The sequence below is a fragment of the Streptomyces sp. NPDC048288 genome (genome assembly GCF_043201555.1).
GTDB lineage: Bacteria > Actinomycetota > Actinomycetes > Streptomycetales > Streptomycetaceae > Streptomyces.
Window position 1 is genome coordinate 898,223 of record NZ_JBICZD010000002.1, and the last position, 182,713, is coordinate 1,080,935.

Sequence of the window (182,713 nt, forward strand, 5' to 3'; positions counted from 1 at the left end):
GCGACACTCAGCCTCAGCACCAGAGAGTGCGTGGCGCCCCGGGGCCGCGGGGCGCGCCGCCCCCCCCCCCCCCCCACCCCCCCCGGGGGGGGGGGGCCCCCCGCCCCCCCCCCCGCGACCCTTTGCCCGTGCTGATCGTCAGCTGAGCGTGACCTGTCGGTTGGTCAGCCCGCCACGGGCCCGGCGCTCGTCCGCCGTGAGCGGTGTTGTCGAGGCCAGAGCGGTCGTGAGCCGCTCCGCGAACTCGGCGGCCGGCTTCTCCACGTCCTCCGCGCCGACCCCGCTCGGCAGGTCCCAGACCGGCACGGTGAGCCCGTGGGCGCGGAAGGAACCGACCAGCCGGGTGCCCTCGCCGAGGCTGGACCGGCCCGCCGCGTGCAGCCGCGCGAGAGCGTCCAGAAGCTGCTCCTCGGGATACGGCATGACCCACCGCAGATGGTTCTTCTCGGGCGTCTCGCACCAGTAGGCGGAGTCGACGCCGGTCAGCTTCACCGTCGGGATGGCCGCCGCGTTGGCCCGCTCCAGGGAGGCGGTCACGTCCGGGGTGGCGTTCTCCGCGTCCTGCACCCAGAACTCGAAGCCGTCGTGCACAACTGGCTCGAACGGGCCCTTCGGGTCGAGCAGGTCCTGCAGCCGGGGGCTGTCGGCGGGGGCGCGGCGGCCCTGCACCGGGGTGCCCGGCTCGGCGGCGAGCGCGCGCTGGAGGGTGTCGGCGAGGTCGCGGCTGATGTCGCCGGAGGCCGTGTCGTTCTGCAGGCCGATGAGGACCGTGCCGTCGTCGCGGCGCAGCGCCGGCCAGGCCATCGGCAGCACCGTCGCGAGCGTGACCGACGGGACGCCCTCGGGCAGGCCGTCCTTCAGGGTCAGCTCGACCGTGGCGGCGGGCACCAGCTCGCGCAGCGCCACCCAGTCGCCCTCGCCGGCCAGCCCTTCGAACGGGCGGTGCACCAGCTCGGTCGCCGCGTGCGCGGCCGCCCGGCCGTGGCACGCCTTGTAGCGCCGGCCGCTGCCGCAGGGGCAGGGCTCACGGGCACCGACAACCGGATAGTTCACTTCAGCGCCTTCGGCGCGGGCGGCATCGCTGAGCTGCGGCCGCGTGGCCGTCGTCTGGGGTCGCTTCTTGGCCATCTGGGTGTCTCCCGGTTACGGCTCGTCTCGTACGGGCGGGAGCCTAGCCGTTCGCGCCCCGGGCCACGGGAACCTGTGGACGACGGCGCCGACACGGACCGCACATCCAGGGGCACGGGACCCGGTCGATCTGCTCGGCCTGCTGGGCCCGGTCGGTCTGTTCGGCCTGCTGGGCCCGGTCGGTCTGTTCGGCCTGCTGGGCCCGGTCGGTCCGGTCGGTCTGCTGGGCCCGGTCGGTCCGGTCGGTCCGGTCGGTCTGCTGGGTCCGGGCGGTTGCTGGGTCCGGTCAGTCCAGGTCGTCGAACGCGTCCGCGAAGTCCAGTTCGGTCATCTCCGGGGCCGAGGGCGTCATGACGCGCGCGGCGAAGGCATCGCGGCGCTCCCCGGTGTCCTGGCGGCCGACCTCCGGACGGCGCGTTTCGTGACGGCGCACGTCCTGGTGGTGCACGTCCTTGTGGACCACGACCCACACGGTGACCTCGCCCCGGGCGTCGTCCCGGACACCCCAGTCGTCGGCCAGCGCCGTGATGATGTTCAGCCCGCGACCGCCGTGCGCCGTGACCGAGGGGGTCATGGGGGCCGGGCGGGTCGGGCCGCCGCCGTCCGTCACCTCGACGATCAGCCGGCCGCGCGTGTCCACCCGCCAGGCGGCCCGGACGTCGCCGTCCCCGGCCAGTGCGTCCCCCAAGGGGCGCCCGTGTTTGCAGGCGTTGCTCAAAAGTTCGGAAAGGATCAGTACGGCATCGTCGATGACCGCTTCCGACACGCCACCGGTGCGCAACTGATCGCGCATACGGTGTCTCGCCTTCCCCACGCCCGCAGGGCCATGGGGTACGGCCATGCTCGACGACGTGGGCACCTCCTGTGCCACCACCAACGCCACCCCCGAGACCTCCTTTGCCCCACGCCACGGTGTGGATGCCCCATCGGCCTGAACCGGAAACCGGCCAATGAATGTCCGGTGACGCATTCGCAACGAACGAATACGTACCGAACGCGCCGGAGCACTCCCTGTGACGGGTCGTCGCCGTATCCCCCGGATAGGGCGTCGTGTGGCTGGATTTCGATGGTGTGGCCGAGAAGTGAGGATGGTGTGAGTGAGCTGTCGGGTCAAGGGGTGCGGGAGCGTCCTTACGTGACTTTTTATCTGAGCCCTACTCAGGACCGGCCCCGGTTCACCGCCCCAGCCGCTCCAGCACCGCCGCCGGCCGGTTGGTGATGATCGCGTCGATACCGAGCTCCACGCACAGATCGACGTCCTCCGGCTCGTTCACCGTCCACACGTGGACCTGGTGGCCGTTGCGCTTCAGCCGCTCGATGTACGCGGGGTGGTTGCGCACGATCCTGATCGAGGGCCCCGCGATCCGCACACCCGCCGGCAGCCGCCCGTCGCGCAGCCTCGGCGAGAGGAACTGCAGCAGATAGACCGTCGGCAGTGTCGGCGAGGCCGTCCGTACCCGGGCCAGCGACCGCGCGGAGAAGCTCATGACCCGCACCGGCGACTCGGCGGCCGTCGCCGGGGCGTCCAGCCCGAACCGCTTGAGCAGGACCAGCAGCCGCTCCTCGACCTGCCCCGCCCACCGCGTGGGGTGCTTGGTCTCGATCGCCAGCTCCACCCGCCGCCCGGCGTCCGCGACCAGCTCCAGCAGCCGCTCCAGCGTCAGTACGGAGGTGTCCGCGCGGTCCTCCGGCCGGAACTCCCAGTCCGGCTCCTCGTCCCGCCCCCGCCAGGCCGGGCTCTTCTTCCACGCGCCGAAGTCCAGGGCGGCCAGCTCCGCCAGCTCCAGGGCCGACACCGCGCCGCGACCGTTGGACGTACGGTTGACCCGTCGGTCGTGGACGCAGACCAGATGGCCGTCGGCGGTCAGGCGTACGTCGCACTCCAGGGCGTCGGCGCCGTCCTCGATGGCCTTCTTGTAGGCGGCCAGCGTGTGCTCGGGGGCGTCCTCGGAGGCGCCGCGGTGCGCGACGACCTGGACGCGGTGGCGTAGTGCGTGGGTCACCGCGACATGGTGCCACCGAGTGGCCGTACGTGGGGGCATCCCGGATGCCAGCAAAGGGAACTTTTGTCGGACAGGCCCTATATAAAGGTTGTCCGTGTACCCACAGCCACCGCTTATGGTGCTCTGACGGCCTGTGGGAAAAGCTGACGGCATACAAAAGCACATGCACAGCTGAATCGCGCCGGACCGACAGCAAGCGTGAAAGAGCGTGACCGAGTGCGACCGAGAAGAACAGCCGTGGATCGAGGAGAAAAGCTGTGAGCACCGAGAACGAGGGCAACCCGGTACCTCCGGCCCCGTCCGCACCTCCTGTGCCGCCGGCCTCTCCCGCTGCTCCCCCGCAGCCGGCCGCATCCGGCGGGGACGCGCCGACCGCACCGCTTCCGCCCGCTCCCGCAAACGACCCCTACGCGGCCCCGCCCGCCCCCGCGGGTGGCCCTTACGCGGCCCCGCCGCAGGCTCCGGAGGGCTCCTGGCCGCCTCCGCCCCCGGCGACCCCTTCCTACGCGGACGCCGGCGCGGGCGCGGCCGCGGGTGCCGCCCCCGGCACCGGCTGGGGATCGTCGTACGACCAGGCGCACCAGACCTACGACCATGCGAACCAGCCGTACCAGCAGCCGCAGCCCGCGCCGAAGAAGGGCGGCGGGCGCGGCGGTCTGATCGCCGCCGTCCTGGTGGCCGCGCTGGTCGCGGGCGGCCTCGGCGGCGGCCTCGGCTACACGCTGGCCAAGAACAACGACGACGGCGGTTCGACGACCGTCTCCGCCACCACCGACGGCGGCGCCACCCAGGTCAAGCGCGCCGCCGGCACCATCGCGGCGGTCGCGCACAACGCGCTGCCCAGCACGGTCACCATCGAGTCCGAGAGCACCAGCGGCGAGGGTGGCACCGGCACCGGCTTCGTCTTCGACAAGCAGGGCCACATCATCACCAACAACCACGTGGTGGCGGACTCCCTCGACGGCGGCAAGCTGACCGCGACGTTCCCGGACGGCAAGAAGTACGAGGCCGAGGTCGTCGGCCACGCGCAGGGCTACGACGTCGCGGTGATCAAGCTCAAGAACCCGCCGTCGGACCTGAAGCCGCTCGCCCTGGGCGACTCCGACAAGGTGGCCGTCGGCGACGAGACGATCGCCATCGGCGCCCCCTTCGGCCTGTCCAACACGGTCACCACGGGCATCATCAGCGCCAAGAACCGCCCGGTCGCCTCCAGCGACGGCAGCGCCAGCAGCAAGGCGTCCTACATGAGCGCCCTGCAGACCGACGCCTCCATCAACCCGGGCAACTCCGGCGGCCCGCTGCTGGACTCCTCCGGCGCGGTGATCGGCATCAACTCCGCGATCCAGTCCGCCTCCAGCGGCGGCCTGGGCAGCAGCGGCCAGTCGGGCTCGATCGGCCTCGGCTTCGCCATCCCGATCAACCAGGCCAAGTACGTGGCCCAGCAGCTGATCAAGACCGGCAAGCCGGTCTACGCGAAGATCGGCGCGTCGGTCTCCCTGGAGGACGGCACGTCCGGCGCGCAGATCACCGACTCCGGCTCGGGCGGCGCCGCCGCGGTCGAGTCGGGCGGCCCCGCGGACAAGGCCGGCCTCAAGCCCGGCGACGTCATCACCAAGCTCGACGACTCGGTGATCGACAGCGGCCCGACCCTGATCGGCGAGATCTGGACCCACCAGCCCGGCGACAAGGTCCAGATCACCTACAAGCGAGGCGGCTCGGAACACACCGTCACCCTCACCCTCGGCTCCCGCGTCGGCGACAACTGACCCCCACCCGCCCGCACGAACCGGTTACTCTGTTCCCCGCGCCGATCTCGGTCGACGCGGGGTGGGTTGCCCGAGCGGCCTAAGGGAACGGTCTTGAAAACCGTCGTGGCGCGAGTCACCGTGGGTTCAAATCCCACACCCACCGCTTGATACGAACGGCCCCTGACCAGGCAAGACGGTCGGGGGCCGTTGGTGTGTGCGGTGCCCGTGGGACACCGCTGTTCCCCTTGGTTTCCCGCTCTATCGGGCACGGGAGGGGCACGACCGGGGCACGGCGTGTAGGCCCTGGATCATGGCCTGAGGGGGCTGTCGCCTACCGGTTGATGGGAATCTCGTAGACGATCTCGCAGTGGGCGGCGGGCACGATGATGCCCTCGGTCTCGACGGGCCGTCCCTGGTCGCTGTAGTAGGTCCGCCGGATGTGGGTGACGAGTGCGGCCTTCTGGATGCCGAGGAGTGAGGCTTCTTCGGATTGATCGGGTCGCGGGGCTTGAGTTGATTGCCCAGGCGGATGCTCAGCGGACCAAAGTATGGGAGGGGGTACTTCTGCTGGGTGACGCGGACACGGTCGCTGCCGCCGGGATTGGCGTTGGGCGGGGCTGCAACTGGAACAGGCAGCGCCGTGGTGTCGCCGACGACGACTTCGACTGGACAGTTGCCGTGCGACGCGCTGACGAACGCCGGGACCGCTTCTACGCCGCCGCCAGAGCAGGCCTGACCGTGGGCAGCGGCGATGTAGCCCAGGCGCGATGGCTCGTCGACCGACAGATGAACTCATGATTCCAACGGAGCGGTGCCGCTGCACTTGCGCCACCACGTTTTCCAACCGTGGTGGTGGGGTGGTGGACGTCGTCCGATGACGTTCACCTGGGTTCGTTGGCTGTTCGCTCGCTGGCTGCACCCGACTCCCGGTCTCGTATGAACGGCGGTGAACGCGGCTGAACGAGACGGAAACTGAGACGGGCGGCCTTATTGGGTTCCCGGGTCACAGAGCAGGGAGCGTCGTGTTCATCGCGCTCGCCACGGTTCTACACGACGGCACCTTCCCCGCTGGGTGTAACCGTCGGGCACGCCGACGCCGACGGAACTCCAGAGGGGCTCAGCCTCCCGGAAATGTCCGCCGCCGGTGTGCCATTGGATTCCTGGATAGACCTGGCGCAGAGATCGGAGAGCTGCTGAAGCGAGGCCACAGTGCTTCTGGCCCTCGTAAGAGTGAGGCGCCTCCACCCAAACGATCTTGCGCGGATCGCAGACCACGTACTCGACCGCGCAGCACAAGAAGAGCGCCGCCCCGACGTTCCGCCTGGTGATCGCCAGCCATATGCGAGCGCTGACCCGGGCCCGCGAGGCCCGGGAGCCGGCCGGGCAGATCGCTGCCCGAGAACTCGAGATCGAACGGCTCCGTAGTGCGCTCGCCCGCGCCGACGAACTCAGCGACAATGCCGCGGCGGCATTGGAAAAGCAGCCTGACCGCGACGCCACCACCCCGCTGACATGCCTCAGCGCGGAGCACATATCGTGCGGTCATGGCTGTCATGGAGGTTCGCAACGACAACGCGGGCCGGCTCATCGTGTGGTTGGAGCCGCTGGGCGAGGATCGCTGGCTGGCGCCGGGAGAGGTCTTCCGGATCCAGTCGGACTACACCGGCGACGATCAGGCCTTCTCTGTCACCAGCTGGGTGAACGACGAGGACCGGGCGGCAGGAATCGAGAACATCACCGTCTGGATCGACAACGGTGACTGCTACGCGCAGGTGACTGACCGAGCGGGGAACATCATCGAATGCGGTCACCAGCGACCCGAAGAGATCAACATGAAGTGGGCCGCCGCCACGGAGGAAGCTCGCAGGCGAATGGAAGGGCGCAAAGCCAAGCGGAGCTCTTGAGACAAGAGCTCGGCTATCTCGAACTCGATCGCCGTGGGGCGGAAATGCTCTTTCAGGTTCTCACTGAGCGTGAGGAGAAGAGCAGCATCGCGATCGCCTCCAACGAGGCTTTCACCGGCTGGAGCCGGACCTTCACCGACCCACGGCTCTGCGCGGCGATCGTGGACCGCCTCACCTTCAACGCCACCCTCATCGAGACCGGTAGCGAGTCCTACCGCCTGGCCCGTTCCAATGCCAAGCAGAACGGCGTGCCGCAGTAGATCACCGTGGGAGAAGCTCAATTAGTCTGCTGGGCGTGCCTAGTTGACGGCAACGGGACGTGGCTCTGCGATGCCGACGATGAACTCCTCCCGCAGCCGGATGTCGGCCGACCACCCGAACGCGGCGAGCTCGCCGGTGAGTGCCGCAGGATCATGGAGTACCTTCACGATGCGGTACTGGCTGCCATCGTCGAGCCGGCGCACCTCCGCGGCCACTTCCTCACGGGAGGCCGCGGCGGGGCCCTCGTCGACGAAGACCGCTTTGCCGTTCGGCGTGAGTGCGGCAGCGACGGTGTCCCAGAAATCGCCCAACCGGGACGGCGGAACATGCGAGAGCCAGAAGGCGAAGAACACAGTGTCGAAGCGGCGCGGAGGCCGCCACTTGAACACGTCGGCCCGGTCGAACCGGACATTGACAGAGGCTGTCCGCGCTCGCGCGATGCCCAGCACCTCCGGTGATGCGTCGACCGCGGTCACCGAGCGCGCCCGCGCGGCCAGCGCCCCCGTCCACTGTCCCGTTCCGCAGGCCAGCTCCAGCACGTCTCCAGTGATCGGGAGTTCGTCGGCCACGGCCAGCAACTCGCGCAGATCCTCACGCTCGGCATAGACCCGGTCGTACTCGGGCGCACGGGCTCGGTAGTAAGCAACCTGCTCCGCCAGAAGAGCATCCTCATCGATTGCCATGACCCGAACCCTAGCGGGCTCAAGCACAAGTGGTCCCAGAACAAGGCAAGAAACGGGGCCACTTGAAGACGTAAAGGCACCACCACAGGATCTTCGTCGAATGGGGCTGCCTGAAGCCAACATGCCGGGGCCGGTTACCGAGGTCAGAGTCAGGCAACGGGTCGGATGCGGCCCAGGCACCGCAACTGCCGGCAGTACGCTCCCTGTTGGGAGACAAGACGTTCGCCTATCATGCCGACGTGCGGATTGACTGGGGTTTTGGGACTAGTAGTCCTATTGCGTGATCAGGCGCGTCTACGCGCTGAGTTGATCAGTCAGGTGTCCTACTGGGTCAGGGTGGATCCTGACGGGCGTACTCATGCTTATGTCGACAACATGGGCGCCCTCCCAATCAAAGTGATATTGCTGGGCAGGAATCAGCGTCCGCCCGAGTCAATAAAATGGAGCCATGATCAGATGGTCCAGCCCTTCACGCTCGACGAGCCCTGTATGTATTCCGTCCCCCCTGGAAATGGATTCAGGGTCACCTTCACGCCGCTGACGGAACAGGTCCGCATCCGCGGAGCGCTTCTCTACGATCCTTTGGATCTGACCGTAATTGACAATCGCGGGTATTCTTAGGCTTCAGGAGCTGGCGGCGCCTGTGTGGCGATTGTCTCCTCAAGTTCGGCGACGACTCTGCATGCCGCAGTCAGGCAATGAGCTTGGGAAGCTGAGGCGATCCAGGGTGCCCTGCTTGGCTGAACTGCGATGGAAGGGTATCGGTGCCTGGCGGCCAGGCCGGTGGTTCCCCGGTGTTCCCCGTAATTCCCCACCGGATCTGGCACGAGCCCACTGCCTTCAGATGATCACAAAGTTCGCTTCACTGCATGGCCCAAGGCAATAAGGCCGATTCCGAACACTGACAAAGATGCATGGTCGAACCCGCTGCACGCATCGAGTAGAGCCCCCGCTCCCCAGAGCCTCGGCTGTCGAACGTGGCGCTGTGGCCATTGGCCCGGCAAACGTCCGAGAAGCAGGCCGTGAAGGACTAGGGAAACGCACATAAGCCAGAGTGCCCCGACCAGAACCAGCATCGAAAGCAGGAGGCCGGCAGACGATATCGACATGGCCGTCCCCCTAGTGGGCTGGTTGTGCGTCCCCCTCGCGAAAGTCTGGCACGTCGGTGCGGATACCCCAGGGTCCCGCGGGATGTTTGCCGTCTCTCGTTGGTATCAGTCATGAGTAGAGCTTTTTCTCCAACGCCGAGCATCGGGGGCGCAGACGACGACGCAGCCGAGTCCGGACGAGCGCCTGGTCATGTACCAAGTTGTCGCAGCCCGGCATGCGGGTCTCGATCAGACGGTCTGGCAGGTACCGGGCATTGCTCTGACGGCCCAGGCGTTCCTGATGACGATTGGCCTCGGGCCTGGATCCGGTCAACTCGCGCGGCTCGGGTCTGGACTTCTCTCGGTGGTGGTCGCCTTCATGTCCGTTGAGCTGCTGATGAGGCACCGACTCAGTGCGATCGCGGACGCGGTGTGGTTGGAGAGGTTCGAGCGAGACCAGGGGTGGGAGGCGCTCCACAGACCATTGAACGACCGATGTACCCAGCTTGGAGTGCCCATGCCGCGCGTAGCCCGTCCGCGCGCCTATTCCGTATGGATCGCGGGTCTCTCAGCCTTCGGCCTCGTGGGTGCTGGTATCGCGGTCAACGCGCTCGCTGGGTAGCTGTTGGTTCCTCAGCTTGGGAAGCTGAGGCATTTCGGGGGCGGTTGGGACACTGAGCTGGGCAAACGGTTGACCGGCCTCGTCGTCGGGCTGGGCGCTTTCCCCGAGATTCACCGCTGTTCACCGCTCGATCTGGTGCGCCAGTGGTGCACGGCGTTGTCAGTGGCCACCGGTACGGTGCGGAGTGTTGGGTCGGTCTGCTGTCTCGGCAAGGAGAGCGCGCGACCAAGGGGGGTGGCTCAGAAGAGATCCCCGAGCCACGTCGGTCCGGGAGCTTGTGAAGCTTCGACACCACCCCCCCTCCAACAGCCGCCGAGAGGTCTCGGACCGCGCACGGATCACTTCTTACGGCGCTTGCTCGCACGCTTCTTCAGCTCGGCCTGGCCGCGCTTCGTCCAGTCCCCCTGATGGAGGTGGCAACGCGCAGTGCCCTTCAGCGTCTTGTTCTGACAACGACCGCCGGCCGCCGTAGGCCACCCGCACTTCCCCTGCTTCCACTCACCCACGGTCTGTCCCCTTCCCGTTGGTTCGCTGCGCGTCCGGGCATCCAGCGTGTGACATGGAGCCGGCACGGGGCAGGGCGCACGATCGGCGGCGTCAGACGATGCAGGCGCACGCCGGTCAGTACGTCGGCGCGGGGCTCGTGCAGTGCCGTTCACCTGCGTTCACGGCCGGCCGGTCCATGACTCAGTTGCCCTGTGTGGTCCGGGCTGAACGCCCATGTACGGCGCTGAATGAGACGGAACCGAGACGGCCCGGCCTGTGACCGGGCTGCCGCAGCGGATGCGCAACCTTCTGATCCGTAGCGTCGGCTATGTCGTCCTCGCTGTTGGGCCCGCCGCGACGGCGCTGTGATGATGGGCGGGTGAAAGAAGAGTCGCCCGCACCGACGCCCGTCATCCTTGGCATCGACGACCTCCGGCCGCTGCCCTGGGCCACGCAGATCGCGCGCACCAGCGGCGAAGGTGTCAAGCTCCTGCAGGAGCACCGCGACACCTTCATCGACGAACTCTGGCTCGACCACGACCTCGGCGGCGACGACAGCATCTTGCCCGTGGTGACCCTCATGGAAGAAGCCGCTTTCCATGGACGGCCCTTCCGAATCGGAACGGTCTTCGTGCACAGCGCCAACCCCATTGGCGCCGAGACCGTCGTCCGGTCGCTCACACGCTGGAACTACCAGGTCCGGCGGGCGACGGCCTAGGAATCTGATGTTGAGGTCTGGCCTCATCCTTATCAGGTCGACGATGGACATCGGTGACGTTCTTCAAGCTGCCGTGCTCCTGGGCTGACCATTCGCTGAGGTCCGGGCCTGCGGGCGTCTTCTCTGGACGCGTGTGCCGGGGGTGGGAAAGCATCAGGTATGCGCTCAGCCGACTGGCAGTTAACCGAAGACGTCGACGACTTTCTCGCCCGGGCAGGGGCCTTTCTGCGTTCGCGGCCCGGGCCGCACGTGATGCAGCTGACCTGGGCCGAGAGAGTGCGGAAGCGGGGGGCGGGGGCGTTCGGCGGCGAGACTGCGGTCTTCGGCCTGCTGGAGCGGGCGGGTGAGGTGCGGGCCACCTTCTACCACCTTCCGCCCCGTGCGTTGGGTCTGTCGCCCCTCACGCCCGAGCAGGCCGACTCCCTCGCCGCGCACCTGGCCGGGCTCGGTCACGATCTTCCTTCCGTCGGTGCCGATCACGGCACGGCGACCGCGTTCGCCGAGGCCTGGCAGCGGCACACCGGTGCGACGCCCGGAATCCGTGACACCCGGGTGCGTCTGTACGGCCTCGGCACGCTCACGCCACCCGACCCGATGCCGGCGGGACGGGCCCGCGTCCTTGGTGAGGAGGACCTTGAGGAAGTCATGTTCTGGTGCGGGGAGTTCGCCAGATCGGTGGGGGAGGATGTGGTCATCGACGCCGGCACGTGGGGCGACACCCGCTTCGCCGACAAGCGCTACACGCTCTGGGAGACCCCGGACGGCACCCCCGTCTCCGTCGCGGGCATGAACCCGTTGATCGGCGGCCAGATCCAGGTGGACATCGTCTACACCCCGGCACACCTGCGCGGCCGGGGCTACGCGGGTGCGGTGGCGGCGGAGGTGAGCCGGGCCGCGCGGGCCGCCGGAGCCACGGACGTCGTCCTGTTCGCGGACCAGTCCAACCCCACCAGCAACGCCCTCTACCAGCGCCTCGGATACGTCCGGCTCGCCGACTGGTGCGCGTACGACTTCTCGCCTGCCGGGGCGGACGCCGACTGAGCGGCTGCCGGCCACCGTCGTCGTGAACGGGTGTAAGGGGTGCTCCTCCAGGGAGGGCACCCCTTACGCATGCGGTCTCCGCGTTCGGTGCGCGGCGGGTGTCAGGGGCGGTGGCCCGTCATCCGCGCGGCCGAGGCGATCGTCGCGCGGGCCTCGGCCTCCGTCAGGCCCGTGTGAACGGCCGCGTCGATCAGGGGGGCCCGCAGGGCGCGGCCGATGCCGTTCTCGTAGGCGCGGCAGGCCGCCCAGAACAGTCGGGTGTTGCGCTGGCCCTCGTGGGCGGAGAGGACGAACTGGACCAGGCCCTGGCCGCGGTTGCCGACCGAGGGGTGGGTGGCCGGGTGGGCCGCGCGCGGGGGTGGCAGGAGCAGGCGGAGCAGGGAGGGCGGGCAGGGGGCCGGGACCAGGTGCGCGGTGCCGGGGGCGGTGGCGTAGAGGCCCTGGTCGGTGCGGGAGCCGGGGCCGACCAGGTAGCCGCCGGCGCCCCGGATGTCGATGCCGGGCGCCAGGCGGCTCGCCGAGTTGGGGACCACGACGTCCGGCGGCCCGGTCAGCCAGAGGTGGCGGCCGCCGCTCGGCGTGAGCACGACGACCGTCGGCGGGATGGTGAACAGGTGCCGCAGCGCCAGTTCGCGCAGGGCCGAGGTGGAGTCCGTACCGGACTTCACGTCGAGGTCGACGCCGATGAGGCGGTGCGGGGGCAGTCCGCAGGCGATGCCGTAGCCGGTCGCCCAGGGCGCCGCGGCGAACAGCTCGCGGATGCGGGCCGGGTCGCTGGTGGCGTCGTACACCCCGTGGCCGGGGCGGCCGCACTCGCCGTGGCAGGGCGGCGCCGTCGGTTCCGGGCGGTCGTGGGGTGCGGCGGCGTTGTTCGAAGAACCGGGCGCGTCGCGGTGCGGGGAGCGCAGGGCCGGGAGCTTGGTGCGGGACAGGGGGATGACGGCCAGGCCGCGCTCGGCGGCTGACAGGGCGTGTGCGAGGGCCAGGGTTGTCGCCTGCCGGTCGGTGATGGCCATGACTCCATGTTCGTACGTACGTTCGAAAAAGGGAAGGGGGAGAGGGCGGGACACGCCGACGGGTGCCGGTTGGCCGGAAAGCGGCGCCGGAACGGTTCTCCCCTTGGGGGGCTTGGAGGGGGTGATGCCCGGATTGGTCATGGCTGGGGTCGGTGTCGACCAAAGATGGCGAAAGGAGTTTATCGACTTGTCATCACGCTTGAGGGCGAATGAGGGCTTCCGGACTGGTTCGCCGGGGATTCGGTGGGCAATTCTGATCTCGCGACGTCGATGACAACCACCGAGGCGGTCGGCCAACTGCCCCGGAAAGAGCATTACTTGACGTACTTCCGGCACAGCCGGGCTCTGAGAGGAAACAACATGGCAAGCATCCGTACCGCACGCGTTCTCGCCGCCGTCTCCGCCCTCCCGCTCGCCGCCGCGCTCTTCGCCGGGGTCGCGGCCGCTGACAACGGTGCCATCGCGGGCAACGGATCGAGCGCCAACGCCGGCTCGGCGGGCATCATCGGCAGCGGGGTCGGCCACAACAACAGCGGCAACTCCTCCACCACGCAGCAGAACGCGGTGGGCAACGGCGCCACGAACCAGAGCAACACCGCTCAGGTCAACGGCTCCGCCTGGACCGCCATCCAGCAGGGCAACGACAACGTCGCCGTCCACTTCACCCAGCTGTGGTAGGCCCCGCCTGAGCCCTGGTGGGGTGTGGTCTGTGGGGATGGGATGGGCAGTACGTCCGCGCGGCGGTGCTTCGGCACCGCCGCGCAGGCGTTTTCCGGCCCCTCCGCCGCCCCGTTCGACCTTGACAGTGGGCCGTATCTGACGGACAGTCAGAAACCATGCATCTGGCCCCCACCGAACGCCAGCAGCGGCTGCGCGCCGAACTCCGCGCCTACTTCCGGTCCTTGATCCCGTCCCCCGCCCCCGAGGACCCCGCCGAACGCCGTGCCCTGCTGCGGCGCATCGGCGCGGACGGGCTGCTCGGCCTCGGCTGGCCCGTCGAGTACGGCGGTCAAGGCCGCGGCGCCGACGAGCAGTTCGTGTTCTTCGACGAGGCGTACCGGGCCGGAGCGCCGGTCTCGATGGTCACGCTCAACACCGTCGGGCCCACGCTGATGAAGTACGGCAGCGACGAGCAGAAGGCCCGCTTCCTGCCCGGCATCCTCCGCGGCGACCTGGTCTTCGCCATCGGCTACAGCGAACCCTCCGCCGGAACCGACCTGGCCTCGCTGCGCACCCGTGCGGTCCGGGACGGCGACGGCTGGCGGATCGACGGGCAGAAGATCTTCACCTCGGGCGCCCAGCACGCCGACTGGATCTGGCTGGCCTGCCGCACCGACCCCGAGGCGCCCAAGCACCGCGGCATCTCGATCCTGCTGGTCCCCACCGACGCGCCCGGGTTCTCCTGGACCCCGATCGAGACGGTGGGCGGCCAGATCACGACGGCGACCTACTACGACGGCGTCCGCGTCCCGGCCGGGAACCTGGTCGGCGCCGAGCACGACGGCTGGTCGCTCATCACCAACCAGCTCAACCACGAGCGGGTCGCGCTCGCCGCGACCGGCATGCAGGCCGAGGACTTCTACGAGGCCGCGCTCACCGCCGCCCGCACCCCCGATCCGGTGACGGAGCGGCGCCGCGTTGACGAGCCGTGGATTCGTTTTCGGCTGGCCGAAGCGCATGCCCGGCTGGCGGCGAATCGCCTGCTCAGCTGGCGTTTGGTGGGGGATGCGGGGGCGGGTCGGGTGGCCCCCGCGGAGGCCAGTGGGGTGAAGTTCGCGGGAACGGAATCGACAGTCGCGACGTATCGCATGTGTCAGGAGATCGTCGGCGAAGCCGGATGGGTCCGGTCCGGATCGCCGGGGGTGTTCGGGGACGGCGAGCTGGAGCGGCTCAACAGGGCGGCGCAGATCAACACGTTCGGGGGCGGGGTGAGCGAGGTGCAGCGGGAGATCGTCGCGACCATGCGGCTCGGGATGCCGAGGGGTGGTGGCCGTGACCGGGGCGGGCGATGAGCCGGGAGCGCGGCTCAAGGCGTACGAGGGGCAGCCGGCCGCCGTCGCCGGCGTGGGCAAGGACCCGGTCAACCTGCCCATGATCCGGCACTGGTGCGAGGCCACGGGCGACACCAACCCGGCGTACGAGGGGCCGGACGCGATCGCCCCGCCCACCATGCTCCAGGCGTGGACCATGGGCGGCCTGTCCGGACACGAGGGGCGCACCGGCGCGTACGACGAGCTGATGAACCTGCTCGACGAGGCGGGCTGCACCTCGGTGGTCGCCACCGACTGCGAACAGGAGTACCTCAGGCCCCTGCGGCCGGGCGACGAGGTGGTCTTCGACACGGTGATCGAGTCGGTCTCCGCGCGGAAGACGACCAAGCTGGGCACGGGCTATTTCGTCACCACCCGCACGGACATCCGGGTCGGCGACGACCTCGCCGGTACCCACCGCTTCCGCATCCTCAAGTACGCGCCCGCCGGAAAGCCCCGCAAGGCTCCGCCACGCCCCCGCCCGGTGGTCAACCGGGACAACGCCGGCTTCTGGGAGGGCGTGGCCGAAGGACGCCTCCTCATCCAGCGCTGCGCGGGCTGCGGCACCCTGCGCCACCCCTGGCTGCCCGGCTGCAACGCCTGCGGCTCCCTCGACTGGGACACGGTCGAGTCGGCCGGCACGGGCACAGTCTACTCGTACGTGGTCATGCACCACCCGCCCTTCCCGGCCTTCGACCCGCCCTACGCGGTCGGCCTCATCGAACTCGCCGAGGGCGTGCGGATGGTGAGCAACGTGGTGGGGGTGCCGTACGACAAGGTGCGGATCGGGCTGCCGGTCCGGGTGGAGTTCCTCCGCCACGAGGAGGACGGCACGGTGACGACCCTGCCCGTCTTCCGGGCCGTGGACGCTCTCGGCGGGGAGGCCTGACATGGACTTCACGCCCACCGAGGCCCAGGCCGAGGCCCGCGACCTGGCCGCCAGGATCTTCGCCGACCTCGCCACCCATGAGCGGCTGCGGGCCGCCGGCACCGGCAGCGACCCGCAGCTGTGGAAGGCCCTCACCGCGGCTGGGCTGGTAGCCGCGGTGGAGGAACTGGGCCTCCTCGGACTGGTGCTGCTGCTGGAGGAACAGGGGCGCACCACCGCCCAGGTGCCGTACGCGGCGAGCTGTGTGTACGGACAGCTGGCGGTCGCCGCGCACGGCACGGTCGAGCAGCGGGAGCGGCTGCTGCCGGGCATCGCGGACGGCTCGGTGGTGGTGACCGGCGCGTTCCCGGCCCAGGCGGGGTTACGACCCTGCGCGCACGGTGGCCTGAGCGGCACCGTCCCCGTCGTCCCGTGGCTGCGCGACGCCACCCATGTCCTGGTCGCCGACGCCGGCCGGCTGCTGTGGCTGGTGCCTCTCGGCGAGGGCACCGGCGCCACCGGCGTCGAGGAGATCGAGCTGACCGCCCCCTGGTCGGCGGGCCGGCTCACGCTCCACGAGGCCCCCGCCGAGCCGCTCGGCGCCGTGGACGCCTACACCGACGTCCTGGCCACCGCCCGCACCGCCTTCGCCGGACTCCAGGCCGGGGTCTGCGCGGGCTCCCTGGCCCGCGCCGTCGCGCACACCACCACCCGCGAGCAGTTCGGCCGGCCGCTCGCCACCCGACAGGCCGTGCAACTCCGGGCCGCCGACGCGCACATGGACACCGAGGCGATACGGGTGACGGCGTACGAGGCGGCCTGGCGGCGGGACGCGGGGCTGCCGTACGCCACCCACGCGCTGACCGCCGCCTGGTGGGCGTCCGAGGCGGGACAGCGGGTCGTGCATTCGGGCCAGCATCTGCACGGCGGCGCGGGTGCCGACGTCGACCATCCGGTGCACCGGCACTTCCTGTGGGGGCGCCAGCTGGACGCGTATCTGGGCAGCGGGGGCGAAGTGCTCCAGGAACTGGGGGAGTTGATCGCACGTGGGGACTGAGGGGACTGAGACGACACGGCCGGGTGTGGGCAGCGAGCTGCCGTCCCTGGAGATCCCGATCACGCGGACGCTGATCGTGGCGGGGGCGATCGCGTCCCGGGACTACCAGGACGTGCACCACGACGCCGAACTGGCCCGGCGGAAGGGCTCGCCGGACATCTTCATGAACATCCTGACCACGAACGGCCTGGTCGGCCGCTACATCACCGACCACTTCGGCCCGACAGCGGTGCTCCGCAAGGTCGCCATCCGGCTGGGGGCGCCCAACTATCCCGGGGACACGATGGTGTTGACCGGCCGGATCGAGGAACTGGACGAGAGGCCGGGGCCGGGGACGGGGGCGGGGGCGGGGACCATGACGGTGACGGTCCGGGTGGTCGGCGCCAACGCCATCGGCAAGCATGTGACCGGCACGGTGACCCTCACCCTCCCCGGAACCGATACCGGGAGCGGGAGCGAGACCGAGACCGGGACCACGGTCACCGTCTCCGTCACCGACGAGGAGGCCTCATGAGCGTGCGGGGCCGGGACTCGCTCGGCGGGCGGGCGGCGATCGTGGGGATCGGGGCGACCGAGTTCTCCAAGGACTCGGGGCGCAGTGAGCTGCGGCTGGCGGCGGAGGCGGTGCGGGCCGCGCTGGACGACGCGGGACTGACCCCGGCGGACGTCGACGGGATGGTGACGTTCACGATGGACACCAGCCCGGAGATCACCGTCGCCCAGGCCTGCGGGATCGGCGAGCTGTCCTTCTTCTCCCGGGTCCACTACGGCGGCGGCGCGGCCTGTGCCACGGTCCAGCAGGCGGCGCTCGCGATCGCGGCGGGCGTCGCCGAGGTGGTGGTCTGCTACCGGGCGTTCAACGAGCGTTCGGGCCGCCGCTTCGGCTCGGGCGTGCAGCACCGGGAGCCGTCGGCGGAGGGGGCCGCGCTCGGCTGGGCGCTGCCGTTCGGGCTGCTGACCCCGGCGTCCTGGGTGGCGATGGCGGCGCAGCGCTATCTGCACACGTACGGGCTGACCCCGGAGGTGTTCGGGCATGTGGCGGTCGTCGACCGGAAGTACGCGGCGACCAACCCGGCCGCCTACTTCCACGGCCGTCCCCTCACCCTCGCCGAGCACGCGGCCTCCCGCTGGATCGTCGAGCCGCTCCGGCTCCTCGACTGCTGCCAGGAGACGGACGGCGGCCAGGCCCTCGTCGTCACCTCGGTGGAGCGGGCACGCGACCTGCAGCGTCCGCCGGCCGTGGTCGCGGCCGCCGCGCAGGGCGCCGGCCGGGCGCAGGAACAGATGACCAGCTTCTACCGGGACGACCTCACCGGGCTGCCGGAGATGGGCGTGGTCGCCGGACAGCTGTGGCGGACCTCCGGGCTGGCCCCGGCCGACATCGACGTGGGGATCATCTACGACCACTTCACCCCGTTCGTGCTGATGCAGCTGGAGGAGTTCGGGTTCTGCGGCCGGGGGGAGGCGGCGGACTTCGTGGCCGAGGAGCGGCTGCCCCTGAACACCCACGGGGGACAGCTCGGGGAGGCGTACCTCCATGGGATGAACGGGATCGCGGAAGGGGTGCGCCAGCTGCGCGGCACGGCCGCGAACCCGATACCCGGGGCGGACCGGGTCCTGGTGACGGCCGGCACGGGCGTACCGACGTCGGGACTGGTCCTGACCTCGGACGGCTGAGCCCTGAGCTCGCAGCAGCACCGAGCCCTGAGCCCGCAGCCCCGAGCCCGCAGCACCGAGCCCTGAGCCCGCACCCCCGAGCCCGCACCCCCGAGCCCGCAGCCCCGAGTCCTGAGACCCCGGCCCCGAGCCCGGTGGCCTCGGACGACCGGGTCCGTGGCCGTCGTCGTACCCCTCCCGCAGGGGTAAACCCGCAGGAGTACCGCGCTCGTACTCCACCTTCAGGAGGTGTAGCCAACCCCACCCCTACAACCTGAGGCGGACTCGGCTTCGGGACCTGCGGCCGATCCGCCGGAACATCGCTCGCTCATAGCGTGGAGCCATGACCACACCCGTCTGCACCAGCGCTTCGGACGCCGCTGTCTCGGCGAGGCAGACCCGTCCGCACTCCCGCCCCTACCCCTCCTTCGCCTCGTACGTCATGGCCCGCCAGCCGGTCCTGCTGCGCACCGCCCGGTCGCTGACCGCGAACCCGAGCGACGCCGAGGACCTCCTACAGACCGCGCTCGCCAAGACGTATGTGGCCTGGGAGCGGATCGAGGACCACCGGGCGCTCGACGGCTATGTGCGCCGGGCCCTGCTCAACACGCGGACCTCGCAGTGGCGCAAGCGCCGGGTGGACGAGTTCGTCTGCGACGAACTGCCCGAGCCGGAGCCGGCGGGCGGCGCGGACGACCCGGCCGAGCGGCAGGCGCTGCACGACGCGATGTGGCGGGCGATCATGAAACTGCCCGCGCGGCAGCGGGCGATGGTCGTGCTGCGCTACTACGAGGACCTGAGCGAGGTGCAGACGGCCGAGGTGCTCGGGGTGTCGGTGGGGACGGTGAAGTCCGCGGTGTCGCGTGCGCTCGGAAAACTGCGCGAGGACCCCGAGCTGGGCCTCGCCCGATAGCGTGCCCGACAGCGTCCGGAAGCCTTCAAGAGCCTTGGGAAGCCCTCGGAAAGGCCCTCGGAAGCCCTCGGAAACCTTCGGACAGGCTTTGTTGGCTTTCTCCTAGTGACATACCGACTGGTATGTGCGCAGAATCAGCGGAGCCCTGATACCGCCGAGTAGGCAATGACGCCCCCGGGAGGACGCCGTGCAGAGCACGATGCAGGACGTACCGCTGCTGATCTCCAGGATCCTGACCCACGGGTCGAGGATTCATGGCGAGTCACAGGTGACCACCTGGACGGGCGAGGCGGAACCGCACCGCCGCAGCTTCGCCGAGGTCGGCGCCCGCGCCGCCCAGCTGGCCCACGCCCTGCGCGACGACCTGGGGGTCCGGGGCGACGACCGGGTGGCCACGCTCATGTGGAACAACGCGGAGCACACCGAGGCGTACTTCGCGATCCCCTCCATGGGCGCGGTCCTGCACACGCTCAATCTGCGGCTGCCCGCCGAACAGCTGGTCTGGATCGTCAACCACGCCGCCGACCGCGTCATCGTCGTCAACGGCTCGCTGATCCCGATGATCGCGCCGCTGCTGTCCAAGCTGCCGACCGTCGAGCACCTCGTCGTCTCCGGCCCGGGCGACCGCTCGCCGCTCGCCGGCGCCACCGCGCGGGTGCACGAGTACGAGGACCTGATCGCCGGGAAGCCGACCGCGTACGACTGGCCGGAGCTGGACGAACGCCAGGCCGCCGCCATGTGCTACACCTCCGGCACCACGGGCGACCCCAAGGGCGTGGTGTACAGCCACCGTTCGATCTACCTGCACTCGATGCAGGTCAACATGGCCCAGTCGATGGGCCTGACCGACCAGGACACGTCCCTGGTCGTCGTGCCGCAGTTCCATGTCAACGCCTGGGGTCTGCCGCACGCCACCTTCATGACCGGCGTCAACCTCCTCATGCCGGACCGTTTCCTCCAGCCGGCCCCGCTCGCCGAGATGATCGAGAGCGAGCGCCCGACGCACGCGGCGGCCGTCCCCACCATCTGGCAGGGCCTGCTCGGCGAACTCACCGCCCGGCCCCGGGACGTCTCCTCCCTCACCCAGGTCACCATCGGCGGCGCGGCCTGTCCGCCCTCCCTCATGGCCGCCTTCGACAAGCTCGGCATGCGGGTCTGCCACGCCTGGGGCATGACGGAGACCTCCCCGCTGGGCACGATCGCCCGGCCGCCGGCCCATGTGGTGGGCACGGAACAGGAGTTCGCGTACCGCCTCACCCAGGGCCGTTTCCCGGCCTCCGTCGAGGCCCGGCTCAGCGGCCCGGGCGGGGAGCGCCTCCCCTGGGACGGCGAGGCGGCGGGCGAGCTGGAGGTGCGCGGCCCCTGGATCGCCGGCGCGTACTACAACGGCCCCGACGGGGAGCCGCTGCGCCCCGACGACAAGTTCAGCGAGGACGGCTGGCTGAAGACCGGTGACGTCGGGACCATCTCCCCCGACGGCTTCCTCACCCTCACCGACCGCGCGAAGGACGTCATCAAGTCCGGCGGCGAGTGGATCTCCTCGGTCGAACTGGAGAACGCGCTGATGTCCCACCCGGACATCGCCGAGGCGGCGGTCGTCGCCGTCCCCGACGACAAGTGGGGCGAGCGCCCGCTGGCGACGGTCGTCCTGCGGGAGGGCTCCACGGCGACCTTCGAGACCCTGCGGACCTTCCTCGCCGAGGAGGGCAAGATCGCGAAGTGGCAGCTGCCGGAGCGCTGGACGCTGATCGAGGCGGTGCCGAAGACGAGCGTGGGCAAGTTCGACAAGAAGGTCCTGCGCAGGCGGTACGCCGAGGGCGAGCTGGACGTCACCAGCCTGTAAGCGCCCCGAAGCGCCGTCGGGGAACTGCGCGATCAGCCACCGGCAACGTGAAGCCGGCTGACGGCAGTTCCCCGACGGCGCTTCGTCAGTTCGTCCCGATCCGCGCCAGCAGGTCCACGATCCGGCTCTGCACCTCACCGCTCGTCGACCGCTCCGCCAGGAACAGCACGGTCTCCCCGGACGCCAGCCGGGGCAGGTCCGCCTGGTCCACCGCCGCCGTGTAGACGACGAGCGGCGTCCGGTTGAGCTGCCCGTTCGCCCGCAGCCAGTCGATGATCCCGGCCTGGCGGCGATGCACCTGCATCAGGTCCATCACCACCAGGTTCGGCCGCAACTGCCCCGCCAGCGTCACCGCGTCCGCGTCGCTCGCCGCCCGCGCGACCTGCATCCCGCGCCGCTCCAGCGTCGACGTCAGGGCCAGCGCGATCTCCGCGTGCTCCTCGATGAGCAGCACCCGCGGCGGGTGCTGCTCGCTGTCCCGGGGCGCGAGCGCCTTCAGCAGTACGGCGGGATCGGCGCCGTACGCCGCCTCCCGCGTCGCCTGTCCCAGTCCGGCGGTGACCATCACCGGCACCTCGGCGGCCACCGCCGCCTGCCGCAGCGACTGCAGCGCGGTGCGCGTGATCGGCCCGGTCAGCGGGTCCACGAACAGCGCCGCCGGGAACGCGGCGATCTGCGCGTCGACCTCCTCACGGGAGTGCACGATCACCGGCCGGTAGCCGCGGTCGCTCAGCGCCTGCTGGGTGGTGACATCGGGCGCCGGCCAGACCAGCAGCCGGCGCGGGTTGTCCAGCGGCTCCGGGGGCAGCTCGTCGTCCATCGGCTGCGGGCGCGGCGGATCCGCGACCTCGATCGCACCGCCCGGACCGTCCAGCGGCTCGGGCCCCTCGGCGGCGTTCACGTCCGGCGCCCCTATGGCGTACGACCGTCCGGCGCCGTCGGTGGCGCCGACGAGCCGGGACTGCCCGGCCAGCGACGGCTGCGGCAGCGGCTGGGCCGCGGCCGGCTTGGCGGCGACCGGCTGCTCGGCGGGCGGGTGCGGCCGGGCTGTCTGCTCGGGCTGCGCCTGCGGGCCCGGGTCCGGGGGTGTGCCCAGCTTGCGGCGCCGTCCGTTGCCGCCCGGCTGGTGCGGGGGCGGGGTGGCCGTCGGCTGCTGCACCTGCGCGGCCTGCCGCGAGAACGGCACCCCTTGCCCCAGCGTCCGCACGCTGAACGCCCGGCCCTGGGTGGAGTCCGGGTCGACCGGCGCGGGCATCGCCGCCGCCTCGGCGGGCAACGGCTGTGCGGCACGAGGGGGTTGAGGGGTGGGAGTGGCTGTTGGGGCGGGGGCGGCGGCAGGTGTGGCGGCCGCTGCGGGGGGCAGGGCGGGCGTGGCGGGCCTGGCGGGCTGCAGGGCGGGTGCCTCGTCCGAGCCCGGCCACTGCTGCGGTACGGGCGCCGGGGCCACGGGGGCGGCCTCCGCCGGAAGGGGCTGGGCGGGGGCGGGAGCCGTCGACGCCGACTCGGCGGCGACGGCCGGTACAGCGCCCTGTCCCTGTTCCTGTCCCTGTCCCTGCGCCGGTACGGCCGCGCTCGGCAGCGCCTGCGGTGCGGGAACGCCCGTCGGCGCGGCTACCTGCGCCGCAGGGGCGGCCTGAACCGGAATACCCGGCCCCGGAAGCCCCGGCTGAAGCGGAAGCCCCGGGTGTCCGGGCGGAACCGGCAGCCCCGGCTGTCCGGGCGGAACCGGCTGTCCGGGCCCGGCTGCCTGCGCGGGCACCGTCGGCACGGCGGCGGCGGCCGGGTTCCCCTCCGCGGGCTGGCCCACGGCCCGCCTGCGGCGGCCGGTCGGCGCGGTGGTGGGGTGCGGCTGCGGCGGGGTGTGGTCCTCGGCCTGGTCGTGGGCCACGGCGTCGTGCCGGCCCTCGTCGCCCGCCGTCTCGCCGTGGTCGGGGGTGCGGTCGGCCTCGGCGGGCGGCAGCGCGAAGACCGGGCGGGGCCCCGCCTGCTGCTGCTCGGCCCGCTCGGCGGCCGCGGCCAGCGCACGGCGCCGGCGTCCGCCCGGCTGGCCGTCCTCGGCCGCCGGTTCGGAGGGGGCCGCGGGCAGCGCCGGCGGCAGCGCCTGCCGCTCCTCGGGCTCCCGGCGCGCGCGGCGCCCCGACGCGGGCGCGGGCACGCCCTGCGGCGGAACGGCGGCGCCCAGCCCGGTGGCCGAAGCCGCCGCCCCGGCGCCCTGCTCGGCCGCCGTCACCACGGCACCCTCGGCCACTCCCGCGTCACCGTCGCCCGGACGCCCACGCCGCCGCCCGGTACCACCGGACTCCGACGCGGGCTCAGCGGCCGAAGCCGAAGCCGAAGCCGAAGCCGAGGCGGAAGCCGTAGCCGAGGCCGACTCCGCGCTCTCGATCGCGGCGGGTCCGCCCTCCTGGCCCGCCGCCTCGGCGGCACGCCGGCGCCGCCGTCCGGTCGGCGCGGCCGGAACCTCGCCCTCGCCCTCACCGGACCCGCCGGACCCGCCGGACCCGCCAGGGACGTCGCTCTCCAGGAAGGCGTCCACGGAGGACCGCCGGGCCCGCCGCCGCCCACCGGCACCGGTCTCCTCGACGACGGGGGCCGCCTCCAGCGCCAGACCGGGCGGCGGGGCCACGGCCCCGGCGCCGCCCCCGATCGGCACCTCCAGCACGAAGGCGCTGCCGCTCATCCCCGGCACGTCGTGGGTCTGCAGCACACCGCCGTGCGCGCGCACGATCCCGCGCACGATCGGCTCGTGCACCGGGTCGCCCCCGGGATACGGCCCGCGCACCTCGATACGCACGACCTCACCGCGCTGGGCCGCCGCGACGACCACGGTGTTGTCCATGTAGCCGCCCGCCGAGACGGGCGCGTTGCCGGTCGCGTCGACGCCGGCCACGTCCGCGACGAGATGCGCGAGCGCGACGGCGAGCCGTTGCGGGTCCACCTCGGCCTCGATGGGCGGCGCGTGCACGGCGAACTGCACCCGGCCGGGCCCGATCAGCTCCACCGCGCCGTCCACACCGGCGGCGACGACGGCGTCCAGCATGACCTTGGTGCGGTTGATGTCCTCGGTGCCGGCGTCCAGCGCCTGGTAGCCGAGCACGTTGTCGATGAGCTGGGTGATACGCGAGTAACCGGCCGAAAGGTGGTGGAGCACCTGGTTGGCCTCGGGCCACAGCTGCCCCGCGTCGTCGGCGGCGAGGGCGGCGAGCTCGCGGCGCAGCTCGTCGAGCGGCCCGCGCAACGACTGCGCGAGCAGCGTCAGCAACTGCTCGTGCCGCCCGTGGAGGGCCTCGTACCGGTCCTTCTCGCGCTCGCCGAGGGCCGCGTACCGGTCCTCGCCGGCGGCCACCTCCTCGGCGTGCCGCTCGCGCAGCTCCTCCACCTCGGTGACGTGCTTCTGGCGCAGCGCGGTCAGGTCGGAGGCGTGCTCCTCGGAGAGCTTCTCCAGCTCCTCGGCGTGCGCCTTCTCCAGGGCGTCCTTCTCGTCGACGACGCTGTCGTACGGCCGCCGGTCGGTGAAGGTCATCACGGCGCCGACGAGCTGGTCGCCGTCGCGCACCGGCGCGGTCGTCAGATCGACCGGAACCTTCTTGTCGCCCTTGGCCCACAGCACCTGCCCGCGCACCCGGTGCTTGCGCCCGGAGCGCAGGGTGTCGGCGAGCGGCGACTCCGCGTACGGGAACGGCGAGCCGTCGGCGCGCGAGTGCAGCACGAGGTTGTGCAGCTCCTTGCCGCCGAGCTCACCGGCCCGGTAACCCAGTATCTGGGCGGCCGCCGGATTGACGAGCACGATCCGCCCGTCCGTGTCCGTTCCTACGACACCCTCGCTGGCGGCCCGCAGGATCATCTCGGTCTGCCGCTGCGAGCGGGCCAGCTCGGCCTCGGTGTCCACGGTCCCGGTCAGGTCGCGCACGACGAGCATCAGCAGCTCGTCGCCGCTGTAGCCGTAACCGTCGTAGGCCTGCTGTCCGTTCTCCAGGTTGGCGCTGGTGACCTCGACCGGGAACTCGGTCCCGTCGGTGCGCCGGGCGACCATCCGGGTCGGCTTGGTCCGCCCGCGCGGGTCCATGTGGTCGGGCCGCCGCATCGAGCCGGGGATGAGCCGTGAGTCGAACTCCGGAAGCAGATCGAGCAGCCCGCGCCCCACCAGCGCCGTCCCCGGTGCCTCGAAGGCCTCCAGGGCGATGGTGTTCGCGTTGACCACGGTTCCGTTGGCGTTGACCAGCACCAACGCATCCGGCAGCGCATCCAGTATGGCTGCGAGGCGAGCAGCGCCTCGGGATGGCCTGCTGCTCACGAGACGCTTCCTCCCTGTTACCGCACCTTGCCGACCGCTCGGGCCATCTTGCCAACCGGCTCGCAGCGTGTCACGCGAGGGAGTCTAAGGGCTCGGGTTCCGGTCGCGGCGCCGGATGAGAGGGAGGTCGCACGACGAAGTGACGGCGAACATGTGACCGACACGCTTCGCCTCCGCCGTACCTTCGCGAGACATTTACGGCAGCGGGGCTCCGGCCATGAAACAGCTGTGCCGACGTCATGAGCTCGTGCCCAATGAGCCGGGCCCCCTCCGCCCGCCCCGCGCCCCTGCCTGCCCGGGGTTCATCGGCTTCACGGGCCGAGGTCGGGCAGCAGTGGCACCATCCGGTTCCAGCGGCCGATCTCGCACCCGTTGCTGCGGTCGTACGCCGCGTCGACCGGGCGGCCGGCCCAGGTGCCGGTGACATGGGCGGTTGCCGGGCCGCCGTAGAGCATGGTGCAGGCGCTGCCCGGGGCGACCGGGGCGAAGGTGTCGTGCCCCCACCGCGTGTTCTGGTCCAGCACCCGGCACGCCCCGCCCACATCCGGGTGACGGCCCGCGCCGGGGTGACAGGACACCTCGTACACCCCGTCCCGCCCGGCCCCGGCGTGCCGGACGGTGACGGTGAGGTGGTCGCCCGCCGTCCCGGCGGCCACCGCGGGCGGGGCGGGAACCACGGGGAGGACGGAGAAGGACCCGAGGACGGCGGCCGCGGACAGGGCCTGAGACAAGGCATGAGACATGCCCTGCCCAACGCGTCGCCCGCCCGGACGTTGCGCGACGCCTCCGCAGACCGGAAGGGCTTTGCCCTGCGGCCCGGCTGCCTAGTACCGTGGGAGCCGATTGGTGACAGCACGCTCGACTGTGTCATCATCTGCACGCACCACTCGCGCTCACGCGGGCGGCTGTGCGGGAGGCGTCGCCTAGTCCGGTCTATGGCGCCGCACTGCTAATGCGGTTTGGGCCTTAAAGCCCATCGAGGGTTCAAATCCCTCCGCCTCCGCCACAAGATCAGGGAGCCCAGCCATTCCGGCTTGGCTCCCTGAGCCGTTTCACGGCGCCGACGAGCCCTCGATCATCCAGGCGACACCCGGACGCCTCCCGGCCCACCCAACCGCACCACGCAACCGACGACCACCGACCGGGACTTCAGCACACCGGCCGGCACCCCCACGATTCGACGTTTTCGCAGGTCGCAAGGGGTGCGCCTAACGGATTTCACATGGCGGCGGCAGTCATGTAATGTTCTTCCTGTCGCCGCGAGCGGCCCGGAAGGGCAAGAAGCGAAGACAGAAAAACAAAAAACAAGCACTCGTAGCTTAACGGATAGAGCATCTGACTACGGATCAGAAGGTTGCAGGTTCGAATCCTGCCGAGTGCACAGCAGACCAGAGGCCCTGTGGAGTGATCCACAGGGCCTCTGGCTTATGCCTTGACGGCAGTGTTTGACGGCAACCGCCTCAGAGGGCGCGTGGGCTCTTGCTGGGCGCTTCTTGAAGGAGCAGGCATCGCTGTGCCCGGCCGCAGCGTGTGCGTCAGACGGTCGCGGCCAGCCAGCCGATGGTCTCGGTGGTGTGCTTGCCGTCGCTCTTGGTGGCGCCGGCGTACACCTCGTTGAGGCGGATCAGGAAGCCCGTGTTCGTGACGTCATGGACGCGGATCCCCGGCGTCTCCGGGCCGTTGAAGGTCTGGGTCAGCGGGAGGACGACGACGTTGGAGCCCGCAGGGAACGGAGTCGGAAACGTGACGCGCGTGAAGGTCGAGGTGTTGCCGCCGCTCGTCTCGATCGGGTTGTCGGACCTCAGGTCGATCTTGCCGGTCTGGATGAAGCTCACTGTCGACTTCCTTCATGTGGGGGGTTGGATCGCTCGGCTGGCTCTGGCAGCCGACGGGAGACTCGTCACCAAATGGGTCATGTATGCCGAAGTCCCGCAAATGAGTGATCGTCTTTCGGACAGCGGTAGATCCTGCGCATCCTGGCTGGTCCACGCACCAAAGACGTCTGGCTAGACAGCTACGAGGGCCCCGGCCGCGCCGCCGTCATCGTCCGGATCTGTGCCGTCGCCCCTCAGCGCCTCCCCGACGCGGTCGAAGGCGGAGCGCTGGGAGTCCAGCCGGACGAAGGTGTAGATGTCCATGGTCACGCGGATGGAGCTGTGGCCGAGAACTTCCATGATCATGCGGGCGTCGGCGCCCTGTTCGTGGAGGAGGGAAGCGCAGGTGTGGCGGAGGTCGTGAAAGCGGACCTTGCGGACGCCGGCGCGGACGCAGAGGACCTCGAAGGAGCGGTTCAGGTTGCGCGGCTCGATGGGGGTCCCGTTCTTGGTGGTGAAGACGAGGCCGTGGCCCGTGCCCTTCCAGTTGTCCCCCGCGCCCTTCCGATCGGCGATCTGCTGTGCCCGCTGGGCACGGAGCGCCGTCACGCACTCGGCCGGCAGGGCGACGCGACGGGCCGAGCGCTGAGTCTTCGGTGCGACGATCAGCAGCTCACCACCGACGCGCTGTAGTGCCTGCCGAACGGTGAGCACGCCTTCGTGAAGGTCCACGTCCGACCAGCGCAGTCCCAGCAGCTCACCGCGCCGGAGGCCGATGCGGACCGCCAGTTCGTACGCGGCCCACAGCCGGTTGTCCCGGGCCGCCGCTAGGAGCTGACGCCCCTCCTTGGCGGTGAGCGGTTCGATCTCGCGCTTCGTTCCCATGCTCAGCTCCACGTTCCTGGCCACGTTGCGCGGCAACTCGTCCTCACGTACGGCGTGCTGGAGAGCGGCACGCAGGATCACCAGCAGGAAGCGCACCGTCCGATCAGAGGGGAGCTTCTTGCAGCACTTCCGGAGGGCGCAGCAGCGCCGCTTGTGCTCCGGCCGCTTCTTGTCCTTGCCCTGTGCGCAGCACTGGCAGGTGACCGCCGTCTTCGCGAGGAAGGCGCGGATGTCGCGAGCGGTGAGCCGGACCAGCTTCTTCTTGCCGAACTCCGTGGTGACGTAGTTCCGGACGAGGGATTCGTAGTTGACGTACGTGGTCTTGCGGACCTTGCCCTTGGCGACGTTCGTCAGCCAGTAGGTCAGGTACTCGGCGATCGTCATCTTGCTGGTGGCGACCGGGAGGCCGTTGAGGGAGTCCGCCTTGAGCCTCGTCAGCTTCTCGTGCGCCTCGTCCCAGGTCTTGCCGTAGACGCTGCGCCGCTTGTACGTGCCGTCCGTGGTCAGGACGTACGCACTGCCCTCCCAACGACCGTCCTTGCGCTCGTAGATGGTGCCCTCGTTGTTCGGGTTCTTCTTCGGCTTGGCGGCCATCAGGCGGCTTCCTGTTCGGTCTGGAGGGATATGTAGGCGTGCACGGCAGATTCGCTGATACGGCGGCAGCGGCCGATCTTGAAGGAGGCGAGTTCGCGTGAGCGGATCAGGTCGTGGACCTTCCAGCGGCTGATGCCGAGACGCTCGGCGACCTGATCCACGGTGAGCACGGCCGTCGTCATGCGGGCACCAGCCCTTCCTGCTTCACGCGTTGTGTGTGGGCGATGTCGTGGCGGACCTGGGCGGCGAGGAGCTGTTCACCGGGGCGGTAGCCGCTGCTGAGGTAGGTCCAGGAGGAGGCGGTGACGAGGGCGGTGTTCTCCCCGGTGGTGGGGTGGCCGGCGCGGGTGCGGGCGGCTTCGGCCTGGGCGAGGCGCCAGGCACGGCGGACGTCGCGGAGTGCGCCCAGGGTGGTGGAGTAGGCGCGGGACTTCGTGGAGAAGTGGCCGCGGAAGCCGAGCATGTGGGCCCACTTCCAGAGCTTGAGTGCGGCGAACTCCGGCAGGTGGCCGAGGGCCCAGGCGGTACGGATCATCTGCCGTACGTGCTGCTGGATGGGCAGGGCCTTGATGGGTTCGGCCTGTCCGGTGCCGTCGCAGTCGTCACACCGGTCGTGGAAGCCGTCCGGGCCGCGTACGTAGCCGCGTCCGGCACAGGGGCGGCACACCAGGGTGCGGTCTACGGTGCCCGTGCCTTCGGCGTTCTTGGTGGCGTACTTGGCGACGTATCCGGCGACCTTGGCATCGGTGTACTCGGCAACCCTGGCGTCGGTGAGTACACCGTCGCCCAGGGCGGTGATGGGGTCGACCCTGTACCGGTCGCCCCAGGCGATGACGCGTTCGCCGACGGAGTCGGAGGCGATGGTGAGCCGGGCACGCTCCCGCGCCATGGCCACGGCGGCGTTGAGGGCGTCGAAGGTGGCCCAGGGCGGGGGCGGCGTGGTGTGGCCGTCGGGGCCGTCGAAGCGGATCACGGCGTGGAAGTGGACCAGGCCGCGCTTCTGGTACTCGGCGACCTTGGCGAAGGAGACACGGAGGGCGGCTTTCAGCGCCTTCTGCGTCATGCCGAGGTGCGCGGCCAGGGCGCGGCGCAGATAGGTGGTGAAGCGTGCCCACAGCTCTCCGGCGTGGGCGTTCCAGAGCACGGCGCCGGCGTAGTCGTAGGTAGCCGGGTTGAGTGGGGTGCCCAAGGCCGGGTCGTCCTCGGTGTGGTGGGTGCCGCAGCCGCAGGGGCGGGGCTTGCCCGCGTGGTCGGTCTTGCGGTTGTGGACGGGGCCGAAGGAGGGGGCGGTGAGGGTGACGAAGGCGCGGGGGTGGTCGCGGACGGTTTCGGCGACGTTCTTGCCGCCCGAGAGTCCGGCCTTGATGAGGTGGTAGGTGTCGGCGGCGTAGACACGGGAGCAGGCGGGGCAGCGGGAGGAGCGGCGGTTGCCGCAGGTGGTCAGCAGGCGTCCGGAAGGTTCGTCTTCGGAGCGGTAGGAGCGGACCACTTCCTTGGTGGTCTGGTCGGTGGTGACCGTCCAGCCGTGGAGGTTGACGGGGCTGGTGCAGCCGCGTAGGTCGTGGATCTGTTCGGTGACGCGGTCGAAGTCGTGGGTGTTGGCCAGTTCGATCAGGTCCCGCAGGCTGGGGCTGATCACGTGACGCAGGTCGAGGGGGCGGCGCATGGGTGGCGGGGTCTCCGTTCTGGCGCGAGGGTGGGCCTGCGGGCAGTAGCGATTCAGTGCGCTCGGGCTGCTGCCCGCAGGCATGGCAGGTCGGACCCAGGGACGGGCGAGGGGGGGGAGTGCCGGAAGGCCGGCGGGGAGAGCGTGGCGCTACAGGGCCGCGTGGAGCGCGCTGGCCATGGGCAGGCCGATGCCGAGCCGCTGCTTGAGCTGGGCCGGGGTAATCGTTTCTCCGTGCTCGGCCTGGTGGGACGCGGCGATGGAGCGTGCCTCGGTCAGCAGAGGCTCCGGCACCTTGGCGGTGGGCTGGGCAGGGGCCGGGGCGACCGGGGCCGGGATGACGGGCGGGGCCGGGGCGGCGAGCGGAGCCACAACCGGGGCTGGATCGGAAACCGTCTCGGGTGCGGTGTCGGTCGCGTCCGGTACAGGAGCCGGGTCGGTAGTGCGGGTGACGGTGTGGAAGGCGCGCAGGAGCTGCGGGCCGACGGTGCCCCAGCCGAGGAGCAGCAGGGGGGCCACGGCGTCGACGGCGGCGCGGCCGTAGTGTCCGGCGGCGATCGGTTCGGCGACGTTGAGGGCCAGGGTCAGCAGCCCGGAGAAGTGCATGAGCCGGGTGGCCGCCGTCATCTGTTCGGCGTGCAGACCGCGCAGTGAGAGGTAGCGCAGGGCGACCAGGAGGCCGACCACGGACAGGTCCACCATCGGGGCGATGAGCGGGGCGATCGGGGCGGGGACGCCCAGACGCAGGGCGAGGGACCAGACGTTGCCGAAGGAGAAGACGAACGCCAGCGCGGCGATGACGATCATTACGGCGGTGATGGTGCGCTGAGTGATCCGGTCCTCTGTCAAAGAGTTCACCTCCCTTCGGAGCTGTGTGGTGGGCGGGTGGGTCGGAGGTCAGGCCGCGTCGGCGTCGGGCTCGGCCAGGTCGTCAGACTTGGTCAGGTCGATGTTCTTGTCCCAGATGCGCGGGCCGAACAAGGCTTCAAGGAGCCCGTACGGGTCGGCGGTCAGGTGGGCGGTGCTGTTGGCGACATCGGCGGCGTACTCGTCCGGCACGTACGGGGTGCGGATGCGGATGAAGCCGGGCTGTGACGGGTGGTTCATGGAGGCGACGCCGACGTAGGCTGGGTCCTGGAGGTTGATCGGGTTGGCGTCGGGCCATTCCCGGATCTCCTCGCCGAGTGCGGCGACAGCGGCTTCGGCGGTCTTCTGCGCGAAGCTCATCCCCACGGGGCACACGTCGCGGATGAAGGTGGGGATCGCGTCTCCCGTGGACTTCTGGGTGGCCAGGATGACGAGCATCCCGACCGAGCGCCCCTTCTTCACCAGGTCTTCGACGAGCCGGGCGTTCTCGGCGGCGAGGGCGGCCAGCTTCTTGGTCTTCGGGTCGCTGCCCTTGTGGTCGCGGAAGTAGGTGTGCGCTTCGTCGATGATCAGCACGACCAACGGCCAGTCCTCGGAGGGGCCAACGTCCCAGATGGACTTCACGCTGAAGATCTCGCGCAGCCACGTCGAGCGGACGCGCCTCAGCTCCACCAGGCGGCGGAACAGCTTGTTGGCCTCTTCCAGGTCGTCACCGACGAAGGCGAACATGCGCTGGACCCAGTCGGCGTAGTCGCCCTCGTACGCGGCGGAGACCTTGCCGTCCGCGCAGGCGAACTGCACCGCGGGCGAGGGAGCCCAGTCCGACAGAAGCCGATTGATCAGACTGGTCTTGCCGAAGCCGGGAAGGCCGGCCACGGTCACGCCGGGCACCTGAGTGAGATTCACCGACACCGGCTGGGCGTACTCGTCCAGGCCCAGGTCCCACCGGGCCGTCTCCTCCGGCACGTCACCCGTGGGGCGGTGCTCGGTCGGGAACTTCAGCGGATCGAGCCGTACGCCCCGGATCACCACCGATCCCGGCTTGTCCTGCGTGACCGCGACGCGTGTGCACCTCCAGGCGTCCGCTAGGTGCGCAGCCGCCTTCTGGAACTGTTCCAGGCCGACGCCCGGCAGACAGGCCGCCCGCGCGATCACCCCGTAGGCGTCATGGGTGACCTTGAGGGCGGGGACCAGGACGCGGGGCTTGATGGGCTTGCCGTTCGTGTTCGACAGCGCGGCCATCGCGGTCGGAGTCTTGTCCGTGGCCGACAGCTTGAGCATCGGCGCGAGCCGCTTCCAGCCTCGCCGGACGCGTGCGGCCTGCCAGATCGACTGCCGGGTCATGACGTCGGCACGCAGGTAGCGGACCACCCACCACGCCGTCCACGCGACCAGGGCGACCAGTCCCAGGCCGACGATCAGGGCGCCGAAGCCGTAGGCCCCTTCCAACGTGTCGTTCAGCTCTTTCATGTGCCGTTCTCCTGTGGGTCGTAGCGGGGGATGGTGAAGGCCGATTCGAGCTCCGCCCAGCGCACGAGCGACTTGCCGTACCGGGGATCCGGCCCGGCGTGAGGCAGCAGGTAGCCACGCTCAACGCCAGACCGGAAGGCGGTGCCGCTCACGCCGCTTCAGCGGCCGGAGCAGGCGTGAGCAGGTCGAGCCGGTCCACGCGGTAGGCGATGCCGTCCGACAGCGAGCCGTTGAAGATCCGGGCCCACGGGGTGGCGAACAGCTCCACCGGCATCACCGGCAGGCCCGGCTTGAGGCCGTTGGGAAGACCGGTCTCCGGAACGGTGATCTTCAGCGCCTCGGCGCGGTCCTCCTCCATGAAGAAGAGGGTGATCGTGTAGAGCTTCGCGCCGGTCTCGCGGTCGGTCGCGAACTGGGTCTTCTCAGCGTCCGCGTACTTCGGCACCGGCAGGGTGCCGACCATGAACGACGCGGTCGGGAGCAGGCCAACACGGATACGAGCCATGGGTGTTACGTCCTTTCAGCAGGTGCTCCGCCAGGTGGTGAAGCGTGATCCATAGAACCTCGCCCAGCTAGCTATGTCAAGTGAGCAAGCCTTGCTAGGTGGGCGAGGATATAGGGGGGCGTTTGTCAGAGGGGTGTGCTAGGGCAGCTAGCTCTCGCTACCCTGGGAGGCATGACGCCTGCTAGCCCTGCTAAGCCCGACCGTCGGCCGCCCTATCAGCACGCAGCCGATGAGCTTCGGCGTGAGATCAAGGCAGGCCGCTACAAGCCAGGCGAGCAGCTGCCCTCCTATCGCGAGCTGCAAGAGCGGTTCGGGGTCGCCAACATGACCGCCCGCTCTGCCCTCGGAGTGCTCCGAGACGAAGGGTTGATCTACACCATCCAGGGCCGGGGCAGTTTCGTCACGGACATCGAAGGCGTCGGCGCCGACTACACCCCGCCGGCCTGGTATCTGAAGAACTCGGCAGAGCCTGCCGCCGATGGAGCCGGCCTCTCCGATGTGGGTGAGTCCGGCAGCCCGGAAGCCGCCGAACCCTCCCTTGCTGAGATGCTCACGGCACTGCGTGACGAGATTCGAGCGCTCAGCGCCGACCATCAGGAATTGCGCCGGGAAGTCGAGGAGCTGAAGAGGACTCAGCAGCCGCCGTCGTGGCCTCCGGCCCAGTCCTGAGACGCGCGACCTCTTCCCGCATCTCCCTTACCTCACGACCGAGCCTGGCCACCGTGGTCCTCATCTCACGAACCAGCGCGACCATCTCCGCCGACTCCCGGTTGCGAACTTCGATCAACTCCATTTCCGTGCCGGATATCTGCTCGGTCATGTCTCCCCGTTCGCTGACGTGCTCTTGCCGTGTGCTGTCTTCGTCCAGCCGTCGAGGGCTCGCCCGTCCGGGTTGGCGAGTGGTCATCGCGGCTGTTGAGCCAGGTCTACCGGCCAGGCCGTGAGCGGCGAGGTGGTGTGCGGTCGCACTCCCGCGAGGCGGGACGAATCCGCCTCTCGCTTTTCGCCGTGTTCCTCTGGGCGAGAAATCGCGATCGCGTACGGGCATGCCACTCGTTCTTCCAGTCGTCGGCCAGGACCACCAATAGTCCGGAGAATCGCCGGTTTGGCTAACCGGCACTCCCGTGCTACTTTTCGCCGCTCGGTCCGTCGGCAGCCGTCTATAGGGGTGTCGAAATCCATTCCGGTGTGACACCCGTGCCTGTGATCCACGCCACCTCTCCATCTGCGGTCTGACTTCCTTGCTCGCTTGCTACAGGTGTCGGCGAACCGGTCGGTGTGACAGCCGGCCGACGAAAGTCAGCGCATCACCCACCCCCGACCACGAAGCCGACCACCAGTGGGCGACCATGGTCACGGAAAAGTAACGGTGTGGTCTGTTGGGGCCCGACCAACCGCGCAATGGCATCCTGCAATCCCCGGCCTGTGGATAAAGTTCGACAGTCTCCAGAACAAATGGGCATGAATACGGCTGCATCTGGACCAAGCGGCGTTCAAGTCGATCAGCAGTTGGGAAATCGTGGTCCGACATGGCCGTGCGACTGGCCAAGGGGCTCGGTGCAGCGGAGCTGTCCAGAGTTTCTTTACTGGATCAAGGCGGCCCGCCTGCGGCGGGCCGCGGGGGGGGGGGGGCCCGGGGCCCCCCCCCCCCCCGGGGGCCCCCCCCCCCCCCCCGCCCCCCCCCCCCCCCCGCCCCCCCCCCCCCCCGGGGCGCCCCGCCCCCGCGGCCCCGCCCCCCCCCCCCCCCCCGCCGCTCCTTGTCTCCGCCGCCGCTCCGGCGGCCCCCACCCGCTCAGCGCGCAGCCCCGACCAAGGCGGACGACCAAGCCAGGAAGAACCCCGACCAGTTCGAGCACCAGGACCAGGCCGACGCCCACCAAGTACGACCACGCCATCCAACTGCCCATCGAGTTGAAGCCGCATGGCCTGCAGCGTCGCGGCCGAGCCCCGAGGCTGGGCTGTGCGACAACGCCAAGGTCGAGGCGAGGCGCGGCCGTGACGATGGAGGAAGCGTGGTTGAGGCCGGCGGGGGTTGCTGGAAACACACGTGACGGGTGATTGTTCGGCGCACACGCCGCTGTGGCTGACTTTCGGTGGCTCAGGTCATAACCCTTTCCAACTCGACAACTCAGACCCGGAGTTGTAGCCGCACCCACGTTCGAGCACGCCAACCGCCCCGGTACCATCGGCACCGGGGTCCTGATCAGGGCTCCACGACCGGACCACCCGGAATGCTGTCCAGGCTGAGGGGTGGTCCGGTCTTTGCGTTGTCGGCCTTGGCCGTGTGAGCGGCGCCGATGAACCGGCGCTTCGTCATCAGGCCAGGGCCTTGCCCACCTCGTAGATGGTGGGCCGGTCCTCCGGAGCATGGCTGAGCATCGCGTCGATCAGCTCTCCCAGTTCACCGGGTGCTTTCACCGGTCGCCGCCGTCCGTCGGCCACGGCCTGTCTCTGCACTGCGCGGGGAGCGTCGTCCGCGTACTCCATCGCCCGCCAGCCGGTGGCGGAGATGAGCAGGGAGGCGCCGAGCGCGTAGATGTCGGCTTCCTGGGTCGGCTCGGCCGTCCCGGTGGCGAGTACGCTCCGGGCGATCTCTGGTGCCTCGTAGTGGACGAGGCAGCCGCGGAAGGGAAAGTCGTACCCGTCGGGCACGTGTCCGCCCTGCGCAAGGGCGAGGTCGATGAGGTGGGTTCGCTCCGGCCCGATGATGAAGTGAGCGGGCTGTACATCACCGTGTGCCCAGCCCTTGGCGTGGAGTTCGGCCAGCGCCTCGACGCATCCCAGTGCCACGCTGGTGTGCGGTGCGATGGACGAGCCGGGCCGGCGGCAGGGCTCCCAGAGTTGGTACAGGTCCGGTCCTTCGTGCCAGGGCTGGAAGTTCCAGGTGCCTTGCTCCCACTCGCCGTACGCGAAGTCCACGAGGCCGAGGGAGTGCAGCACGGCTCCCTCTCGTGCGGGTGCGAGGGCGGTCCAGGGCTGGGCGGGCCATTCGGCCGTGGCCTCGATGGGAAAGCCGAGCTTCACGGCGTAGTGGCCCCGGTGGCTTTCGACTTCCCAGACCATGGAGCCCCGGCGGTTGAGGACCAGGCGCTGGGCCGTGGGCATGAGCGCGTCGAGTACCACGATCGGCAGTTCAGGGGGTGACCCGGGCAACGTCTGTTCTCCTTCCGGGCGAGCGCGGCCGACCACGCGTGGAGGCCGGCCGCGTCGCTGCTGTCGTGTGTTAGTCCTGATAGTCCTGACCGTACGGACGGCCGCAGTCCGAGTCGCACTGCGCGAGGTTCGTGCCGTCCACGGTCCACAGGTCGTCGAAGACCTTGAATCCGGCCGCCTTCATGGCGCGTGTCGCAGTGATGACCTTCAGCAGGTCGCGGGGCCCGCCGCCCGGCTTCGGGTTGTGATGCAGGAAGCGGCCCGCGTACCGGTCGCACAGCCTCGCGTACTCCTTCGTGTGCAGGATCAGCGCGTGCAGGCCGAGATCCACGTCATCGGACGGGACCATGGGGACGTTGGCCGTGGCCGCAGTGACCAGGAAGGCGACCGCCTGGTCCGCGATCCGCTCAGCCCGCTCGGGCGACTGCCCGTTGTGGACGACCACGAAGCGGGCGAGGCTCTCGAACAACTCCTCACCAGCCACCGCGCGACCGGTTTTCAGATCGTTCGCCGTTGCCGTCATGCGAGTACTCCTTGTGTGTGACGGTGCGTGGGTTGGATGGCCGACCCCGAACGGGGACAGGGGGAACCAGGGAGTTGGCCCCCGTCCGGGGCGGCCGGTCTACTGGCCCATGGCGAGAGCCATGCCGATCACCAGGCCGCACGAGCCGCTGATCACGATGATGAACAGGACTCCCGCGTACAGGCCGATAGCGCGCATCACAGCCCGCCCCGACTGTTGCGGTTCTTGACCGCCAGGCGGGCGGTCAGTTCTTCGCGTGAACTCGGCGCCACCACGTCGTCCGGCATGGCATCCCACTCAGGGCCACCGCCGATCGGCCTTATCTGGACGCGACCGCCGACCTCACCCATGACGACGCCGATCCGGTCTCGGGCGCTGTCCTTCGCCAATTCACCGATGCCTGGTCTGGTCTGCGGGTTGCTCGCCATGGAAGGAGCATCGCGATCCAGGGACCTGTGCCAAAAGGTCAGGCTGATTACCCAACTTGGGTAATATCGCGGCAAGTAGAGAACCAGCGACGTTGCGTAGCCCTCGCAGTGTGGGAGCTTGCCGATGCCCGATGCAGACCGGCCGCAGGAACTGCCGGCCAGGTTGCTCACCGATCCCGAGATGATCGACGCGTGCCGAGTGCGGGACTTCGCGAGAGTCTTCCGGCTGGTGAAGACCAAGGCGGGCATCTACCCATCCATGATCGCCAGACGCTGTGAGTTGACCCCAAGCCGTGTCGGCGAAGTCATCGCCGGGCAACGCCAGTTGCAACACATGGATGTCATCGAGCGCATCGCGGACGGCTTGCGCATCCCAGGACACATGCTGGGGCTCGCCCGTCGGGTGTGGGAGACACCTCAAGCCCTCGTGGTCACCGAGCGAGAGGTAGCCCAGGAGCCCGAGCCCGAGCCGCAGACTCCCGCGGCTCTACCTGGCCCGGACGTGGACAGCATCCTGGCCCTGGCCACGCGAACGAGCCTGAACGCGGCAACACTTGAAGCCTTCCGCTCCTCCATCGAGGACTACTGGCGACGGGACGACCAGCACGGAGGCGAGGCCCTACGGCCGGCCATCGTCGGCCAGCTCCGCCATGTCGTCGGTCTCTTGAAAGAGAACCGACCGCCGTCCATTCAGAACGGCCTGTACGGAATCGCCGCCGAGCTGGCTCGCCTCACCGGCTGGACTTACTTCGACGCCCGCCAGTACAACCAGGCCCGCGCGTACTTCACCGAGGCCCTGCAGCTGGCCAAGGAGATCGACGACCGCCAGTTCATGGCCAACGTCCTTGCCTGCATGAGCTTGCAGGGCACGTACCAGGACAAGCCCGCTGATTCGTTGGCCTTCGTGACGGCCGCCCAGGACCAGGCCCGCTCGGCTGTCGACACCACCCCACGGGTCCTGTCCATGCTGTCGATGCGTGAAGCCTTCGCTCATGCCACTCTCGGCAACCGGGACTCCACGCACCAAGCGATCGGGGAGGCGCACCGCCATTTCGAGCGGATTCGGGTCAGCGATCCGGACCCGTCCTGGGTGTCGTACTTCGACGAGACGAAGCTGATCGTGGACACGGGGATCGCTCATGGTCGCCTGGGCGAAGCTGCGACCGCAGAACCTCTGATCGCAGACGCGTTACGGCGCGAGGCTCGCACCAACCAGCGCGGCCGGGCGTTTCACGCGTTCTGGCTTGCCCGTACGCAGCTGGATCAGGGCAAGCTTGACCAGGCGTGCGATACCGCCACGCAAGCACTGGAACCGGCGTCGGCAGTGGCGTCTGAGCGTGTGTCGGGCCATCTCCGAGAGTTCTACGACCAGTTGGCCCCGCACAGGCAGGAGCCCGTAGCCCTGGCCTTCGAGGCGCGGCTACGGGAACTCCTCCCGCCAGTCAGCGGATCGCTTCGTCCATGAGCAGGTAGAGCAGGCCGACGAGCGAGCCGCTGCTCACGACCTCCCGGCGGTCAATCATGCCCCGCACCTCGGAGAGGGGAATCCATTCGATGCGGTCGGACTCGTTCTTCTCCGTGGGCGGCCCTGCGTAGGTGGCGCCGTCGATCCGGAAGACGTGGTGCTCGGAGTCGGTGATCCCGTTGGCCGGCTCGGCGTAGATCAGGGGCTTGATGGGGCCGGGGCGCCAGCCCGTCTCCTCCAGCACTTCACGTGCTGCCGCCTCCTCTGGGGTCTCACCCTCTTCGACCAGGCCCATGGGCAACTCCCAGGCCCACGAGTCGGTGATGAAGCGATGCCGCCACATCATCAGGACCTCTTGACGATCGTTGACCACGGCGGCCACGGCCAGGTGCCGCAGACGAACAACGTGGTACTCCCACCTGCGCCCGTCCGGCTGTTGGACGTCCACCAAGCACAGGTTCACCCACTTGTTGGTATAGATCTGTCGCTCACCGTGGGTCTTCCACTCCATACCTGCGGCCCCTCTCGATCGATCTCCAGGATCTCAGATCAATACGGTGCGCGAGGCGAGCTTGCGGAAGATTAACGTCAGGGTGACGAAAATTCCCACGGTGAGGCTCGCTGCCGTCTCAGATCAAGCCTTGTCGTATGGGCTGATCATCGATCGGTCGCGCGGTACCGTGATAGGTCGGTGACAGCGCGTGTGGAGGAGGGACGGTGTCACAGTTCAACGCCCGCAGTAAGGCCATCAATCCGAGCGCGTACAACGCACTGGCCGATGCGCTCTGGTTGATCTACTGGAACAAGGACCCCTTCGAGCTGTACGTCCGAGGCATGTTGAAGGAGCACAGCGAGCTGCTGGCGCAGTTGAACTTCGCGACCACTAAACGGGAAGTGTCCGGCCACCTGGTCAAGCTGTTGCGGGCCAATGAGGCCCGGTACCTAGATGTGACCGTCGCCCTCATGCTCGACATCGCTGCCATGGATCGGTTTCCGAACCTCGAACGACAGGTTGATGGTGCCGACAAGGTGGCTAGCGCGACGGCTGCGGTAGCCGAGTTGAGGCGATGGACGGCCAAGCAGCGCGAGGTCATTGCAGAACATGAGGCGCACGCGGCCACGATCGCGGAGAGCGCCAAGCAGGCGCAGGACGGCCGGGTGTTCGCCCAAGCCCACGACGAGCTGAGGCAACGATTCATCGTCATGCACTCGGCCGCCGACAAACACCAGCGAGGACGGGACTTCGAGGGCTTCATCAACGAGCTGTTCGGCCTGTACGACCTGGAGCCGCGGGCGTCATACAGCCTGGAGTATGAGCAGATTGACGGCGCATTCTCCTTCGACACCGACCACTATGTGCTTGAGGCTAAATGGTGGAAAGAGGCCATCGGTCGCCGCGAGTTGGACGTCTTCAAGACGAACATCGAGCGCAAGGCCAAGAACACTCTGGGCCTCTACGTCAGCGTGAACGGCTTCACCTCTGATGCTTTGGCCGTCTACAGCTTCAGCACACCATTCATAACGATGGATGGGGGTGACTTTATGGCCGTGCTTGACCAGCGCGTCCGCCTGGACGAGCTGATGCGTCGCAAGAAGCGCCATGCCAGTGAGACGGGCCACTGCTTCCTCCCAGTCTCCGAGATCTTCAGGGGGATTGACTGAGCACTCGGGCAAAGGGGAGCCGTCCTACTGTCTCCGTGTGAAGGACGAGGGAGAGGAGGACCCTGACCGAGCTTGAAGCGGCAGAGGCCGTGCACGCGTCCCTCTTGTCGAAGCACTCACAGGCGCTGCATACAGTCCAGACGTCTCGCCCGGCCCCTGCCAGGACCGGCAACTGCCAACCCACAGTGCCTATTAGGCGTACGCCTCCCGCAGAAACCGCGCCTACCTGCGTCGTCGCGGGATCCGCTGCACCATCCCGAACAAGGCCGACCAGGCCCGCAACCGCCACAAGCTCGGCTCCCGAGGCGGTCGGCCACCGCACTTCGACCCGGTCGACTACCACGATCGCCATGCGGTCGAGTGCGGTATCAACCGTCGGCAATAGACACCGCGTTGTCGCCACGCGGTATGACAAGCTCGCCGTCCGCTACGAGGCGACCGTGCTGATCGCGGCTCTCAAGGGATGGCTTTGACCGGAGGCGGCCTTCCCGCCCTCGCTGACCAGGTCCGGCCGGCGGTCAGCTCCTCAGTGTCCACGTCCATGCACCGTCGGCAGGCTTCCGGCCGAGTACGCGGAGGCGGACGTGTCGGCCAGTGAACTGGTCTTCGACAGCAGCCCGCGTATGCGGCGTCGTCGGCCGCCGGGACACGCCCCCGGCCCGTGAAACGCATGGCTTCGCCGCACGGCACGCACGGCGGGCCTGTGGGGCCTGCCTCCTTCGGGTCGCGATCGCATCTGGCGCGTCGGTCATGCACCCGTTCTGACCAGGCCAGATGGACCGGCGTGAAGGGATCGTCCGAAAACGCCCGGTTGCGGCCCATGATCACTGGATTATCACGTTCCGCATGTGCATCAATACGGAACGTAGTCACCCCCTCGCCTTGCGGGTCCCGACGAAAGGGCACAGACATGCCTCCGGCCATGCGTAAGACGACGACAACCCCACGGGCACGACGGCTGGCCGCCGCGGCCGTCGCACTGGGCAGTTTCCTGGCGCTCGCCGTCCCGGCGGGAACCGCCGACGCGGCGCCCGCCGACCCGGTACCGACCGCCTTCTTCGGCGACTCCTACACCGCCAACTACGGCATCGCTCCCGTGAACGACGCCGACAAACCCAGGGGCTGGTGTTTCCAGGCAACGGAGAACTACCCCGCCGTCGCCGCCCGGCGCCTGGCGGACAACGGCATCACCCTCGACGTCCAGTCGGACGCCTCCTGTGGAGGCGCGCTCGTCGAGAACTTCTGGCGTGAGCAGCAGCTGCCCTTCGGCGTCGGGACGGTCCCGGCGCAACGGCACGCGCTCAAGGACGACACGAGACTGGTCGTGGGCGGCATCGGCGGCAACACGCTGGGCTTCACCAGCATCCTCAAGCAGTGCTCCGCCAAGCTCCGGGACGAGGGAGCGCTCCTGCCCGGAGAGCCGCTGGACCCGGACAGCCCGGCCGGCGAGTGCCGGGACTTCTTCACGTCGGGCGACGGAAAGGCGTGGCTGGACTACAAGTTCGAGCAGGTCGAAAACGAGCTGGTGGACATGCTCGACGGCATGAACAGCGTCTCCCCGGACGCCGATCGGGTCCTGGTCGGCTACCCCAGGCTCGTGCCCCAGGACACGGCCAAGTGTCTGACCCCGGCCCCCGGCCAGACCCAGCTGCCGTTCGCCGACATCCCGCAGGACGCGCTGCCCGTCCTGGACCAGGCCCAGAAGCGGCTGGACGACATCATGAAGAAGGCCGCCGCAGACACCGGTGCCGACTTCGTGGACCTCTACGACCACACCGGGAGCAACACAGCGTGCGACGGCGCCAACCGGGGCATCGGCGGCCTGCTGGAGGACTCCAAGGTCGAATTCGGGACCCAGCCCATCCCGTGGTACGCACACCCCAACGAAAAGGGCCGTGACATCCAGGCCCAGCGCGTGGCCGCCAAGATCGAGGAAGTCCTCAACCGCTGACCGGGCCACACAGCCCCGGACCCAGGTGACCCACGTCCTGCCGTGCGTCACCCGCTACTGAACGAGGCCCCAGGTCCGCGCAACCTGGGGCCTCACCATGCGGAGCTGCGGGACCGGCACCGGTGAGGTAGCGCGGCCAGTCACCCGCCCCGCCACTCTCCCCACACATTTGCCTGGTCAAGCACGTAGGCAACCCGATCGGTCCTAGGGATCGCAGATCCTCATCACCCATGCGACCAGGACTTTCACAACAGGCCCTAGCTCAGCTACGCCCCTGGTGAGGTGGAGCCACCGGGTCACGTGCATATCGACGCTCAGAGTTACGTGACGGTTGTACGCCTGGCGTTGATGGCCTGTCTCGTCCCAGGACGGCATTGACGGCAACCCTGACGGCAACGACGGCACAGAGAGACGAACGATCACAGCCGCCGACGATCAGTTCGGGAAGCCGATGGGCGTGCGCGCAACGCGGCGCCCGATCCTACGGATCAGAAGGTTGCAGGTTCGAATCCTGCCGAGTGCACACAGCTCAAAGGCCCCGGATCACTCCGGGGCCTTTGTTGTTTCGGGGTCGTACAGCAGCGAAGTACAGCAACGGCTGATGTCAGCCGTCAGTCCCCTCACTCGCTTCCGCGTAGACCTCCATCGTCATGGTGCCGGGTGTCCCGGAGCGGGATGACCCGGAGGCCGGCGCATCGGGCCCGCAGGGCTTCCTGCCAGAGATCACCGGCAGCCTTCCGGTCGCCGGTCTGCTGAGCGATGGTCCACGTACGACTCCCCCGTCCCGAAGTCGATCGACTTCCAGGTGAGCGCCAGTGTCGGCCGCTTCCCTCGCAGAGGATGAGGGGGGTGGGGATCCACGGCCTGCAACATGGTCCCCAGGCGGCTCCCGGGGACCTCGAAGGTTCTCTGGCCGGTCCCACTCCACTGGGCAGACTGGTAAGTAGCACTGACAACCACCCGGTGCCAGGAGGACCGACCTACGAGATCCCCATCGAGCGGTACTGGGTCGAGCGATCCCACTCATTCCCGGTAGCCGTCATGCTCGGTGGAGGAGTACGGGGCGAACTTGTCGACGTCGAAGAAGACGCCTTCCCATGCGGTTTGTCCTGCGGCGACGACAGCGCAAGGGGCGTACAGGAACCCGTCGGCGGACTGCGGGAAGGGCTCGCCGTTCCGGCCCGTCATGTCGGCAACGGGAAGCATCCCGAACTTCTCTTGGTCCAGGCGGTAGAGAGCCTCGGCATGTCCGGCCAGGCGCTGACAACCCGACTGCGTGGCGCTGCCGTTCAGGGTGGCTATCAGCGCCCAGGCGCGCTGAAGTGGCGCGCCTCGGCCGGCGCGGGCTCTGTCTCCTCCTCCGCGTCCTGGACTAGTTCGACGAAGTCCAGTGCCCAGCCGGGGTCTTGGATCGCTCGGTCAAGCTCAGACCGTCTCAGCTTCCGTGTCATTCAGCCCCGAACACTCGCGTTCAACCAAGACCAGAAGCCGATCTCAGCCCGGTGACGACCCTTCGATAAACGCAGCCCAAAGCTCCGCCACCACAGTTGGAAAGCGTGCGTGTCCCCCGCAGCGGCACCTTGGTTCGCGGCCGACGCTGACAACAAGCCCGTTGCTCCCCGAGTTCGGGCATGTTTTTGGGCGCGGGCAGGGGCGTCTTCAGTAGGCGATGACTCTCCAGCGCTCGATCCACAGCAGCCAGTCGCCTCCCGCGCCCCGTACCTGGACACGGTCGGCTTCCACCTGCCAGACGGTGCCGTAGAGCGTGGCGTCGGGGAGGTCCACTCTGACGACGTCGTAGACGTCCAGGTCGTCCTCTACCGGACGGGTCCACGCATGCGCACAGTGCTCGCAGGCGTACTCGACCACGTGGCGTTCCGCAACACTCATCGGCCTACCCGGACGGACCGCTTCGACGAGGCATCGAGGGCACGGGTCGGCAGTGTGCGCGCCTATGGAGCGGGACATCATCCGATCCTGCTGTGCAGCAACGGAGTACAGCAACCCCAGCCGGCAACCGCCATCGCCCAACACGATGCCCCTGTTCGAATCCTGCCGAGTGCACATAGCTGCGAGACCCCGGAGAGATCCGGGGCTTTTGGCTGGTGATCCGTACGGTGGCCACGGTCTCCCGCCCTCCCGCCCTCCCGCCCTCGCGCCCTCGTCCCCCCGGCCGTGTCCGCTGGGCGGGTGAATCCGATCGTTTGTCGATGGGGGGTCGGTGTGACGGCGGGAAGGTGATTCTGCACGTCAGATGCGTGAGGCAGGTCAGACACGTCACGGGCAGGGAGTGTTGTTATGCCGAAGTTCCTCATTCAGGCCGCTTACACGTCCGAGGGGACGAAGGGGTTGCTCAAGGAAGGGGCGAGTGGTCGCCGGGCTGCTGTTGATCAGGTGGTCGCTGGGCTCGGGGGAACGGTCGAGGCCATGTACTTCTCCTTTGGAGAGGACGACTTTGTGTGCATTCTCGACTTTCCCGACCCGGTCTCCATGGCCGCTGTCAGCCTCAGCGTCAAGGCCAGCGGCGCGCTCCGTACCCGGGCCACACCTCTGCTCACCTCGGAGGAGATCGACGAGGCCGCCCGCCGGCAGGTCGACTTCCGTCCTCCTGGCGCGTAGGGGGAGGACGGCACCCGGCGTCGGCCGTCCCTGTAGCGAGCCTTGGATCAAGTGGGGCCTTGCAGGTTCGCGGCCTATGGCTGTCGGTGGTCCGGGTTCTGTGGCGAACACCCGAGCCGCTCCCGACATGCACCTCAGCAAGGGGTTCAGTACGCCGCTCGGCGGTGTCGACTGGGACCTGCCGGTTCCGCGGCGGACGGTTGCCAGGAAGGTCGTCGGGTAATCGGCCTGCCCGAGGGACTGGTGACCATCCTTCCCGCCTCCGAATAGGTCGAGCCTGGTGAAGTCGTCCGCTCAGTGCGACGGGGATTCCAGGACGAGGCGGATCTCCGTCACCTCGTAGCCCGCGCGGTCGAAGGCGGCGGCCATCGGAACGTTGACGGTGTCGGTCGTGGCGGTGATGCGGTCGGCGCCCTCGCTCGCGTGGAACCTGGTGATCTCGGCGAGGATCTCGTCGATCAGGCCCTGTCCGCGCTGCTCGGGGACGACACCCAGGTAGCCGACGTTCCGGTGGTAAGGGGTCGCGGAGGGAATGGCCAGGCCAGCCGGCGTGCCGTCCGGGAGTTCGGCGAGGCGCCACCAGGAGCGCTCGCCGGGACAGTCGAGGTAGAACTCGATGTCCTCGCGGGCCAGTTGCTCGGGGTCCGTCGAGCGGAGCCCGTTCCGGGTGTGCAGGTCCAGGCTTCCGGTCGACAGGCGGACGAACGCGTCCAGGAACTCCTCGTCCGTGCCCTTACGGAAGATCAGTCTTCCCGTGGGTGCCGGGACCTCGGCGGCCGGTGTCCACTCGTACCGCAGACGCTCGATCTCGCTGCTCAGCCCGGACCTGGACGCCGCCTCCCGGCGCCAGGCCACGGCGTCGACCAGTGCCGGGCTGGTCCGCCAGTCACGGGGCAGCGAGATGTTGTAGGAGGGGAGGGTCCCGAAGGCGGCATGGGCTGTGGCAAGGAGCCCGGCGGCGACGGCGGCCGGGTCGACGACGTCGGCCCGTACCTGGAGGCAGTCGAGCGCGATCGGCCGCACGCTGTCGGCACGGCCCCACCACAGGGCACGGGCCAGGAGCTCCCCGTCCCCGGCCCCGTCCTCGTCCTCGTCCTCGGCGAACCAGATCCACTCGGGGCGGAACTGGTTGCTCGCGAGCTCCTGTCGGATCCGTTCCGCGGTCAAGGCGGGGAGGGGGCCGTCGGCCGGGTAGGCGGCGGCGCGGTCGAGGTCTGTGGGGTGTGTGGGGTCTGCCGTGGCAGCGTGAAAGAGCATCCGGTCATGATCGGGTCGGGGGGTGGGCGGAGCCATCGCTTTTTTCGAGCGGAGCCACAGTCGTCGAGCGGAGCCGGAGCTGTGGGTCTGGCCGGGACCTGTTCCCCGCTGGGAGGGCCCGCCGTGCAGTGGGGGTGGGTGGTGGGTGTGTGCCGGGTGTTGCTGGAAGGCCACGTCAGTAAGCCGGAGTGCCTTGTTCTGGCGTTTCAGCGTCGTGATTTGCCCATGGTTTGACCGCCATGGGTCACAAGGCCACGAAGAGGGGAAGGCTCATGGTGACCAGGAGTCGTACAGATCCCAACACGGATTCGCTCGGGAGGACTTGAGGCCACTGCCGACGAGATCAAGCCGCACCCGGGTTGACGGGCTCCTGCGTTCTAGCCGTTGGCTGAGCGGTGTGCTTCCCTGAAACGAGAACCGAACAGCGCCACCTCTTCCGCAACTCGACCCCCATCGGGCTGGTTGCGGTCCGACGCAGGTTGACATCCGCGGGGATCGGCACAACGACCGAGGTCCGCGGGGCGAGGAGCACGGGGCGTTCATGGAGACGTCAGCGACTGGCGTGGAGATCGACTTCGACGTGGTGAACCTCAGCGGTTCCGCGGACGTACGTATGGATCTGGACGAGTTACCCGAAAGTGCTCTGGGCCGGTCGATACGGCGAGTTCGGCGGGACACCTTGGAGCATCGCGCGGTGGATGTGTCCATTTTCCAGTCGGCTCTCTGATGGGCGAGTAGGCAGCGGGGGACCGCGTGGCAGGAGGTGGCACGTGCGTGATGCGAACCCCTTCGTCGAGTGGGTGGTCAAGGTTGCGCAGCCGTGCAATCTGGCATGCGACTATTGCTACGTTTACGAGCTTCTTGACCGCTCCTGGCGGGACAAACCGTCCGTCATGGCCACCGGGACCGCGGACCAACTGGCCCGCCGCATCGCCGAGCATGCCGGGCGGCACGGTCTGTCTCGGGTCCGTGTGACCCTGCACGGGGGTGAGCCGCTGCTCGCCGGCCCGTCCCGAATCGAACATCTTCTGAACGTTCTGAAGGAGGAACTGCGCGACACCGCAGAGTGTGATATCTCCCTTCAGAGCAATGCGACTCTTCTGAATCCCTTATGGATGGACCTGTTCCGCCGACACGGGGTGTCGGTGGGTGTCAGTCTTGATGGCGGCCGAGAGGCCAACGATCGCCACAGGCGTAACAGGAACGGGCGAGGCAGTCATGCCTCCGTCCAGAGGGGACTAGAGCTGTTGAGGAGGGCCGAGAACAAGGCACTGTTTGCGGGCCTGCTCTGCACGGTGGACCTCGCCAACCCGCCACTTCGCGTGTACGAGTCCCTGCTCGCGCACGAGCCGCCGGCCATCAACTTCCTGCTGCCGCACGCCACGTGGGAACACCCGCCGCCCGGTCACGATCCGGATCGAACGCCGTACGCGAACTGGCTCCTGGCGGTGTTCGAAAGGTGGTACACGGCACCGCGTCAGGAGACCCGGATCCGCCTGTTCGAGGATCTTGTGGATCTCGCTCTCGGCGGTGACGTGCGGTCGGAGAGCACGGGGCTGGCCGACACGGACTTCCTGGTCGTCGAGAGCGACGGGACAATAGAATTATCGGACTCACTGAAGGTCACCCGGGACGGCGGCGCGGCCACCGGGCTCGACATCTTCACTCACGACTTCGACACGGCGGCACAGCACCCGGTCGTGGCCGATGCCCGCCGAGGGGGTCTGTCGGCGCTCGCCGACGTCTGCCGCAGCTGCGAGGTCGTGCGCATGTGTGGCGGTGGACTCCGTGCCCACCGGTTCCACCCGTCCACCGGCTTTGCGAACGCGAGTGTCTACTGCGCTGACCTGCGGGTTCTTACCACCCGGATCCGGGACCGGGTCGTGGCCGATGCCACCGCCTTGCTCGGGGGCGTGTCGTGACGGCCCCGGCGACCCTGCGCATGGCCGGCGAGGACTTCGCGAGCCTGGCGCGCTGTCACCCGTCCCCGACCGCCCTGCGGATCCTGCGGGACGGCCAGGTCTCCCGGCGTCTGCTGATGCTGAGGGATGTGGCCGCGGCGATCCGGAGCAGCACACCGGATTCCTGGGAGTACTGGGGAGCGGCGGCCTGGGAGTTGTGCCGCCGAGCCCGTGCGGCGGACGTCCGGGCCTTCGAGGAGGTGCTGCTCCATCCTCATGTCGGTGTGTGGTTGGGGCGTTGCCTGCGGTCCCTGCACGACCCGAACCCCGCCGTCCGCGCGAGCGCTGAAACCGGCCGGCTGACCGGTCTGGCGGCCGCCGCCGCATTACGCGCCGGACTCCGCCCGCGCCTCGCCCTCCTGGCACTCGACTCCCTGATCTGGCTGCCCACGCTGGGCCGTGTCCGGTTGACCGGAGGTGCGCGGGAGGCCCGGCTGTGGGGTGACGTCCTGGACCTGGGCGGGCGATCACTGGTCCTGGGGGAGCGGGGCGAAGCCCTCGACGACACCGGCCTGTGCGCACCGCGTCGTATGACCGCCGTGCCACCGGGAGACGCACCGTCGTTGTCGGTGGTCCTGGAGGACACCGACCCCTACCGGGACGCGCACGGCCATCCGGTGCTGCCCCGTCGGACAGCCGAGGAACTGCTTGCCTGGCAGGTGTCGGTGGCCGGGGCCTGGGACGTGGTGACCCGTCTGGTCCCGGAACGTGCGGCCGGGTACGCCGCCCTGTGGACGGCGCTCGTGCCGTTGGAGCCACCACGGGAGGGGCGGGCGGTGAGTTCCGCTGCGCGGGAGGCCTACGGGGCGATCGCGGCCACCTACACCGCCGATCCGGTACGGCTGGCCGAGACGGTGGCGCACGAGAGCGCGCACATCGCTTTCGGAGCCCTCGCCGATCTCGATGATCTGGCGGATCCCGAGGACCGTGACCTGCTGCGGGTCGGCTGGCGAAAGGACCCCCGCCCCATCGGGTCCGCACTCACGGGAACCCATGCCCATCTGGCGCTCCTGCAGTTCTGGCAGCGTCGTCAGTGGGAACTGAGCGGCCGGCAGGCTCGTGCCGCGCGTACCCGACTGCACCGCTACGGGCGTCAGGTCGCGCGCGCCCTGTGGGACCTGCGGACCCATCCCGCGCTCACACCCTCCGGGGCCGACTTCGTCGCGGGGATGGCCGACGAGGCGGCGCGCTGCGGCTTTCCCGCGCGTTCGCTGCCTTCCGTGCGCTTTCCCGTGGGGTCGCTGTCCTTCGTCCGACCCGACGACCCCTCACCCGTTGGGGTGGCATCGCCGCAGGCGCCGATGCGGACGCGAGAGCCCGCAGCTTCCTCCCCTGACCAGGCCACGGCTGACTTCGCCCGTGATCTGGCCCATTCCGGCAGGAAGAAAGCCGACGAATCAACACCAGGGGTGGACTGATATATGAGGACGCGGTGGCACGGGGGAAAAGCGACGGCGCGGTGGAAAGCCGCGAACGCGCAGAGAGCGGCGAGGCCGCGCCGCACCGGCGCACCCCCAGATGTTCGCCATGTCCGGAACAAACATCGACGTGGTGCCGGTGGTGACGATGCGTGCCGAGTGTGCTGCGCGACCGTGCCGCTCAGCTGCCGATCCGGCTCGCCCCGGGATCACGTCGCGTCAGTCGCGTCAATGGAGCCATCGTGAGCCACTTCTATTTGAGTCACGTGCGCACCGTCGACGAGGAGTGGGTCGCGTCCTTCTTTCACGACCTCTGCCGGGTCGTCGCCAAGCGCACGGGGCGCTCCCCGGAGGTCGTGGGGGTCCGTGGGAAGCCGCAGTCACCGGATGTGTCGGTGGATCTGCTGGGCCGGTCCACCGTCCTGGTCGTGCTGCACTCGCCGCGTTATTTCAGCCAGTCGTACTGCCGGGCCGAGCTGTCCTACTTCCAGCGGCGGCTCAACATGCAGCGGTCCAGGACCGGGTACAGCGCGGACGCGGTCGTCCCCGTCATGTGGGAGCCCGACCCCGCGCACGCACTGGAGGCCGTCCTGCCGTACCCGCCGCTCGGCGTGCGGTCCCAGGCCTACCAGCGTGACGGGCTGCTGCACCTGCTGCGGTTGAAGGCGCGCTACCGGTCGGACTACGAGGAAGTGCTGAGAGCCACCGCCGACCGCATCGTCGTAGCCGCGGAACAACTTCCCGAGGTGCACGGATTCGATGCGAGCGGCAGTCATTCCCCTTTCGGCGCTCCCACGCCCGTCGGTGGTCAGGCGGTCAGTTTCGTGGTGGCGTCCACGGCCGAGGACGAGCTGCCCGAGGAACGGCAATCCAGTCAGTACTACGGAAAGACGGCTCTGGACTGGTCCCCCTACGCTCCGGGAGAGCCCGAGGCCCTGGTTTCGCTGGTGAAGAACACCGCCACCGCGCTGGACTTCATCGCGACCGTGCTGCCGCTGGACGAGGAGACCGTCGACCGGATCGGCCGGGAGGAGAACCCCGAGCAACTGGTCGTGCTCCTGGTGGACGCCTGGGCGGCCATGCGGCGGGAGAAACGCACGCTTCTGGCGGCCGTGGACGACCGCGGCCCCGAGGCCACCACGGCACTCGAACCCCGGTCCCGCGAGGACACCGAGTCGGTCGAACAGACGATCGCTCTGGATGAACTCCTCGACCACACACTGCCCCTGATGCGTCGGCAGCGCAGCGAGTACGACCGCTGGGGGCTGCCGGACGCGGAAAGTTTCACCTCCTCCCTCCGCAAGGTCCTGATCCGCCTCCAGAACGAGGCGCTCAAGTCGGCGGAGGCAGTTCGGCCGCCGGTGACGCCGGCCGAAGGTCTCCACACGTTTCCCCTGCTCGGAAGGTATTCGTCATGACGTTCGACTCGGGAGACGCCGGCGCCCGCGAGCCCGGGACTATCGTCACATTTTATTCCTTCAAGGGTGGAACCGGGCGCACCATGGCCCTGGCGAACGTGGCCTGGATCCTGGCCAGCAACGGAAAACGTGTACTGGCCATGGACTGGGACCTGGAGGCGCCGGGCCTGCACCGCTACTTCGCTCCCTTCCTCGGCGACCCGGAGCTCGACTCCACCCCCGGTCTCATCGACCTGATCCGCGGGTTCGACATGGCCAGGCCGAGGCCGGCGGACGGTGACTACAGCCAGTACGCCCGAGTGGAGCGCTTCGCCTCCACCCTGACGTGGGGTTTCGACAGCGGCGGCTACGTCGATTTCGTCTCCCCGGGGCGGAAGACCCCCGAATACTCCGAGACGATCAACACGTACGACTGGAAGGGCTTCTACGACCGCCGGGGCGGCGCGGCCTTCCTGGGCGCCCTGCGCGAGGACATGCGGCGCAACTACGACTACGCCCTGATCGACAGCCGGACGGGCTGGAGCGACACCTCCGGCATCACCACGATGGTGATGCCGGACGTGCTGGTCGACTGCTTCACGCTGAACACCCAGTCCGTGGACGGCAGCGCCAGCGTGGCCGGGGACGTACGGCGCCAGGTGCCGCACGTCAGGATCCTCCCCGTGCCCATGCGGGTGGAGGACGCCGAGCAGGAGAAGCTGGTGATCAGCCGGGGCCATGCTCGCCAGCGCTTCCAGGAGTTCCTGAAGGACACACCGCGGGCCGCCGATCCCGACGGCTACTGGGGCTCGGTGGAGATCCCCTACAAGCCGTTCTTCGCCTACGAGGAGGTGCTGGCCACCGTCGCGGACACGCCCCGGCAGCCCGCCTCCCTGCTCGGCGCCTACGAACGCCTCACCTCCGTGATCACGGACGGGCAGGTGACGGCCCTGCGGCCGGTCGAGGAGCCGGTGCGCAGGCAACTGCTCGCCCGTTTCCAGCGGGTACCGGTACCCGGCGGCCGCCTGGTGCCCCGGGTCCGCGTCGACTACGCGCTGCGCGACGGCGCCTGGGCGGAATGGATCGCGGCCCAGCTGCAGGCCGCGGGGATCTCCGTGGCGCTGCGCGGAAGCAGCCCGTCAGTGCCGCTGTCCAGCGGTCCGCCGGAGGGAGCCGACGTGGTCGTCGCGCTGCTCTCGCCGGACTTCGCCACCACACCGGTCGCCGACGAGGTACGCGCCCTGGCGGCCGCACCCGAAGGGCCCAGGATCATCGGGCTGCGCACGCGGGAGCACCAGCCGGAGCCGGCGCTGCGCGGACTGCCGGGATTCACGCTGGTGGACCAGTCCGCCGCGCAGGTGCTCAGCAGGTTCTTCGGCCTGCTCGAACTCGAGGCGCGGATCCCCACCGTCAGCGGGGACCTCACCTATCCGGGCCTGGCCCCCCGGATCTTCAACGTCCCGCGCCGCAACAACGCCTTCACCGGCCGCGATGTCCAGCTGGACCGGCTGCGGTCCGAACTGAGTTCGGAATCGCTGCGCACGGACACACCGGTGGGCAGGGTTTTCCTCTACGGCCTTGGAGGGATCGGGAAGACCCAGATCGCGCAGGAGTACGTCCACCGGTACGGTTCCCAGTACGACCTCGTGCACTGGGTTCCGGCCGAACAGCCCAACCGGATCCCTCAGCTCCTCGCGGAACTCGGGCTGGAGCTGGGAATTCCCGGCGACACGGTCGACGAACGCGCCCAGGCAACCGTGACAGCGCTTAAAAATGGCGATTATGGTCGTTGGTTGCTGGTTTTCGACAACGTCATCGAGAGCCAGGACGCGAACGGAGAGACCCAGGCCAGGGACGAGGGAGACACGACAGTGGAACGGTACCTTCCAGCCGAGGGGCCGGGACACGTCATCCTCACCGCCCGGCGTTCGCCCCACGAGGAGAGCCAGAACGCCGTCGAGGTCGACGCCTTCAACCGGTCCGAGAGCATCGCCCTGCTGCGCCGCAGGGTGGACGCACTCTCCGTGCGGGACGCCGACCGGATCGCCGAGACGCTCGGCGACTTCCCGATGGCCATGGAGCTCGCGGCGGCCTGGCTGCGGCAGACGGCCATGCCCCTGGACACCTACCTCGAACAGGTCAACAGCCGGGTCAGCACGGTGCTGAGCGGCACCGGCGGCAGCGGTGACAGCCAGCAGGAGTCCCTCCTGGCGGTCTGGCGGCTGACCGTCGACCGGCTCGGCAACGAGCGGCCCGCGGCGGTCCGGCTCCTCGAACTCTGTGCCTTCCTCTCTCCCGAGCCGATCGCGCACTCCCTTCTCTACAGCGACGCCATGCGCAACCGGCTCGCCGAGGAGACCGGCGACGATTCCGTGCTCGACCCCATGGTGATGGGGTACCTGATCCGTGACCTCGGGCGCTACGCGCTGGCCACGGTGGACCAGCAGAACAGCTCCATCCAGGTCCACCGACTGGTCCAGGCCGCGGTGCGCGAATGGCTGGGCGAGGACCCCGAGCGCATGGAACGGACGCGGCGTCAGGCACAACTCGTGCTGGCGGGAGCGCTGCCCTCGGCCTCCCTCCCGGAGGACAGCGTCACGGTCCAGCAGCGGTTCGCGGAGCTGCTGCCACACCTGGAACTCTCCGAAGCGTTGTCCAACACCGACGCACGGGTGTGCGAGTGGGTCATCCGCCAGGTCCGCAACCAGTGGCGGGTCGGTGACCTCCGGGCCGCCGCCGCGCTGGGGCAGAAGGCACTCATCGGCTGGACGGAGTCCCTCGGCGCGGACCACCACCTCCGGCTGCGGCTGGCCGCCCAGGTTGCCAACCCGCTGCGCTCCCTGGGCCGTTACCAGGAGGCCCACGACGTGGACGCCGACACCCTGCGGCGTCAGCGCGAGCAACTCGGCCTCGACGACGGCTACAGCCTGGTCACGGCCCGCAACTACGGCGCCGATCTGCGCGGTCTGGGCCGCTATCAGGAAGCACACGACGAGGATCAACGGACCTACGACCTCTACCGGAACAGTCCGCATTTCGGCCCCGACAACGAGGAGACCCTCCGGGCCGCGAACAACCTCGGCGTCTCCCTCAACCTCGCGGGCCGCCCCGGCGAAGCCCTGGACCGCGCGACCGAGACCTACCAAAGGTCCCGGCAGTCGCTGGGGATCCAGCACGTACTCACCTGGAACCTCGCGGGAAGCGTCGCACTGGACCGCCGGGAGACGGGCGACTACCAAGGATCCCTCGACCTGCTCATCGAGATCCGCAGGCGGCTCGTCAACATCCAGAAGGACGAGAAGTCCAACGACGTGCTGCGCACGGACGCGTCCCTCGCGGTGACCCAGCGCCGCCTCGGCCACTACGCCGAGGCCGAGGCCCTGACCCGCTCCACCCTGAACGTGTACCGGCAGCGCTACGGCGAGGCGCACCCCGACACCATGTCGTGCACGGCCAACCTCGCCTGTGACCTGCTCGCCCTGTCTCTGCTGGACCCGGTCCGCGGATCGGAGGCCGTGGACCTCGGGAAGCAGAACTTCGAGCGCTACCGTGAGCGCCTCGGTGCCGATCACCCGTTCACCCTGTCGGCCGCGACCAATCTCGTGGCCATCCTCAGAAGCCGCGGAGAGATCGACCGGGCCCTGGAACTGGCCGACGAGACCCTCCCGCTGCTCATCGAGCGGCTGGGCGCCGGTCACCCCGCCACCCTCGCCTGCCGCTCCAACCGGGCTGGTGTGCTGTCCGCGCTGGGACGCTACGACGAGGCGCTCGCCCAGGACGAGCAAGCCTGCGAGGCCTACCGCACCCTCTACCGTGATCACCACCCGCGGGTGCTCTGCGCGGAGTACAACGTCGCCCTGGACCGCAGTCTGTTGGGTGACGACGACACCTTCCCGGGCGTCCACGGGGCCGCGCTGGCCGCCGAGCGCGAGTTCGGGCCGGCCCATCCCCTGGTCCGGGTGATGAGCGACCGGAAGCGGATCGACTTCGACCTGGAGATGCCGCCGATCTGAGCCTGCCGTGCGCGTGACCGCCCCGGCACGGACCCGGGGCGGTCAGTTGCTCAATGTCGATCCGTACCGGCGCACGAACCGTCGTACCGTCCGGTTCATCTCCTCCTCCCGCCAGGCGGGCAGGCCGTCCAGGCGGGTGTGTGCGCCGGTGGCGCCGAGCAGTTCGCCGTCGACCACGAACAGGAAGAGGAGTCCCACCGGGTACGCCGTGTCGAGTGCGCGGACCAGGTCGGCGTCCGGGGGATGCGGGACGATCACGACGACCGGGCCGAAGTCGTGCTCGTGTTCGCGCAGGGTCTCCTCGTCGTGGATGTCGAACTCCTCCAGCAGTTCCTCTCCGATGTGCTGCACCAGATCGCCCAGGACGCCGGTACCCGCGGTGAGGGCGACGACGAAGTGGTCCCAGGGCAGCGGTTGTTCGCTGGCCCGGTGGATGTACCGGCGTGCGGTGTCCGTGTACTGCGCGGGCAGCACCGCGACCCTGGGGGACGCGGTGTCGAGCACCCCGCGTATCCGGTCGGCCTCGGCCGCGGGCACCCGGGCATGGGTCACGCTCAGCTGGATGAGTTCCCGTGAGGCTTCCGGGCCGGACAGGGGCAGCAGTTCGGTGAGGGCGGCGCGCAGCGGGTCGGCCTCGGGCTCGCTGGGCCGTTCGGCCAGGAGTCCCGAGGCGAGCCGGTGGCGCATCAGCGGGAACAGGGCCTCGATCTGCACCCCCAGCGTCGCGCCGGCCCGGCTCAGGCTCTGCGCGTCCACCTCCCGCAGATGGTGGACCACTCGGTGATGCACCTTCGCCCCGGTCAACTCGGCCCGCATCAGGTCGAGTTGCGGTCTGATGTCGCGTCGTACGGACTCGATGTCGTCCTTTCCCGGCCACTCCACCGTCTGCCGTCTGTTCGGGCTGAGCGACCCCAGACCGCTCTTCTCCAGCGCCTCCAGGGTCACTTCCGGCAGCATCAGCAGGATCACCGGGAAACCGTCGTGCCGGTTGCGCAGTTCCGCCATGGCCAGTTCGTTCTGCACGTGCTCGGACTTCAGGGCGTGGGCCGACACGATCAGGAGCATGCCGTGGGCGCTGCCCATGCCGTCGGAGATGGCCTCCATCCAGTCCTCGCCCGGCACCAGGGACTCCCGGTCCACGATGACCGGCTCGCAGCCCTCCTGGTGGAGCAGTTCCTCCATGGCGCGCCGGGCCGGCCAGCAGTTGCAGGTGCAGTCCGGTGGTTCGCTGCGGCTGAGGAAGACATGGGGACCGGGCATGGGACTCCTCGTACGGAACCGTGTACTGGATCGTGGTGCGTCAGCGAGCAGTGGGCGGGGCGAAGGGGTCCGTGGGGCCGTCCGGTGGCGGGTGGGTGGTCGTGCGGATCCGGAACCAGCGGGTGTGGCCCGCGTCGAGTTCCACCGGGATCAGGCCGCCGGGAGCCGGTCGCAGGACCTGGGGCGGCGCGTCTGGCGGGTGGGTCGGGTGGTCGTTGGCGATCTCGATCAGCTCGGTCGGCCCGGTCGGCCCGGTTCCGGTGGTTGCTTCCGGCAGGGGTACCCGGGCGGTGAGCGGGACGTCGGCCGTGCTGGTCAGGCAGAGGACGGCCTGGCCGGCGTGCTCCCGGCGGACGGCGGTCACCCGCGCCGAGCCGGTGGACAGCAGCTCCACTCCGCCGTGGCGCAGGGCCAGTTGTGCGGCGCGTGCCGCGAGCAGGGGGCGTAGCGCCGGGGTTTCCAGCAGCACTGAGGCGGGGACTTCGTGGCAGCCCGGCAGGGCCAGGAGCAGGGCGGCCCGGGGACGGGGGAGCCCGTCCGGGAGGGACCACCAGCTGTCGGCGGCCGGGGGAAGCGGGGCGGCCGGGGGCTCGGGGGGCGCGTTCAGGGTGAGGTGGCCCGGGCCCAGGGGGACGTGGGGGGAGCCGGTCGTGACGACCGCTGTCTGCGGGTAGGCGTCCAGGAGATGGCGCAGACGGGTGAGCAGGGGTGCCGGCCAGCGGTCCGCGTCGCCGAGGCGGAGTCCGTCGAGCGACTCCTCCAGCAGGTCGTAGGCCCGGCCGAGCAGTTCGCCGTGGGCGGAGTCCTCGTCGGGAGGGGCCAGTTCCGCCAGTACCCGCAGCCCCTGTTCGCGCGCCCCTGCCAGCAGCGTGGCGAACCTCTCGGAGTCCGGTGGGAGGGAGGCGGGCAGACAGACGTGCCCGATGCCCCAGCGCCGGACGCCGGCCGGAAGCACGGTGTCGTGTTCCGACAGCACCAACCCGACGCTGTCCCGCGGCCAGTCGGGTCCCGCCCCGTCGGGAGGTGCGGGCACGGGTCCTGGGGTGAGCAGGTGTGTACGGCCGTCCTCCGCGCGGATCTCCACCTCGCCGCCGTGCCCCGACACCAGCAGCAGCCCGCCCGTCGCCGGATGAACCTCCCGCACCCGGAAGGGCATCGGCACCGCCGTGACCGGCCCGCCTTCCGGCCAGGCCAGCCGCAGCAGCCGGTCCCCGCCGTCCGCGGCCACGACCAGCCCGACGTCGGAGAGCAGCGCGAGTGAGGACGCCGGGGCGGGCAGGGTGCCCAGCAGGGTGACCCCATCGACGGCTCCGGCGGAGGCATCGGCCGCCGCCGCGTCCATCCCGTACACCTGTCCGTCCGCGGTGCACCAGACAACCGACCCTGACGCCGATCCCGATCCCGATCCCGATCCCGACGCCGACCCTGACGCCGAAGCCGAACCCGCCCGAGGATCCCCGGACAGCGCGGTGACCCCGCCGCCCGGGCCCTGCTCCCACCGTCCGTGACCGGCCCGCCCTCCGGCCAGGCCGTGCACCGTCACCCCGCCCTCCGCGTCGGCGACGGCCACCAGGCCGGCCCGGACCGAACACCACAGGCGTACCACCGGCGCGGGATGGGACAGCGTGCCGAGGGTGCGGCCGGGGTCGCCGCCGTCGACGAGGAGGACGTCGTTCCCGGTGGCCAGGCACAGCACACCGCGCTCCCGGGTCCGGGACCAGCCCACGGCCGTCGGCTGCACCGACAGCGGGTGCAGTACGGCGTCGGCCGTGCCGTCGACCGCCGAGGTCACCACGTGCAGCCCCTTGGCGCTCACCACCGCCGTGGCCGCCGGCCCCGCGTCGGCGACCGTGAGCAGCCGGGGCTGCTCGGGCAGTTCGGGCAGTTCGACCGTGAGCACGGACTCGCCGTCGTCGATCCGCAGGACGGTGCGGCCGTCCACGGTGGTCGCGGCCGCCGCCCGGTGACCCGCCCGCGCGCACAGCAGCGTGCCGCCCAGCTCCGCCTGCGTGGCCAGGAGCGTGCCGTCCGTGCGGGTCTCGGCGGCCACGCTGAGGCCCAGGGCGGCGTACTCGCCGTCGTACAGGTCCAGTTCGTGCCACTGGGCGCCGGGCAGCGCGCTGCGCAGCCGCAGCTGTACGCGCCCCGCTCCGCTCGCCCCACAGACCAGCGCGCCCCGCTCCGGCGGCCGGCTCAGGACCAGGCCGTGCGCCGAGGCCCGGACGCCGATGTCCACCTCGGTGTGGACCAGCGCCCGCACCGTGCGCACCTCGTCGGCGTCGGCCCGGGTCAGCAGACCGCGCGGCGGCTCCATGCCCAGCCGTTCCGCCGCCATCACCTGGAGCCGCCAGGCCGGCGGCGACTCCCGTACGGCCTCCGGCAGACGGGGCAGGAAACGCAGGATCCAGCGGCTCGCCTCGGCCGCCGTGGGTCCCTCGGCGAGCACCTGGCGGAAGAGCGGGGTCAGCGTCCGTTCGACCTCGGCCTCGGTCGGCGGCGGGCCGATCGTCGCCGACCAGAGCAGCTCCTCGAAGTCGCGGACCAGGGGAGGTGCGCTGCGGTGGGCGGCGAGGGTGAAGTCGCGGACCGAGCCGAGCAGGTCCAGGTCGTGGTCGTACAGCTCCCGCCGCAGCTCCGCGCTGACCTCCGGGTACAGCACCAGCGCGCGGCTGTCGGCCGCCTCCACCAGCGGGGAGAAGTACAGCCTGGCCTCCAGCCCGGTGCTGCTGTCCGGGGCGAAGCGGAGCCGGGCGCTGCGGAGGAAGTACGGCTCCGCCTGCGCGGCCAGGCACAGCGACCGGGCCAGCTGCACCACGGCGGGCCGGTGCCGGCGTTCCTCCGCTATCAGCTGGAACGCGGTGCGCTCGGGTGCCGCCGTCATCGCCGCCGCCCCGCCCGGCGCGGGTCCCGGCGGGTCGCGGTCTGGGCGAGCCGTACGGACACCCGGCGGTCCAGCGGAACCAGCGCGACCGTCTCCCGCACGGCGGCCGGGTACTCCTCGGCGGGATAGGGCGTGAGACAGACGACGGGGGTGCCCGTCTCCCGCAGCCGCCGCAGATACGACAGCCAGCTCGCCGGCGAGGAGTGGTGGCGCCCCGGCGACGGCGGCTGCAGATGCCCGAGGTCGGAGAGCAGCAGCACCGGCTGTCCGTACGGCGGCACCGGGTGGGGTTCCCAGGTGCGCCCCCGGTCGCGGCTGATGCCCTGGGCGATGCGCAGGTCCAGGACGCGCAGCCCGCCCGGCGGCAGGATGCGGGCCGCGAGCCGGGTGATCCACTCCTGGTCGTGCCGGAACGGCCGCATCGACTCACCCCGGTCGATCAGCAGCAGCGCTCCGGCCCGGGTGGTGGTCCGCTGCCGGTAGGGCACCCGCGGCCGGGCGATCGGGCCGCCGGCGAGACTGCGTACGACCAGCTCCACCAGCCGGTGGCGGTCGACCGCGCGTCCCGTCGTGAGCGTCCCGGCCATCGCGAGGAAGACGGCCCGCTCGGTCCGCGGGTTCCACGGCGAGGCGGGCCGGGGCAGGGCCGACGGGCCGGGCAGGTCGAACGCGGCGGTGTGGCCGAGGAGTTCGGCGGTGGCGTTGTTCGTGGGGCGGATGGGGTCGGTCGAATCGCTTTGACCGGCCGAATCGCTTTGACCGGCCGAATGGGTTTGACCGGTTGAATCGGTCGGATCGGTTGGGCCAGCTGGATCCGCCGGATCGGGGGTATCGGCCGGATCGGTTGAATGGGGGTCGTCGGGGTCGTCGGGGGCGTCGGAGCGATCGGGCGGTTCGGGGTCGCGCCACAGCGGCTGTTCCGTCTCCCGGTCCGGTGCCGGGCGGGCGGCGCGGATGAGCAGCAGTGAACCGCCGGTGGCCGACCCGGTGTCCGGACCGGGGACCTGGCCCGGCGGTGTCGCGGGTGCTGTCCCGGGTGGGGTCGGGGGCCGGTCGTACGGCCCCGGGCCGGGCGGTGCGTCGGAGCCCGGGCGGCTCGCGCGTCCCGCCGTATCCGCGCGCCCGCGCCCACCCCCGGTCCCGGTCCCGGTCCCGCCCCGGGACGGCCGCGCCGGGGCCGGGGCGGGGGTACGGCGGGCGGGGCCGTCGGAGGGGAGCGCAAGCCCCAGGGCCGCGGCCAGTGCGGTGAGGCCGGCGGGGTCGGAGACGCCCAGGGCGCGGGCGGTCCGCAGCAGGTCCCCCAGCCGGGCCGGGCTTCGGTTCATGCGTAGGGGAACGGGTCGGAGGAGCCCTTCATCATGGCGAGCCCCGCGACCGCCCGCCACTCCGGCGACGTGACCGTCAGGCCCATCTGGCGGCAGGCCCGCAGGGTGTCCAGGAACTCGGCGGTGCTCGCCGCCGGCCGGGTCGCCGGCGACTCGTTCTCGAACATGTCGGCCAACTCCACGGTGAGCGCCTCGTCGTAGTCGTCCCCCATGTGCAACCGGGCGACGTTCAGCAGGTGTTCGCGGTCCGGCGCATCCAGCCTCAGCAGGATGCAGCGGCGCAGGAAGGCGGCGGACAGTTCCCGTTCCTCGTTGCTGGTGATCACCACCAGGGGTGCGCCGGTGCCCTCGGCCGCGGTCACCGTGCGGCGGTCGGGGCCCACGAAGCGGAGGTTGTTGAGCGGATCGAGCAGGGCGTCCGGCACATCGGGGTCGGCCTTGTCGATCTCGTCGATGAGGACCACCGCGGGCCGGTCGCGCAGCGCGGGCACGCCCTCGTCGTCCACGGCCGGGTCGAGCGCCTTCCACAGGGGGCCGGGCCGGAAGTAGTCCCGTGAACCGGGGTCCTGGAGCGTGCCCTGGGTGGCGTCGTTGAGCTGGCGGAACGCCTCCTCGCGCCAGAGCAGGTCGTGCGGTTCGGTGCGGGCGGTGACCACCTCGGCGTAGTAGCGGAAGCGCATCAGCCGCGCCACGTTCGGCGCGAGCGCCGACTTGCCCGAGCCCGGCGGGCCGAGGACGAGCAGGGGACGGCCGGACGCCAGGGCGACGTTGACGGCGAGGACGGTCCGGTGGTCGAAGAGGTAGACCTGATCGTCGAGGCGGGCCGTGCCGCGGGCCGGCTCAGGGCCGTTCGGCGCAGGCCGGTAAGTCTCCTCGCTCGGGTCGAAAAGCTTGATCAAGCCCACTGCCCCCCGTCGTCGGCCCCTGGCTCCGGCGCACCGCACCCCGTTGCACTCTTCCCCATGACGCCCGCGGCCACTACTAGGTCGACGAATATGGCCGACGGCGCGGTTCTCCCGGAGCGGCGGGAGAAGCCACCGAAGCCTGCGAAACCGTAGGTGTCGTGGCAGCCCGGGAACCCTCAGCCACGAAGCCGGCTCCGTATCCGGACCTCGGGCAACTCCACGACTTCCACCTCCTGCGACACGCCGTCCGTTGCCCCGGCAGCCCCGGCCTCGTTGGTCCCGGCCCCGTTGGCCGCCCGGACCCCCGGACCGCCGCCGCCGGTCGCCAGATCCACCCGGCTCAGCCAGGGGGCCCGGCGCAGACCGGCCGGTACCGGCCGGTCGGGCCAGGGGTCGATGTCGAGGAACATGACCGTCGAGGAATCCAGCGCGGTCAGCTCCCTCAGGTTCGGGCAGCGCAGCACCCGTACCGCCCGCAGCGACCGGCATCCGCTCAGCTCCGGCAGGGCGGTGAGCGAGTGGTCGTCGGCGAGGACCAGCGAGCGCAGTCCGGGCAGGCGTGGCAGGAACTCGGCCAGCCCGTCGACCGGTCCGGTGCAGCGGAGTTCGGCCACGGCGGTGTCGGCGCGGAGCAGGGCGCGCAGCTCCGCGGAGGACCGTACGGCCGCGCGCCGTACGGCAGGACGGGGCGGCGGGCTGCCGGCCGACAGCCGGCGTGGCGTTCCGCCGGGGGTCGCGAGGACGCTGCGCGGGGTGTCGGTGTCGGCCTCGGCGGTCCGCAACTGGGTGAGGAGTTCGCCGAGTTCGGCGGACGGGTGGCGGACGAGGAGTTCGTCGGCATCCGCGCCGGGCGCGTGGGCCAGGTGGTGGGCCGCCAGGAAGGTCCTGACCTCGGGGCTGGGGAAGGCCACGGTGTCGGGTCCGGGCCGGAACACCACGCCCGCGCGGTCCGCGAGCGCGGCCAGCAGCCGTTCGGGCGAGGCGGCGTCGGAGGCACCGGGGTCCCGGAGCGCGCCGAGCGCGGTCCGCAGCGGAATGCGGGAGCTGTCCAGTCCGAGGGCGGCGACGGCCAGCAGGCCGGAGGCCGCCCGCAGGACGCTGTCGGGCACCTGGCCGGTGGAGCCGAGGCCGGGCACGGGAGGGGAGGCGGAGGAGGGCCCGGCGGTGTCCTCCCGCGTCCGCCGCCACCCCGCCGAGACGCCGGCCCGCAGCAGCCGGTGCCGCGGAACGGGCTCCGGGTCCGGCCCGCCGCCCGATCGGCCCGGACCGCCCGCCGCCCGCAGCAATGCCGCGGCGGCCGCCGGGCGGCCGGCGACGCCGAGGAGCAGCGGGTCGGAGTCGAACCGCCGCAGCAGCGCGGTGCGGGCCTGCCGGTCGCCGGAAGCCGTCGCCACCAGGGAGTCGAGCAGGGTGCGCACCCCGTCGGAGGTCAGGGGCCCGAGGCCGGCGACCCGGAAGGTGTCCCCGAGCCGGTCCCAGGGCACTCCGGTGCCGTTCGTGGCGATGACACAGGGCGCCTGGGGATGGGTCCGCAGGAGGTGGAGGAGCCATTCCCAGACGGCGGAGCGGTTGCTGACGGGCACCGCGTCCAGGTCGTCGACGGCCAGGAAGGCCCGTCCGGAGCGCAGCTGGCGGGCGGCCCACCCGGCCGGTTCCTGCGGTGCCGCCAGCGGGGCGAGCATGGGCACCATCCCGTCCAGGCGGGGCAGCGCACCCGACCGCGCCGACAGCACGAACGGTATCCGGCAGCCCCAGGGCGCGCGGCCCGGGCGGGCGCGCCCCGGCGCCGTGTCGTCGAGCGCCCGTCCCGCGAGCCGCGCCAGTTCGGTGCTGTGCCCGGCGCCCGGCGGCCCGACGAGGAGGATGCGCCGGCCCAGTTCGGGCAGCAGCTCGGCGGCCAGCACGTGCTCCGGCGGCGCCGCGCTTCCGTCCGCGCTCCCGTGCGGCCCGCCGTCCGGACTGATGCTCCGGTCGGTCACCGGGCCGGGGACGGAGACGGGGACGGGGATGTTCAGGGTGCGGGGGACCGCCGTCGCGGGCAGGACGGGGGTCACCTCCTTGCGGAACTGCTCGGTGAAGGCCGCGTCCTCGGCGGACAGCGCGTCGGGTGCCTCGCCGGCGAACCGGTCGTCCAACTCGGGCGCGGGGGTGGCGGCTTCGGCCATCGCCCGCATACGGGCCGTGATCGCGTCGAGCACCCGGTCCAGTGCCGCGCGGTACCGGGGAGCCTGCATGGTCATCAGTGCCAGGCCCAGCGAGCGGTACTCGGGCAGCTGGTCCGCGGCGAAGAGGTCGGCCGTCGCGACCGGCCCCGGCAGCCGCCGGTCGACCGGTTCCCAGACCAGGGGCAGGGCCGTCTGCGGAGGGACGCCGGTGCGGGCCTGCCCCAGGCTCCGGCGCAGCGCCAGGATCGCCCAGTCGTGCTGGGCGGGCCCCTCGTTGAAGTACGCCGGACTGCACAGGGCCAGCACGATGTCGGCCGTCTCGATGCCGAACGACCCCTCGCGCCCGTCGTCCGGCCCGTCGCGCCCGCCCGGCGGCAGGGGCGGGGGGACGAGGCGCTGGAAACGCGGCCCGTCCATGGTCTCCAGACGCCGTCTCAGCTCGTCCAGGAATCTCGCGACCCAGGCCTCGTCCCGGCCGTGCGCATAGCTGACGGCATAGCGGTACACGGGCACCATCTCATCCCCCGCTGTGTGGCTTGCGTACCTGCCCGGTCTTCAGTTTCGCACGAGCCGGGTCGGTCCGCTGTGGCCCGATCCGGGCCTTCAACCGCTCGCAGGGCGTGCCTTGTTGTCGTATCGGCGGGGTGCTGTGCCCGACAAGGTGGCGGACGAGGTGGAAGGGGTGTCGTTCCTGGGAAGGAATGAGGCGATCGCGTTCACTGCCACGCCGCAGGGGGCCTGTTCTGCTCAGCCATGTGTGGGTGCGCCATCGCGCCACGTTGTCACCGGAAGCCACGCGATGACCACCGGCATCGCCTCTCCCGGAGCCTCGCCCGCGCCGCTCGGCCCCGACGAACTCGTGGCGCAGCTGGGCGCGTTGGGGATCCGGCCGGGGGAGACCCTGCTGGTGCACGCGTCGCTGGGTGCCATCGGTCCGGTGCACGGGCGGGCGCGGGCCGTCGCCGACTCCCTGCTGGAGGTGCTCGGCCCGGACGGCACCCTCGTCGTCTACACCCAGACGCCCGACAACTCCGACCCCTCCCGCTGGCCCGTCACCCGCGGGTACGCCGTGCCGGCGCGGCAGTGGCCCCGGCTGCGCGCGACCCTGCCCGCCTTCGACCCCGAGCGGACCCCGAGTTTCCGCGTCGGCGTGCTGCCCGAGGAGGTCCGCACCCGCCCCGGGGCGCTGCGCAGCGGTCACCCGCAGAGTTCGTTCGCCGCTCTGGGGCCGGCCGCCGCGCGGATCACCGCCGGGCACGCCCTGGACTGTCATCTGGGCGAGGAGTCCCCGCTCGCCCGCCTGGAGGAACTGGACGCCCGCGTGCTGCTGCTGGGCGTGGGCTACTCCGTCTGCACCGCCTTCCACCTGGCCGAGTACCGGGTGCCGGGGCGGGGCACCCGCCGCTACGGCTGTGCGGTCGCCGACGGTTCGGGAGGGCGCCGCTGGCACCGCTACCGCGATGTGGACTTCGACGCGTCCGGCTTCCCGGCGCTGGGTGAGTCCTACGCGTCGCTGCCGGAGCGTCCGGTGACCCGGGGGCGGGTGGGGGCCGCCGACTGCCTGCTGTTCGGCCTCGCTCCCGCGGTGGCGTACGCGGCGAAGTGGCTGAGCGGACACGGGTCGGGCGGCAGAGCCCGATGAGCCGGTGCCCGACGCGCCCTGTGTGTTCGGCGGCAGCCTCAGCAGGGCTCCGCTGTGTCGTTCCTGTTGAGCTTCTCCAGGTAGTCGTGTGCCAGGGCGGTGGCCCGGGTGAACCAGTCCGTGAGGATGGCGAGCTCGTCGGGGGTGTAGTCGGCGAACAGTTCGGTGAGGCGTGCGTAGTGGCCGGTGTAGACCGCCTCGACCCGGGTGACGGCCTCCGGCACCGCGGCGACGCGGACCCGGCGGCGGTCGGCGGGGTCGGGGCGGCGGGTGACGTAGCGCGCGCGTTCCAGGCGGTTGAGGATGCCCGTCATCGCGCCCGTCGTCACATGGGCGCGGGCGGCGAGGTCGCCTGCGGTGAGCAGGTTCTCGCCCGCCTCCAGGACGAAGGCGAAGCAGGTGAGGTCCGTGACGTTCAGTCCGAGCCGTCGGGCCAGTTCCTGCTGGCCGATCACATGGGCCGCGATGAGGTGGTCCATCGCGGACAGGGCCCTGGCCGGGTCCGCGGCCGGTCGCGGCTTGCCGTGCATGGTCGTTCCCGGTTCCTCGGAGATCCGCAGATTCCCTTAGCGCGTGAGAGATCTACGCGGTAAATTTCTTACCCCGTGAGGGATTCTAGTCGCCCTCGCGTCGGCCTGTGTGTTTCCGCTGCCTAGGAGAGGGAGGCGGGTACGTGAGTCAGCACGACGAAGGCCATACGGTGGCCGGGTGGACCGGCACCGCGATCGCGACCGTCGGAAGCGGTCTGCTGGGACTGGCCGTGTGTACGGTCTCGGTCCCCGCCCTGGTCGCCGGGCTCGCGGTGTGCGCCGTGAGCGTCCTGGTCACCTGGTATCTGCATCTGGCGGGGCGGGGCAAGCCGCCGGGCCCGCGTCCCCGGAGCCAGTGGCCCCTGGGCGCCCGCGACACCGCCGCCCGCGACGGCCACCCCGGCTGCGTCTCCTGCCGCCTCGCCGGACGCGGCCGCCACCCTTCCTCCGCCCTCCGCCCGACACCCGCCACGGGAGCCCCGGAACAACCGGCCACGGCGGAGACCGGCAGCTGATCCGGGGCCGTCAAGGCCCCCGTCCCCTTCACCTGACTCCTCCCCCCGCCCAAGCCTCCAGCCCAAGCCCCCCACCCAAGTCCCCCACCCCCGCCCGTTGTCAGTGCCCGTTGTCAGTGCCCGCCTCTACCCTCGCGAGTGATGGCACACGTGTGGAAATGCTCGGGACTGCGCTGGTCGGACGACGGGCCGGTGCTGGTGTGGAGTGGTGGGCGGCGGAGTTCGCTCGGGTGGGGGAAGCGGGTCGGCTTCGTGGTCGCGGAGGGGGGTGTGCGGGAGTGCGTGGGGGCGCGGGGGCACGCGTGCCCGGCGCGGGCGCCCGTGTCCGGCAGGAGTACCGGAGCCCGGTGCGAGGAGTGCGCCCGGCTGGACCGGGCGCACTCGGTGGCCGCCGACACGATGGCCGACGACCCCCGGCCGTACCACGTGTACCTGGCGTGGTTCGGGCCCGGCATGGTCAAGGTGGGGATCACCGCCGTCGAGCGGGGACCGGCGCGGCTGCGGGAGCAGGGCGCCGTCTGCTTCAGCTGGCTGGGCGCCGGGCCGCTGATGGCCGCGCGGCGGACCGAGGAGCTGCTGCGGGCGGCGCTCGGGGTGCCGGACCGGATTCCGTACGGCCGCAAGCGCCTCGTACGGTCCGCGCTGCCGGCCACCCCGGCCGGGCGGGCGGCCGAGGTCCGCGAACTGCACGCGCTTGCTGTCGCCCTGGGCGGCTGGCCCGAGTCGCTCGTCCCGGAGCCGTGCCAACCGGTGGACCATGTCGGGCTGTTCGGGCTGGACGGGAGCCCCGCCGCCGTCGGCGAGGTGGCCGGGCTGGTCCCGGGCGGTGCGGTGAGCGGTGAGCTGGTCGCGGCGGCCGGACCGGATCTGCATCTCGCCACCCGGCGCGGGGTCGTGGTCCTCGACACGCGTCTGCTGCCCGGGTGGGAGCTGGCCGCCGCGGGGACCGGCGAGGAAGGGCAACTGAGGCTGCCTGTGAGGGAGTTCGAGACTCCGCAGGACGGGCTCTTCTGAGCCGTCGGCGAGGGCCCGCGTCCTCGCCGCGCGGAACCCGCCCCGGGTCGCTACGCTCTCATCAGTGGTTCATCGGCGTTTCATGGACGGCGCGGCGCGCGTCCCGGACGTACATGATCCACACAGCCCGGCGCGAGCGGGGTCACGAGTTCATGCGCACGTGATGGGATTCCCAGGCGTTCCCTGAGAGGCGCCTGTGTGTTTCTTAGGGAAATCACAGATTAGTGAAAGCGTGTTCTCAGAGGACACCGACAAGGTGTCCACCATGACCACGACCTCGCCCCAGGGGCGCACCGAACTGCTGAGGCCGGACGGGAGCCCCGTCCGAGTGCTTGTGGTGGACGACGAGCTGTCGATCACCGAACTCCTGTCCATGGCCCTCCGCTACGAGGGCTGGCAGATCAGGAGTGCGGGCGACGGCCAGGGCGCCATCCAGACCGCCCGGGAGTTCCGGCCCGACGCCGTCGTCCTCGACATGATGCTGCCCGACATGGACGGCCTCACCGTGCTGGGGCGCCTGCGGCGCGAGCTGCCCGAGGTGCCCGTCCTGTTCCTCACCGCCAAGGACGCGGTCGAGGACCGGATCGCCGGCCTCACCGCCGGCGGCGACGACTACGTCACCAAGCCCTTCAGCCTCGAAGAGGTCGTGGCACGGCTGCGCGGGCTGATCCGGCGCTCCGGTGCCGCCGACCGCCGCTCCGACTCCGTCCTCGTCGTCGGTGACCTCACCCTGGACGAGGACAGCCACGAGGTCTCCCGGGCCGGCGAGTCCATCCACCTCACCGCCACCGAGTTCGAGCTGCTGCGCTTCCTGATGCGCAACCCGCGGCGCGTGCTCAGCAAGGCCCAGATACTCGACCGGGTGTGGTCGTACGACTTCGGCGGCCAGGCCAACGTGGTCGAGCTCTACATCTCGTACCTGCGCCGGAAGATCGACGCCGGACGCGAGCCGATGATCCACACCCGGCGCGGTGCCGGTTACCTGATCAAGCCCGCCGCCTCATGAGCGGGCGACGACGGCCGCGTGCGCAGAAACGACTAGCGGGGAAACCGCGCAGCCTGCGGACCCGGCTCGTCGTCGTGTCCGTGACCCTGATCGCCGTGGTCTGCGCGGTGATCGGGACCGTCACGACCCTGGTGCTGCGGGACCACCTGTACGGGCAGCTGAACAGCAACCTGCACGAGGTCGCCGCGCGCGTCGCCGGCGGACCCGCCGGCGGACCCGACGGGAAGGGCAGCCTGCCCGCCAACAAGGTGCCCGGCCTGGACCAGCAGACCCAGCTCGAGGAGTTCGTCAAGCAGGGACCCAACCCGCAGCGGACCCTCGCGGCCCAGGTCGAGAACGGGTCGATCACCAACGCCAAGATCGGCAACAAGGACAACTCCGCCGGCTACACGCAGATGAAGGCCGGCAACCTCAGCGAGGCCCAGATCAAGGTGATCGGCTCCGTCTCCCAGGACCAGAAGCCGCACACCGTCACCATCCCCGGCCTCGGCAGCTACCAGGTGCAGTTCATCAACGGCAACAAGGGTGACTACTACGTAGGCATCCCGACCTCCGACGTGGACGGCACCATCGGCACCCTGGTCCTGGTCGAGATCAGCCTCACCGTCTCCGGCCTGATCGCCGCCACCCTGGCCGGCACCGTCATTGTCGGCGTCGCCACCCGCCCGCTGCGCCGGGTCGCCAGCACCGCGACCCGCGTCTCCGAACTCCCCCTGCACACCGGCGAGGTGAACCTCAGCGAGCGGGTTCCGGAGTCGGAGTGCGACCCGCACACCGAGGTCGGCCAGGTCGGCTCCGCGCTCAACCGCATGCTCAACCATGTGCACGGCGCCCTGCACGCCCGCCAGCAGAGCGAGATGCGGGTACGGCAGTTCGTCGCCGACGCCAGCCACGAGCTGCGCACCCCGCTCGCCTCCATCCGCGGGTACGCCGAGCTCACCCGGCGCGGACGGGAGCAGGTCGGACCGGACACCCGGCACGCGCTGGGCCGTATCGAGTCCGAGGCCGGGCGGATGACCCTCCTCGTGGAGGACCTGCTGCTGCTGGCCCGGCTGGACGCCGGCCGGCCGCTGCAGTTCGAGCACACCGACCTCATCCCGCTGGTCGTCGACACGATCAGCGACACCCGCGCGGCCGGCATGGACCACAACTGGCGGCTCGACCTGCCCGACGAACCGGCCCTGGTCGCCGCCGACGCGGCCCGTATCCAGCAGGTGCTGATCAACCTGCTCGGCAACGCCCGCAAGCACACCCCGCCCGGCACCACCGTCACCGCCCGCATCCAGCGGCGCGGGCCGTGGATGTGCGTGGACGTCGAGGACAACGGACAGGGCATCCCGCAGGACCTGCTGCCGCATGTCTTCGAGCGGTTCGCCCGGGGCGACTCCGCGCGGTCGCGGTCCACCGGGTCCACCGGTCTGGGGCTCGCCATCGTGCAGGCGGTCGCCTCCGCGCACGGCGGAGCGGTCACCGTGGACAGCGTTCCGGGCCGTACCGTGTTCACCCTCTATCTGCCCGCGCTTGCCCCGGCGGCTCCCCAGCCGGACCCCGAAACCAACTGGCAATCGCACTCACAGGCACAGCACAGTGCCACCACATGGGTGCAACAGGGCGCTTGACGAGAGTCGATGCCATGCGAACCGACTCTTCTCCCGGCACCCTGCCGGCGCGGGAGCACCTCCCGGCCGGAAACGCCGGTACGCCTGTCCTGGACGTAGTGATCCCCGTCTACAACGAGGAGAAGGACCTCGGCCCATGCGTCGTCAGACTGCATGACCACCTCAAGCGCACCTTCCCGTACGCCTTCCGCATCACCATCGCGGACAACGCGTCCACGGACACCACCCCCCAGGTGGCGCGGAAGCTTGAGGCGGACCTGGCCGAGGTCACGTCGTTCCGGCTGGAGCAGAAGGGCCGCGGCCGGGCGCTGCGGACCGTCTGGTCCGCCTCGGACGCGCCGATCCTCGCCTACATGGACGTGGACCTGTCGACCGACCTGAACGCGCTGCTGCCGCTGGTGGCGCCGCTCATCTCCGGCCACTCCGACCTGGCGATCGGTTCCCGGCTGGCCCGCTCCTCGCGCGTGGTGCGCGGGGCCAAGCGGGAGTTCATCAGCCGCTCGTACAACCTGATCCTGCGCGGCTCGCTGCAGGCCCGCTTCTCGGACGCGCAGTGCGGCTTCAAGGCGATCCGGCGCGATGTCGCGCAGGTGCTGCTGCCGATGGTCGAGGACACCGGCTGGTTCTTCGACACCGAGATGCTGGTGATCGCCGAGCGCGCGGGGCTGCGCATCCACGAGGTGCCCGTCGACTGGGTCGACGACCCGAACTCGACCGTGCACATCGTGAAGACGGCCACCGAGGACCTCAAGGGCGTGTGGCGGGTCGGCAAGGCGCTGGCCACCGGTTCGCTGCCGCTGGACCGGATCACCCGCCCGTTCGGTGACGACCCGCGCGACCGCGACATCCAGGACGTGCCGAAGGGCCTGGCCCGGCAGCTCGTCGGGTTCTGCGTGGTCGGCGGTCTGTCGACCCTCTTCTACCTGGTCCTCTACAGCGCCTTCCGGTCCTTCTCCGGCTCGCAGATCGCCAACGCGCTCGCGCTGCTGGTGTCGGCGGTGGCGAACACCGCGGCCAACCGGCGCCTGACCTTCGGGGTGCGCGGCCGGGGCGGGGCGGTCCGGCACCAGGCGCAGGGCCTGGTCGTCTACGGCATCGGGCTCGCGCTCACCAGTGGCTCTCTCGCCGCCCTGAACGCGGCGAGCAGCGACCCCTCGCACTCCACCGAGCTGGCGGTGCTGGTCGCCGCCAACCTGGCGGCGACCGTCCTGCGCTTCCTGCTGCTGCGCGCCTGGGTCTTCCCGGACCGTGACGGCGAGGGACGGACGGAGTCGACGGTGGTGGCCACGCACAACCCGTCGTCGCCGACCTACACGACCGGCGGATACCAGCAGCAGCCGTACCAGCCGCAGGGCCCGCTCCCGCAGCGCATGCCGCTGCCGCAGCAGCAGCCCTACGCGCAGAGCGGCACCACGACCACTCAGTTCCGCGCCGGCGAAGCCGCGGACGGCACCTGGAGGGACAGCACCATGCAGTTGCAGCCGGTGCGCCCCCACGACACCGACCCGGGGGACCCCCGATGAGCACCGACACCGACCACACGGCCCAGTGGGGCCCGCCCCCCACGGCTCCCCCGCCGCCGCACCACGCGCCGGACGTCCTCGACGTCCCCTCCGCGTCGGTACCGGCACCGGCGCCGGACTCGGGTGAACCCAAGCAGCCCTTCGTCCAGAGACTGTGGCGCGGCCGCCCCGAGGACCCCCGCTGGGCCCGCCCGGCCTTCCTCGGCCTGCTGCTGGCCACCGCGGTGCTCTACTTCTACAACCTGAGCGTCAACGGCTACTCCAACTCCTTCTACTCGGCGGCCGTCCAGGCCGGCACCAAGAGCTGGAAGGCGATGTTCTTCGGCTCGCTGGACGCGGGCAACGCGATCACCGTCGACAAGCCCTCGGCGTTCCTGTGGCCGATGGAGATCGCGGCCCGGATCTTCGGCCTGAACTCCTGGACGATCCTCGGCCCCGAGGTCCTGATGGGTGTGGCCTCGGTCGCGGTCGTCTACGCCTCCGTGCGCCGCCGGTTCAGCCCCGCGGCCGGCCTGATCGCGGGCGCCGTGCTCGCGCTCACCCCCGTCGCGGCGCTGATGTTCCGGTTCAACAACCCGGACGCGATGCTGGCCCTGCTGATGTCGCTGGCCTGCTACTTCGTGGTCCGGGCCGTCGAGGACGGCCGTACCAAGTGGCTGGTGTGGGCGGGCGCGGCGGTCGGTTTCGCCTTCCTCGCCAAGACCCTGCAGGCCTTCCTGATCCTGCCGCCGCTGGCCATCGTCTACGCGGTGGTCGCGCCGGTGAGCGTGAAGAAGCGCTTCGCCCAGCTCGCGCTCTCCACGGTCGCGCTGGTCGTCTCGGCCGGCTGGTGGGTCGCGATCGTCGAACTGTGGCCGGCCTCCTCCCGCCCCTACATCGGCGGTTCGCAGAACAACAGCTTCCTTGAGCTGACCTTCGGCTACAACGGCCTCGGCCGCCTCAGCGGCGACGAGACCGGCAGCGTCGGCGGCGGTGGCGGCGGCACCGGGACCGGCCAGTGGGGCGAGACCGGCTGGGACCGGATGTTCAACTCCGAGATCGGCAGCCAGATCTCCTGGCTGATCCCGGCCGCGCTGATCCTGCTGGTCGCGGGCCTGGTGGCGACGCGCAAGCTCAAGCGGACCTCGGTGACCCGGGCCTCGTTCCTGGTCTGGGGCGGCTCGCTGCTGACGACGATGGTGGTCTTCAGCTACATGGCGGGCATCTTCCACCAGTACTACACGGTCGCCCTCGCCCCCTACATCGCCGCCGTGGTCGGCATGGGCGCGGGCATCCTGTGGGAGAAGCGCGCCGAGCTGTGGGCGTCGATCACCCTCGCCGCCGCCGTGGTCTCGGCCTCGGTCTGGGGCTACGTGCTCCTCAACCGCACCTCCACCTACCTGCCCTGGCTGAAGTACCTGGTCCTGATCGGCGGCCTGGCCGCCGCGCTCGGCCTGGTCTTCGCGGGCCGGATCAGCCGCCAGCTCGCCCTCGGGGCGGCGGCGGTGGGCCTGGTGGCCGCACTGGCGGGCCCGACGGCCTACACCTTCAGCACGATCGGCTCCGCGCACACCGGCTCCATCCCGACGGCCGGTCCGGCGGGCGCGAGCATGATGGGCTTCGGCGGCGGCCGGGGCGGCGGCGGTGGCGGTATGCCCGGTGGCATGGGCGGCGGCACCGGCGGCGGCTTCGGCCAGAACCAGCAGGGCCAGAACGGCACCGGCGGCACCCAGAACCAGCAGAACGGCAACGGCTTCCCGGGCGGCGGCAACAGCACCGGCGGCTTCCCCGGCGGTGGCACGGGCGGCGGCTTCGGCCAGAACCAGCAGGGCCAGAACGGCCAGAGCCAGAACGGCACCGGCGGCACGCAGAACGGGAACGGTTTCCCGGGCGGCGGTCAGACGGGCGAAGGCGGCGGCATGGGCGGCGGCGGTGGCGTCGGCGGCCTGCTGAACGGCGCGACCGTCTCCTCCGAGGCCAAGAAGCTGCTGCAGACGGACGCGTCCAAGTACACCTGGGTCGCCGCGGCCATCGGCGCCCAGAACGCGGCGAGCTACCAGCTCGCCACCGACGACGCGGTCATGGCGATCGGCGGCTTCAACGGCACCGACCCGTCCCCGACGCTGGCCCAGTTCAAGGAGTACGTGGCGGACGGCAAGATCCACTACTTCATCTCCTCGGGCACCGGCGGCGGCATGGGCGGCAGCAGCAGCGGCACGTCCTCGCAGATCAGCTCCTGGGTCGAGAAGAACTTCAAGAAGGTGACGGTGGGTTCGTCCACCTTCTACGACCTCACGCAGAAGGCGAGCAGCAGCTGACGCTCGGCTGACGGACGCGAAGGGCGGTGGCCTCGGCCACCGCCCTTCGTCGTACGCCGTATAATTCATGTTCTACGGTGTACAGCATGACTTCTCAGGGCCACCCCCAGCGCTGGCTGATCCTCGGCGTGATCTGTCTCGCGCAGCTCACCGTGCTGCTCGACAACACCGTCCTGAACGTGGCCATCCCCTCCCTCACCCGGGAACTGCACGCGGCCACCGCCGACATCCAGTGGATGATCAACGCGTACTCGCTCGTCCAGTCCGGTCTGCTGCTCACGGCGGGCAGCGCGGCCGACCGCTACGGCCGCAAGAAGATGCTGATCACCGGCCTGGTCCTGTTCGGCGCGGGTTCGCTGGCCGCGGGCCTGGCCGACTCCACCGGCCAACTGGTCGCGGCGCGGGCCGGCATGGGCGTCGGCGGCGCGCTGCTGCTCACCACCACCCTCGCCGTGGCGATGCAGATCTTCACCCCCGACGAGCAGCCCAAGGCCATCGGCGTCTGGAGCGCCGTCAACGCGCTGGGCTTCGCCGCCGGTCCGCTGATCGGCGGGGTCATGCTCAACCACTTCTGGTGGGGCGCGATCTTCCTGATCAACCTCCCGGTCGTGGCGCTGGCCCTGGCGGCCGTCGTGGTCCTGGTCCCCGAGTCGAAGAACCCCCAGGGCGACCGCCCCGACCTGCTCGGCGCGCTGCTCTCCACGATCGGCATGGCCGCGCTGGTCTTCGCGATCATCTCCGGTCCGGGGCACGGCTGGACGTCGGCACGGGTACTGGCCACGGCGGCGGTGGCGGTGCTGGCGCTGGGCGCGTTCGCGTACTGGGAGAGCCGGATCCCGTTCCCCATGCTCGACCCCCACTTCTTCCGGGACCGCCGCTTCACGGGTGCCGTCGCCGGCGCGGTGCTCATCACCTTCGGCATGGGCGGAGCGCTCTTCCTCCTCACCCAGCACCTGCAACTCGTCCTCGGCTACGGCCCGTTGGAGGCGGGCCTGCGCACGGCACCGCTCGCGCTGTCGGTCGTCGTCCTCAACTTCTCCGGCCTGTCGGCCAAGTGGGCGGCACGCCTCGGCACGCCGGTGGCGATAGCCCTGGGCATGCTGCTGATGTCGCTGGGCCTGGTGTCCATCGCCGTACTGGACTCGACCGGTTACGGCGGCACGCTGCTCGGTCTGCTGCTGATCGGCGCGGGGTGCGCGATCGCCAACCCGGCGATGGCGCACGCCATCATGAGCGCGATCCCTCCGGAGAAGGCGGGGGTGGGCGCCGGGATCAACGGCACGCTGGCCGAGTTCGGCAACGGGCTGGGCGTGGCCGTACTGGGCGCGGTCCTGAGTTCTTCGGTGGCCTCCGGCAAGTCCTTCTCGGCGGGGCTGGGGGCGGGGCAGCTGGTGGGCGCGGTCGCGGTGCTGGCCGGGGGGTTCGTGGCGGCGGGGCTTCTCAGGAAGGCGGAGAAGAATGTCGCCTAGTGGGGTGGGGGTATGTGTCCGTTTCGGGCACAGCCTCGCGCCCCTGACGGGGCGTTGGAGCTTTAGCATCTTGAGAAGTGATCGTTGGGTGAGGAGGGGTCGCGATGGCGCGGGCCAGTGTGTGGCTTGAGGAGAAGGCCCGCAAGAGCGGCCGTACGGGTCAGCCGTCCGGTCTCGACCGGGCCCGTATCACCTCCGCCACCGTCCGGCTCCTCGACTCCGACGGGCTCGACAAGTTCTCCATGCGCCGGCTGGCGGCCGAGCTCAACGTGACGGCCATGTCCGTGTACTGGTACGTCGACACCAAGGACGACCTGCTCGAACTCGCCCTCGACGCGGCCTTCGGCGAACTGTCCCTGCCCGATGCCGCCGTCGGCGACTGGCGCGGGCAACTGCGGTCGCTGGCCACGGAGTACCGGGCCCTGCTGGTCCGCCACCCCTGGCTCTCCCCGCTGGCCGGCCGCTATCTCAACATCGGCCCGCACTCGCTGGCCTTCTCCCGCGTGGTCCAGCAGGTCGTCCGCCGCGCCGGCCTGCCCGCCCACGGCGTGACCGGCGCGATCTCGGCCGTCTTCCAGTTCGTCTACGGCTACGGCACCATCGAGAGCCACTTCGCCGCCCGGGTGGCCGCGGCCGGCATGACCCCCGACGAGTACTTCAACTCCACGATGGACGCCGTGACCGAGGCCCCCGACACCGCGAAGATCATCGAAGAGTCCAGAGACCTCATGGCGGCCCGCGGCGGCGACACCGTCGCCGAGATGCTCGACAGGGACTTCACCTTCGCCCTGGACCTGCTGATCGCTGGAATCGAGGCCATGGTGCAACGCCCCTGAAAGGGGCGCGGGGAACTGCGCGAGCAACCACGGACGACCCGCACTCGCGCACCGAGCCGCACCCCCACCCCACTAGGCGCCCGGCGAAGCCAACCGCGACGGAAACCCGCCCGTGGCCACCGGCCCCCACCGCTCCGGCGTGACCCGGATGATCGACTTCCCCTGCTTCACCATCGCCGCCCGGTACTCGTCCCAGTCGGGGTGCTCCCCGGAGATGTTCCGGAAGTACTCCACCAGCGGCTCCACCGACTCCGGCGAGTCGATCACCTCCGCCCGCCCGTCGACCTGGACCCACGGCCCGTCCCAGTCGTCGCTCAGGACGATCACGCTCACCCGCTCGTCCCGCTTCGCGTTCCGCGTCTTCGCCCGCTCGGGGTACGTGGAGGCCACGATCCGCCCGGAGTCGTCGACCCCGCAGGTCAGCGGCGACCCCTGCGGGCTCCCGTCGGCGCGGCGCGTGAGCAGGATCGCGCGGTGCCGGGGCCGTACGAAGTCCAGCAGCTCGTCGAGGGAGACGGACATGTTCGTCGCGATGTTCGGTGCCATGCCGCCAGCCTAGGGCCGGGCGGCCCGCTCAGCCTGTTCCTGCTGGGCCTACGCTCACGCCTGCGGCAGCGCGTCCCCCTGCACCGCCTGGATCTCCAGCTCGATCTTCAGCGTGGTGCCGATCGCGGCGATGCCCGCCTGGACGACCTGGTTGTAGTTCATCGCGAAGTCCTCGCGGTGCAGCTCGGTCGTCGCGCGGAACGCGGCGCGCGTGCCGCCCCAGGGGTCGGCGCCGGTGCCGAGGTAGGCGAGGTCGAGGTCGACCGGTCGTACCACCCCGTGCAGGGAGAGCTCGCCGTGGACCGTCCAGCGGTCCGAGCCCGCCACGGTCAGGCCGGTGGAGGTGTAGGTGATCTCGGGGTGCACCTCCACGTCCAGGAAGTCGGCGGAGCGCAGGTGGGTGTCGCGCATGCCGTTGCCCGTGTCGATGGAGGCGGCCCGGATGACGGCCTGGACGCGGGACTTGGTGACGTCGTCGGGGGCGATCTCGATCCAGGCGCCGAAGTCCGTGAAACGGCCGCGCACGCTGGAGATGCCCAGGTGCTGCGCGACGGCGCCCACGGTGGAGTGCGCCGGGTCCACCGTCCAGGGCCCCGGCGGGGGCAGCTCCGTACCGCCCTGCCGCGCCAGCGTGACCGTGCCGATCTCGGCGCGGCCGCTCGCGGTGACGATGGCGCTGGAGGCGGCCGGCGCGTAGCCCACGGCCGTGACGATGACGGTGTACGCCCCCGGCGTCAGCGGGTTCGGGTCGCGGACCGCGCCCTCGTCGTCGGCCTCGGCGCGCAGCACCTGCGTGCCGGTCATGTCGGTCACCGTGACGACCCCGTGCGACACGGCCCATCCGTCCCGGGTGCGGATCCTCGCGGTCAGTCCCATCCCGTTTCTCCCTGCGAACACTTGAGTGGCAATGCACTCACACGCTTACAAATTGGTCGTATGGAACCGGCCCGTGGCGAGCGCCTCCTTGTGGGCGCGCCCGCCACGGGCCGGAGTGTGAACTACTCGCCCGGGTGCGCGAGTTCGATGTCGTGGCCGTCCACACCGGCGCCGGCGACGTTCAGGGCCGTGGCGACCGGCGGGTAGCCCGTCGCGATCACGGTGTAGTCCCCGCCGTCCAGGTCGGCGAAGGCGTACGCGCCGTCCACGCCGGTGGTGGCCGTGCCGACCACGTTGCCCGCCGCGTCCACGAGGGTCACGCGGGCGTCGGCCAGCGGACCGTGCGGAGCCCGTACGACGCCCTGCAGCTGGGCGCCGGCGTCCAGGTCGACCTCGATCCGGGTGACCCCGGCGGTGCCGATGTCGACCGGCAGGGCGCGGGGCCGGTACCCGGCCGCGTTCACCGCGACGGTCACCACACCGGGCACCAGATCGCCGAAGACGAACTGGCCCTGCTCACCGGTGACCGAGGTGGCCAGCAGGTCGCCGCGCACATCGGTGACGATCACCATCGCGTCCTTGACCGGCAGCGCGCTGCCCGCGCCCCGCACCACACCGCTCAGCCCGCTGGTGCCGCTGAGCAGGATGTCGTACGACAGCGGGTCCTCGCCCACCAGGACGGTGGAGGCCTGCGGCTGGTAGCCGTCGGCGGAGGCGATCAGCACGTACGAGCCCGCGCCGGGCGCGTCCAGCCGGTACGCGCCGTCGAAGCCCGCGACCGAGCGGCCCAGCTGGCGGCCGGAGAGCGAGATCAGGGTGACCGCGGCCTGCGCGACCGGGGCGCTCTCGGCACCGCGCACGAAGCCGTGCACCGGGGTGGAGCCGGGGCCCGTCGACTGCTCGGGGACGGCGATGGTGGCGACGGCGGCGAGCTGCCGGGTGGCCTCCGTGCCGGTCTCCGTGGCGCTGTTCACGACGGGGGCGGCCCAGCTGGGGACCTGCTCCTCGACGGGAGCGGCGACCGGGGCGGCGACGGCGGCCGGGGCGTGCTCGGCGCTCGCCGTGTTCCCGGCGTTCTCCGTGCCCCCGGTGTTCTCCGCCTCGGCGGCCTGGGCGAGCCCGCCCTTGGTCCTCAGCGGGACCTCCTTGATGAACAGGCTGATCAGGAACGCGAGGGCGGCGAGGCCGGCGGCGATCAGGAAGACGTCGGCGATGGCGTGGCCGTAGGCGCTCTCCATCAGGGTGCGCAGCGGGGCGGGCAGCTTGGCCAGGTCCGGGAGGCTGTCGTCGGACGAGCCGGAACCGGCCAGGGCCACCTGGTACTTGTGCGGGAGGGCGGCGGCGCCCTCGGTCACGTAGTGCGTGATCCGGCGGGCCATCACCGCGCCGAGCGCGGAGACGCCCACAGCGCCGCCGAGGGACCGGAAGAAGGTGACCGTGGAGCTGGCCGAGCCGAGGTCGGCGGGGCTGACCTGGTTCTGCGTGCAGAGCACCAGGTTCTGCATCATCATGCCGATGCCGAGACCCAGCAGCGCCATGAAGATCGACATCTTCCAGTACGCCGTGTCGTAGCGGATGGTCCCGAGCAGGCCGAGGCCCGCCGTCACCAGCACGCCACCGCTGACCAGCCACGCCTTCCAGCGGCCGGTACGGGTGATGAACTGCCCCGAGACGGTGGAGGAGATGAACAGACCGCCGATCATCGGGATCGTCATCACACCGGACATCGTCGGGGACTTGTCACGGGCCAGCTGGAAGTACTGGCTGAAGAACACGGTGCCGGTGAACATCGCGACACCGACGAACAGGGAGGCCAGCGAGGCCAGGGTGATGGTGCGGTTCTTGAAGAGCCGCAGCGGGATGATCGGTTCCTTGGCCTTCGACTCGACGAGCACGAAGATCAGCGCGAGGGCGATCGAACCGCCGATCATCGCGTACGTCTGCCACGAGATCCAGTCGTACTTGTCACCGGCGAAGGTGACCCAGACCAGCAGCAGCGAGACGGCCGCGGCGACGAAGAACGCGCCGGCCCAGTCGACCTTGACGTCCCGCTTCACGACCGGCAGGTGCAGGGTCTTCTGCAGCACGATCAGCGCGATGACGGCGAAGGGGACACCGACGTAGAAGCACCAGCGCCAGCCCAGCCACGAGGTGTCGGTGATGACACCGCCGAGCAGCGGGCCGCCGACGGTCGCGACCGCGAAGGTCGCGCCGAGGTAGCCGGAGTAACGGCCGCGCTCACGCGGCGAGATCATCGCGGCCATGACGATCTGGGCGAGCGCCGACAGACCGCCGACGCCGACGCCCTGCACGACACGGCAGGCGATCAGCATGCCCGCGTTCTGCGACAGACCGGCCGCCGCGGAGCCCAGCACGTAGATGACGAGGGCGATCTGGACGAGCGCCTTCTTGCTGTACAGGTCGGCGAGCTTGCCCCACAGCGGGGTGGTCGCGGTCATGGCCAGCAGTGAGGCGGTCACGACCCAGGTGTACGCGGACTGGCCGCCGCCCAGGTCGGTGATGATGTGCGGCAGGGCGTTGGTGACGATGGTCGACGACAGGATCGCCACGAACATACCGAGCAGCAGCCCGGATATCGCTTCCATGATCTGCCGGTGCGTCATCGGGGCCTGCTCGACGGAGCCTCCCCCGTGCTTGGCATGGGCCCGCACACCGGCTGGTGTGGTTGTTGCCATGGGCTTCCTTCTCTTACGTCTCAAGCGGGTGTACGGGTGGTCGTGGATTCGAGTACGGGGGTGGGGGCGCGGGCGACGGAGCCGGCCGCGGCCGGGACGGCGGCCTGCGCGGTCCCGGACGTCGGGGCCGCGGGCGTGGCCGATGCCGATGCCGATGTCCTGGCGGTGGTGGCGGTGGTGGTGGCCGACCGGGGATGCGGTGCCGTGGCCCGGCAGTCGCCGAAGCTGTCCCGGAGCCGGGTCATCAGCCGGATCAGCTGCTCGACCTCCTCGTCGCTCCAGTCGCTCAGCCGCTCGGTGAGCAGTTCGGTGCTGCGCCGGGACAGGTCCTGGAGGGTGGCCTCGCCCGCGGGGGTGAGGTGCAGGATGCGGGACCGCTTGTCCGCGGGGTCGGGAGACCGGTCGATCCAGCCGCGTTCGGCGACATGCGCCACGTGCCGGCTGGTCACGGACATGTCCACGGCGAGCAGCTCGGCGAGCTTGCTCATGCGCATGGAACCGTGGCGGCCGAGCAGCGTCAGCACGGTCGCGGAACCGGCCGGGCACTCGTGCGGCAGGATCCGCGCGAGGTCTCGTTTCACGGCTCCGACGGCGCTGAGCTGACGCGCCAGCTCCTCGAACTGCGCCTGCTCCGCCATCACACCTCCCGTATTCGTTGCTTGGGGCAACCATAGGACTGTTTGGTTGCTGCAGGCAAACAAACGGGTGGGCTGGGGGGACAAAAACTTGGCAAAGGCAAGTATTGCGAACGTAAACACGCAGGTGGGGCGGCTTGCCTGCGCGGGTGGCCCCCCACTTGGGCCGCACCCCCGGATTCGCTAGTGTCTCTGGCCATGGCTAACACCCAGGGCCCCCAGGGCAACCACGACCCCGCAGGCAGCACTCAGATGTTCCGCGCGTTCGTCGACGAGGCCCCGCAGACCTCCCAGCAGACGACGTCCACCTACTCTTCCTCCTCCGGCCCCCGCGTCGGCCTGATCCTCGGCGTCGTCGCCGCGGTGGTCGTGGTGGCGGCGGTGGCCTGGCTGGCGTTCATGTAGCACGGCGCCCACTACGGCGCGTCCGGGCCGCTGCCCGACGAAGAACCCGGGGTCTCCGCGCCCCGGGCTTTCGTCGTGTCCGCGTGGGCCGGAGGCCGGCTGGGCAGGGCAGGGCGAACCCCCTCCTCACCGGCGCCGCCCATGCCCCGAGCCGTACACCTGTCACGCTCGCCGTGCTGGTGGTCGTGGCCCGCTCAGCTCCAGTCGACCGTCACGACCCGGGTCTCGATGTGCATGCCCAGCGGGACCCGCCAGTCGTCCACGCAGACCGTCCAGGTCGCGTTCTTGCCCGAGTCGGCGGCGATCGGGGCCGGCAGGGTCTTGGTCGTCCTGATCGTCGCCCAGTCGATGCCGAGCAGGTCGATGATGTGCGTGCCGAGGGTGACCGAGCCCGAACGGACCGCGGTGCCACCGGAGTTCCGGAAGGCGACCGTCACCTTTTCGCACCACCTCTTGTCCGTGGCCTCGCGGGTGGGGGCGCTCCAGGTGAGGGCTGCGGGGGACGCGGTGGTGGGTGAAGTGGTGCCGGGTGAAGTGGTGCCGGGACCGGGTGAGTTCGGCGCGGTGGAGTCGCCCGGACGTTGCTGAGTGCTCCCGCGCCGGGAGGAAGGGGAGGCGGAACCGGAAGGCCGGGACGGCGAGCCGGCCGCAGGTCCCGTCGCCGCCGGCCCCTGTGCCGCGGTGGACGTGTCGCCCGTACCGTTGCCCGTGCCCGTTCCGCCGGCTGCCCCGTCCAGCGGGACCAGGGTCACCGAACCCGTCGGCCGGGCCGGCGCCGGTGTCGTACCGCCCGCCGCCCCCACCGCCGTATAGCCGCCGCCACTGCCACCGCCGGCGCCGCACGCCGTGAGTGCCGAGGCCAGGCAGACGGCCGCCGCCGACACCGCCGACGCCGACGTCACGGTGGCCCACCGACCGCCCAGTGCCCTGCTCGGAGTTCCGCTCGGAGTCCTACGGGGAAGCATCGCGCCAGTGTGGCTGACACTCCGTCAGTAAGGAACCCGTAGGACCGGTCCGGTGCGGAACCCGAGGGAGCGGGGACGGTTCAGTCCGAGATCAGGCCCTCGCGGAGCTGGGCCAGGGTGCGGGTCAGCAGGCGGGAGACGTGCATCTGGGAGATGCCGACCTCCTCGCCGATCTGGGACTGGGTCATGTTCGCGAAGAAGCGCAGCATGATGATCCGGCGCTCGCGCGGCGGGAGCTTGGCGAGGAGCGGCTTGAGCGACTCGCGGTACTCGACGCCCTCCAGGGCCGTGTCCTCGTAGCCGAGGCGGTCGGCCAGGGAGCCCTCGCCGCCGTCGTCCTCGGGGGCCGGGGAGTCGAGGGAGGAGGCGGTGTACGCGTTGCCGACGGCGAGGCCGTCGACGACGTCCTCCTCGGAGACGCCGAGCACGGCGGCGAGTTCGGGAACCGTCGGGGAGCGGTCCAGCTTCTGGGACAGCTCGTCGCTGGCCTTGGTGAGGGCCAGGCGCAGCTCCTGGAGGCGGCGCGGGACGCGCACCGACCAGGAGGTGTCCCGGAAGAACCGCTTGATCTCGCCGACCACGGTCGGCATCGCGAACGTCGGGAACTCCACGCCCCGTTCGCAGTCGAAGCGGTCGATCGCCTTGATCAGGCCGATGGTGCCGACCTGGACGATGTCCTCCATCGGCTCGTTGCGGCTGCGGAAGCGGGCCGCCGCGTAGCGCACGAGGGGGAGGTTGAGTTCGATCAGGGTGTCCCGGACGTAGGCACGCTCGGGGCTGTCCTCTTCGAGTGCGGCAAGGCGCAGGAACAGGGAGCGGGACAGGGTGCGGGTGTCGAGGCTCTCCGAGACGGCCGGAACTTCCTGGGCCGGCGGAGCCTCCAGCGCCGGGGCGCCGTCGATCGTGCCATCGATGCTGTCGAGCACGTCGATGGTGTCGAGCTCCTTGGGCGCTGCCTCGCTGGGCGTGGGCGTGAGCACCTTCGAGCTGCCCTGGTCTGCGGACATGCCACCCCCTTTGGGTCGCGGGACGGTCGCGGCGGTGTTCCCTGGGAGGAACCGCGCCTTCACCTGAATACCGGAGCCGGGGCCCCGGCAAACGCGCTTCCGGCAGAATGTCACATGTCGGCAACACGCTGTAGTGACATGTCGACACGTAGGAAGTGAATCCGCCCTGGATGCAGGGGGTCTGACGCTTTTTCGACCCTCAACTGTCGGGAAGTGCGCTGGTGAGCGATTCGCTCGCGCCGGTGATGGCTCGATCCTGTGCGCGGTTACGTTCGTACCAAGTCGCGCGGGGCGGGTCTCGGACCGGTAACGGGCCTTTCGGGCGCGGTGCGGGCGCGGGGGGTCAGGCCTCGATGCGGTTGGCCGAGCGCAGGCGCTGGAAGCTGCGGGCGAGGAGGCGGGAGACGTGCATCTGGGAGACGCCGAGTTCCGCGCTGATCTGGGACTGGGTGAGGTTGCTGTAGTAGCGCAGCAGCAGGATCCGCTGCTCCCGCTCGGGGAGTTGGACCAGGAGGTGGCGGACCAGGTCGCGGTGTTCCACGCCGTCCAGGGCCGGGTCCTCGTAGCCGATACGGTCGAGCAGCCCCGGCAGTCCGTCGCCCTCCTGGGCGGCCTCCAGGGAGGTCGCGTGGTACGACCGGCCGGCCTCGATGCAGGAGAGCACCTCGTCCTCGCTGATCCGCAGCCGCTCGGCGATCTCGGCGGTGGAGGGGGAGCGGCCGAAGGCGGTGGTCAGGTCCTCGGTCGCGCTGTTGACCTGGACCCACAGCTCGTGCAGCCGGCGCGGTACGTGCACGGTGCGGACGTTGTCGCGGAAGTAGCGCTTGATCTCGCCGACGACGGTCGGCATCGCGAAGGTCGGGAACTGCACGCCCCGGTCCGGGTCGAAGCGGTCGATGGCGTTGATGAGCCCGATGGTGCCGACCTGGACGACGTCCTCCATCGGCTCGTTGCGGGAGCGGAAGCGGGCGGCCGCGTAGCGCACGAGCGGGAGGTTCGCCTCGATGAGCGCCGCGCGCACCCGGTTGTGCTCCGGCGTGCCCGGCTTCAGCTCCTTGAGCTGGCCGAAGAGCACCTGGGTCAGCGCCCGGGTGTCGGCTCCCCGCCGCTTCTCGGGGGCCGGCGCGGGGCCCTGGGCGGGCGCTTGGGCGGGCGTTTGGGCGGAGGGCTGGGCCGGGGGCTGAACGGCGGTCTGGGTGGGGGCGGGCGCCTCTTCCTGGGGCGGCGCAGAACTGGCCGACACGGTCAACGCCACCTCTTCATCGGTCAATCATCCGTCAAAAGCGGTCATAGCATCACAAGACATGTGCACTGTGTGCAAGCACCCCATAGCGTCGTGTTGAGTGCGAGTCGGAATGAATGTGGGCAAGTTGAGGCATAAGGCACGCAAAAGCCCCCCGCCGTTCCCGGCGGGGGGCCGTGCTCCGAAGCGGGCGGGGCGCTCAGAACTCGTAGTCGGCGATCACCCACGTGGCGAACTCCCGCCACTGCCCGGCGGCGGCCTGGTGGTCCGGGTGCTCCACGTACCGCTTCAGCGCGTCCGTGTCCTCGACCGCTGAGTTGATCGCGAAGTCGTACGCGATGGGCCGGTCGGTGATGTTCCAGCCGCACTCCCAGGAGCGCAGCTCCTCGATCCGGTCGCCGAGCGCGAAGAAGGCATCGGCGCCCGCGACGACGCGCGGATCGTCGCGTCCGACGCCGTCGTTGAGCTTGAAAAGAACCAGATGGCGGATCATCGATGCTCCTGGTGGGGGGTGCGCTACTTGGCTCCGTTCACGAGCCAGGTCATGAACTGCCCGATGGCCTTGGCCGCGTCCGATATGCCCTCGAAGCCTATCTGGACGTAGTCGGCCGCCTTGGCCGGATCCGTGATGATCACGTACAGCGCGAAGACCACGAGCACATACGTGGCGATCTTCTTGGCATTCACCGCCACCGCGGCCTCCCCTGTGCCCGCCTCAGCCGGCGTGTCTGCGTACCCTGTGCGCTCTCTGCCGGGCGCGAGTGTAGCCCTCACGCCCCCCTCAAGGGCCAACGCCCCGCTGGTCGAAGCCCTTTACCGACCACCGGGGCGCGTTCGGGGGCGCGTGGCCGGATCGGAAGCCCCCGTTTCCGGAGATTGCCGTCGTCCGGAGATCACCCTCGCCCCGGAGAACTCCGTCCTCCCGGATACCGAAACACGAAAAGGGCCCCGTCTTTCGACGGGGCCCTTTCTCGAAGCGGTAGCGGAGGGATTTGAACCCTCGGTGACTTGCGCCACACTCGCTTTCGAGGCGAGCTCCTTCGGCCGCTCGGACACGCTACCGAGGGAGACCTTACAGCACGGGGGGCCGTGCTCTGAAATCGGTATTCGGGGGCTCGGGGGCGGGCCTCAGCGGTCGCGGAAGAAATCCGCGAGGAGGCGGGCGGACTCCTCCGCCAGGACGCCCTCGACGACCTCGGGGCGGTGGTTCAGGCGCCGGTCCCGTACGACGTCCCAGAGCGAGCCGGCGGCTCCGGCCTTGTCGTCGCGGGCGCCGTAGACGACCCGGTCGACCCTGGACTGGACCAGGGCGCCCGCGCACATCGTGCAGGGCTCCAGCGTGACCACGAGGGTGCAGCCGGTGAGCCGCCACTCCCCGAGCGCCGCGGCCGCCCGGCGCAGGGCGAGCACCTCGGCGTGCGCGGTGGGGTCGGCGGTGGCCTCGCGTTCGTTGTGACCGGTCGCGAGGACCGTCGTACCGTCCCGGGACAGTACGACGGCGCCGACGGGGACGTCCCCGCCCCGGACGGCCTGTCCGGCCTCGTCCAGGGCGAGCCGCATCGCGGCCCGCCAGCGGTCGCGTACCGGGTCGGGGGACCCGGATGCCTCGTGGAGGGTCAGCGGACGGTCTCCAGGACGTCCGAGGCGCCCAGGGCCTCGGCGATCTCGCCGAGCGCGTCCTCGTCGAGGGTGAGCAGCTCCTTGGCGCTCACGCCCAGGTCGTCCAGGATCGCGGGGTCGCCGACCGGTCCGGCCGGCACGGCGGAGTTGTCCGGGTCGTCGTCCTCCTCCGTCTCCGGCTCACCGTCCTCGGTGCCGTCGAGGTCGAGGGTGTCCAGGTCGTCGGCTTCGTCCTTGGGCTCCCTTCCGAGCATTTCGTCGGTGAGCAGGAGCTCGCCGTACGAGCTGCGGGCGGCGGCTGCGGCGTTGGAGACGAAGACCCGGGGGTCCTCCTCGCCGTCGACGCGCACGACGCCGAACCAAGCGTCTTCCTGCTCGATGAAGACGAGCACCGTGTCGTCGGCCTCGGAGGCCGATTCCCGGGCCAGGTCGGCCAGGTCCGACAGGGTCTCCACATCGTCGAGCTCTGTGTCGCTCGCTTCCCACCCGTCTTCGGTGCGCGCGAGCAGTGCGGCGAAGTACACCGTGACTCTCCCACTGGTCTTAGGCGTGCCGGTTGGGGGTCCCCCCGGCGGAGGTTCTGGGCGGGGAGAGCTGTGCTCCGAGCCCCACCCACTCGGAATCGTGGCAGAAACAAGGCGTTCAGGGGACGTCTTCGGCTCCCTGTGTCTGGCAGTTTTGATCGCACGTATGCAAAGAGGCGTTCATGTGTCCGCGAACGGACTCACCAGCGCACTCGTTGCCGCCACCTGCGGATCGTACGCGGGTTTTCCCGCAGCCCACGCACGGACTTCCCCATGGCGGACCGCAACGCGCCACAAGCAGTGGATCTTTGCCGAAGGATCAGCTTTACGACTCTTACCGTGTCTTACCGCGTTACCGGCTCTTACCAGCGGAACGTCCGCATACGCAGAGCGTGCCGCAGCCGGGCCGTCCTGGCGCGGCGGGGCTGGACCCGGTCGCGCAGCGCCCGCGCCTCGGCGAGCTCGCGCAGGAACAGCGCCCGGCGGCGGCGCCGCTCGGCGTCCGGCCCGGTCGTCTCAGGCGGCTCTGGCAGTTCGGGCAGCTCCGGCACGGTCCCATCACCCCCGTCCGTCACTCCCACTTTCCCCCGGACGGGGGGTTTGATGCCGGTACGGGCCAGCGCGGGCCAGCGCGAAGGGCGGCCGGGCACGGTTACTGTTGTGGACATGCGTCTCCACGTCGTCGACCACCCTCTGGTCGCCCACAAGCTCACCACGCTGCGCGACCAGCGCACCGACTCCGCGACGTTCCGCCGGCTCGCCGACGAACTGGTCACCCTGCTCGCCTACGAGGCGACCCGGGACGTGCGGACCGAGGCCGTCGACATCCAGACCCCGGTCGCCCGCACGACCGGCGTCAAGCTCGCCCGCCCGCGCCCGCTGGTGGTGCCGATCCTGCGGGCCGGGCTCGGCATGCTGGACGGCATGGTCCGGCTGCTGCCGACCGCCGAGGTGGGCTTCCTGGGCATGATCCGCAACGAGGAGACGCTGCAGGCGTCCACGTACGCCTCGCGGATGCCGGAGGACCTCTCCGGGCGCCAGGTGTACGTCCTCGACCCGATGCTGGCCACGGGCGGCACGCTGGTCGCGGCGATCCGCGAGCTCATCCGGCGCGGCGCGGACGACGTGACGGCGGTGGTCCTGCTGGCCGCGCCGGAGGGCGTCGAGGTCATGGAGCGCGAGCTCGCGGGCACGCCGGTCACGGTCGTGACGGCGGCGGTGGACGACCACCTGAACGAGCACGGGTACATCGTGCCGGGGCTGGGGGACGCGGGCGATCGCCTTTACGGCGCGGCTGAGTAGAAGGCCGGGCGCCATGGCGCCAGGGGTGCGTTCGCGGGTGCGGGTTCGTCGTGGCTGGTCGCGCAGTTCCTCCCCCAGCCTTCGGCCGGGGGTACCCCCAGCGCCCCTTACGAGGGGCGGCGGTGCCCCGCCCTCAGCAGGTCTTCTTCGACGCCTTCGGCTCGGGGTCCGACAGGGCCGTGATCGCCTTGGCGGCTGTCGCCTGGGGTGTCAGGGTCTTGAAGGCGTTGCCGATGATGAGGTCGACGGCGGCGCCCTTGCGGCCCGCCTCGGTGCGCTGGTCGGCGGCCGTCAGCTGGGTGGCCAGCACCGGGAGCGAGGTCTTCAGCGCGGTGGCGGGGCCGAGCAGTATCGCCGTGCCCTTGATCTTCTGGTCGAACCGGGCCGGCGCGTTGCCGACGTCGCCGATCTTGAAGCCGCGCTTCTTCAGCTCGTCCGCGGTGTCCTTGGCCAGGCCCGTGCGGGTCGTGGCGTTGTAGACGTTCACCGTGATCTGGGCCGGCTTCGGCAGCGCCGCCGCCGTCGCCCCGGCCGCGGGACTCGGACTCGCGCTCGCGGTGGCCCGCTTCACGCAGTCGCCCGCCGAACCGGCCGCCGAGGCCGTCCCGCCGCCGCCCGTGAAGACGTCGATGAGCTGCAGGGTGCCCCAGCCGACCAGGCCGAGCGCGGTGACGGAGGCGACCACGGAGAGGGTCAGCCGGGCACGCCGCCGGCGCGGGCGCATGCGAGGGTATTTGTCCCCTGTGATCCGGTACTGGCCGCCCATGCCGGGGGGAGTCAGCATGCTCATGAGCGCAGCGTAGTGCGCCACGGGGGCGTTGACTAATAGATGATCATCCGACGGTGCGCGGTCCAACCCGAAAGGGGCAACCGGCGCGGAACGGCGGGTGGCGACAGGGTGTCCGGGCGGATCCCCGGACGGCTCAGTCGAGTTCGAGCACGCGTGCGTGCAGCACCTGGCGCTGCTGCAGGGCGGCGCGGACCGCGCGGTGCAGCCCGTCCTCCAGGTACAGGTCGCCCTGCCACTTCACGACGTGCGCGAAGAGGTCGCCGTAGAACGTCGAGTCCTCGGCGAGCAGGGTCTCCAGGTCGAGCTGCCCCTTGGTCGTCACGAGCTGATCGAGGCGGACCGGGCGCGGTGCGACGTCCGCCCACTGCCGGGTGCTCTCCCGGCCGTGGTCGGGGTACGGCCGGCCGTTTCCGATGCGCTTGAAGATCACACGGAAAGCCTACCGGTCCTGACGTTCCGGGCGCAGCCATGGCGACCGAGTGCGACGCTGGAAAAGACGTCGTAAAAAGAGACAAAGAGGCAAAACGGGAACCGAGGGTCCGATGATGAGTGCCGGTGGAGCCGGTGACAAGCCCCCTGGAGCGGATGCCGAGGTCGCCGCGATCGCTGCCGGGTACGCCTTCACCGGCCAGGCGCTGGACCTCGGTGCCCTGCTCTGGGACGGGCGGTGCCGTGCCGACGCCCAGGTCCGCATCCCGCTCCCGATGCTCAACCGCCACGGCCTGGTCGCCGGCGCCACCGGCACCGGCAAGACCAAGACGCTCCAGCTGATCGCCGAGCAGCTCTCGGCGCAGGGCGTCCCGGTGTTTCTGGCGGACGTCAAGGGCGACCTGTCCGGCATCGCCCGCCCCGGGCAGGCGGGGGAACGGGTCCGGGGGAGGGCGGGCGAGGTCGGGCAGGAGTGGACGGCGACCGGCTTCCCGGCCGAGTTCCTCGCGCTCGGCGGCCTCGGCCACGGCGTCCCCGTCCGCGCCACGATCACCAGCTTCGGACCGGTGCTGCTGTCGAAGGTCCTCGGGCTCAACCAGACCCAGGAGCAGTCCCTCGGCCTGATCTTCCACTACGCCGACACCAAGGGCCTGGAGCTGATCGACCTCAAGGACCTGCGGGCGGTGGTCGCCTTCCTCACCTCCGACGAGGGCCGGCCCGAGCTGAAGGACATCGGCGGGCTGTCCACGGCCACCGCCGGCGTGATCCTGCGCTCCCTCACCGCCTTCGAGGCGCAGGGCATGGCGGACTTCTTCGGCGAGCCGGAGTTCGACACGGCCGACCTCCTGCGTACGGCGCAGGACGGCCGCGGTGTCGTCTCGGTCCTGGAACTCCCCGCCGTCCAGGACAAGCCGCTCCTCTTCTCCACCTTCCTGATGTGGCTGCTCGCCGACCTCTTCCACGACCTCCCCGAGATCGGCGACGCCGACAAGCCGAAGCTGGTCTTCTTCTTCGACGAGGCGCATCTGCTCTTCGACGACGCGTCGAAGGCGTTCCTCGACTCGATCACGCAGACCGTGCGCCTGATTCGCTCGAAAGGAGTCGGCGTCTTCTTCGTGACGCAGACCCCGAAGGACGTACCGTCGGACGTCCTGGGCCAGCTCGGCAACCGCGTCCAGCACGCGCTCCGGGCCTTCACCCCCGAGGACCAGAAGGCGCTCCGGGCCACCGTGCAGACCTTCCCGAAGTCGTCGTACGACCTCGAAGAGCTGCTCACCGGGCTCGGCACCGGCGAGGCCGTGGTCACCGTGCTCAGCGAGGACGGCGCCCCGACACCGGTCGCGGCGACCCGGCTGCGCGCCCCCGAGTCGCTGATGGGGCCGGTCGACGCGGCGGAACTCGACGCGGCGGTGCGCGCGTCCGCGCTCCACGGGCGTTATGCACAGGCTGTGGACCGCGAGTCGGCGTACGAGCGGCTGCAGCGGACGCGGGCCGCCGCACCGGAGGCCGCAGCCGAGGACCAGAGAGCCGCGAAGGCCGGGAAGGCCGGGAAGTCCGGGAAGGAAGAGCCGTCGTTGGTCGAACAGGTGGTCGGCAGCGGGATGTTCAAGTCCCTCGCCCGGTCGGTGGGCACACAGCTCGGCCGCGAGATCACCCGGTCCCTGTTCGGTACGGCGCGCCGGCGCAGGTGAGCCGGACGACCCCGGCCCACCCCCGCCTCATGGATCAACCGTGCTTCTGGTCCTGGGGCCGCGGCCGCGGCGGCTCCGCCGCCTTCACCTCCGGCTTGGGCGTGCTGCGGACGGCTTCGGCGCGCAACAGGGCGCGCAGGATCGCGTACGGGTCTGAGGACATGACTGTGTTCCTTGCGTAGAGCTGACGGAGGGTGAGCCGACTGGCCTGGGGGAGTGCGGGGCCGGACGGTCGGTCAGCAGCGCAGGACCACGGTGCGCAGGAGGGGCATGGCGTACGGCGGACACGGCGCCGTCGCACGCGGCCGCAGGCCGCGACCGGCCGGCCCGGCGGGCGCCGGGTCGGGGAGCGGCGCGGGGCGCTGGGGTACGTCGGCGCGGTGGACGGCGCGGGCGGGCGGTCGTAGCGGGGTGTGGAGGACGTCGTGCTCGACGGTCTCGGCCGAGACGGCCGGGGCGGCCGCGGTGAGTGCCTCGGCGGCCGTCGGGACGGCGGGCAGCAGCAGGGCGAGCAGCAGTACGAGCGCCCGCGGCCAGGCATGGCCCGGTCGCGGGCCACGCCTGGCCGCGGTGCTGCTGCTCATGACGGTCATCTCCCCGCGCGGCGGCCGGTGTTCATCGCGCCGGGCACGAGATCCGCTCGCTCGGCGTACCGGCGAGGCGCCGGGTTGACGCCGTTCACACGGCCCGCGGGATGTGCTTGGCCCGGCCGCGGATGCCGAACGAGGCGATGATCTCCACGATGCCGACGACGACCAGCCAGATACCGGCGACCAGCGTCAGCACGGCGACCGACTTGAACGGCGAGACGATCAGCACGACGCCGGCGATGAACGTGACGATGCCGAGGAAGATCAGCCATCCCCGGGCGGGCATCGCCGGGTCGTGCACGGCGGCGATGGTCTGGGTGATCCCGCGGATCAGCCAGCCGATCCCGATCCACAGGGCGAGCAGCAGGATCGACTCCAGCGGGCCGCGGAAGCAGAACAGGCCCAGCAGGATCGACAGCGCGCCGCTGATGAAGGCCAGTACGCGCAGCGAGGTCGCCTTGTGGGTGCCGAAGGCGGCCACCAGCTGGAAGACGCCGCTGACGATCAGGTAGATGCCGAAGAGCACACCGGCCGCGAGCAGCGAGGCACCCGGCCAGACGAGCACCAGGACGCCGAGGATCAGCGAGGCGATCCCGGTGAGCAGAACGGTCTGCCACGCGGCCTGCGCGAGGGCGTGCAACGGCCCTTCGAAGGGCGGTTCGGACTCATGCCGGACACCACCGGCGTGCACCTTGCGGTCGTCGTCGGCGGGGCCGGCGCTGGGAGGCTCGGTCATGTCTCCAGCTGAGACCGGCGGGGTCGGCCGTGCCAGCAGGGAGGGGCCGACCGGGTGAGGAGGAGCCCTGGGCCGGGTCAGGGGAGGAGCCCCGGGGGCCAGGTGAGGGCCGTCGCCTTCACTTGCCCCCGGCCTTCGCCGCCTTCGCCGCCGCCTTCATCTCCTGCTTGTGCGCCCGCACCTTCGCCAGCGACTCGGGCCCGGTGATGTCGGCCACCGACCGGAACGACTCCGCCTCCCCGTACGCTCCCGCGGCCTCCCGCCACCCCTGCGGCGTCACCCCCAGCTGCTTGCCCAGCAGCGCCAGGAAGATCTGCGCCTTCTGCTTCCCGAACCCGGGCAGTTCCTGGAGCCGCTTCAGCAGCTCCGCCCCGGTGCCGACACCGCGCCAGACGCCCTCGGCGTCACCGTCGTAGTGCTCGACGAGGTACTGGCACAGCTGCTGGATCCGCTTGGCCATGGACCCGGGGTAGCGGTGCACCGCCGGCTTCTCGGAGAGCAGCGCGGCGAAGGCCTCCGGATCCTGGGCGGCGATCTCGTGCGCGTCCAGATCGTCCGTGCCCATGCGGTGCGCGATGGTGGCGGGCCCCTTGAACGCCCACTCCATCGGCACCTGCTGGTCCAGCAGCATGCCGGTGAGCGCGGCGAGCCTGCTGCGGCTGAGGAGTTCGTCGGCCTCGGGATCCTGGGCGAGGTGCAGGGCGGCGGGGGTGTCGGCATTGGCGTCCATGCACCGATGATCCCGCGCCCGGACCGGTCCCGCGCGGGACCGCCCGACTCGCGCGGTCCCGCCCGACTCGCGCGGCTCGCCCGGCCTCGCGCACTCGCGACGGCCCGCCCTCCTCGGCTCTCTCACCCCTCACGTACGATTCCTGCACGATTCATCTTAGGTAAGCCTAACCTCAGACAAGGGGGGTCACCGGGTGACCATCGAGACGTACCGCGACGCCTGGGGCATCCCGCACCTCCGGGCGGACGACGCGAGCGAACTCGCCCGCGCGCAGGGCCGGGTCACGGCCCGCGACCGGGCCTGGCAGCTGGAGGTGGAGCGGCACAGGGCGCAGGGCACCTCGGCCTCCTTCCTCGGCTCCCCGGCCGTCGCCTGGGACGTCTTCGCCCGCCGGGCCCGCCTGGCGGACACCGCGAGGCGCTGCTTCGAGGCGCTGGAGAGACAGGACCCCGAGACGGCGGACTGGGTACGGGCGTACGTGGCCGGCGTCAACGAGGCACTGGCGACCGGAGCCGCCCGCACCCCCGAGTTCGCCCGCACCGGCCTGACCCCCGGCACCTGGGAGCCCTGGCACCCCCTGGGCATCTGGCTGGCCACCCACATCCTGTTCGCCGGCTTCCCGGCCAAGCTGTGGCGCGAGGAGGCGATCCGGCACCTGGGCGAGGAGTCGGTCCCGCTCTTCGCCACGGACGGCCCCGCCACCGTGGGCAGCAACGGCTGGCTGCTGGCGGGCTCCCGCACCACCACCGGCCACGCCCTGCTCGCCGGCGACCCGCACCGCTTCATCGAGTCCCCCGGCGTCTACCAGCAGATCCGCCTCTCCTGCCCGGAGTTCGACGTGCTCGGCCTCGCGGTCCCCGGCGTCCCCGGCATCGCCCACTTCGCCCACACGGGCACGGTCGCCTGGTCCATCACCAACGCCATGGCCGACTACCAGGACCTCTACCGGGAACGGCTGCGCCGCACGGAGACGGGAGCGGTGGCCGCGCTCGGCCCGGACGGCGCCTGGACCGAGACCGAACGCCACACGGAGACGGTCGAGATAGCCGGACAGCCGTCCCTGCGGATCGAACTCCTGGAAACGCCCCGGGGGCCGGTGATCACCGAAGCGGCCGCAGCCGCGGCTGACCACGCACCGGCAGCCGCCGACGGCGCCGAACCCCACGCCGAGGGCGAAGCCGAGGCGCTCGCGTTGCGCTACCCGCCCCGCGTCACCCACGACCTCGGCTTCAGCGCCCTCCTCCCCCTTCTCCGCGCCCGCCACGTCACGGACGTCGACCGCGCCTTCGACGCCTGGGCCGAGCCCGTCAACGTCGTCCACGCCGCCGACACCGCCGGAGGCACCCTGCACCGCGTCGCCGGCCGCGTCCCCGTCCGCTCCCGCACCAACCGCACTCGTCTCGCCCCCGCCTGGCTGCCCGGCCACGCATGGCACGGCTGGCACGAGACGCCGTACGGCGAACTCACCGACGGCGCGGCCGTGATGGCGAACCAGCGCGGCCCGGCCACCCCCCTCGGCGTCGAGTTCGCCCCACCCCACCGCGCCGACCGCATCCGCGCCCTCCTCGACGAGCGCCGCACCTGGTCCGCCGCCGACCTGCCCGCGATCCACATGGACACCCATCTCGCCTCCGCCGCCCCTCTCCTGGACCACCTGGCCGCCCTGGACGACCTCACCCCCGAGGCCGCCCGGCTCCGCGACCGCCTCCTCGCCTGGGACCGCCGGATGGACGCCGGCAGCACCGACGCCGCGGTCTACGCGGCCGTACGCACCACGGTCGTACGACACCTCGCCGCGCACCCCGCCTTCGCCGCCCTCACCGAACCCCCCGCGTACCCCGAGGTCCTGCTCCCCTGGCTGGCCCTCACCCCCCGGATCGCCTTCGCCCTCGAACACCTGCTGCGGGCCGAGGAGTTGTACGGCGTCGACCGCCCCGCCGCCGTACGGGCGGCGATCGAGGAGGTCGCCGCGGACGGACCGACCCGCACCTGGGGCGACACCCACCGCCTCGCCCCCTGGCAGGCGCTGCCCGAACCGTCGTACGAAGGACCGGCGCTGTCCGGCGACCACGACTGCGTGCTGTGCACCTCCGCCGTCCCCGGTCTCACCGACCGCTCCGCGCGCGGCCCGGCCGCCCGCTACGTCTGGGACCTGGCCGACCGCGACCACAGCCTCTGGGTGGTCCCGCTCGGCTCCGACGGCGTGGCCGGCACACCGCACCACACCGACCAACTCCCCTTGTGGCTCAAGGGAGAACTCGTCCCCGTCAGCACCGACTGGGACCGCCTGGAACTCGTGGAGAACACCGATGCCTGAACAGACCCAGACCCAGCCGCAGCCGCAGCCGCAGCCGCAGGCCCAGGCCCAGGCCCAGGCGAACCTTCGCGCCTCCGTCCACGAGGAGGCGGTGGACGGCTTCGGTACCGTCCGTCTCCGGCCCCTCGACCCGGCGCGCGACTCCGCCGTCGTCCACGCCTGGGTCAGTGAGGAACGCGCCGTCTTCTGGGGCATGACCGGCCTCACCCGCCCCCAGGTCGCCGAGATCTACGCCCACATGACCACCCTCGACACCCACCACGCCCACCTCGCCGAGAAGGACGGCACCCCGGTCGCGCTCCTCCAGACATACGAGCCGACGGCCGACCGCGTGAGCGAATGCTACGACGTCCGCCCCGGCGACATCGGCATCCACGTCCTGCTCGCCCCGCCCGGCGCCGAAGGTCCGCGCCCGGGCTGGTCGGAGGCGCTTCTCGGCACCTTCACGGCCTACGCGCTGCGTACCCTCGGCCGCCGGCGCATCGTCGTGGACCCGGACGTGCGCAACGAGCGGGCGATCGCCCGCTTCCGGCGCCAGGGCTTCACGCTCGGCCCGGCCGTCGTACTCCCCGAGATCGACCTGCCGGACGTCCACCTGCCGGAAAAGCACGCTCAACTGGCCTTTCTCACCCGGCAGGTAGCCTTCCCGGATGATGACGCCTGAGGACATCGTCGCCCTTCCCCAGTTCTCGGCTTCGCTCGAACCGGGGAGACCCCTATCGACCTGGAGCCGATCCCCCGCGAGGGCGGCCTGTTCCGGCGTACCTGGGCCGGTCCGGAACGCGCCGACGGCCGCCCCGAGGGCACCGCGATCGTCGCCCTCCTCACCACCGACGACTACTCGGCCCTGCACCGCCTCCCCTCCGACGAGATCTGGCACTTCTACCTCGGCGACCCGCTCCGCCTCCTGCTCCTCGACCCCGACGGCACCACCCGCAGCCCCGTCCTCGGCCCGGACATACGGCACGGCCAGCACCTCCAGCTCACCGTCCCGGCCGGCACCTGGGTGGGTGCCCGGGTGGCGGCCGCCGGCGCCTGGACCCTCTTCGGCTGCACCATGGCCCCCGGATTCACCTACGAGGGGTACGAACACGGGAACGCGGCCCACCTCACGGCGCGTTACCCCGCCGAGGCCGCCCGGATCACGGAACTCTGCCGCCCATGACCCACCTGCTGGACGGACAGACCGCCCTGGTCACGGGCGCGAGCGGCGGTATCGGCCGGGCCATCGCCCGGCGCCTGGCGGCGGAGGGCGCGGCGGTGGCGCTGCACTGCCACACGGCGGTGGCGGCGGCGCGCGAGACGGCCGCGGCCATCGGCGGCGACCGGGCGGTCGTCGTCCAGGGCGACCTCGGCGACGAGCGGACCTGCCACCGCATCGTCCGCGAGGCCGCGGACCGCTGCGGCGGCCGCCTGACGGCCCTGGTCAACAACGCGGCCGTACAACCCGTACAGCCGCTGCCCGGCATGACCGCGGCCGACTGGCGCGCGGTCGTCGACACCAACCTCACCAGTGTCTTCGCCTGCACCCAGGCCGCCGCCGAGCTCATGCGCACCCAGTCCGCCGGCGGCACGATCACCCACATCGCCTCCATCGAGGCCACCCACCCGGCCCCCAGCCACGCCCACTACAGTGCGGCGAAGGCGGCGGTGGTCATGCACGCGCGAGCGGCGGCCCTGGAGTACGGCCCCTTCGGCATCCGCGTGAACACCGTCTCCCCCGGCCTGATCGACCGGGAGGGGCTGAGCGAGTCCTGGCCGGAGGGGGTGCGCAGATGGCAGGAGGCGGCACCGACGGGCCGGCTGGGCAGCCCGGAGGACGTGGCGAACGCGGTGCTCTTCCTGACATCACCGCTCGCGTCCTGGATCACGGGCCACGACCTGGTGGTGGACGGAGGGGTGTCGGCACGGCCGACGTGGTGATGTCTTCCAACGCCCGAACTGGAGCGCCCCGAAGGGGGCGCGGGGCTGTGTCGACAATGCGGCTCCGCCGCGTGGGCGCGACCAGCCCCCACCAACCCGCAGACAAAATGAGTGCCAATCGCCTCCCATCCGTATGACCCATGAACGCGTGTTTCCGAACTCAGGACGGTGACGTGGGCGAAGAACACGACCGGCAGCAGCCGGTGCCGACGAAGCACAGGGCTCTACGCGCCCTCGCCCTCGTCGGCACCCTCCTCGCCGCCCTCCTCCTCGCATCGGCCGCCCCCGCCTCCGCGCACGCGGCCCTCCGCGACAGCGACCCCGCCGACGGCGCCGTACTCAAGACGTCCCCCGGAGCGGTCACCCTCACCTTCACCGAGTCCGTCGGCCTGCTCGACGACTCGTTCCGGGTGTACGACCCCACCAACCACCGGGTGACCACGAGCGACGCCGAACACGGCCCCGCCGGCTCGGACACCGCCCGGATCACCTTCCCGAAGAAGCTCGGCACCGGCACGTTCACCGTGGCGTGGCGGGTCGTGTCGGCGGACAGCCACCCCGTCTCCGGCGCCCTCACCTTCTCCGTGGGCAAGCCGTCGGCCACCACGGCGACCGTCCCCACCGGCCCGGTCGAGAACCCGGCGACCGACAGCCTCTACAACATGGGCCGCTACGTCGCCTACCTCGCCGTGGCCCTGCTGGTCGGCGCGGTCGCCTTCATCACCGTCTGCCGCCCCCCGGACGCCGGTCCCCTGCGCGGGCCGCTCCTGACGGCCTGGTGGGCGCTCCTGGCCGCCACCCTCTTCCTCTTCGTCCTCCGCTCCCCGTACGAGGAGGGCACGTCCCCGGCGACGGCCCTCGACCTCTCGGCGCTCGCCAAGGCGGCGACCGGACGGCCGGGGCTGGCGCTGCTGGCCAGGGTCGCGCTCCTCGCGGTCACTGCGGCCCTCTACCTCCGCTTCCGTAGCCGCAAGCAGTGGTCCCGCCCCCTCCTGGCGACCGCCGCCGCCCTCTCCATCGCCCTGGCCCTGACCTGGGCGTCGGCGGAACACGCCTCGGCGGGCATCCAGGTCCCGGTGGCGATGACGTCCTCGGTGCTCCACCTGCTGGCGATGGCCCTCTGGCTGGGCGGCCTCACGGCCCTCCTCCTCACCCTCCGCCGGACCACCGCCACCCCGCTCCCGGCCGCCGTCGTCGCCCGCTTCTCCCGGGTGGCCTTCGCCTCGGTCACGGTCCTCGTCGTCACCGGCGTCTACCAGTCCTGGCGCGGCCTCGGCTCCTGGCAGGCGCTCACCGACACCTCGTACGGCAGGCTCCTTCTCGTCAAACTCGGCGCGGTGACCCTGCTGCTGGCGGCGGCCTCCCAGTCCCGCCGCTGGACGGCGAAACTGGCGACGACCCCTACCTCCGCCCCGGCCACGGCCACGGCATCCCGCGACCGTGTCCCGGAGACGGTCGGAGCCCCGCCCCTGGACACCCGGGAGGCCGTGAACACGACGGAGGCCCTGAACGCAACGGGAGCCCTGAACACCACGGACGCCCCGATCACCACGGGCGCCCCGATCACCACGGACGACCCGAGCACGACGGACACCACGGACGCCCCGGACACCACAGACGCGCCGCTCCCTGGCCTCCCGGCGGCGGAACCCCCCACCCCGTCCCCCCACCGGGCCCTGCGCCGCTCGGTCCTCGCCGAGGTCGCCATCGGCGTGGCCGTCCTGGTCATCACGACGATCCTCACCGGCACGCTGCCCGGCCGGGCGGCGGCCGAGGCGGCCGAGTCGGGGGCGGCGACGGGCACGACCGGCATCCCGGCGACCGCCATCGCCATGGTCCCGTTCGACGTCGGCACCCCGAACGGCCACGGCAAGGTGCAGATCACCCTGGACCCGGGCCGGGTCGGCAAGAACTCCGTGCAGGCGGTTGTCTTCGGCCCCGACAACGGCATCTCCACCGTCCCCGAACTCCGCCTCTCCTTCACCCTCGCCGCCCAGAAGATCGGCCCCCTCCCCGCCAACCTGACCGACCAGGGCGGCTACTGGGCCACCAACTCCGTCAACCTCCCCATCGCGGGCGAGTGGACGATGAACGTGACGGTACGGGTGTCGGACCTCGACCAGGTGACAGTGGCGCGGAAGATCCGGATCGCCGCCTGACCGAAGCGGGCCGGCCGTGCGGCCGGACGCCGATCGTCACCCAACGGGCCCTCGACACAGGAGAGTTGGGGGAACACCATGTGCCTGAGCGGTGACCGGGTGCGGTCGCCGGGCAGGGGGGTGGTGGGTGGTGGGGTACGAGGCGCTGCCACGCGAGTACCGGATGAAGCGGTCCAGGATGCGGGCGTTCCTGTGGGCGATCGCCCTGAGCATGCTGGGGCTGCTCGCTGTCGTGCTGCCCCCCGACGACCTGTCCGCCTCGGTCAAGGCCGGCATCCTGATCGCCGCCGCGGCCCTCATGGGATGGCTCTTCCACGCCACCCTGCGCTGCTCCACCGTGGCGGACCTCAAGGCGATCCATGTGCGGGGCATGGCGAGGCGCCGGCGGCTGGCCTGGGAGGACATCCAGGACATCAGAGCCGAGGCCAATCCGGCCGCGGCGATGCAGAGCGACGCCGCCGGTGTGCTCGTGCACGCCTACGGCAGGGACGGCAGCAAGGTCCTGCTGCCCTTCCTCGACGACCAGCACGTGAACGTGGAGCGCGAACTCGGGATCCTGCTGGGGGCCTGGGAGGAGCTGCGCGGCGCGGACTGGGCGCCGAGCCCCGCAGCCGCCGTCGCCATCGACCGCCGCAACGCCCGCCAGCAGGCCGTCTGGGCCGGGCTCGCCGCCGTGATGGTGGGGTTCATCCCGCTGACGGTGCTGGCCCTGCTGCCCCTCTTCGTGGACCTGCCCGGGTGGCTGGAGTCGCTGCTGAACCCGTTCACGGTCCTGGTACTGGGCTCACTGCTGTTCTTCGCCCTCACCGCGATCACCTCGTACCGCAAGCGGCTGCGCAACGACTGACCGACGCGGGACCGCGGGGCGACCGGCGAGGAATCGTCGACACCGCCCTGCCCTCGCGCGTCTGTGGGACCGGCCGGCCGTCTCGGTGTGCCCCGGCTGTCGGACCGGGACCCGGACCCGGACCTCGCGGCAGGCGGATGGACAGCGCATTCATGGTCCGCCATGCTGCCCTGGCAGCGGTCGACCGGCGTCGGCCGTGGCCCGTGCGGGGTCGGGGGACGGAGGGGCGGGGGATGAGGGAACGATCGCAGGCCGAGGCCATGTCGTCGGCGGAGTGCGTCCGTTATCGGCTGACGCGCCTCCAACGCCTGCTGTCCGTGCTGCCCGTCATCATGGTCACCGCCTTCCAGACCCTGCTGTGGCTGAGCGGGGGATCGCCCGGTCCTCTGCTCCTCACCCTGGCCATGTGGGCCGTCCTGCTGCTCCTGGGACTGATCGTCCCGCGACCCTTCGGCGTCACGCTCACGCCGTCGGCGGCCGTCGTGCACACCCTCCGCCGCAGGACCATCCCCTGGTCGAACGTCCAGGCCATCCAGGTCGAGTCCCTTCTCGGCAGCCGCACCGTCGTGATCTACGAAGCGGGCGGCCGCGCCACCCGCCTGCGAGCACCCATCACCGGCTTCCTCAACTGGGACCGCGACTTCGAGGACAAGTTCCACACCATCGGCAACTGGTGGCTGACCCACCGCGGCCCCGACTGGTTCCCCGTCCCACCCCCGGCCACGTGGTGGCACGGCCCCCTGACCCCGGACGGGAACCCCTACGCCCCTCCGTCGTAGCCGGAACTTCCCCGCGCGAGACGGAAACGGAAAGGGAGTGCGACGGGCTACGACCGGGGGGCCGGGACCGGCTGCGAAGAGTCCCACATCCGTTCCGCCTGCTCACGGAAGGTCTCGAACCACGAGCCGTCGGCCAGGGTGAGCGCGAAGACGGGGCGTGATTCGCCGGACACGTCGAAGGAGTAGAGCTGCACGCACAGCAGGGCATTGGCCTTGTCGACGTCGAGGTAGTTCATGCCGAACTTGAGCGCCGTGCGGGTGGTGCGTACCTCCAGCCGTCCTCCGGCCTCGGTGTGCAGGCGCCGGAGCAGACGCAGCGACTGACGTATCTCGTCCCGCACCTCGTCCGGGCGCGGTCGTGTCGGCCGGTTCTGGGTGGTCACCGCCGACTCGTCCGCGTCCGGATCGGTGAGCAGGATCCTGATGCGGCCTCCTGCGGACAGGGTGCTCTCGAACGCACGGTAGGAGGTCTCCAGCGTCCGGCTCAGACTGACCCCGGCGAGATAGATGTCCGCCGACCCGTCGCGCCGCTCCTTGAGATCGTCCGGGAAGTCCGACAGGAAGCGGACACCTCCGCCGGCGCCGGCCCGGGCCAGCTCCTCGACCATGGTGCGGGTGGCCAGTGCGCTGAAGGCCAGTACGGCGAGGACCGCCAGAACAGCGGCCATGATCTTCCCCGTCGGAGCCACATCCACCGCCGCGAGAACGCTGGTGCCCAGCGCGACCGCGATCGTCGCGTACACATCGAGGTTCCGCCGGCCCCGCAGGTCCCGCCCCACCCGTCTCCACACCGTCATGCCGCCCCCCCCGTCAGTGAAGCCCCGTCGGCTTCAGTGATCACGAGCAAAAAGTCTGGGCTCGCCGACGCACGCGCCGCAAGGGTCACGCCCGCCGGGGGACCCGTCCCGAGGCCCGGACAGGCGAACGCCAGAGGGCCGGACCACTTCCGTGGTCCGGCCCTCTGAGCTGGCGGAGGATACGAGATTCGAACTCGTGAGGGGTTGCCCCCAACACGCTTTCCAAATGTTCGTCTGGGGGTTCGGGAAGGGACGGGGGCGTTCTGACCTGCGGTGGAGCGGGGCTGAGGGCAGGTCGTGGACGGTGCTGAACGGCAGCGAATGCAACCAGAACTGCAACCACCGGGGTTCAGTTCCCGCTCACGTCCTGAGCCAGGCGCCGAGCAGTTCTTCGGGGCCGTACACGGCCTGGAGGCCGGAACAGCCGACCCCACTGCGGGAGACCGCGACGAGCGGTACGGGCTCGTCGGTGACCGCCGCCCGGTGCTTCTGCAATGCCGCCAGGTCGTGGCTGTCGAACGCGGAGTTCTCCAGCCACTTGACCGAGCCGAGGAAGAGCAACTGCTTGGCCACCGGCTGCCGGTCGGCGCCCACCAGGTCGATTTCGACGTCGTTGCTGCGGGTCCAGTACCCGCCGACCGCCGGGGCAGCGGGCAGGAATCCGTCCGGCAGGAGACGGGCGAGGGACTCCCGCACCAGGGGTTCGATCGCGCGGCCACGCCAGCTCGTCCACCGCTCCTGGATGCGGCTCAGCGTGAGATCTCCCCGCATCCGTTCGATCTCCGCCATGTGCGGATCCAGAAACGCGAGCCAGAAGCGCAGGTAGGGGTCGGCCACCCGGTAACGGCGTTCCTTCGACGGCCTCAGCGAGAGGGGCAGCTCGGTGGCGACGACCCGTTTCTCGGTCAGGACGTCAGTGGCTCGGGTCAGAGTGGTGTGGGCGATGCCGCCGGCCGCGCGCGCGATGTTGGTGAAGGTTCGTTCCCCGGAACCGATGGCACGCAGAACCTCCCTGCTCATCGCCTGCGGCGGAAACTCCGCAGCCAGCGAGCGCTCGGCGGAGACCAGCAGCGCCGAGATCGGGTTGTCCAGCGAGTCGCGGAGGAACTCGCGGACATCCGCTCCGGCCCGCCACTCGGCGCAGATCAGGGGAAGCCCCCCGGTGATCAGAGCGGCGTCGAACGCGGCCGCCGGAGACAGACCGAGCATCTCGCCGATGTCGGCCGGGTTCAGCGGCCCCACGACCATTTCCCGGCCCCGCTGGTGAAAGGGACGGTCGTAGCTGTTCAGCGCCTCCATCATCGACAGATCGGACCCGACCAGGAGGAGAAGCACCGGTTTGCGGCTGAGCAGCCGGTCCCATGCCCGCTGGAGCATGCCCTCGAAGGCGTCGATGCGTTCCATGAGATACGGAACCTCGTCGATGACCACCACGCTCGGGCTGTCGTCGGGAAGGATCTCCGCGAGCAGCCTCAAGGCCGCGTTCCACTGGGTCGGGGTCTCCTCGGAGAACAGTTCCCGCTCCGGCAGGGTGGATCTGGCGACGGCGTCGAGCAGTTCCGTCAGTTCGTCCTCCGCGGTGCCGCCCGCGGCGGTGAAGAAGAGGTACGGCGTCCCGGTACGCCGGAGGAACTCCTCGACGAGGCTGGACTTGCCGACCCGCCGCCTTCCCCGCATGAGGACGCACCGCCCCGGCTTCGCCGACCCGACGGCATCGCGCACCGCCCGCAAGGCGCTGCCGAGCACGGTCAGCTCGCGGTCCCGCCCGATGAAGCGACGCACGACAAGCCTCCCTCTATGGATACTATCGACAGGGATAGTATCTGCACCGATACTATCCCCCCATCCGGGCGGCCGGACATGGGTCTCCTGACGCCGTGCGCGAACCATCTGCTGTGCATCGACGTCTGGCATGGAAGCGGCTCACGGTTCGGCTTCCCGGCGTGGCGACGGACTCGGCTGTGCGGGCTGTATCGGTGTCGATGCACAGCAGATGGTTCGCGTACCCGGCGAACGGCTCGACGCGGCTCTGACCGGCGGTCAGCCGGCACATTGAGGCCGGCGTCGACGACCGAGTCCCGCGCCCGGTGACGCACGGTCGGTCTGCCCGATCCGCTGATCAGGCTGCTGCGGCGGCATCAGGGGGTGCAGGAGGCGGAACGGATCGAGGCCGGTACCGACTGGGAGGGCAAGGGGTATGTCTTCGCCTCACCGACCGGCTGGCCTCTGAGCCCGAACACCGACTTCCACGTCTGGAAGCGGCTCTGCGGGACGCGGGGGTACGAGACGGCCGTCTTCATGGCGCTCGCCATGCCGCCGCGACCGCGCTGCTGATCCTTGGGGTTCCGGACGTCGTGGCCGACGTAGTCATGGGCTGGGAGGCCGGGGGCGGCGCTCATGCGGGCCCGGTACATGCACGTGACCGGGACGCTGCTGAGGAAAGTCGTGCAGCAGGTTGGACACGTCCTCTGCGAGTCCCCGAAGGGCGACTGAGACGGAAACCGGGGCGGGCGAACGCCAGAGGGCCGGACCGCTTTCGTGGTCCGGCCCTCTGAGCTGGCGGAGGATACGAGATTCGAACTCGTGAGGGGTTGCCCCCAACACGCTTTCCAAGCGTGCGCCCTAGGCCTCTAGGCGAATCCTCCGGTGGGAACATTACATGACCGAGAGGAGTGCTTGCGAACTCGTTCCCACCCCCTGACGTCGGGTACTCTGTGCGGAGCCCCTCACGCGGCGCTATCTGACTGAACTCCCCCAGGGCCGGAAGGCAGCAAGGGTAGGTTGGCTCTGGCGGGTGCGTGGGGGGCGCTTGCGTGCGCCGGGCCGTGCCGGGCGCGGGGGCTTCGGCGGGGTGGGTTGTCAGTGGGCGCCTATAACCTCGTATGTGTGTCGTCTCTCGCGCTGTACCGCCGCTATCGCCCGGAGTCGTTCGCCGAGGTCATCGGGCAGGAGCATGTCACCGACCCGCTGCAGCAGGCGCTGCGGAACAACCGGGTCAATCACGCGTACCTGTTCAGCGGTCCGCGTGGATGCGGAAAGACGACCAGCGCGCGGATCCTGGCCCGGTGCCTGAACTGCGAGAAGGGGCCCACGCCGACCCCGTGCGGGGAGTGCCAGTCCTGTCAGGACCTGGCGCGGAACGGGCCGGGCTCGATCGACGTGATCGAGATCGACGCGGCCTCTCACGGTGGTGTGGACGACGCCCGTGAGCTGCGCGAGAAGGCCTTCTTCGGCCCCGCGGGCAGCCGCTACAAGATCTACATCATCGACGAGGCCCACATGGTCACGTCGGCCGGCTTCAACGCGCTGCTCAAGGTCGTCGAGGAGCCGCCGGAGCATCTCAAGTTCATCTTCGCCACGACCGAGCCCGAGAAGGTCATCGGGACCATCCGGTCACGGACCCATCACTATCCCTTCCGGCTGGTGCCGCCGGGCACGCTGCGGGAGTACCTCGGCGAGGTGTGCGGGAAGGAGCGGATCCCCGTCGCGGACGGCGTGCTGCCGCTGGTGGTGCGCGCCGGTGCGGGGTCCGTGCGTGACTCCATGTCCGTCATGGACCAGCTCCTCGCCGGCGCGGGCGAGGAGGGTGTGACGTATGCCATGGCCACCTCCCTGCTCGGGTACACCGACGGGTCGCTGCTCGACTCCGTCGTCGAGGCCTTCGCGACCGGGGACGGCGCCGCCGCCTTCGAGGTCGTCGACCGCATCATCGAGGGCGGGAACGACCCGCGCCGGTTCGTGGCCGACCTGCTGGAGCGGCTGCGGGATCTCGTGATCCTCGCCGCCGTTCCGGACGCCGTGGAGAAGGGGCTGTTCGACGCCCCCGCCGACGTGCTGGAACGGATGCAGGCCCAGGCTGGCACCTTCGGCGCCGCCGAGCTCAGCCGCGCCGCCGACCTCGTCAACGCGGGGCTGACCGAGATGCGCGGCGCCACCTCTCCCCGGCTCCAGCTGGAGCTGATCTGCGCGCGCGTGCTGCTGCCGGCCGCCTATGGCGACGAGCGGTCCGTGATGGCCCGCCTCGACCGGCTGGAGCGGGGCGTCAACTTCTCGGGCGGGGGCGGTGCGCCCGCGATGGGGTACGTCCCCGGGCCCGAGGCCCACATGGGCGCTCAGGCCGCGGCACCGGTCCAGGTGCCCCAGGGCGGCGGGATGGCGGCCGCCCGGGCGGCGGTACGAGGGGGAGCGGCGCCCGCACCGGCTCCGCACGCCTCGCAGGCTTCGCATGCCCCGCACACCTCGCAGGCCCCGCCGGCCCCTCAGCAGCCGGCTCCGGCTCCAGCTGCGGCTCCGGCCCCCGTGCATCCCGCGCCGGCCCCTCCTCCGGCGCCTGCCCCCGCCGCACCGGCCACCCCTCCTCCGCCTCCGCCCGCGCCCACTGCCGCCGCTCCCGCCCCGGCGCCCGGCGCCTGGCCGACCGCGGCGCCCGCGGGTGGCGCGGCCCGTCGCCCCGGCGGCTGGCCCACGGCCGCGGCCCCGGGCGCCCCGGCGCCCCAGCAGGCCTCAGCCCAGGCCCCCGCCCAGCCCCCGACCGGTGCCCCGGCGCCCGCTCCGGCCCCGGCCGTGGCGTCCGCGCCTCCGGCCGCCCCCGCCCCGGCAGCCGCCGCGCCCACCGGTGGACTCGACCCCCGCGTGCTCTGGCCGAACATCCTGGAGGCGGTCAAGAACCGCCGCCGCTTCACCTGGATCCTGCTCAGCCAGAACGCCCAGGTCACCGGCTTCGACGGCACCACCCTCCAGCTCGGCTTCGTCAACGCCGGCGCCCGCGACAACTTCGGCGGCAGCGGCAGCGAGGACGTGCTGCGGCAGGCGCTGACCGAGCAGTTCGGTGTGCAGTGGCGGATCGAGGCGGTCGTAGACCCGACGGGCGGCGGCGGCCAGGCCCCGGTCGGCAGCGGGTACGGCGGTGGCCAGCCCGGCGCCGTCGGCGGGTACGGCGCGCCTGCCGCGTCCTCCGGCTACGGCGCGCCTACGGCGTCCTCCGGCTACGGCGGCTCCGCCCCGGCGGCTCCGGCCCACCCGGCACCCGCGCAGCCCGCCCCGGCGGCGGCCCCGTCCCCCCAGGGCCGCCCGTCGCCCGCCCCGGCGCCGGCGACGCAGGCCCCGCGGCCCGCGGCCCCGGAACCGCCCCCGGTGTCCCCCGAGGACGACATCCCCGAGGAGGACGACCCCGACCTCGACGAGTCGGCCCTCTCCGGCCACGAACTGATCGTGAAGGAGCTGGGGGCGACGGTCGTGGAGGAGATCCAGAACGAGTGACGGCACCCGGGGGCGGCGCCCTCGGCGGACCGGGCGCTCCCGCACTCCGCCCCCTTGGAGGAACCTCCAGTAGGCCGGCCCGGCTACGCTGACCCCCGTGAAGGTCCTCGTCATCGGCAGCGGCGCCCGCGAACACGCCCTGTGCCGCTCTCTGTCCCTCGATTCCGACGTCACCGCGCTGTACTGCGCCCCCGGCAACGCCGGCATCGCCGAGGTGGCCGAGCTGCGCCAGGTCGACGCCCTGGACGGCGCGGCCGTGGCCGGGTTGGCCACGGAACTCGGCGCCGACCTGGTGGTCGTCGGCCCGGAGGCCCCGCTCGTCGCCGGTGTCTCCGACGCCGTCCGCGCCGCGGGCATCCCGGTCTTCGGCCCCTCCGGGGAAGCCGCGCGGATCGAGGGGTCCAAGGCGTTCGCCAAGGACGTGATGGCGGGCGCCGGGGTACCCACCGCCCGTTCGTACGTCTGCACAAACGCCGAGGAGGTCGCCGAGGCCCTCGACGCCTTCGGGGCGCCGTACGTCGTCAAGGACGACGGGCTCGCGGCGGGCAAGGGAGTCGTCGTCACCGACGATCTCGACGCCGCCAAGGCGCACGCCGCCGGCTGCGAGCGCGTGGTCATCGAGGAGTTCCTCGACGGTCCCGAGGTCTCCCTCTTCGCGATCACCGACGGTGTGACGGTCCTCCCGCTCCAGCCCGCCCAGGACTTCAAGCGCGCCCTGGACGGCGACGAGGGGCCGAACACCGGCGGCATGGGCGCCTACTCCCCGCTGCCCTGGGCCGACCCCAAGCTCGTCGACGAGGTCCTGGAGACCGTTCTCCAGCCCACCGTCGACGAGATGCGGCGCCGTGGCACCCCGTTCTCCGGCCTGCTCTACGCCGGCCTCGCCATCACCTCGCGCGGGGTGCGGGTCATCGAGTTCAACGCCCGCTTCGGCGACCCGGAGACCCAGGTGGTGCTCGCCCGCCTGAAGACCCCGCTGGCCGGCGTCCTGCTCGCCGCCGCGAACGGCACCCTCGACGACCTGCCGCCGCTGCGCTGGCGCGAGGACGCCGCGGTCACCGTGGTCCTCGCCTCGCACAACTACCCCGGCACCCCGCGCACCGGCGACCCCATCACCGGCCTCGACGCGGTGGCCGCCGAGGACGCCCCGCACGCCTACGTGCTGCACGCGGGGACGAAGCGGGACGGCGACGCGGTCGTCAGCGCGGGCGGCCGCGTCCTCTCCGTCACGGCGACCGGCAAGGACCTCACCCAGGCCCGCGAGCGGGCGTACACGGCGGTGGCGCGCATCGGTCTCGACGGCTCCCAGCACCGTACGGACATCGCGGCGAAGGCGGCGGCCGAGGCCTGAGCACCGGCAAGAACCTTTTCATCCGCTTCAGTTCCTGATCAGGCCCCGGATTCGAAATCCGGGGCCTGATCGTTGCTGTCTGTCGATCACCTCTGACCAAAGCCATTCCATCGAGTGACCGATGCCCCATCCGGCTGACGGGGGCCGAGGCCCCAACTAGGGTGCGGCGCAAGCGTTCCGGCACTTGGCCCACCGGCATTGCGATGTCAGTGAGGGGTGCCACAGTGGGGGAGTGAGCAACAGCCAGGACGGCGCCAGGACAGCAGGGAGGGGGTGAGGTCCGGACGTGACCAGTACCGGTATCGGTGCGGAGGCGGGAGCGCAGGCAGCGCGTACCCGCGCCCTCGCCGTGCTGCGCGTCCGCGGCCGGGCGCTGGCCGTGGCCCTGCTGCCCGCGGCGGCCGCGGTGATCCTGCTGACCGGCGGTTCCACCGGCCATTTCGTCGGCCGGGGCTGGGACGCGGCCCGCTGGATCGTCGGCGCCCTCGCCGTGTTCGTGCTGCTGGCCGCCGCCGCCGTCGCCCTGGTCGTGGCCCGCGCCCGCCCGGCCGTGAGCCCCACGGTCCCGATCGCGGAGGCGTCCGCGCCGGACCTGTACCGGATGGTGCGCGACCTCGCCGACCGCCTGGACGTCCCGGCGCCCTCCGCGATAGCGCTCACCCCGGACTGCGACAGCTGGCTGGAGGACCGCACCCACCCGGCCCACGGCCCGCCCGCGCCCAGGGCCGGCGACGAGCTGGGCACCCCCGGCTCGCACCGCCGCGTCCCGGCCGCACCCGTCCTCGTCATCGGCTCCCCGTTCCTGTGGTGGATGCGGGTCGGCGAGCTCCGCGCGGTCCTCGCCCCGGTCGTCGCGGGTACGGGACCCTCGGCGCACCCGGACATAGCGGCCGCCCGGCGCTTCGTCCGGGGGCTGGACGCGGCGGTGGCGGTCGCCTCGACGTCCGTGCGATGCCGGGGGACCCGGGTGCTGTGCGCGGGCATCGGCTGGGTGGCGCGGCTGCTGCTGCGCGGCTGCCGGGAGCACGCGGCGCTGATGGAGCGCGGGGTCGCCGCCGCGGCCGCCGAGCGTGCACAGGCTGTGGACTACGGACTGCGGATCGTCGCCCAGGAGCAGGTCGGTCTCGCCTACGCCGGCTGGGACCGGCTGCTCACCCGGGTCGCGCTGCCCGCCTGGCGGATGGGCCGCTGGCCCTCCCGGCTGGACGCGGGCGTGGTCGCGGCGCTCACCGAGCTGTCCCGGCGCGACCGGCTGGCCGAGGGCTTCGCCTCCCGGCTGGGCGAGCGGCCCGCCTGCGACCTGCTGGAGGAGCCGGGCCTGGTGGACGAGGCCGCCTCGCTGCTGGCCGCCCGTCTCTTCCACGGCGGCCCCGCCGGGCCGGGCCCGGACTGGTCGCCGGTGGACTGGCAGGAGTACCCGGACGAGGTCGTCGACCGGACCTGGCGCACCGAGGCGGCCCGTCTGCACCGCGTCCTCGACTCCCTCGGCGTCCGTGCCACCGTCGACCCGGCCGCCCCCGATCCCGGCGGCCCCACCCTGGCCCGCGTCCTGGACCACCTGACCGACCCGACGGCCCGGACCCGGAGCAGGGGCGCGGAACCCCCGGCCTACGCCGAGGACGCCGAGGACGCCGAGGACACCGACGAGACCAGCGGCACCGAATGCAGCGCCGCCCTCGCCGCCGGCCTCACCGCGGCCCTCGCCCGCGAGGAGGCCGCGACAGCCGGCGCCGCCCATGCCACCGCCGCCGCCACCGGTCGCGGCACCTCGCGATCCGGCTCGGCGGCGGCACCCGCGGGCCAGGGCCCCGACAGCGCCCTCTGGGACGACGGCTCGCTGCCGCTCTTCCCGCTCCAGCCCCCGCGCACCGCCCGCGAGCTGCTCGCCGACCACGTCAAGGCGATGGTGTGCTGCGCGGCCATGGACACCGCCGGAGCCACCCCCGGCCTGGACTGGCTCGACGGCCCGTCCCTGCTGGTCGACGGCGAGCGCGCCGCCGACCTGACGCCCAGAGTCCTCAGTCTCGTCGAGGAGGGAGACCCGGCCCCGCTGCGGGCCTGGCTGGTCGAGTCCGGGATACGTCCCGAGAAGCCGGTACGGCTGGTCTGACCTGGGCGTTTCGACGCTTTAGCGGAGCAAACTGTTCCACTTCAGGCAAATTCGCAACGAACCGTGACCGTACGCGTGCGTTATGTGATGTGCTGGGACCGTTCGCGGATGTGGCAAGCGCATCCGACATAGGACGCCCGACATAGGACGCCCGACACAAGACAGGCGCCACAGTCACGGCACCGCACGGACAGTTCACGCGCACGGACAGCGCACGCACGGCCGTATCAACCGCCCGCACGCACATCGACTCGGTACAGCACACCTCACGGGGGCACGAGGGAGGGGAGCCACCATGGCATCGGACCACATCCGCCGCTGGGAGTCGGGAGCACTCGCGCACGCCGTCACGGACCCCTTCGGCCTGGGGCCGGTCCCCTGGCTGCGCGGCAGCGAGACCTATTTCGACGACACCGGTCATGTCGTCCCGTGGTACGTGGACCCGAGCAGGCCACAGCCCACCGGCGAGAACCCGCGGATCCCGGCACCCCGCAGTGCCGGCGGCCCGCGCTCCGCGGACGACGTGCACCGCCAGATCAAAGGATTCACCTCGACCGGCGCGGTCGGCCCCGGTGACGCCGTCGACTTCCACATCACGGTCGACCCGCCGCAGGAGTTCAGCGTCGACATCTACCGCATCGGCCACTACGGCGGCGACGGCGCCGCCAAGATCACCACCAGCCCCCGGCTGTCCGGCATCGTCCAGCCCCCGCCGCTGGCCGCCGACCGCACGGTCTCCTGCCACCACTGGTGGCTGTCCTGGCGGCTGCAGATCCCGTCGTACTGGAGCATCGGCGCGTATGTCGCCGTCCTCACCACGGCGGACGGCTACCGCTCCCACGTGCCCTTCACGATCCGCGACAACCACCCGGCGGACCTGCTGCTCCTGCTGCCGGACATCACCTGGCAGGCGTACAACCTCTATCCGGAGGACGGCCGCACCGGCGCCAGCCTCTACCACGCCTGGGACGAGAAGGGCCGGCTGCTCGGCGAGGCCGACGCCGCGACCACCGTCTCCTTCGACCGGCCGTACGCGGGCGCCGGCCTGCCCCTGCACGTCGGGCACGCCTACGACTTCATCCGCTGGGCCGAGCGCTACGGCTACGACCTCGCCTACGCCGACGCCCGCGACCTGCACGCCGGCCGGGTCGACCCGACCCGCTACCGGGGCCTGGTCTTCCCGGGCCACGACGAGTACTGGTCCCCGCAGATGCGCCGCACGGTCGAGCTGGCCCGCGACAGCGGTACGTCGCTCGTCTTCCTCTCCGCCAACACCATGTACTGGCAGGTGGAGCTGGGACCCTCGCCGTCCGGGGTCGCCGACCGCCTGCTGACCTGCCGAAAACGCAGGGGCCCGGGCAAACCCGTGCTCTGGCGTGAGATCGACCGGCCCGAACAGCAGACGGTCGGCATCCAGTACGCGGGCCGGGTGCCCGAGCCGTCCCCGCTGATCGTGCGCAACGCGGGCCACTGGCTCTGGGAGGCCACCGGCGCGCACGAGGGCGACGAACTGCCGGGCCTGGTGGCCGGCGAGGCCGACCGCTACTTCCCGCGCACCGCGCTCCCCGAGCACGAGGAGCGCATGCTGCTCGCCCACTCCCCCTACACCGACAACGACGGCGTCCTGCGCCACCAGGAGACCTCCCTCTACCGCGCCCCCTCCGGCGCCCTGGTCTTCGCCTCCGGCACCTTCGCCTGGTCCCCGGCCCTGGACCGCCCCGGCCATGTCGACCCCCGCGTCCAGCGCGCCACCGCCAACCTCCTGGACCGCATCTGCAAACACGACTGATCCGCACAGGTGTCCGCGCGGCCCCGCTGTCCGTGCGCAACCAGGCATACGGGAGAATCGAGGGCACCTGTACAGAACCACGGGGAGGAACCGTGTCCGGATTCGTCGAAAAGCCCGAGCCCGTGGAGGTGCCGGGGCTGGTGCATCTGCACACCGGCAAGGTGCGCGAGCTGTACCAGAACGCGGCCGGGGACCTCGTGATGGTCGCCAGCGACCGGCTGTCCGCCTACGACTGGGTGCTGCCGACCGAGATCCCCGACAAGGGCCGGGTGCTGACCCAGCTCTCCCTGTGGTGGTTCGACAAGCTCGCCGATCTGGCCCCCAACCACGTCATCAGCACCGAGCTGCCCGAGGGCGCCCCCGCCGACTGGGCGGGCCGCACCCTGATCTGCAAGTCCCTGAAGATGCTCCCGGTCGAGTGCGTGGCCCGCGGCTACCTCACCGGCTCCGGCCTCGCCGAGTACCAGGAGTCCCGCACGGTCTGCGGGCTCGCCCTCCCCGAGGGCCTGGTCGACGGCTCCGAGCTGCCCGCCCCGATCTTCACCCCGGCCACCAAGGCCGAGGTCGGCGAGCACGACGAGAACGTGTCGTACGAGGAGGTCGCCCGTCAGGTCGGCGCCGAGACGGCCGCCCAGCTGCGCCAGGCCACCCTCGCGGTGTACGGGCGGGCGCGGGACATCGCCCGGGACCGGGGGATCATCCTGGCCGACACGAAGTTCGAGTTCGGCTTCGAGAACGACGCCCTCGTCCTCGCCGACGAGGTCCTCACCCCGGACTCGTCCCGCTTCTGGCCGGCCGACGAGTGGCAGCCGGGCCGCGCCCAGCCGTCGTTCGACAAGCAGTTCGTGCGCGACTGGCTGACCTCGGCCGAGTCCGGCTGGGACAGGAAGAGCGAGCAGCCCCCGCCGGCCCTGCCGGAGCGGGTGGTCGAGGCGACCCGCGCGAAGTACATCGAGGCGTACGAGCGCCTGACGGGCCAGAACTGGAGCTGACGGCATGAAAAAGACCCCGGTCCAGTGGACCGGGGTCTCATCCCGAGCGGACGACGAGGCTCGAACTCGCGACCTCAACCTTGGCAAGGTTGCGCTCTACCAACTGAGCTACGTCCGCATGCGCCGTGGCGCGAGAGCAACTATACCCAACCTCGCTCCCGTGCGAGACGCACTGCCGCATGACGGTTCTCCGCACCGAGTTTGGTGACGGCGGAGGAGAGGTAGTTCCGCACGGTCCCCGGCGACAGCGCGGCCCGCTCGGCGATCTCCGTGACCGGCGCCCCGTCGGCCGCCAGCTCCAGCACCTCCGCCTCCCGCGCGGTCAGCGGCGAGTCCCCGGCGGAGATCGCGTCGGCGGCCAACTCCGGGTCGATGTACCGGTTTCCCGCGTGCACGGTCCTGATGATCTCGGCGAGCCGCTGAGCGCTGACCGTCTTCGGGACGAACCCCCGCACACCCGCCGCGAGCGCCCGCTTGAGATGCCCGGGCCGGCCGTGACCGGTCACGATCAGCACCCGGCAGCCGGGCAGTTCGGTCCGCAGCGATGTGGCGACCTTCACACCGTCGGCCCCCGGCATCTGCAGATCCAGCACGGCCACATCGGGCCGGTGGGCCCGCGCCATCGCCAGCGCCTCGGGCCCGCTCGCCGCCTCCGCGACGACGACCAGATCGTCCTCAAGACCGAGCAGCGCGGCCAGCGCACCCCGGATCAGATGCTCGTCGTCGGCGAGCAACAGCCGTACCGTGGACGTCATGAGGTGACTCCGCTCACACTCGTATCGGCGGTGCGGCCGGACAGCGGCACCGAGGCCACCACCCGGAACCCGTCGGTCCCCACCGGCCCGGCCTCCAGCGTCCCGTCCACGACCGCCAGCCGCTCCCGCAGCCCGGCGAGCCCGGAACCACCGCCCCCGCCCGCGTCCGCGTCCCTCGGCCGTACCACCACCCCGTCGTTCTCCACCGTCAGCACCACGCACCCCTCCCGTATCCGCAGCCCCACCGCACACCGCCCGGCGTCCCCGTGCCGCAGCACGTTGGTGGTCGCCTCCCGTACCACCCAGCCGAGCGCCGACTGCACCTCGGCGGGCAGCCCGTCGGCCGAGCCGGTCACCTGGCAGTCGATGCCTGCTGCCGCCAACACCCCCTGCGCACCGGCGAGTTCGGCCCCCAGGTCGGCCTCCCGGTAGCCCCGTACGACATCCCGTACCTCCCGCTGGGACTCCTGCGCGATCCGCTGCACCTCGACCATCTGCTCGACGGCCTCGGGCCGTTCGCGGCGGGCCAGCTGGACCGCCAGTTCGCTCTTGAGGGCGATCACGGCGAGGTTCCGGCCGAGGACGTCGTGCAGATCGCGGCCGAACCGCAGCCGTTCCTCGGCGACGGCGAGCCGGGCACGGGTCTCGCGGGCCTCGTCGAGTTCGTAGACGGCGTTCAGCAGCCAGACGGAGAAGACCGAGGTGCCGGCGACGAAGGCACCGCCGAGGAACACCGCGAACCCGGTGGCCAGGGCGGTCGCTCCCGGATAGCCGAGCAGGAAGGAGACCGCCCCGGCCCCGCACGCGAAGCCCGCGACGAGCGACAGCACCCGCTTGCGGTGGCGCACGCCGAGCGCCAGGGTCCCGGTGCCGAAGGCGAGCACTCCGGTGAAGACGCTGCTGCCGGCCGCGTCCATGCCCGGCCCCGAGCCGTGCTTGCGCAGCACGAGGGCGACGACGGCGATGACGTACGTCGCCGTGCCGAGCGCCCACAGCAGCCGCACCGGCTGGGCCCGCCGGCCGCGCGTCCAGTCCAGCGCCCGGGAGGCGGTCAGCGCGCAGAGCAGGGCGTGGCCGGTCACCAGCGCGGCCAGCAGCCCCGCGGCCCCGGCCCCGGTCAGCGCGAACACCGGCAGTCCGATCGCGGCGACCTCGACCACCGCGAAGAAGTGGAACGACCAGCGTGTGTACGTCTCGACCTTGGCGGGAGTGGTCTTCCCCCGCCACCAGGCCCCTGCCCCGCTCATCCCGGTCCCGTCCTCGTTCTCGGCGCCGGGGTTCTCGGCGCCAGGGTTCTCAGCGCCGGGGTTCCCAGCGGAACCACCGCCGTACAGCAAACACCGCGACCACGGTCCAGGCCAGCGCGGTGAGGACGGTACCGAGCGCCTCGTACCCGCTCAGCTCTCCGGTCCAGCCCGCGCGGACCAGGCGGACGGCCGGGGAGAGCGGGAGGAAGGCGCAGACCGCGGCGATCCGGTCGGGCAGGATGTCCAGGGGGACGGCGATGCCCGAGCCCATCATGGACACGAGGACCAGGGGCACCGCGGTGACCTGGGCGCTCTCGGTGGTCCGGGTGACGGCGGAGGTGAGCGCGGCGAGCGCGGCGCTGAGCACAAGCCCGGACAGCAGCCCGAGCAGGGTGAGGTACGGCGCCCTGGGCGCGCCCGCGTCGAGCAGGACCGCGCAGGCGGTGGCCACCAGCAGGGCCTGCGCTAGGCCGAGACAGACGGCGGGCAGCGCGGTGCCGGTGAGGATCTCCAGGTCGTCGAGTTCGCCGGTGCGCAGCCGTTTGAGGACGAGTTCCTCGCGGCGTGACACGAAGGCGCCGACCAGGGAGCTGTAGACGGCGAAGAGGAAGGCGAAGCCGATCGCGGCGGTCAGCGTCATGGTGCCGATGCTGAGTCCGATCCCCTTGAGGTCGATCTGTTCGGTCGCGGGCCGCACGGTGAACGGCAGGACGAGCGGCATGAGCAGTGCGGTGAGCACGGCGCCGCGGTTGCGGCCGAACAGGGTGAGTTCCGCCCGCGCCAGCGCCCGCAGCCGCCGCCAGGACGGTGCGAGGGCGGGTGGACGTGTGCCCGCGTCGGCCGTCGTCGCCCCGCTGATCTCCTGACCGTTCATACGGCCGCCTCCTTCTCCCGCTCCCGCGCGATGCCCAGGAACGCCTCCTCCAGGGAGGCCGACCGGATGTCCAGGCCGTGCAGTTCCACCCGTGCCGCCTCGGCCCAGACCAGCAGTCCGGTGGCCGCGCGCTGCAACTCCCGGGTGCGCAGCCGTACGACGTCCCCGTCCACCTCGTGTCCGGACACGCCGAGCGGACCGAGCGGCGGCAGGTCGCCCAGGAAGTAGCCGTGGGGCAGCCGGAAGGAGATCCGGGAGGGCTGGGCGGCGGTCACCTCGGCCGGTGTGCCGGTCGCCGCGATACGCCCCTCGTGCAGGATCGCGAGCCGGTCGGCGAGGTCCTCGGCCTCCTCCAGGTAGTGGGTGGTGAGCAGGACGGTCGTACCGGCGTCGCGCAGGTTCCGCACCAACTCCCAGGTGCTGTGGCGCCCTTCGGCGTCGAGTCCGGTGGTCGGCTCGTCCAGGAACAGCACCTCGGGCCGTCCGAGCAGGGCGAGCGCCAGGTCGAGGCGGCGCCGCTCGCCGCCGGAGAGCTGCTTGACCCGTACGTTTGTCTTGCCGGCGAGTCCGACCAGGGCGAGCGCCTCGGCCGTGGGGCGGGCGTGCGTCGTACAGCCGGCCCACATCCGTGCCGTCTCGCCGACGGTCAGCTCGGAGGGGAAGCCGCCCTCCTGGAGCATCACGCCGGTGCGCGGGCGTACGGCGGACCGCTCCCGGTGCGGATCGTGGCCCAGTACCCGGACCCGGCCGCCGTCCGGCGGTGCGAGTCCTTCGAGCAGTTCGACCGTGGAGGTCTTTCCGGCGCCGTTGGTGCCCAGCAGGGCGAAGATCTCCGCCCGTGCCACGGAGAAGGTGATTCCGCGGACCGCTTCGAACCCGCCCCCGTACACACGCCGGAGATCTGTGACCTCAATCACGTGTTCGTGTTCGCTGTCTTCCATGGGAACAGCGTCCCGGCGTCCGCGGCCCGGCAGCAGTGCGCGGTGTCATCGCTCTCCATGACAAATGTCAGTGGGGCGCTCGGTCCGGGGACACGAAAAAACCCCAGTCACATGACTGGGGTTTCTCCTCTGGGCTGGAGCGGACGACGAGGCTCGAACTCGCGACCTCAACCTTGGCAAGGTTGCGCTCTACCAACTGAGCTACGTCCGCACTGCTCCCGACCGGCTCCCACCGATCGGTGCGAGCACCAGCCTACCTGATCCACAAGCATGCTCAGGACGGCGGTGCAGAGCGGGTGACAGGAATTGCACACTGCGCCTTCCCCCTGGAAGGGGGATGTTCTACTACTGAACTACACCCGCATGTAGTCCGTGGGTTTCGGCCTTTCGACCTTGCCCCTCGGCGTGCTCCAGACATTAGCTGATCAGCAGGGGGGTTGCGCAAGTCGGCTGCCCCCGAGGGCCGGTGACGGTCCCTGAGGGCAGCCGGGAGCGCGACTCACTGCGCGGCGCTGAACGCCTCGTACACCTTCTTCGGGATGCGGCCGCGGGCCGGGACGTCCATCTTGTTGGCCTGGGCCCAGGCGCGGACGGCCGCCGGGTCGGGGGCGACCTCCGTCTGCTTGTACGCCTTGCCCGACTTCGACCGCTTGCGGCCGGCCGCGAGGTACGGCTCCAGAGCCTTACGCAGTTTCTTGGCGTTGGCTTGATTCAGATCGATCTCGTACGACTTGCCGTCGAGTCCGAAGGCGATCGTTTCCGCCGCTTCCGAGCCGTCGATGTCGTCAAAGAGAGTGACCACGACCTTCTGCGCCACGAATATCGGTCCCTTCGTGTGGCACGCCTATACAGCTCAGGGCGATGACGTGCCGAGTATCGGCTATTGCCAATTCATTTGTACAGTGCCTGGCAATACAAAGTGAAGCCCGACTAAATCCGTCCGCGTGTCCCCAGCGCAATAGATGTCGTGGGCGAACCCGGGGAACTTTCCCAGAACTTTTCGTGAGGATCCTCCGCTGTCACCCGATCGTGATGCGCCTCACGTAGTTTCCTACAACTCTACCCGCGTAGAAATTTTGTGCGGGTAGTCTGAAGGAACCAGCTCAGCACCACACACCGGGAGTGCCAGTGGCACGCGTCGTAGTCGACGTCATGCTCAAGCCGGAGATCCTCGACCCGCAGGGCCAGGCGGTCCAGCGTGCGCTGCCGCGCCTGGGTTTCGAAGGGATCTCCGACGTACGTCAGGGAAAGCGATTCGAACTGGAAGTTGACGGGCCGGTCGACGAGGCCGCACTCGCCCGCATCCACGAGCTCGCGGAATCCTTCCTCGCCAACACCGTGATCGAGGACTTCACGGTTCGCGTCGATGAAGTCGCGGAGGCGGCGAAGTGACCGCTCGTATTGGCGTCGTCACTTTCCCGGGGAGTCTGGACGACCGGGACACCCAGCGCGCGATCCGACTCGCGGGTGCCGAACCGGTGGCCCTCTGGCACAAGGACAAGGACCTCCACCAGGTCGACGCGGTGGTCCTCCCGGGTGGTTTCTCCTATGGCGACTATCTGCGGGCCGGCGCCATCTCCCGCTTCTCGCCGGTGATGGAGACCGTCATCGAGCAGGCGAAGGCCGGCCTTCCGGTCCTCGGTATCTGCAACGGTTTCCAGGTCCTCACCGAGGCACATCTGCTCCCGGGCGCGATGCTCGGCAACAACCACCTCCACTTCATCTGCCGCGACCAGAAACTGCGGGTGGAGAACGCGGACACGGCCTGGACGGCCGACTACCGCGAGGGCCAGGAGATCTTCATCCCCCTGAAGAACATGGACGGCCGGTACGTCGCCGACGAGTACACGCTCGACCAGCTGGAGGCCGAGGGCCGGGTCGTCTTCCGGTACCTCGACTTCAATCCCAATGGCTCGCTGCGCGACATCGCCGGCATCACCAACGAGGCCGGGAACGTCGTCGGCCTGATGCCGCACCCCGAGCACGCCGTCGAGCCGCTGATCGGCACGGGCCGTACCGACGGCCTCCCCTTCTTCACCTCGATCCTCAAGAAGCTGGTCAACGCATGAGCCGGACGCCTCTGGACACGGTCGAGCACGCGGCCGAGACCCCCGACGTCGAGCTGCCCTGGGCCGAACTGGGCCTGAAGAAGGACGAGTACGAGCGCGTGGTCGAGATCCTCGGCCGCCGCCCGACCGGCGCCGAGCTGGCCATGTACTCGGTCATGTGGTCCGAGCACTGCTCGTACAAGTCCTCCAAGGTCCACCTCCGCCAGTTCGGCGAGAAGGCCCCCCAGTCGGACGCCCTGCTCGTCGGCATCGGCGAGAACGCGGGCGTGGTCGACGTCGGCCAGGGCTACGCGGTCACCTTCAAGGTCGAGTCGCACAACCACCCGTCGTACGTGGAGCCCTACCAGGGCGCGGCCACGGGCGTCGGCGGCATCGTGCGCGACATCATCGCGATGGGCGCGCGTCCGGTGGCCGTGGTCGACCCGCTGCGCTTCGGCGCCGCCGACCACCCCGACACCAAGCGCGTGCTGCCGGGTGTCGTCGCCGGCATCGGCGGCTACGGCAACTGCCTGGGCCTGCCCAACATCGGCGGCGAGGTCGTCTTCGACGCCTGCTACCAGGGCAACCCGCTGGTCAACGCCGGTGCCATCGGCGTCATGCGGCACGAGGACATCCACCTCGCCAAGGCCTCCGGCGCCGGCAACCAGGTCATCCTCTACGGCGCTCGCACGGGCGGCGACGGCATCGGCGGCGCGTCGATCCTCGCCTCCGAGACCTTCGACGACGCGAAGCCCTCCAAGCGACCGGCCGTCCAGGTCGGCGACCCCTTCCAGGAGAAGCTCCTCATCGAGTGCACCCTGGAGGCCTTCCGGGAGAAGCTCGTCGTCGGCATCCAGGACCTCGGCGCGGCCGGCCTGTCCTGCGCCACCTCCGAGCTGGCGTCCAACGGCTCCGGCGGCATGACCGTCACCCTCGACGACGTCCCCCTCCGCGACTCCACGCTCTCGCCCGAGGAAATCCTCATGAGCGAGTCGCAGGAACGCATGTGCGCGGTGGTCGAGCCGGCCAAGGTCGCCCGCTTCCTGGAGATCTGCGAGAAGTGGGACGTCATCGCCACCGTCATCGGTGAGGTGACCGACGGCGACCGCCTGGAGATCTTCTGGCACGGCGAGAAGATCGTGGACGTCGACCCGCGCACGGTCGCGCACGACGGCCCGGTCTACGAGCGCCCCTACGCCCGCCCGTCCTGGCAGGACGCCCTCCAGGCGGACGACGCGAACAAGCTGCCGCGCCCGGCGACGGCGGAGGAGCTCAGGCAGCAGGTCCTCCAGCTGGTCGGCTCCCCGAACCAGGCCTCCAAGAAGTGGATCACCTCGCAGTACGACCACTTCGTGCAGGGCAACACGGTGCTGGCCCAGCCCGAGGACTCGGGCATGATCCGCATCGACGAGTCCACGGGCCTCGGCGTCGCCATCGCCACCGACGGCAACGGCCGGTACGCGAAGCTGGACCCGTACGCGGGCGCCCAGCTGGCCCTGTCCGAGGCCTACCGCAACGTGGCGACGACCGGCGCCAAGCCCCTCGCCGTCTCCGACTGCCTGAACTTCGGCTCGCCCGAGGACCCGGCGGTGATGTGGCAGTTCGCGGAGGCCATCCGCGGTCTCGCCGACGCCTGCCAGCAGCTCGGCACCCCGGTGACCGGCGGCAACGTCTCCCTCTACAACCAGACGGGCGAGGTGGCCATCCACCCCACCCCGGTGGTCGCGGTCCTCGGCGTCATCGACGACGTCGCCCGCCGCACGCCGGTCGCCTTCCAGGAGGAGGGGCAGCTGCTCTACCTCCTCGGCGACACCCGTGAGGAGTTCGGCGGCTCGGCCTGGTCCCAGGTCGTCCACGACCACCTCGGCGGCCTGCCCCCGAAGGTCGACCTGGAGCGCGAGCGCCTCCTCGCCGAGATCCTGATCTCCGCCTCCCGAGACGGCATGATCGACTCCGCGCACGACCTCTCCGACGGCGGTCTCGTCCAGGCGGTCGTCGAGTCGGCCCTCCTCGGCGGCAAGGGCGCCCGCCTGGTCGTCCCCGACGGCCTCGACGCCTTCACCTTCCTCCTCTCCGAGTCGGCCGGCCGCGCCGTCGTCGCCGTCCCGCGCTCCGAGGAGCTCCGCTTCAACGACATGTGCGGCGCCCGCGGCCTGCCGGTCACCCGCATCGGTGTCGTCGACGGAGACGCCGTGGAGATCCAGGGCGAGTTCACCCTCCCCCTCTCCGAACTCCGCGAGGCCCACGAGGGCACGATCGAGGCCCTGCTGGCGTAGCCCCGCCCGCACCACGAAGCCCCTCGCCCACCCGGGCGGGGGGCTTCTCGGCTCAGCGGACGTAGTTCTTGAGGATCTCCGTGTCGAGCTCGATGCCCATCGGTTGGGGGAGGGCGACGGTCTCGCCGAACTTCGAGGTGCGGATGTCGCGGTAGCCGCCGACCTGCCGGTCCGGATTGCTGTGCACCGTGACCGTGCACGAGTCCCGGTCGATCAGGAGGTACAGAGGGATTCCTGACTGGCCGTACGCCGTCGGCTTCTCGTGCCGGTCCCGTCGGTCGGTGTCCGAGTCGTACGAGGTGACCTCGACGACCATGAGCGCGCCGTCCGGGTCGGCCCACTCGCCGTGTCCCGCGAAGTGGGCCTCGGGGGCGATCACCGCGTCCGGTTTCGCCCTGCCCTCCCGATAGGCATCGACCCGAAGCCCCTGGGCCTGGTACAGGTCCAGGTCGGGCCTGCTCTGCATACAGCGCCGGGCCAGCCAGGACACCATGGTGCTGTGGTCCCCGTCCGTCACCTTCTTGACTCCGATCCGTCCGTTGATGAACTCCAACGTGACGGTCTCGGGAGCGGCGGCGGCGATCGTTTCGAACTCCTCCACCGACATCTGAGACGTGCGCTCGGCCATAACCGTCATGTTGCACCCCCTTCCAGGCGGAGGCCAGTGTTGTCCGGTCCCGGCGGTGTGCAGGAGGGATTCGACATTGATCACTCGCACGTGTGACCGCTCCGCATAGGCTCGCCCCATGCCCCCGGCCAAGAAGCGCACCAGGACGTACGACCCCGGCAGGATCCGCACGGCGGTCCTCGCCCAGTTGGCGAACGTGCGGGACGCCGTCCCCGCCCTCACGCCTGAGCAACTCGCGCTGCCCACCCGGCTCGGGGAGTGGACGGTGCGCGATCTCGTCGCCCACATCGGGATGGCCGTCACCGCCCTGGACCGGGCCCTGGAGCAGCCCGAGCCCGCGAAGGCCGACGCGGTGCTGCTGGACTGGCCGGCGGGGACCTCCGGCAACTCCGCCGCCATCGCGGAGTTCACCCGGGGGATCGCCGCGGACCATCCGGACCTCGGTGCCTACCTGGCCGACGTCGACGAGAGCCTCCGCGCGCTGCTGGCCGCACACCCCGGGACCCGGCTGCTCGTCACCAGCGCCGGCGTGCTCTCCCTGGACGACTACCTCGTCACCCGCACCGTCGAGCTGGTCGTCCACACCGACGACCTCAACGCGGCCGTGCCGGGCCTCGATGTGCCCTACGACCGGCAGGCGCTGGCCGCCTGCACCCGGCTGCTCGCGGACGCCCTCGCGGCCAAGGCGCCCGGCGGCTCCACCGAGGTGCGGGTGCCGCCGTACGCCGTGGTGCAGTGCGTCGAGGGGCCCCGGCACACCCGGGGCACCCCGCCGAACGTCGTCGAGACCGATCCGCTGACCTGGATCCGGCTGGCCACGGGACGGGTGGGGTGGAAGGAGGCCGTGGCGGAGGCCACGGTCAGCGCCAGCGGGGAGCGGGCGGACATCGGGGCCTACCTGCCCGTCATGAGCTGAGGGAACCGATCACCCGGTGCGTTCCGTCGAATCGGCATGTACGGGTACAAGCGGCGCATGATTCTCGTGGCTGCCACCGCGCTGCTCGCGGTGGCCTGCGGGAGCGAGAAGGATGGTTCCGTGACCGCACAGCAGCCGGTGACCGGCATCGACTGGACCGTCGACAGCGTCACCGTCGACGGCACCACCCACCGGGCCCCGGCCCACGCCCATGTGCGGATCGAGGACGGCAGGGCGGCCGGGAACCTCGGCTGCAACCAGTTCAGCGCCACGGCGGACGTCACGGACGACCGGATCCGGCTGACCCACACCCGCACCACCCGGATGGCCTGCGACGACGCCCGGATGACCTTCGAGCGCGCCCTCGCCCGCACCCTCACCGCCGGGCCGCTCAGCACCGCGGCCGAAGGTAAGAGACTCACCCTCACCACCGCCGCCGGCGACCGCGTCCAGCTGTCCAGGAAGTGACTCCGGCCCCTCTCCGGCCCCCCTCCCATCCCCCCGAATGATGTGCGACACCTCACTCAGAGATACGGTGCGAGGGGGTTGCGCGGACACCGGACCGCACGAACGGGCACCGCCTGGAGAAACCTCTTACCGCGTTGACCAGCGCAAATGGAGAATCCCACAACGACGTCCGCGGTCGTAGATCCATTACGGCCGGGTATCCCCAATTCGGACCAGTGGTCGATCTCGCCTACACTCGGTGCCGTGCCACGTGGTGACGGTCTCCTCAATCACGATCTGCTCCCCGGTGAGAAGGGCCCCCAGGACGCTTGCGGCGTCTTCGGTGTCTGGGCTCCCGGTGAAGAGGTCGCCAAGCTCACGTACTTCGGGCTGTACGCCCTCCAGCATCGGGGCCAGGAGTCCGCGGGTATCGCGGTCAGCAACGGCTCCCAGATCCTCGTCTTCAAGGACATGGGGCTTGTCTCCCAGGTCTTCGACGAGACCTCTCTCGGCTCGCTCCAGGGTCATATCGCGGTCGGTCACGCCCGCTACTCGACCACCGGTGCCTCCGTGTGGGAGAACGCCCAGCCGACGTTCCGTGCCACCGCGCACGGCTCGATCGCGCTCGGCCACAACGGCAACCTGGTCAATACGGCGCAGCTCGCCGAGATGGTCGCCGAACTCCCGAAGGACACCAACGGGCGGTCCACCCGGGTCGCGGCCACCAACGACACCGACCTGCTCACCGCGCTGCTCGCGGCCCAGGTCGACGAGGACGGCAAGCCGCTGACCGTCGAGGAGGCCGCCCCCGTGGTCCTCCCGAACGTGCGCGGTGCCTTCTCCCTCGTCTTCATGGACGAGCACACCCTCTACGCCGCCCGCGACCCGCAGGGCATCCGCCCGCTGGTCCTCGGCCGCCTGGAGCGCGGCTGGGTGGTCGCCTCCGAGTCCGGCGCGCTCGACATCTGCGGTGCGAGCTTCGTCCGCGAGATCGAGCCGGGCGAGTTCGTCGCCATCGACGAGAACGGCCTGCGCACCTCCCGATTCGCGGACGCGAAGCCCAAGGGCTGCGTCTTCGAGTACGTGTACCTGGCCCGCCCCGACACCGACATCGCCGGGCGGAACGTGTACCTCTCCCGCGTGGAGATGGGCCGGATGCTCGCCAAGGAAGCCCCGGTCGACGCCGACCTGGTGATAGCGACCCCGGAGTCCGGCACCCCCGCCGCCATCGGCTACGCGGAGGCCTCCGGCATCCCCTTCGGCAACGGTCTGGTCAAGAACGCCTACGTCGGCCGGACCTTCATCCAGCCCTCGCAGACCATCCGGCAGCTCGGCATCCGCCTGAAGCTGAACCCGCTGAAGGAAGTCATCAAGGGCAAGCGCCTGGTCGTCGTCGACGACTCGATCGTGCGCGGCAACACCCAGCGCGCGCTCGTGCGCATGCTGCGGGAGGCGGGCGCGGCCGAGGTCCACATCCGGATCTCCTCGCCGCCGGTCAAGTGGCCCTGCTTCTTCGGCATCGACTTCGCCACCCGCGCCGAGCTCATCGCCAACGGCATGACCATCGAGGAGATCGGCACCTCGCTCGGCGCCGACTCCCTGGCGTACATCTCCATCGACGGCATGATCGAGGCGACCACCATCGCCAAGCCGAACCTCTGCCGCGCCTGCTTCGACGGCGAGTACCCGATGGAGCTCCCGGACCCCGAGCTGCTCGGCAAGCAGCTCCTGGAGACCGAGCTGGCCGCCGGTCCGGCAGCCACGGCCGCGGCCGACGCGATCCGTCGCCCGTAGGTCTCGTAGAAACCAACCCGAAAGATCCCAGGCAATGTCTGAGAACTCTGTTCCCGGTGCTTCCTACGCGGCTGCCGGAGTCGACATCGAGGCGGGCGACCGCGCCGTGGAGCTGATGAAGGAGTGGGTGAAGAAGACGCAGCGCCCCGAGGTCCTCGGCGGCCTCGGCGGCTTCGCCGGCCTCTTCGACGCCTCCGCCCTGAAGAACTACGAGCGCCCGCTGCTCGCCTCCGCCACGGACGGCGTGGGCACCAAGGTGGACATCGCCCGGCAGCTGGGTGTGTACGACACCATCGGCCATGACCTGGTCGCCATGGTCATGGACGACATCGTGGTGTGCGGCGCGGAGCCGCTGTTCATGACCGACTACATCTGCGTCGGCAAGGTCCACCCCGAGCGCGTCGCGGCGATCGTCAAGGGCATCGCCGAGGGCTGTGTGCTGGCCGGCTGCGCCCTGGTGGGCGGGGAGACGGCCGAACACCCGGGCCTGCTCGGCGCGGACGACTTCGACGTCGCCGGCGCCGGTACGGGCGTGGTGGAGGCCGACCGGCTGCTCGGCGCGGATCGTATCCGTACGGGTGACGCGGTGATCGCGATGGCGTCCTCCGGTCTTCACTCCAACGGGTACTCCCTGGTCCGGCACGTCCTGCTGAACCAGGCGGGCCTCGCGCTCGACGCGCACGTCGAGGAGCTGGGCCGGACCCTCGGCGAGGAACTCCTGGAGCCCACCAAGATCTACTCGCTGGACTGCCTGGCCCTGATGCGCACGGCGGAGGTGCACGCCTTCAGCCACGTCACCGGCGGCGGACTCGCGGCGAACCTGGCCCGGGTGATCCCGGACCACCTGCACGCGACCGTCGACCGTGCCACCTGGACCCCTGGCCCGATCTTCGACCTGGTCGGCCGGACCGGCGAGGTCGAGCGGCTCGAACTGGAGAAGACGCTCAACATGGGCGTCGGCATGATCGCGATCGTCCCGCAGGAATCGGTGGATGTGGCGCTGACCACACTGGGCGACCGCGGGGTCGAGGCCTGGGTGGCCGGCGAGATCACCGAGCGGGGCGCGCACACCACCGGTGCGGAACTGGTGGGGGACTACGCCTGACAGGCAGCACGAAACCCGGTCCGGCGTCGAAGCCCCGGACCGGGTGAAGTGCAGTTGCTGAGAGAACTGCGGAGAGTGGTACGTCAAGCACCACGACGATGCTGCGACTGCGGACCGGACTGATCGTCCTCGTCCTCGTCGTCATCATCGTTATAGAGATCCGCGTACTGGGCGTACGGGTCGTCCTCGTCCTCGTCGTCGTCCTCGAACGGCTCGCCGTTCGGCGGCTGGCTCGAAGTCGATGCGCCCAGCTCGCTGGCCAGACGTGACAGGTCAGTCCCACCGCTGTTGTACTTCAGCTGGCGGGCGACCTTCGTCTGCTTGGCCTTGGCCCGGCCGCGCCCCATGGCTCGACCCCCTCGGTGACGGGGCTCGACGGCCCCAGAGTCTGACACGCGTTCATGATCCGGAACGGGCTCTCCTCGGAGAGACCGGTCCGTAGGGCTTCCACGGTACCTGAGCCCGCGCCCATACGGTACGTCGCCCGCACCACGCGCCTGACTCCATGACCCGCGAGGCGCCCCGTCCTCGCTGGTCAACCACGATTTTAACCACTTCCTGGCGGACGACCCGCCGACGAACGTGAGAGTTCTCTCCAACCGCCCGCCGGCAGGTACCGAAATTCCTCGCGGAAACCGCCCGGACCGTCAGCGGCCACCCGCCGTTACCGCTTCGTGCATCCGCTGTTCGGCGATCCGGTCGGCCGCGGCGGCCGGCGGAATCCCGTCTTCCTTCGCACGTGCGAAGATGGCCAGCGTGGTGTCGAAGATCTTCGCCGCCTTCGCCCGGCACCGCTCGAAGTCGAACCCGTGCAGTTCGTCGGCGACCTGGATGACCCCGCCGGCGTTCACCACGTAGTCCGGCGCGTAGAGGATCCCGCGGTCCGCGAGGTCCTTCTCGACGCCCGGGTGGGCCAGCTGGTTGTTGGCCGCGCCGCACACCACCTGGGCGGTCAGCGCCGGCACGGACTCGTCGTCCAGGGCGCCGCCGAGCGCGCAGGGGGCGTAGATGTCGAGGCCCTCGATCCGGATCAGCGCGTCGGTGTCGGCGGCGACCCCCACGGCGGGGTGCTTGTCGGCGATGCGCCACAGCGCTTCCTGCCGTACGTCCGTGATCACGACCTCGGCGCCCTCCTCCAGCAGGTGCTCCACCAGGTGGTGGCCGACCTTGCCGACGCCCGCGACGCCGACGAGACGGCCGCGCAGCGAGGGGTCGCCCCACAGGTGCTGGGCGCTGGCGCGCATGCCCTGGTAGACGCCGTAGGCGGTGAGGACGGAGGAGTCGCCGGCGCCGCCGTTCTCCGGGGAGCGGCCGGTGGTCCAGCGGCACTCGCGGGCCACGACGTCCATGTCGGCGACATAGGTGCCGACGTCGCAGGCGGTGACGTACCGGCCGCCGAGCGAGGCCACGAACCGCCCGTAGGCGAGCAGCAGCTCCTCGGTCTTGTCCCGCTCGGGGTCGCCGATGATCACGGCCTTGCCACCGCCGTGGCCGAGCCCGGCCATGGCGTTCTTGTACGACATCCCGCGCGCGAGGTTGAGGGCGTCGGCGACGGCCTCCTCCTCCGTGGCGTACGGGTAGAAGCGGGTGCCGCCGAGGGCGGGGCCCAGCGCGGTGGAGTGGATGGCGATGACGGCCTTCAGGCCGCTCTTGCGGTCCTGGCAGAGCACGACCTGCTCGTGACCGCCCTGGTCCGAGTGGAACAGGGTGTGCAGGACGCCGGTGGAAACGTCGGTCACTGTGGTGACTCCCGGTTGTGTCGCGTGTGTCGCGGCGGGTGGCTGCGGGGTGGCTCCCGTAAGGGTGGCGGGGGCCGTGACATGAGCGTAGAGCCATGGTCCGCACACCATCCGCGCAGTGTTCAGGATCACTCTCCCGTGCCGTGTGCGCACGTATGAGCGTGGGACGATTTGCTGTGGTTTCCCGGGCCGGCCAGGTGGGCTCCGCCGTGGGTTCCGCTGGTTTCGAGCCCGGTCCGATGGGGAGGGAGCAGGCGTGCCCAAGGTGTCCTCGGTGGTCGTCCCCTACGCGACGTACCTGCGTGTGTACGAGCCGCTGGCCGCCTTTCCGGAGCCGGAGCGCGACCACTGGGAGCGTTATGCCCGCCGCCGGGGCCGGCCCTCGTACCAGGACGAACTCCGGCGCTCCCTGGCCGACTTGCTGCCCACCCCGCCGATCCCGGTGCCGGTGCAGGAGAGCGCCGACGCCTTCGTGCTGTCGGTGGACGGCGTGGTGTGCGTCTGCCCCTGGCGGACCCGGCTGCGCGGCTGGCAGGCGCTGCAGGAGCTCTCCGACGAGCTGCCGAAGCCGGTCCTGGACGCGATGCTGCCGCCTGTCGTGCGCCGCCAGGCCGCGGTGGACTACGAGCGCTGGCTGGTCCGCAACCCCGACTCCCGGCCCTGGATCCGCACGGCGACCTGGCAGGTGCCGCTGAACTGGTTCGTGCTGGTCTCCGACGAGGAGCGCCGGTACGAGAAGGGGACCGGCGAGATTCCGCCGATGCTGCGCTACCGCACGCCGATGGTGCAGGCCCGGCGCCGGGTGGCCCGGGCGCTGCGCACGCTCAAGGACACCGTGGAGGAAGGGCCGCTGATCGACGGTCTGGTGGACGTCGGCCGCTGGCTGGAGGAGTTCCACCCGCGTTCGCTGGTCGAGCTGGACTACGGCGGCCTGGTGCACGTCCTGCCGGCCGGTGATCTGGAGGACGACCACTCGGCGGCCGACGTGGCGGCCGGCATCGAGGCGCTGCGGCAGGGCGACGGGGCGGCGGCCGGGGCGGCGTACGGCCGGCTGGTGGAGCGCTGGCGTGCGGTCCGGGACCGGCGTTCGGCGAACTGAGCGCCGGCCTGAGCGCCGGGGCCGGGTGATCCGTACTAACCGGGTGGGCAGTCCGGTGTCTTTTACGACTGGGTGACACCTCGGTGACGTATGTGTGGTGAGTGACGTACGTCACGGCCTGGAGGGCGGGAAACAACGTACGTTGACGGCACTTCAGTGCACTCACGGGGCGTTGGTCTCGATCCGGGCTTTTGTGCCGAGGGTGATGGATAGCACTTACACGGCTCTTGCGCCGCTTGCCACTCCTCGTGCCAAAATAGGACAAGGAGTCCGGGGAAGGCTCCTTCCGTCCAAGTGTGGTGCACTGTGGGCGGATTCTCAGCATTACGTGCTTTGGGGGGTCTGGTGACTCCTGATCGTCCTGTGACTGATCGTCACAGTGGCGTGACTGTCCGCTATGGCATGGTCCATCGGCTTCCGCGGCTGATGACTACCTGGGAGGGCAATTCCATCGGTTTGGCCGACGCGGCTGGACAGATGGTGTAGTTGTAGTGCCGAGGACAAGCCGTTCGTCCTATAACCGACTCGACTCGCGTCCGCCATTTCGGGCAACGCGGGTCAAGGTGCAGAATTTAGAGGAAAGAACCGAGAAGGTTCGGTTCTCCCGAGGAGGCCGCTCATGACCGCTCGCACCCCTGATGCCGAGCCGCTGCTGACCCCGGCTGAGGTCGCCACGATGTTCCGCGTCGACCCCAAGACGGTCACGCGGTGGGCGAAGGCCGGCAAGCTCACGTCGATTCGTACGCTCGGCGGACACCGCCGCTACCGCGAGGCCGAGGTCCGCGCCCTGCTGGCGGGCATCCCCCAGCAGCGCACCGAGGCCTGACCAACTGAATAGCGGGCAAACCGACCGGTCCCCCAACTGGCCGCGACGCCCGCAGCCCTAGCTCCAAGCGACGCGGGACCCGCCCCAACGGGGCCCACGCCCAGGCCGACAAGAACTTCACAGGCAAGCGACACAGGGTGCGTCGTAGATCGCGCTGGACTCCGCCGGGTCCAGCGCGATCTTTTTTGTGCGCCCGTGGGGTCTCCGGCGACGCTAACCAGCGCTTCTGTGAGCAGCCTTGTCGGAGTCTGGGGATCACTGTGGACGGGGCTCCCAGGCTGGTGCAATTGCACATATTAAATTGACCAGTTGTAGGAAGGGGGTAAGTTCCGTCGTTTCGGAAACTCATGCGGTGACACCCGTCACATACCGCGCGGGTTGTTTGTACTGCCCCAGGTGCGCTAGAGGAGCCGTGCGCTCCATCGGCCCCTGAGGGTACGGCCGTTGGGTCCGGCGCCGGTCACGCGCCGACGGGTTCCTCGTCCTCCCTGCCGTCCTCGGGCGCCTCCGCGGCGGCGCACGGCGCGGAGTCCATGGCCAGCCGCAGCAGCCGATGGCAGACCGGACAGTGGCGGGTCAGGTGCCGGTACGACGAGGCGGCCGCCAGATGGGCCCTCAGCAGCGCCCGCGTCTCATGCCGCACCGAAGCCGCCATACGCCACCTCCAGAAGAGGGCCGAGGGGAGGAGCGGGCCCTCTCTTCTGGGTACCGACCGAATGTGACGCCGTCAATCCCACACACGAAAGAGCCCGAACCCGAAGATCCGCCCCCTCGCCCGCGGTCTTGACGCGACAACGACCGGCGTCGACGCCGACAGGGCGGCGAGGGAGGGGGCGAGGGGTCGTTGCCCGTGACGCGTGCGAGGCCCGCTTCCCTTGGGGGATGCGGGCTTCGGTTGCTGCGGTCCTGGCGGGATTTGCTGAGTCCGATGGCGGCTGCCGCCGCGGGCGCGGCCTCCGCCTCGGTGGGGCGGTGAGGGAGGGGGCGTTGTCGGTGACATGCGCGAGGCCCGCTTCCCTTGGGGGATGCGGGCCTCGGTTGCTGCGGTCCTGACGGGATTTGAACCCGCGGCCTCCACCTTGACAGGGTGGCGAGCACTCCAAACTGCTCCACAGGACCAGGTTTCGCGGCACTTTGTCTGCGCTGTGCTGCGAAAAGGACTGTACAGGAGGGTGCGGGTCCTGGTCGAACTCACTTAGCGTGGCCGGTCGGTTACGGGGCCAGGGTGTCGATGGCCTTCACGATCCGCTTGTCGGAGATCGGGTACGCCGTGCCCAGCGCGTGGGCGAAGTAGCTGACCCGGAGCTCCTCCAGCATCCAGCGGACGTCCAGGACCTGCCGGGACACCGGCCGGCCCTTCGGGAGCTGCTCCAGGAGCCAGGCGTACTCGTCCTGCATCTCGTGGACCTTCTCCATCCGGGTGGTGTCCCGCTGGACGTTCGTCGGCATCTGCTGGAGACGGCGGTCCGCGGCCACCAGATAGCGCATCAGGTCGGGCAGGCGTCGTATACCGGCCCAGGTGACGAAGCCGGGCTTCACAAGGGCGTCCAGCTGCTTGCGGACGTCCGTGAGGTTCGCAAGGAGCGCGGGGCTCCGTACCCCCTTCAGACGGCGCTCACAGGCCTGCCAGGCGGCGAGCACCTGCTGCACCTGGCCCACCGTCCGGACCGTCGTGTCGACGATCTCGGCGCGCACCTTGTCGTAGAGCTTGCGGTACGACTCCTCGTCCCACGCCGGCCCCCCGAAGTCGGCGATCAGCTTGTCCGCCGCCGCCATTGCGCAGTCGTCGAAGAGGGCCTGGACCGTCCCGTGCGGGTTCGCCGACAGGGCGAGCTTCTGGGCGTTGGTCAGCTTGTCGGACGCGAACTTCGCCGGGTTCACCGGGATGTTGCGCAGGATCAGCCGCCTGGTGCCCTTCCACATCGCCTCGGTCTGCTCCTCCTCGGTGTCGAAGAGACGGACGGAGACCGTGTCGCCGTCGTCGACGAGGGCCGGGTAGGCCTTCACCGGCTGGCCCGCCCGGCGGGTCTCGAAGACGCGGGTGAGCGTGCCGATCGTCCAGTCGGTGAGGCCCTTGCGCTCCAGGGACTCGCCGCCCTCGCGGGACGCGGTGGCGGCCGCCGCCTGGGAGAGGGCCTGCCGGGCCTTCGGCTTCAGCCGGAGCTTCAGCGCCTCCAGGTCCTTGTCCTCGGCCAGCTTCCGGCGCCGTTCGTCCACGATCCGGAAGGTGATCGTGAGGTGGTCGGGCACCTTCGCCCAGTCGAAGTCCTCGGCGTCGAAGGGCACGCCGACCATGCGCCGGAGCTCACGCGCCATGGTGACGGTGAGCGGCTCCTGCAGCGGCACGGCCCGCTCCAGGAAGGCCTTCGCGTAGTTCGGCGCGGGCACGTAGTTGCGGCGGACGGGCTTGGGGAGGGTGCGGATCAGCTCCGTGACCACCTCTTCCCGCAGGCCCGGGATCTGCCAGTCGAAGCCCTCGTCCTTGACCTGGTTGAGGACCTGGAGCGGGATGTGCACGGTCACGCCGTCCGCGTCCGCGCCCGGCTCGAACTGGTAGGTGACCCGGAACTTGAGCGGGCCCTGCCGCCAGGAGTCCGGATAGTCGGCCTTGGTGACCGCCTCAGCCGACTCCCGGATCAGCATCTCCCGCTCGAAGTCCAGGAACTCCGGCTGCTCGTGCCGCTTGTGCTTCCACCAGGAGTCGAAGTGCGCGCCGGACACGACGTGCTCGGGCACCCGCTGGTCGTAGAAGTCGAAGAGCGTGTCGTCGTCGACGACGATGTCCCGGCGCCGGGCGCGGTGTTCGAGTTCCTCGACCTCGCTCAGCAGCCTGCGGTTGTCGGCGAAGAACTTGTGGTGGGTCCGCCAGTCGCCCTCCACCAGGGCGTTGCGGATGAAAAGCTCGCGGCTGACCTCGGGGTCGATCCGGCCGTAGTTCACCTTGCGGTCGGCGACGATCGGTACGCCGTACAGCGTGACCTTCTCGAACGCCATCACGGCCGCCTGGTCCTTCTCCCAGTGCGGTTCGCTGTACGTCCGCTTGAGGAGATGCTCCGCGAGGGGTTCCACCCACTCCGGCTCGATCTTCGCGTTGACCCGGGCCCACAGGCGCGAGGTCTCCACCAGCTCGGCGGACATCACGAACCGGGGGGTCTTCTTGAAGAGGGCCGAGCCGGGGAAGATCGCGAACTTGGCGCTGCGGGCACCGAGGTACTCGTTCTTCGCGCCGTCCTTCACGTCCTTCATGCCGATGTGGGACAGGAGCCCGGCGAGGAGGGAGACGTGGACGCGGTCGCCGGGGGCGTCCTCCTCGTTGAGATGGATGCCCATCTGCTTGGCGACCGTGCGCAGCTGTGTGTAGATGTCCTGCCATTCGCGGATGCGCAGGAAGTTGAGGTACTCCTGCTTGCACATCCGCCGGAAGGAGCTGGAGCCGCGCTCCTTCTGCTGCTCCCTGACGTACTTCCACAGGTTGAGGAAGGCAAGGAAGTCGCTGGTCTCGTCGCGGAAGCGGGCGTGCTGCTGGTCGGCCTGGGTCTGCTTGTCGGCCGGGCGTTCGCGCGGGTCCTGGATGGAGAGCGCGGCGGCGATGACCATGACCTCGCGGGCACAGCCGTTCTTGTCGGCCTCGAGGACCATGCGCGCGAGCCGCGGGTCCACCGGCAGCTGGGCCAGCTTGCGGCCGCTGTCGGTGAGCCGCTTGCGGGCGTCCCGCTCGTCCGGGTTCAGCGCGCCCAGCTCCTGGAGCAGCTGCACACCGTCGCGGATGTTGCGATGGTCCGGCGGGTCGATGAAGGGGAACTTCTCGATGTCGCCGAGGCCGGCCGCGGTCATCTGCAGGATGACGGAGGCGAGGTTCGTACGGAGGATCTCGGCGTCCGTGAACTCCGGGCGGCCGAGGAAGTCGTCCTCGTCGTACAGCCGGATGCAGATGCCGTCGGACGTACGGCCGCAGCGGCCCTTGCGCTGGTTGGCGCTGGCCTGGCTGATCGGCTCGATCGGCAGCCGCTGCACCTTGGTGCGGTGGCTGTAGCGGGAGATCCGGGCGAAACCGGGGTCGATGACGTACTTGATGCCCGGGACGGTGAGGGAGGTCTCGGCGACGTTGGTCGCCAGAACGATCCTGCGCCCGGTGTGCGTCTGGAAGACCCGGTGCTGCTCGGCGTGCGAGAGCCGGGCGTAGAGGGGCAGGACCTCCGTGAACCTGTATTTCCGCTTCTCCAGCGCGTCGGCCGTGTCGCGGATCTCCCGCTCGCCCGAGAGGAAGACGAGGATGTCGCCCTGCCCCTCGCCCTGGAGTTCCTCCACGGCGTCGCAGATGGCGGTGATCTGGTCCCGGTCGGCGTCGTCCGTGTCCTCTTCGAGGAGCGGGCGGTAGCGGACCTCCACGGGGTACGTCCGGCCGCTGACCTCGACGATCGGGGCGTCGCCGAAGTGCCGGGAGAACCGCTCGGGGTCGATGGTCGCGGAGGTGATCACGACCTTCAGGTCCGGCCGCTTCGGCAGCAGCTGGGCCAGGTACCCGAGCAGGAAGTCGATGTTGAGGGACCGCTCGTGGGCCTCGTCGATGATGATCGTGTCGTAGGCGCGCAGCTCGCGGTCGGTCTGGATCTCGGCGAGCAGGATGCCGTCGGTCATCAGCTTGATGAAGGTGGCGTCCGGGTTCACCTGGTCGGTGAAGCGGACCTTCCAGCCGACGGACTCGCCGAGCGGCGTCCGCAGCTCCTCCGCCACCCGCTCGGCGACGGTACGGGCGGCGATCCGGCGCGGCTGGGTGTGCCCGATCATGCCGCGCACCCCCCGCCCGAGCTCCAGACAGATCTTGGGGATCTGGGTGGTCTTGCCGGAGCCGGTCTCACCGGCCACGATCACGACCTGGTGGTCGCGTATCGCCTCGGCGATCTCGTCCTTCTTCTGGCTGACCGGCAGCTGCTCGGGGTACGACACGGCGGGCACGACGGCGCGTCGGCCGGCCATCCGTTCCTCGGCCCTGGCCACCTCGGCCTCGATCTCGGCGAGGACGGCGGCGCGGGCCTCCGGCTTACGGATCTTGCGTGCGCCTTCGAGCCTGCGCCCGAGCCGGTGCGCGTCGCGCAGCGAGAGCTCGGTCAGGCGAGGGGCGAGAGTGCCGAGGGCGGGGGCGGGGTGCGTAGACATACGCGATCCAGGATCTCACCTCGGGGAAATCCATGGCGAACCCTTTTGCCTCCGTTGTTCAGCCGTGTCCCTACGAGGTTCGCTGGGTCGGAGTGGCGGAGGGTTCGGCGGGCGGCGTGGCGGGGGCGGCCGCGGGGGCCGAGGGCGGGGTGGCGGCCGTGGCGGTGGCCGAGGAGACGATCGACTTCGCCGTGTTCGATACGGCCTTGATCCCCAGGTAGGCCGTGGTCATGCTGCTCACCGCGGTGAAGGCGGCGCCGAGTACGCCGATGATCACCGACTTGTCGCCGTGGAGCTGCCAGACGCCCACGACCGCGACCCCGGCGATCGCGAGGTTGCTGATGACCACGGCGAGAAGGCCGTATCTCGCCCGGTCCTTCTCCAGCTGTATGTCCTGGTCCCGACTCATTTTCCCCGCCCTGATGGTGTGTCGACCCGGCAGAACCTAGCGGACCGTCAGCTCGCCGGGAACACGAGGTAGCCGCCGAGGAGGTCGGCGGAGACGTTCACCGGTACGGAGCCGGCGTTGTAGAGGTCGATCTCGCCGTCGGCGCCGACCTTGGTGAGGGCACGGTCGGCCGCGGTGTGTCCCTTGGTGAAGCTGAGGGAGTAGACGCCGGGGCGCGCGGTGCCGTCGGGGTGGGCGACGAGGTAGCCGTTGCCGGCCGGGGCGGACACCGTGAGGTTCAGGTCGGCGGCGGTGACCCCGGTCGCGGGGACGCCGTGGGCGCCGGTGACCTTGAGCTTGAGGGTGGCGTGGGCGGCGATCCGGGCGGCCTTGAGGACCCGTACGGGGGTGACGGGCAGGAACTCCGAGCCGTTCGCGGTGGTGCCGTACCAGCCGGCGAGGTCCGCCACCAGGTTCGCCGCTGCCTTGCTGCCGTTGCGCAGGACGATCTTTCCGTCCTTCAGGGGGATCACGACCTGGGCGGAGGCGGTCTGTCCGGTGGTCCAGAACGGACCGCTCACGCTGGAGCCGCTGGTGCCGTGCGTGGAGACCGTGAGGCTGCCGGAGGCCTTGGTGGTGGTCGCCGTGACGTCGAGGACCGCCGCGGTCGCGCCCGCCGGGACGCCGTGGGTGCCGCCGACCGCCAGGGTGACGGAGTGGCCGCCGGCGACCGGGGCGTGCACACCGCCGGTTCCGGTGCGGGTGTCGAGCAGGCGGGCCGGGGTGGCCGGGTGGTAGGTGTCGGCGTACTGGGCGTGGGACTGGAGACCGACCGTGGCCACGTCGACCGTCACCGCGCCGGAGCTGCCGTTGTAGACGTCGACCGCACCGGTCGGGGTGACCTTCACCGTGGTCTCGGCGGTGGCCGTACGGCCCGGCTCGAAGGTGATGCCGGCGGTGCCCGGGCGGGTGGTGCCGTGGGCGTAGAGGGTGAGCGCGCCGCTCGCCTTGGCGTTGCTGGTGACGAGCTGGAGCTGGGCGGCGTCGACGCCGTTCGAGTCGGCCCCCAGGGTGGCCGCCGAGAGCTTCAGGACGCCGTGCGCGGCGATCGTCTTCTCGGTGTCGTACCGCGGGGTCACGGGGATGAAGGCGTCCGCCGCGCGGAAGGTGGTCGTGGCGGTGGTGGTCCGGCCGAGCAGGTCGGTCTGGGTCAGGGTGGCGGTGTAGGTGCCGGGGGCCGGGTACTGGTGCGTGGTCTGCTCGGCGCCGTCCGCCAGGTTCTCCTGCGTGCCGTCGCCGAAGCTCAGGGTGCGGCTGGCGACCTCCCAGGCGTCGGCGGGTTCAGGAACGGTGAACCGCGCGGAGCCCGTATCGGTCCGGCCGCCGTTCGTGGTGTCGGCGGTCGCGGACAGGGCGGCGGCCGGCGGCGTGGCCGTACCCGCTGTCGTCCAGTGGGTGCCGAGCTTGCTCGTCCCGTCGCTGTCGGTGACCGTGATGCGGGTGAGGTACCGGCCCGGCGTGCTGTAGCCGTGGCTGATCGGAGTGCCCTGCGTGCCCGTGGCCGGGGCGCTGCCGTCCCCGAAGTCGACCGAGTACGTGAGGGCCTTGGCCCAGTTGCTGACGGCGTCCGTCTTCACCGAGGTGTCGAACGGCGCGACGCCACTCGACGGGTAGGCGTCGGCGGGAATCGTGATGACGTCCTCCCGCTCGACGGCGCCCCGGTCGGGAGCGGGTGTGCCGGTCCCGGTGTTGTCGACGATCGGGTCGTCGGCTCGCGGGTTGCCCGCGAGGTCGGTGGTGAGTTCGCCGGGCGCGGCGGCGTCGGCGGAGTCGACGAGGGGGGAGCGCTCGGGCGGTTGGTTCCCGGGGGTCACCCCGAGCCCGTCGATGTCGTGGGCGGCCTGCGTGGTTCCGGCCCGGAACGCCGCGCTGGTGGCGTAGGGGGTACCGCCCCAGGAGTACTCGGTGCGCGCCGGGGCGGACGGGCCCCCGTCCTTCGCCGCCACGTTGTAGTCGGCGGTGACCTGGCCCGTGGAGTCGGCCGACACCGCGTAGAGCGGAGCGGTCGGCGTCGGGCAGGTGCTGCTCTGGGCCGCCCCCGCGCTGATGGAGATGTTGTTCTCCACCGCTCCGGAGCTTGTGCCGTCCAGCGAGATTCCGGTGGCACACGCCGCGAGGACCGTGTTGCTCGTCACGTCCGCGCCCGACGTTCCCGTGACCACGATGCCGCCCTGCCGCGTCGTGAGGATCACGTTGGTCGTCACGGTGACCCGCGCCGCTCCCGGTTCCGTCCGCACGCCGTACGCGTACGAGGGGCCGATCGAACTCCGTGACACGGTCACGTCCGACGAGGTGCCGTCCACGCTCACCCCGCTGCCCGTGGCGGGGGCGGCCAGGGCCGGGTGGTTGATCGCCAGCCGGTCGAGGGTCACGCCCTTGGATCCCGTCACCGCCACGCCGTTTCCGCCGTCGTTGGTGAAGGCCAGTGAGTCCACGTGCACGTCGTGGACCGCGTCCAGCGTCAGCGCGGGCGCGGAGCCCGGCCACGAGAGCACCGCCCGTGCACGGGCGGTGCCGGGCTGCGCTCCCGTGAACGTGATCGGCGCGTCGCTCGTCCCGGACCGCGTCAGGGTCACCGCTCCCGAGTACGGGTCGTCGTCCGGCGACAGGATCAGCACGGTGTCCCCCGGCTCCACCACGTCGGCCGCGGCCTGCACGGTGCAGAAGGGCAGGCTCTGTGTCCCCGTGCCGCTGTCGCTGCACGTGACGTCATGGTTCACGTACAGCGTCCCGTCCGTCCCCGGATCCGCCAGCGCCGGGCCGGTGCCCAGGCCGCTCATCACCCCCGCCACGACGATCATGGCGAGGGGCAGTCCGAGGGCGGGGCGGGATCTGGGCATGGGGTCTCCCGGGAGCGTTCGCGGTGCGGTCACGAGAACGCCGGATGGGGGTGAACGGGCCTGGAAATACGATCGGTTGGGGTCCAGGGCGGTTCAGCTCAGCGTTGACATGCAGCCGTCATGCTCTCAAAGCGATCTCAAAGGAATGCCATGATCCGCTCTGGTCTTGCCCAAAACAGCGCAGGTCGGCTCGTACGGCAACAGCCTCATACGGCAACAGCCCCTCCGGATCCCGGAGGGGCTGTCTGTTGTGGCTGGGGCCGGGGTCGAACCGGCGACCTATCGCTTTTCAGGCGATCGCTCGTACCAACTGAGCTACCCAGCCACGAGGTTTCACGTGAAACCCCAGCGGTCCTGACGGGATTTGAACCCGCGGCCTCCACCTTGACAGGGTGGCGAGCACTCCAAACTGCTCCACAGGACCAAGCTTTGTATTGCTGTGCGTGCAACAGTGTCGCACACGATCTTGCGTGCCCCCAACGGGATTCGAACCCGTGCTACCGCCTTGAAAGGGCGGCGTCCTAGGCCGCTAGACGATGAGGGCTATCGGCCCGCCTGGGCGCTTCCTCAGCGCGTCGGGGACGTGAGAAGCATATGGGATGGCGGGGAGTATCGCCAAAACGGTTTACGACCCCGAGGGCGACGGGGTGGCGCCCGGCAGGTTCTCCTCCGGCAGGTGGCGGCTGACCTCGGCCGTCGTCTGGCCCAGCCCGCCCAGCTTGATCTCGTCCCAGGCCTGGAGGCGGCGGGAGTCGCGGTCGAAGTAGAGGATCGAGGCCTCGATGGGGTCCGGGTACTTGCCCTCGACCGCCCGGAGCCCGCTGCCGCCCGTGGAGCCCTCCACCCGGAGCCGGGTGCCGTGCGGCAGCAGCTCCGTCTGCTCGTGGTGCAGGTGGCCGGCCAGGACGATGGGCACCTCGCCGTCGGTCATCCGGGCCGCCGGCGGCTCGTGGACGATCGCCACGTCCACCGGGGTGTCGGCCGCCCGCTGCTCGCGCAGGGCGGTGGCGAGGCGGTCCCCGGCCTGCTCCTCGGCCGCGTCGCCGCCGGGGACCGTCGAGCGGTCGGGGGTGAACTGGGGGTCGCCGATCCCGGCGAAGCGCAGCCCGGCGATCGTCTCGGCCCGGCCGTCGTCCAGGACGTGCACGTTCTTCATGCGTTGCAGATACCGCTGGGTGAGCGCCGAGTCGTGGTTGCCCCGGACCCAGACATAGGGCACGCCCAGGTCGGCGATCGGGTCCAGGAAGCCGTTCTCGGCCGCCGTGCCGTGGTCCATGGTGTCGCCGGAGTCGACGATCACGTTCACCTTGTACTGCTCCACCAGCGAGGCGATGATCTTCCAGCTCGCCGGGTTGAGATGGATGTCGGAGACGTGCAGGACCCGCAGGGTGCTCGGGTCCGGCGCGTAGGCGGGCAGCGTGGAGGTGACGTCGTACAGCTTCGTCACATTGGTCACCAGGCGGGCCAGCTCCTTCTGGTAGACGTCGAACTCGGTGACGATGCTGCGGGCGTTGCCGACCAGGGCGGGGGCGGAGGAGAGCAGGCCGGAGAACCTCGGTTCCAGGACCGACTTGGGGTTCCAGGTGGCGTACGCGGTCATGCCGGACGTGGCGAGCAGGGCGAGGGCGAGGCCGCCGGCGGCCAGGGCGCGGCGCGGGCGGCGGTAGACGGCGAGGCCGAGAGCGGTGGCGCCGGAGACGACGGCCACGCAGGAGCGCACGGCCAGGTCGAGGGTGCCGTGCTCGACGTCGTGGGCGACCTCGTCCTGGAGGCCGGAGAGCCGCTCGGGGTGGTCGACGAGGGCCTGGGAGCGGACCGGGTCGAGCTGGTCGACGTTGACGTCGAGGCGGACGGGCGCGGTGTGGGTGTCCAGGTAGAGGGCGCCCAGCGGGGAGACGTTTATCTTCGTGCCGCCGGTGAGGGACGGACGCAGGGTCATCGTCGTGTCCATCGGGCCGACCTGGGAGCGGACGTTCCCGACGATCAGCAGACCGAGCCAGGCGCCGACGAGGACCACCGTCATCAGGCCGAGGGCGCGGCTCCAGGCGGGCGAACGGTGCTGGTCGGGGGCGAGTTCCAGGACGGGGAGGCGGACGTGGGCTCGGGCTCGGGCCATTGGTGCCGTATGCCCAGGATTGCGGGCTCGTATGCGACCGGCGCGGCCCGCCGATGCGGACGTCCGGGCTCAGCCCCAGCCGAGTTCGTGGAGGCGGTCGTCGTTGATGCCGAAGTGGTGGGCGATCTCGTGGATCACGGTGACGGCGACCTCGTGCACCACCGCCTCGGGGGTCTCGCAGTAACGCAGCGTCGGACCCATGTAGATCGAGATGCGGTCCGGGAGCACGCCGGCGTACCACTCGCCGCGGTCCGTGAGCGGGGTTCCCTCGTACAGGCCCAGCAGCTCGGGGTCGTCCGCCGGGGGCTCGTCCTCGACGAACACGGCGACGTTGTCCATCACCCTGGTCAGTTCCGGAGGGATCCGGTCCAGGGCCTGGCTCACGAGTTCCTCGAACGCTTCGCGTGTCATCTCCAGCACAGGGCCATTGTCGGGGACGAGGACGAGGACGAGGACGGGGACGGGGGCGCGGGCGACCTTGATATCGGAGGTGTCCGCACTCACTCGCCGAGCCAGGAGCGGATGCGGGCGGCCCAGGCGCGGTCGGTGGTGGTCTCCATCAACTCCTTGCGGTCGACGAGGAGGTAGAGCTCCCCGGCGGGCACGGTGCCCAGGATCAGCGGCTTGCCCGCGTTCAGCAGGCCGCCGATGAAACGGCCGTACAGGTCGGTGAACCTGACCTCCACCGAGGTGATGTCCGCCCGGCTCAGCACCAGGTCCCCGGTGTCGCCCCAGCGGTCGTCTTCCGGTCCAGTTCGCCGGCGGTGGCGCCCAGGTGGTCGCCCGCGGCCCGCGGTGTGCTGTCTGCGCTGATGGTCATGGAACCGACGGTGCCACCGGTCCCGCCGTCCGCGCGTCGGCGCTTGGTCTGCGGTTCCGCGACTTCGGTAGCGGGCGCCGGGGCGCGCGCCGACCGAAGTCGGTGCCGACCCACCGGTACGTGGGTGGTGCGGGCGGCGTGTCCTCTTGCGGGCGGCGGGAGTTGGGCAGGACGACTTCTTTCTCCGCCCCCGGAGGTGGCCGCCGTGCGCCCCTTGTACACACCCGTCCGTCTGGCCGCCACGCTGATGGCGGTCGCGGCCGCAGCCGGCTGTGTGAACGTGGGGGACGACGCGGGAAAGGCCAGGCCGTCGCATTCCGCGGGGCACCGGGGCGGTGACGAGGCCGACGGCGGCTCCGGGGTGTCCGGCGAGGGCGGCGCGGGATACGGCGGTGAGGTGGCCGACGGGAAGCGCGGGCACGCGGGGAAGCGGAAGCCGGGGGAGTCGTCGTCGGAGTCCGCGCGGCCGACGAAGGGATCCAGCGCCGCGCCGGCCGCGCCGGTGAAGCCGGGGCAGAGCGCGCCGCCGGGAGCGCCGGCCGGGCCCACCGGGGCGCCGGTGACACCCACCCCGCCGGCGGCCTCGCCCACGCCGCCCCCGGACTCCCCCACGCCGCCGCCCCCCGTGACGGACCCGCCCTCGGCCGAGCCCTCCTCGTCGGCACACGAGGACGGCTCGGGAACACAGCTGGTGCAACGGGAGCCGGCGCCGGCGGCGGGGACACCGGCGTAGGAAGCGTGCAGAGGTGTTCAGGGGGGCGTTCAGAGGGGGGCGTTCAGGGGGCGCGGAAGAAGTGGGCGGGTTCGGGTGTTGTGACGTCCGTAAGACCGCGCGTCTGGTCTTGTAGGGCCGTGGCGAACCCGCTGTGAGCTGCGATGTTGGGGCTCGGTTTGCCTTCGGGGGTGGTGGGTGCGTATGGTGGTAGATCGTTTGATCCCATTTGCCCGGCGCCACCACAGAGCGCGCCGTGTGGCGCGTACTCTCCCTTGCCGTGGCGGACCGCATTGAGGCGGTCGTGAGCGAATCACGGAGTTGACGGGCGCGTGCCGAAGAGACTCCGGAAGGTTTCGCATTCGCATGTCCGTGTCCAGTACTGATCAGTTCGTCGTGTCCGAGAACAACCAGGACGACGATCTGGTGACCGAGGTCACCGAGGTCTCCGAGGAGACCGCTGACACCACCGACACCACCCCCCAGACCACCTTTGCCGACCTCGGTCTCCCCGAGGGCGTCGTGCGCAAGCTCGCGCAGAACGGCGTGACCACCCCCTTCCCGATCCAGGCCGCGACCATCCCGGACGCCCTGGCCGGCAAGGACATCCTCGGCCGTGGCCGCACCGGCTCCGGCAAGACCCTCTCCTTCGGTCTGCCCACCCTGGCCACGCTGGCCGGCGGCCGGACCGAGAAGAAGCGCCCGCGCGCCGTCATCCTCACCCCCACCCGTGAGCTGGCGATGCAGGTCGCGGATGCCCTCCAGCCCTATGGCGACGTCGTCGGCCTGAAGATGAAGGTCGTCTGCGGCGGCACGTCGATGGGCAACCAGATCTACGCCCTGGAGCGCGGCGTCGACATCCTCGTCGCCACCCCGGGCCGGCTGCGCGACATCATCAACCGCGGCGCCTGCTCCCTGGAGGACGTGCAGATCGCGGTCCTCGACGAGGCCGACCAGATGTCCGACCTGGGCTTCCTGCCCGAGGTCACCGAGCTGCTCGACCAGGTCCCGGCCGGCGGCCAGCGCATGCTCTTCTCCGCGACCATGGAGAACGAGATCTCCACGCTGGTCAAGCGCTACCTGGTCGACCCGGTCTCGCACGAGGTCGACGCCGCCCAGGGCGCGGTCACGACCATGTCCCACCACATCCTGATCGTGAAGCCCAAGGACAAGGCGCCGGTCACCGCCGCGATCGCCTCCCGCAAGGGCCGCACCATCATCTTCGTCCGCACCCAGCTGGGCGCCGACCGCGTCGCCGAGCAGCTGCGCGACTCCGGTGTGAAGGCCGACGCGCTGCACGGCGGCATGACCCAGGGCGCCCGGACCCGGACCCTGGCGGACTTCAAGGACGGTTACGTCAACGTCCTGGTCGCCACCGACGTCGCCGCCCGCGGTATCCACGTCGACGGCATCGACCTGGTCCTGAACGTGGACCCGGCCGGCGACCACAAGGACTACCTGCACCGCGCGGGCCGCACCGCCCGGGCCGGCCGCACCGGCACGGTCGTCTCGCTCTCCCTGCCGCACCAGCGCCGCCAGATCTTCCGCCTCATGGAGGACGCGGGCGTCGACGCCGGGCGTCACATCATCAACTCCGGTACGGCCTTCGAGCCCGAGGTCGCCGAGATCACCGGCGCCCGTTCGATGACCGAGGTCCAGTCCGAGTCCGCGGCCAACGCGGCCCAGCAGGCCGAGCGCGAGGTCGCCCAGCTCACCAAGGAGCTGGAGCGGGCGCAGCGCCGGGCCGCCGAGCTGCGCGAGGAGGCCGACCGCCTCGTCGCCCGGGTCGCCCGCGAGCGCGGCGAGGACCCGGAGACGGCCGTGGCCGAGGCGCAGGCCGTGGCCGAGGCCGCGGTGGTCGAGGAGACCGTGGCGGCGGCGGAGCAGGAGCCGGTGCGGGAGAACCGCGAGCGTTCCTTCGAGCGCCGTGACGACCGTCGTGACGACCGGGGCGGCTTCCGTCGCGACGAGCGTCGTGACGACCGCGGCGGCCGTTCCTTCGAGCGCCGTGACGACCGGGGCGGCCGCCCCTTCGAGCGCCGGGAAAACCGCGAGCGCGGTTTCGAACGGCGTGACGACCGTCGTGACGACCGCCGTCCGTTCGACCGCGACCGCGCCGACCGCGGTGACCGTCCGTTCAACCGCGACCGCCGTGACGAGCGTCGTGACGACCGGGGCGGCTTCCGCCGCGACGAGCGTCGTGACGACCGTGGCGGCCGTTCCTTCGAGCGTCGCGACGAGCGCCGCGACGACCGCGGTGGCCGTTCCTTCGACCGCGACCGTGACGACCGCGGTGGCCGCTCCTTCGAGCGCCGTGACGGCGGCGACCGTGGCGGCTTCCGCCGTGACGACCGTCCGTCCGGCCACCGGGGCAGCGACCGTCCGTTCAACCGCGACCGTCGTGACGATCGCCCGTCCTTCCGCGGCGGCAGCCACGACCGCCCCGGCCACGAGCGTCCGTACGGCCGCCGCGACGACCACCGCGGCTCGTCCTCCGGCTCCGGCTCCTTCGGCCGCCGTGACGACAAGCCGCGCTGGAAGCGCAACGGCTGACGCGTCCTCATGAACGGCTGACGCTCCGTGAGCCGTCCCCGAGGCCCCCACCGGCACCCCGCCGGTGGGGGCCTCGGCGTTTCCGGCCGGCCGTCTCCGATCGCAAAGAGTTTCCCCGTTTCTGTGAACGAGCTGTAAAATCAGCACAGTTGTGTGACGGGTGAGCAGGCCGGGGGCCGCGGGTGCCGGAGTGAGCGGTGCCGACCCCGTCACCGTTCCTGGGGAGGGACTCTTCGTGGTACGTCGTGCTCCCGCACGCCTGCGTCTCGTCGCCGCGACCGCCGTACTGGCGGCCGGACTGAGCCCGCTGCTGCCCATGCCGGCCGCCGTCGCCGACACCGCGCAGGAGACGGTCGTACCGGCGACCCTGCGCGGCACGTACACGTCCGGCGCGCTCTACGGAAGGTCCACCTACGCCGGGCACGACGGTGCCGGTGCGCAGGGCGTGTTCCACAGCCTGGAGGGCGCCGGGCTGGTCTGGACGCGGTACTCGGACGGCACCTCGACGCCGGTGGTCCACCCGACGGGATACACCAGTTACGCGACGGCCGGCGGTGACGTCCTCGCCTACCGGTACGCCGACGGCCGGGTCGACCTGTGGAACGCGGCCGACGGCACCACCCGGACGATCCGGACCCCCGAGGGGCTGAGCCTGCTCACCGCCTACGCCGACCTGGCGGTCGCCTACCGGCAGGTGACCGACGAGAACGGCACGACGACCCGCGAGATGCACCTGCTGTTCCCGCAGGACGACGGCTCCACCCGGGACGTGCCGGTGACCGGGGTGCCCGACGGGTACGTCCTCGGGCAGCCCAAGGGCGGTGACGCGGACGGGCTGCTGTTCCAGGCCGGCCGGTCGGGCGGCGGCTCCTACACGGCGGTCATGGTCGACCCGCGCACCGGGCAGGTCCGGGGCTGGACCCCGCCCGGCGCCAAGGTCTACCTGAACGCGCAGGTCACCGCCGACCGCGTCGTGCTCTTCAACACCGGCGACGCCACGGTGCAGGTGTACTCCCGCGCCGATCTGTCGGCCGCGCCGGTCGCGGTCACGCTGGACGGCGGCGGCACGATCCCCGCGCAGGGCCTCGCGGTCGTCGGTGACTGGCTGCTGACCCAGCCCGGCGGCACGGCCGTGCGCGCCCAGCCGATCGCCGGCGGTCCCTCGAAGGTGCTGCTGTCCGCGGCGAACACCGGCATCGCCGCCGCCTCGGACGGCGGGGCCCTGGCGGTGGGCCGCACCGACCGGCCGGCCGACGACTGGGGGGTGCAGCGCATCCAGCCCGGACCGGCCGGGGAGCCGACGGTCACCCAGCTGAAGGCGCTGCCGAAACCGCCGTACAAGATCCAGGGGCTCGCCCTGGACCAGGGGACGCTCGTCGTCGCCGACCCCAGCAACGGTTACCGGGACGCGTACGCGCGGACCGTCGCCGCGACCGGGACACCGACGTTCGGGCCGCGCTCCTCGTACGGCGGGTCCAGTGTGCTGGTGGGTTCCTGCCCGGTGACGGACCTCGGCTGCTCGCAGCTGTACGGCGCGCCGGACGGATCGGCCGTGTGGCTGGAGCGGCAGTCGGGTCGGTACGACCGGATCAGGGCGAGCGGCCCCGGCGGGTTCTGGGAGATCAGCGTCGCGGCGGGCGGCCGGATCACCGACGTCTCCGGCGGGTACGTGCTCTACACGACCTCCGACCAGCAGTTCGTCTACCACGGCGGCGCGGGCACCCCGGTCCGCACCCTCCCGGCCGGCCCCGCCGCCCTCTCCGGCGACCTGCTGTGGAGCGCGGGCGAGACCCCCGGCACGGTCACCGCCTACGACCTGACGCAGCGGAAGACCGTCGAGACCCTCACCACCGACGCCGGCTGCGCGCCCACCGAACTCCAGGCGCTGGGCCGCTGGCTGTACTGGAACTGCGGGGACAAGGCCGGGGTGTACGACCGTACGGCGAAGAAGTCCGTGCCGGTGCCCGCCGACGAGGCGAAGCTCGGCGACGGGTACGTCGTCACCCACGACAGGGCGGCCGGGCGGCTGGTCCTCACCACGGTCGCCGATGGCACGGCGGCGAGCCGGGTGATCGGCGACCTGCCCGACACCGGGGTCTCCCAGCGGGACGTGCGCTGGACGGTCGACGAGTCCGGCGCGAACGCGGCCTACGTGGACGCCGGGGAGCGGGTGCACCTGGTGCCGTCCGGGGTGACCCAGCAGCCGTTGCGCCTGCTGGGCCCGGTGTACCGCGCGGCCCAGCTGGAGGCGCGGCAGACCGATCCGGCCGTCTACTCGCTCACCCGGGTGCCGCTGTCGAAGCCGGCCGCGGGCTGGACGCTGACCGTCCGGGCCAAGGCGACCGGCCAGGTCGTCGACACCGTGACCGGGGGCCCCGCGCGCGGCACGCTGAACGTCGGCTGGTCCGGTGTGGCCGGTACCGGGCTGCTGCCCAGCGGGCCGTACGACTGGACGCTGTCGGTCACTCCGGCGGACGGCGTGGGCGCCCCGCTCTCGCTCCAGGGTTCGGTCCGGCTGCTCGACGGGCGAGCGGTGCACCACGACTACGTCGGAGGCTCGGACGGCCTCGGTGACCTGCTCACCCTCAACTCCAGCGGCGAGTTCAGATTCCACCTCGGCACGGGCGACGGAAAGTTCGCCCCCTGGTCCGTCGCCACCGGCTGGTCCACCGCGCTGCGGGCCGTGCCCATCGGCGACCTGAACGGCGACAACTGCGACGACATCCTGATCCGGCGGAGCGACGGCACCCTGCAGCTGTACAAGCCGGGGTGCGACAACGCCCTGGCGACGTCGTCCCCGCACACCACCCTGGGCACCGGCTGGAAGCAGTACGACGTCCTGACCGCCCCCGGCGACCTCACCAGGGACGGCCGCCCCGACCTGATCGTCCGCAACGCCTCGACCGGCGCGGTCTACCTCTACAAGGGCACCGGCGCGGGCAAGCTCTCCGCGCGCGTGAAGCTGTACGACAACTGGAAGACGTACAAGAAGGTGGTCGGCGCCGGTGACCTGAACGGGGACGGGGTCGGGGACCTGGTCGCGCAGGACAAGGCGAACAACCTGTACCGGTACTACGGCACCGGGAAGGGCGGGTTCGGCGGGCGGGTGAAGATCGCGAGCGGGTGGGGGGCGTCGTACGACGTGGTCGTCGGGGTCGGGGACATCACCGGGGACGGGAAGAGCGACCTGGTCGCGCGGGACACGGCCGGGAATCTGTACCGGATGACCGGGACCGGCAAGGGGACGTTCGCGGCGCGGATGAAGATCGGGACGGGCTGGCAGTACTACAAGGGCCTTTTCTAGCCAAGTTGTGACGCATGTCACGCCCCCGGTGAGGGAATTGCTGGGGGCATGACAGATGACGCGGCTCACGCGACAGGCAAGGTGCTCTCCGACGAGGAACAGCTGGCCCAGCTCGGCTACACGCAGGTCCTCGCCCGCCGTATGTCGGCCTTCTCCAACTACGCGGTCTCCTTCACGATCATCTCGGTCCTCTCCGGCTGCCTCACCCTCTACTCCTTCGGCATGATCACCGGCGGCCCGGCCGTGATCACCTGGGGCTGGGTGGCCGTGGGGCTCATGACCCTCTTCGTGGGTCTCTCGATGGCCGAGATCTGCTCCGCCTACCCCACCTCCGCGGGCCTCTACTTCTGGGCCCACCGCCTGGCCCCGCCCCGCTCGGCCGCGGCCTGGGCCTGGTTCACGGGCTGGTTCAACGTGCTGGGCCAGGTGGCGGTGACGGCGGGCATCGACTTCGGCGCCGCGTACTTCCTGGGCGCGTACCTGAACCTGCAGTTCGACTTCGAGGTCACCCCGGGCCGGACGATTCTCCTGTTCGCCGGGATCCTGCTGCTGCACGGCCTGCTGAACACCTTCGGCGTCCGCATCGTCGCGATCCTGAACAGCGTGAGCGTGTGGTGGCACGTGGTGGGCGTCGCGGTGATCGTCGGCGCGCTGACCTTCGTCCCCGACCACCACCAGTCGGCGTCCTTCGTCTTCACGAAGTTCGTCAACGAGACGGGCTGGAGCAGCGGCCCGTACGTCGTCCTGCTCGGCCTCCTGATGGCCCAGTACACCTTCACCGGCTACGACGCCTCGGCCCACATGACCGAGGAGACCCACGACGCCTCGACGGCTGGCCCCAAGGGCATCGTCCGCTCGATCTGGACGTCCTGGATAGCCGGCTTCGTCCTGCTCCTCGGCTTCACCTTCGCCATCCAGTCCTACGACAAGGAGCTGAAGTCCCCGACCGGCGCGCCCCCGGCCCAGATCCTCCTGGACGCGCTCGGCGCCACCACCGGCAAGCTCCTGCTGCTCGTCGTGATCGGCGCCCAGCTCTTCTGCGGAATGGCCTCGGTCACCGCCAACAGCCGCATGATCTACGCCTTTTCACGGGACGGCGCGCTGCCCTTCTCCCGGGTCTGGCGCACGGTCAGCCCCCGTACCCGCACCCCCGTGGCGGCCGTCTGGCTGGCGGCGCTCTCCGCGCTGGCCCTCGGCCTGCCCTACCTGATCAACTACACGGCCTACGCCGCCGTGACGTCGATCGCGGTCATCGGGCTGTACGTGGCGTACGTGATCCCGACACTGCTGCGGGTGCGCAAGGGCGCGGCGTTCCAGCGGGGGCCGTGGCATCTGGGCCGCTGGTCGCTCGTCATCGGCGTGGTGTCGGTGACCTGGGTCGGGATCATCACCGTCCTCTTCATGCTCCCGCAGGTCTCCCCGGTCACCTGGAAGTCCTTCAACTACGCCCCGGTCGCCGTCCTCGCGGTCCTCGGCTTCGCCGCGATCTGGTGGCAGGCCTCGGCCCGGCACTGGTTCCTCCGCCCGACCGGCGCGGCCCACCGCGAGGACACCGCCAAACTGGTGGATCTCTGACCGTACGGACCGCTTCCGTCCCGCTTCCGTCCCACTTCTGCCGCGTGACGCGGCCGTGACCCCGATACCCGATCGGCGACACGGCTCCGTCCGGCTATGCTCGGGGAGGCAACATCGCCTGGGCCGTTAGCTCAATTGGCAGAGCAGTGGACTTTTAATCCATTGGTTGTGGGTTCGAGTCCCACACGGCCTACCGCATCGCCCCCAGCTCGGAGGTAATCGAGCTGGGGGCGAGCGTGTTTTCGGGGGCGTGCTTCGCAGGTGCCAACTGCCCGTCGGGCTCGGTGAAATGAACTCTGGAAGGCCGGATCCGCGGGGTGCGGCAAAGGGCTTACGGGCCCCGTTGAATCTGACTACTATCGGCCCACCAGTCGCCGGACTTGGGCGATTTTTTCCTCATGAATGCACGAAACGGTGGGGGGAGTGTCACTAAGGTGACCGGATTGGGCGGGTTCGGGGGTAGACGAACCAGAAGTACGGCCGCCGAGAACCGGCCAGCGGACGAGGCTGAACCGGCGTCGGCTGATGTGCCCTCAGGGGCGGTCGGGCCTGGTGGGGGCGTCCGCCGGCTGCCTCTGCGGACCGTGCTGGTCGTCCTCGTGGTGGTACCGAGCCTCGCGCTCGCGCCCCTGTGGGGTCTGAGTACCTACCAGCTGGCGACCCGCTGGCAGTCGGAGAAGGCCCAGCGCGACCTGGCCGCCTCCCTGAACCGGCCGTCGGCCGCCCTCTTCCAGTCCCTCGGAGCGGAGCGGCGGTTCACGGCGGAGGCGCAGGCCGACCCCGGTACCGACACCCGCGGCAAGCTGGCCGCCGCGCGCGCGGCGACCGACAAGGCGGTGACCGGCTTCCGCCGGGTGGCGGCCGCGAGCACCTCGCACGGGCAGCAGGGACTCGGCACGGCCCTCGCCGGCACCGTGCGCGATCTCGACCGGCTCCCCGCACAGCGCAAGGCGGTGGACAGCGGGTCGGCCGGCAAGAAGGCGGCGTTCGACTACTACAACGGCACCGTCGACTCCCTGATCACCGTCTTCACCGCGCTGGGCCGCAGCAGCAACGCCGACGTGACCTTGCTGGCGCACACGATCGTCGACCTCTACGGCGCCATCGACATGATCGGACGCGAGGACGCCCTGCTCGGCCGCGACTGGCAGAGCGGGCATCTGAAGGTCGACGAGTACGACGTGTTCGTCGACGCCGTCGGCGCCCAGGAGTACCTGCTCCAGCGGGCCGACCTCACCCTCACCGGCGCCGAACGCGACGCGTACGAGGAGCTGACGGCCGCCAGGTCCTGGGCGACCAAGCAGAACCTGGAGGAGCAGGTCATCGTCGCGGGCCCGCACCACTCGCAGGGCGAGCTGGTCCTCGGCCAGATCCACACCCAGTGGCGCGATTCGGTGGACGCCGGCTACCCGCGGCTGCTGAACCTGGTCCAGGTCCGGGCCGCGCACCTCGACAAGGTCGCCTCCGACAGCGTCGACCGGCTCCAGCGCACCCTGCTCATCGTCAGCGTCATCGGCCTGCTCGCCGTGGTCCTGGTCATCATCACCAGCTGGCGCCTCACCACCGTCCTGCGCCGGCGCATCGACGCCCTGCGCGAGGAGGCCGTGGAGCTGCAGCAGCGGCTGCCCGACGTGGTGTCCCGGCTGGAGCGCGGCGAGAACGTCGACGTGGACCGCGAGGTCCGGCTGGTCGAGCCCACCCCCGACGAGCTCGGCGAGCTCGGGCGGGCGCTGAACGCGGCCAGCCGCAGCGCCGTGTCCACCGCCGTCCGGCAGGCCGAACAGCACCGCGGCTTCGAGCGCCTGCTCCAGCGGATCGCCCGCCGCACCCAGATCCTCATCGGCCTCCAGCTGCGCAAGCTGGACGAGCTGGAACGCACCCACGACGACCCGGAGGTGCTGGAGGGCCTGTTCGACCTGGACCACCTCACCGCCCGGCTGCGCCGCTACGAGGAGAACCTGGTCATCCTCGGCGGCGGCCAGCCGCAGCGCCGCTGGCACAAGCCGGTCCGGCTGCTCGACGTGCTGCGCGCCGCGCAGAGCGAGGTGCAGGACTACCGGCGGATCTCGATCGACGTGGAGGACGAGGCCTGGGTGTCCGAGCGGGCGGTGGGCCCGCTGGTGCACATCCTGGCGGAGCTGATGGAGAACGCCGCCGCCTTCTCCCGGCCGCCGACCCCGGTCGAGGTACGGGCCGCGCCGGTCAGCCGGGGCATCGCGGTCGAGATCGAGGACCGCGGCCTGGGCATGGAGCCCGAGCAGTACGCCGCCGCCAACGCCCTGATGGCGACGCCCCCGCAGCTCGACGTGATGACCCAGGCCGACGACGTACGGCTCGGCCTGTACGTGGTCGCCCGGCTGTCGGCGGGGCTCGGCCTGCGGGTGGAGCTGCGGCCGTCCGCCTTCGGCGGCACCCGGGTGATCGTGCTGCTGCCGGAACAGGTGGTGGTGGACCGGCCCGGTACGGCGCCCCAGTGGGCCGAGCCCGCCCCGGAGACCCTGCCGTACCAGCCCGGTCCGCGGCGGCACCCGCACGACGCCGGTATCGGTTCGCGGGCCCCGCAGGAGGGCGGTCAGCTGCCCGTCCGGGCCAGGGGCCACGCGATGGCGAACGTCACCGCCGCCTCCGGCCCGCGGCCGGCGGACGAGCACGAGGCGTCCCCGCCCCCGCCGGCCGAGGCACGGCCGCTGCCCCAGCGGGTCCGCCAGGCCAGCCTGGCGCCCGAGCTCCAGCTCCCGGCGGCACCGGAGGCACCGGAGGAGCAGGCCGAGCCGGACGAGCCGGACCTCTGGACGCTTCCCGGCCGCTCCGGCCGGTCCGGGGCCACGATCGGCGCGTTCCAGCGGCAGTCCCGGCAGTCCCGGCAGTCGTCCCAGCCGGTCCGGGGCGGGGACGACTCGGACGACGGCACCGCGGCCGGCTTCCGCGCCCGCGCAGGTACCGGTACCGGTGACAGTGACGGTCACACCAACGGCTACGGCTACGCCAGCCGTGACGGCGTCGGCAACGGCGATGGCAACGGCAACGGTGAAAGGCCCGCCTCTCCCAGCCGGCCTGCCTCTCCCAGGACGGATGATCGAGGATGACGCAGCGAACGACGGCCACCGACGTGGACCTGGACTGGCTTCTGGACGGCCTGGTCGACCAGGTGACGGGCACCCGGCACGCCATCGTGCTCTCGGACGACGGCCTGGTGATCAGCCGTTCGCGGACCGTCGACCGCTCCGACGCCGAGCGGCTCGCCGCGATCGCCACCGGCCAGCAGAGCCTCGCCCGCGGCGCCGGGCAGCTCTTCGGCGGCGGCCCGGTCCACCAGGTCATCGTCGAGATGGCCGGCCTCTGGCTGTTCGTGATCTCCGCGGGGCGCGGCACCCACCTGGCGGTGATCGCCTCCCAGGAGGTCGACGCCGAGCTGATGAGCGTCGCGATGCACACCCTCGTCCAGCAGGTCGGCCAGCGGCTGGGCACCGACGCGCGTACACCGCCGTCGGACGACACCGGGAGAGCCGGATGAGGCACTGGACCGAGGGGTTCGACGACGATGACGCCGACGAGCAACTGGTCCGTCCCTACACGATCACCAGCGGGCGCACCGCCCCCGAGCGGGCGGATCTGACCCTGATCACCCTGGTGACGACGGTCCCCGAGGGCACCGCGCAGGCCGCGCTCGCGGTGCGCGGGATGCAGCCGGAGCACCGCACGATCCTCGCGCTGTGCCGCGAGTCCAGAGCGGTGGTGGAGGTCGCGGCCGAACTGGGCCTCCCGGTGTCCCTGACCAAGATCCTCATCGGCGACCTGGTCGACTCCGGCCAGATGTGGGCCCGTGCGCCGTGGCCGCTCGCCCAGCCGGGCGACGTTTCTGACATGACCATCCTTGAGGCGGTGAGAAATGGACTACGCAAGCTCTGAGCACGTGCCCGGCACCGCCCCCCTGGCGGTCAAGATCCTGGTCGCCGGCGGGTTCGGCGTCGGGAAGACGACCCTGGTCGGCGCGGTGAGCGAGGTCGCCCCGCTGCACACCGAGGAGTACCTGACCCGGGCCAGCGACGGCGTGGACGACCTGGAGGGCCTGACCAGCAAGGTGACGACCACCGTCGCGCTGGACTTCGGACGGATCACCATCAGCGGCGACCTCGTCGTGTACCTGTTCGGCACCCCTGGCCAGGAGCGCTTCTGGTTCATGTGGAACGACCTGGTCAACGGGGCGCTGGGCGCGGTGGTCCTGGTCGACACCCGGCGGCTGGAGGTGAGCTTCGCCTCGATCGACTTCTTCGAGAGCCGCGGCATCCCCTTCGTCGTCGGCGTCAACTGCTTCCACGGTGTCCGGGACCGGACCGCCGAGGAGATCCGTGGCGCGCTCGCCCTGGACCCCCAGGTGCCGCTGGTGCTCTGCGACGCCCGGGACCGGTCGGACGGCCGCGATGTGCTGCTGGCCCTCGTCGAGCATCTGATGGCGGGCCGCCCCACCACGTCCGTGTAGCCGCCGACATTTGGTTTCATTCGATACCGTATCGGGCGAAGTAATCTGGCTCCATGACCACCGATGCTCCACACCCGCCCGCCGTGCCCGCGCCCGCTTCCGCCTCCACCCCCACTCCCGCCCCTGCCTCCCCCTCGCGCGCGGTCGGCCGCCCCGGGGATGTCTCGCCGTTCGCCCTCGGCCTGCTGCTGCGCCGGGCGCACTGGCACGCCGCCGCGGTGATGGGGGAGGCGCTGCGGCCGTTCGGCGTGGAGTTGCGGCACTTCGCGGTGCTGATCGAGTTGGTCGACCACGGGGCCACGGTGCAGCGGGACCTGGCGGCGGTGACGGGGTCGGACAAGGCGGGGATCATGCGGGTCGTGGACGACCTGGAGCGCAAGGGGCTGGCCGTGCGCCGGGCCGTGCCGGGGGACCGGCGGGCGCGGGCGGTGGAGATCACCCCTGAGGGGCGGGAGCTCTTCGACGCGGTCCATGTGGCGGCGGAGCCGCTCGCCGAACGCCTGGTCGCGGAGCTGGCGCCCGGCGAGCCCGAGAAGCTGACGGAGCTGCTCACCCGTCTTACCCGAGATGGTATCGAGTGATACCATATTGAGTGTGACCAAGGGGGGCGGACGGAGGTCGGCACTCATGGACGTCTACGAGGCGGTAGCGAGCCGGCGGGCGGTGCGCGCGTTCACCGACCGGCCCGTCCCGAGGGAGACCCTGGAGCGGGTGCTGTCCGCCGCGGCCTGGGCGCCGTCGGGATCGAACATCCAGCCCTGGCGCATCTACGTGCTGACCGGCGCACCCCTGGCCGAGCTCAAGAAGCGGGCCGGTGAGCGCCTGGCCGCGGGCGACCCCTGGGACGAGCCGGAGTACGAGCAGTACCCGCCCGTACTGAAGTCGCCGTACCGCGAGCGCCGCTCCGCCTTCGGTGAACAGCGCTACGGCGCGCTCGGCATCGCGCGCGAGGACCTGGAGGCGCGCCAGCGGGCCGCCGCCGGGAACTGGGACTGCTTCGGCGCGCCCGCCGCCCTGTTCTGCTACGTCGACCGGGACATGGGGCGGCCCCAGTGGTCCGACCTCGGCATGTTTCTGCAGACCGTCATGCTGCTGCTGCGCGCCGAGGGGCTGCACAGCTGCCCGCAGATGGCGTGGGCGAAGTTCCACCGGACCGTCGCGGAGATCGTCTCGCCCCCCGAGGGGCTCGTCCTCTTCTGCGGCATGTCGATCGGCTTCGAGGACGTCGCGGAACGCGTACCCCGCACGACCCGGGCGCCGCTCGCCGAGACGGTCACGTTCGTCGACGGCCGCTGACACCGCCCTGCGCGGCCGGGGTGCCGTTCCTTTCCTTGCCGTGCCCACTTAGCTCGCCCTATGTCATATTGCGAAAAGACTCGCATTGCGAATAAAAGAAACGAAAGGTACGTCATGAAGATCGCGGTCATGGGCGGTACCGGGCTGATCGGATCCCAGGTCGTCAAGGACCTGCGGGCCGCCGGGCACGAGGCGGTACCCCACTCGAAGTCCACCGGGGCCGACGTCCTCAGCGGTCAGGGGCTGGACGAGGCGGTGGCGGGAGCCGACGTCGTCGTCAACCTGACGAACTCCCCGACCTTCGACGAAGCCTCCCCGGCCTTCTTCCAGACCTCGATGGAGAATCTGCTGGCCGCGGCCCGCAAGGGCGGCGTCGGCCACTTCGTCATCCTCTCGATCGTCGGCGTGGACCAGGTGCCGGAGCTGGCCTACTACCAGGCCAAGGTGGTCCAGGAGCATCTCCTGGAGGCCGGGCAGATCCCCTACTCGATCGTCCGGGCCACCCAGTTCATGGACTTCATGGAGGCCGTCCTGTCCTGGACCGCCGAAGGCGACACCGTCCGGCTGCCCGCCACGCCGATCCAGCCGATCGCCTCCGGGGACGTGGCCGCCGCGGTCGCGGAGGTCGCCGCGGGCGCCCCGCTCAACGGCATCCGCAACATCGCCGGCCCCGAGGTCTTCTCCCTGGACGAACTGGGCCGGATCACCCTGTCCCACAAGGGCGACCCCCGCACCGTCGTCACCGACCCCACCGCCGGCATGTTCGCCGCCGTCAAGGGCGACGTCCTCACCGACCCGGACGCCCACCTCGCCCCCACCCACTACACCGACTGGCTCTCCTGACCCACCCGGCCGACGCTCGTCCGGGCGGTCGTCCAGTCGCACCCGGGCCGGTTGCTCAGCCCAGCCGGATCGCGGTCAGTACGCCGTCGCCGACCTGGTGCAAGGCCACGGCGAACTCCTTCTCGGCGGTGAGGAGTTCATGGAAGGCGGCCATCTGCTGCCGGTGGCTGACGGCGTTGTCGACGGCCACGATGCCGTGCGGCTTCAGGACGCGCCGCAGCTGCGGCCAGTAGTCGACGTAGGCGGGTCGCTCGGCGTCGAGGACGACCAGGTCGACGGAGGCGTCGGGGGTGTCGGCGAGGACCTCGACGCCGTCGCCGTGGACGACGTCCACGTGGTCCCGGACGCCGGCGCGCTCCAGGTTGGCCAGCGCCGCGGTGACCCGGGCCCCGTCGATCTCCACGGTGGTCAGCCGGCCGCCGGTGTCGCGGACCGCGTCGGCGCACCAGATCGCCGAGTAGCCGTTGGAGGTGCCGATCTCCAGGACGGACGCGGCGCGCCGGGCGCGGATCAGGGTCGCGATCAGCCGGGCGGCGTCCGGGGTCATGTTGCGCAGGCGCCGCAGCCGGTCGGCCAGCGGGCCGTCGTGGGACCGTCCCTCGCGGTGGAGGTCGTCGAGAACGCGTGCCAGCTGGTCGTCCACCAAGGCTCCTTCACCGGGGGGTGCGTGTGCCTTCGTTGCTAGCACATCCGGCCGGACCGTGCCGGGCCGTGGCCGGGCTCAGCCCGCGTTGAGCTCCGTCAACTCGCCCAGCGGGAGCGTGTGCTGGGTGTGCAGGACCTTCGCGCGCAGGTAGCGGACGTTGTGGGCGGTGCTGAAGACACCGGTCGGGACGCGGTCGCGGACGGTGATCCCGAGGCCGCGCAACTGCTCCGCCTTGTCCGGGTTGTTGGAGAGCAGGTCGAGCTCGTCGATGCCGAGGGCCGACAGCATCTGGGCGGCGGCGGTGTAGTCGCGGGCGTCCTCGGGCAGGCCGAGGGCGGCGTTCGCCTCGTAGGTGTCCAGGCCCTGGTCCTGGAGGGCGTAGGCGTCGAGCTTGTTGTAGAGGCCGATGCCCCGGCCCTCCTGGCGCAGGTAGAGCAGGACGCCGCCGCGCTCGGCGATGCGCTCGACGGCCTCGCGCAGCTGGGGTCCGCAGTCGCAGCGGGCGGAGCCGAAGACATCGCCGGTCAGGCACTCGGAGTGCAGGCGGACCAGCGGGAGGGCGCCGGGGGCGGGGTCGCCGAGGACGACGGCGACATGCTCCTGGCCGTCGGTCAGGCCATGGAAGGTGACGAGTTCGGCGTCGACGCCGTAGCCGTCGTTGAAGCGCAGCGGGACCCGGACGCGGGCGCGCTGGGTGGCGGCGGGGTGGTCGGTCATCGGGTTCTCCAGTGTCCGGGTGCAGGACGGCTGTCCCGGTACGGGACGTCGCGGGCTCCTGCTTCAGATTTGAAGCAGATCCACGGCTGGAACCCTACCTCATGCTTTAAATTTGAAGCAACAGATTTCCGTACGGTTTCGCGAATTCCGGGTTCACGAACCGGAACAGGGTGACGACCGCCGCCGCCAGGGCACCTCGTCGGACGTCGGCCGCGGGGTCTCGGCCCCCTCCAGCGCCCGTACGATCACCGAGCTGATCTCCTCCAGCTGGTCCACCTGCTCCTCGGAGAGATGGTCGAAGACCGCCGCCCGCACCGTCTCCACATGCCCCGGCGCCGTGCGCTCCAGGACCGCCATGCCCGCGTCGGTCAGCAGGGCGAAGCTGCTCCGCTTGTCCCACTGGCAGTCCTCGCGCCGGATCAGCCCGTCCTTCTCCAGCCGGGTCACGGCGTACGTCAGCCGGCTCCGGGTGATCTTCGACTTCTCGGCGAGGTCGGTCATGCGCAGTTTGCGCTCCGGCGCCTCGGAGAGGTTGGCCAGGATCGAGTAGTACAGATGCGGCATGCCGGCGTCCTGCTGGAGCTGCCGGTCGATCGCGTCCTCCAGGAGGTGCGTCGCCGCGATGTACGCGCGCCAGGCGCGCTGCTCCTTCGAGGTGAGCCAGCGAGTCGTCATACACCCAGTGTAGGTTTGTTTCAAACTTTAACCAAGCGTCCAGTTCACAGCCCGCCGCCGAGAGTGAGCGCGTCCGATGCCGTACCCCCACGTCCTGCTGTCCGCCGCCGTCTCCCTCGACGGCTACCTCGACGACACCGGCCCCGACCGACTGCTGCTCTCCTCCCCGGCCGACTTCGACCGCGTCGACGAGGTGCGGGCCTCCGTCGACGCCATCCTGATCGGCGCCGGCACCATCCGCGCGGACAACCCGCGGCTCCTGGTCAACTCCCCGGAGCGGCGCGCGGCCCGGACCGCCGCCGGCCGGCCCGAGTACCCCCTCAAGGTCACGGTCACCGCGACCGGCGACCTCGACCCGGACGCGCGGTTCTGGCACACCGGCGGCGAGAAGACCGTGTACACGACGGACGAGGGCGCGCGGCGGGCCCGCGCCCTCGGCATCGCCGCCGACGTGGTCCCCCTCGGCGCCGACCTCGACTGGCCCTCGCTCCTGGAGCACCTGCACGACGTACGAGGCGTACGGCGCCTCATGGTCGAGGGCGGCGGCACCGTCCACACCCAGCTCCTCCAGCAGGGCCTGGCCGACGAACTCCAGCTGGTCCTCGCCCCGCTCCTCGTCGGCGACCCGAAGGCACCCCGGCTGTTCGGCCCGGGCGGCTACCAGGGCGGGCGGCTGCGGCTGGTCGAGACCCGCCGGATCGAGGACGTCGTCCTCATGCGCTACGAGCCCACCGCCCCCGGCGCGGACGCGTCGGTGTCCGCCGCGGACCGGGCGTGGCTGCGGCTCGCCTGCGAGCTGGCGGCCGAGTGCCCGCCGTCCCGGACCGCGTTCAGCGTCGGCGCGGTGGTCGTCGCGGCCGACGGCACGGAACTGGCCCGCGGCCACTCCCGGGAGGCCGGCGACCCGGTGGTGCACGCCGAGGAGGCGGCCCTGGCCAAGATCCCCCCGGCCGACCCCCGCCTGCCCACGGCCACCGTCTACACCAGCCTCGAACCCTGCACCCACCGCGCCTCCCGCCCGCACCCCTGCGCCGAGCTGATCCTCCGGGCCGGGGTGCGGCGGGTGCTGACCGCGTGGCGCGAGCCGGACACGTTCGTGACCGCGGCCGACGGGACGGGGATGCTGCGGGAGGCGGGGGTGCGGGTGCTGGTACTGCCGGAGTACGAGAGCGCGGCGAAGGCACCGAACGGGCATCTGCCGGGCTGAGCGGAGGTGTGGAGCCGAGGCCCCGCGGACCCCACCGGTTTTAACCCGTGTGACTCCCGTGCTTCTGATGGCGTATGCTGGTTTCACCGACGCGGGGTGGAGCAGCTCGGTAGCTCGCTGGGCTCATAACCCAGAGGTCGCAGGTTCAAATCCTGTCCCCGCTACTGATGACTCAGGGCCGGAATCCAAGAACAAGGATTCCGGCCCTGAGTCATGTCCGGGCCCGTCGCAGGTGACACAGGGTGGCCGGACGACCGCCCTGCGCATAACGTCTGAGTCACCATCAAAACGTGTGTGACTCCTGTGTTGAGCAGGAGGCCTGGTCAACTCGACCGTTTTTGACCTGTCGTGGCTGGTAAGTCCATGCTTTGAAAGCTTAATGATCAAGGAGAACAGCTTGGAATCTGACAGCCGGGTCTATTAACGTTCGATAACGCAGCGCGGTCGTCCCAGCCGTCACCCGCGACGGCTCCGCGCGCACGCGCCGAATCCCGCAAGGGAACCGGGGAACCACCACCTTGGGGTGAATCGCACGGCTGCCGCCGGTAGGAATCGGCCGGTATACGCGCGTAGGAGACCTTCCCGCTCCGAACCCGTCAGCTAACCCGGTAGGCGACGGAAGGAAAGGAGTGCGCCCGCGTGGCGTCCAACCGGCCTGCTCCGACAGCCCCGTTCGTGCCCAGCCAGCGTCAACCCGACACCTTCGGCTACGGCAGCTACCGCACCGACGAGGGCCCCTGGGAGGAGTGGAACCCCACCGAGGATTCCCTCGCCCAGACACGCGGCCGGCACCGCGTCGCCAAGCAGAAGGGCGGCGGACTCGCCCGCAGCTCCACGGTGCTCGGCGTCGGCGTCATCGCCGCCGTCGGCGCGGGCGGCATGGCCAGCGCCAACACCGGCAAGCCGCCGGTCTCCATCTCGCTGCCCGACCTGCCGTCGTCCGTCGACTCCCTGCTAGGCGAGGGCGGCGGCCACCAGGCCACCCAGACCGCGCTCAGCAGCGTCACCACCGCGACGACCGCCACCGACGCGGACTCCTCCTCGTCCGACGCCGGCGAGGCGCTGCGCAGCCGGATCATCGCCCAGGCCGAGCAGCAGCAGAACCAGCTCGACACCAAGGCCAGCGCCAAGGCCGTGGCCGCCGCCGACAAGGCGGTCTACGACGCCGAGGCCAAGGCGGTGAAGGCGGCGGCCGCCAAGGCCGCCGACGCCAAGGAGCAGGCCGAGGCCGACGCCAAGGCGAAGGCCGAGAAGGAGCGCCTCGCCGCGCTGGCCAAGCAGTACACGCTGCCGGTCGTCTCGTACACGATCACCGGCACCTTCGGCCAGGCCGGCTCCATGTGGTCCTCCGGCTACCACACCGGGCTCGACTTCGCCGCGCCCACCGGCACGCTCATCAAGGCCGTCCACGGCGGCACGGTCACCGAGGCGGGCTGGGCCGGCTCCTACGGCTACCGCACGATCCTGACCCTGGACGACGGCACCGAGCTGTGGTTCTGCCACCAGTCGTCGATCAGCGTCTCCGTCGGCCAGAAGGTCGCCACCGGCGATGTCATCGGCCGCGTGGGCGCCACCGGCAACGTCACCGGCCCGCACCTCCACCTGGAGGTCCACCCCGGCGGCCAGGCCACCGGCATCGACCCCATGACCTGGCTGCGCGGCAAGGGCCTCAACCCGTAACGGGTCACCCCCCCCCGACGAACCACAAACCACGAACCACGAACCCCGGGATCCCCGGCGGCCCCGACGACAACCCCCCGGCGTCCGGGCCGCCGGTCCGGTGTCTCCGGCCGGACATCCGTGCGGTGTTTCCGGCCGGACAGCCGTCCGATGTTCCCGGCGGGGCGCCCGTGCGATGTTCCCTGCGGGACGCCCGTGCGCCTGTTTACGAAACCTTCGTACTGCGCCGGGATGGCCTGCCGGGGCGGCCCGCGTTGATACAGAGCATGACTGCTCTTCGCGAACTCGGCTCCTCCGACCTCGAGGTCTTCCCGCTCGCCCTCGGTGGCAACGTCTTCGGCTGGACCGCCGACGAGGCCGCCTCCTTCGCCGTCCTGGACGCCTACGCGGCCGCCGGCGGCAACTTCGTGGACACCGCCGACTCCTACACGGCCTGGATCGAGGGCAACCAGGGCGGCGAGTCCGAGACGATCATCGGCAAGTGGGTCACGGCGCGCGGCAACCGCGACGACATCGTCATCGCGACGAAGGTCAGCCAGCACCCCGAGTACCCCGGCCTGTCCGCCGCCAACATCAAGGCCGCCGCCGACGCCTCCCTGCGCCGCCTCGGCACCGACCACATCGACCTCTACTACACGCACTTCGACAAGCCGGAGATCCCGGTCGAGGAGATCATCGGCGCGCTCGACGAGCTGGTGCGGGCGGGCAAGGTCCGGCACATCGCCGCGTCCAACATCACGCCGGAGCGCCTCCAGGAGTCCCTGGACCTCTCCGACCGCGAGGGCCTCGCCCGGTACGTCGCCCTCCAGCCCCACTACAACCTGGTCTCCCGCGACACCTACGAGGGCCCCCTCCAGGACCTGGCCTCCCGCACCGGCCTCGCCGCGGTCCCGTACTTCTCCCTGGCCGCCGGTTTCCTCACCGGCAAGTACCGTCCCGGCACGACGGTCGACAGCGCCCGCGCGGGCCGCGCCGCCCAGTACCTGGAGTCCGAGCGCGGCCGGCGGGTCCTCGCCGCCCTGGACGAGATCGCCGAGACCCACTCGGCCCCCGTCCCCACCGTCGCCCTCGCCTGGCTGGCGGCCCAGCCCACCGTCGCGGCCCCGATCGCCTCGGCCCGCACCCTGGACCAGCTCCCGGCCCTGCTGGGCGTGGCGGACCTGCACCTCACGGACGAGGAGGTCACCAGGCTGACGGCGGCCTCGGCCTGACGGCAGCCTCACGGGCACCGTGGCGGTGGATTCTTGCGGTGCCCACCGGCCGTACCGGCCGTACTACGTCTGGTAAGGGTTGTACGAGGGGTACGGCACCGCCGTCCCGTACCACCCCGGGCCCCCGTAGGCCGGCGCCGGATAGCCGGCGTACCCCGGCCATCCGCTCGGCGCCGCCGTCCGGGCCGCGTACTCCAGGGCCGGGCGGACCAGCTCCCGCCGGTTCCACAGCTCGGCCAGCAGCTCCCGCTCGCGGACCACGAAGTCGGCCCCGGCCCGCCCCCGTTGCCCCCGGCGCCGCAGCAGCGCCAGGGTCGTCGCGTACGCCTCGTACTCGGCGACCGCCCGCCCCGTCGGCTTGCCGAAGTGGTAGGCGGCGTACTCCCGGGCCATCTGACGCGCCCGCATCGACCCGAGGACGAACGGCTCGGCCGCCCCCAGCCACCCCGCGTACACATACGCCGGCAGCTCCTCGCGCACGGTCCGCAGCTCCCGCTGCCGGGTCCAGACGGCCAGCCAGGTCAGCAGCCCGAACATCGGCACCATGAACATGCCGTACACGGCGAAGAACCCGAACTGCCCGAACGTCGAGGACCCGTTCCAGAACGCGTGCATGCTCATCGCGCACAGCAGCCCGGCGACCGGCACCAGGGTGCGCCGCGTCCGCTGCCGGTCCGTGGAGAGCGCGGCGAGGCCGAAGCCGATGCCGGTGAAGACGGTGAACAGGGGGTGCGCGAAGGGCGACATGACGATGCGCACGAAGAAGGTCGCGGCGGTGACGGAGGCGATCCCGGTGCCACCGGTCAGCTGGTCGGTCCCGAAGGCCGTACCGAGGTAGAGGATGTTCTCGGTGAACGCGAACCCGGTGGCGGTGACCCCGGCGATCACCACCCCGTCGACGATCCCGGTGAAGTCCCGTCTGCGGAACAGGAAGACCAGCAGCACGGCGGCGGCCTTGGCCGACTCCTCGACGATCGGCGCTATCACCGTCGCCCCGAGCGTGTCCGCGCTGCTCGGATCCGCGGTGGCCGTCGCTATCCAGCGGGTGGCGAAGCTGTTGGCGACGATGGCTATGAGCGCGGCCGCGCAGGCCCCCCAGGCGAACGCGAACAGCACGTTCCGCCAGGGCCCCGGCTGGACCCGGTCGAGCCACCGGAACGCGGCTATGAGCAGCGGCACGGGCAGTACGGCGAGCCCCAGCCCGACGAGGAAACCCTCCGTGCCCGTCTGCTCCCGCACCAGCGCCAGGATGACCAGCCCGGAGAGGGCGAGCAGCGTGCTCAGCGCCCCGTACCGCACCCAGCGCCGCTGCCACCAGCGGGGATGGCGCAGACCGTCCCCGGCGGGGTCCGGCGGATACGGCGGACGTGGCGGATACGTCGGATACGACGGGTACGGCGGCGGGTAGCTGGCCACGGCATCGACCCTAACGAGGTGACTCCAGTCGGTGCTGCTCGCTCTGCCGCACCCGATGCTGTACGCGACGGAAGAGCAGATCGTTCACCACATGTCCCTTGTCCAGTCCCTGACCCTCGAAACGGGTCAGCGGCCGGTGCCCGGGACGTGGCGCGAAACCGCCCTCGGCCTGTGTGTTCTCGAACTCCGGGTGCGCGGTGAGCACGTCGAGCATCTGCTCGGCGTACGGCTCCCAGTCCGTCGCGCAGTGCACGACCGCCCCGGGCCTGAGCCGGGTCGCGGCCAGGTCGAGGAACTCGGGCTGGATCAGCCGCCGCTTGTGGTGCCGCTTCTTGGGCCACGGGTCGGGGAAGTACACGCGCAGCCCGTCGAGCGAGTCGGGCGTGAGCATCTCCCGCAGCAGGATGATCGCGTCGCCGTTGCCGACCCGGACGTTGGACAGCCCCTGCTGGTCGGCGAGGTTGAGCAGGTTGCCCTGCCCGGGGGTGTGCACGTCCACGGCGAGGATGTCGGTGCCCGGGTCCTCGGCGGCCATCTGCGCGGTGGCCTCGCCCATCCCGAACCCGATCTCCAGCACCACCGGGTGGGCGTTCCCGAACAGCTCGGCGAGGTCGATGACCTGCTGCCCGTCGATGTCCAGCCCCCACTTGGGCCACAGCCGCTGCAGCGCGTCGGCCTGCCCGGCGGTCACCCGGCTGCGGCGCGGCTGGAAGCTGCGGATCCGCCGCTCGAAGTGCGACCCGGCCGGATCGGCCTGCGGGCCGTCGGGAAAGCGCGGCTCCCCCTTGGCCCGGGTGTGCCGGACGGACACACCGGGGGTGTGGTGGGAGCCGACGCCGGGGACGGTCTCGGCGGGCTGAGGGGTTTCGGGGGCATTGAGCGAGTCAGACACAGTGAAGTCGATTTTACGGTGCCCGCCGCGCCCCGGAAGGCCTCCTGGACGGCTTCCTGGGCGGACTCACACCGAACCCAGCATCTCCAGCGCCCGCCGCGCCACCTCCCGCCCGATCGGCAGCGAGGCCGTCGCCGCGGGCGAGGGCGCGTTCAGCACATGGACCGCCCGGGCCCCCTCCTTGATCAGGAAGTCGTCGACGAGCGTCCCGTCCCGCAGCACGGCCTGCGCCCGCACCCCGGCCGCGGCCCGCATCAGGTCCCCGTCGTCCACGGCGGGCAGCAGCCGTCGTACGGCCGTCGCGAACGCGCGCTTCGACACCGACCGGCGCAGCTCGCCGCCCCCGTACCGCCAGTGCCGCCGGGCCAGTGTCCAGGAGCCGGGCCAGGCCAGTGTGCCGGCCACCTCCCGCGGCCGTACGACCCCCCACCCGTAGCCCTCGCGGGCCAGCGCCGGCACCGCGTTCGGCCCGATGTGCACGCCCCCGTCGATCCCGCGCGTGAGATGCACGCCGAGGAACGGGAACGCCGGGTCGGGCACCGGGTACACCAGCCCGCGTACCAGCTCCGGCCGCGCCAGCTCGTAGTACTCCCCGCGGAACGGCACGATCCGCATCTCCGGGTCGTCGCCGGTCAGCCGTGCGACCTCGTCGCAGTGCAGCCCCGCGCAGTTGACCAGCACCCGGCCCCGGACGACGTCGCCGCCGGCCGTCCGGACGGCGACCCCGAGGTCCGGCCGCCGGTCGATCCGCTCGACCCGGGCGCCGTAGCGGAGCTCCGCGCCGGAGGCCGCGCCGAGCTGCCGTGCGACCCCCACGAAGTCGCAGATCCCGGTGGTCCCCACGTGTATGGCGGCGAGCCCCCGCACCTCGGGTTCGTACTCCCCGATCTGGGCGCCCCCCAGCTCCCGCACCGGTATCCCGTTCTCCCGGCCGCGCTGCACGAGCGCGTGCAGCCGGGGCAGCTCCGCCCGCTCGGTGGCGACGATCAGCTTGCCGGTGACGGCGTGCGCGATGCCGTACTCCGCACAGAACTTGACCATCTCGGCGGCGCCCTTGACGGCGTACCGCGCCTTCAGCGACCCCGGGCGGTAGTAGATCCCGCTGTGGATGACCCCGCTGTTCCGCCCGGTCTGGTGCCGGGCCGGCCCGGCCTCCTTCTCCAGCACGGTGACCCGGGTCCCGGGCGCGGCACGGCTGATCGCGTACGCCGTGGACAGCCCGACGATCCCACCCCCGACGACGAGCACATCACAGTCGTAAGCAATCCCGGCCCGCACCTGCACCACCTCCCACGCTCGATAGTGCACTGCGCCACTGACATCACTTTCAAACGCACGGTTGTGAAGCGCCCCTTTAGGGGCGCGGGGCTGTATTCGATATGCGGCTACCGCCGCGTGGGCGCGACCAGCCCCCACGCACCCGCACCCGCAAGATCACAGCAACCCGGCAGACGACTGGGCGACCCTCACGCCGGCGCCATCAACAACGGCCGGGCCCGCTCGCGCAGCTCCACCACCCTCGGCTCGTCCCCGTACGGCTCCAGCCGGTGCAGCAGATCCTTCACGTACTCCGTCGTCCGCGCGGACGATATCCGCCCGGCCACCTCCACGGCCCGCACCCCCTGCTCGCAGGCCGCGTCGAGGTTCCCCGACTCCAGCTCCGCGACGGCCGAGACGACCAGCCGCAGCCCGTGCGACCGCACGAACTCCTCCGTCGGCTTCGACAGCGCCTGCTCCGTGAACCGCCGCACCTGCCGGGGCGCCTTGAGATCGCGGTAGCACTCCGCGGCGTCGGCGGCGAACCGGTCGTAGCCGTAGAAGCCGAGCCAGGAGGGATCGTTGTCCCCCTCGCGCGCCCGTTCCAGCCACCCCTCCGCGGCCTTCAGCGCGGCCCCCGCCGCCTGTGCGTCGCCCGCACGCGCGTGGGCCCGTGCCTCGACCAGCCGGAAGAAGCTCATGGTGCGGGCGGTGGCCAGCCCCCGGTTGCGTTCCACGGCGGCCTGCGCGAGATCGACGCCCTCGTCGCCGAATCCGCGGTACGTCGCCTGCAGGGACATCGATGCCAGCACATACCCGCCGAGCGGCACGTCCGCCGCCGCGCGGGCGAGCCGCAGCGCCTGGATGTAGTACCGCTGCGCGGCCTCCTGCTGCCCGGTGTCGAAGGCCATCCAGCCCGCCAGCCGGGTCAGTTCGGCGCTCGCGCCGAACAGCGCCCGCCCGACCTCGTCGGAGTACGCGCCGAGCAGCAGCGGCGCCGCCTCCACCCGTAAACACTCCGGCACCATCGACGAACGCCAGTCGCCGCCCCCGTACTTGGAGTCCCAGCGCCTGGCGTCCTCGGCGGCCTCCCGCAGCTTCTGCACATCGCTGTGGCCGACTTTGAGCGCCGCGCCCGCGCCCTCGGCGCTGTTGGCCTCGCGTGCGACCGAGCTGTCGGCGGGGGTTATCAGCCAGCGCGAGGCGGGCGTTGCGTACGCGCTTACTGCGAACGATCCGGCCAGGGACTGCCAGATGCCGCCGGTACCGGCCCGGCGGCCGGCGAGGTCGAGACGGTACAGCTCCGTCGCCGACCGCACCGCCTGTCCGACGTCTCTGGGGAAGGCGAGGCCCACTTCGGGCGCGGGGTCCGCGTCCGCCAGGCCGATCTCGTGGAGCGGCACCGGGCGGCCCAGCTTCTGGCCGATCGCGGCCGCGATGAGGTGGGGCGCGGCGCCCTGCGGCACCATGCCCTTCGACACCCAGCGCGCCACCGACGTCTTGTCGTAGCGAAGAGTCAACCCGCGTTGAGCGCCAAGATCGTTGACGCGTCGCGCGAGTCCTGCGTTGCTGATTCCCGCGAGGGCGAGAACGGCGCCGAGCTTTTCGTTCGGCCCGCGTTGCTCCCTGGACATGCGCCACCCCTCGACACAGACGGCTGCCGCGCTGGCATAACCACGCGGCATTCGTAAACCCAGCGTAGTTCGCCGCATCCCAAGCGTTAAGGGGCATTGTTCCGGATGGCGGGATTGTGGTCCGTACGAGAGTGCGGCCCATATACGCACCGTGCACGGCACGTCGCGACGTGCCCCCGCCGTGTGGCCGTGCGCCCGTCCGTGCGCTCTTCTCCGGCCATCGGGGGAACGGTTCCATGATGGTGCGTGGGTCGGCCCGCTGTACTGGATCCAGTGGGCTGGGGGACACCGCCACCTACATCCCCGCGGGTGGCGGACCGGTCCGGGAGGCGATGCCCGCCTCCCGGACTGTGCGCGTTCAAACACACGCGCGGGCGATGCGCAAAGCATGTACGGAGCGTGCGCAAGGCCGTCCACGCTTCGCCGATTTGGCCGAAAATCGACCCCACCTTTTGCGGGCGATCAACGCTCCTACCATGGGAATTGAGGGCGCGAAGGGCGTTCTGGGGGAGCGTACAGGGGGCGCATTCGCGTCGCAGTTGCCGGGGGCCGTACGGCAGTCGGCTTCCGCCGCGGCCCCTTCGCAGATCCTCCCCGGCCCCTCCGCGGCACGCGCGCGTGGGCCGGTCCTGCGGCAACTCCCCGAAATCTTCCAGGGATCAAAGGCGGCCCCACCATCCCTCCGGAGCGCGTCCTTCATGGCAGCATGGGGACCCGGTTCGTACCGTGCATGGTTGTCCACAGCCTGTGGAGGCGTCGATGCGGTGGTTGGTGGGATGGAGCAGCACCGCCTCCGGTGCCGCCACGATCGGCTCCGCCGGCGCCATGGGCCACGACGGCGAGACCGTCCACCCCGTCGGCTCCCAGTTGCTGTGGGGCGACCCCGATCCGCTCTGGGCGGTCGGCGACTGGCGCCCCGACGAGGTCCGGGTCATCAAGGCCGACGCCCAGAACCGCATCGCCGTCCTCGGCACCTGCGGCGCCACCGACGAGGAGCTGCGGCTCGGCCTCTTCACGGCGCGCGGGGGCGCACTCCGGCATCTGACCGCCTGGTCCGGCAGCTACACCGCCGTCGTCCAGGTCGGCCGCCGGGTCACCGTCTGCGGCGACCTCGCGGGCGCCCGCCCGGTCTTCTACAGCCCCTGGGCAGGCGGTACGGCCTACGCCACGGCCGCGCTGCCGCTCGCCGACCTCATCGAGGCCAACCTCGACTACGGCCATCTGGCCGCGCTCCTGGCCGCCCCCGACGTGCCGGCCGCGGTGCACGACTCCACCCCGTACGAGGGCGTGCGGCGCATTCCGCCGGGGCATGCGCTGATCCTGCGCACCGGGGCGCGCGAGGTCGCCGGGTACGAGCAGGTCGCCTCGCTCGCGGTCGCGGCACCCTCCGCCGACCCGGACCGCGCGGTGGACGCCGTACGGGACGCGCTCGTAGAGGCGGTACGCGCGCGGCTGTCGGCGCCCCGGCACGTCCCGGACATCGATCCCGGTCCGGTGCCCGGAATGGGCCCCGCCGAGCGACGCGCGGCGCGCGGGATGCCGGTCCCGGGCATCGGCGCCGACCTCTCCGGCGGCCCGGCGTCGGGCACCCTCGCGCTGCTCGCCGCCGGCCTGCCGGGCATGCCGGGCACGGTCCTGGGCCACGGCACGGGCGCGGGGGAGCGGCTGCTGGCCGTCACCTTCAACGACCTCGCCGTGGGCGGCCGCGAGGCGGAACTCCAGCGCGCGGGAACGCTGGCGGCCAACCCGCGCCTGCACCACGTGGTGGTGACCGGCGGCGAGGACATGCTCCCCTACGCCGACCTCGACGGCCCCCTGACCGACGAACCGGGCCCGTCCCTCGTCCACGCGGCCCGGCACCGCGCCCGGCTCGCCGCAGGCAGCGCCGACCACTTCACCGGCTACGGCGCCCGCCAGGTCCTGGACGCGCACCCCGCGCGCCTCGCCGACCTGCTGATGGACCGCAAGCGCCGCCACCTCGTCCGCCCGGTCGCCGCGCTCGCCAAGGCCGACGGCTCCGTGCTGGTCCCCGCGCGCGTGTACGGCGCGGCGCGGCGCCTGGCGCGCACGCCGTACCGCGCGGGCGTCGAGTCCCTCGCCGAGCGCCTGCTGCGGCGCCGCTTCGACGACCCCGGAGGCGCGGTGGGCGCGTCCCTCGCGGCGCTCTCCTGGGCGAGACCGGGCCCTGCCGCCCGCTGGCTGACCGGCGAGGCCCTGGCAGAAGTATCGGTTCTGCTCCAGGGGGCGGCGAACCGCTCCGGCGTCGGCCCCGGACAGCGCCCCGGAGACTACCGCGCGCGTGCCGTACTGGCCCGGCACGCCGCCGACATCCGCGTCCTGGAACAGGCCGCCGAGATCCGCTCCCAGCGCCTGCACGCGCCCTTTCTCGACAACCAGGTGGTCCGCGCCTGCCGCGACCTCCCCGAAGCGCTGCGCGTCCAGCCGGGGGCCCGCGCGGCCATCCTCCGTACGGTCCTGGAGGGCGCCGGCGTCACCGACCTCCCGCCGGGCTGGGGCGCCCCCTCCCACGCCTCCTCCGCGGCCGCCACCCGCACGGGGCTGCGGGTGGCCGCCGACGACCTGATCGCCCTCTTCTCCACGCCGCTGCTGGCCCAGGCCGGCCTGGTGGAGGCCCGCGTGGTCCGCAAGGCGCTCCGCGCGGCGGCGGCGGGCGAGCCGCTGCCGCTGGACGGCCTGGCCGACCTGGTCTCCCTCGAACTGTGGCTGCGCCGGCTCCTCTCCCGCCGCGGCACCTGCTGGACGGGCACACCGGCACGCGCGCGTGCGGTCCCTGCGGGGATCCGGCCGATGCGGGGGGCGCTGGCGTCGGGGGCGTGACCCTCCGGGGGTGGCCGAGGACGACTGGGGCGGGTGCGGCAGTCGTTCGGGTGCGGGCGGGTACGGCAGTCGTTCGGCGGCGGGTCGGTGGGGGCTGGTCGCGCAGTTCCCCGCGCCCCTGAAGGGGCACTGTCCAGCCGCTTCTCGTCAGCCGCGGGCGCCGCGCCGGCCGCCTTCCTCAGCTGCGGGCAGGCGTGCCGCAGGGCGGCACGGGTGGGCGCGGCGGCACCCTGCCGGCGCCGGTAAGCGAAACCCCCCGCCCCAGCCCCCACCCCGGGCAACCGTTCGACCCCGCCGCCGAAACCCCCGTGCCCCACTCCCCCACCCCGGCGACAATGACCCGGTGCGGTACCGAATCCTGGGCGTGACCCAGGCCAGCGACGACCAGGGCACCCCCATACCCCTCGGCGGCCCCCGCCTCCGCGCGCTGCTCACCGTCCTCGCCCTGCACCCCACCCGCACCCTCACCCCCGAGACCCTCATCGCGGAGATCTGGACGGACGACCCGCCCCAGGACGCCCCGGCCGCCCTCCAGGCCCTCGTCGGCCGGCTCCGCCGCGCCCTCGGCAAGGACTCCATCGCCTCCGGCCCCGGCGGCTACCGCCTGGCGGCGCGCGAGGACGACATCGACCTCCATGTCTTCGGCCGGCGGGTGGGCGACGGCACGGCCGCCCTCGCCGCCGGCGACCCGGTGACGGCCCACCGCCTGCTCACCGAGGCCCTCGCCCTGTGGCGCGGCCCCGCCCTCGCCGACCTCCCCGACCGCGCCGCGGCCGCCGCCCGCCCGCAGGCGCTCCGGCTGGAAGCCACCCGCGCCCGGGCCGACGCCGCCCTCCGCCTCGGCCGCGCCTCCGACGCCGTACCGGAACTGACCGGGCTGACCGCCGTCCACCCGTACGACGAACCGCTGCACGCCCTCCTCATCCGCGCCCTGCGCGACACCGGCCGCCCGGCGGACGCCCTCGCCGCGTACGAGACCGCCCGCCGCACCCTGGCCGAAGGCCTCGGCACCGACCCCGGCCCGGAACTCCAGGCGCTGCACGCGTCGTTGCTCAAGCAGGAACCGGCCCCGCCCGGCGCCCCGCCGCCCCGCACCGGCAACCTCCGTCCACGCCTTACCTCTTTCGTGGGCCGGGAACCCGAACTCAAGGCCGTTCGTTCCGAATTGCACAGGGCCCGCCTGGTCACCCTCACCGGACCGGGCGGCTCCGGAAAGACCCGTCTCGCCGAGGAGGCCGCCGCCGGCCGCCCACAGGCATGGCTCGTCGAGCTCGCCCCGCTCGACCGCCCGGAGGCGGTGCCCGGCGCGGTGGTCAGCGCCCTCGGTCTGCGCGAGACCGTGCTCCTGACCAACGAGCTGGCGATTCCGCAGGCCGATCCCACCGCCCTGCTCGTCGAGCACTGCGCCCCGCGCAGCCAGCTCCTGATCCTTGACAACTGCGAACACGTCATCGAAGCGGCCGCCGCCCTCGCCGAGACGCTGCTCACCCACTGCCCCGGGCTCACGATCCTCGCCACCAGCCGTGAACCCCTCGGCGTCCCCGGCGAGTCGGTGCGTCCGGTCGAGCCCCTCGCCCCGGAGCAGGCGCACCGGCTCTTCGAGGAGCGCGCCGCCGCCGTCCGCCCCGGCGCCGGCACCGCGCTCGGCGACCGGGCGGCGGTCGACGAGATCTGCCGCCGCCTGGACGGACTGCCGCTCGCCATCGAACTCGCGGCGGCCCGGCTGCGGCTGCTGACACCCCGGCAGATCGCCGACCGGCTCGACGACCGCTTCCGGCTGCTCACCGCCGGCAGCCGCACGGTCCTGCCCCGCCAGCAGACCCTGCGCGCGGTCGTCGACTGGTCCTGGGACCTGCTCGACGAGCGGGAGCGGACGGTCCTGCGCGAGGTCTCCGTCTTCGCCGGCGGCTGGGACCTCGCGGCGGCGGAGGCCGTGTGCACCGGCCCGGCCGCCGACCTCGTCGGCGCGCTCGTCGACAAGTCCCTGATCGTCGCCGCCCCGGACGGCACCGGCGCTATGCGCTACCGCATGCTGGAGACCATCCACGAGTACGCCGTGGAGCGGGCCGCCGAGGTGCCCGGGCTGCGCGCCGCTGCCGAGCGGCGGCACCACGCGTGGGTGTGCGCGCTGGTGGCGGAGGCGGAGCCGAAGCTGCGGTCGGCGGAGCAGCTCCCGTGGATCCGCCGCCTGGAGACCGACCTGGACAACATCCGCGCGGCCCTGGCCCGTGCGCTGGACGCGGGCGACGAGGCGGGGGCGGGCCGGATCGTCCTCGCCGTCGGCTGGTTCTGGTGGCTGCGCAACTACCGCCAGGAGGCGACGGGCTGGGTGCGCGCGGTGCTGCGCCTGGGCATCGCGCGGGACGCCCTGCCCGAGGGCGCCGGCCCGGACGAGCTGCGCGCGGCCGCCGGGACGGCGGACCTGGTGGGCGCCCTGCTGGCCGCGCCGCGGGCCGAGGCCGGGCATCCGCTGTACGAGCTGCGCATGGACCTGCGGCTGTTCGACCTGTTCCTGACCTCCGAGTCCGGCGGCTCCCCGGACCTGGTGACGGACGAGCGGGCCCCGGAGTACATCACGCTCGTCCGGGCCTCCTTCGAACCGGGCGGTCCCCGGGCCGCCCGGCTGCCGGGCCTCATCTGGCCGCTGACCGCCTGGTACCTGGGCAACCCGGTGAACGTCGGCCCCGACCTGTCCTCCGTCGTCGCCAACTGCCGGACGCACGGCGGCGACTGGGAGGTCGGCGTCACCCTGATGTACCGCACCCATGTCCTGGTCGACTCACCCGGCAATCTGCGGGGCGTCGACGAGGACCTGGCCGAGCTGCGGATCCTCAGCCGCCGGGTGGGGGACCGCTGGATGCGCGCCCAGGTCTGCAGCGCGGCCGGCGAGGCGGACATGGCACGCGGCAGGTTCGCCGAGGCGGCGGGCGAGTACGAGGAGGCACTGCGCCTCGCCCACGAGGTGGGGGCGTACGCGGAGAGCCCCTTCCTGCTCGCCCGGCTCGCCGAGATCGCCTTCCGCTCCGGCGACCGGGCGGGCGCCGAAGCCGCCCTGGACCGCGCGGCCGAGGCCTCCGACCGGTACGGGGTGGCGGAGACGAAGGCGTACGTGGCCGTCCTGCGGGCGCACATCGCCCTGCACAACGGCGACCTGGCCCGGGCGCGCGCCTGCTACGAGACCGCTCGTGCGACGACGGTGGGCGGCCCCGCGCCGCCGCAGTTCATGGCTGCCTTCCACGCCGTCGAGGCACTGCTCACGGCGATGGAACAGGGCCCCGCGCGAGCCCTGCCGATCGTGGCCGGGGCGCTGCGCGAGGCGGTGGAGCACCGGTGCGCCGAGGCGATCACGGCGGCGCTGGTGGACATCGGCGCCGACCTGCTGGCCCGGCTCGGCGATCTGGCGGGCGCGGTACGGCTGTTCGCGGCCGCCGACCACTGGCGGGACGGCAGCGCCCGTCCCGAGCCGGAGCGCGGCCGTGCCGAGGAGGTCGACCGGGCCGCCCGCGCGGTGCTGACCGCGCGGCGGTACACGGCCGAGCGTTCGCGCGGTGCCGCCTTCGCCACCGAGGACGTCCTGCGCGAACTGAGCAGGACGGCGGCCCCCAGTGGCGCGAGCGGCACGGGCGGCGCGGGTGCTACGGGCAGTACGGCTATCGGCAGGTGAACTTCGACTCGGCCCAGTCGGCGAGCGCCACCGTGTCGAAGGGGCCGAGTGGTTCGACCTCCAGGCGCACGGTCCTGCGCCCGGCGAGGTTCACATGGACGGGTACGGCGGCCTGTCCGCCCTCGACCACCCCGGACCGCCACAGCCGCACCCCGTCCGCGTAGACGGCGAAGGTGACCTTGCCGAGGCCGAGCGTCATGTCGTCCACGCCGGCCAGCGCGTCGTAGGCGGTGCACTGCCGGTTGAGGTCGATGGTGACGGAGGACCGGCCGTGCACGGTGACGCCGTGCGCGTACTCCTTGTCGGCGACCGTCACGCCGTACCGCTGCCAGACCCAGCTGCTCTCCCCGAGCCGCATCTCGGGCCGGGTGCCGTCACCGGTGACGTCGAAGCTCAGCTCGCTCCACTCGTAGACGACCGGGGCCGGCGGCGGCGTGGGCGTCGGGGTCGGGGTCGGGGTGGGCGTCGGTTTCGGGGACGGCGTGGGCGTCGGGCTGGGGGTGGGCGTCGGTTTCGGGCTCGGTGTGGGCCTCGGGCTGGGCGTCGGTGTCGGGGTGGGCGTCGGGGCCGGCGCGGGGGCGAGCACGACCGGCTCTGGTCGCGGCTTCTTCTTCGAAGGCGAGGGAGCGGGTGTCTCGGGCTGGACGACCGGCGCGGACGGGGCGGGCTCGGCGACCTTCTTGGCCGGGTGGCTGTCGTTCACCAGGGCGAGGGCCACCGCGGCGACCGCGGCCGCCACCACTCCGGCGGCGATCCCGGCCTTCACCGGCGCCCCCAGCCCCTCCGAGGCGGCGGCACCGCCCGCGCCGCCGCCCGCCCCGCCGGACGAACCGCTCGCCGCGGCGGCCGCGCCAGCGGCCCCCACTCCGGCACCACCGGCGACGATCCCGAGCGCCTTGGCGTACCCGGCGACCCCGAACCAGCCGATGACCGCGACCGGTACGACAGCCGGGATACCGGCGGCGACCTCTTCGATCTGGGCGGCGGCCAGCCGGCACTTGGCGCACTCCTCCAGGTGCTTGCGCAGCCCCCGCTCCGCGCGGATGCGCAGCTTGCGGCGGGCGTAGCCGCCGAGCTGGTCGGCGTAGCGGGCGCACTCCTCGTCGTCGATGAGGGAGGCGCTCACATGGGCCTGGAGGTAGGCCTGCTTCAGCCCCTCGCGGGCCCGGCTGGCGAGGACCCGGGTGCCGTTGGCGTCCAGCCCGAAGAGGGTGGCCACCTCGCTCGGCGACTCGTCCTCGACCTCGGTGTGCCACAGCACGGCCTGCCAGCGCTCCGGCAGCGAGCGGAACGCCTGCATCGCCATCGACTGCTCGGCCTCGTGCATCGCGAGCACATCGGCGCCGAGATCCATGCCCGCTCCGAAGGAGCCGATGGACGCAGTGTCGTCGGACACCTCGGAGCCGCGCGAGGCCTGCGCCGCGAACAGCGCGAAGTCGTCGACCAGTTGCTCGCGCCGGGCCGACTTGATCCACTGCGCGGCGACCCGTCGCACCGAGGTGAGCAGATAGGCGCGCACGGCGTACTCGGGCCCGGCCCCGCCGCGCACCGCCTGCAGCATGCGGGCGAACACCTCGGCGGTCAGGTCGTCGGCGGTGTGCCCGTCCCGGCAGCACGTCCGCGCGTAGCGCCGCACCGCGTCCGCGTGCCGCCGGTACAGCTCCTCGTACGCCGAGTCGTCGCCGGCCCGCATCCGCTCGATCAACTGGCTGTCGGCGGGCGGCAGCTCCCGGGGCGGCGGCAGCACACTCCCGTCCCGCTGTGCCGGAACGTTCCCCTCCGGGGCTTCGCCGGCGGGTGGCACCTGGGCGCGCCCGCCCTGGCTGGGCACCTGCGGCAGGGCCGTCTCGTCACCGACGGACGACTCGTCCCACCCGTCAACGCTCATCGCGGATGCCCCCGATACCTGCCCAATCCGACCGAATCACCGAGTCAGACTGCCACATTGGCTTTTGTTCAGGACCTGAAGGGCCAGACCTACCACTCGTCCGAGCGCACCTGTCAACACGCCGATCCAACAATCACCCGTAAGGGGAAGGGGGGTGCGCCCTCAGGTGGGCGAGGCGGTAGCCGATATGCGGCTACCGCCCCGTGGGGCGCGACCAGCCACAGCCCACCGTCAGGGGCGAGAACGCAGCCCCTCCAGCAGGATGTCCAGCAACCGCGACGAGGCCGCCGCCTGCTGCGCCGCGTCCGGCAGCGACGGTGCCGCCGTGGCGATCACCAGCAATACGTCGGAGACGGACACGTCGGGCCGCAACTCGCCCGCCGCCCGCGCCCGCTCCACCAGCCGCCCGACGACCTCGAGCAGCTCGGCCGCCCCCGCGTCGTCCTCGGCGCCGGACACCGGCTCCCGTTCCTCCGGGACCAGCCGCAACTCCCCGGCCCCCGGCTGCGTCCGCTGCTGCGGCACCCGGGCCTCCTCGGCCCCGGCACCGCTTCCGCCGACCTCCTCCGGCACGCCGACGCGGAGCACCTGCGGCGGCAGCAGCCGCCCGGCCCCCGACGCCACCGACGTCCGCAGGAAGCGCGACAGCGCCGACCACGGCTCGTCCTCCTGCCCGAGCGCGGCCCGCGCCTGGTCGGTCAGCCGGGAGGTCTCCTCCTCGGCTATCCGCCGCACCAGCACGTCCTTGCTCGGGAAGCGCCGGTACACCGTGCCGACCCCGACCCGCGCCCGCCGCGCCACGTCCTCCATCGGCGCGCCGTACCCCAGCTCGCCGAAGACCTCGCGCGCCGCACGCAGCACGTGCTCCAGATTGCGCTGTGCGTCCACCCGCAGCGGCGCCGTACGCGGCCCGTCACCGCGCCCGTTGCCCGCCGCCGCGCTCACCGTTGCGCCACCCGCCGCGAGAGCGGAGGCCGATGACCAATGTGTGTCCTGAATGTGCATCTGTGTTCCCCCGGTTAATGACGTCTCCCCCCGGAGACTCTCCCCGCACTGATAGCCGGAGCGAGCGGAACTGGCGCCGACCGACGACCGGCCGACAACCGGTCCATGACCGAACCATGGACCACGGGCCGGCCGGACCGCCCGTCGCGGACCGTTCGACCACATCCCCTACACCCCGTCGACACACGAACATAGTTGAGAGGCTGTCAATTCAGAAGGGGGACGTTCCGCACGGAGCGCCCCCCGATCGGAGTACGGGTCGTTTACGTCCCGATTAGTTGCTTTCACGCCCCCACGTCCGCCCCCGCTGACCTGGCCCCTTTCCTCCGGCCTCGACCACGCGTCCGACACCCCGCACAGGCGATCGCCGGTCACACAAATTGCCGGGGCTGTGGACAAACAACAGTCACGGGTGCGTCATGGGATGGTGAAGGAACGTGCGCGCATTCTCGTTGTCGGCGGCGGCTACGTCGGGATGTACACGGCCCTGCGGCTGCAGCGGAAACTGAAGCGGGAGCTCAGCCGTGGTGAGGTCGACATCACTGTCGTCACCCCCGATCCCTACATGACGTACCAGCCGTTCCTTCCCGAAGCGGCCGCGGGTTCCATTTCCCCTCGTCATGTCGTCGTACCCCTGCGGCGCGTTCTGGACCGGTGCCACGTCGTCATCGGCGAGGTGACCTCCGTCGAGCACACCAAGCGCACCGCGGCCGTCAGCACCCTCGCCACCGCCGAGGAGCGAAAAGGCGCCACTTTTCTGGAGTACGACGAACTGGTCCTCGCCCCCGGCTCGATCGCGCGCACCCTGCCCATCCCCGGGCTCGCCGAGCACGGCATCGGCTTCAAGACCGTCGAGGAGGCCATCGGCCTGCGCAACCACGTCATCGAGCAGATGGACATCGCCTCCTCCACCCGCGACCCCGCGATCCGCGACGCGGCCCTCACCTTCGTCTTCGTCGGCGGCGGCTACGCGGGCGTGGAAGCCCTCGGCGAACTCGAGGACATGGCCCGCTACACCGCGCGGTACTACCACAACGTCCAGCCCGAGGACATGAAGTGGATCCTCGTCGAGGCCACCGACCGGATCCTCCCCGAGGTCGGCCCCGAGATGGGCCGCTACACCGTCACCGAACTGCGCCGCCGCAACATCCAGGTGCTGCTGGACACCCGCCTGGAGTCCTGCGCCGACCGGATCGCCGTCCTCAGCGACGGCCAGCGCTTCCCCACCCGCACCCTGGTCTGGACGGCCGGCGTCAGACCGCACCCCGTGCTCGCCGCCACCGGCCTTCCGCTCACCCCGCGCGGGCGGCTGAAATGCACCGCCGAGCTGACCGTCGACGGCGTCGACCACGCATGGGCCGCGGGCGACGCCGCCGCCGTTCCCGACGTCACCGCCCCCGAACCCGGCACCGAGACCGCCCCGAACGCCCAGCACGCGGTCCGCCAGGCCAGGGTCCTCGGCGACAACATCATCCACACCCTGCGCGGCGAACCCCTCGACACCTACGCCCACAAGTACGTCGGCTCCGTCGCCTCCCTCGGCCTGCACAAAGGCGTCGCCCAGATCTACGGGCGCAGGCTGAAGGGCTACCCTGCCTGGTTCATGCACCGCGTCTACCACCTGAGCAGGGTGCCCACCGTCAACCGCAAGGCCCGCGTGCTCGCCGAATGGACCCTCTCCGGGCTCTTCAAACGGGAGATCGTCTCGCTCGGATCGCTCGAACATCCCCGGGCGGAGTTCGAACTCGCGGCCGGTGGAAAGCCTCCTCACAGTCCCTCCGACGACTCGAACGGGTCGTCCTGACGGAACTCAGGAACTCCACGGCCCGCCCCGGCGTCTGACGAATGTCGTCGCCGACGGCCACCCTGCCAGACTGCCCCCCGACCGAGCACAAGGCTTCTCCCCAGAACTGCCCCGGGGACATCCCCCGAGGACCCCCGGCCGCTCCCGTAGCCGGCCGGAGACGACGACACGAGGCAAGGTTTCGTGAACTTCACGCGCTGGAGCGCCCGGCTCCCCGGAACGCAGCGCCGCGCCGCAGCGCGGACCGAGCACGCGGTCCCCCCGGACCGACGGGGAGAAGGCTCCGTGCCCGCTGCCCGCGCCGAACAGCTGACCGACGGCCCGCCCTGCGTTCCCGCCGTCGACGAACTGCCCGCCCGCGACGTCCTCGACCGCGTCCCGGCCCTGGTCGCCCTCGTCCACGGCCTCGACCACCGCATCGCCTACGTCAACGACGCCTACACGACGGCCTTCGGCGTACGGCCCCCGGGCGCCCTCGCCCGCGAGGCACTCCCCGAACTCGCCGAACTCGGTCTGCTCCCCCTCCTCGACCAGGTCCTGCGCAGCGGCAAACCCCGCACCCTCAAGTCCCGCAAGGCCCTCGACGGCCGCACCTACACGTTCACCTGCACCCCCGTCGCCGAGAACGGCGACCGCGACGGCGGCGTCCTCCTCTTCGCCACCGACGTCACCGACCACGCCGAAGCCGCCGAACGCCTCCGTGCCAGCGAACGCCGCCAGCGCGAGACCGCGGTGACCCTCCAGCGCAGCCTGCTCCCCCAGGAACTCGAACAACCGGACGATCTGCGCATCGCCGCCACCTACCAGCCCGGCGGCACCGAGGCCGCGGTCGGCGGCGACTGGTACGACGTCATCACCCTCGGCGGCGGCCGTACGGCCCTGGTCATCGGCGACGTGATGGGCCGCGGCGTCCGCGCGGCGGCCGTCATGGGCCAGCTCCGCACCGCGGTCCGCGCCTACGCCCGCCTGGACCTGCCCCCGCACGAGGTCCTGCAGCTCCTCGACGTCCTCGCCGCCGAGATCGACCCCAACCAGATCGCCACCTGCGTGTACGCCGTCCACGACCCGAACGAGGGCCGGCTGGTGTACGCCTCCGCCGGCCACCTCCCGATCCTGGTCCGCGACGAGAACGGCACGGTGCTCCGCGCCGACGAACCGACGGGCCCGCCGCTGGGCACCGGCGGCTGGATCCACGCCTCCGGCTCGGTACCGCTGGGCCCCGGCTCCACCGCCGTCCTCTACACCGACGGCCTGGTGGAGCGCCGCGACGAGGACCTGGACGAGGGCATCGCCGCGCTGGAACGCGCGCTGGCCGGAGCCACCGGCACCCCCCAGGTGGTCTGCGACCGCCTGGTCCGCTCGGCCGGCGTCACCGCCGACCACTACGACGACGTCGCCGTCCTGGTCCTCCAGCACCCGGCCCGCACCGGCCCGGACGGCGACCTCTTCCGCAACGCCGCGCTGGAACTCCTCGGCGGCATCGAGGCGGCGCCCCGCGCCCGCGCCTTCGCCTCCGGCGTCCTCACCAGCTGGCGCTTCCCGGCCGACCTCCACGACCTTGGTGTCCTCGCCACCAGTGAACTGGTCGCCAACTCCCTCCAGCACGGCATCCCGCCCATGCGGCTGCGGCTCCGCCGCACCGACCGCCGACTGATCATCGAGGTCACGGACGGCGACGACCACCTGCCACGGCGGCGGCGCGCGGAACCGGGGGACGAGTCGGGGCGGGGGATCGCCATCGTGGCGACGATCGCGTCGGGGTGGGGGTCGCGGCGGACACCCGGGGGCGGGAAGGCGGTGTGGTGCGAGTTCGTGCTGCCCAAGGGGTAGGGGTGCGGCCGTCGCGCGAGTGCCGGTGCGTGGGGGGTTGCTCGCGCAGTTCCCCGCGCCCCTGCGGGGCGCTAGGCGCTCACGGACTCCGCAGGCGTGCCGCCCCGTGCCACGACCACGCTCCGCGCGGCGAGCCAAGGCCGGTCCTGCACCTCGGTCAGCCGCTTGCCCAGCCGTATCGCCAGCACGCTGATGCCCAGTGAGAACAGCAGGAAGGTCACGATGTACGGCGCCGGGAGCGACGCGGCCAGCGGGCCGCCCACCGCCGGGCCGACTGCCAGGGCCAGCTGCTTCACCAGGGCGAACGCCGAGTTGTACTGACCGGCCAGGCCCGTCGGGGCGAGGTCGGCCACCAGCGGGGCGACCGTCGGCGACAGCATCGCCTCACCCAGCCCGAACAGCGCGTACGTCGAGACGAAGGCGGCCGTCGCCATCTCCTGGCTGCCGTGCCCCAGCCCCGCGTACCCCGCCACGACCCAGGCCACGGCCCAGATCAGCCCGACGCCCGCGATCACCCGGGACCGCCGCCGACGCTCGACGAACCGCAGCACGGCGAACTGGGCGACCACGATCATCAGCGTGTTCGCGGCCAGCGCCGTACCGAGCGCGGACGTCGATATCCCCGCCGCCTCCACGCCGTACGCGCTGAGCCCGGACTCGAACTGCCCGTAGCAGGCGAAGAACAGCACGAAGCCCAGTACGGACAGCTGCACCATCGCGCGGTTGCCGAGCAGCTGCTTCCAGCCGCCCTTGGCGGACGCGGACGGCGCTCCGGCGATCCTCGGTGCCTGCGGCATCCGCACCGTCGACATCACGACGGCCAGCAGCAGGAACATCGCCGCCTCGATCGCGAAGAGGAGGGTGAAGGAGGAGACCCGGGTGGTGTCGACGAGGTGACCGCCGATGAGGCCACCGACACCCAGCCCGAGGTTCTGCAGGAAGAACTGTGTCGCGAAGGCCCGCGAGCGCGTCTCCGCCGACGAGCAGTCCACGATCATCGTCGCCAGCGCCGGCTGCATCACGGCCTGCCCGGCCCCGAGCAGCGCCGCCGCGGTCAGTACGGTCGGCGCGCTCCCCGCCAGCCCCAGGCTCAACGCACCCGTCGCGGCCAGGACCAGGGCGGTGAGCAGGACCGGGAGCGGGCCGCGCCGCACGATCGCCCGGCCGGCGAACGGCAGCACGATCAGCGCGGCCACGGCGAAGACGGCGAGCACGATCCCCGCCGTCATGGCACCCAGTCCCCGCACCTGCGCCACATAGACGTACAGGTAGGGGACGGTGAAGCCGAGCCCGAACGCACTGAGTGCGTTGCCCACGTGGATCCGGCGCATCGCTGCGCCCATCGCCCTGGTCACGTTCACCTCTCTCAGGTAGTTGACTCAGCGGACTGCTGAAGTCTGAAGACTTAGAACCTAAAGTTCGAAGCTAAAGAGTACATCTCGAAGGACTTCGACGCCAAGCTCGTTCGTGCGATACTTCGGCCCATGGCCGACACCACCGGCGCCGGCGAGCCGACCCTCGACGAGCAGATCGCCGCCTACCAGCGCGAGTTCCAGGACCTCGACCCCCAGGTCGAGAAGATCGTCTCGGCGCTGTCCCGGCTCAACCGCCGGATGAACGTCGCCTACGGCCGCCAGACCTCCGCCCTCGGCATCAGCGGCGCGGAGTGGGAGGTCCTCAAGGCCCTCGTCCTCTCCGGCGTCCCTTACCGGATGGGCCCCAGCGAGCTGGCCAAGCGCCTCGGGCTCACCCCGGCCGCGATGACCCACCGCATCGACCGGATGGTCGCCGAGGGTCTGGTCACCCGGGAGAGGGACGAGTCCAATCGGGTCCGGGTCATCGTCGAGCTGACCCCCGAGGGCCGCGAGAAGTGGCTGGAGGCCATGCGCCTCGCCTCCGGCTTCGAGGAGGACCTCCTCCAGGACCTCACCCCGGCGGAACGCTCGGTGCTCGGCGAGGTCCTCACCCGCCTGCTGCGCCGCGTGGAGCACGCCCAGCCGGACGCCGGCGGCCGGCTCACCGACCTGGACTAAAAGATCTTGACAAGGGGTACTTGACACGCCCCTGGCCGATCCGTAGAGTTCTCCGGGTTGCCGCAGAGCCGGAACGGTTCTTCGGTAGCAACTCCGCCGCCCCGAGCGGCACCTCAAACCATCAGTACGATCTCCCGACCGGGTTGATTTCGGCGTGCCCGAATTCAATTCGAATAGGGACCGGCGGCCCCGATTGGGAATCGCCGAGCGGATCCGCTAAGGTTTGAGACGTCGGAACGGCCCAACCGCCGGGAAGACAACCCCCGCTGACTGGGAATCAGACGCCGAAAGGATCTGATAGAGTCGGAACCGCCGGAAAGGGAAACGCGAGAGCGGAAACCTGGAAAGCACCGAGGAAATCGGATCGGAAAACGG

146 protein-coding genes, 14 tRNA genes, 1 other RNA gene, 3 pseudogenes and 1 riboswitch are annotated in these 182,713 nt (G+C 71.2%); of the genes and pseudogenes, 82 read left to right on the forward strand and 82 right to left on the reverse strand.

Annotation, left to right across the window (positions count from 1 at the left end):
- Positions 1–138: 138 nt before the first annotated feature.
- The 3 genes from ACGFZS_RS10475 to ACGFZS_RS10485 form a co-directional block, all read right to left on the reverse strand.
- Positions 139–1,128, reverse strand: a complete 990-nt coding sequence (locus ACGFZS_RS10475; RefSeq protein WP_393794752.1) for a DUF5926 family protein — start codon at positions 1,126–1,128, stop codon at positions 139–141.
- 286 nt (positions 1,129–1,414) lie between these two features.
- Positions 1,415–2,098, reverse strand: coding sequence for an ATP-binding protein (locus ACGFZS_RS10480; protein WP_393794753.1), 684 nt, complete (start codon positions 2,096–2,098; stop codon positions 1,415–1,417).
- Between the two features lie 205 nt (positions 2,099–2,303).
- Entirely contained in the window at positions 2,304–3,131 is an 828-nt protein-coding gene (locus tag ACGFZS_RS10485) for a glycerophosphodiester phosphodiesterase (protein WP_393794754.1), read from the reverse strand.
- A gap of 257 nt (positions 3,132–3,388) precedes the next feature.
- Here ACGFZS_RS10485 and ACGFZS_RS10490 point away from each other — a divergent pair, with 257 nt between their 5' ends.
- Both ACGFZS_RS10490 and ACGFZS_RS10495 read left to right on the forward strand, forming a co-directional pair.
- On the forward strand, positions 3,389–4,897 hold the full coding sequence (locus ACGFZS_RS10490; RefSeq protein WP_393794755.1) for a S1C family serine protease: 1,509 nt from the start codon (positions 3,389–3,391) through the stop codon (positions 4,895–4,897).
- Between the two features lie 60 nt (positions 4,898–4,957).
- Positions 4,958–5,042 (forward strand) — tRNA-Ser (locus tag ACGFZS_RS10495).
- A 168-nt stretch (positions 5,043–5,210) separates the two neighbouring features.
- Here the strand turns inward: ACGFZS_RS10495 and ACGFZS_RS10500 are convergent.
- Positions 5,211–5,384 (reverse strand): annotated as a pseudogene (locus ACGFZS_RS10500) (GntR family transcriptional regulator); the annotation flags it as partial.
- Positions 5,385–6,423: 1,039 nt separating this feature from the next.
- Between ACGFZS_RS10500 and ACGFZS_RS10505 the strand changes: the two are divergent.
- Both ACGFZS_RS10505 and ACGFZS_RS10510 read left to right on the forward strand, forming a co-directional pair.
- Positions 6,424–6,783: a hypothetical protein gene (locus ACGFZS_RS10505; RefSeq protein ID WP_393794756.1), complete on the forward strand. Its 360-nt coding sequence runs from the start codon at positions 6,424–6,426 to the stop codon at positions 6,781–6,783.
- A 5-nt stretch (positions 6,784–6,788) separates the two neighbouring features.
- Positions 6,789–7,043, forward strand: a pseudogene (locus ACGFZS_RS10510) (ATP-binding protein); the annotation flags it as partial.
- 39 nt (positions 7,044–7,082) lie between these two features.
- Here ACGFZS_RS10510 and ACGFZS_RS10515 read toward each other — a convergent pair.
- The gene (locus ACGFZS_RS10515) at positions 7,083–7,727 is read right to left on the reverse strand and encodes a class I SAM-dependent methyltransferase (protein ID WP_393794757.1); all 645 of its coding nucleotides are present in this window, start codon (positions 7,725–7,727) and stop codon (positions 7,083–7,085) included.
- A gap of 2,575 nt (positions 7,728–10,302) precedes the next feature.
- Here ACGFZS_RS10515 and ACGFZS_RS10520 point away from each other — a divergent pair.
- Positions 10,303–10,641, forward strand: a complete 339-nt coding sequence (locus tag ACGFZS_RS10520) for a cyclic-phosphate processing receiver domain-containing protein (protein WP_355710269.1) — start codon at positions 10,303–10,305, stop codon at positions 10,639–10,641.
- A gap of 159 nt (positions 10,642–10,800) precedes the next feature.
- Entirely contained in the window at positions 10,801–11,682 is an 882-nt protein-coding gene (locus ACGFZS_RS10525; RefSeq protein WP_393794758.1) for a GNAT family N-acetyltransferase, read from the forward strand.
- 101 nt (positions 11,683–11,783) lie between these two features.
- On the opposite strand, the gene ACGFZS_RS10530 is transcribed toward ACGFZS_RS10525, so the two are convergent.
- Positions 11,784–12,698: a bifunctional DNA primase/polymerase gene (locus ACGFZS_RS10530; RefSeq protein ID WP_393794759.1), complete on the reverse strand. Its 915-nt coding sequence runs from the start codon at positions 12,696–12,698 to the stop codon at positions 11,784–11,786.
- 360 nt (positions 12,699–13,058) lie between these two features.
- Between ACGFZS_RS10530 and ACGFZS_RS10535 the strand changes: the two genes are divergently transcribed.
- From ACGFZS_RS10535 to ACGFZS_RS10570, 8 genes are all read left to right on the forward strand, one after another.
- The gene (locus ACGFZS_RS10535) at positions 13,059–13,376 is read left to right on the forward strand and encodes a hypothetical protein (protein WP_393794760.1); all 318 of its coding nucleotides are present in this window, start codon (positions 13,059–13,061) and stop codon (positions 13,374–13,376) included.
- Positions 13,377–13,534: 158 nt separating this feature from the next.
- Complete coding sequence (locus ACGFZS_RS10540; protein WP_393794761.1) at positions 13,535–14,710, forward strand: acyl-CoA dehydrogenase family protein; 1,176 nt, start codon at positions 13,535–13,537, stop codon at positions 14,708–14,710.
- The gene (locus tag ACGFZS_RS10545) at positions 14,691–15,617 is read left to right on the forward strand and encodes a bifunctional MaoC family dehydratase N-terminal/OB-fold nucleic acid binding domain-containing protein (protein WP_393794762.1); all 927 of its coding nucleotides are present in this window, start codon (positions 14,691–14,693) and stop codon (positions 15,615–15,617) included. Before ACGFZS_RS10540 ends, ACGFZS_RS10545 begins: the two co-directional genes overlap by 20 nt.
- Before the next feature lies 1 nt (position 15,618).
- Positions 15,619–16,653, forward strand: a complete 1,035-nt coding sequence (locus ACGFZS_RS10550) for an acyl-CoA dehydrogenase family protein (RefSeq protein ID WP_393794763.1) — start codon at positions 15,619–15,621, stop codon at positions 16,651–16,653.
- Positions 16,643–17,167: a MaoC family dehydratase gene (locus tag ACGFZS_RS10555; RefSeq protein ID WP_393794764.1), complete on the forward strand. Its 525-nt coding sequence runs from the start codon at positions 16,643–16,645 to the stop codon at positions 17,165–17,167. Before ACGFZS_RS10550 ends, ACGFZS_RS10555 begins: the two co-directional genes overlap by 11 nt.
- Positions 17,164–18,330 (forward strand): lipid-transfer protein, encoded by a 1,167-nt coding sequence (locus ACGFZS_RS10560; protein WP_393794765.1) that lies wholly within the window; start codon positions 17,164–17,166, stop codon positions 18,328–18,330. Before ACGFZS_RS10555 ends, ACGFZS_RS10560 begins: the two co-directional genes overlap by 4 nt.
- Before the next feature lie 322 nt (positions 18,331–18,652).
- Positions 18,653–19,222 (forward strand): SigE family RNA polymerase sigma factor, encoded by a 570-nt coding sequence (locus tag ACGFZS_RS10565; RefSeq protein WP_393794766.1) that lies wholly within the window; start codon positions 18,653–18,655, stop codon positions 19,220–19,222.
- A 187-nt stretch (positions 19,223–19,409) separates the two neighbouring features.
- The gene (locus tag ACGFZS_RS10570; protein ID WP_393794767.1) at positions 19,410–21,065 is read left to right on the forward strand and encodes a long-chain fatty acid--CoA ligase; all 1,656 of its coding nucleotides are present in this window, start codon (positions 19,410–19,412) and stop codon (positions 21,063–21,065) included.
- A gap of 85 nt (positions 21,066–21,150) precedes the next feature.
- Here the strand turns inward: ACGFZS_RS10570 and ACGFZS_RS10575 are convergent, their stop codons facing one another.
- Together ACGFZS_RS10575 and ACGFZS_RS10580 are read right to left on the reverse strand one after the other, a co-directional pair.
- Positions 21,151–25,359, reverse strand: a complete 4,209-nt coding sequence (locus ACGFZS_RS10575; protein WP_393794768.1) for a PAS domain-containing protein — start codon at positions 25,357–25,359, stop codon at positions 21,151–21,153.
- A 311-nt stretch (positions 25,360–25,670) separates the two neighbouring features.
- Complete coding sequence (locus tag ACGFZS_RS10580) at positions 25,671–26,102, reverse strand: SSI family serine proteinase inhibitor (protein ID WP_393794769.1); 432 nt, start codon at positions 26,100–26,102, stop codon at positions 25,671–25,673.
- 169 nt (positions 26,103–26,271) lie between these two features.
- On the opposite strand from ACGFZS_RS10580, the gene ACGFZS_RS10585 reads away from it, so the two are divergent.
- Both ACGFZS_RS10585 and ACGFZS_RS10590 read left to right on the forward strand, forming a co-directional pair.
- A tRNA-Ser gene (locus tag ACGFZS_RS10585) sits at positions 26,272–26,365 on the forward strand.
- A 302-nt stretch (positions 26,366–26,667) separates the two neighbouring features.
- Positions 26,668–26,740 (forward strand) — tRNA-Arg (locus ACGFZS_RS10590).
- 154 nt (positions 26,741–26,894) lie between these two features.
- On the opposite strand, the gene ACGFZS_RS10595 is transcribed toward ACGFZS_RS10590, so the two are convergent.
- From ACGFZS_RS10595 to ACGFZS_RS10625, 7 genes are all read right to left on the reverse strand, one after another.
- Positions 26,895–27,194: a hypothetical protein gene (locus ACGFZS_RS10595; RefSeq protein ID WP_123975809.1), complete on the reverse strand. Its 300-nt coding sequence runs from the start codon at positions 27,192–27,194 to the stop codon at positions 26,895–26,897.
- Between the two features lie 171 nt (positions 27,195–27,365).
- Positions 27,366–28,652, reverse strand: coding sequence for a tyrosine recombinase XerC (xerC, locus tag ACGFZS_RS10600; RefSeq protein WP_393794770.1), 1,287 nt, complete (start codon positions 28,650–28,652; stop codon positions 27,366–27,368).
- Positions 28,652–28,834, reverse strand: a complete 183-nt coding sequence (locus ACGFZS_RS10605) for a helix-turn-helix domain-containing protein (RefSeq protein ID WP_053560287.1) — start codon at positions 28,832–28,834, stop codon at positions 28,652–28,654. Before ACGFZS_RS10605 ends, xerC begins: the two co-directional genes overlap by 1 nt.
- Positions 28,831–30,318, reverse strand: a complete 1,488-nt coding sequence (locus tag ACGFZS_RS10610; protein WP_393794771.1) for a replication initiator — start codon at positions 30,316–30,318, stop codon at positions 28,831–28,833. The genes ACGFZS_RS10605 and ACGFZS_RS10610 overlap by 4 nt, the downstream gene beginning before the upstream one ends.
- Positions 30,319–30,468: 150 nt before the next feature.
- Complete coding sequence (locus ACGFZS_RS10615; RefSeq protein ID WP_393794881.1) at positions 30,469–31,167, reverse strand: DUF2637 domain-containing protein; 699 nt, start codon at positions 31,165–31,167, stop codon at positions 30,469–30,471.
- A 48-nt stretch (positions 31,168–31,215) separates the two neighbouring features.
- Positions 31,216–32,655 (reverse strand): cell division protein FtsK, encoded by a 1,440-nt coding sequence (locus tag ACGFZS_RS10620; protein ID WP_393794772.1) that lies wholly within the window; start codon positions 32,653–32,655, stop codon positions 31,216–31,218.
- A gap of 148 nt (positions 32,656–32,803) precedes the next feature.
- Entirely contained in the window at positions 32,804–33,160 is a 357-nt protein-coding gene (locus ACGFZS_RS10625; protein WP_355713543.1) for a hypothetical protein, read from the reverse strand.
- Positions 33,161–33,331: 171 nt separating this feature from the next.
- On the opposite strand from ACGFZS_RS10625, the gene ACGFZS_RS10630 reads away from it, so the two are divergent.
- A complete protein-coding gene (locus ACGFZS_RS10630; RefSeq protein WP_393794773.1) occupies positions 33,332–33,829 on the forward strand; it encodes a GntR family transcriptional regulator in 498 nt (165 codons plus the stop codon).
- Between the two features lie 1,647 nt (positions 33,830–35,476).
- Here ACGFZS_RS10630 and ACGFZS_RS10635 read toward each other — a convergent pair.
- From ACGFZS_RS10635 to ACGFZS_RS10645, 3 genes are all read right to left on the reverse strand, one after another.
- Entirely contained in the window at positions 35,477–36,313 is an 837-nt protein-coding gene (locus ACGFZS_RS10635; protein ID WP_393794774.1) for a protein kinase, read from the reverse strand.
- Between the two features lie 70 nt (positions 36,314–36,383).
- Positions 36,384–36,836 carry a glycine-rich domain-containing protein gene (locus tag ACGFZS_RS10640; protein WP_393794775.1) on the reverse strand — a complete coding sequence of 151 codons (453 nt, stop codon included), beginning with the start codon at positions 36,834–36,836 and terminating at the stop codon, positions 36,384–36,386.
- 197 nt (positions 36,837–37,033) lie between these two features.
- Positions 37,034–37,264 carry a hypothetical protein gene (locus ACGFZS_RS10645; RefSeq protein WP_393794776.1) on the reverse strand — a complete coding sequence of 77 codons (231 nt, stop codon included), beginning with the start codon at positions 37,262–37,264 and terminating at the stop codon, positions 37,034–37,036.
- Positions 37,265–37,388: 124 nt separating this feature from the next.
- Between ACGFZS_RS10645 and ACGFZS_RS10650 the strand changes: the two genes are divergently transcribed.
- Entirely contained in the window at positions 37,389–38,729 is a 1,341-nt protein-coding gene (locus ACGFZS_RS10650; protein WP_393794777.1) for a hypothetical protein, read from the forward strand.
- On the opposite strand, the gene ACGFZS_RS10655 is transcribed toward ACGFZS_RS10650, so the two are convergent.
- Positions 38,707–39,240 (reverse strand): NUDIX hydrolase, encoded by a 534-nt coding sequence (locus tag ACGFZS_RS10655; RefSeq protein WP_393794778.1) that lies wholly within the window; start codon positions 39,238–39,240, stop codon positions 38,707–38,709. The genes ACGFZS_RS10650 and ACGFZS_RS10655 overlap by 23 nt on opposite strands.
- Before the next feature lie 206 nt (positions 39,241–39,446).
- Here ACGFZS_RS10655 and ACGFZS_RS10660 point away from each other — a divergent pair, with 206 nt between their 5' ends.
- Together ACGFZS_RS10660 and ACGFZS_RS10665 are read left to right on the forward strand one after the other, a co-directional pair.
- Positions 39,447–40,391, forward strand: coding sequence for a restriction endonuclease (locus ACGFZS_RS10660; RefSeq protein WP_393794779.1), 945 nt, complete (start codon positions 39,447–39,449; stop codon positions 40,389–40,391).
- Positions 40,392–41,313: 922 nt separating this feature from the next.
- On the forward strand, positions 41,314–42,342 hold the full coding sequence (locus tag ACGFZS_RS10665; protein ID WP_393794780.1) for an SGNH/GDSL hydrolase family protein: 1,029 nt from the start codon (positions 41,314–41,316) through the stop codon (positions 42,340–42,342).
- A gap of 1,023 nt (positions 42,343–43,365) precedes the next feature.
- Here the strand turns inward: ACGFZS_RS10665 and ACGFZS_RS10670 are convergent.
- Complete coding sequence (locus ACGFZS_RS10670; protein ID WP_393794781.1) at positions 43,366–43,530, reverse strand: hypothetical protein; 165 nt, start codon at positions 43,528–43,530, stop codon at positions 43,366–43,368.
- Positions 43,531–44,001: 471 nt separating this feature from the next.
- Positions 44,002–44,232 (reverse strand): hypothetical protein, encoded by a 231-nt coding sequence (locus ACGFZS_RS10675; protein WP_393794782.1) that lies wholly within the window; start codon positions 44,230–44,232, stop codon positions 44,002–44,004.
- Positions 44,233–44,640: 408 nt separating this feature from the next.
- Between ACGFZS_RS10675 and ACGFZS_RS10680 the strand changes: the two genes are divergently transcribed.
- The gene (locus ACGFZS_RS10680; protein ID WP_393657122.1) at positions 44,641–44,961 is read left to right on the forward strand and encodes a GYD domain-containing protein; all 321 of its coding nucleotides are present in this window, start codon (positions 44,641–44,643) and stop codon (positions 44,959–44,961) included.
- 294 nt (positions 44,962–45,255) lie between these two features.
- On the opposite strand, the gene ACGFZS_RS10685 is transcribed toward ACGFZS_RS10680, so the two are convergent.
- On the reverse strand, positions 45,256–46,218 hold the full coding sequence (locus ACGFZS_RS10685; RefSeq protein ID WP_393794783.1) for a GNAT family N-acetyltransferase: 963 nt from the start codon (positions 46,216–46,218) through the stop codon (positions 45,256–45,258).
- 541 nt (positions 46,219–46,759) lie between these two features.
- Here ACGFZS_RS10685 and fxsA point away from each other — a divergent pair.
- The 5 genes from fxsA to fxsT all read left to right on the forward strand — a co-directional run bounded on the left by fxsA (position 46,760) and on the right by fxsT (position 55,007).
- Positions 46,760–46,945, forward strand: coding sequence for an FxSxx-COOH cyclophane-containing RiPP peptide (gene fxsA, locus ACGFZS_RS10690; protein ID WP_393657116.1), 186 nt, complete (start codon positions 46,760–46,762; stop codon positions 46,943–46,945).
- A 43-nt stretch (positions 46,946–46,988) separates the two neighbouring features.
- A complete protein-coding gene (locus ACGFZS_RS10695; protein ID WP_393794784.1) occupies positions 46,989–48,140 on the forward strand; it encodes an FxsB family cyclophane-forming radical SAM/SPASM peptide maturase in 1,152 nt (383 codons plus the stop codon).
- Positions 48,137–49,597, forward strand: a complete 1,461-nt coding sequence (locus ACGFZS_RS10700; protein ID WP_393794785.1) for an aKG-HExxH-type peptide beta-hydroxylase — start codon at positions 48,137–48,139, stop codon at positions 49,595–49,597. Before ACGFZS_RS10695 ends, ACGFZS_RS10700 begins: the two co-directional genes overlap by 4 nt.
- 242 nt (positions 49,598–49,839) lie before the next feature.
- Positions 49,840–51,015 carry an FxsC protein gene (fsxC, locus tag ACGFZS_RS10705; RefSeq protein WP_393794786.1) on the forward strand — a complete coding sequence of 392 codons (1,176 nt, stop codon included), beginning with the start codon at positions 49,840–49,842 and terminating at the stop codon, positions 51,013–51,015.
- On the forward strand, positions 51,012–55,007 hold the full coding sequence (fxsT, locus tag ACGFZS_RS10710) for an FxSxx-COOH system tetratricopeptide repeat protein (protein ID WP_393794787.1): 3,996 nt from the start codon (positions 51,012–51,014) through the stop codon (positions 55,005–55,007). The genes fsxC and fxsT overlap by 4 nt, the downstream gene beginning before the upstream one ends.
- Positions 55,008–55,049: 42 nt before the next feature.
- On the opposite strand, the gene ACGFZS_RS10715 is transcribed toward fxsT, so the two are convergent.
- The 5 genes from ACGFZS_RS10715 to ACGFZS_RS10735 form a co-directional block, all read right to left on the reverse strand.
- Complete coding sequence (locus tag ACGFZS_RS10715; protein WP_393794788.1) at positions 55,050–56,267, reverse strand: toll/interleukin-1 receptor domain-containing protein; 1,218 nt, start codon at positions 56,265–56,267, stop codon at positions 55,050–55,052.
- A 40-nt stretch (positions 56,268–56,307) separates the two neighbouring features.
- Complete coding sequence (locus tag ACGFZS_RS10720; RefSeq protein ID WP_393794789.1) at positions 56,308–59,148, reverse strand: hypothetical protein; 2,841 nt, start codon at positions 59,146–59,148, stop codon at positions 56,308–56,310.
- The gene (locus tag ACGFZS_RS10725) at positions 59,145–60,473 is read right to left on the reverse strand and encodes a hypothetical protein (protein WP_393794790.1); all 1,329 of its coding nucleotides are present in this window, start codon (positions 60,471–60,473) and stop codon (positions 59,145–59,147) included. The genes ACGFZS_RS10720 and ACGFZS_RS10725 overlap by 4 nt, the downstream gene beginning before the upstream one ends.
- Positions 60,470–61,372 (reverse strand): AAA family ATPase, encoded by a 903-nt coding sequence (locus ACGFZS_RS10730; protein WP_393794791.1) that lies wholly within the window; start codon positions 61,370–61,372, stop codon positions 60,470–60,472. Before ACGFZS_RS10730 ends, ACGFZS_RS10725 begins: the two co-directional genes overlap by 4 nt.
- A gap of 182 nt (positions 61,373–61,554) precedes the next feature.
- Positions 61,555–64,059, reverse strand: a complete 2,505-nt coding sequence (locus ACGFZS_RS10735; protein ID WP_393794792.1) for a large ATP-binding protein — start codon at positions 64,057–64,059, stop codon at positions 61,555–61,557.
- A 283-nt stretch (positions 64,060–64,342) separates the two neighbouring features.
- Between ACGFZS_RS10735 and ACGFZS_RS10740 the strand changes: the two genes are divergently transcribed.
- The gene (locus ACGFZS_RS10740) at positions 64,343–65,185 is read left to right on the forward strand and encodes an aminoglycoside N(3)-acetyltransferase (RefSeq protein ID WP_393794793.1); all 843 of its coding nucleotides are present in this window, start codon (positions 64,343–64,345) and stop codon (positions 65,183–65,185) included.
- Between the two features lie 38 nt (positions 65,186–65,223).
- On the opposite strand, the gene ACGFZS_RS10745 is transcribed toward ACGFZS_RS10740, so the two are convergent.
- Positions 65,224–65,715, reverse strand: coding sequence for a MarR family winged helix-turn-helix transcriptional regulator (locus tag ACGFZS_RS10745; RefSeq protein ID WP_393657095.1), 492 nt, complete (start codon positions 65,713–65,715; stop codon positions 65,224–65,226).
- A gap of 143 nt (positions 65,716–65,858) precedes the next feature.
- Here ACGFZS_RS10745 and ACGFZS_RS10750 point away from each other — a divergent pair, with 143 nt between their 5' ends.
- From ACGFZS_RS10750 to ACGFZS_RS10785, 8 genes are all read left to right on the forward strand, one after another.
- Complete coding sequence (locus tag ACGFZS_RS10750) at positions 65,859–66,230, forward strand: HGxxPAAW family protein (RefSeq protein ID WP_393794794.1); 372 nt, start codon at positions 65,859–65,861, stop codon at positions 66,228–66,230.
- Positions 66,231–66,371: 141 nt separating this feature from the next.
- The gene (locus tag ACGFZS_RS10755) at positions 66,372–67,244 is read left to right on the forward strand and encodes a DUF2797 domain-containing protein (protein WP_393794795.1); all 873 of its coding nucleotides are present in this window, start codon (positions 66,372–66,374) and stop codon (positions 67,242–67,244) included.
- Between the two features lie 265 nt (positions 67,245–67,509).
- Positions 67,510–68,250, forward strand: coding sequence for a response regulator transcription factor (locus ACGFZS_RS10760; RefSeq protein WP_355713316.1), 741 nt, complete (start codon positions 67,510–67,512; stop codon positions 68,248–68,250).
- Positions 68,247–69,869 (forward strand): ATP-binding protein, encoded by a 1,623-nt coding sequence (locus ACGFZS_RS10765; protein ID WP_393794796.1) that lies wholly within the window; start codon positions 68,247–68,249, stop codon positions 69,867–69,869. The genes ACGFZS_RS10760 and ACGFZS_RS10765 overlap by 4 nt, the downstream gene beginning before the upstream one ends.
- A gap of 14 nt (positions 69,870–69,883) precedes the next feature.
- On the forward strand, positions 69,884–71,392 hold the full coding sequence (locus ACGFZS_RS10770) for a glycosyltransferase (RefSeq protein ID WP_393794797.1): 1,509 nt from the start codon (positions 69,884–69,886) through the stop codon (positions 71,390–71,392).
- Positions 71,389–73,689, forward strand: coding sequence for an ArnT family glycosyltransferase (locus tag ACGFZS_RS10775; RefSeq protein WP_393794798.1), 2,301 nt, complete (start codon positions 71,389–71,391; stop codon positions 73,687–73,689). The genes ACGFZS_RS10770 and ACGFZS_RS10775 overlap by 4 nt, the downstream gene beginning before the upstream one ends.
- 86 nt (positions 73,690–73,775) lie before the next feature.
- Entirely contained in the window at positions 73,776–75,158 is a 1,383-nt protein-coding gene (locus tag ACGFZS_RS10780) for an MFS transporter (protein WP_393794799.1), read from the forward strand.
- 104 nt (positions 75,159–75,262) lie between these two features.
- Complete coding sequence (locus ACGFZS_RS10785; RefSeq protein WP_393794800.1) at positions 75,263–75,994, forward strand: TetR/AcrR family transcriptional regulator; 732 nt, start codon at positions 75,263–75,265, stop codon at positions 75,992–75,994.
- A gap of 72 nt (positions 75,995–76,066) precedes the next feature.
- Here ACGFZS_RS10785 and ACGFZS_RS10790 read toward each other — a convergent pair whose 3' ends face one another.
- The 4 genes and pseudogenes from ACGFZS_RS10790 to ACGFZS_RS10805 form a co-directional block, all read right to left on the reverse strand.
- Positions 76,067–76,540, reverse strand: coding sequence for a PPOX class F420-dependent oxidoreductase (locus tag ACGFZS_RS10790; RefSeq protein WP_393794801.1), 474 nt, complete (start codon positions 76,538–76,540; stop codon positions 76,067–76,069).
- A 54-nt stretch (positions 76,541–76,594) separates the two neighbouring features.
- Positions 76,595–77,416, reverse strand: a complete 822-nt coding sequence (locus ACGFZS_RS10795; RefSeq protein WP_355713585.1) for a YceI family protein — start codon at positions 77,414–77,416, stop codon at positions 76,595–76,597.
- Between the two features lie 122 nt (positions 77,417–77,538).
- Positions 77,539–80,112, reverse strand: coding sequence for an MFS transporter (locus ACGFZS_RS10800; protein ID WP_393794802.1), 2,574 nt, complete (start codon positions 80,110–80,112; stop codon positions 77,539–77,541).
- Positions 80,113–80,267: 155 nt separating this feature from the next.
- Positions 80,268–80,750 (reverse strand): annotated as a pseudogene (locus ACGFZS_RS10805) (MarR family winged helix-turn-helix transcriptional regulator); the annotation flags it as partial.
- A gap of 195 nt (positions 80,751–80,945) precedes the next feature.
- On the opposite strand from ACGFZS_RS10805, the gene ACGFZS_RS10810 reads away from it, so the two are divergent.
- Entirely contained in the window at positions 80,946–81,152 is a 207-nt protein-coding gene (locus ACGFZS_RS10810) for a hypothetical protein (RefSeq protein WP_355713594.1), read from the forward strand.
- A 194-nt stretch (positions 81,153–81,346) separates the two neighbouring features.
- Here ACGFZS_RS10810 and ACGFZS_RS10815 read toward each other — a convergent pair whose 3' ends face one another.
- The 9 genes from ACGFZS_RS10815 to ACGFZS_RS10855 all read right to left on the reverse strand — a co-directional run bounded on the left by ACGFZS_RS10815 (position 81,347) and on the right by ACGFZS_RS10855 (position 87,062).
- On the reverse strand, positions 81,347–82,054 hold the full coding sequence (locus ACGFZS_RS10815; protein WP_393794803.1) for a hypothetical protein: 708 nt from the start codon (positions 82,052–82,054) through the stop codon (positions 81,347–81,349).
- Positions 82,055–82,197: 143 nt separating this feature from the next.
- Positions 82,198–83,124 (reverse strand): RNA polymerase sigma factor SigF, encoded by a 927-nt coding sequence (locus ACGFZS_RS10820; protein WP_365694650.1) that lies wholly within the window; start codon positions 83,122–83,124, stop codon positions 82,198–82,200.
- Between the two features lie 343 nt (positions 83,125–83,467).
- A complete protein-coding gene (locus tag ACGFZS_RS10825; RefSeq protein WP_355713797.1) occupies positions 83,468–84,373 on the reverse strand; it encodes an RNA polymerase sigma factor SigF in 906 nt (301 codons plus the stop codon).
- Between the two features lie 193 nt (positions 84,374–84,566).
- Complete coding sequence (locus tag ACGFZS_RS10830; protein WP_393794804.1) at positions 84,567–84,860, reverse strand: Dabb family protein; 294 nt, start codon at positions 84,858–84,860, stop codon at positions 84,567–84,569.
- A gap of 23 nt (positions 84,861–84,883) precedes the next feature.
- Positions 84,884–85,060, reverse strand: a complete 177-nt coding sequence (locus ACGFZS_RS10835) for a hypothetical protein (RefSeq protein WP_359211878.1) — start codon at positions 85,058–85,060, stop codon at positions 84,884–84,886.
- Between the two features lie 284 nt (positions 85,061–85,344).
- A tRNA-Ser gene (locus tag ACGFZS_RS10840) sits at positions 85,345–85,429 on the reverse strand.
- Positions 85,430–85,495: 66 nt separating this feature from the next.
- A complete protein-coding gene (tadA, locus tag ACGFZS_RS10845) occupies positions 85,496–85,927 on the reverse strand; it encodes a tRNA adenosine(34) deaminase TadA (RefSeq protein ID WP_393794805.1) in 432 nt (143 codons plus the stop codon).
- A gap of 56 nt (positions 85,928–85,983) precedes the next feature.
- Positions 85,984–86,511, reverse strand: coding sequence for a hypothetical protein (locus tag ACGFZS_RS10850; RefSeq protein WP_355713613.1), 528 nt, complete (start codon positions 86,509–86,511; stop codon positions 85,984–85,986).
- A 362-nt stretch (positions 86,512–86,873) separates the two neighbouring features.
- Complete coding sequence (locus tag ACGFZS_RS10855) at positions 86,874–87,062, reverse strand: hypothetical protein (RefSeq protein WP_393794882.1); 189 nt, start codon at positions 87,060–87,062, stop codon at positions 86,874–86,876.
- Between the two features lie 115 nt (positions 87,063–87,177).
- On the opposite strand from ACGFZS_RS10855, the gene upp reads away from it, so the two are divergent.
- Positions 87,178–87,813, forward strand: coding sequence for a uracil phosphoribosyltransferase (upp, locus tag ACGFZS_RS10860; RefSeq protein ID WP_123975854.1), 636 nt, complete (start codon positions 87,178–87,180; stop codon positions 87,811–87,813).
- 133 nt (positions 87,814–87,946) lie between these two features.
- On the opposite strand, the gene ACGFZS_RS10865 is transcribed toward upp, so the two are convergent.
- Positions 87,947–88,603 carry a LytR C-terminal domain-containing protein gene (locus ACGFZS_RS10865; protein WP_393794806.1) on the reverse strand — a complete coding sequence of 219 codons (657 nt, stop codon included), beginning with the start codon at positions 88,601–88,603 and terminating at the stop codon, positions 87,947–87,949.
- A 133-nt stretch (positions 88,604–88,736) separates the two neighbouring features.
- Complete coding sequence (locus ACGFZS_RS10870; protein WP_003999914.1) at positions 88,737–89,033, reverse strand: type II toxin-antitoxin system VapB family antitoxin; 297 nt, start codon at positions 89,031–89,033, stop codon at positions 88,737–88,739.
- Between the two features lie 115 nt (positions 89,034–89,148).
- Here ACGFZS_RS10870 and ACGFZS_RS10875 point away from each other — a divergent pair, with 115 nt between their 5' ends.
- Positions 89,149–90,723: a helicase HerA-like domain-containing protein gene (locus ACGFZS_RS10875; RefSeq protein WP_393794807.1), complete on the forward strand. Its 1,575-nt coding sequence runs from the start codon at positions 89,149–89,151 to the stop codon at positions 90,721–90,723.
- Positions 90,724–90,757: 34 nt separating this feature from the next.
- Here ACGFZS_RS10875 and ACGFZS_RS10880 read toward each other — a convergent pair whose 3' ends face one another.
- The 4 genes from ACGFZS_RS10880 to ACGFZS_RS10895 all read right to left on the reverse strand — a co-directional run bounded on the left by ACGFZS_RS10880 (position 90,758) and on the right by ACGFZS_RS10895 (position 92,779).
- Positions 90,758–90,886, reverse strand: a complete 129-nt coding sequence (locus ACGFZS_RS10880) for a hypothetical protein (protein WP_359211859.1) — start codon at positions 90,884–90,886, stop codon at positions 90,758–90,760.
- Positions 90,887–90,959: 73 nt separating this feature from the next.
- Positions 90,960–91,307: a hypothetical protein gene (locus ACGFZS_RS10885; protein WP_393794808.1), complete on the reverse strand. Its 348-nt coding sequence runs from the start codon at positions 91,305–91,307 to the stop codon at positions 90,960–90,962.
- 94 nt (positions 91,308–91,401) lie between these two features.
- Positions 91,402–92,049: an HdeD family acid-resistance protein gene (locus tag ACGFZS_RS10890; protein ID WP_393794809.1), complete on the reverse strand. Its 648-nt coding sequence runs from the start codon at positions 92,047–92,049 to the stop codon at positions 91,402–91,404.
- A 118-nt stretch (positions 92,050–92,167) separates the two neighbouring features.
- Positions 92,168–92,779, reverse strand: a complete 612-nt coding sequence (locus ACGFZS_RS10895; RefSeq protein WP_365694660.1) for an HhH-GPD-type base excision DNA repair protein — start codon at positions 92,777–92,779, stop codon at positions 92,168–92,170.
- A 193-nt stretch (positions 92,780–92,972) separates the two neighbouring features.
- Between ACGFZS_RS10895 and ACGFZS_RS10900 the strand changes: the two genes are divergently transcribed.
- From ACGFZS_RS10900 to ACGFZS_RS10930, 7 genes are all read left to right on the forward strand, one after another.
- On the forward strand, positions 92,973–95,096 hold the full coding sequence (locus ACGFZS_RS10900; protein ID WP_393794810.1) for a penicillin acylase family protein: 2,124 nt from the start codon (positions 92,973–92,975) through the stop codon (positions 95,094–95,096).
- Positions 95,089–95,760: a GNAT family N-acetyltransferase gene (locus ACGFZS_RS10905; protein WP_393794811.1), complete on the forward strand. Its 672-nt coding sequence runs from the start codon at positions 95,089–95,091 to the stop codon at positions 95,758–95,760. Before ACGFZS_RS10900 ends, ACGFZS_RS10905 begins: the two co-directional genes overlap by 8 nt.
- 54 nt (positions 95,761–95,814) lie before the next feature.
- On the forward strand, positions 95,815–96,261 hold the full coding sequence (locus ACGFZS_RS10910) for a cupin domain-containing protein (RefSeq protein WP_393794883.1): 447 nt from the start codon (positions 95,815–95,817) through the stop codon (positions 96,259–96,261).
- Positions 96,258–97,019, forward strand: coding sequence for an SDR family NAD(P)-dependent oxidoreductase (locus ACGFZS_RS10915; protein WP_393794812.1), 762 nt, complete (start codon positions 96,258–96,260; stop codon positions 97,017–97,019). The genes ACGFZS_RS10910 and ACGFZS_RS10915 overlap by 4 nt, the downstream gene beginning before the upstream one ends.
- Positions 97,020–97,159: 140 nt before the next feature.
- Positions 97,160–99,178: a copper resistance protein CopC gene (locus tag ACGFZS_RS10920; RefSeq protein WP_393794813.1), complete on the forward strand. Its 2,019-nt coding sequence runs from the start codon at positions 97,160–97,162 to the stop codon at positions 99,176–99,178.
- Positions 99,179–99,305: 127 nt separating this feature from the next.
- Positions 99,306–100,025, forward strand: coding sequence for a PH domain-containing protein (locus ACGFZS_RS10925; protein WP_393794814.1), 720 nt, complete (start codon positions 99,306–99,308; stop codon positions 100,023–100,025).
- Between the two features lie 233 nt (positions 100,026–100,258).
- Positions 100,259–100,804 carry a hypothetical protein gene (locus ACGFZS_RS10930; RefSeq protein ID WP_393794815.1) on the forward strand — a complete coding sequence of 182 codons (546 nt, stop codon included), beginning with the start codon at positions 100,259–100,261 and terminating at the stop codon, positions 100,802–100,804.
- Between the two features lie 47 nt (positions 100,805–100,851).
- On the opposite strand, the gene ACGFZS_RS10935 is transcribed toward ACGFZS_RS10930, so the two are convergent.
- On the reverse strand, positions 100,852–101,601 hold the full coding sequence (locus ACGFZS_RS10935) for a hypothetical protein (protein WP_393794816.1): 750 nt from the start codon (positions 101,599–101,601) through the stop codon (positions 100,852–100,854).
- Positions 101,602–101,961: 360 nt separating this feature from the next.
- Positions 101,962–103,383: an ATP-binding protein gene (locus ACGFZS_RS10940; protein ID WP_393794817.1), complete on the reverse strand. Its 1,422-nt coding sequence runs from the start codon at positions 103,381–103,383 to the stop codon at positions 101,962–101,964.
- Positions 103,384–103,746: 363 nt separating this feature from the next.
- Between ACGFZS_RS10940 and ACGFZS_RS10945 the strand changes: the two genes are divergently transcribed.
- Positions 103,747–103,935 (forward strand): hypothetical protein, encoded by a 189-nt coding sequence (locus ACGFZS_RS10945; RefSeq protein WP_393794818.1) that lies wholly within the window; start codon positions 103,747–103,749, stop codon positions 103,933–103,935.
- A gap of 223 nt (positions 103,936–104,158) precedes the next feature.
- On the opposite strand, the gene ACGFZS_RS10950 is transcribed toward ACGFZS_RS10945, so the two are convergent.
- Positions 104,159–104,246 (reverse strand) — tRNA-Ser (locus tag ACGFZS_RS10950).
- Positions 104,247–104,319: 73 nt separating this feature from the next.
- On the opposite strand from ACGFZS_RS10950, the gene ffs reads away from it, so the two are divergent.
- The 6 genes from ffs to ACGFZS_RS10980 all read left to right on the forward strand — a co-directional run bounded on the left by ffs (position 104,320) and on the right by ACGFZS_RS10980 (position 113,102).
- An RNA gene (ffs, locus tag ACGFZS_RS10955) (signal recognition particle sRNA small type) lies at positions 104,320–104,414 on the forward strand.
- 73 nt (positions 104,415–104,487) lie between these two features.
- The gene (locus ACGFZS_RS10960; protein WP_393794819.1) at positions 104,488–106,860 is read left to right on the forward strand and encodes a DNA polymerase III subunit gamma and tau; all 2,373 of its coding nucleotides are present in this window, start codon (positions 104,488–104,490) and stop codon (positions 106,858–106,860) included.
- Positions 106,861–106,957: 97 nt separating this feature from the next.
- Positions 106,958–108,211, forward strand: a complete 1,254-nt coding sequence (gene purD, locus ACGFZS_RS10965; protein WP_393794820.1) for a phosphoribosylamine--glycine ligase — start codon at positions 106,958–106,960, stop codon at positions 108,209–108,211.
- 286 nt (positions 108,212–108,497) lie between these two features.
- Complete coding sequence (locus tag ACGFZS_RS10970; RefSeq protein WP_393794821.1) at positions 108,498–110,321, forward strand: hypothetical protein; 1,824 nt, start codon at positions 108,498–108,500, stop codon at positions 110,319–110,321.
- 295 nt (positions 110,322–110,616) lie between these two features.
- Complete coding sequence (locus tag ACGFZS_RS10975) at positions 110,617–112,110, forward strand: N,N-dimethylformamidase beta subunit family domain-containing protein (RefSeq protein ID WP_359211817.1); 1,494 nt, start codon at positions 110,617–110,619, stop codon at positions 112,108–112,110.
- Positions 112,111–112,202: 92 nt separating this feature from the next.
- Positions 112,203–113,102 (forward strand): phosphoribosylaminoimidazolesuccinocarboxamide synthase, encoded by a 900-nt coding sequence (locus ACGFZS_RS10980; protein ID WP_393657017.1) that lies wholly within the window; start codon positions 112,203–112,205, stop codon positions 113,100–113,102.
- Positions 113,103–113,147: 45 nt separating this feature from the next.
- Here ACGFZS_RS10980 and ACGFZS_RS10985 read toward each other — a convergent pair.
- The 8 genes from ACGFZS_RS10985 to ACGFZS_RS11020 form a co-directional block, all read right to left on the reverse strand.
- Positions 113,148–113,220, reverse strand: a tRNA-Gly gene (locus ACGFZS_RS10985).
- Positions 113,221–113,242: 22 nt separating this feature from the next.
- Entirely contained in the window at positions 113,243–113,857 is a 615-nt protein-coding gene (locus ACGFZS_RS10990; RefSeq protein ID WP_393794822.1) for a response regulator, read from the reverse strand.
- On the reverse strand, positions 113,854–115,104 hold the full coding sequence (locus ACGFZS_RS10995; protein ID WP_393794823.1) for a sensor histidine kinase: 1,251 nt from the start codon (positions 115,102–115,104) through the stop codon (positions 113,854–113,856). Before ACGFZS_RS10995 ends, ACGFZS_RS10990 begins: the two co-directional genes overlap by 4 nt.
- A 49-nt stretch (positions 115,105–115,153) precedes the next feature.
- Positions 115,154–115,978, reverse strand: coding sequence for an ABC transporter permease (locus ACGFZS_RS11000; protein WP_393794824.1), 825 nt, complete (start codon positions 115,976–115,978; stop codon positions 115,154–115,156).
- Complete coding sequence (locus ACGFZS_RS11005) at positions 115,975–116,919, reverse strand: ABC transporter ATP-binding protein (protein WP_393794825.1); 945 nt, start codon at positions 116,917–116,919, stop codon at positions 115,975–115,977. Before ACGFZS_RS11005 ends, ACGFZS_RS11000 begins: the two co-directional genes overlap by 4 nt.
- 135 nt (positions 116,920–117,054) lie before the next feature.
- A tRNA-Gly gene (locus ACGFZS_RS11010) sits at positions 117,055–117,130 on the reverse strand.
- 80 nt (positions 117,131–117,210) lie between these two features.
- A tRNA-Gly gene (locus ACGFZS_RS11015) sits at positions 117,211–117,282 on the reverse strand.
- 136 nt (positions 117,283–117,418) lie between these two features.
- Complete coding sequence (locus ACGFZS_RS11020; protein ID WP_355713692.1) at positions 117,419–117,736, reverse strand: Lsr2 family protein; 318 nt, start codon at positions 117,734–117,736, stop codon at positions 117,419–117,421.
- Positions 117,737–118,047: 311 nt separating this feature from the next.
- Between ACGFZS_RS11020 and purS the strand changes: the two genes are divergently transcribed.
- The 3 genes from purS to purL are packed head-to-tail and all read left to right on the forward strand — an operon-like array spanning position 118,048 to position 121,243.
- Complete coding sequence (gene purS / locus ACGFZS_RS11025) at positions 118,048–118,311, forward strand: phosphoribosylformylglycinamidine synthase subunit PurS (protein ID WP_355713694.1); 264 nt, start codon at positions 118,048–118,050, stop codon at positions 118,309–118,311.
- A complete protein-coding gene (gene purQ, locus ACGFZS_RS11030; RefSeq protein ID WP_393657009.1) occupies positions 118,308–118,988 on the forward strand; it encodes a phosphoribosylformylglycinamidine synthase subunit PurQ in 681 nt (226 codons plus the stop codon). The genes purS and purQ overlap by 4 nt, the downstream gene beginning before the upstream one ends.
- Positions 118,985–121,243 (forward strand): phosphoribosylformylglycinamidine synthase subunit PurL, encoded by a 2,259-nt coding sequence (gene purL / locus ACGFZS_RS11035; RefSeq protein WP_393794826.1) that lies wholly within the window; start codon positions 118,985–118,987, stop codon positions 121,241–121,243. The genes purQ and purL overlap by 4 nt, the downstream gene beginning before the upstream one ends.
- A 52-nt stretch (positions 121,244–121,295) precedes the next feature.
- Here the strand turns inward: purL and ACGFZS_RS11040 are convergent, their stop codons facing one another.
- Positions 121,296–121,880 (reverse strand): Uma2 family endonuclease, encoded by a 585-nt coding sequence (locus ACGFZS_RS11040; RefSeq protein WP_393794827.1) that lies wholly within the window; start codon positions 121,878–121,880, stop codon positions 121,296–121,298.
- Positions 121,881–121,989: 109 nt separating this feature from the next.
- On the opposite strand from ACGFZS_RS11040, the gene ACGFZS_RS11045 reads away from it, so the two are divergent.
- From ACGFZS_RS11045 to purM, 4 genes are all read left to right on the forward strand, one after another.
- Positions 121,990–122,787, forward strand: coding sequence for a sterol carrier family protein (locus tag ACGFZS_RS11045; protein WP_393794828.1), 798 nt, complete (start codon positions 121,990–121,992; stop codon positions 122,785–122,787).
- A gap of 57 nt (positions 122,788–122,844) precedes the next feature.
- A complete protein-coding gene (locus tag ACGFZS_RS11050; RefSeq protein WP_393794829.1) occupies positions 122,845–123,255 on the forward strand; it encodes an META domain-containing protein in 411 nt (136 codons plus the stop codon).
- A 243-nt stretch (positions 123,256–123,498) separates the two neighbouring features.
- On the forward strand, positions 123,499–125,028 hold the full coding sequence (purF, locus tag ACGFZS_RS11055) for an amidophosphoribosyltransferase (RefSeq protein ID WP_359211780.1): 1,530 nt from the start codon (positions 123,499–123,501) through the stop codon (positions 125,026–125,028).
- A gap of 34 nt (positions 125,029–125,062) precedes the next feature.
- Complete coding sequence (gene purM / locus ACGFZS_RS11060) at positions 125,063–126,133, forward strand: phosphoribosylformylglycinamidine cyclo-ligase (RefSeq protein WP_393794830.1); 1,071 nt, start codon at positions 125,063–125,065, stop codon at positions 126,131–126,133.
- An 83-nt stretch (positions 126,134–126,216) separates the two neighbouring features.
- On the opposite strand, the gene ACGFZS_RS11065 is transcribed toward purM, so the two are convergent.
- Both ACGFZS_RS11065 and ACGFZS_RS11070 read right to left on the reverse strand, forming a co-directional pair.
- On the reverse strand, positions 126,217–126,480 hold the full coding sequence (locus ACGFZS_RS11065) for a DUF3073 domain-containing protein (protein WP_355713715.1): 264 nt from the start codon (positions 126,478–126,480) through the stop codon (positions 126,217–126,219).
- A gap of 300 nt (positions 126,481–126,780) precedes the next feature.
- On the reverse strand, positions 126,781–127,872 hold the full coding sequence (locus tag ACGFZS_RS11070; RefSeq protein WP_393794831.1) for a Leu/Phe/Val dehydrogenase: 1,092 nt from the start codon (positions 127,870–127,872) through the stop codon (positions 126,781–126,783).
- Positions 127,873–128,128: 256 nt separating this feature from the next.
- On the opposite strand from ACGFZS_RS11070, the gene ACGFZS_RS11075 reads away from it, so the two are divergent.
- Together ACGFZS_RS11075 and bldC are read left to right on the forward strand one after the other, a co-directional pair.
- Positions 128,129–128,971, forward strand: a complete 843-nt coding sequence (locus ACGFZS_RS11075; protein ID WP_393794832.1) for a hypothetical protein — start codon at positions 128,129–128,131, stop codon at positions 128,969–128,971.
- 619 nt (positions 128,972–129,590) lie between these two features.
- On the forward strand, positions 129,591–129,797 hold the full coding sequence (gene bldC / locus ACGFZS_RS11080; protein WP_033321412.1) for a developmental transcriptional regulator BldC: 207 nt from the start codon (positions 129,591–129,593) through the stop codon (positions 129,795–129,797).
- Positions 129,798–130,257: 460 nt separating this feature from the next.
- Here the strand turns inward: bldC and ACGFZS_RS11085 are convergent, their stop codons facing one another.
- From ACGFZS_RS11085 to ACGFZS_RS11135, 11 genes are all read right to left on the reverse strand, one after another.
- Positions 130,258–130,452, reverse strand: coding sequence for a DUF6274 family protein (locus ACGFZS_RS11085; protein ID WP_365694709.1), 195 nt, complete (start codon positions 130,450–130,452; stop codon positions 130,258–130,260).
- Positions 130,453–130,841: 389 nt separating this feature from the next.
- Positions 130,842–130,916, reverse strand: a tRNA-Asp gene (locus tag ACGFZS_RS11090).
- Between the two features lie 93 nt (positions 130,917–131,009).
- Positions 131,010–134,954 carry an ATP-dependent RNA helicase HrpA gene (gene hrpA / locus ACGFZS_RS11095; RefSeq protein ID WP_393794833.1) on the reverse strand — a complete coding sequence of 1,315 codons (3,945 nt, stop codon included), beginning with the start codon at positions 134,952–134,954 and terminating at the stop codon, positions 131,010–131,012.
- Positions 134,955–135,024: 70 nt separating this feature from the next.
- Positions 135,025–135,363, reverse strand: coding sequence for a hypothetical protein (locus tag ACGFZS_RS11100; protein WP_393794834.1), 339 nt, complete (start codon positions 135,361–135,363; stop codon positions 135,025–135,027).
- Positions 135,364–135,410: 47 nt separating this feature from the next.
- The gene (locus ACGFZS_RS11105) at positions 135,411–138,242 is read right to left on the reverse strand and encodes a PKD domain-containing protein (protein ID WP_393794835.1); all 2,832 of its coding nucleotides are present in this window, start codon (positions 138,240–138,242) and stop codon (positions 135,411–135,413) included.
- A gap of 251 nt (positions 138,243–138,493) precedes the next feature.
- Positions 138,494–138,567: transfer RNA gene (locus tag ACGFZS_RS11110), tRNA-Phe, on the reverse strand.
- 24 nt (positions 138,568–138,591) lie between these two features.
- Positions 138,592–138,666: transfer RNA gene (locus ACGFZS_RS11115), tRNA-Asp, on the reverse strand.
- Between the two features lie 47 nt (positions 138,667–138,713).
- Positions 138,714–138,786, reverse strand: a tRNA-Glu gene (locus ACGFZS_RS11120).
- Between the two features lie 81 nt (positions 138,787–138,867).
- Positions 138,868–140,358, reverse strand: coding sequence for a metallophosphoesterase (locus ACGFZS_RS11125; protein ID WP_393794836.1), 1,491 nt, complete (start codon positions 140,356–140,358; stop codon positions 138,868–138,870).
- 69 nt (positions 140,359–140,427) lie between these two features.
- Entirely contained in the window at positions 140,428–140,778 is a 351-nt protein-coding gene (locus tag ACGFZS_RS11130; RefSeq protein ID WP_355713737.1) for a metallopeptidase family protein, read from the reverse strand.
- A gap of 80 nt (positions 140,779–140,858) precedes the next feature.
- A complete protein-coding gene (locus ACGFZS_RS11135; RefSeq protein WP_393794837.1) occupies positions 140,859–141,071 on the reverse strand; it encodes a hypothetical protein in 213 nt (70 codons plus the stop codon).
- Between the two features lie 312 nt (positions 141,072–141,383).
- On the opposite strand from ACGFZS_RS11135, the gene ACGFZS_RS11140 reads away from it, so the two are divergent.
- The 12 genes from ACGFZS_RS11140 (at position 141,384) to ACGFZS_RS11195 (ending at position 155,941) form a co-directional block, all read left to right on the forward strand.
- Positions 141,384–141,911: a hypothetical protein gene (locus ACGFZS_RS11140; protein WP_355713740.1), complete on the forward strand. Its 528-nt coding sequence runs from the start codon at positions 141,384–141,386 to the stop codon at positions 141,909–141,911.
- A 345-nt stretch (positions 141,912–142,256) separates the two neighbouring features.
- Positions 142,257–144,443 (forward strand): DEAD/DEAH box helicase, encoded by a 2,187-nt coding sequence (locus ACGFZS_RS11145; RefSeq protein ID WP_393794838.1) that lies wholly within the window; start codon positions 142,257–142,259, stop codon positions 144,441–144,443.
- A 235-nt stretch (positions 144,444–144,678) separates the two neighbouring features.
- Positions 144,679–147,747: an FG-GAP-like repeat-containing protein gene (locus tag ACGFZS_RS11150; protein WP_393794839.1), complete on the forward strand. Its 3,069-nt coding sequence runs from the start codon at positions 144,679–144,681 to the stop codon at positions 147,745–147,747.
- 48 nt (positions 147,748–147,795) lie between these two features.
- Positions 147,796–149,322, forward strand: coding sequence for an amino acid permease (locus tag ACGFZS_RS11155; protein ID WP_393794840.1), 1,527 nt, complete (start codon positions 147,796–147,798; stop codon positions 149,320–149,322).
- Between the two features lie 120 nt (positions 149,323–149,442).
- Positions 149,443–149,515 (forward strand) — tRNA-Lys (locus ACGFZS_RS11160).
- A gap of 391 nt (positions 149,516–149,906) precedes the next feature.
- The gene (locus tag ACGFZS_RS11165) at positions 149,907–152,408 is read left to right on the forward strand and encodes a nitrate- and nitrite sensing domain-containing protein (RefSeq protein ID WP_393794841.1); all 2,502 of its coding nucleotides are present in this window, start codon (positions 149,907–149,909) and stop codon (positions 152,406–152,408) included.
- Positions 152,405–152,836 (forward strand): roadblock/LC7 domain-containing protein, encoded by a 432-nt coding sequence (locus ACGFZS_RS11170; protein WP_359211733.1) that lies wholly within the window; start codon positions 152,405–152,407, stop codon positions 152,834–152,836. The genes ACGFZS_RS11165 and ACGFZS_RS11170 overlap by 4 nt, the downstream gene beginning before the upstream one ends.
- Positions 152,833–153,231, forward strand: coding sequence for a DUF742 domain-containing protein (locus ACGFZS_RS11175; protein ID WP_393794842.1), 399 nt, complete (start codon positions 152,833–152,835; stop codon positions 153,229–153,231). The genes ACGFZS_RS11170 and ACGFZS_RS11175 overlap by 4 nt, the downstream gene beginning before the upstream one ends.
- Positions 153,212–153,802 (forward strand): ATP/GTP-binding protein, encoded by a 591-nt coding sequence (locus ACGFZS_RS11180; protein WP_393794843.1) that lies wholly within the window; start codon positions 153,212–153,214, stop codon positions 153,800–153,802. The genes ACGFZS_RS11175 and ACGFZS_RS11180 overlap by 20 nt, the downstream gene beginning before the upstream one ends.
- Before the next feature lie 53 nt (positions 153,803–153,855).
- A complete protein-coding gene (locus tag ACGFZS_RS11185; protein WP_393794844.1) occupies positions 153,856–154,383 on the forward strand; it encodes a MarR family winged helix-turn-helix transcriptional regulator in 528 nt (175 codons plus the stop codon).
- A gap of 46 nt (positions 154,384–154,429) precedes the next feature.
- Positions 154,430–155,098, forward strand: a complete 669-nt coding sequence (locus ACGFZS_RS11190; RefSeq protein WP_393794845.1) for a nitroreductase — start codon at positions 154,430–154,432, stop codon at positions 155,096–155,098.
- Positions 155,099–155,212: 114 nt separating this feature from the next.
- Positions 155,213–155,941: an SDR family oxidoreductase gene (locus ACGFZS_RS11195; protein ID WP_393794846.1), complete on the forward strand. Its 729-nt coding sequence runs from the start codon at positions 155,213–155,215 to the stop codon at positions 155,939–155,941.
- Positions 155,942–155,996: 55 nt separating this feature from the next.
- Here ACGFZS_RS11195 and ACGFZS_RS11200 read toward each other — a convergent pair whose 3' ends face one another.
- The 3 genes from ACGFZS_RS11200 to ACGFZS_RS11210 form a co-directional block, all read right to left on the reverse strand.
- Positions 155,997–156,584, reverse strand: a complete 588-nt coding sequence (locus tag ACGFZS_RS11200; RefSeq protein WP_393794847.1) for an O-methyltransferase — start codon at positions 156,582–156,584, stop codon at positions 155,997–155,999.
- A 78-nt stretch (positions 156,585–156,662) separates the two neighbouring features.
- The gene (ribA, locus tag ACGFZS_RS11205) at positions 156,663–157,304 is read right to left on the reverse strand and encodes a GTP cyclohydrolase II (protein ID WP_365694735.1); all 642 of its coding nucleotides are present in this window, start codon (positions 157,302–157,304) and stop codon (positions 156,663–156,665) included.
- 153 nt (positions 157,305–157,457) lie between these two features.
- Positions 157,458–157,979 carry a MarR family transcriptional regulator gene (locus tag ACGFZS_RS11210; RefSeq protein ID WP_355713779.1) on the reverse strand — a complete coding sequence of 174 codons (522 nt, stop codon included), beginning with the start codon at positions 157,977–157,979 and terminating at the stop codon, positions 157,458–157,460.
- 76 nt (positions 157,980–158,055) lie between these two features.
- Between ACGFZS_RS11210 and ACGFZS_RS11215 the strand changes: the two genes are divergently transcribed.
- From ACGFZS_RS11215 to ACGFZS_RS11230, 4 genes are all read left to right on the forward strand, one after another.
- Positions 158,056–159,186, forward strand: coding sequence for a dihydrofolate reductase family protein (locus ACGFZS_RS11215; RefSeq protein ID WP_393794848.1), 1,131 nt, complete (start codon positions 158,056–158,058; stop codon positions 159,184–159,186).
- A gap of 90 nt (positions 159,187–159,276) precedes the next feature.
- Positions 159,277–159,350: transfer RNA gene (locus ACGFZS_RS11220), tRNA-Met, on the forward strand.
- Positions 159,351–159,658: 308 nt separating this feature from the next.
- A riboswitch (cyclic di-AMP (ydaO/yuaA leader) is annotated at positions 159,659–159,818 on the forward strand.
- A gap of 7 nt (positions 159,819–159,825) precedes the next feature.
- On the forward strand, positions 159,826–160,866 hold the full coding sequence (locus ACGFZS_RS11225) for a M23 family metallopeptidase (protein ID WP_393794849.1): 1,041 nt from the start codon (positions 159,826–159,828) through the stop codon (positions 160,864–160,866).
- Positions 160,867–161,132: 266 nt separating this feature from the next.
- Positions 161,133–162,077 (forward strand): aldo/keto reductase, encoded by a 945-nt coding sequence (locus ACGFZS_RS11230; RefSeq protein ID WP_393794850.1) that lies wholly within the window; start codon positions 161,133–161,135, stop codon positions 162,075–162,077.
- Between the two features lie 63 nt (positions 162,078–162,140).
- On the opposite strand, the gene ACGFZS_RS11235 is transcribed toward ACGFZS_RS11230, so the two are convergent.
- The 4 genes from ACGFZS_RS11235 to ACGFZS_RS11250 all read right to left on the reverse strand — a co-directional run bounded on the left by ACGFZS_RS11235 (position 162,141) and on the right by ACGFZS_RS11250 (position 167,276).
- The gene (locus ACGFZS_RS11235; RefSeq protein WP_393794851.1) at positions 162,141–163,493 is read right to left on the reverse strand and encodes a PrsW family intramembrane metalloprotease; all 1,353 of its coding nucleotides are present in this window, start codon (positions 163,491–163,493) and stop codon (positions 162,141–162,143) included.
- Positions 163,494–163,503: 10 nt separating this feature from the next.
- A complete protein-coding gene (gene trmB, locus ACGFZS_RS11240) occupies positions 163,504–164,385 on the reverse strand; it encodes a tRNA (guanosine(46)-N7)-methyltransferase TrmB (RefSeq protein ID WP_393794852.1) in 882 nt (293 codons plus the stop codon).
- A 66-nt stretch (positions 164,386–164,451) separates the two neighbouring features.
- Complete coding sequence (gene lhgO, locus ACGFZS_RS11245) at positions 164,452–165,672, reverse strand: L-2-hydroxyglutarate oxidase (RefSeq protein WP_393668552.1); 1,221 nt, start codon at positions 165,670–165,672, stop codon at positions 164,452–164,454.
- Between the two features lie 179 nt (positions 165,673–165,851).
- Positions 165,852–167,276, reverse strand: coding sequence for an MFS transporter (locus ACGFZS_RS11250; protein ID WP_359211684.1), 1,425 nt, complete (start codon positions 167,274–167,276; stop codon positions 165,852–165,854).
- A gap of 759 nt (positions 167,277–168,035) precedes the next feature.
- Here ACGFZS_RS11250 and ACGFZS_RS11255 point away from each other — a divergent pair.
- On the forward strand, positions 168,036–170,114 hold the full coding sequence (locus ACGFZS_RS11255; RefSeq protein WP_359211681.1) for an asparagine synthase-related protein: 2,079 nt from the start codon (positions 168,036–168,038) through the stop codon (positions 170,112–170,114).
- Between the two features lie 343 nt (positions 170,115–170,457).
- On the forward strand, positions 170,458–173,778 hold the full coding sequence (locus ACGFZS_RS11260) for a BTAD domain-containing putative transcriptional regulator (protein ID WP_393794853.1): 3,321 nt from the start codon (positions 170,458–170,460) through the stop codon (positions 173,776–173,778).
- On the opposite strand, the gene ACGFZS_RS11265 is transcribed toward ACGFZS_RS11260, so the two are convergent.
- Together ACGFZS_RS11265 and ACGFZS_RS11270 are read right to left on the reverse strand one after the other, a co-directional pair.
- Complete coding sequence (locus tag ACGFZS_RS11265) at positions 173,765–175,666, reverse strand: sigma-70 family RNA polymerase sigma factor (RefSeq protein ID WP_393794854.1); 1,902 nt, start codon at positions 175,664–175,666, stop codon at positions 173,765–173,767. The two genes, ACGFZS_RS11260 and ACGFZS_RS11265, sit on opposite strands and share 14 nt — an antisense overlap.
- 231 nt (positions 175,667–175,897) lie before the next feature.
- A complete protein-coding gene (locus tag ACGFZS_RS11270; protein ID WP_393794855.1) occupies positions 175,898–176,671 on the reverse strand; it encodes a TetR/AcrR family transcriptional regulator in 774 nt (257 codons plus the stop codon).
- 424 nt (positions 176,672–177,095) lie between these two features.
- Here ACGFZS_RS11270 and ACGFZS_RS11275 point away from each other — a divergent pair, with 424 nt between their 5' ends.
- Together ACGFZS_RS11275 and ACGFZS_RS11280 are read left to right on the forward strand one after the other, a co-directional pair.
- Positions 177,096–178,475, forward strand: a complete 1,380-nt coding sequence (locus tag ACGFZS_RS11275) for an NAD(P)/FAD-dependent oxidoreductase (protein WP_393794856.1) — start codon at positions 177,096–177,098, stop codon at positions 178,473–178,475.
- 183 nt (positions 178,476–178,658) lie between these two features.
- Positions 178,659–180,305 carry a SpoIIE family protein phosphatase gene (locus tag ACGFZS_RS11280; protein WP_393668458.1) on the forward strand — a complete coding sequence of 549 codons (1,647 nt, stop codon included), beginning with the start codon at positions 178,659–178,661 and terminating at the stop codon, positions 180,303–180,305.
- Between the two features lie 71 nt (positions 180,306–180,376).
- Here the strand turns inward: ACGFZS_RS11280 and ACGFZS_RS11285 are convergent, their stop codons facing one another.
- Positions 180,377–181,648, reverse strand: a complete 1,272-nt coding sequence (locus ACGFZS_RS11285; RefSeq protein ID WP_393794884.1) for an MFS transporter — start codon at positions 181,646–181,648, stop codon at positions 180,377–180,379.
- Positions 181,649–181,789: 141 nt separating this feature from the next.
- Here ACGFZS_RS11285 and ACGFZS_RS11290 point away from each other — a divergent pair, with 141 nt between their 5' ends.
- A complete protein-coding gene (locus ACGFZS_RS11290) occupies positions 181,790–182,338 on the forward strand; it encodes a MarR family transcriptional regulator (protein WP_355728094.1) in 549 nt (182 codons plus the stop codon).
- Positions 182,339–182,713 lie beyond the last annotated feature (375 nt).

Excerpts from the sequence above, each read along its gene's own strand:
- ACGFZS_RS10905 (WP_393794811.1), top strand. The coding sequence starts at position 95,089 with ATGCCTGAACAGACCCAGACCCAGCCGCAGCCGCAGCCGCAGCCGCAG.
- ACGFZS_RS11270 (WP_393794855.1), bottom strand. The coding sequence starts at position 176,671 with ATGCACATTCAGGACACACATTGGTCATCGGCCTCCGCTCTCGCGGCG.
- ACGFZS_RS11180 (WP_393794843.1), top strand. The coding sequence starts at position 153,212 with ATGGACTACGCAAGCTCTGAGCACGTGCCCGGCACCGCCCCCCTGGCG.
- ACGFZS_RS11145 (WP_393794838.1), top strand. The coding sequence starts at position 142,257 with ATGTCCGTGTCCAGTACTGATCAGTTCGTCGTGTCCGAGAACAACCAG.
- ACGFZS_RS10865 (WP_393794806.1), bottom strand. The coding sequence starts at position 88,603 with ATGAGCATGCTGACTCCCCCCGGCATGGGCGGCCAGTACCGGATCACA.
- ACGFZS_RS10505 (WP_393794756.1), top strand. The coding sequence starts at position 6,424 with ATGGCTGTCATGGAGGTTCGCAACGACAACGCGGGCCGGCTCATCGTG.
- upp (WP_123975854.1), top strand. The coding sequence starts at position 87,178 with ATGCGTCTCCACGTCGTCGACCACCCTCTGGTCGCCCACAAGCTCACC.
- ACGFZS_RS11230 (WP_393794850.1), top strand. The coding sequence starts at position 161,133 with ATGACTGCTCTTCGCGAACTCGGCTCCTCCGACCTCGAGGTCTTCCCG.
- ACGFZS_RS11250 (WP_359211684.1), bottom strand. The coding sequence starts at position 167,276 with ATGTCCAGGGAGCAACGCGGGCCGAACGAAAAGCTCGGCGCCGTTCTC.
- ACGFZS_RS10765 (WP_393794796.1), top strand. The coding sequence starts at position 68,247 with ATGAGCGGGCGACGACGGCCGCGTGCGCAGAAACGACTAGCGGGGAAA.
- ACGFZS_RS11195 (WP_393794846.1), top strand. The coding sequence starts at position 155,213 with ATGAAGATCGCGGTCATGGGCGGTACCGGGCTGATCGGATCCCAGGTC.
- ACGFZS_RS10735 (WP_393794792.1), bottom strand. The coding sequence starts at position 64,059 with ATGGTGCCCGTGTACCGCTATGCCGTCAGCTATGCGCACGGCCGGGAC.
- ACGFZS_RS11170 (WP_359211733.1), top strand. The coding sequence starts at position 152,405 with ATGACGCAGCGAACGACGGCCACCGACGTGGACCTGGACTGGCTTCTG.
- ACGFZS_RS10680 (WP_393657122.1), top strand. The coding sequence starts at position 44,641 with ATGCCGAAGTTCCTCATTCAGGCCGCTTACACGTCCGAGGGGACGAAG.
- ACGFZS_RS10550 (WP_393794763.1), top strand. The coding sequence starts at position 15,619 with ATGGACTTCACGCCCACCGAGGCCCAGGCCGAGGCCCGCGACCTGGCC.
- ACGFZS_RS10645 (WP_393794776.1), bottom strand. The coding sequence starts at position 37,264 with ATGGCGAGCAACCCGCAGACCAGACCAGGCATCGGTGAATTGGCGAAG.
- ACGFZS_RS10975 (WP_359211817.1), top strand. The coding sequence starts at position 110,617 with ATGGCATCGGACCACATCCGCCGCTGGGAGTCGGGAGCACTCGCGCAC.
- ACGFZS_RS10895 (WP_365694660.1), bottom strand. The coding sequence starts at position 92,779 with ATGGACGCCAATGCCGACACCCCCGCCGCCCTGCACCTCGCCCAGGAT.
- ACGFZS_RS10760 (WP_355713316.1), top strand. The coding sequence starts at position 67,510 with ATGACCACGACCTCGCCCCAGGGGCGCACCGAACTGCTGAGGCCGGAC.
- ACGFZS_RS10790 (WP_393794801.1), bottom strand. The coding sequence starts at position 76,540 with ATGGCACCGAACATCGCGACGAACATGTCCGTCTCCCTCGACGAGCTG.
- tadA (WP_393794805.1), bottom strand. The coding sequence starts at position 85,927 with ATGCGGCTCGCCCTGGACGAGGCCGGACAGGCCGTCCGGGGCGGGGAC.
- ACGFZS_RS10650 (WP_393794777.1), top strand. The coding sequence starts at position 37,389 with ATGCCCGATGCAGACCGGCCGCAGGAACTGCCGGCCAGGTTGCTCACC.
- ACGFZS_RS11045 (WP_393794828.1), top strand. The coding sequence starts at position 121,990 with ATGCCCCCGGCCAAGAAGCGCACCAGGACGTACGACCCCGGCAGGATC.
- ACGFZS_RS10995 (WP_393794823.1), bottom strand. The coding sequence starts at position 115,104 with ATGAGCGGGGCAGGGGCCTGGTGGCGGGGGAAGACCACTCCCGCCAAG.
- ACGFZS_RS11005 (WP_393794825.1), bottom strand. The coding sequence starts at position 116,919 with ATGGAAGACAGCGAACACGAACACGTGATTGAGGTCACAGATCTCCGG.
- ACGFZS_RS10530 (WP_393794759.1), bottom strand. The coding sequence starts at position 12,698 with ATGGCCATCACCGACCGGCAGGCGACAACCCTGGCCCTCGCACACGCC.
- ACGFZS_RS10665 (WP_393794780.1), top strand. The coding sequence starts at position 41,314 with ATGCGTAAGACGACGACAACCCCACGGGCACGACGGCTGGCCGCCGCG.
- ACGFZS_RS10525 (WP_393794758.1), top strand. The coding sequence starts at position 10,801 with ATGCGCTCAGCCGACTGGCAGTTAACCGAAGACGTCGACGACTTTCTC.
- ACGFZS_RS11065 (WP_355713715.1), bottom strand. The coding sequence starts at position 126,480 with ATGGGGCGCGGCCGGGCCAAGGCCAAGCAGACGAAGGTCGCCCGCCAG.
- ACGFZS_RS11175 (WP_393794842.1), top strand. The coding sequence starts at position 152,833 with ATGAGGCACTGGACCGAGGGGTTCGACGACGATGACGCCGACGAGCAA.
- ACGFZS_RS10640 (WP_393794775.1), bottom strand. The coding sequence starts at position 36,836 with ATGACGGCAACGGCGAACGATCTGAAAACCGGTCGCGCGGTGGCTGGT.
- ACGFZS_RS10725 (WP_393794790.1), bottom strand. The coding sequence starts at position 60,473 with ATGAACCGAAGCCCGGCCCGGCTGGGGGACCTGCTGCGGACCGCCCGC.
- ACGFZS_RS10540 (WP_393794761.1), top strand. The coding sequence starts at position 13,535 with ATGCATCTGGCCCCCACCGAACGCCAGCAGCGGCTGCGCGCCGAACTC.
- ACGFZS_RS11105 (WP_393794835.1), bottom strand. The coding sequence starts at position 138,242 with ATGCCCAGATCCCGCCCCGCCCTCGGACTGCCCCTCGCCATGATCGTC.
- ACGFZS_RS11275 (WP_393794856.1), top strand. The coding sequence starts at position 177,096 with ATGGTGAAGGAACGTGCGCGCATTCTCGTTGTCGGCGGCGGCTACGTC.
- ACGFZS_RS11255 (WP_359211681.1), top strand. The coding sequence starts at position 168,036 with ATGCGGTGGTTGGTGGGATGGAGCAGCACCGCCTCCGGTGCCGCCACG.
- ACGFZS_RS10620 (WP_393794772.1), bottom strand. The coding sequence starts at position 32,655 with ATGAAAGAGCTGAACGACACGTTGGAAGGGGCCTACGGCTTCGGCGCC.
- ACGFZS_RS10720 (WP_393794789.1), bottom strand. The coding sequence starts at position 59,148 with ATGACGGCGGCACCCGAGCGCACCGCGTTCCAGCTGATAGCGGAGGAA.
- ACGFZS_RS10820 (WP_365694650.1), bottom strand. The coding sequence starts at position 83,124 with ATGTCCGCAGACCAGGGCAGCTCGAAGGTGCTCACGCCCACGCCCAGC.
- ACGFZS_RS11000 (WP_393794824.1), bottom strand. The coding sequence starts at position 115,978 with ATGAACGGTCAGGAGATCAGCGGGGCGACGACGGCCGACGCGGGCACA.
- ACGFZS_RS10515 (WP_393794757.1), bottom strand. The coding sequence starts at position 7,727 with ATGGCAATCGATGAGGATGCTCTTCTGGCGGAGCAGGTTGCTTACTAC.
- purM (WP_393794830.1), top strand. The coding sequence starts at position 125,063 with ATGTCTGAGAACTCTGTTCCCGGTGCTTCCTACGCGGCTGCCGGAGTC.
- ACGFZS_RS11215 (WP_393794848.1), top strand. The coding sequence starts at position 158,056 with ATGCCGTACCCCCACGTCCTGCTGTCCGCCGCCGTCTCCCTCGACGGC.
- ACGFZS_RS11285 (WP_393794884.1), bottom strand. The coding sequence starts at position 181,648 with ATGGGCGCAGCGATGCGCCGGATCCACGTGGGCAACGCACTCAGTGCG.
- ACGFZS_RS10810 (WP_355713594.1), top strand. The coding sequence starts at position 80,946 with ATGGCTAACACCCAGGGCCCCCAGGGCAACCACGACCCCGCAGGCAGC.
- ACGFZS_RS11125 (WP_393794836.1), bottom strand. The coding sequence starts at position 140,358 with ATGGCCCGAGCCCGAGCCCACGTCCGCCTCCCCGTCCTGGAACTCGCC.
- ACGFZS_RS10715 (WP_393794788.1), bottom strand. The coding sequence starts at position 56,267 with ATGCCCGGTCCCCATGTCTTCCTCAGCCGCAGCGAACCACCGGACTGC.
- ACGFZS_RS10800 (WP_393794802.1), bottom strand. The coding sequence starts at position 80,112 with ATGGCAACAACCACACCAGCCGGTGTGCGGGCCCATGCCAAGCACGGG.
- xerC (WP_393794770.1), bottom strand. The coding sequence starts at position 28,652 with ATGGCCGCCAAGCCGAAGAAGAACCCGAACAACGAGGGCACCATCTAC.
- ACGFZS_RS10475 (WP_393794752.1), bottom strand. The coding sequence starts at position 1,128 with ATGGCCAAGAAGCGACCCCAGACGACGGCCACGCGGCCGCAGCTCAGC.
- ACGFZS_RS10875 (WP_393794807.1), top strand. The coding sequence starts at position 89,149 with ATGAGTGCCGGTGGAGCCGGTGACAAGCCCCCTGGAGCGGATGCCGAG.
- ACGFZS_RS10885 (WP_393794808.1), bottom strand. The coding sequence starts at position 91,307 with ATGAGCAGCAGCACCGCGGCCAGGCGTGGCCCGCGACCGGGCCATGCC.
- ACGFZS_RS10655 (WP_393794778.1), bottom strand. The coding sequence starts at position 39,240 with ATGGAGTGGAAGACCCACGGTGAGCGACAGATCTATACCAACAAGTGG.
- ACGFZS_RS10630 (WP_393794773.1), top strand. The coding sequence starts at position 33,332 with ATGACGCCTGCTAGCCCTGCTAAGCCCGACCGTCGGCCGCCCTATCAG.
- ACGFZS_RS10560 (WP_393794765.1), top strand. The coding sequence starts at position 17,164 with ATGAGCGTGCGGGGCCGGGACTCGCTCGGCGGGCGGGCGGCGATCGTG.
- ACGFZS_RS11155 (WP_393794840.1), top strand. The coding sequence starts at position 147,796 with ATGACAGATGACGCGGCTCACGCGACAGGCAAGGTGCTCTCCGACGAG.
- ACGFZS_RS10775 (WP_393794798.1), top strand. The coding sequence starts at position 71,389 with ATGAGCACCGACACCGACCACACGGCCCAGTGGGGCCCGCCCCCCACG.
- ACGFZS_RS10890 (WP_393794809.1), bottom strand. The coding sequence starts at position 92,049 with ATGACCGAGCCTCCCAGCGCCGGCCCCGCCGACGACGACCGCAAGGTG.
- ACGFZS_RS11040 (WP_393794827.1), bottom strand. The coding sequence starts at position 121,880 with ATGACGGTTATGGCCGAGCGCACGTCTCAGATGTCGGTGGAGGAGTTC.
- hrpA (WP_393794833.1), bottom strand. The coding sequence starts at position 134,954 with ATGTCTACGCACCCCGCCCCCGCCCTCGGCACTCTCGCCCCTCGCCTG.
- ACGFZS_RS10565 (WP_393794766.1), top strand. The coding sequence starts at position 18,653 with ATGACCACACCCGTCTGCACCAGCGCTTCGGACGCCGCTGTCTCGGCG.
- fxsT (WP_393794787.1), top strand. The coding sequence starts at position 51,012 with ATGACGTTCGACTCGGGAGACGCCGGCGCCCGCGAGCCCGGGACTATC.
- ACGFZS_RS10935 (WP_393794816.1), bottom strand. The coding sequence starts at position 101,601 with ATGACGGTGTGGAGACGGGTGGGGCGGGACCTGCGGGGCCGGCGGAAC.
- ACGFZS_RS11265 (WP_393794854.1), bottom strand. The coding sequence starts at position 175,666 with ATGAGCGTTGACGGGTGGGACGAGTCGTCCGTCGGTGACGAGACGGCC.
- ACGFZS_RS10745 (WP_393657095.1), bottom strand. The coding sequence starts at position 65,715 with ATGCACGGCAAGCCGCGACCGGCCGCGGACCCGGCCAGGGCCCTGTCC.
- ACGFZS_RS10580 (WP_393794769.1), bottom strand. The coding sequence starts at position 26,102 with ATGTCTCATGCCTTGTCTCAGGCCCTGTCCGCGGCCGCCGTCCTCGGG.
- ACGFZS_RS10830 (WP_393794804.1), bottom strand. The coding sequence starts at position 84,860 with ATGATCCGCCATCTGGTTCTTTTCAAGCTCAACGACGGCGTCGGACGC.
- fxsA (WP_393657116.1), top strand. The coding sequence starts at position 46,760 with ATGGAGACGTCAGCGACTGGCGTGGAGATCGACTTCGACGTGGTGAAC.
- ACGFZS_RS10930 (WP_393794815.1), top strand. The coding sequence starts at position 100,259 with ATGAGGGAACGATCGCAGGCCGAGGCCATGTCGTCGGCGGAGTGCGTC.
- ACGFZS_RS11210 (WP_355713779.1), bottom strand. The coding sequence starts at position 157,979 with ATGACGACTCGCTGGCTCACCTCGAAGGAGCAGCGCGCCTGGCGCGCG.
- ACGFZS_RS10755 (WP_393794795.1), top strand. The coding sequence starts at position 66,372 with ATGGCACACGTGTGGAAATGCTCGGGACTGCGCTGGTCGGACGACGGG.
- ACGFZS_RS10670 (WP_393794781.1), bottom strand. The coding sequence starts at position 43,530 with ATGACGGGCCGGAACGGCGAGCCCTTCCCGCAGTCCGCCGACGGGTTC.
- ACGFZS_RS11100 (WP_393794834.1), bottom strand. The coding sequence starts at position 135,363 with ATGAGTCGGGACCAGGACATACAGCTGGAGAAGGACCGGGCGAGATAC.
- ACGFZS_RS11190 (WP_393794845.1), top strand. The coding sequence starts at position 154,430 with ATGGACGTCTACGAGGCGGTAGCGAGCCGGCGGGCGGTGCGCGCGTTC.
- ACGFZS_RS10625 (WP_355713543.1), bottom strand. The coding sequence starts at position 33,160 with ATGGCTCGTATCCGTGTTGGCCTGCTCCCGACCGCGTCGTTCATGGTC.
- purL (WP_393794826.1), top strand. The coding sequence starts at position 118,985 with ATGAGCCGGACGCCTCTGGACACGGTCGAGCACGCGGCCGAGACCCCC.
- ACGFZS_RS10915 (WP_393794812.1), top strand. The coding sequence starts at position 96,258 with ATGACCCACCTGCTGGACGGACAGACCGCCCTGGTCACGGGCGCGAGC.
- ACGFZS_RS10770 (WP_393794797.1), top strand. The coding sequence starts at position 69,884 with ATGCGAACCGACTCTTCTCCCGGCACCCTGCCGGCGCGGGAGCACCTC.
- ACGFZS_RS10795 (WP_355713585.1), bottom strand. The coding sequence starts at position 77,416 with ATGGGACTGACCGCGAGGATCCGCACCCGGGACGGATGGGCCGTGTCG.
- bldC (WP_033321412.1), top strand. The coding sequence starts at position 129,591 with ATGACCGCTCGCACCCCTGATGCCGAGCCGCTGCTGACCCCGGCTGAG.
- ACGFZS_RS10785 (WP_393794800.1), top strand. The coding sequence starts at position 75,263 with ATGGCGCGGGCCAGTGTGTGGCTTGAGGAGAAGGCCCGCAAGAGCGGC.
- ribA (WP_365694735.1), bottom strand. The coding sequence starts at position 157,304 with ATGACCGACCACCCCGCCGCCACCCAGCGCGCCCGCGTCCGGGTCCCG.
- ACGFZS_RS10675 (WP_393794782.1), bottom strand. The coding sequence starts at position 44,232 with ATGAGTGTTGCGGAACGCCACGTGGTCGAGTACGCCTGCGAGCACTGT.
- ACGFZS_RS11085 (WP_365694709.1), bottom strand. The coding sequence starts at position 130,452 with ATGGCGGCTTCGGTGCGGCATGAGACGCGGGCGCTGCTGAGGGCCCAT.
- ACGFZS_RS10480 (WP_393794753.1), bottom strand. The coding sequence starts at position 2,098 with ATGCGTCACCGGACATTCATTGGCCGGTTTCCGGTTCAGGCCGATGGG.
- ACGFZS_RS10740 (WP_393794793.1), top strand. The coding sequence starts at position 64,343 with ATGACCACCGGCATCGCCTCTCCCGGAGCCTCGCCCGCGCCGCTCGGC.
- ACGFZS_RS10605 (WP_053560287.1), bottom strand. The coding sequence starts at position 28,834 with ATGACGACGGCCGTGCTCACCGTGGATCAGGTCGCCGAGCGTCTCGGC.
- ACGFZS_RS10780 (WP_393794799.1), top strand. The coding sequence starts at position 73,776 with ATGACTTCTCAGGGCCACCCCCAGCGCTGGCTGATCCTCGGCGTGATC.
- ACGFZS_RS10880 (WP_359211859.1), bottom strand. The coding sequence starts at position 90,886 with ATGTCCTCAGACCCGTACGCGATCCTGCGCGCCCTGTTGCGCGCCGAA.
- ACGFZS_RS11290 (WP_355728094.1), top strand. The coding sequence starts at position 181,790 with ATGGCCGACACCACCGGCGCCGGCGAGCCGACCCTCGACGAGCAGATC.
- ACGFZS_RS11185 (WP_393794844.1), top strand. The coding sequence starts at position 153,856 with ATGACCACCGATGCTCCACACCCGCCCGCCGTGCCCGCGCCCGCTTCC.
- ACGFZS_RS11050 (WP_393794829.1), top strand. The coding sequence starts at position 122,845 with ATGATTCTCGTGGCTGCCACCGCGCTGCTCGCGGTGGCCTGCGGGAGC.
- ACGFZS_RS10535 (WP_393794760.1), top strand. The coding sequence starts at position 13,059 with ATGGCAAGCATCCGTACCGCACGCGTTCTCGCCGCCGTCTCCGCCCTC.
- ACGFZS_RS10610 (WP_393794771.1), bottom strand. The coding sequence starts at position 30,318 with ATGCGCCGCCCCCTCGACCTGCGTCACGTGATCAGCCCCAGCCTGCGG.
- ACGFZS_RS10685 (WP_393794783.1), bottom strand. The coding sequence starts at position 46,218 with ATGCTCTTTCACGCTGCCACGGCAGACCCCACACACCCCACAGACCTC.
- ACGFZS_RS10990 (WP_393794822.1), bottom strand. The coding sequence starts at position 113,857 with ATGACGTCCACGGTACGGCTGTTGCTCGCCGACGACGAGCATCTGATC.
- ACGFZS_RS10920 (WP_393794813.1), top strand. The coding sequence starts at position 97,160 with ATGAACGCGTGTTTCCGAACTCAGGACGGTGACGTGGGCGAAGAACAC.